This window comes from Lysinibacillus sp. BS3 (assembly GCF_039614735.1).
In the GTDB taxonomy this organism is placed as follows: Bacteria; Bacillota; Bacilli; order Bacillales_A; family Planococcaceae; genus Lysinibacillus; species Lysinibacillus capsici.
This window is the reverse complement of sequence record NZ_CP154860.1, coordinates 287564-518249: the sequence shown is the minus strand read 5'-3', so window position 1 is coordinate 518249 and position 230686 is coordinate 287564. Positions and strand designations below refer to the sequence as shown.

Below are 230686 nucleotides of genomic sequence, written 5' to 3'. Positions count from 1 at the left end.
CGAAAGGCTGTTGTGTTTTCATTGCTAAAAAATGCAGCACGATTGTCGATGGCTTTTTTGAATTTTTTTATAAAAAAAGCTTTATCAATTGTTTCATTCGTATCGGTCGTTAGCACCCAGCCAATCCCTTTGTTTTGGATGCCGTAGTAACCTGTTCCAATAAAACGGTTATGATGATCCATGAGCCTGAGGAGTGTTCCTTGCTCAGTAGGTAAACGTCGTGCATCAACCGCATCCTTTGAAATAAGTGGGAAGCCTTTTTTTAATTGATCAGAAAAGGGCTTTTGTATTTGTAGAGCTATTGTTTGTGTCATAGTGTCATCCTTTAAAAAACGTTTTGCTCTATTATCGCACTGTTTGCGCGGGATAGCCAAACTTATTTCAGGAATTGCGCAATTTTTGTCACGGTTTCAATCGTTGCTTCTTCAAAATAATTCATTTTACTGAAATAACTATGGATTAAACCTGGCATTGTAATATGTTCCACTACCACACCAGCAGCCTTTAACTTTTGTGCATAGCTTAGACCCTCATCAAAGAGAACATCTGCCTCTGCAGCTATAATGAATGTTTTCGGCATGTTACGGACTTCCTCTAGCTGAAGAGGGGACACAAGTGGATTTGTGAAGTTTGCTTTCTCTGTATAGTGATGAGAGAACCACTGCATGGCTTGTGTATCTAAGCCGTAATCTTCACCATATGCCAGATAAGATACTGTTGAAAAATCGACATTTGTGACAGGATAGATGAGTGTTTGAGCGTGTAACGATGGTCCCTCTAGTGCAGTAGCTAAGTATGCAACCACAGTAGCCAAATTTCCGCCAGCACTGTCCCCAGCAACTGATAATCGACTTGCATCGCCACCTAAGGCTTCCATATGATTGTGCACCCATACTAAGCTATCGTAGGCATCATGTAAGGGTGTTGGGAAAGGATATTCAGGTGCTAAGCGGTAATCCACTGATACCACAATCGCCTGTGCCTGGTCTGCTAATAACTGGCAGCCTGCATCGACAGATTCTAGATTGCCATAGACCCAGCCTCCACCATGATAATAAACAATAACAGGTAATGTTTTACCGAGAACAGGCGTATAAAGCCGAACTGTAATTTGTTCGCCATTTCGCACTGTAATTTTGTGATCCTCAATGGATGCTAGCTTCGGTTTGTGTGCAGATTGCCATTGTGTAACCGTACGCATGGCTCTCGCTTCCTGAGGTGAAACTTTGTAATAAGGTGTACCAGTACGCTGAGCTTCTAGATATTGAACAGCTTCTTTTCTTAAAGTTATCATCTTCATCATTCCTTTATTGAGAGGTTTGTTATTCCTATTATAAACTATTCATATAATTTTACTAGGATTTAGGTGTAACAAATGTTTATTTATTTAAAAATAGGTGAAATAAGCGCATTATGTTTATAATAAAAGGGACGAAAGTATTTGGAGGGACAGTATGATTTCTTTAATTGTGGCACATGATGACAATCACGTCATCGGATATAACAATGGGATGCCTTGGCATTTACCTGGGGATCTGCAGTATTTTAAACAAAAAACAATGGGCAAGCCTATGATTATGGGACGTAAAACATTTGAATCCATCGGTCGACCACTTCCAGGGCGACGCAACATCGTCATTACCCGTGACGAAAACTATCAGGCAGAAGGTATTGAAATTGTGACTAGCTTGGAAGGTGCTTTAGCGCTAGCTGGAGATGTACCTGAGGTGATGATTATTGGCGGCGAGCAAATTTTCCGTTTAGTGATGGAGATGGCTGATCGCTTGTATATCACCAAAATTAATCATGCCTTTCAGGGAGACACCTATTTCCCGAGCTATGAGCAAGATTTTGTTCAAGTCTCTTCAGAGGAGCCTGAAACAGCACCAGAAGGTTATACATTCCAATATCAAATTTTTGAACGTAAATAAACGAAAAAGCAATCGCTCCCTTTACAATGAGCGATTGCTTTTATTATAGATAAAAATAAACACACGCATACATGGAGGCACAGCCAGCTAGCACAAAGAGATGCCAGATTGCATGGTTATAGGGCAGAGAGCGCCATGCATAAAAGATGGCTCCAATCGTATAGAATAGCCCACCTGCTAGCAGTAAAGCAAAGCCATGTAAACCTAAATACAGATAAACGGGCTTAATGGCAAATATAATTAACCAGCCCATACCAATATAAAAAATTAATGAAAGTACTTCAAAGCGATTAATAAAGAAACATTTAAACAATACACCAAGCACAGCCAATGACCAAATAGTACATAGTAGCGTCAATCCAAGGGAACCACCAACGGCAATTAATAAAAACGGCGTATAGGTGCCGGCAATTAAAATATAAATGGACGAATGGTCCAAAATAGCGAAAAAGTGTTTATATTTTTCTGGCATACTGTGTAGTAATGTAGACATTAAAAACAGAATGATGACAGACGCACCGAAAATGCTGAAGGTTGTAATATGTAGGGCATTTCCTGTTTGTACGGCTGCTAACAGTAGAACAACCAGTGCTGGAATACTAGCAATGAAACCAATACCGTGTGTTATGGCATTCCACAGCTCTTCCCTCCATGATTTATAGTCAAATGAATCAACCATTTGAAACACTCCTTTCGTTCATACATTTACTATACCCCAATAATTTATAGATGAACATTTACATTTGTCATATAGTTCATATCAAAAATGTCATAAGCCTGTCATATTCTTTGAGGGGCATTGATAGACAAGAGGTAGGTGAAAACGCTATAGTATCCAAGGTAGCGTTTACATGCTAGCTAGGACAGAGCTTTGCCTAATGACAAATGTCATGTTTACATAATGATTCATTAGTCTATATAATAAATTTTAATGAAGTAAAAGGATGTGTCGAAGTGAGACGAATTCATATAGTAACGGACTCAACTTGTGATTTAACAAAAGAAGAAGTAGCACAACATGGCATACATATCGTGCCTTTAACGATTCAAATTGATGGTCAAACATATACAGATGGAGTGGACTTAGAGCCACAATCTTTTTTAGGCTTAATGAAAAATGCAAAAAATTTACCGAAAAGTTCACAACCAGCACCAGGTAAATTTAAGGAATTATATGATGAGCTCGGTAAAGATGGCGATCAAATTATCTCTATCCATATGACTGGTGGTATGAGTGGCACAGTAGAATCAGCTCGTCAAGCAGCTCAAATGACAGATGCCGATGTGACAGTCATTGACTCACGCTTTATCGCGATTGGTTTAGCTATCCAACTACGAGAGGCCATCCGCATGCGAGATGAAGGCGCCACTGTGGAGGACATCGTGACACGTTTAGAGAAGGTACGAGACAATACACATTTATACGTTATTGTAGACACGCTCGAAAACTTAATCAAAGGCGGTCGAATTGGTAAAGGCACAGGCTTTATCGGTTCCCTCCTAAACATCAAAGTCATTGCCAACCTTGAAGGTGGCGTATACAATCCTGTGTCAAAGGTACGTAGTCATAAACAAGTAGTTAATTTTTTATTTAAACAATTCCAAGCAGATACAGCTGGAAAAACAGTTAAGGCAGTCGGCATTTCCCATGCAGATGGCCTAGTAACGATGGGCAACCCATTAAAAGCGCTAATCGAAGAAACTGGCTTTAACGATGTTGAAATTGCCTTTACATCTCCAATCATCTCGACACACACAGGTCCAGGAGCAATTGGTTTTATTTATTTTGCAGAATAACAGGAAGGAGCTACTACATAAGTAAATGTAGTGGCTTTTTTATTATGCGTGGATCTCCTAGCAGGATGAGCGGATTATTCAAAGATGAGCAGTTTTTGTTTAGCTGTGATCAGTTTTCAACTAACTATGAGCTTGAGCGGCTTCAATTAAATAGTAATCGTTTTGAACAGTAGCTTCAATCAAACAGTGATCACGTTGCCATCAAAAATAATCAGACGTTCTACTAATTATCATCCCTTCTGCATAAAGGCACACTGTATAAACACACATTTTTCCATACATACACCTGAGGAAATTTGGCAAGCACACAAAATTATGGAGAACTAAGGGGAAGTCACTTTTCATTGCGGCATGAACTATTCTATAATAGAAGTAATAGAAAGGGATGGAAGGTGGTCAAATGGACATTTGGCGATTTATGTTGTCATGTTTGACCGTCTTTGTACTAAGTGGTTGTGCAATATCAATCGATGAACCGAATCCGCAAGCAGAACCTGAAGGTGAGCAAGCAGGAACGGAGCAAGATATACCGCAGGATGAGCAACAAACAGAAGATGAGGAAAAAACATCTAAGAATATGTTGACGCAAATTTTTGAACATTTTTTTGAGCCATCAGCAGAGGATTTATCGCAAATTGATGAAGAACAAGCAAAGCAACTACATTACTTGGCACTGGGAGATTCGTTGACAGATGGTGTCGGTGATGAGTATAGTCAAGACGGTTATGTTGGAAGATTAGCAGATTCATTGCTCGCATGGCCTTCGATTTCGGATGTAGAGGTTGATAATCGGGGCAAACGTGGCAGACGCAGCGATCAGCTACTAAAATTAGTGAAAAAAGGGCATTATGATGAGGAGCTGCAAGAAGCACAGCTAATTTCCTTAACAATGGGTGGCAATGATGTCATGAAGGTCGTCAGGCAGGATTTATTTAACCTGAAACGTGATGCTTTTGATAAGGAATTACTAGCATACAAGGAACGTTACAGCAAAATCGTAGAAGGCATTCGTGCTAAAAATCCGACAGTGCCCTTATTACTCATTGGTTTTTACAATCCATTTTCGATTGTAACCAATGAGGCGAATGAATTTGATACGATTATCACAGAATGGAATAATGTGATAGAGGAAGTAGCCAGCAAGGATTCCAATGCTTGTTACGTATCAGTGGAAGATTTGTTTGATTCAAATGAAGAGCTCGTCTATCATACAGACTTTTTCCACCCGAATGCAAAGGGGTATGAAAAAATGACAGAGCGTATACTAGCAGCAATGGAGCAGTGTGGTATGGAAAAAAAGATTAACAAGGCAATAGGCTTCGAGGAGTGACAAAATGAATAAATGGAAAGTCGCGTTTTTCGCCTTAGCGGGCACAGTGCTTTTTGCAATCCTCCTCGTCGTTTTTTTAGCAACTAGACCAGTGGATGGCGTCCATGTTGCGAAGAGTTCAGCAGGTGAAAGTGAAAGCAAAGGAAATGTACTCGTGGTGCAAACCACAACAAAGGAATTAGAATCGATCTCAAAAAAATACCTAAAGGATGCAGCGAAAGGCTCACCTTTACCACTTGATTTCACAATTGGGGATGATATTCAACTACGTAGCACACTGACGGTATTCTATACGGAAATCCCCATTTCCATGAATTTTGATCCTATTGTGGATGACAAGGGGAATATTATTTTAAAACAGACAGGCATGAATGTAGGGTTATTAAACATTCCACCAGAAACGACAATGAAAATCATGCGCGATTCGGTGGAATTTCCCTCATGGATTACCGTGAATCCGAATAAAGCAGAAATATATATTGATTTATCGCGCATTAATATTGCCTCTGGTTCACGTGTACGTGCTAAAGAATTGGACTTACCAAAGGATAAAATCTTATTGGAAATTATTGTTCCTGGTGAATAAGGAGTGAAATGAATGGCAAAGCAATATGCAACATTTGCGGGAGGCTGTTTTTGGTGTATGGTCAAGCCCTTTGACGAAACACCTGGGATTGATTCCGTAATCTCAGGCTATACAGGTGGACATGTTGTAAATCCTACCTATGAACAGGTTTGCTCGGAAACAACAGGGCATGTGGAAGCTGTACAAATCACATTTGATGATGAGTTATATAGCTACGAGCAGCTACTTGCGATTTATTGGACTTTAATTGACCCAACAGATGCAGGGGGTCAATTTTACGACCGTGGAGAATCCTACACAACGGCCATTTTTTATCATAACGAAGAACAGCGTGAGCTAGCTGAACGTTCAAAGTCGGATTTACAAGCGTCTGGCAAGTTTGATAAACCAATTATGGTAAAAATTTTACCAGCCACTACGTTTTATCCGGCTGAGGATTATCATCAACAGTATTATAAGAAAAATCCAATGCACTATGAGCGCTATTCGATTGGATCAGGTCGTCGAGCGTTTCAGGAGCAACACTGGGGGAACAAACATGAATAAGGAACAACGTTTAAAAGAACTAACAGAGATGCAATACTATGTCACACAGGAAAATGGCACAGAGCCACCATTCCGTAATGAGTTTGATGACCATTTTGCAGAAGGCATCTACGTAGACATTGTGTCTGGCAAGCCTTTATTCAGCTCACTCGATAAATACAACTCAGGCTGTGGCTGGCCAGCCTTCACAAAGCCGATTGAAAAAGAACAGGTAACCGAGCATTTCGATACATCTCACGGTATGCGTCGTGTGGAGGTACGCAGCAAAGAAGCGGATTCGCATCTAGGACATGTCTTCCCAGACGGCCCAAGTGAGCAAGGTGGCTTACGCTACTGCATTAACTCAGCAGCGCTTCGATTTATCGCAAAAGAAGATTTAGAAAAAGAAGGCTATGGCGAATACCTAGCACTATTTAAATAGTAAAAACCTAGCAAGGTAGCTCCTTGCTAGGTTTTTTTTATGGTCAGGAGAAACAGCAGATTAGAAGGATAGAAATCTAAAAGTGGAGGATAAACCTGAAAAAGTAGCGGATAGCATGCTGAAAGTGAGGGATAGCCCTGCAAATTAGAAGGATAGCCCCGCAAAGTTAAGGGAGAACCAATAAAAAATTGGTTCTCCCTCTCTCTTTCAGTTCGCTTAAACTTTAAACTCGCTCACGAGGTTGCGTAGGCTATCTGCTTGTTGGGCAAGCTCAGTGGCTGCAGCGTTGATTTCCTGCATGGAGGCGGAGCCTTGTGTGGCTGCTGCCGCAGATGTCACAGTGTTGGCCGCGGATTGTTCTGCGTAGGCATTGACATGAATAAAGTCACTTGCCACCGCATTGCTATTTTCAAGCGTTGTCGCAATTTTATCCACCATGGCCGCGATGATTGACGTTGTTTCTTCGGTATGCGATAAAATGTTGGCTAAGGATTGATTTGTTTCGTTTGTTACTTCAACGCCTCTGATGACCGTTGTCACACCCTCGTGATTTTGAGCAATGATGGATGTGACCTCATCTTGGATAGATGTGACAATCGATGTCACCTCTTTCGCTGCACTTTGAGATTGCTCTGCCAGTTTGCGAACTTCATCGGCTACGACAGCAAAGCCTCGTCCATGCTCACCAGCCCTTGCCGCTTCAATCGCCGCATTTAAAGCGAGGAGATTCGTTTGCTCAGAAATGGCCGTGATCGTACCAATAATAGAGGTAATATCCGCAGATTTACGACCTAACGCCTCCACAGTAGATGTTGTAGAAGCCATTGTTTCTTCAATGGATTGCATGACGAGTGATGATTGCTCTACAGAGCGGCTACCTTCATCGGCTGCTTGCTGCATGGCGATAGAGGCACGATGGACAGCACTCGCTTGCTCATTTAATTGATGCATTGAATGCTCTAAGTCGCTCATTTTTTGCTGCGCACTATTCATACTGGAAATCGTATTGTCACTATCACTCGCAATATCTGCTGTCGCATCCGCAATATCCTGAATTGTACGCGCATTTTCATCTGCTAAGGACATTAGCTCCTGACTGCTGCTTGATACATGATCCGCCAACTCACTTACGCGTCGAATTAAGTTAGAAATCGACTCAATTAACGTATTTGTCGAGGCTGCAATAATCGAAAATTCATCACGATTACGCACATTTACACGTCTTGTCAAATCGCCTCCTGCTTGGGCAATATCAAGGATAGAGTCATTAATCGCCTGTGTATTACGTTTTAATGATTTAAATAGCATAAAGCCAAAAATTACAATCGCTAAAAAGCCAACGATTGAAACGAGAAAGAATGTAGTGATAGAAATATTTACCTGCTGGTTAAGCTTGTCTAATTTTGTTTTATTGGAATCGTCCATGACAGTATTAATGGTCTCAATGTTTTGATCGATATGTGTTTTCATTGTTTCCCCAGTAGCACCCATCATCAGTTTACGAGCCTGCTCAAGACCGAGCTCATCACGCATTGTCATGACTTTATCTGAATAATCAAGGTAATTTTTATAATATTGCTCGATTGCCTGCATATGACCGAGTTCCACTTGGCGATCTTGAAATTGATCTTTCAAAGCGGCTAGCTTTTTATTAATGGTATCTATTTTTAAATGATAAGAAGTAGAATAAATGCCGTTACCCGTAATTAAATACGATTGCTCTAAATTGGTCAGTCTAGCAATCTCATAGGCAAGTTGATTCACCGTTAGTTGCTCCTGCACATTTTTCTTTGTGAAATCTTCCATTTGGTGCTGCAAGTTTTGTATATTGACATAGGACAATATACCCATAATACCGTTAATTACAATAAGAAGTGCAAACATAATAAGCACTTTACCCCGAATTAAATGGTAAAAACGTTGTCGTTTTTCTTTAATAGGAGGGGGATTTTTCCCAGTTTCCCCTTGTGTAGAAGCTTTCCTCTTCTTAAAAAAGCTAAAAGTAAAGAGAGACGGGCGTTTTTTCGCTGTACCATGGGTTTTTTTAGTCTTTTTCATCGCCATCACCTTCCTATTTTTTAAATAATCGATTTCAATTTTATCTTATTTTGCTAGATTTTTCTATCTTTATTTCTAAAAATTAAAATTTTTCAGATAAAATAACTATGACAAAAGTCAGTATCGACCATGAAAATAGTTCTAAAATCATAAGTGGGTAAAATATAGTAGTAGTGGAATTTATGACGAATGCTATTTTTTTTGATACACTAGCGAAAAGCCAATGCATAAAAAGGGGAATTTGTTCGATGAAGAAAAGTTTTTATTTATATGTCCTAACCTATCGAGGTGGCGATTGGTCTGACCCTAAAGTACGCTTTGCAGAGGAAGTGTTTCATGAGCATAATTTTCCAAAGCAGAGCACAGACTTTAATGAGTTGTCCGACTATATAGAAACCTATGCAACGGAAAACCTAACAATCCAGACCTTTGATACTTTGTGGACACTTTATGAGGAACAAGCATAATTGTACGAAAACTATAAATAATTTTGTAGTTGCTAGACGTCTAGCATTGCGTAAATGACAGAAACACAGTATTATTTATAGTGATAACTGACAGAAAAGAGGGATTGCAGTATGAGTATTCATATTAATGCAAAAAAAGGTGAAATCGCTGACACAATTTTACTTCCAGGAGATCCATTGCGTGCAAAATACATTGCGGAAACATTTTTAGAAGATGTAATTTGCTACAACGAAGTACGTAATATGTTCGGATACACTGGTACGTATAAAGGGAAACGTATTTCTGTACAAGGAACTGGTATGGGTGTGCCATCTATTTCAATCTACGCAACAGAATTAATGCAAGAATATGATGTTCAAAAATTAATCCGTGTAGGTACTTGTGGTGCAATTCAAAAAGATGTAAAAGTACGTGACGTGATTTTAGCGCAAGGAGCAACATCTGATACACGTATGAACCAAATTATTTGGGGTGGTGCTATCGATTTCGCTCCAATCGCTGACTTTGATCTTTTATTAAAAGCATACAATGCAGGTAAAGATGCAGGTCTTAACTTACAAGTAGGGAATATCTTCACAGCGGATTTATTCTACTCAGATGAACACCAAAACGAAAAATTAGCTCAATACGGCGTACTAGCGGTAGAAATGGAATCAGCAGCTCTTTACACATTAGCGGCAAAATTCGGCCGTAAAGCACTTGCTGTTCTAACAGTAAGTGACCATATCATCACTGGTGAAGTAACGACAGCTGAAGAACGTCAAACAACATTCAATGACATGATCGTGGTCGCTTTAGACGCAGCGATTCAAGACTAAGCTAACTTTAGCCATAATTAACTTTATAAAGAATGCAGGCAACCGACAAAAAACAGCCCATTTTCTAAGATGGGGTGGAAGTAGTCGGTTGCTTTTTTTGGTGTAATTATTGACAGATTGTTCCAGTTTTGATACCAGTCGGCCCGTTAAATCCTGGGATTGTGGCAATTACCATGTTTGTTGCTATGTCGATGACAGACACCGTATTGTCTACTTGATTTGTTACATAGGCAAAAGTACCATCTGGCAAGATGGTTACTTGGTCTGGAGATGCACCTACAGGAATAGTTGCAATCACCGTATTGGTGGCTGTATTGATGACAGATACGGTATTATTGCCTTTATTCACAATGTAAACAAGCGTTCCATCAGGGGTAATCGCTGTTCCTACAGGTCCTGTACCAACAGGAATGGTAGCCACTACTGTATTGGTAGTGGTATTAATAACCGATACGGAATTGCTATTTTCATTTGTCACATAAGCAAATTGCCCGCTTGGAGTCAAAACAATGGATCTAGGACGAATTCCCACAGGGATTGTAGCAATCACCGTATTGGTTGCAGTATTGATAACAGATACTGAATTGGAATTCTCGTTGGCAACATAAGCAAATGCACTGTTTGGCGTAAAGGCAATACCTTGAGGTTGTAGCCCTACTGGAATAGTGGCTGTTACGGTATTGGTGGCTGTATTAATGACCGATATAGTGTTCGATCCGTGATTGGATACATAAGCAAGTGCTCCATTTGGTGAAATGGCGACACCAAGGGGGTCAATGCCTACAGGAATGGTAGCGATTGGCAAGTTTGTGGCAGTGCTAAAAACCGTTACATTATCCGAGAAGAGCGCTGGAACATAGCCAAAAGCGCCATTAGGTGTAATCGCTACTTCTAGCGGAGCAGATCCTACTGGAATGGTAGCGACGATTGTGTTTGTTGCGGTATCGATTACAGAAACTCTATTATCAGGCGTTGCGAGCTGTCCAGCATCTGTCACATAGACTAGATAATGACAACTTGGTGGTATGGGTAAAATGGCGGCTTACATTTACAACGACAACAAGGACAACAACAGCGACAATGACAATTTGGATTTGACGTAAACTTGAATTTTTGAAAATATTTATGTTCTTTCCCCACACAGGACATCCTTTCAGTCATATATGGCTACTTTATGCGTAAAGAGCTAGGCTTGTTGTACGTTTACCTAGCCATTCTCTTTTACCATTTTTACTTGTTATTGGAATAGTTCTAAACTTCTGAGTACGGTTCTTCTAAAAAATGCAGTATGATGAAACTAAAAAGCATAGGAGACATGAAGATGTTTAGCTTGATTAAAAATGATATAAGATTCATTGAAATTGAAAAAGAGATTATGAATTCAAATAGGGACTATAATTTAATCGCATATGATAAAGAAGCACTAGGAAATGAGGATATTTTAGATATATTTAAAGACGCTGAGGAATTACAGATTGAGAGATACATAGTAAAAAAGGGGAAGAATATCTAGCCATATTGGATTACGGCATGTCAAGTCCTCGTCTATGCTAAAAAAATATATTTGACCTATGAAGAATTAATGAGAATGCAAAAAGTTAACTGTATTCAAATAGCGGTTCATTCCACAAATCAGCAAGCATTAACCTTCTGGACTTCACTTGGGTTTATTCAATTTGATGAAAGAATTTACGAAGGCAAAGGAATCTTCAGCTTTGAGAAGAAATTAGGAGAGGATTGAATAGCATGCTCACCTATGAACTTTTGGATACAAGGCTACTAGCTGATGAAGGAACAATAAGTCCTGTTATGCTGACAGGGCCGTTTCCAATGATCTCATTCCTACAGAGCCCATTGCCATTCAAGCAGATCAGCATAGTTGTCGAATAGGGAAATACCTGAATTGGTGCAATTGAGTAAGGCTTTGGCAAAAAAACATCATTTTGAACATTCCTGTACAGATGAGGTTGGCAGGCTCTTATCAGTTCTTGTTGGACAAATAAAAACAGGAAAAATATTGGAGATAGGTACTGGTTATGGTGTAGGCAGTTCCTGGATACTCTCTAGCATTCCTCGATCTATACATTTTATATCCGTCGATCATTCAAAGGATAAGATAAAGCTTATTAGTCAAAATATCCATCATGCCCAGGCAGAGTTTGTTTATGGGGATTGGAAAGAGATGATTCAAAGTGGTCCCTTTCAATTTATTTTTGCAGATGCGGCAGCAGCCAAAACGATTGAGGCTGAACGCTCATTTGACATCCTAGGCATGGGTGGCATGTTATTAATGGATGATTTTACACCTGAAGAGCATTTTCCTGAAGAGTAGAAAGGAAAGCCCGATAAGGTACGAGAATTTTGGTTAAATCACCCTCATTTAATGGCTACAGAGATATACGTAACAACTTAATCGTCTGCTATACTCGCTACAAGGATAAAATAAATTTAGAAAGATGCTTTAGGAGATTTTCCAATTCATATAGAATAAAAAAAATAAAGTATGACCGCTTCAAAATAGAAGCTCTCTTTTACAGATAAATTTTAGCAGCCGATTCTTAACCAGACAAGGAGGAGGGTGAACTTTGAAAAAAATAGGTTTACTAATAGCAGCTCTTTTCGTAGTAAGTGGGGTCTTTATTGATAGCAATAAATTATTATACCCTCCTTTGCCAATCGATTCCCTTACACCAAAGGAAGCTATACAAAAATTAAATGCATCCCCCTTTGATTTAGTGGCGCTCTCCAATGATAAGAAGGCAACTTGGTACCTCGCAGCCATTTCAGCTAGGGGCATACAGAAGGTGGACGAGGACATTCAGCAAATGATGGCTAATGAAGGATGGGCATTTCTTGAAAAAGAGGGGAGCGGGTTATTTTTCGAAAAAAATGGGGAACGTTCTATTGTGACAACGGAAATGTGGACGAAGCAGTATGTGCTTGTTCAAATTCAGAAATGAGGTGCTCTATGGAAGTCTGGGATCTCTATGATAAAAATCTCCAAAAAACACATAAGCGTCATGTACGTGGGACAGCATTAGCAGCTGAAGATTACCATATCGTTGTGCACGTATGGATTCGCAATAACAAGGGAGAATTCCTTTTAACAAAAAGCCATCCCAATAAACATTATCCTCATTTATGGGAATGTCCAGGAGGCTCTATAGTAACGGGTGAAAGCAGTTTGGACGGGGCTATTCGTGAGGTAGAAGAGGAAATAGGGATATCATTATTGAGGACCAATGGACAATTAGTAAAGAGTGAACGACGTGATTGTTTCAATGATTTTTATGACGTTTGGTTATTTGAGCAAAGCTTTGAAATTAGTGACACAAAACTTCAGGAGGAGGAAGTGACAGCAGTTCAATGGGTCACAAAGCTAGAGCTTGAAAAGATGCTTCACGCGAATAACGTAGTACCGACACTTCGCTACTTTACGTCCATTTTTAACGATAAGACTACGCCATGTTAGTGTTATGTCAGCATAATTCTGATTCTGTAGGTTAACCTATATCTAAATAGGTTAGAGGAGCGGTAAAATGTGACTAAGCGTATTCTTATTGGACTAGCTTTATTTACGTATGTTTCCACTTTTAATTTGGTTTTTGCAAAGGACAGTGATTCGCCACAACCTCTTGAAGAATTTCTTCCTGAAATCGGCTATAAAACAGTAGAAATAGCCGTAAAAGAGTTCGAACACCACTATAATAAAGAGCTGAAGCTACCCCTACGAGTACCGCCAATCAGCTTTACGCATCACTTTGGAAGGTTTAGTGATTTAGAAGGAGAAATGAATGATCAGCTGGAGGTGGTAATGATCAGTGATCAATTGCCACAAAATCATTTCAAAATCAAGGTTCGACCAGTTCAGCATAAAATGTCATTTGAAAAATATAAAATAGATGTATTTAAGTTGAAAAATGGCAGTGAGGCAGCCTATATTGAAAATCCACGAATTGGTTTTCATTTACTCGTGTTTGAAAGAGACAATTGGCAATATGTCTTTAGTATTGATCGAGATGTGGCAGATCAAGTAACGGCTGAAGTCTTGATTGATATTGCTAATTCAATTGATTATCCAAAGCAAAAGTATTAGCCCCTCTAATTTTTATTCTTACTGTTCAGTTCCTCTCGTAATTTCTTTAGTTCCTCCGTTTGCTCCAAAATAGAATTGTTAACTCGTCTAATCGAATCATATATAGCAAAAATCCCCGCAAAAATAAGAATGATAACTAATAATTCCATTGTGCACCTACTTTCTATTTATACAATGATTGTAACAGGAATTTCTAAATGTTCGAAGAATTAGTTAGGTGGAGGTGCTTGTCATGCAGAGATATGTTTATCATATGGTTCCAAGGGAAATGGTGGGTCATGAGCTCATGCCACTAAATAGGTTAGGGGCATTATTTCCACATTTATATGAACGATATTCGAAAAAATATTTTGATCATCCTGAGAGACCGAAATTATTCATGAAAGAAATTCCTCACTTAAATTGCTTGTGGAATGATGTTGTTCATTTCCTACCAATCCATCCTAGTCATCTATATAAGGCTTTAACAGAGCTTGGTATTGAAACGAGAGAAAGCCTAATGTTTTATCAAATTCCAATCCAAAAACTAGCGGTTAATCGTAATGCGATGTACCTGTATTCCAAGGAACACTATAAAGGGCCAGCAGGGGCAATTGCTGCAGAGGATATAAAACTACTGTCGTTACCTGATTATAGAGAACTAGAACAGCTACCATCAGCAACTGTAGACTATTTCCAAACGGAGAAAGAAAAAGGGAAGAACTTTGGGCTTTTTGCGTATATTCCGCATCTCTTCAGCTTAGGCAATGTCAACGTAGATGAAGCGGAAATCATTACATGGAATCACTTCAATCCTAGCTGAGGTGGAAAAAGAAATAGGGTATGCCGAGTAGTTGGCTACCCTTAAATGTCATAATTTCTTCCTCCTACTCATTAGCTATGATTTCTATTAGACTGTCGAAATACTAGTTGAAGCAAATAGACAATCAATCGAAAAATGAGTAGATAAATAAAAGCTTCAATCAAGCTTGTTGCTAGTATCATTACATAACGACCGAAATCTTCTAACTCATGAAAAGTATATGTTTGTATGTGCCAATCAAAAAATAATGCTTTGTAACTCGTCCCCAAAAAGATGGGTATGAAAAGTAGCCAATAAAAGGGCGGTAAACTAAATTTATAGCCTTTAACCAGCAAGGGACTCCCCTCCTCAACTTTTAAGTGATCATAACATAAAAGATAATGTTTTAGTATATTATGGAAGTATCAAAGTATTATTTACAAATATAGTAATTTAAAGGTATTATTAGTAAGTTAAAATGAACCGCAAGAAAGGTATAATTCCATGAAAATGATCCATTCAAGCAAGATTCAACCCGAAGTGAAAACATTATTATCCTATGCTACTTCCGAAAAGAAAGTGGATAGGGAATATCCATTGTATATCGAAAATCCTGAAAGAGTGTTGTATGGCTATACCATCGAGCAAGATTTAGTCGGTTGTATAGGAATCGTTAAAGGAGAGGAAAATCGCTGTGAAATTAAACATATTGCCGTATCGCCCGTTTTTCGTGGAAAAGGCATTGGACGTGAGATGATTCGGTATGTAGAAGAACATCATGCTTTTTCTTCCATTTATGCAGAAACAGATCAAGACGCAGTGATTTTTTATAAAAATCTCGGCTTTCACATTACAAGTTTAGGAGAAAAATACCCTGGAGTGGAGCGTTTTGGCTGTCTATTAACCTGCACTACCTAATGGTCAATTCGTTGTACTGTCGATAAACGTCCACTTATATGCTTTTTACGCCCTGTTATTTGTCTGTGTTAAAAGATCGGAGATTTGAATGGTACGCTAACATATAAAGGAGCTATAAAAATGAAACAAAAATTGTGGTGGATTGTTTGTGGCTTGGCATTGTTCATAGCAGGCTATTCGGTTGTTCAATATTTACTATTCGATGCACGGCAGGCGGGATTTGTTCAATTAAAGCTTATGCTTAGTGCAACATTGCATTCATTTTGGTATATCATGCTCTATATACATATGGTATTCGGTATATTAGCCCTCGTCATTGGTCCTTTTACGTTGTCATCTAAGTTACGAGAGAAAAATGTGAAACGCCATAGACTACTAGGCAATATCTATATAGTTAGTATTTTGTTTGGTGGGCTTGGCAGGACTTTATTTAGCGCTGAACGCAACAGGGGGATGGGTAGCACAGCTAGGCTTTGATTTATTAGCCATAGGGTGGCTCTTCATCATGTTTCAAGCGCTGGTCCATATTAAAAAAAGAAATATCCAAGGCCATCAGAAATGGATGCTAAGAAATTATGCTTTAACCTTCGCAGCTGTCACATTGCGAATTTGACTCCCTTTGTTTACGGTAGTATTTGGCTTTGATAATTTTGAGTATAGTTATGCCTCTATCGCTTGGCTATGCTGGGTGCCAAATTTAATAGTGATGGAATGGTATATCCAGCATAAACTACCTAAATTTGCAGCTTACCGAGAAATGGCAAAGACAAATGAATAAGGTTGAAACATATTATTGAGCATTGGGTTCTACATGGCCTAATGTTCTTTTTATTTTAAGATACATAGTTAATTCATTCTAATATTCTAGGTACATTAATTATCTCAATAAGTAGACTTTTGAATATGATAAAAAGGGACAGGAGGTGAAGTCGCATTGAGGTTTAGTTACAATCGTAATTTTGATAATTTTAAATGTGATGCAAAATGTAATTATCCAATGAAATATAAATGTAATGAATTTGGGTGTAATGGCTACCCATATGTTTATGGTATTGAGGATCCAATCGGTGTAACAGGAGCAACAGGAGCTACTGGTGCTACAGGAGCACAAGGTCCCCCAGGAGCACCAGGACCTCAAGGAGTAGCAGGAGTAACGGGAGCAACAGGTCCACAGGGAGAAATGGGTCTCCAAGGAGTAGCAGGAGTAACGGGAGCAACGGGTCCACAGGGAGAAATAGGACCTCAAGGGGTAGCAGGAGTAACGGGAGCAACGGGTTCACAGGGAGAAATAGGCCCTCAAGGAGTAGCAGGAGTAACGGGAGCAACGGGTCCACTGGGAGAAATGGGTCTCCAAGGAGTAGCAGGAGTAACGGGAGCATCAGGTCCGCAGGGAGAAATAGGCCCTCAGGGAGTAGCAGGAGTGACGGGGGCAACAGGTCCACAGGGAGAAATAGGCCCTCAGGGAGTAGCTGGAGTGACGGGGGCAACAGGTCCACAGGGAGAAATGGGTCTCCAAGGAGTAGCAGGAGTAACGGGAGCAACGGGTTCACAGGGAGAAATGGGTCTCCAAGGAGTAACGGGGGCAACAGGTCCGCAGGGAGAAATAGGCCCTCAGGGAGTAGCAGGAGTGACGGGGGCAACAGGTCCACAGGGAGAAATGGGTCTCCAAGGAGTAGCAGGAGTAACGGGAGCAACGGGTCCACAGGGAGAAATAGGACCTCAAGGAGTAGCAGGAGTAACGGGAGCAACGGGTCCACAGGGAGAAATGGGTCTCCAAGGAGTAGCAGGAGTAACGGGGGCAACCGGTCCGCAGGGAGAAATGGGTCTCCAAGGAGTAGCAGGAGTAACGGGTCCACAGGGAATAATAGGGGCCACTGGACTTCGAGGACTTGCGGGAATAACAGGAGCAACAGGAGCCCAAGGCGTAACAGGAAGCACAGGAGCGACTGGTTCACAGGGAATAACAGGGGCGACAGGAGTCCAAGGCGTAACCGGGAGTACAGGAGCAACTGGTTCACAGGGAATAACAGGGGCAACAGGAGTCCAAGGCGTAACAGGAAGCACAGGCGCAACTGGTTCACAGGGAATAACAGGGGTAACAGGAGCCCAAGGCGTAACAGGAAGCACAGGAGCAACAGGTTCACAGGGAATAACAGGGGCAACAGGAGTCCAGGGCGTAACAGGGAGTACAGGAGCAACAGGTTCACAGGGAATAACAGGGGCGACAGGAGTCCAGGGCGTAACAGGGAGTACAGGAGCAACAGGTTCACAGGGAATAACAGGGGCGACAGGAGTCCAGGGCGTAACAGGGAGTACAGGAGCAACAGGTTCACAGGGGATAACAGGGGTAACAGGAGCCCAAGGCGTAACAGGAAGCACAGGAGCGACTGGCGCAAGAGGGACTACAGGTGTTACTGGAACAACAGGTCCAAGTGGTTCAGGTTTGATGGAAGTTTTCCTCTCTACAGATCAATCAGTTGGTAATAATGATTTTCTGGGTACTGGTAATTCGTCAGCTTCATTCGTGAGAAGTTCAATTGTTATTCCTGAAAATGCTACAATTAGAAGCTTAACATTGAATATTCGCGACCATGCTCTCATCGCAGGTCAAACCGCTTCAGCACAAATATTTATCAGCACAAATTGCGGATTTACTAGCGTTGCTACAGGTATCATTGCGAGCGTGTCAGGACCAAATTCATCTACAACACCCAATTGTTGTGCAAAAGTGATTGCAAATTACCCTGTTAATAGTTGTACACTTCTCTCTGTACAAGTAAGTACAACGGGAGGAGCATTTTCAAACGGTGTTTCAGCAACGATACTTTTTAATACAGTTTAATTACGCGTTTTAACTTTTGAGTTTTGGAGGGGAAGTTAATAAGGGAAAATATGCAATTTATTATTCTGGTTGATTGTTGCTAATAGGACATCCTTTACATCAATGTTATAAGTTGATAGTTGGTCTTTTAACCAACTCTCGGTTAGCGTTGTTTTATTCAACTCATGGTAATCAATTTTTCCCTCTTTAATAAGAACCGTGGGAAGAAAAAAAGGATTAGACTGTACACTTATATCTGCTCGTGTTGGTGTTTGGTAGGGTGTATGCAAAAAACTAGAGATCGATCCGTCTGGTTCCCATAAAGCGAGTGCTACATTTTGAACTTCTTCAATTTTTTCTTTTCTTAACTCTGATAAAAGTAAATCAACAGATATTCTAGCCTTTTGTAAGTTGGCGCTAATAATTTGCCCATTTTTAATCAGGGGAATCGGCGGGGAGTCTATCAAATGACGAAAGGCAACCCATTTTAGGCTCAAAAAAACACCGATGAGGTAGAGCGCAACTAAAACGGCCATGGTAATCATGGAACCCTTCATTCCTAAACCTTCATCAGATAAGGGATGTGCGATAATATTCCCAAGTGTGATAGCCATTGCAAAATCCAGCATTCTTAACTGAGAAATAGAGCGCTGTCCCATAATTTTTGTTGCGAAAAGTAGGAAGAAAAAAGCGACAATGGCTCGGAGAATCCATTGAATAGCAGTAAGTGATTCTTGACTATGAAAAAATTCCACAGCGACACATCCTCTTTTTTCTTATTGTTTCCTTCCGTTACATGATTATGCGGATCTTCAGGATTGAAACGAAATAGACTTGTAAAAATATGTTCAAAACGATATTGTTAAAATAAAAAAGCTATTATTTAGTAATTTTAAGAAAATCAGGAGAATATCTATGCAAACAAAATTACAAAATATTCTTATCGACATACAAGAGAAGGTTAATTTTTCAGGAACGGTGCTAGTGGAAAATCAGGAGAAGGTTGCCTTAGTCAGCCAAAGTTTTGGCTATGCGAATCGCTCAGAACAAATCGACAATCATGCAAAAACTCGTTTTGGCATTGCCTCTGGCTGTAAAATTTTTACTGCAGTCGCTATTTGTCAGCTTATTGAAAAAGGGAAGCTAGCATTTGATACGAAATTATGCGATTGTCTGCCTCAACTATTTAAGCACTTCGATGAGCAAGTAACCATCGCTCATCTGCTAACACATACGTCAGGAATACCCGATTATTTTGATGAGGAAGAAATGGAGAATTTTGAAGCGTTATGGGTTGAAAATCCGATGTACCAGCTTCGAACATTGCGAGATTTTTTACCATTATTTCAGAATCGTCCAATGAAGTATAAAGTTGGTGAGCGATTTCACTATAATAATGCAGGATATATTGTATTAGGGTTAATTGTAGAGCATGCAACTGGTATGGATTTTTCCGCTTACATTCAACAACATCTTTTCGATCGGGTGAATATGACGGAATCAGGCTATTTTTCGTTAGATTCTTTGCCAGCTAATACAGCATTAGGGTACATAGACAACCCAGATGGAACTTGGAAAACAAATATCTATTCTTTACCTGTAAAAGGGGGTTCTGATGGGGGAGCATTCGTAACAGGGAAGGATATGGCAAAGTTCTGGAGTGCACTTATGAATTTCGAACTTTTAAATGAAGAGTTAACGAATCAACTGTTAATGCCTCATGTCGAACTGAATGAAAATGATTGTTATGGCTATGGTGTATGGATTAAGAAGAATAGTGAACAAGCAATACTGAAATACCATGTGATGGGGTATGATCCTGGCGTGTGCTTCCATTCAGCCTATTATCCTGCTTCTTCCATCAAAGTTGTCGTATGTTCCAATAAATCTAAGGGCGCTCTTGATATGATGAAAGGAATAGAGGCTATCCTATAAAAGAATAAGGCTTGTCTGTGAAAAAGATTACAGGCAAGCCTATTGCTAGTTATTAAGTAATGCCACCATGTATATTACAATAATACTCGATCTCAATAATATGAGGTGAGGATACACCATTATATGAATAGTAGCCACCGATTGCAATATTGTAAGCACTGCCATGATCTTTAATGGAAGGGTCATACCTCGTTTGCGTCCAGTAGCCTTTACCCTGTTCAATTTTAGAAGACAAGGAATGCATAACCGAAAATAACTGTCTTCCACCAGGAATGTCCATGCTTAGTTGGGTGTCAAATGAACCATCAACACGAATGATTGTTCGATGTGCCCCCATATGTAATTCAACGAATTTTGGTACTTTAACTGGAGAAAAAACTTCCTTATTATCGACCACGACATAAGAAGTGTCTATTCTGCCTTTTAACATGTCTTCAAAATCTTTTAATTCAAGCCAATAATTTGCTGAAAATGTTGTAATGGGATCTAGCTTAAAGCCTGTACCATATTCTTCATTTAGTTTATTGACAATAGCCGAATATTCTTTATAGTAGTATTCTTTCTGTGGTAGCGTTAAAACTAATGGAACAGGTGCCATGACAGATTCCATTGCTATTATTTGTTTATCTACTGATGTAGATAGTGGTAAGGCTGCTTTGTCATCATTTTCACAGCCTGTTAGGAAGATGGCTCCTACTACAATGCTTGTCAACAAATATCTTTTCAACACCTTCACCTCCCAAAAATGAATAAAAACTATTATACCATACATAAATATGTATAATTTCGTTTTTTTGGTAAAATGATAATTTCGTAGTATATTGTAGAGAGAACAACGATTCAGCAAGTGTAAGGGGCGGTATAGTGGCAATTTTAAAAGATGATTCGAGTCATCCGAGTTGTGAGGTAGAGCTAGATATTTTAATGGTGAACGAGGAAAGTGTAAAGTTTCGTATTGAATTTCGCTTTGGGCCAGCTTTCCCAGCGATAAATACTGAGATTTATTGTTTAAAAAGAGATTTCCTTCAATTATTAGAAGACATAGCAAAATTGGAGCCTGCTTATTTAAGTATGCTGGAGCCGCATGATCCTGGCCTATGCATCTATCATATCCCACATTATGGTGAATATTTTTTTCCTTGATACGGTATTTTTCAAATTCCTGAAGAGGAGAGGGAGGAAACAGAGCAACGTTATAAATTAGTATTTGTACTAGATGCTTATGAGAAGAATCATCATGGTGCAAGAGAATGTGGGCCTGCATTATGTATTATTGTGACGATGGAACAAATCCGAGTCTTCATTACCACCTTGCGAGAACAAGTAATGAAATTCTAAAGTAAAAGGTGATACAACGGTCATTTATCCTCTTCTAAAACGATGCTAGAGGATAGGTTGAGACGATCACATACCCAATTTTTAAATAGATGATCAATTTGTTTTTTTATTTCATCGCTAGGTAATTGCTCATTAATCCCTAATTGTTCAAACGAAATGTTTCCTGAATTTGAGTTGTTTCTTTTTCTAGTTCAAGAGTGATTGCTACCGTCATATTTAGTATATCTAATTGGCTTGCAGGGCGCTTGAATTTTTTCTGTCTAGCTCAAATAGCATTGTTTTCTTTAGGTGTAAGATCTCATTCAGAAATATTTTTTCCTCCTCTCCAATTCATTGTTTGTCAAAAGGTAATGTAACAAGTATGAAATTTATAAAGTATTTTTGTTGAAATTTAGTATAAACTTTTGTACATGTAGGAGTAATAGTCACCATTAAGGAGCAGTATACTTCTGTTTTCTTCTCTTCTTTTGCTTATAGGTAAGATAAGAGGTTTTTAAGGAGGCATAACTTCCAATTGCTGCATAGCCATAAAACCAGCCCATGAATAGTCCTGCAAGAAGATTATGTCGGTGGCTGATGAAAATAGAAATGAATAAGCCGACAACTAGTGCAATGGTTGGAACCCAAAAAGGCTTTATATGACACATTTTCTTAATGATTTGGGTAATCATCATAACTACAGGGACTGCAACGACGGCATCCCAAAAATTTGTATGTATGAGTGGAAAGTGTTCCATTCTGTTCACCTCTCATTGACTATTTTGAACTTATTGTGGACATATAGGGAAATTTTATACAGTAGTGTAGTGTGCAACATTGGGGATTTGTAGAGAGAGTGTATAGATAGCTCTGGTAGACTTACTCTGTCGGGATGCACAAGCAAACTAACACGCACAAAAAGGACAGGGCAACTAGCCTTGTCCTTTTAACAAAGTGGCATCAAATGGAAATAGGGATTGCAATAGCTAGTTGACAAATGTAAAATTTGATTAATAAATCTACAATAAAAGAGGTATATGATGTTTCCAATTTTACATACTGAACGATTAGTGTTAAGGGAATTGACGAGTTCTGATGGACAAGCTCTGCTTGCGTGCTTTTCGAATCCTGAAGTTTTGCGCCATTATGGCCAACAACCTTTAACCAGCTTAGTTCAAGTGCAGCAAATCATTCAAAATTTTGCCAACAATTTTGCTGAAAAACGTGGTATTAAATGGGGCATTGCATTAAAGGATCAAGAAGGAATTATTGGTACAATCGGCTTTCAAGAGTGGTCAATAGAGCATCGAAGAGCGGAAATCAGCTACGCCCTTTTTCCTGAATATTGGGGAAATGGCTATGCTCAGGAAGCTGTTAAACGAGCTATTTCCTATGGTTTTGAAGAAATGGATTTAGTACGTATTGGAGCCATTGTATTTAAAAAAAATGAAGCTTCCAATCTACTATTGCAAAAAATAGGCTTCGAACAAGAAGGATTATTAAAAAAATATATGCATCAACATAATGTGCCCCATGATACTTATATATACTCACTTATAAAATAATAAGGAGACCAGATTCCTATGAGGACATCTGGTCATTTTTTTATTGTTTCTGTAAAAGTTTTTCGACCTGGATTGATTTTGGCTACATCCACATCAATTTTACTAATTGAATCCTCTGATAATGGGATTTTTCCATCTTTCTCAAGCTTTTTCCAAGCCTTGACGTTATCGCGGTAGAGATATTCTGACAATCGATAGATATCCACATCTAATTTTAGACCTTCTTTATAGGTTTCCTGAATTTCCTTTTTCACTTCTTTTACAATAAGCTCTCTCAGCTCCTGTTCGGTTACTTTTCCTTTAAAACCATTGATGGTCGCATTGATTCTCAATTTGACTTCAAATGTAACAGCCTCTTGTCTGACAAGTGGTTCCACATCGACATGTATTTTCTCAATACTGACCGTTAGTTCTTCCTGGTCACTTGTGTTTAATTGAAAGGTAATCTCCCCACGGTTTGTATAGTTATGCATCCATTGACTGCCGCGAGCCGCAGTGTCTTGCACGAACCCCTTAAAGCCATCTTTCGATAGGACACCAACCCCTGAAAAATAGGTTTCCTCAACTTGCTCCTCATCTGTTTCCCAATCGTCTTTAATGGACACATAAGGAATTGTTACTTCATAACTTGGCTCATTTAAGCCAATGACAACATCTCTTAAGTCTTTTGGTTCGATAAATGTTTCCTGTTCTGTTGGGTTGATTGGGTTACTTAATTTTGATGAGGATAACGAATTTCTTAAGATTGGTGTAACAAGCAATATATCTTCAACTGGGTTTTTTGTACAATACACCCAGATTTGATACCTAGTATCACGAAAGCGTATGAATGTATCGATGACAGGAATAATGTGTTCATTTTCCATAGCCTGCTCTGAAAAAATCATATATCGCATATGCCCCCAAAAAATTTCTTGATCCGAGGAGCGATATAATTTGTAAATTGCCTCTTCTATTGTTTTACCAGTGGCACGTCCTACTTCTGCAGGCGCCACCGTTGCGCTAGGTTGTATAGATTTCGCGACATCAGCGAAATTAATCACTTGTAAATAGACAATATACTCGTCGTTTTCGTAGTCTACACCTACTGCATTTATATAGTACATTCTTTGCGGCTCCGTAATATCCCAGCATCCTGCGAGTAATGTCGTCAATCCGATGATCAATAAAAATTTGAAATAAGTTTTCATGGTTTCTCCACTCGAATTGCTCTTCAGTTGTATTTTATAGTGTTAGCTTAGACAAAAGATGGCTTTTTTATAAAGTGCTAGCTGAGGAAATAGTATTTGGAACATTATATCCAATGAAACAATTTTCAGGTATGATGAGGCAAGGAGGGGAGAACGGTGACTAGTATTTCATATTGGCTAATTAATACATTTACGAATGAGCTATATAAAGGGAATCCTGCAGCAATATGTCTATTAGATGAAGAAGTTTCTGAGGAGACCATGCAAAAAATTGCAAAGGAGATACCTGTCCCGACAACAGCCTTTATTGAAAAAAAACAGGTTGAATTTACGCTGAAATGGTTTACGCCAAATAGGCAAATATCCATTTGTGGTCACGGCACCCTTGCTAGTGCCTTTGTCCTTTGGCAGCAAGGAATTGTGCCAAAGGAGCACACAATTACATTTCATACAGCAAGTGGTCCTTTACATGCCAAGTGGCAACATGAACGAGTGGAAATCGCCATCAAAACGTATCCAATTGCTGAAATGGAATGTCCTTCAGCATTGGAGGACTGGTTAGGATGTAAGCCCATCTTTGTAGGGAGGACCGAATTGGATTATATCGTGGAAGTAGGCAATGAAGACCTAATTGTACAGTTTGAACCTGACTTTTCTGCGATGAAGCAGTTTCCTGTTCGAGGTATATGCCTAACTAGTCAATCGAAGGAAGAAGACATCGATATCGTATCTCGCTTTTTTTCTCCAGCACAAGGCATTGATGAGGATCAGGTAAATGGATCAAGTCATGGCGCACTAGGCCCTTATTGGTGTGAGAAATTATCTAAACAACAACTTGTCAGCAAGCAGCTTTCTAAACGTGGAGGTGTAATCTATGTGACCCCTCAACACAACAAGGTATTGATTGCAGGCGCAGCAGTTACAGCATTGCAAGGAGAATTAAACATCTAGATACGGTTTAGAAGGAGATTTGTATTCAAAGTATACAGTTCGTTTTCTATATTTCGCCTTATTTTGGTAACTGCTAAAAAGTGAGAAAAAAATTCGAAATTTGTTGTAACCTTTTTCAATGTTAAACGACTACTCTATTAGTAGAATACAAAAGAACTAAAGCAAGTAGTAACATTCACTTTTCACAAAATGACCAGGGCTCAATTTTGAGTGCCTGGTTATTTTGTTGCCATAATAAAAAGAGGGCACGCACATATGGCATGCCCTCTTCCATTTTATTCGCTCAGCATAGCTTTTAATGTTCGTTTTTGCCAGCCTAGCTTGAAGTATGCATATTGCATAATGAAGTGGACGCAGAAGGTGATTGGATAGGCTAACCAAACGCCATTTAGTTCTAGTGACGTATGGTGAGATAATAGGAACGCCAATGGTACCTGTACAACCCAAATCGTAATGACTAAGAAGATAGTTGGCCATAATACGACACCAGTGGCACGCATTGTAGCAGAAACAGTTTGTGTGTGTCCGAAAATTAAATAGCTCCAAAAGGCGATATATAAATAATTCTTGGCAATAAGCACAGTCTCATGTGAATCGATAAAGAAAGCCAAAATAGGCTCTGCAAACAGATACATAATGAGTATGATCGCGCCACCTAGAAGATAATTAATGCGCACACCCATTTGACGGATTTTTTTAATCATCTCTGTAGAATTAGCCCCTAACGCCTGTGCTACAAAGACAGATGTTGCAATGGCAATACTCATTGCTGGGACTTGTGCATAGCTAGCTACCTGATTGACAACGCCATAAGCGGCAGTAGCATCCGAACCATAGCCATTCACAAAGCCAATAACGGCAATTTCGGCTACTGAAATGGCAACCATGCTAATACTGGATGGAATGGCTAGCTTTAATAAGGACGTTAAAATATCTTTCTTTAATTTAAAATGCTGTAAGATTGTTTTATCAAAACGTAGTAAATGCTTTGTCTTATGCAAATAGGCTAACAACAGAATCATTGTCACCAGGTTTGATAACACAGAAGCATAGGCAGCCCCATTTAAGCCGAACGCAGGCAACCCCAACCATCCGAATACTAAAGGGGGGAGGAAGGCGATATTTAACACAACACTAATTACTAAGAATAGAAAAGGTGTTTTGGAATCACCGACTCCTCGCATAAAGGTTGTATACACCAAATACCAGAACATAATCGGTAACGTGAAGAAAAGTATTTTGGCATAACTAATACTCATGTCTAAAATATTCGCAGGTGTCTGCATAAAACGTAAAATCCATTCGATGAAAAAGCCACCAAAAATTGCGACAGCAATGGATAAAATAGTTGTAAAGGCGAGTGTTACACCAACAACCTCTTTCATTTTGGCATGATTACCAGCCCCAAATGTTTGCCCGACTAAAATAGAGCTTCCTGAACCAATGCCAATTGCAAAGGCCATTAAAAAGAAGAAAAATGGAAAAAATGCCGAAATGGCTGCTAGGGCATCGACCCCTAAATTGCGTCCGACGATAAACATAGCAAAAACTTGGCCAACAGATTGCAGCACATTCGCTAGCATCACGGGAATTAAGAAATTTAAAAAAGCTTTGCGTAGCTGTTGATCATCCTGTAACATTTGTTCGTTCATCATTAAGTTCCTCTTGAGTTTTAATAACCCATTTCTTTTAAGATTCTTGAAAGTGTGCGTAGGCGTTCACCAATTAGCTCACCATCATTATTAAGTGCTTGCTGAAAAAGCTGAATATCCTCTTTAATCTGTTCATTTTCTGTGCAAACTTCCACTGTCATGGCATCTCCCTGTAAGCCTACACGATTAATTACAGGGTTTTCTTCATCATATAAATGCTCATGACGATAAGCCTCCTTAAAATAAAGTTCCGTTTCACATACTAAAATAGCGAGATCAAGCACGCGGTGTAGGGGAAGTTCTTCTGATTGGCGAGACCACTTGCCACCTGTATGCCGCCAAACCTTCGCAGAAATATCAACCTTTCCTCGATCATTCCATTGTGCCAGACCAAGGGAAAGCCCTTGTGCATCTGTTTGATAAGCAGTGCGCCCATCAATATTGGCATAATTTTCTGCCACGATGACAGGTTTATGTTTTAAATGTGTTGGAATTTTCATGTATCTGTACTCCTTATCATTTCGAATTTAGTAATTTAGTAAATTACTGCTTTAGTAAATTTAGCATTAAACGCTTCTATAAGTCAATCGAAAAGAGCAAAGTTAGAACCCTTTCTTTTAAGACCAGCTAAGAGGGGCTTAAAAGAAAGGGATTCATTACAATAAACGTTCAAAATCTGCCGTGGTTTTTACAAAATAGTAAGTTATAATTTATAGAAGTATGATTGATTGGAGAGAAATAGGATGGAAACAGCTAAATATCACCGAATGGTTTATACACGTATATGTGAAAATTTACAAAAATGGGATAATAGTGACTTTGTTAGAGAAGACGAGCTCTATTCATTTTTACATACGTTAAAAGGCACCGCTGGATCAATCGGTTTACATGAATTAACGTCGATTGCTCGTGAAAAGCTAGAGCTTTTGAATGAAGACAGTAACAAGCAATGGACCCAATCAGAATGGAAAAAGTTTCTTGCTCCATTTATTGAAAGCGTCCATTTTTATAAAGAAAATGATTCAATGACACAATATATGGAACATCCTACAACCATCATTAAAAATCCAGCAAAACAAGATTTTATTCTGATAATAGATGATGATGTTGTATTTATTTCCTATTTAAAAAATGTTTTAGAGAAAAAGGGCTACTCTGTCATTGCAGCTCATAATGGTAAACGAGGATTAGCGTTAATTTATGAATTGCAACCATCCATCGTATTTCTAGATATCATGCTTCCAGATTCTAATGGCTTTTCTATTTTAGACAATATTAAAAAGACGAAAAAAGAGCTCATGTTTGTGACAGTGATTAGTAGTAATGATTGTAAAGAAAATCGTATTCGCACATTGGAGATGGGTGCCATGGATTTTATGGCAAAGCCCATTGATGAAGAGCTATTAATCGCTTATGTTTCCAATCGCTTAGCCTATAAAAGAGAATTAGAACAGGCTATCGTCATTGACGAATTAACCCAAATTTATAATCGTAAATTTATGGAATCGCAAATGAAGCTTTTCATTAAACACCATCAGCAACACAAAGAACATTTTTCAATTGCGATGATCGATTTAGATTATTTTAAAAAAGTAAATGATACATATGGTCACCTAGTGGGGGATGAGGTGCTTAAGGGTTTCGCTTCATTGGTGAAGGAGCTAAAAGGAGCTGAAGAAATTGCTTGTCGCTATGGTGGAGAAGAATTTGTAATTTTAATGCCTCGTACAACTAAAAAAGAGGCATTTATTTTTATTGAAAAACTTCGTACCTCCATGGAGAAAAAGACATTTACAGCAAATGGAACTAGCTTCCATGTTACATTTTCGAGTGGAATTGCGGAAGCCACTTCTACCAATTTACATCCTAAAAAGATGCTAGAAGAGGCAGATCAAGCACTTTATACGGCCAAGCAATTAGGGAGAAATCAAACGATCATCTTTGATAACGTAGCTGCTGTGGAGAAAAGAAAGGTGAAAATTAAGATCGTTGTCATTGATGATGTGTATATTATTCGTGATCTGATTACCAATCATTTTAAGCATTTGGAGGAAAATGACGATTATAGGATTGAAACATTATCATTTCCTGATGGCATTAGTTTTCTGGAATCCAATTGGTATGACCCTGCATGCAAATACATTATCTTATTAGATTGGATATTGCCGCAAATGGACGGCATCGAGGTGCTGAGTAAGATAAGAGAGCAGCATGCTTCAAGTAATGTAATCGTCTCCATGCTAACTTCACGTGTGGGGGAGGAATACGTCATGAAGGCTTTCATTAATGGGGCGGATGATTATATTGTGAAGCCGTTTAATGTGGCTGAAGTATCAGAACGTATTGTTCGTTTAATTCATCAAATGTTTCTTTAATGGGAAAGGGAGAAAAAGACAGGATGGCTAGAATTTTAGTAGTAGATGATGAAGAAATATTACGCATGTTAATACGTGAAACATTAGAAGATTTAGAATTTGATATTGATGAGGCAGAGGATGGCGAAGAAGCCCTAAAAAAAATGATGGAAAGCTCCTATGATTTAATGATACTCGACTATATGATGCCGAATTTAACAGGAATTGAGGTGATCGAGCTTCTCCCACAAGAGATTAAAATGTCGATGCCTATTCTCATGCTGACAGCAAAATCACAGGAAAGTGATCGTCAAAAGGTATTTGATTTAGGGGCAGATTACTTTATGTCCAAACCGTTTAGTCCCATTAAGCTAATGAACCTGGTGGAGGACATCTTAAATGATTAAGTCGACACCCTTGCTGAATAAAAGTATACGCAGCCAATTCTTTAAAATGCTGCTTTTTCTAGTTGTTAGCTTTTTAATCATCATTGCTGCTTTTCTTGTCGTAGTCAATGCAAGTCAAAATGCCTTACAGCAGAAGAGAGAGCAAATGTATGAAAAATCAATGCTTGTGGATGAATTGGAAGAAAATTTTAATGGCATATTTTTTCGAGCAAGGGGCTACTATGCCTTTCAAAATGAGCAGGAATTAAAGCTATTGTATGAAAATTTGGAGAATTTCGAAGTTCTATTACAGAAGTTTTCGCAACTGGATTTAACGGAAGAAGAACGAGGGCTCTATAATGAGCTAGTTGATTTTCATTATAATTATAAAACGGTTACTCTCCCAAAAGGGTTAAGCTTTGCGAAGATGGGGGATTATGAGGCTTTGCGAGAGCTTTCGAATAGTGGCGCAAATGACCTTGTCAATAAATTTATTGCCTATACAAAATCCTATAAGAAAAAAACAGACCACTCCTTAAACCAAATTTTTAGCAAGACAGTGGAGCAGGGGCAATTATTTACTTTTATTTCGCTCATGATTAGCGGTCTCATTTTACTATTTGTTGGGGTCATTTTACGAAGAGTGCTGAATAATATGATTCGACCAATTGAACAATTAACACTTGCGACAAACGCTTTGGCGTCAGGGAAATCCATTGATTTAGGTAATCTTGTACAAAAGGAGGATGAGTTAGGCATTCTAGCGAACTCATTTCTTAAAATGATACTCTCCATTCAGGATAAGGAAGAGGTACTGACCACTCAAAATGAGGAGCTTTTAGCGCAGCAGGACGAGCTTCAAGAAAATCAGCTACAATTACAAAATTCATTAAATTATTTAGAAAAGTATAATCAATTAAATCATGTACTAACCTTTACGTTAAATAAACAGAAACTAATCGATAATCTCCATAATTATTTAAACGACATTTATCAATATGATACGAGTGTGCTGTATTGGATGGAGGGCAATGTTTATGCGACAAAAGGTTTATCACACCAATCTGCTGCAGCCCTAGTTGAAAATTTTGACATGGATAAACAAGCACGATTAAAGCAGGAAAAATCCTTTGTTATTACACGTCAATTGACAGCAAATGAAAAAGGAATTGCACAAGAGTCTTATTATGCCTATGACTTGTATTCTTCCGTGTTTAATTCTAAACGAGAGCTAGTCGCTATTTTAATGGCGACACGAGAGGGGCATCCCCATAATGATCGGGATATAGATAGTTTAAACGGACTATTAAATCGTGTGTCCATCGCATTTGAACGTATTCTTATGTATGAAGAGGTAGAAAAATCGAGGACGTTAAATCAAACGATTATTGATAATGTCAACGAAGGAATCCAGTTAGTTTCTGCTACAGGCGATACCGTTCTTATCAATAGAGCGCTATGTGGTATTGTCAACCTCCTTAACTTGACAACAGAAACAAGTATCCCTAAAAAGGATTGGCTACAGCATTTTCAAAAATGTAGTGCCCAACCTGATGAATTAATTGAATTTTTAGAGGCATCTATTATGGAGAGCTTTGAGGAGACACGAAAATGCCGCTATTGTATGACGGCTGAACATGAAATCTTTGTCGAGGTGTATGCAACTTGTCTTTTTGATGGACAGGAAAAAGTAGGCACAATTTTTGTGCATCGTGATATTACAAGAGAATATGAAGTAGATCAAATGAAATCCGAATTAGTGAGTACGGTAAGTCATGAACTGCGAACGCCTTTATCGAGCGTACTTGGCTTTACAGAGCTTCTGTTAACGAAAAATATAAAACCCGAACGACAAAATAAATATATCGATACAATTCATAGAGAAGCGGTACGACTAACCAATCTTATAAATGACTTCTTGGATTTACAGCGAATGGAGTCAGGCAAGCAGCAATATAACATGGAGACACTACAATTAAATGAAATAGCCTTTGAAATTGTCAATCGCTTCCGACATGAGCAAAAGCATAATGTCCATCTAATTGATAAGGCAAGAGAGGTCTATGTTAATGCAGATCAAGATAGGCTCGTCCAATTATTTATTAATTTAATAGGAAATGCGATTAAATTTTCTCCACAAGGTGGGGATGTGGAGATTTTGTTAGAAAACAAAAATAATAGCATCCAAGTGAGTATAAAAGATGAGGGGATTGGCATATCTAAACAGGATATTGCTCAGTTGTTCCAAAAATTCAAACGAATCGATAATAGTTTAAGACGTAAAATAGGAGGAACTGGACTGGGTCTTTCCATTTGTAGAGAAATCATCTTAAAGCATGAGGGAGAAATATGGATAGAGTCAGAAGAGGGACAAGGTACTACTGTGTACTTTACTTTACCACTCGCAAATAACACTATCACCTTCGATGAAGAGGATGTAATGGAGGATAGCAACGGCTTAAACATTATGCTTGTTGAGGATGACTTAAGCTTAGCTCTACTGTTGTCTGAAGAGCTAAAAAGCAAGGGCTTTACCGTGATTCATCATCATGACCCAAAAAAAGCTTTTGAAGATACACTCAATACGCCTTTACTTGGTATTGTGATTGACATAATGCTGGGCGAAGAAATGAGCGGCTGGGATTTAGTCCGTGCACTAAGGGAAAGAGAGCATACAAAAGAGATACCGATTATTATATCCTCAGCATTAGATGAGGTAAAAGAAATGGTGGACCAATTTCAAATTAAAAAATACTTAACCAAACCATATCCACCTGAAGAAATATCAAAACTGTTTGTGAAATAATAGGATAGCTTGATTCATTGTCCGTAGCATTATATTGTAAGGAAAATGTGAGCAGTAGCTTAAATTCATAAAAACTATAATAGGTGAAGCCAAAGCGTATGTCGAAAGTTGCCCCATTCAACCAGGCATTAACCGAGTCTCTATCAATTCATTTTTGAAGGCGAACAACTTAAAACTAGAAAAATAAGTTTCGTGAATTTTTCTTCAAAAATGTGTAACCTTTGCCAAGCTGGCACGACTACTATACTAGTAGAATACAAAACACTAAAGCAAACTAGTAGGTTTCACTTTTCACAAAAAGACCAGGGCTCAAATTTTTTGAGAACACCTGGTCTTTTTGCGTGCTGGCAACAAAGTGGAAGTAATGCTAAAATAAGGTAAATACTTTAGAATTTTCATGAAATTTAATCAAAATCACGCATAGAAATTTGAAAAAAATGAAATCCCCCATCGTTTTTTCAACTAGGCGTAAAAAGGAGTTCAGACATGCAGGTTCGTCCAATTTAAAAATCTCCCAAGAAAAAATAAAATCTTAATTTTGGGGGATAAAACGTGTTTAAAAACCGATCTTTTTCACTTTTATTGACAGGTCAATCTTTAGCGGATATTGGTGATATTCTCTATATAGTAAGCGTGATTAGTATAATTTATCGTTTCACCAACTCAGCGATTGCTACTTCCTTCGTACCGTTTATTATTACTACTTGTATGTTGATTTCCAGTTTGCTAACACCTCTTATTACGACAAAAGTGTCGTTGAATCAACTGCTAACTATTTCTCAAGGCTTTAAAACCGCTGTCATTTTGGGCCTTGCCTTGTATGTACAATGGGTAGGCGACCAGCCGATGATTGGCTTTGTGTTTTTATTGATTGGGATGGTTGCGTTTTTGGATGGTTGTGCCAATCCTATTCGTCAATCCTTGCTGCCTCATTATGTGGAAGAAAAGGATTTATTGCGAGCAAATAGTATTGCAGAAACGGTTATCCAATCCATTCAGGTGGGTTCTTGGTTTGTTGGCAGTTCCTTGCTGCTTCTCTTTACACCATCACAGCTTATATGGGGCGTTGTCGTCCTTTTTTTCATGGCAACATTGCTTTTAAAGCTTTTACCAGATGTGGCACGTATGGAACGTCCACAAAAAAAGAAATGGGTGTTATTTATGCAGGGGTGGCAATCCATCCATCAAACACCTGTACTAAAGGTAGCTGCACGAATGGATTTACTGGAATCAATGGCAGGTGCAGTGTGGGTCGCAGCGATTTTACTTGTTTTTGTAGAAGAAGCATTGCAGGCTTCTTCTCAATGGTGGGGTTATCTCAACGGCATTTTTTTTATTGGCATGATTATAGGGAGTATGATTTGTTTAAAATGGACCAAATTTATTGAGCGTAAGAAAGCTATGTTCATAAGTGGAGGTGCGCTGTTGTCCGCTATTTTTACATTATTCTTTGCGGTTAGTATCACACCATTGATGGCTTTACTCTGTTCTTTGCTGATTGGCTTATGTGGGCAATTAAAAAACATTCCACAGCAAACCATCATTCAAACAAGTGTCTCAAAGGAGAAATTACCAACGGTGTATACATCGTTGAATGTCATTGTAACAGGGGTATTCGGCCTTTCATCTTTAATGATGGGCATGTTGTCAGAATGGTATGGGATACGAGTTGTTTTTTTCCTTTCAGCTAGTATGCTACTTCTCGTAAGTGTGATTGCCTATAAAAATAAAACATCATTCACGTAAGAAAGAGTAGCCCTTACTTTTAGAGTAGGGGCTATTTTTTATAAAAAGTTCATATTCTGTTAGTTGATAGTATGGTAAAATATACAAATATTTGTATATTTTAAAAGGAGAGTTAGTATGAATCGTAAAAAAATAAGTTTCATTATCTCTGCACTTATCATAGCAATCTTTATTGGTGTGGCATTAAAAAATGTTTTTTTCCAAGCATCTCTTACACCATCAATGACTGTTTTGGAGGATGGCACCAAACAAATTAATTATGAAACTGCTTTAACAAAGCTAGATCAATCCTCCACAACGTTTGAGGCATATAAGGGCAAAATAGTAGTAGTGAATTTTTGGGCGTCCTGGTGTGGACCTTGTCAAAAGGAAGCACCTGAACTAGAGGCATTCTATCAACAAAAATCAAAGGATGTCGAGCTGCTAGCCATCAATGCCACAGCCTATGATAGCTATAAGAAGGCAGCAGCATTTAAGGATACCTATGATTTATCATTTCCTATCTTCCTAGACGAAGAGGGAGTACTACAGAAAACGTTTGAAGTGGTGAATTATCCTAGTACCTTTATCTTTGATAAAGAAGGAAAATTACAGCACAGCGTGAAAGGCGAACTCACTCAACAACAATTAATACAATTGATTGATGATCTCTAAGAACAGAATAAGTCTTATAGACAATATATTTAGAAAAATGAAACTTTTTCTAAAAAGATGCGTAGAAGTAGCTAAAGAAAAAAGGAAGGGGCTCCTTTAATGCCACGGAAACACATGATTATTATCATCATTGCATGGATTGTAGAAATATCGTTGACGTACTGGGTTGCCACAATATTCTCTGTGCGATTTATCGAAGTGATGTTTTTCACGGGCATTGCCTTTACCTTAGGAACGTTTTACTTTTCGAGTAGCGGTGGAGCGATGTCAAGGCTTTATACATCCCAAGTGAGTGCACAAACAGGGATCATTCATGAGCGAGAACGGTTCAAGGTTAAACTTGGGCCCGTATTTATAGCGTCACTGATATTTTTCCTTATTGGATTGGTATTCTTTATTTTACTTGTAACAGGCATTATTCCACCACAAAAGGTGTGAAAGTTATTGGCTTCCACCTGCAAAAAATCAAGATGGCTAGGTGCTCATTTTGATTTTTTTGCGTTGTATAGAATTTGTAGAGTGCTATATTATAAAATAGGCTTCGATAATTGTATTTTTACAATTATAAAGGGATAAAAAGGTAACTATTATACTATAATTACCCTTCGTTATTAGTAATTTGTCATGCAAAATATGTATATCTATGGAGGTATACAAGATGTTAAAGGAGCTATCAAACCGCAGTGCCCCAAAATCCAAACCAACAAAATAGAGAAAAGAGTAGACACCAAGAACCTGACGTTCAGTATAATGCTATGCTAGAGATTCAAACAATGGAAAGTAGCATAAAAAGATACATAACAGTGCATGGTGATCACTTGAATGCAGCTGAATATCATTCTTTACTGCAAATGATTAAGAGTTTAGAGGAATTGAAAACAGCGATTAAAGAGGTCTCATTAGATTAGGCACATTCTTTTAAATTGGATGATCTGACAATACGGTTTGTCAGATCATCCTAGGAATTAATCCACCGGTAATAAGTAAAAGTGAAGTTTTGACCATTCATTTCAAATGATTCTCCGCTTCTATCCAATTGTTTAAAACCATTTTTTTCTAATACTTTTTGAGAGGCTATATTGTTCGTTGTTGTTTGTGCATCAATGATGAGCATGCCTTGCTGGCGCATAAGGTCTAATACTAATTCTAAGGCTGTATGGGCAACCCCTTTCCCACTAAATTCTTGTCCTACTCTATAACCGATATGGCCTAATCGTTGATCCTTATTAATATCGATTACATTGATTCTTCCTATAATTTCTTCAAGTTCATTTTTTATTAGATAGAAATAGGATTGCTGTTGTGCTTGCTCCTCTAAAAGCATGTCATTTTTTCTTATGAAATTTGGTAATTCGTAATAGTCATCCCCTCGACTTGGGACTGTTTTTTCAAAATAGGCCCTATTTTTAACCTCAAATGCATATAAGTTTTCAAAATCACCCTGTGTTAATGTTTCTAATCGAATTTTCATGGCATCTCCAATCAATTTTGGTTTTTCTTTCATTATACCTGTAGTCTAGGGTTAATCTCACTCAATTTTTTGATTGTTCAGATTTTGTAGATGTGTGGATAGACATGAATACTGGTTTGCTTTTTCAGCCAAAAAAGGACCGTCATTAAAAAGACCCACTTCCTGTCGGGTTTAGTGAATTAAATAGTGAGCGGACAAGTAAATTAGTAGAGGCATTGAGATTTTTTAAGAGAGTCCTGTAATTTTCAAAATGTGGAAGCACTTGTTCCACTAGAAAATGAACTTAGGTTGGTTCAAGTCTACCTCTATATACAGTAGGAGCGTTTTGGCAAGCGTATTCAGGTTGTATGGCAACTAGAGTCGGAGACAACTGTCCTCATCCCATCAATGACTAACCAGCCATTAATTGAAAATGCATTAAAGCATGGAATGTTAAAGCGTTCTGACGGGGGAACGATACATATTCGTATTATCAATTTTGATACCCATCTCGAAATCACCGAAGCGGATAATCGTTGGAATGGATGAAGACAATTGGCAAAACTACTGCAGCCTCAAGAACGCTCATCCAGCAGTAATCAATATCCATATAAGATTGCAACACCATTATGGGCAAGGTTTACGTATGACAAGCAAGCTTCACGAAGGAACGGTGTTTCATTTGTGGTAGTAGCAAAAAAACATCTACATCATTAGATGCATTGCCTCTCGATGAGTTTTAAGAGGGGGAATGCATCTTTTATTATTTGCAAGTTTGAAAAATAGAAATTTAGAGCACAGCCTGAGGCGTCTTCGTTTTAAAATGTGTGAATAAGTAGCATCCCAAAATCACGATGATTCCCCCAATGCCTTGCAGCCAGCTTAGCTGTTCACCGATAAATAAAAAGGCGAGCAATGCTGTAAAAATAGGATTAAAGTTTAGAAAAATACCAGAGGTGGTGGCACCTAATTGTTGAACGCCAATATTCCAAAATACCATACAAACTACTGTAGAGATGACCCCTGTATAAAGAAGCGAAAGGATGAAAGAGGAGTCGATTTCGGAGAAGGTAAAATCCGTAATCGTGAATGGGACTAGGATGAGTACCCCAAACAAACCTGCATACAATGTCGCCATTAACGGAGAGGTTGTTTGCATAGCCCACTTACTACATACAGAATAAAGTCCCCATACGCAAACGGCTGCCACCATCCATAAATCTCCTGTATTCAATTGGAAGTGCCATAACAGCTGCCAATCTCCTTTCGAAAGGACAAGAAAAACACCAATTAAAGAGAGTACCATCGCCAGAAGTTGCCAGCCATTTATTTTTTCTTTCAGAAAGGCGAAGGAAAAAAGGGCGATGGACATGGTATTCATTGTAGAAATAAGACCAGCATTCGTGGATGTTGTTCGTTCCAACGCTAAAAATTGAAATATATTAAATAAGGCAACACCTGTAATGCCCATCAGGAATAATGGCACAAGAGCGGCTTTAGCAGGAACCAATCTCTTCTCTTTCCACCAAACTAACGGTAGCAGGACGATCACTGCGATCAGCCATCTGACCAACGTTAAGGTCATTGGAGAGGCATGAGCCACTAGCGTCTTAGCCACAACAAAATTGCCTCCCCATAGTAAGCTCGTGACAAGCATTAAGCCCATATAAAATTTAACCACAGTATAGGTACACTCCTTTTGCTTTTATGTATAATAAGAATCATAGCACTATTAGTGATTTATCAGTATAATATTTTGTATAATTGAATAAAATCAAAATAATCGAAAGTTATTTAATGAATATCAAAATAATATTTTGAAATCGCATTAAAAACTTCCTTGTCTAAAAATAATCAAAAGAGGAGAAAACAATGGAGGATATAAAAAATAAAGGATTAGATAATGTCGATCTGCAATTATTAGCGATTTTGCAGCGAGAGGTTCAGATTAGCAATGCGGAATTAGCTAGACGGGTGAATTTGTCCCCACCAGCAACCCATACAAGGGTGAAACGTCTAGAAAATGAAGGCTATATTGATCAACAAGTCGCAATTTTAAATCAGGAGAAACTAGGGTTTGATTTATTGTGCTATATATTTATGAGCACAAATATTCATCAGGAGAAGGAAATAGAGGAGTTAGAAAACAGCTTGAAAACAATGACCGAAATTTTGGAATGTCATTGCTTAACAGGTGCCTATGATTATTTGTTAAAGGTCGTAATTCGAGACCGCCAAGACTTAAATCAATTTATTCGAAAATTAAATAAGCTTGGCGTTTCTAGAATTCAAACGAATTTATCCTTACGAGAAATTAAATATTCTACAGTGTTACCGATCGAAGAAAAACAGCAAGTCTGAGTAAGCTAACTCAGGCTTGCTGTTTTTTACTCATGATAGGTAAGCAGCCGCTTTAAACGAGTATAAAGTCGTCCTAAAAAGTTAGTTACCACTCTAAATGAGTAGAGCCCCGCTCCTAAAGATTCACCCTGTTCAAATAAGGAGACCACACGTACAAAAATCATACAACCCACAAGTTGCTTATAGTTGACATGCAACCATAGAGTTGCCTATAATCAAGCTATGAATTGGGATAAAGACGCTGTTTTTAAAGCACTAGGGGACTCGACTCGGAGACTTATATTAGATGAACTGGCTGAGTGTGATGAGATGACGTTGTATGAATTGACGGTGCGTCTTCTAATGAAACATGAACTTTCCATTTCGAGGCAGGGGATTGCTAAGCATCTGTCTGTCTTAGAGAGTGCTGGACTCGTCCTATCACAGCGAAAGGGAAAATATAGAGTCATTCTTTTCAATAAGGAACCACTTAAAGATTTACTGAAAGGATGGGTAGAATAAAGTTTACGTGTGAAGGATGCTTCTTAAACGACTTAAAAGGAGGAAAAGCAATTGAATATTATTGTCAACAGTATCTTTGTACAAGATCAGGAAAAGGCACTGGCATTTTATATGGAAAAGCTAGGGTTTGTAAAAAAGGAGGATGTCCCAGTAGGAAAACATAGATGGCTAACGCTTGTGTCGCCTGATGATTTAGAGGGCACTGAGCTATTACTTGAGCCAGATGAGCATCCTGCAGCAAAGGACTATCAAAGGAGGATTTTCGCTGAAGGCATTCCAGCAACAATGTTTGGAGTTGCTGATTTAGAAAAGGAGTATAGCCGTTTATTGGAGAAAGGCGTTGAATTTACACTTAAGCCGACAAAAGCGGGAGAAGTCACAATAGCAGTTTTTAATGATACATGTGGCAACCTTATTCAGATTATACAAAAATAGTGTAGAAAAGCGTGTTTGATATTTTTTATCAAACACGCTTTTCTCATTACTCAGCCATTACCCAACCTTGATCATCGTTCAAAACGTTTAGATTTTCTTTTGGCTGCGCATTTACGGTCTGTTCTTTGGCTTCTGCTTCCTCGCTGGGCGGAGCTTCTTCCGACGAACAAGCAGATAAAAGGAATAGTAGCGCTATACTTAATGATAGGAATTTCTGCATGAGGCAAACCTCCATCAATCAATCGTTGATATGAATATTTTGCACATCTTTTTACAGAATATGTTGTGTATAGCTGCCATTAAAAATTTTTTTAAGCGACTGTATTACTAATTATTTTGCTAAAGCCATTATTATATGCACTATTAATCAGTTGCTGTATTGACTTCACTGCTTGCTCAGAGAAAATATACCAGTTATCGCCATCGAAATCATGGAGTAAATACTCAGGATAGCCTTGTAATAATTCCTCTGGGAAAGGTTGATTTAATGTATAGATATCATATTGTCGAACACTGTTTTGATCATGGCTCATAAAATCAAATTGACCAAGCTTGTAATAAGATCCAGGAGTTTCTAGATTGAGGTGCCAATAATAATCTTTCGGAGCCTCTACTTTGTCGCCTTTCTTTTCTTGGAAAATTTTGAAAAGTGCTTGGTGATAGGCATTGCCCTTGATGTCCTGAATGACACCACCCATTGTCATATGGTATTCATAGCGTAGTACCTTGATTTTTTCATCTTCAATTAGCAATGGTTCAGTCGTAATATTCACTGTGCCATCATTATAATGCACTTGGCTGCCGAATGTTTCAGCAATAAAGCGAATTGGTACATAGGTGCGATTGTTTTTCATGTATGGTTGTACATCCAATTGCTCTTTTTGACCATTTTTAATGACTGTTCGGTTATTAAGATTCAATTTAATGGTTGTTTGATCCATTGAAAGGGTGATTTGTGAATCCTGCCAATGAACTTGCGCACCAAGATTTTCACTGATCACTCGTAATGGCACCATTGTTCGATTGTTTTTTTGCTCGGGTGCTGTATCAGATTTTACCACAACATCGTCGATTTTGATTTGTGTCGTTGCGGCATCAGCAGGTGTTGCTACAAATAATGTAGATGTTAAAAATAGCCCTGTAAAAAATTTTTTCATGGTATATAACCTCCTTATACTTTAACACTTACCACCATCGGAAATTTTACCATAATATTCTTATGTATATAATAAAAACTTTACTATTTTTTCTTTTGGCTGGAAAAGGTTGTGTATCATCATCAATATTTTGGACTTGATTTCGCAGTGTGTCATTTAGATTAAAACCATCGTGTTGCTAGATATCAAAGTAAAGAAGTTGAAATAAAACACAAAATCACCACCGCTATTAGCAACTTTTTGACAGTGTATAATCTGTATTTGTTCTCGAATACTAATGCTGAAAGGAGGTTTTTTAAATGAAGTTTTTGACATGGGGCATTGTTGGTGCAGCATTATTTGCTGTGATGAAAGGCTACGGAAAATCGAATCAAGGACAAAAGGATAGCTTTCAACAAACAACTACGCCTGTACAATTAGTAGCCAATGCAAATCCGCTGACAGCCAATACACCGAAACAGTAGAACAAAAGCTTATAGATTATAGGGATCTATAAGCTTGCTATATTTTTATATAAATAACTATTATTGGCATATAGATGGTGAGAAGAACTCAATTTTACAAACGCTCACGACGATGGCTTGGAAGAAATTTTGTAATTATTTTACGGAACTGTACATAGGTATTCACAGGCCAAATTGTAGGCTTGTGCACCGTTAGCAATGCAACCATTTAAAGTAGCGGCTTTGGCAACAGTCTTTAAGAAATAATAAGACCTATGTCGCAAGGGAGCATCATCGAATTGACAAATTTGGATCAGCCTTCATGTCACATAAGGATTTTCAGGGACAAGGGAATAGAAGCAGACGCAAAAAAGCTTGGTCTAACACATATTTACACGGATGCTGGTCTTACAGCGGGACCATTTTTTGAACGGAAAGGATACCAAAAAACAAATGCATATCGCGTGATGAAAAGGACGGGTGAAAAGCATGAGTTATGTAAAGATTTTTGTTCTATTAAAACAAGAACAACAGACCCAGTATCAAACTCGGTCTGTTGCTTCGTTTAGGCATCGATAAATGGTTAAAATCGCTTGTAAATGCATACCTTCATGAAAGATGGTGCGTAACAGTACTTGTTCAATGGTTTGCATACCCATATCAATAGGAGGGAATTCCTCTGACAATCGATGGCCATACTGTTCCTTTAATTGTTCAGGCTGCTGAGCTAAATACTTCTTTAATTCCTCGAAGGATGGCGTTTCGTCGTCAAAATGCTTTGGCGATGTACCAAAGCCAAACCATTTCTTGAGAGCTTCTAAATCTATATCCTTTTCCTTTGTTAATGCCTCTATCCATAAATATTGATCGAGATAAACATGACCCATATTCCAGCGAATATTATTATGAAATCCAGCTGGGATGATGTTCGCTTTTTCTTCTGATACATGCTCGAGTAAGTGAAGCAGCTCGCCACGATAATTGGCTAGCTGCTGAAATAGATTTTCTTGACGTTGATTCAAATGTAACCCTCCTTTTTAATATTATTGGCTATTAAAACTCCATTTTCCTGCAAAAAAAGAAGAACACTTTTTGTGTTCTTCTCCAATTTATCTAATTTGTGTCTGTAATGCTAAACGGACACCGAGACCGATATAAACGAAGCCAACTGTCTTTTCGAGCCAGCGTGAGCTACCGCTTGTTTTTGTAAAGATTTTTTCGCCAATGAAGCTTGTAATTACTGCGAGTAGGATTGTATATAAAGCACTCATCACGACAAATGTTATACCGAGTGTTAGCAATTGGCTTGTGACAGATTGCTCGTTATGCTGAACAAATTGCGGTAGGAAGGCTAGGAAAAACAGTGCCGTCTTTGGATTGAGGATTTCTGCTAAAAAGCCTTGACGGAATGAAGTACTAGCAGGACTTTGTTCAACAGTCGGTTGCTCAATTTTCTTTGGCTTTGTGAGGAGCATCTGAATGCCTAAGTAAACAAGGTATGCCACGCCAATATATTTCACCACTTCAAAGGCAGTGGCTGATTTCATTAAAATAGCAGAGAGACCTAAAACAGCCGCTAATGTATGAACCAAGTCACCAAGACCGATACCTAAAGCTGTATAAATACCATTCTTTTTTCCGCTTTTTAATGTTTGTGTAATGGTAATAATAACTGCAGGACCTGGAATTAAAAATAATAAAAGAACTATTGCGATAAAAGATAACATGCGAAACCATCCTATTCTAATAAACTAATCATTCTAGGGTGAATGCATGGAATATTATATTCTAGCTATTGTGTGGCTGTCGATAAAGAAATATTGAAAAAATAATGAAAAATAATTCAGAAAACTAATGAATAATACTTATTAAATTTTATTACCTAGTACTAATATTTAGTGTTAGAATAAGATTATAAAAAATACGTTGGAGGAATTCATATGTTAACAAGTCAACAATTACAAGCTATTTTGCCACACCGATATCCATTTCTTTTGGTAGACCGTATTGTGGAGTTAGAAGAGGGCAAGCGCGCAGTGGGGTTGAAAAATGTAACGATTAATGAAGAGTTTTTTAAAGGTCATTTTCCACAGTATCCTGTGATGCCAGGTGTGCTAATTGTTGAAGCATTAGCACAGGTTAGTGCAGTGATTATGCTGACAAAGGCTGGGAATGAGGGAAGATTAGGTTTATTGGCAGGAATCGATCATTGTCGCTTTAAAAAGCAAGTAAAGCCTGGTGATCAGCTACATCTAGAAGTGGAGATTACGCGTGAGAAGGGCGCTGTTGGGAAAGGCAGAGGGATTGCAATGGTAGATGGAGAAATAGTTTGCGAGACGGATCTTGTTTTCGCTTTTGGATCTTAGAAAATGGAGGTTCTCGGTTGAATTACACATTTATGCTTTATATCGCCGTTTGTATCATGCAAATAGCGCTATTAGCGAATATTACGATTGCTAAAAGCGCTTGGAATGGGGTGATAATGTGGCTTTGTACGGTAGTTTATGTTTTCGCAACAGCTATTTTTGGATTAAGTAGAGCGCGGCAAAAAGACTCTCAAAAATAAACGACTTTGCTTCAATTCGTACTACACGGCTCTCTTTCCTTCATATAGTAAATGGAGTGAAAGTTTTAATATGAGAGGGTGAGGGGGTTTGAGGGTCGCTTTTATAGAACATAAAGAAGAACAGCTACAGCCAGAGCAAGCGTTGGCGAACGATTTCTGTGATCAATTTGTGCAAAAGATGCATAAAAATATATTGCATAAAAAGCTTGATGAGGATGTGTATCAGTCCTATTTTGTTATCCTTCAGCAACAATATACAAGGCAAGAGCTGCGATTTATTGTCCATCTGTTAAAGGTACAGGCAAATGAGATAATACGCATGAAGCCCATGTTTATTACCATGAGTGGTGTTATTTTATCCGTGTTTACATTGCTTGCTACAACCATGAATAGCAAGCTCATGATCGGCATGTCGCTTGTCCAAATCGTTGCATTAGCCGTCTTGAGTTTTAATGTCGCCATTATATGGATTTCCTTTAAAATTGAAATCGAACATAAGCGGGTGCAGGCAGTGATTGCATTATTAGATTATTACGTAACAATTGTTTCAGAAGGGAGTTACCTTCGTGCAAAAGACAGTTGAACAATTACATTATTGGCTTATAAAAGTACCAGAAGTATTTCGTGTGATGACAGAAGCGGAAATAACACAACGACCTGCTCCAAAAAAATGGTCCAAAAAAGAAGTAATCGGTCATTTATGTGATTCGGCTATTGTCAATCTTGAACGATTTCTTCAAGTTCAGAATGAAGCTTCACCCTATGTAGTGACTACATACGACCAAGTACAATGGGTCGCGTTACAGGGCTATCAGGAATTACCGATAGAAGATATTTTAATGTTGTGGACAAGCATCAACAAAAAAATCATGTATGTACTGGACCACCTTGATGAAGAGACATTGGCCCAGCCATGTGTGATGAATCAACAACAAAGGACATTGGGATGGTTGATAGAGGAGTATATGGAACATCTGGCACATCATATCCACCACCAAATTTTAATGAATGAATGTGAAACATAAGCATTTTTTTAGGAAATCCTCAAATAATAAAGTACGAAAATAATTATTTGGGGACGTGAAAATGTGAAAAAGTTTTTATTGCTTTTACTACCACTTAGTCTAATCACAGTGTCGCTTTTTTATGTAAAAGTGAGTTCTTCTGAAAATAAAGGAAGAAAGTATTATGAGGAAGCAGGTCAAATTCTTTGGGAAATTCAGACAGATGAAAAAATCATTGCCTTAACATTTGATGATGGGCCACATCGCAAATATACAGCGGATATCCTTGATGTATTGGAAAAATATAATGCAAAAGCAACCTTTTTTATTGTCGGTCAAAATGCAGAAAAAAATCCTGAGCTGATTACAAGAATGTACGAAGAAGGACATGAATTGGCCAATCATACCTATACACACCCTTTAAGAACAAATGTTACCAATTTAATGAAAGAAATACAGCAAACAGATGAAGTGATTGCAGGGATTACAGGCTATCAGCCAACATTATTTAGACCAGTTGAAGGACAATATACCGATGCGATGATTGATGCAATTTCAAAAAAAGGCTATAAGGTTGTTATGTGGTCTTGGCATTTAGATACGCTTGACTGGAAAAGCCCAGGTGTTCATCGCATCGTGAATACCGTTTTAAAAGGTGTGAAAGCAGGCAATATTGTCCTATTTCATGACGGTGGGGGAAATCGAGCACAAACGGTTCAGGCAATGGAACAAATCATACCGGAGCTTGAAAAACAGGGCTATCAGTTTGTGAAGGTTTCTGAATTATTGGAAATCCAAAGGACACATAAGAAAATGGAAAAAAAACAGTAGTGTTGAAGCAGAAACGTCTTCAACACTTTTCTTTATGTAAAGGTTATTTAAACATTTTTTTGATGTGTTTAAGCTCAGCAATTAAATAATCAATTTGTTTCTGCATATTATCTATTTTAACTGTTTGATGCCCATTTCCATTGCCATTATTCGTTTGAGAAGAATCATTGTTCGCGTTTTGGAGCGCTTCTAATGCGAGTCCCGCTGCAATGGTTTGTAAACCATCCCCTAATGTTGAAATGGCTGTGCCAATATAGGATAGCTTAGCCGCATAAATTTCTATGGATTCATTGCCTTGGCTCGGTTTATTATTTCTCCCCATTGTTTTTCCTCCTTACATTTGTCATTACTTGCATCATATGCGACAACAAGTGAAAAGGCGATTCCGATGATCGTTGAATGATTCACTAAAAATGGTAAAATTAGTACAATCAACGGATGGGGGGACTAGCATTGACACACCATGTAGAGCTGATTGAAATGAATAGTGAGCTGTTAGAGGGAAAGGGTAGCTTTTGTTTACGAAGCAAGAAAAAAACAGAGGGCTATCAGAACAAAAACAAATGGCTTAATCAACAATTTGAAAAGGGCTTACATTACATACAAGTACTTGAAAATCAAAAACAAGTAGGTTTTATAGAATATACAGACGCGGAATACTCTTCAAGAGTTGTACATGCAGATGGCTATGTGGTGATTCACTGTTTATGGGTAAGTGCAGTGGGTAAGGGCTATGGTACACAATTACTGAAGAGGTGCTTAAAGGATGCCAAGGAACGTGGGAAAAAGGGAGTGGTGGTCATTACAAATGACCAAACTTCCTGGACGCCAAGCAAGGATTTATTTTTACAGCATCAGTTTCAGCATATGGCAACAGCACTCAATGATTTTGAATTATGGGCCTTTCCATTTCATGAAAGCGTTGAACGGCCATACTTTCCTGATAATTGGCAGGAACGATTAACGAGATTTCCTCATTTAACGATTTTACGTTCCTTTCAATGTCCATATGTAGACGTCGCCACGGAAAATATTCAATTAGCTGCCGAAAAATTAGGATTGCAGCCAGTGCTGGTGGATCTTCAAACGAGAGAAGAGCTGATGGAGAAATCACCGACACCATATGGTATTTTTTCAGTAGTTTATAAAGGACAATTGATTGCCTTTCATCGATTAACCGTGCATTCCGTATATAAAAAACTGCAAAAACTCATGAATAATTTCTGATAGGATGCAACTTTTTTGGACACTGGCACGTTATATTCTTATAGCATTTCTATGATTCTTTGAGTTTTTTGTTGACTGCTACTAGGAAATGAGTAAAATTAAAAGGCAGTACCATAATATGCCTAAACTTAGTAGTATGATGGCTGAATAGGTGCTGGAATGCTAGTTATAATGAAGCATGATCGGACAAGGTCTGTCATGAAATTTTGACAGTCTTTTTCTTTTCGTCTTCTGGATAACCTGTTAAGATGGTAGTAGTGTGACAACAAGTTAGTGTAAATGAGAGTGGTGACAATCAAGATGGATGAACAGAAAAAAGAAAGTACAGAACAGCAGCAGGAGCCGACTCCAGCTGAAATAAAGCCGGCAGGACAATTTATACAACTGAAACCGTTTAAATTTATCATGCTAATGTTCTTTACAATTCTTATTACGGCAGGTTTAACAATATTTGCGTTAACCTTTGGTGATAAGAAAGTAGTAGAAGTGAAAGTTCCGATTGAACGAGAGGAATTTACAAAATTATATGAAGCATTTGATTTACTGAAAAATAACTATTACCAAGATATTGACGATGAAAAAGTGGTCGATGGTGCGATCAATGGTATGTTTGATGCATTAGGCGATCCTTATTCCGATTTCATGGTAAAGGAAGAAGCGGATCAATTTAATTCTGGCTTATCTTCAAGCTTCCAAGGAATTGGTGCAGAAATCCAAGAACGTAATGGTTATATTACAGTTGTGTCACCTATCAAAAATTCTCCTGCTGAAAAGGCAGGCTTATTACCAAAAGATATTATCTTAACAGTTGATGGGAAAAGTATTCAGGGCTTAAGTGCAACAGAGGCAGTTGCACTGATTCGTGGCGAAAAAGGAACACCCGTAAAATTAACGGTAAAACGTGGCGAAAATACGGAACCTATTCAAATGACGATTGTTCGTGATGACATCCCAGTCGAAACCGTTTATGGTGAAATGCTGGATGGCAATATTGCCCATATTCAAGTTACATCATTTAGTGAACAAACTGCCCAAGAGCTTGAAAAAATCCTTACTGAGTATGAAGGCAAAGGAATGAAGGGCATTGTATTAGATTTACGTCAAAATCCTGGTGGCTACCTAAAGGCTGCAGTCGATATCTCTAATTTCTTTGTACCAGAAGGAAAGGCGATTGTGCAGGTACAAGAAAAAGATGCGGAGCCTCAAATTACAAATGCCATTGCAGGTAAAAAATATAACCTACCGATTACGGTACTAGTTGATAGTGGCAGTGCTTCAGCCTCTGAGATTTTGGCAGGAGCATTAAAAGAGTCAGTTGGTGCTAAAGTGGTTGGTGAAACATCATTCGGTAAAGGAACTGTCCAAAATGTTACACCATTAAAAGACGGCTCTAATTTGAAATTTACGACAGGTAAATGGTTAACACCGAAGGGCAACTGGATTAATGAAAAAGGAATTGAGCCTGATGTCAAAGTTGCGTATCCATCCTATGCCTCTTTACCATACTTGAATGCCTCTTTAGAAATGAAGACAGGCCTACAATCTGACTCTGTGAAAGCAGCAGAGGAGATGCTTCAGGTGCTAGGGTATGAGCCTGGTGAAGTAGATGGGATCTTTGATGACAATACCGCACAGGCAGTAGAAAAACTACAAGCAGCGAACAACCTTGAAGAAACAGGCATTCTAACAGGTAATACAACGTATGCTTTAATGGATGCGTTACGTGCAAAAATGAAAGCCGATGATCCTCAGTTACTAAAAGCGAAAGAGCTTCTTGTAGGAACAGCCGAAAAAACAGAGGAAACAACAAACTAACAATGTAGCTGTCGCAACAGTTGTCTTTCACGGCATCTGCGACAGCTTTTTTTATGGGAGGAACTAATATGAAAGATGTGTACCTATTTAGTGGCTTTTTAGGGAGTGGCAAAACATCCATGCTGACAGATGTCATTCGCCAGCTAAAAGAAAAGAAATTAAAGCCTGCTGTTATTATGAATGAGCTCGGGAAGCTGCCATTTGACTCGCAGGCAGTGGAAAAGGATATCCCGCTAAAGGAGATGCTAGAGGGCTGTATTTGCTGTTCGGGTGCTGAAAAAACAGAGGCACAAATTCAATCTCTTCTATTAGATAGTGATTTTGATGTGCTCATTATCGAGACAACAGGTGCAGCACATCCTGTAGAAGCTTTGGATGCCGTTTTTTCACCGCTTTTTGCAGATCAGCTCAATGTGAAAGGCATTATCACGGTGGCGGATTCTAAGCTCTGGCTACACCGTGATACATTAACACCACAAGTGCGCTCTTTATTTCTGGAGCAAATTCGCCATGCACATCTATTGTTAGCAAATAAAACAGACTTATTAACAGAGGCAGAGCAAGGTCAGGTCGTCTATGAACTGCAGGGCTTGAACCCTCATGCCTTTATATTGCAAACGACAAATGGACGCGTACCACTCAGCTTATTAGAGGGGCTGAAGGCAACAACACAGGTCGATAAAGCAGATATAGTTAAAGCGCCAATAGCCTCAATGCAGCTGGGCTCTCGCTTAGTAGATTTTACAGATCAGGAATTTACACAGGAGCAGTTTGAAGATTGGGTGCGTGCATTACCTGAAACGATTTATCGTATGAAAGGCTATGTACCAATTAAGGGCATCAAAAACCCAATGTTGTTCCAATATGCTTATGGAATGGTGCAATGGCTCCCAGAATATATAAAAATGCCAGCAAAACTTGTTATTATTGGAGAGAATGTTAGTGCTTTACCTGTTATTGGGGCTAATTGAAGAATAAAGCAACCAGTGAATTTCTGCACGTGAACAACCTGTGTAGCTTTACACAGGTTGTTTTATTTTTATGTAAATGAAATGTAACGCTCTTGTAACACAATTGTAATATTAGGCTAACATGAGGCTACGACACTAGCCATCTCTAGGGTGATGCAAAGAAAGTAATGAAGAAAGGCGATTAAAAAATGAGTGTATAAAACATACATTTTTTATTCATATCAGCTGTTTATTTTCTAAAATATTTACGAGTTTAGGAGGGGTGTCAACCCTCTTTCAAACGTAAGTATTTCATAGATTGGTGAAACCTGCTAAAAAATAACGCGAAAAAAACGTGATTTTTCGCGCATTTTCTTCTTCGTTGGCGTAGTTAGCAGATGTTGGTAAGATTTTAATGAAAATCATCCCTTACGATTAGTGGCAGAGAAGGAGGAATTGCAAACATGAAAAAAACACTAACTGCAATTTGTGCAACATTTCTTTTAGCAGCTCCAATTCAAATAGCTTCTGCTGCTGCAAATACAACAGAGGGGAATTCCGTACAGCAATCAACAAACTGTAATGTTTATTATTATAAATGGTCAAACAATAATCATAAGTGGACGATTAAACTTCCACAGGCATCTACACCATCTAATGAGACGCCAACAACAAATAATACAACACCAACAAAGCCAAATAATAATCAATCATCACAAAATGAAAAGCCAGCAACACCACCAACTACTTCAACACCATCAACAACAACTTCAGATGTAGACGCATTTGAACAAGAAGTAGTAAAATTAACAAACGCTGAGCGTACAAAAGCTGGTTTATCACCACTTCAAACAGATGCGAAATTAATGGCTGCAGCTCGTGAAAAATCACAAGATATGCAAACAAATAAATATTTCTCACATACGAGCCCAACATTTGGTTCACCATTTGATCGTATGAAAGCTTTAGGTATCGCTTATAAAGCTGCAGGTGAAAATATTGCTCAAGGTCAACGTTCACCACAAGAAGTAGTACAAGCTTGGATGGACTCACCAGGACACCGTGCGAACATTTTAAACGGTAAATTTACACACATCGGTGTAGGTTATGTGAAATCAGGTAACTACTGGACACAACAATTTATCCAAAAATAATCATTTATTAATAGAAAGATGCTCTATAAGTCTATATAGGCTTATAGAGCATCTTTTTTTATTGAATTAATGGTAAAATTTGATGAGAAAGGGAGGATAGAATTGAAACAATATAGCATAGCAATGGCGATTTTCTCATTAGCCGTGTCGTTTTTAATAGGAAGCTGGCTCATCGCCACTAGTTTAAAAGAGCAGCCAAAGGAATCCGTGCAACACCAGCTATTGTCACAACAAGAGGCAGCTGATTATTTAGGAATCAGTTTAGTGGAAGTGCTAAAATTAACAGAAGTGCCAGATGGATCAAATAGTTACATAAGCGAAATCCCTCATGTGAAGGTAGGGGACAAAGTCTATTATCCAAAGCAAGCCATTGATCGCTGGCTATTGGATATGGAATTAATCGTAGTACCTTAAGAAAAACATATGAACTATTTCTTTGGATAGGGGCATCACCTAATAAAAAAGAGCGCTTCTCCAGCGAAAAACGGTCGATGAAACTTTTCTTTCTCTTTTATAAATAGTAGTTTTTAAACTGTATTTTGGGGGAATTGATAAATAAGTAGTGGGTAAAAAGTAGGGAGAGGTGAGATGGATGAAAAAGCCGAATCTATTAAAGCAGTTTTTTACAAAAGAAGAAAGACCGCATACGTTTGCGCTGGCAACAGCTCAAGATCATCGTTTATTTTCATATGCCATGTCCTTTGCTAAGTATCACCCCGATATGATGATTGTGTTTTCGGCAGATGGCGAAATTATTTACGTCAATCAAGAAGCACTCTATGAACTATTACAATATCGACCTAGTCATGCAGAAGATTTCAAGAAAATTCTGACTGATGTAGATTATAAACGATTAAAAAGAGCGTTCAATCGAACATTACGAGGAAAGTCGGTCAAGATTGATATTGAAAGACTACAGCATCAAGGACAAAACCTAAACCTCGTACTGATGTTTATACCAATCAAAAATGATGACAATCAGGCGGAGGGGCTCTATTTAATCATTGAAGATATGTCCACGTATTCAGCCATGAAGCATCAGTTAATGCTACATGAGAAGCATTTAAATTACGCCCAGCATATTGCGGCAGTTGGGAGCTGGGAGTACTTTATTCAGCATGACAAACTGTTTTGCTCAGATAACTTTTATCATATTTTTGGCTTTGCACGTTCAGATAACGATGGTATTGATCACGTTTTCCAGTTCATTCATCCAGATGATTATGAAAGGACATATGATGCATTTAATCATGCTCGAAAAGGGACTAATTTTGACAGTGACTTCCGAATTTATCACGGTAAAACCAATGAACTGCGTTTTCTACAAGCAGCCGCCGAAGTCATATGGAAGGATGACAAGCCCTTTAAGATGATTGGGGTTGTCAAAGACGAAACGGCTTTCAAACTACTTGAGAAAACACTAAATGATACATTAGCCAACTATCATTCTATCTTTGACAATTTAGATGCAGGGATTTGGATGCGAGATTCCATTCGTGGCAATATGCTGTTCGCCTCTAAAGGGTTGGAAGGAATTCTTGGTATTCCATTAGCTAAGCTTTATGATGACTCAGAAGTATGGATTAATATGATTCATCCTGCACATCGTGAGGAGGTATTAGCGTATACTGATCATCTCGCTTCAGGCAAAAGCTATCAAGTGATTTATCGTATCCGAACGGGGGAGAATCAGACAAAGTGGTTGCTGGAGCAAATTGTGCCGAGACTAGATCAGCAAGGGGAGGTCAACCATATTTTCGGCTTAGTAACTGATATTACAAAGGAGATTGAACGAGAAAAGAAGCTTAATTATTTAGTGTATTATGATGAATTGACAGGTTTACCAAATCGCTTGAGCTTACATGATAAAGTTGATACCTTATGCTTAGCTGGCGAACCCTTCGCACTATTATATATTTCGATTAACCGCTTTCATATCTTAAATAATGCGCTAGGTACGAAAATCGGTGATGAGCTTCTGCGCACGGTGACCAACTACTTTTCAACACTAACAGATGATCACAGTTACATGGCACGTTTAGACAATCAGCATTTTATCATTGTCATGAAAAAATATGTGAGCAAGCAACATATTTACGCGCTGGCTAGCCGTGTACTGAAAACCTTTGATACACCTTTTTCGATAAAAGACTATCACTTGCACCTATCTGCTAGCATTGGTATTGCTTTTTATCCAGAGGAGGGCTTAACGAGAAACATTTTATTAGAAAATGCATATTCCGCTTTATGCTATGCGCAACAGCAGGGAAGGAATCGTTTTCATATTTATGCCTTTACAGAGGATATTACTTCCTATAAACAGTATGTGTTAGACCGAGATATGCGACAAGCCATGTTAAATGAGGAATTCGAATTATATTTCCAACCATTGGTGGAGCCGCAAAAGGGGGTTATCAACGGTGCAGAAGCGTTAATTCGTTGGCATCATAAAGAATGGGGCCTTGTGTCACCTGGTGAATTTATTCCATTAGCGGAAGAAAACCATATGATTCACATCATTACAGATTGGGTGATTAAAAAAGCATGTGCGTTGTTACAGCACTGGAAGCAGCAAGGGCATGTGCTGCGAACAATTAGTATTAAGATATCGCCAATCCGTCTGATGAAAAAAGGCTTTATTCAGTTTGTCCAAGAGCAATTACAGGTAAATTCGATTGAAGCTCATTATATACAGTTCGAGATTAGCGAAAGTACAATCTTAAAAAATAGTACAAGTGTGATGACCGTTCTTAAAGAATTACAAGACATCGGTGTTAAAATTGCTATTGGTGATTTTGGAACAGGCTACTCTTCCTTAGAATCATTGCGAACATTCCAACCAACGACACTCCATATCTATGAAGCGTTTATCCGTGAAATCCGTCATGATCGTCCGATTGAAAATGGACTCATTTCAGCAACGATTTATTTAGCCAAAATGCTTGGTATTCAGGTTGTGGCAAAAGGAGTTGAAAGTTACGAGCAATTTATCTTTTTAAAGCAGCAAGAATGTGATTATTTGCAAGGTAGTATTTATACGAAGGCTGTTCCCGCGAAAGCCTTTGAAAAAATGCTGGCACAAGGCATTTTAACACCACAAAAAGCGATTGTTCATAAAAAACCTGTGGTGGAGCGACGCAAATATTATCGTTTTCAATTCCCGGCCTATGTGAAGGGCTTTATGACGATTATCGAAATGAATGAGCAAAAAATTAATATCGGTCATACCCCGATCATCATTGAAAATATTAGCTTAGGCGGCATGAAGATTCGCTCTTCTTTGAAGCTACCCGTTAATCAAACGATGAAATTTAAATTTAGCTTTATTTTAATGAATCAATCATTTAACCTAGAGGGTACTTTTAGATGGACCTTAGAAGAAAAATACCAAATCTATTCTTATGGCGTCGCCTTCAATTTGACGCAGGAGGATGAAGGAAAATTAGCCCCGATCATCAATCGAATGACAGCCTTGCATAATCACCATGAAAAAATAGAGGGAACGCCCTTTATGTATGAGGATATTGAAGCTTATTTTAAAAAATAGCTGATCATGAAGATGCCCAAATGTTCTAGAGGGCATCTTTTTTTCATGGCGTGGAATCACACGAACTAAGCGTTTGAAATACACGAAAAATGCTTATACTCTCCAGTAGAGGAGGCGTTTTATGGATAAAGTGGAGTATATGATCAAAAGCCTACAAAAAGCATTCTACCATTCCTCGGATTTGACTGTCAGACAAATAGATTGGCATGAAGGGGACACGGCTATTTTATGCTTTTACGCTTCTCTTGTTGATGCGAAGGAAGTCCAAAAAATACTGGATACCATTTATGCACGTTTAGATACAGAAAAACCTTTTTGGAGTGAAACCCTACTTACAACACTCGATAATTTTGCGCTACCGCAAGCTATTGAACGGGTTTGCCAAGGTGAAACGCTCGTGATTTTGCCTGATACGGGAAAAATGCTGACGTTAGCGATTACCAATGAAGTTCGTCGTAATCTTGAGGAGCCAAACAATGAACATATTCTGCGAGGCTCCCATGAAGGTCTTGTGGAGCGGGCGGATACCAATTTAACATTGATACGAAAGCGAGTGAATAATCCCGCTCTTGTGGTCAAATCTTTTACAATTGGACAACAAACTAACACTAAAGCTTATTATCTCTATATGGATGGGGTTATACAGCCTGAAACCTTACAAGAGATGGAAAAGCGGATTGCAGACATTAAAATCGACTATTTTTATAGCATTGGCCAGTTAAGTGATGCACTAGAGGATTCCGTGTTATCGCCATTTCCACAATTGTTAAATACAGAGCATCCAGATCGTGTGGTAGCCCACTTAGTGGAGGGTAAAGTTGTGGTCATGACCAATATTTCGCCGTCTGCCTTGATTGGCCCTGTGACATTTTTCTCTTTCTATCAAACACCTGATGACTATAATAGTCGGGTAGTGGTTGGCTCTTTTTATAAAATAGTGCGTTTACTGTCGTTTGTAACGGCGGTTTTTTTACCAGCATTTTATATTGCTGTGATTAGCTTTCACTTTGAGGTATTACCCTTAGAATTAAGTAATCAAGTAAAAAATGATGTTAATGATATACCTTATCGACCGTTAATTGAAGCACTGATACTTGAGATTATTATGGAACTCATTCGAGAATCAAGTATTCGTTTACCACAATCAGTAGGGCAAACGATTGGGATCGTAGGGGGATTAGTGATAGGAGATGCCATTGTAAGTGCGGGACTCGTGTCGAACTTAATGGTCATTGTTGTCGCCTTAACGGCCATTTCAAGCTATGTTGTCCCGTCCGTTGAATTGAATAGCACGATTCGCATGATCCGTTTTCCGTTTATGCTACTTGCCTCATTATTTGGGTTTTTAGGCATTGTGGTAGGAGTTGTCATCCTATTAATTCATTTAATTAGTTTAACGTCATTGAAACAGCCGTATTTTTCACCTATCGTACCATTTCAACCGAAAGCTGTTTATAAAATTTTTTTACGCTGGCCATTTATTAGACCGACAGTCCAAGTTACTTCCTTTCAACCACCGAAGGATGAAAAGGGAAAAAATGAGGATACACCATGAATTTTTCTCTATCAAAGGCACAATTTTTTTTACTACTCTTTATCATTCAGACAGGTGTTGTCTACATTGCCTTTCAAACAACGTTAATCATATACAGTCAACATAGTGCATGGTATGTCTTCTTCCTTGCTAGCATCTTCCATTACGGCTTGCTGTTATTTTTTGAACGCTATTATCAATTTTTCTTTTTAAATGGGTTCTTTCGCTGGGTCTATCTGATCTATTGGTTATTAATAACAGCTGTATTAATTGCCTATATGGGGTATGTTCTGGCCTCATGGGTCTTGCCCCGAACACCTGAATGGATTGTTGTCATGATGATTGTAGGGCTATCTTTGTATGCCAATTTAGTTAGACCAGAAACCATCATCAATATTGGTGTCATGCTAATTCCTATTATTTTCCTTTTTGTCATTTTTTTAATGCTGGCTATTCCAGATTTAACGTGGAGTAATCTTTTTCCCGTTGAGTGGAATAATACTAGGCAAATCATGGCGGGCATGATTCATAGCATGTATGCCTTTTTGGGGATTGAAATGTACCTCCTTTATCGTCCATTTCTCAAACAGGATTTACAGGTGAAGGGAAAGCCCTTATTGATTTATCAACTCGTCATTTTTTTCTTTTATTTTATTTCGGTTGTCTTTACACAAATGTTCTTTGCTTTGGAGGAGATTCAACTAATACCAGAGCCTATTATGTATATTTTAAAATCACAGGAAGTGAATTTTGTAAAACGGCTGGATATTTTTTTCATCTATATTTGGCTTTCTTGGTCCATTGTTACGGTCATGATCTACGGTTTGTCCTTTCGTGTGCTTTATTTGTCAAAAAAACGGAAGCATCCGAAACGAAGTATTGTTTTTTTTCATCTTCTCTTAGCCATCCTGCCGCTATTTGTCATGCAATTTCAGCGCATTGAGTTTATCAAAAATTCTATACACTACGTACTCATTGTGTTTACGATTCTACTACCAATGATGATAATTTGTTGGAATAAATGGAGGGGAAAACGTGTATCGTAAAGGGATTATGCTCCTCTTGTCTATGTTACTTTTAGCTGGCTGTTGGGATGAACGACTTTATAAAAACGCTTCCGTTGTGACGCTCGTTGGGGTGGACGGATATATAGGGGCATACAAGGGATATTATGCCTATCCGAATACAGCAGCTCAGCAAAATGAAGTGATTGAAGCGGACGGCATTTCACCAAGAGATGTACGGAATCAAGCCAATTTAAAAGTAGAACAAACACTTGATTTATCTGAGTTATCGACCATCCTTGTATCGGACCAAACGGTAAGAGAGCCTCTTTATGATATTTTGGATATTTATTTTCGTGATCCCCAAAACCCGATTTCGATAAAAATTGCTGTAACAGAAGGGGATGTCAAGCCGTTTATAGAGCTAACAAAGGATTTAGCAGGGGGGGCAGGAGGCTATTATGAACGTTTTATGGAAAGCACAGAGGAAAATACAATTTTTCCGAAATTAGATTTACAGACGGTTGGCTCCATGCTATTTGAACAGACAATTGATATAGCACTTCCGTATATTCAGTTAAGTGAGGATAAAAAGCATGCTGTTGCGGCAGGTGTCGCTTTGTTCTCAGGTCAAACGTTTACGGGTACAATATTAACACCAAAACAATCTCTCACGATGCTTCTCTTAATGAATCAACCTAGCAAACAAGCGCGGATGAGCTATATGTGGAAGCATGATGGAAAATCGATGCCAATCACGGCTGATGTTATTCATATCAAGCGTCAATGGACGGTGAATGAGGAATTAAAAAGAATAGACATGGATTATCTCATAGAGGTAGAAATTGAGGAATTTGCACATGACCATTTATATAAAGACCCCGTTTTCAAGGAGGTTCAGCAGTTGATTCAAGATCATGTGCAGGGAGAGTTTGAGGAGGTTTTGCGGATTCTTCAAGGTCAGCAATCAGATACGTTGGGGATTGGTCGATATATTCGTGCTTATCACTCCAAAATGTTTCAGAAGGATTGGCATGCTGTCTATGCATCCTTACAGCTAGTGCCGTCTGTTCAAGTGAAAATCATTCGCACAGGTGTTTTACGCTAAAAAAATCGCCTTTCTCAAGTTAGAGAAAAGCGATTTTTTGTTGTTAAACAGTGACTCTTTTTTGAACAACCAATAGACGGATTAAAAGAGTAATTGCGCCCATTGTTAAACCTGCCACAAGGCCAATCCAATAGCCAAATGGACCGAAATCCGTATGTGTGGCAAGGGTATACCCAACTGGCAAGCCAATTACCCAATAAGATATAATGGCCATGATAAACGTGATCATAACATCTTTATAGCCTCTCAATGCGCCTTGTACTGGTGCTTGTATTGCATCAGATAGCTGGAAAATGGCTGCGTAGACTAAAAATTGTACGGCATACTCAAGTACCATCTGATCTGTCGTATACATATGTGCTACAGGTTCACGTAAAATAAACAAGATGCAAGCTGATATAAAGCTAAATAAAATGGCTGTGCCTACACATAGATAACTATACATACGAGCATCTCGCATGCGACCAGCGCCGATCTCAAAACCTACTAATATTGTGACACCCATAGAAATACTGAGCGGAACCATGTATAACAGAGAAGTGAAATTGATGGCAATCTGATGGGCTGCGATGATTTCTGTGCTAAAATTACTCATCATCATGGTCACAGCAGAAAAAATACTTGTTTCTGCAAATAGGGAAATACCGATCGGAACCCCAATCAATAAAATTTCCTTCCATCGAAGCCATTCAAGCTTAGGCCAATCATGAAACAGACGGAATCGTTCGAACGGTACTCGTTTAGCGATGATCCATACTGTAATCATGAATATTAGCCAGTACGTTATTGCTGTCGCTACACCAGCTCCGATGCCGCCAAGCTCAGGCGCACCAAATTTGCCGAAAATAAAGATATAGTTCAGCACGATATTAATGGGTGTTGTCATTAAGGTAATGATCATCGTGACCCGTGTCTGACCAAGGGCGTCAATAAAGCAACGCATAACAAAAAATAAGAAAAGTGGCAAAAGACCCGCACACATCGCATAGATGTAGCCTTTTGCAATGCTATGTACAGCAGACTCTAAGTTCATCTTACTAAGTATCCAATCAATGCCAAAGAAGAGTCCTGTAAAAATAAGGATCGCCAGCAATATGGCGACATAAATGCCTTGCTGGACTGCCTTTTTTGCATCCATCTCTTTTTTCGCTCCCACAAGCTGTGAGACAATTGGCGTAATAGCTAGGAGTATACCTGAAAGTCCAGTATAAATTGGCATCCAGATAGAGGAACCAATCGAAACACCTGCTAAATCAACCGTCCCGTAACGACTGGACATTAAAATATCAAAAAATGAAATAAGATAAATAGCTACCTGTGTCACTAAAATAGGGACAATCATTTTTAAGAGTAGCACGTATTTTTCCTTAATTGTGGATGTTTGATACATATTTTCTACTTCCTTCATGAACATAATGAACAAGTATAGCATATGTAAAGAGAGAAAAGCTGAAATTTTCATGCTTCATCTATATCTTTTCGTCAGCATATAGTAAAATAGAACACTGTAAACAAAAAGTAGTGCTAACTACAATGGTTTTTAAGGAATAGGAGAATTTGTGTGAAACAACAAACAATCATTTTAACCGGTGGTGGGACAGCTGGCCATGTATCGTTAAATCAGGCGATACTCCCGTCTTTACTAGAACTTGGTTATGATGTCCACTATATTGGCTCAGAGCAAGGTATTGAAAAAGAATTAATTGGCGAGGCGTTCCCCGATGTTCCGTTTTATGGCATTGCGAGTGGTAAATTGCGTCGTTATTTCTCCATGAAAAATTTTACAGATCCATTTAAAGTGCTTGCTGGAATGATGCAGGCTTTTCGTATTATTAAAAAAGTGAAGCCACAGGTTGTCTTTTCAAAAGGAGGGTTTGTCTCTGTACCCGTTGTGATGGCAGCGAAATTAGCAGGTGTGCCAGTCGTCATCCATGAATCTGATGTAACACCTGGTCTTGCTAATAAAATAGCCTTACCTTTTGCTTCACATGTATTCACAATTTTTGAAGAAACTCTGAAGCATTTACCTCAAGAGAAGGCTACTTGCACAGGCTCCATTATTCGTCCTGAGTTATTTGAGGGAGAAAGAGCAAGGGGGCTAGCTTTCTGCGGCTTTTCTACTTTAAAGCCTGTTTTACTTGTTATGGGAGGGAGTTTAGGCTCTGTTGTCTTAAATGAGGCACTACGTAAAAACTTACCAGAGCTCCTCAAGCAATTTCACATCATTCATTTATGTGGGAAGGGGAATTATGATGAAGCACTGGAGGCAATGCCAGGCTACAAGCAATTTGAGTATGTGACAACTGAGTTACCTGATTTATTGCATGCTGCAGACTTTATTGTGTCACGAGCAGGCTCTAACTCCATTTTTGAATTTTTAGCGCTTCACAAGCCGATGCTATTAGTACCTCTCTCAGCGCAAAAAAGCCGTGGAGATCAAATTTTAAATGCCAACTTGTTTAAAAAACAAGGTTACGCAGAAGTGTTACAGGAAGACGAGTTGACAAAGGAATCTTTTATGAAGTCTGTTCATACACTAACAGAGCGTAAAGTGGAAATGGTGGAGACAATGGCAAAAACGCAAAAACCAAAAACACCAGATGAAATGGCGTCATTAATTTTACGGTACAAGAAATAAGTGCTATTTGAAAAAAGAAAAGAAGCTATGAGGTAGGTCGAAATGACAAAACCTTATAGCTTCTCTTTTATATATACACACTACATTGCTTGCTCTTCGCCTTCTTGCATTTGGTGTGCCGTTGTTAGGTAGAATAAATCTTTTGGAATTTTAAATAAATTAAATTGTGCCTCACCGCTATTAACCTGCGCTAATAATGTTGGATGACTTTCATTGGCACTCACCACATAGGGAAGCTTTAAAGCAGCACGCTGTGATTTTAAATTTTCAACACGTATACGGAGAAAGACCGTATGAAAATTATAGTCAAAAAATAACTCGTTCAAAAATAACATTTTTGCTTTTTGATTATAACCTTTACCTTGGTAAGGGAGTCCAATCCACGTTCCTAGAAAGCCTGCACCGTCCTCCACATCGTGAATACTAATGGTGCCGATTGGTTGACCCCAATCATCAGTTATGGTCCTCGAGATAGCGAGTCCTCTCGCTTCCTCTTCAATCAGTTGTTTTGTCATAAACCAATATTCATCAGCGGATGTGGCTTTTTGACGGACAAAAGGGAATACAGAAGGGTGTGATAATAGCTCATAAAGCTCTGTACATTCATGCAGGTCTCGATGTTTAAGCATACGAAACGCCTCCTTTACTAGGGTAGTTAAAACAATTCCGTTGAAGCATAAAGAAGAAAACTAAAATTCGTACTGGAATTAAAACCCAAAGAACTAGACGTTATAACTATGATATTCCATAATCTCCCGCTGTCTTACTGATTTCGACCATACCGAAAAAAGGCTAGTTTTTTAAATATAATATAACATATAAACTGCTTGATGCAATCATTTTGCTCGTAAAAAAACAAAATTTGAGTTTAATAGTCAGTAAATTCTGATAAATGAAATGTGATTATCCATAATATTGTTGTTTTTTAGCATTAAGACTAACCTATCAATTTTAACTAATATTAATCATTTATCTACATCTTTAGTAGGATTGTTGGCTTGTTATAATAGGTAATATATCAAATATTATCCTTAAAAGGATATAATTTTTACGATTCTAGAAAGGTAATTTTTTATTTTTATGTTATAATAGTAGTATTATTTTTAATCTAACAACACATACATACGAACATTTCTATCATGATGGCAATGGCTTTTCTGGAGGTGACAGCATGGAGTATATTTTAAGCGAAGATTTCTTTAACTCATTATTTATTGGCAAGGATTTTGTTTTTCTCGTGAAAAAAGTAGGGGACGATTATCAATATATTCGCTTAAATCAAGCAGCTCAGGATCTGTTATCGAATGAGGCGATTGGTAAAATGATTTCTACCGTTACCTCAAAGCGTAATTTTTTGATCATTCAGAAAAATTACCATGAGGCCATTAGAGAACATAAACAGGTTGACTATGTAGATTATGCATATGTTCAGTCGGAGGTTCGTAAATATGAAACATCCGTCAGACCGTTGAAATATAAGAACGAAGACTATATTTTAGCCATCACGAAGGAAATACTTTATGACCGCAGTATTGAAGATAAATTTTTATTTATGCGGTCCATGTTTGACCATGCCTTTTTCTCAACAGTCATTTTATCGGCTGAAGGAATGATATACGAAGTGAATTCAAGCTTTATGGAAGATTTTCAATTAGATAATGAAACCGTCAAACAGAAAATGTTTGTGGATTTACCGATTATTCCAAAGGAAGAAGTTGAACAAATAAAAATTTGTTTGCAGAAAGCTGCAAGAGGGGAAAACGTTGGCGAGAAGTTTATTAAATTGCATACATTGGACCAGCAGGAACGCATGTATTTACTGTCACTATCACCAGTGATGCAGGATGATAATTCCTTTGCCATATTTCTTATCATGCAAGATTTTACACAATTTACTTTACAAAAAGCAGAATTACGCTCGAAGTCTCACGGGTTAGAAGTATTTAAATCTGCATTAAATTCAGCTACAGCCATTGCTGTATTAGATCATAAGGGTAACATTACCGAAGTGAGTGAGATGTTTTTACAGGCTTCTGGCTACACGGCGGAGGAGTTAATCGGTCAGCCCTACGCATTGATCGAACCACGATTCCGCGGACAAGACCTTTTTCAAATAATTGAAGATAAGCTGGACACGATGGGAATGTGGCGTGGAGAACTTTGCTATCGAACGAAATATCATGCAGATTACTGGGTAGAAACTACCATCGTTCCATTAAAAGATGAGTTTGGTCAAATCGAACAAATTTTAACCATTAACTATGATATTACGGATAAGAAAAGAATGTTTACAGAATTAAAAAATATTGAACGTACTTTCAGACTCATCACAGAAAATACAAATGATTTAATTGTGATTACAAATGAGGATGGCATCATTATTTATGCTTCCCCGTCCTATGGTATTTATTTAGGTTATGAAAATGTAGAGCTACAAGGACAGTTTTACAGTGACATTATTGATCGAGAAAGTAAAGGCGAATGGCAAACATTCTTGAATAATTATACAGGGCAAACAGATTCACAGTTTGAGCTTTTACTGAAGGCGAAAGATGGAACACCGATATGGACAGAAGGAAATGTCACGGTTGTGCACGACCCTGAACGTGAAAAAGTTTCTCAAATTATGATGGTGTCTCGTGAAATTACCCATCGCAAAGAAAGGGAAAATGATTTGCTGTATTTAGCCTATCACGACGCTTTAACACAGCTACCTAATCGGCGTTTTTTAGAAAAGGAGTTTCCTAAAATCCTAGCAGAAGCAAATGAAAATCAAACCTGTGTGGCGATGCTCTATATAGATGGTGATGATTTTAAAGAAGTAAATGATCGCTTTGGCCATGAGACGGGCGATGCGTTTATTCAGCGATTCGGCAGTTCCTTGAACAAAACAGTTCGAAGCCATGATATGGTTATTCGAATAGGTGGCGATGAATTTATTGTCATCTTAACTGGCTTAACAAGAGATCAGGAAAAAAGACATCATCAAATTATGCATATTATTCGACGTATTCGCGATGAATTAGCAGAAGGCTGGATGATAGAGGACCATCTTTTTACACCAACTGCTTCAATTGGCATTGCCTATTACCCAGACCATGCTCGAACATTGGATGAGCTAATGGATTTAGCTGACCAAGCATTATATAAATCAAAAGAGTCGGGGAAAAACAACCTCTCCATTTCAGATATACACTAAAAAGTCTGTCCACAAGGTTTTCCTTGTGAGACAGACTTTTTATTTGATGTTATGCTATAACAGTATAGGGATAAAAATCCTACATCGTTATTTTGGAATAGAAGGTGATATGATGCCTAAGAAGATATTGTTGGTAGAAGATGAAAAGCATATCGCTCGCTTTGTCGAACTTGAATTACAACACGAAGGCTATGAAGTAAAAACTGCCTTTGATGGTCGAGAAGGATTGGCTTTGGCAACATCGGAAAATTTTGATGTACTTTTACTGGATGTGATGTTACCAAGTATTAATGGGATTGAGATTTGCCGTCGCATCCGAACACAATCACAAGTACCGATCCTTTTATTAACGGCACGAGATGCTGTGATGGATCGTGTAGCAGGACTCGATGCAGGGGCTGATGACTATATCGTCAAACCTTTTGCGATTGAAGAGCTGCTGGCTAGGATACGGACGATTTTACGTCGTGTCACGCCAGAGCAGACAAGCAGTGAATCTTTATGCCTACGGGATATTGAAATAGATGTAGCTGCCTATGAAGTTTTCGTTCAGGGGAATAAACTTGATCTAACAAAGACAGAATATGACTTATTGAAACTATTAATTGAGCACAAAAATAGAGTATGTACACGAGAGCATATTTTAACATCCGTTTGGGGCTATGATACGGATATCGAGACCAACGTGGTAGATGTTTATATCAGACATTTACGTACAAAACTCCCTGGGGCGATGAATGATTATATTGAAACCGTTCGCGGTGTTGGGTATGTGATGCGAGAATGAATAAGTTAAGAAATTATTTACGTCAGCAGTCCCTGCAAAAAAAATGGATGCTGACCTCAAGCAGTGTCATCTTTATTAGCTTTACGATAATTTGTGTAGTCGTCTATCTTTCTCTGCATACATGGTTATTAAATGATGAGGAGAGTAAGGTCAATCGGACAAGTAAGGATATCATCTCTTTTTTAGAGTCCCAAGGTCCTACAATTACCATTCAGCAAATTCAGCAAAATACAGGCTTGCTCAAATCGATTGCTGATCGTGATGAGACGGTCCGAATATTTAATGCTGATGGGGTGGATATTTTACGAATCAATGATACCTCTGCTGCAGCACCACTTAATTCGTTGCAAGAAATTTTTGAGATGACCATTGATAAGCAGGATGTGCTGGTCATCAATGAACCGATTCGGATGGGCTTTTTCCAAGGCTATATTCAGGTGATTCATCCCTTAACTAGTTTTCAATCTCTCATGCATTATCTTTTGACAGCCATGCTGATTGCAGGGTTAGGAGCCTTAGTGTTATCTGGCTCTATTGGCTATTATCTAGCGAACTATTTAATGAAGCCACTACACGAATTGCGTGCATCCATGAAAACTGTGATGGATCAAGGATTTAAGGAGCCTATACAGCTAACCTATACATCACATGACGAAATTGGTGATTTACTGAAGATGTATAATGCCATGATGAACGAGCTGCAAATCTCATTTACCCAGCAGCAGCAATTTGTCGCCGATGCTTCTCATGAGCTGCGTACACCGATTCAAGCAATTGAAGGGCATCTTTCTCTTTTAAAAAGATGGGGCAAACATGATCCTGCCATATTAGAGGAATCCATTGATACCTCCTTAACAGAAATTGCTCGTATGCGCAAAATGATTGAGGAATTATTAGAACTTGCACGGCGTGAGGAAAAAGATGAAACAAGTGAGGCCAATGCATTAGTGGTCATCGAAGCAGTGATGGATGAGGTAAAGCTTGTTCATCCACAAGCGCGAATATCGCTGTCGAAACATGGTGAAATTGGTCCGTTATTTATCACCGAAAATGCACTAAGTCAAATCGTTCGTAATATAATAGAGAATGCCATTCGTTATTGTGAAAAAATTCCTGAGATACAAATTTCTATTTCTGTTGCTGGAAATTATGCATGTTTAGAAATTACTGATAATGGTATAGGAATAGCACAAGACAATATTCCGTTTATCTTTGATCGTTTTTATCGAGTGGATGAAGCAAGAAATCGCCAAATTGGTGGAACAGGCTTAGGGCTTAGTATTTCGAAGATGTTACTTGAAAAATACAATGCCACAGTAGAAGTCAAGAGTGAGGTTAATATTGGAACCGTTTTCTCGCTGAAAATCCCGCTAAAATATTAAGAAAAATACACGCTTTATTTCATTATTCTATCCTTTGCGAAAAAAATTGCTTAATTTGCTAAAAAGAGTTGTATTTTTTGTGAAGAGTAGTAAGATTGAGATGGAAAAAACGTTCTTTAAAATATGGAAAAGTAGTGAGAAACATTCTTTTAAAGAACGGCTAAATATTATATAATTAATTGCAATTTAATTAATGGAACTGCCGAAAGGCAAAATTTGGAGGTCATTTTTCATGTCGAACAACGTTACAACTGTAAGTTCTCCATGGTCAGCTTTCTCTGGTCCTAACCTAGGATATGTGATGGAGCAATACGACTTATTCTTACAGTCTCCTGAAGAAGTAGAACCGGAGTTAGTTTCTTTATTCCAACAATTTGGTGCACCAGTAGTAGTAGAAGGTGAAGTAGCTGTAGCTAGTCATACAGCAGCGGCTCCTGCTGGCGATTACAAAAAAGTGTTAGCCGCTGTAAAACTAGCAGATGCAATTCGTTCACGCGGTCATTTAGCAGCAGATATCTATCCTCTGAAAAACCGTGAACTACAAACAGCTCAAATTGAAGAAAGCGCGTTCAACTTAAGCGCTGCAGATTTAGCTGAAATTCCTGCAGCAATCTTCTTCAAAGATGTGCCAGCAAACGTGAAAAATGGTAAGGATGCAATCGACTATTTAAAAGCTATTTATACAGATAAAGTAGCATTTGAATATGGTCACGTAGTAGCTACTGAAGAACGTGATTGGATTCAAGCGCAAATCGAATCAGGCTCATTCAAACAAGCATTATCTGCGGATGAGAAGAAAGCCTTATTAGATCGTTTAACTCGCGTTGAAAATTTCGAGAAATTTATTCATAAAACTTTTGTAGGACAAAAGCGTTTCTCTGGTGAGGGCTTAGATACGCAAATCGTTCTATTTGATGAAATTATTAAAACGGCAGAAGCAAAAAATGTGGAAAACGTACGTATTGGTATGGCACACCGTGGTCGCTTAAACGTTTTAACACACATTTTAAATAAACCTTATGACATGATGTTCTCTGATTTTGCACATGTTTCCAATGATTTATTTATGCCAGAGCATGGCCGCCTTGAAATTACAAAAGGTTGGACAGGTGATGTGAAATATCACATGGGTGCTTCTTACAACCGTGAATCCGGTATGAATGTGAAATTGGCTTACAACCCATCTCACTTAGAAGTGGGCAATCCAGTAGTACTTGGTGCTACTCGTGCAACACAAGATGATACATCTAAACCAGGGCAACCTATTTTTGACCGTACAAAGGGCTTAGGCATTCTTGTACACGGTGATGCTGCATTCCCAGGTCAAGGGATTGTAACAGAAGTGTTAAACTTCGCTAAAACAGAAGGCTTTACAACAGGGGGAACAATCCATATTATCGCAAACAATATGATTGGATTCACAACAGAACATTATGATTCTCGTTCTTCTGTGTATTCTTCTGATCCTGCAAAAGGCTATGAAGTACCAGTAATCCATGTCAACGCAGATAGCCCAGAGGCAGTAGTGCAAGTTGGACGTTTTGCGGCAAACTACCGTCAAACATTTGGCAAAGACATTATTGTGGACTTAGTAGGTTACCGTCGCCATGGTCATAATGAAACAGATGACCCAACAGTGACAAACCCAGAAACATACAAATTAGTGTCTAAACATGAAACAGTGCGTGCATTATATGGTGCACAATTAGTGGCAGAAGGTCTTGTAACTGCTGATGATGTAGCTGCACTAGATACAGCTATCTATGCAGAAATGCAAGCAGCCTATGACCACGTCAAAGAAATGGCAGAAAAAGATGATCATCATCATTTAGAAATGCCAGAAGAATTAAAAGTAGAGTTCCCACAAATTGATACAGCAGTAGGTGCGGAACGTTTAGAAAAAATCAATGAAGAGCTTTTAGTGTTTGAAGAAAACTTCGAACCACAGAAAAAGCTTGGTAAAATCTTAGAAAAACGCCGTGATGCTTATGCGTCTGCAAAAGTTGACTGGGGTCATGCTGAAACTTTAGCGTATGCAACGATTATTCAAGATGGAACACCAGTACGCTTTACAGGTCAAGATGCACAACGTGGTACATTCTCTCAACGTCACTTAGTACTGCATGATAAAAACAATGGCAATGTCTTCACACCACTACACCATATTTCTGGTGCGAACGCATCCTTTACAGTATACAACTCTCCACTGACTGAAGCTGGGGTGGTAGGCTTTGAGTATGGTTACAACCTAGAAAATAGCCATGTACTAACAGTATGGGAAGCACAATTCGGTGACTTTGCGAATATGGCACAAGTGATGTTTGATAACTTTATTTCAGGGGCACGCTCAAAATGGGGTCAAAAATCTGGTCTAGTTATCCTTTTACCTCATGGTTATGAAGGTCAAGGTCCAGAGCACTCTTCAAGCCGTATGGAACGCTATTTACAAATGTCAGCTGAAAATAACTGGTTTGTAGCGAACTGTTCAAATGCAGGAAACTACTACCACTTATTACGCCGTCAAGCAGCATTATTAGGTACAGAAGGAGTACGTCCACTTGTAGTCGTATCACCAAAATCATTATTACGTCACCCATTAGCTGCGGCGAATGCTGAGCAATTAGCAAATGGTTCATTCCAAGAAGTGATTGAACAACCAGGCTTAGGGGCTAAACCAGAAGCTGTAGAGCGTATCGTTTTAGGTACAGGTAAAGTGATGATCGACTTAGCAGAGCGCGTGAAAGACGGCGAAGGCTTCGATCACCTACACATTATTCGTGTAGAACAACTTTACCCATTCCCAAAAGAGCAAGTTGCTGGTATCATTGCTAAGTATCCTAATGCAAAAGAGATTGTTTGGGTACAAGAAGAACCTAAAAACCAAGGCTCATGGAATTATGCATTAGAAACATTATATGAACTTTCAGAAGGTAAAAAACTTCGCTATGTAGGCCGTCCTGCAATGAGCTCAACTTCTGAAGGGGATGCAGATTCTCATAAAGCAGCACAAGCAGCTCTTATTGAAGAAGCGGTTGCTGAGCCAGTAAAGGTTAAATAACATATATCAATTTTTGAAACCGGGCTACTTGCCCTTAAGCAGTAGCCCTTCTATGTGCGTCATGCACGTTAATCAAAGGAGGAAATGAAAGTGGCTGAAATTAAAGTCCCTGAATTAGCAGAATCGATTACAGAAGGTAGTATCGCACAGTGGGTAAAAAAAGTGGGCGATCGCGTTGAAAAAGGTGAATTCATCGTTGAACTTGAAACAGATAAAGTAAACGCTGAGATCATTTCTGAAGAAGCAGGTGTATTAACACAAATTTTAGCTGAAGAAGGCGATACTGTACTAGTTGGTCAAGTTATCGCAGTAGTAGAAGCAGGCGAAGGCGCAGCAGCAGCTCCAGCAGCAGCAGCTCCAGCAGCGGCAGCACCAACTGAGGCAGCACCTGCACCAGCAGCGCCACAAGCAGCACCTGCACCAGTTGCAGCAGCTCCAGTAGTAGAAGAAACTTCTGGTGAGCGTGTAGTTGCATCTCCAGCAGCACGTCGTCTTGCACGTGAAAAAGGTATTGACCTTGCAGCGGTATCTCCAGTAGATCCACAAGGACGTGTACGTGTACAAGATGTAGCAGCTCATGGTACAGCACCAGCTGTAGCAGCAGCACCTACATCCGTAGCAACTTCAGGTGGCCCAGTAGTATTCACACCAGCAGCTAATTCTGACCGTGTAACAATTGAAAAAATGAGCCGTCGTCGCCAAACAATTGCAAAACGTTTATTAGAAGTTAAACAATCAACAGCAATGTTAACAACATTCAACGAAATTGACATGACAAACATCATGGCACTTCGTAAACGTAAACAAGAAGAGTTTGTAAAAGCAAACGACATCAAACTTGGTTTCATGTCATTCTTCACTAAAGCTGTTGTTGCAGCACTGAAAAAATACCCATACGTAAACGCTCAAATCTCTGGCGATGAGATTCATTTAAATAACTTCTTTGATATCGGTATTGCTGTATCGACTGAAGAAGGTTTAGTCGTACCAGTTGTACGCGATGCTAATAGCAAAAACTTTGCAGAAATCGAAAAAGATATTGCTAACTTAGCGACAAAAGCTCGTGATAAAAAATTAGGCTTAAATGACATGGCTGGTGGATCATTCACAATCACAAATGGTGGTGTATTCGGTTCATTAATGTCAACACCAATTATGAACGGTACACAAGCTGGTATTTTAGGTATGCACTCAATTGTAAACCGTCCAGTTGCAGTAAATGGTGAAGTTCAAATCCGTCCAATGATGTATGTAGCACTTTCATACGATCACCGTATCATCGATGGTAAAGATTCTGTAGGATTCTTAAAAACAGTTAAAGAATTAATCGAAAATCCTGAAGATTTATTATTAAATTCATAATCCCATTAAACCCTGCGAACACTGTTCAGCAGGGTTTTTTTGTATGACGAAAGGTATTGACCGATTCTATGCTTGAAAGAGTACGAATGTTACATCGTTTAGAGGAGCAAAGAAAGAAAAAAACGCAACTTTTCTCATATGTAGAACATACTCTATAATAAATATTTGTTGTAATTTTCAGAAATATCAACAAAAGTTCAACGATTTAAAGTGGAAGCAGAACGCACAATATCCTAATATTGTCATTAGTCAGAAAAATGTTAAAATCGTCTTGACGAACATATTAGTTTTATAGTAGTATCTAAATATCAATTAAATAAACAAACCTCACGAATTGTTACCAGTGAGGTAGAGGCGCGGTATTTATTAGTTCATTGTTGAGTAAAAGCAAGCGAAGACGCAATGAAGAAGGAAATATCGCCGAAGTATAAAAGGAGCTCGTACTTTTATACTGGGTCTGCAGTGAATAAGTGCAGGACTGTCCTAGTAAATGGATTTCCAGATTTACTAGGTTGTGCTATCTCGGAAACATGGAAATTATAGTGAGGATTTGGGCAACTGTCATAAAAGGTAAGACCTAAGTTCAATAAACTTAGGTCTTTTTTAGTACAGTTGTCTTATTTTTTTACAGAAAAGGGGAGTTTTTCATGAAAAGAAAATGGTTGTTAGTAATGATCTCTATCATGACGGCAATTGTGCTAGCTGCATGTGGCACAAGTGACAAAAAAGAGGGCGGTTCAAGTGATGCTGGAACTGACAAAGAAGAAGGTGGCGGTGAATTCCGAATTGGAATGGAGGCTGGCTACCCACCGTTCAACTGGACACAGCAAGACGATGCAAATGGTGCAGTGAAAATTGCGGATAATGCAGAGTATGCAGGTGGCTATGATGTACAAATGGCAAAGAAAATCGCTGAAGGTCTAGGCAAAGAGTTAGTCATTGTTAAAATGGAGTGGGACGGTTTAGTTCCAGCGCTACAATCAAACAAAATTGATGCAATTATTGCAGGTATGTCACCAACAGAAGAACGTAAGAAAACAATTGATTTTACAGAAAACTATTATACTTCTGATTTTGTTATGGTTATTAAAAAAGGTAGCAAATATGAAGGCGCAAAATCGATTCAAGACTTCTCAGGTGCTAAAATTACATCACAATTAAATACATCAAACTACACAGTTATCGATCAAATTAAAGGCGTAGAAAAGCAAACAGCAATGGAGAGCTTCCCAGCAATGCGTGTGGCGTTAGAAGCAGGTAAAATTGATGGCTATGTAGCTGAACGTCCAGAGGGCATTTCCGCTTCTGCTGCCAACGATAAATTCACATATGTAGCATTTGAAGAAGGCTTTGATACAGACCTATCAAATACTTCAATTGCTGTAGGCTTACGTAAAGATGATGCAAATCGTGAAAAAATCAATGAAATCCTAAAAGGCATTTCAGAAGATGATCGTCAAGCGATTATGGAAGAAGCTATTTCTCAACAACCCGCAGCACAATAATGACATGGCACGGACTAGCAATTAGTCCGTGCATGATCATTTCATCATTATCAAAATGAGAACCTCTCTACATAATGATAATGTCCTAGCGTGACAAATCATAGAATGGTAGAAAGAGCTAGGACACAAAAGAAATAAGCGAGCAAGATGACATTGTTAGGAGGAACATCATGAGTCTTGAATGGATACTTTCAATTATTGAAAACAACTGGCAAATGTTTTTACGAGGTGCGTATTATACGTTACTGATTTCGAGTATTAGTACAATTATTGGTGCATTTATCGGATTTTTCATCGGAATTATGCATACGATTCCAGTTCGTAAAAAAGGTGTGAAATTTTATAGCTTAAAGCTCATTAATTTTATACTAACATGCTATGTTGAATTTTTCCGTGGTACACCAATGATTGTACAAGCTATGGTTGTCTACTACGGATTAGATATCGCATTCGGTATCGATATGCACTTTATTACAGCAGGTATTTTAGTCGTTTCCCTCAATACAGGGGCCTATATGGCAGAAATTGTTCGTGGCGGTATTGTATCCATTGATAATGGTCAATACGAGGCAGCATCAGCAATTGGCATGAATCACTTCCAAATTATGCTTCATGTTGTCTTACCACAAGTAGCGCGTAATGTTTTACCAGCGACAGGTAACCAATTAATCATGAATATTAAAGATACAGCCGTATTAAATGTCATTGGAGTAACGGAATTATTCTTCCAAACAAAATCAATTTCGGGTAACAACTTCCGTTATTTCGAATCATTCTTCGTTGCATGTGTTCTTTATTTCATCATGACATTTACCGCATCTCGCATCCTTCTGTATGTTGAAAAACGTCTAGATGGTCCTGATGCCTATCAAAAAGAACAAAAAGAAGCCGTATAGGGGGACGCACAAATGGCAGTCATTAAAATCGAGCATTTAAGTAAATCATTTGGACGTAACCAAGTGTTAAAAGATGTGAATTTCCAAGTGGAAAAAGGAGAGGTAGTTTGTTTAATTGGCTCCTCTGGCTCTGGTAAATCCACATTGCTTCGTTGCATAAATTTATTAGAAACGCCAAGTGGCGGTCAAATTATTTATAAAGGGGAAGACATCCTAGATGAAAAGCACAATATTCAAGAATATCGCACACATTTAGGCATGGTGTTCCAGCAGTTCAATTTATTTAACAACCACAATGTCATAAGTAATTGCACGGTGGGCCAAATCAAAGTGTTAAAACGTTCGAAAAAAGAAGCAGAAGAAACGGCGCTTAAATACTTGAAAATCGTTGGCATGGATCAATATGTGAATGCCAAGCCCCGTCAACTCTCAGGTGGACAAAAGCAGCGTGTGGCCATCGCTCGTGCCTTATCAATGAATCCTGATGTAATGCTATTCGATGAGCCAACATCCGCATTAGACCCAGAAATGGTGGGTGAGGTATTAAAGGTAATGCGTCAGCTAGCAAACGAGGGCAATACGATGCTCATCGTGACACATGAGATGGAATTTGCCAAAGAAGTAGCAGATCGTGTTGTCTTTATGGATAAAGGTGTAATTGTGGAAGAAGGCCCTCCAGCACAAGTATTAGTCAATCCACAACATGAACGTACGAAGGAATTTTTAAAGCGTACATTAAAATAAGCACAAAAAAGTGAGTCCAACCTGTTGGACTCACTTATTTTCTAGAATTCCATTCTGCATAAAGTACAAAGCAGATTGCGAATGCTACAGCAATGATAAAAAACCATTGCGGTACACCACCAAAACTCATCATAACACCTCAAATATTCATTTTTTTTGGATAGAATAGGTATAGTATTTCTTTTTTCTCCACAAAAGACCAAAAATATTATAAAATAAGCAATAGACATTAGCTTTTGCTAGTAAAGAGAGGTAGAGAGAATATGTTACATTTAAAATGGAAAGATGCGCCAACATTACGAACGGTTACTTGCAAACATACAAATGCATCGAAATACTTAGTATCAAACGTATTAACAGTAGGAAAAGAGTATGAAGTGAAAAATGAAACAGAAGAGTTCGTTTTTATCATCGACAACACAGGTAATGTCGGTGGCTACTATAAAGATTATTTTGAATAAAAACAAACAGGGTGGTTCAGAACATTTGCTGAGCCACCCATTTTTTTGTTAATCTCGCTGATAGCTGCTAGCACCCGCCACATCCTGTAGCTGTTGTTTCTCTTGTTCAGTTGCGGTATGCAGGGCAAAGACATCTTTAATTGCTGTTTGCAGCTCTTGCTGTGTTTCTTTAAACTTCGAAACTTGCTGTTCAAACGTGGGACTTGAGAAGCGATCATGAGCCCTTGATAATCGCTCCTCTAAACGTGCATAATGATGATCCATATGCATCGATAGCATCATCGCCAGTTGGTTTTTCCAGAGCGGAATCAAGGTAACGATAGAAAACTCAATTTTTTCAGCTAATGTTTGATTGGCCTGCTGAATCATACGGATTTGAGGAGCTGTTTGCAGAGCGACTTGCTGTGATACTTGTAAATCATAAATACGTTGATCGAGTCTTTCGATTTGAGCAGCAAAGTCATTTAATTGCTGGATCGCAAGTGGCTGTTTGGTAGCTTGGACACTCGTTATTTGTGCAGGTAGCTCTACCTCAATGGCTTGCTGCTTTTTCATTTGACCTGCGGCAATCGCCGTTGCCAATTCCTCAAAAAATCCTCGATTATGGGCATAAAGCGCCTCTAAGTTTTCAACATCTTTTATCAGCTGAAGCTGTGCACGTTCTAGCTGAACGCCAATGCGTTCCACCTGTATACTAATACGTTCAAATTCTGTGAGTGTTTGCTTCACATTAGGCTCGGTTTTGCCAAAGATTTTTTTGAAAAAGGTTTGCTTTTTTGGTTCCAAAGCAGTCGGATCTACTCGATCTAACGTCTGCATTAAAGAATCCAGCATTTGACCAATTTTAGTGACATCCTTTTGCTTTACTTGAGCAAGCATGCGGTCGGCAAATTGAGACAGAGCTCGCTGTGAATCTTGCCCAAGGGACAGCAATGATTCAAAATCAGTCAAATTGATTTGACTGGCATACAGTAATGCACGACTTTGTGCAAGAGGCGATAGCGTTTCATAAGTCGCCATCGCCTCGTTTTGCGGAGTTGTTTCTAAATAGGATTGGACTAGTGGAGAAAGCCCTGGTATGGTATTTAGTTGAAATGCGTGTTCGTTTGCTGTCATTTATCATCGCCTCGCCAGTCCAATTGTTCTCTACGTCTAAGATTGGAACGATTTGCGAATTCAATCTCCATTTGCAGATGATCGATATCATTTGCAAGCGCATCCTTCAAATCAATTTGAATTGTGTCATTCAAATCAGTTAGGGTTTCACGTGTTTTGGATAAAGTTAATTGAATTTCCTTATCCTTCACTGGCTGCTTGGAAAGCATTGTATATTTATCCGTTAATTCTACAGCAGAAGGTAAGTGTGCATAGAAAAATGGTTCCACATTATAAAATTTACGTGGGTCTGTCTTGACGATTTTGACGATATTTTTGGAGATACGCGTCATTTCAAGTAGTTGTTTAAACGCTGAAACAGAACGTACACGTAAATAGTTTTGACTCAATGTTTGAATATGCTTATTAGCTGTTAATACTTGTGTTTCAATGTGTTTGAATTCTTCTTTTGTGATGCCTGCTATTTGCATGACTTTCTTTTTTTGTCTATGTTTCAGCAACGCTGTACTCGTCGCATAGGAACCCGCAAACAGTAAACCACCAAGGAAGAATCCAGGATTTGCCGCAATTGCTGCGATAGAAACAGTTGTGAGCGAAATAAGAAAGCTGGTACTATGTCTAGAGAAAAACTGTCCGACACTAAGCATTGTTTCATCCTCCTTGCTTTTCAATATGTCTATCTTCTTATACGAAATAATCGACATAAAGTTTCATTGAAAATTAATCCCTTACATAAATTTTACTGCTATTTGTGAACTTTCTCAATGATAATACATAGAATAAGTGAGTTGTTTCGATGAATAAGTCGGTTTTGCTATCCTAAGGAGCCATTCTGACATGGGAATGAGGATTTTTTGCATCTTGGTCCCTGAATAGAGGAGCGTAATTTGATTCAAGAGCGGCTTCTGCCTCAAAGCGAGCGGTTAAGTGAGATCCATGAGCGGCTCCAACTCGAAAAGGAGAGGTTTATTCTCTAAGAAGAGCATCTTCATCCAAAATGAATGAGTCTTGTATGAAACTTTTTCCAAATGAATTCGTAACTGATACAAAGGGGGATATAGGATGACGAAAATTTTTCTGGTGTCTATTACAAAAAATATGGATGAACCAGTAAGTGAACAGAAAGTGAAAGAAAAAGTCTTTGAGAAAAAATCAAAATTAAAAGCCTATTTAAACAAAGAAGGCTATATGAAGGAATCTAAAAATCAATATGTGAAAATCACTGATGAATCAATATTAGTTGCTGCCATTCAAAAAATAAAAATCAAAAAATGATGATAGGTCATGTTCTTAAGAGCATGACTTTTTTGATTTCAATAAATAGGAGAGGAGGCATCATTCAAAGAACCCATAGCCCAGTGTCAGCTCTCTAGAAAAACGGCTTCCAATTTGAATCTTTTTCGTCTTTTTCGTTTGGTTTTCTTACAAACGCAATACATCGTTCTTCGCATGCACCAAATATATTAAAATTTTTCTGTGCTTGCCTTAAGGATAGCGTATTAGCTCCACCTCCAAAGTCATAATCATAAAATTGAACGCCGTCATCTTCCCAAAAACAAATTTCACATATCTCGTATGTACCTGGTGGTTTTCCTTTCATTGTCTTATATCCGCAACAAGGACAAGTAAATTTCATTATAATCACTCCCAAATATTTTTCGATAATTTTATCATACTTCCTATATGACAAAATGCAGTGTTAAGATTAAAAATTGTTGAACCCCTCTCTAAAACAACACTACAAAAAAGCCAGACATTAAACAATGTCTGACTCCATACGTATATAGCCTTTTAAATCATCGTATAATTCTAAAGAAAATGAATTGGAATTGGCTTGGGGACTAACGCCTTTTTGGACAAAAAGGAGAAATTCATTGAGTGCCTTTTCTGAGCCCTCCACTTCCACTTCAATTTGCTCTGCGTCATTCAATCGACAGTATCCTTTTAACCCTAATTCAATAGCTTTTTGCTTGATGAAGAATCGGTAGCCTGTGCCATAGACATCACCAAAAAATTTTATACTTGCTCGTTTGTTCAAGGGAATACCTCCTACTTAATAGAGGAGAGGGGCGAACCTCTCCTTTTATTGCATGACACGTTCTTTTTCTAAATAGGCAATTAAGTTATTAATGTGATAAAGTACATGCTTAGATGCCTCATCGACTTCTTTTAGATGAACATCAGCTTGTTCGATATGACCCGCTTTATGGGCTTCAGCCGCAAGCTTCGCTGATTCATGGACGCGTAAATGATAGCCATCTAATTCATGATAGTCCTGTAAATGACCGAAACGTTCGACTGTACGAGGCGCAGTGTACCATTTGCCAAGTCGACAGTCTCTATGAGAAGAAACATCGCTTGGATCAACGTTTTCTAGGCCAAGGAACATGTTATAAATGCGCCATTTCCATAAAATATGATCCGCCTTCGATAATTGTAGTAGGGCAATAGATGAAAGCTGTACATTATTGTTAGCAATAAGATCATTACGGAAACGGTTAATTTCTTTCCCTAATAAATGAATATCGCTGGATGTATTATGACTATAATCACGAATATCTTCCTGCAAGCTTGAAATTTCGATCATTCTTGCTGAAACTTCATCAATCGCGGCTGCTTGTTCCTGGGAAATGGCAGCCGTATTTGTCACATCTAAATTAATACCCTCAATCGCTTGAACAATGGCATTTAATAATGGTAACGAATCTTTTGCTTCAACGGTTGCTTCTTTAATAATAGCTGTCGTATCTGTAATTGAGTTAGAAACATCATTCGAATAACTCTTTAAATGATGAACATTTGCGGATACTTCACTTAGCGCAGCTACCGTGTTTTCAGCAAGCTTTCGTACTTCCTGTGCAACGACCGCAAAGCCTTTCCCATGTTCACCTGCACGCGCTGCTTCAATGGAGGCATTAAGTGCGAGTAGATTCGTTTGATCGGCGATTTGATTGATTAATGTGACAACCTGTTCAATATCATTTACCCTTTTTTGTAATTCTGAAAATGAGTCAACAATGGATGTAAAGGTCTCCTCTGTTTTAAAAATCTCCGATAGGGCATGCTCAATAGCGTTTTTACCTTTTGTAGCATGGTCAACAGATTCAGTTGTTTTCTCTGATATATGAGAAGACATGCGTGCAACCTCATTGATAGAAGCTGCAATCTGTTCTGTTGCAGCAGTAGAGGATTGAATCTCTTCATTTTGCTTATCTAGGCTAAAAACTAAATCTTTCATGTACATAATTTTGGCATTGACATCCATTAAAGAAGATACTTCTCCTACCACATTTTCAATAATGCGTTCAGTTAACACTTCCACTAATAATTCTTGATCGACATTGACAGCGGATTGGAATGATTTCATATATTGAAATGCTTTATTTGGCTTGATACCAAAATTGTATAAAATATATGTAGTAATATAGAAGGCAAATTGGTTGAAGACAACAATTAATTTACCAGGCTCGTATTGATGCTTGCGGAATAAATTGAAAAATTTTACAGTTTCATCTACATAATGATCATCACGAGTTGCTAAGAAAAACTGTGTTAAGTATTGATTAATATTTTCTTCACTAATGATTAATTGAGAGGTAGGGGATATCTCGCTTAAATAATGATGAAAAATGGCATTCATGGAAGGAGTAATGTCTTTGAGCTTTTGATAGAGTGCCTTTAAGTGCTCCTCATCTTGTGAAGTGAAATGATTGAATGCCAGTGTTTGGTAAAATCGGCCTGTTGCATGTAAATCTGTACCACGTTTGAGTAGTTCTTCTAGCTCTGCTTTAGGTCGAATACTTGAAAACATAAAAATACCTCCAAAAAGTATGTATAATAAGGTAATAATAGCATAATTCAGGTGGTTTTAATAGACATTTCAGTTGTGTTTGCTAAAATGAAACTATCTTATGACAGCAAGGAATGGGCAAATATGTATACAATTATTTACATGAAAGCGGACTATGAGCCTTGGTGGAAATTTGAAGGCTGGGAAGCTTATATTCAAACTGAAGATACATTTGACACGAAGGAGCTCTTTGAACGTGCATTACAGCAAAAATTAGCGCATTTTCGTTCCTCTTACGATAATGAGGCAGCGAAAGAGGAGCAGTATTGGGCTTTTTGGTCTGAGGATGAAAGCTTTTACTGTGAGGCTTGCGATGATGATGCACAAGTATATCATGGGATAATTGCGTGTAAAATAGAAGAGAAGTAAAAAAATTTTGAAAAAAAGTAAAAAAGATTTTTTCTTTATTTGACAAAATTATGGATGGCAGTTATACTTAACTTAACAATTTAATTGCTTCACCGGAAACATGAATTCACATATTACAAAAAGTGATCGCGTTAGTTCGGTACTCTTTGTAATATGTGAATTTTTTTCAATCGCTGAAGAAATTACATATTGTTCACTTTTATTTTTTGGAGGTTTTCTTAAATGAAACAAGGTACAGTAAAATGGTTTAACTCAGAAAAAGGTTTTGGATTCATCGAAGTTGAAGGTGAAAACGACGTATTCGTACACTTCTCAGCTATCCAAGGCGAAGGTTTCAAAACTCTTGACGAAGGTCAAAAAGTGGAATTCGAAGTTGTAGATGGCAACCGCGGACCACAAGCTGCTAACGTAACTAAACTTTAATTCTCAGTAATTAAAATTACTTTCGTTAAACCCAAGACATCCTATGTAAATAGGATGTCTTTTTTGTATCATTTGCAAGTTTAAGGATTACAAATCCTATTTTAGGTTAAATATATAGTAGTGGCGGATAGCCATGCAAAAGTAAAGGATAGCGCTATAAAAGTAGCGGATAGCCATGTGAAACTGGAGGATAGCTGCACAAAAGTAGCGGATAACCCCATAAAATGGAGGGTAGCCCCGCCAAAATAGCGCATCGCTGTAAAGAAGGAGGCAGATGAATGTGGATAATGAAGAAAAATTGCCTGAAGAACAGGAGCAACAGGATTTTTATCAGAAACTACGTACAAAATTAGTAGCTTTCCTTGGGTCGAAAAAGGGAAAAAGTAACAAGTTTACTCCGTATTTAATGTTTGTGCCTGATTTATTTCATTTGTTAATTAAAACAGTAACCGATGCGGGTGTAGATAAAAAGAGTCGTGCATTAATTGGGGCATCCATTGCGTATTTTGTATTACCGATGGATTTAATGCCAGAAGGACTGCTAGGTTTTGGTGGCTATTTAGATGATGTTGTACTAGCAACTTTTGTGGTAAATACCATTATTAATAAGTTGGGTCCAGATGTAGTGGAAAAGCATTGGACAGGGGATGACAAGCTTTTACATGTGCTACAAAAGGTTGCAGAAGTGAGTGATGAGGTTGTCAGTAAAATTCCTGTAAAATCGCCAATTGCTCAGTTCGTCAAGCAAGAAAGTAAAGATAAATAATAATATTATGTAAATCTAAGACACCTTATAAAAAATGAACCTGCTTATTACAGGTTCATTTTTTATTGCTCTTCTAATAAATTTCGGAGTTGTTGTACAGGAACAAATAGGCCAACATTTCCAATGGGCTCATATTTCATCGTGGCAAAGATAACCCCAATGACCTCACCATGTTGATCGATTACAGGGCTACCACTATTGCCACGATAAACAGGAGCTTTTAGCATCCTAACTGGCTCCTGCCAATCTTCTAATTGAATGGCGTCTAGCAATGTTCCTTCATTAGCGATGCCGGTGAAAGCAAGTGGATTTCCAATAAAATAGACATGTTCATTAACAGTGTAAGGTGGATCTTCTGCAAGAGGTAGATAGGGAAGTTGCTCAGCTTGCACCTGTACAAAGGCTAAATCTACGGCTGGATAGCTCTCGATTAATGTTGCTTCCATCAGTCCCTCATCAGGAAAGACAACTGATAATGTTGTGGCATGTTCGACAACATGGGCGTTGGTGACAATCAGACCATCTGGTGAGATGGCAAAACCAGTGCCTTTACTGGAGCCTGTAGAAATTTCAACGACTGCCTTTTTATAGGTTTGTATATCTTCTTGTGCAGAGAGCCGCGTTGAAACCTTGATAAATTCAAGCGCAGGTATGGAGTAGATTTGAAAAATGAGGGCAAATGTATTGAAAAACAGCACTAGTGCCATACCCCACACGATCCAGCGTACAAGAGGCTTTTGTTTTTTGGGCTTTTTTCCATAAATGCGTTCTTCTCGCGCCTGTGCTAAGGCTTTTTGCTGTTCCTCGAGTACAAGTTCAATTAATTCTTCTTCCGTTAATTCATCTTGCTTTGGTGTTGCATTATGTATATCACTCATTGATTGGCCTCCTTTGCTAAAAAACAGACGCCCAAGCAGGACGCCTGTTTTCTTTCAATTATTCTATTTTTTGCAAGGTTGATGTCACAACAAATGGCTCATCTTGCTCTGTTTCCATCGTATCCTCTTTGCGAATTAGACCAATGTCCTTTGCAAAATATTTGGTTGTGGTCATTTGATCTTCAGAGCGACTTAGCTGGATGACATCTTGATAGACCGTTGTACCAGTATCAACAGTAGCGGTCGTTGATTCAATGGTCCAACCTTGAAAGCTTGTCCCGACTTGTAAAGGCTTTTGAAGTACGGTTTCCAGTACAGGATAAGATGCTGCCTCAGCTGCACTTGGCATGCTTGGATTACTGTCAACAGGTTCTCGATAGACAAGATCAATACTTGTATCCGTTATGCGGTAGATTTTTAATAGTGTCACACCACCATTATTCTCTATTTGTACGATATGCTGTGTATCGAGGTAGGTAGTTTTTAGTGTGAAGCTAGCAAATTCATTTCCTTCCCCTTGAAAAGAAGCAACAGATCCATCAGGTGGAAAATAGGAGAGAAGTGACGTTTGATCTTGTTCCACTGCTTGCTTGTCTTCCACAGATGGTGTTGGAGCTGGCACAGGCTCTTCCTGAACTTCTTCACGACAGCCAGCCAGCAAAAATACTACAGAAAGTACTAGAACAGGGTATCTCATGGGCACACTCCTTCGCTATTTTCTTTCATTATACGTGAACGAGGAGTGTTATACGAATAATATGAGATTGTATAAATAATATTATTATGTAAACTATTTAATGAAAACTTGTAACAGCATGGAAAATTATCTATGATAGAAATGAAGTGAAAAAATGGGGGGCAAAGACATGTATAGACATGTAGATGATTTCTTACAAGAATGGTCAAATGCATCAAACGGGACACTACAGGTATTACAGGCTTTAACAGATGACAAGCTTCAGCAAAGTATTGTAGAGGGTCATAGTACACTTGGTTGGTTAGGCTGGCATTTAGTTGGAGCAGCAGGTTATTTTAGCTATCTAGCAGGCTTAAAAGTACCAATGATTCGCCAAGAAGATCCTGTGCCAACGACTGCGGCTGAGATCGTGACAGCCTATGAAAGCGTAGCAAATGGTATTAAAGAGGAAGTGGCTAAGCTTTCGAATGAAGAGTTACTAGAGGTAGTAACAGGCTTTAAAGCGCCGATGCCAAAAGGGGCTTTATTACGTGTATTAATTGACCATCAAACACATCATCGTGGACAAATGACGGTCCTACTACGTCAAGCAGGTTTACCAGTACCTGGCGTGATGGGACCAACAAAGGAAATGCAATAATCACGCGAGCAGCAGATAAATTGTTTATCTGCTGCATTTTTTAGATTGACACTTACCTACTAGTAAGTTAGTATAAAGCCATGACAAATAGAAAAATGCAAATTATAGAATTAACATTGAAAAATATTCAGGAAAAAGGATTCACATCATTTAGTTATGAGCATTTAGCAAAGGAGCTTGGCGTCACGAAAGCCAGTATTCACTATCATTTCGAGAAGAAGGGAGACTTAGGGATTGCTGTTTGCGAAAGAATTCAACAAGGATTAGAGAATACTTTTACATTGATGAAGGAGTCCACTTTGCCAGCTGAGGAAAAGCCATTTGCTTTTATTACGCAGCGAATAAAATTTCTAGAGCAAGACAGCATTTGCCCTATATCAGCTTTACAGGCGGATTATCAAGAATTACCGCAACCAATGCAAGAAAAGCTTCAGCAGCTTAGTCAAATGGAAATCGATGTCTTTGTTGAGCTATTGAAAGATGCTAAACAACAGGGCGCACTCCAAGCTACTAATGATTTGGAGGCTCTAGCTGTATTACTTATTTCAAGTACGAAAGGGGCATTACAATATAAACGTGTTGTAGGAGAAGCGTTCTTTCAAAAGATGCTGGAGCAATTAAAGGAACTGTTAAAGTAAGACATGATACGAGAAGGAGCGATGTGCATGGTACGAAGAGTCGTTGTTACTGGATATGGTGTTGTTTCCCCGTTAGGTAATTCGGTATCAGCCTTATGGGAGAATATTAAGGCAGGAAAATCAGGGATTCAAAAAATTCAAGGGGAGGCATTCAGCGGCATTAATACGCAAATTGCTGGGACGAGTACGGGTTTCGATGCAACGCTATATATGGATAAAAAAGAAACCAGTAAATATGATCTATTTGTGCAATATGCTGTTGCCGCTGCCCAGCAAGCTCTGACACAAGCCAATTTAAATATGGAACAGGTAGATAAGGAGCGTTTAGGCGTTTACATCGGCTCTGGCATTGGGGGCATTGAAACGATTTTAGAAAATCATCAAGCGATGCTCAATCAAGGGCCTAGGAAGGTGTCACCATTTATGGTGCCGATGATGATTAGCAATATGGCTGCAGGAATACTAGCAATCAAAACGGGCTTTAAAGGACCAAGCTTTTCACCTGTTTCTGCCTGTGCGACAGGAAACCAGGCGATTGGAGAAGCTTTCTTAGCGATTCGACATGGCTATGCGGATGGCATTTTAGCAGGCGGAGCGGAGGCACCGATCAATCCACTTAGCTTTGCAGGATTCTCCCGCATGAAAGCCATGTCCACTAGGAATGAAGAGCCAACAAAGGCCAGTCGACCATTCGATAGCAAGCGGGATGGCTTTGTCATGTCTGAAGGAGCTGGCATCGTATTCCTAGAGGAGTATGAACACGCCAAACAAAGGGGTGCTACGATTCTGGGTGAGATTGTTGGCTATGGTGTGACAACAGATGCTTATCATATTACAGCTCCTGATTTTACTGGTGCTGCCAATGCCATGAAGCTGGCATTAAAAATGGGTGCTATCGATGGGGCAGCTATCGATTATATCAACGCACACGGCACAAGTACTCCAGAGGGAGATAAATCTGAAACAAAGGCTATTAAACACGTTTTTGGTGACCATGCCTATCAACTAAAGGTTAGCTCCACAAAATCGATGACAGGACATCTATTTGGCGCGGCCGGTGGAATTGAAGCCATTATTACATTGAAAAGTATAATGGAGGGCATTATTCCACCAACCATCAATTATGAAACACCAGATCCCGAATGTGATTTAAACTATGTTCCTAATGAGGCACTTCATCAAGACGTTAACTTTGCGCTATCGAATGGGTTTGGCTTTGGTGGTCATAATGCTGTGCTAGCATTTAAAAAATTTGAGGAATAAGGCATTAGCTTAGCTAAAAAGAGTGGTATGAATTTAATTGTTCATACCATTTTTTATGTTTGTTTTATCAACTTGAAAAGAGAAGAGGGAACTTAAGCTATTGCAAGTCAATAAGTTTTCCTTATGAGAAATAGCTAGAAATTCGTATTATAACTTATAGTTAGAGTATGGTAAATTCAAAGGAAAAGGGGGATAAATGATGCGAATCTTTGATGCACACTTTCATATCATTGACTTTAATTTTCCGATTATCGAAAATCAAGGTTATACGCCACCAAGCTATGTAGTAGAGGATTATCAAAAGGACACAGTGAGTCTCCAGATAGCGGGAGGCGCCATTGTATCAGGATCTTTTCAAGGATTTGACCAAGCCTATCTTTTAAAAGCATTGAAACAACTTGGTCCCACGTTTTGTGGGGTAACGCAATTACCTAATACGGTCACGGATGATGAAATTGTACATTTACATAACAATGGGGTACGGGCATTACGCTTTAATAGTAGACGAGGTGGCTCAGAGGATTTATCACAGCTAGAAACCTTTGCACGACGGGTTTATGATTTGGTGGGCTGGCATAGTGAATTATATATCGATGCGAAGGAAATACCGGAGATAGCCTCGACAATTGAAGCATTACCAGCCATCTCCATCGATCATTTAGGGTTGTCGGAAGAAGGGCTGCCACATTTATTAAAGCTTGTTGATAAGGGAGTACGTGTCAAGGCGACTGGCTTTGGTCGTGTGGAGCTGGATGTGAAGCATGCTTTACAAGCGATTTATAATGCTAATCCAGATGCCCTCATGTTTGGAACAGATTGCCCGTCTACAAGAGCTAAACGACCTTTTAATTATGGGGATGTGGAATTGATTCAACAGCTATTTGATCAACAGGCTGCTGATAAAATCCTCTACAAGAATGCGCTACAATGGTATTTTCAGCGTTGAATATAAAAAAGAATCCATGTTGGCATGAAAATGGATTCTTTTTTAATTATGACGGTACTAAGCATTTCGATAGTTGGCAAACATAATTTCATTATAATACTGATCTAATTGAGGCATACCTAGTTCTTTTGCGATCATTAGCTCAGCCTCTCGGTCATATGCTACTCTAATAAATTGGATGGCATTGTTTGACTGTGTTCCATCTAGAATGGCATAGGAAGCAGAAGTTAGGTCAAGTGAATTACCAACACTCCCTACATTACAAAGAATTCCTTGTTTATATGTATGTAAAAAAGTTGTATGGATATCGCCATAGAACACAATATCAGGATGCTTCTTGTAATGGCTTGAATTGGTTACTGCAGTATTATCAAACATAGATAAACGCTTTTCAAGTGGATGATTTGGTAGGATACGTTCAAATTCACTTCTTGGAGACGCATGGAAAAATCTTATGAGCTGTTCATTTAATTCAAGATCAATATGGAAGGGTAATGACCCGAGATATTGATAGTCTTTTGCTGTTAATCGATCTTTAAACCATTGGAGAAAATCATTGTCAGTAGGGGATTGAATAAATACGTCCCAATTGCCTCGTACGACTTGTTCACAATTCTGTTGGATAAGTTCTATACAGGCAGAACCTTGAGGGCCCTTGCCGATTAAATCACCTAAACAAAAAATTCTGTCAATCTTTCTTAAGCGAATGTCTTTTAATACGGCCTCTAATGCCGTTTTATTCCCATGAATATCTGATATAATTGCAATTTTCTTCACGAAGATTACCCCCTCATTAATGCTATACTATATCATTCAATAAAAATCCTTTTAATCCTTTAAAAACCATATAAACACGAAAGACAAAAAAATCCTCTACCCACTATGGGTAGAGGATTTTTGTAAAGCTTAGCTTAAGCCTTGGCTATCTTTCCACTCTAGGAATTCATCATATGTTAACTGCTTATCTAAAATAGAGCCGTCTTCACGGATTTCGATGACACGGTTAGCAATTGTTTGGATGAACTGATGGTCATGTGATGTGAAAATCATTGCGCCTTTGAAACGAATTAAGCCCTCGTTCAATGCTTGAATAGATTCAAGGTCAAGGTGGTTCGTAGGTTCATCTAATAAAATAACATTTGCTGTCGCAAGCATCATTTTCGATAGCATACAACGTACCTTTTCGCCCCCAGAAAGAACAGCAGGGGATTTCTTCACTTCTTCACCAGAGAACAGCATACGTCCTAGGAAACCACGTAGGAAGCTTTCTGTTTCATCGTCTGGAGAATATTGACGTAACCATTCTACTAATGTTTTTTCAGAACCTTCGAAGTACTTGTCATGATCGTTTTCGAAGTAGCTTTGAGATGTCGTTACACCCCATTTAAATGTGCCAGCATCCGCTTCTTTTTCTTCCATTAAAATATCAAGAAGTGCTGTTTTCGCCATTGGGCTACCAAGTAAAACAATTTTATCTTCTTTGTTCATCGAGAAGCGCATGTCCTTGAAAAGCGTTTCACCTTCATGACTTGCTGTTAGACCGTCTACTGTTAGGACATCGTTCCCAATTTCACGGCCGATTTGGAAGTTGATGAATGGATATTTACGGCTTGATGGCTTAATATCATCAAGCTCAATTTTATCCAGCATTTTTTTACGAGATGTTGCTTGCTTCGATTTAGAAGCATTGGCAGAGAAACGTGCGATAAACGCTTGTAATTCTTTAATTTTCTCTTCTTTTTTCGCATTTTGGTCTTGTGCCATTTTTTGAGCTAATTGAGAAGATTCATACCAGAAATCATAGTTCCCTACATATAATTGGATTTTAGAGAAGTCCAAATCCGCAATATGTGTACATACTTTATTTAAGAAGTGACGGTCATGGGATACAACAATAACTGTATTCTCAAAGTTAATCAGGAACTCTTCCAGCCACTGAATTGCCTTTAAGTCAAGGTGGTTGGTAGGCTCATCGAGTAATAGTACATCAGGCTGACCAAACAGTGCCTGTGCCAGTAATACTTTAACTTTGTCAGAACCTTCAAGATCGCCCATTAGCATGTAATGAAGATCATCGGAGATACCTAAACCGTTTAATAGTGTAGCCGCTTCTGAATCAGCTTCCCAACCGTTTAGCTCTGCAAATTCACCTTCTAACTCTGCAGCACGCATGCCATCCTCATCTGAGAAATCTTCCTTTGCATAGATAGCGTCTTTTTCTGTTTTCACGTCATATAGGCGTTTATTCCCCATAATAACTGTGTCGAGCACTGTATGCTCATCATATTCGAAGTGGTTTTGTTTCAGGACAGATAAACGTTCGTCCTTACCCATCGATACATTTCCTTCCTGCGCTTCGATTTCACCAGAAAGGATTTTTAAAAATGTTGATTTACCAGCACCATTTGCCCCAATTAAACCGTAGCAATTGCCTGGTGTGAATTTTATATTTACGTCTTCAAATAGTTTACGATCGCCATAGCGAAGACCTACATTACTAACTTGAATCATGCAAGTTCCTCCTTTTTTCACAATGGCTCTAGTATAGCATGAAATATGTTCCATAGTCTATAAACATTATTAAATCAAGGTTTGGCGTTCTTTCCACATTTTTTGTTAAACATAAACTGAATAAAGATACAATAAAAAATTTAAATTTGGTGTAACTTTCTTTGAGAGTGAGGCGTCTATATTGTAGTGTGATTAACTATTTTTGAAAAAGAATAGAAAAATGACATCATTTACCACGGGGATTTTAGTTGCTTATTCACAAAGGTTTCGTCTAAAATGATTCTGACTGTTTATATATCAAGTAAATCATCACTGGTGCCCACAAGCCCATCCCCGTTTTGAATGCCAGCTATTCGTGGCTCTTTCATTTATACTAGATAGATGTTGCTAAAGTTAGACGAAAAACATCACAATCCTCATAAATGATTTCATTCATTTATCTTGATGATAATTTCATATAAGAATGCTGTAAGCTAAAGAATTATTCGTTTGTGGTAATGATATGCTATGCCTGCGTTCAACTAGGACATTCAGCCCTTGTGGCGGGAATGATGATTAAATAAACACATCGATGGAAATTTTAACAATTGGAGGTATATTATGGGTAAGGGCTTATTATGGACAGCCACTTGTGTAATAGTAGTTTTAGTTGGGTTTGGTAGCTACTATTTTATTAAAGAAATAACAAACTCTATGGCATACAATAAATTAGTAGATGAGTATAAAAAGCCAGAACCAATTGAACATATAGAGGAAGAATATGATGTTATTGTCATCGGTGGTGAGCCAGAGGGAGTGGCTGCGGCTGTGGCTGCTGCTCGAAATGGTGCGAAAACATTGCTGGTCGAAAAACGACAAGAGTTAGGTGGTTTATTTACATATGGTATGCTGAATTTCCTCGACATTCCTCGTGATGGCCATAACAACTCGATTAGTGAGGGAATATTTAAGGAATGGCATGAGCTTGTTAGAGGGAATGACGCTTTTGGCATTGTAGGTGCTAAGGCAGCCTTTAAAAAGCTAATCGATGAAGAGCCCAACTTAACGTTATCCGTGCAAACCGAGGTTGTGAAAGCAAATGTCAAACAACAACAATTAACGTCTGTGGAATTAAAAAATGAGTACGGTACATATGTTGTGACGGGGAAATCATTCATAGATGCTACACAGGATGCTGATTTTGCTGCCTTGTCGGGCGTTCCTTTCTTTGTGGGCGGAGAAGATATTGGCATAAAGGATAAGCGTATGGCTGTGACTTTAATGCTACATTTAAAAAATGTCAATTGGGATGAAGTCAAAAAAGCGGCTAATTCCGGTGTATTTGGCGGTGCTAATTTAAATCATACGGTGATGTGGGGCTTTACAAAGCTACATGATGAATACAAGCCATTACAAGAGGGTACAAGATTACGAGGGTTAAACTTAGCTCGTGTAGATGATGAATATTTCATCAATGCCTTACAGATTTTTGGTATTGATGGCTTGAATGAATCCTCAAAACAAGCGGCGATTGTCGCTGGGAAGAAAGAAACGTTACACATTCTAAAATATTTACAAACAAACTTCCCAGGGTTTGAAAAGGCTGAAATTGTCAGCTATCCAGAAGAACTCTACGTCCGAGAAACGAGACATATTTGGGCAGAGTATCAATTACCAATGGCAGACCTGTGGAAAAATAGTGATCAGTGGGATAGCATTGGCATTGCTTCTTATCCAGTCGATGTGCAAGCGCAAACGCCTCATGATTATGGCTATGTGATCGCTGCACCAAAGCAATATGCTATTCCTTTCCGGTCTTTAGTACCGAAGGATATTGATGGCTTACTGGTTGTCGGACGCTCTGCTGGTTATTCATCACTTGCAGCTGGTAGTGCACGTATTGTTCCAACAGGGATGGTGACAGGTGAAGCGGCTGGGACTGCGGCTGCTCTTGCACAGAAGCACGATGTAACCTTTAGAGACATGAGTAAGGATAAACCATTAATCGCTACATTACGCAAGCAATTGGCTAAGCAAGGTGCCTATGTTGATTCATTTTCAATTGAGTATCCATATCAAGGAGAATGGTATGATGAAGCCATTCAAACCCTCATTAATTACGGCCTTGTTGTGGGCGGCTATGATAATGACCTAAAAGTAGACAGTAAGGCGACGAAAATAAAGTTTGCTAAAATGTTAAAAGAGAGCATGCTACGTGCTGGTGGAGAAAGTGCAGCAGGAATGAAGGACCAGCTCGAAATTGTCATCAATAAAGTTTATAATCAAGGCGATGAAGCTATTGAGCGAGATGAGTTAGCTCAATATTTGGCTGACGTCCTCATCGGTGAATCCAATGCGACTAGTTGGGATACATTGGTAGAAAAAGGAATTGTCACGGAGAAAGTAGCGAAGAAAGTCTCTGATAATAAGAAATTAAAATTAAAAGAGATGTATGCGATTATGGCTGATGTGATTCATTATGTAGAAAAAAAACGTTCCTCCTTGTGAGGAGCGTTTTTTGCTGAAACGGCAACGTAAAAAAGGGTTGACGCCAATTAGAAAGTCCTGTAATATATGTCAAAATCATAAAAAAATTCGATGAAAAAGAGAGTAATTGATGGAATGACTGGCTAGCGAGTTAGGGACGGTGGGAGCCTAATGCAGGAACCATGAATGAAGCGCACTTTGGAGAAGATTCTCGAACAAATAGTAGAGAATAGCGGGGCGTCACCTCGTTAACAATGGAAAGTGGTCATGTTACATGGCAACTAGAGTGGTACCACGGGATTATCATGCTCTCGTCTCTAATTATAGAGGCGAGGGCTTTTTTATTTGAACAGGAGGAGGAGCAAAATGAATCAACAAATCGCCGACAGTATAGCAGTCACATTAAAGCAGCAAATAATAGGAGAGGACATATTGTCATTATTAGAAAAACCCAAAAGCTTGGAGCTAGGGGACGTAGCCTTTCCATGCTTTACTCTAGCAAAAGTGTTGAAAAAATCACCGCAAAGTATCGCAGCACAGATAGCAAGTCAATTAAATCATGACAGTATCGAGCGTGTGCAAGCTGTTGGTGGCTATGTCAATATTTTTCTTGATCAACAAAAGGTGACGCAACAGGTGTTACGCAAGATTCTGCGCGACAAGCAACAATATGGTACTACGCCAACAAAGATGGGAACGGTCGTCTTGGATTTTTCCTCTCCTAATATCGCCAAGCCTTTCTCGATGGGACATTTACGTTCAACAGTCATCGGCAATGCCTTAGCAAATATTGCAGAAAAAAATGGCTATCAAGCCATTCGTATCAATCATTTAGGGGACTGGGGTACACAATTTGGCAAGCTTATTGTTGCTTATCAGCTTTGGGGTGATAAACAAGCTATTTCGGCTTCCCCGATAGAGGAGTTATTAAAGATTTATGTGAAGTTTCATGAAGAGGCCGAGCAAGACCCAACGCTCAATGAACAGGCTCGTGCCGCCTTTAAAGCATTGGAGGACGGTAATGAAGAGGCGCAGGCATTATGGCAATGGTTCCGAGATGTGTCATTCATAGAATTTCAAACAATATATGAGCTATTAGGAATTCATTTTGATGCCTTTATAGGTGAAGCCTTTTACAATGACAAAATGCCGTCCGTTGTAACAGAATTAAAAGAAAAAGGGCTCCTTGTGGAATCAGAAGGTGCGTATGTTGTGGAGATGGAGGAGATGCCTCCATGTTTAATAACGAAAACGGATGGAGCCACGCTTTATGCGACGCGTGATTTAGCAGCAGCCCTGTATCGCCAACAGCACTACCAGCCCCATAAGATGTTCTACGTTGTTGGCAATGAGCAGTCCCTCCACTTTAAACAACTTTTTCAGGTCATCGAAAAAATGGGCTATCCTTGGGCAAAGAATCTGCAACATGTGTCATTTGGCATGATACTGAAGGATGGCAAAAAAATGTCGACGCGTAAAGGCAAAGTGGTGTTATTAGCAGATGTACTAGCAGAAGCTATAACGACTGCAAAGCGTAATATGGAGCAGAAAAACCCTTCTCTACCTAACAAAGAGCAAGTCGCAAAGCAAGTGGGGGTTGGAGCGGTAATTTTTAATGATTTAAAATCCCATCGTCTCAACGATATTGAATTTTCAATCGAGCAAATGATGAATTTTGAAGGCGAAACAGGGCCATATGTACAGTATACATATGCACGTATTTGCTCTATTTTAGATAAAAAGAAAGCTCCGACTCAAGATATGCTCTTCAAATCTTTAGGAGAGCAGGCTTGGCCGATTATTTCATTACTAGAACAGTTTCCTAAAACGGTAGCTATAGCTTTTGAGCAGGCTGATCCGTCCCAAATAGCGAAATATGCCTTACAACTGGCACGTTTATTTAATAAATATTATGCACAGTACAAAATATTAGTAGAAGATGAACAGCAAGCATCCCGTCTTGCATTATGTCAGAGTGTTGCTATTGTTTTAAAAGAGTCATTAGCCTTATTAGGTATTGAATCACCTGAAAATATGTAAGAAGCCTTAGCCATGTAAAGGTAAACTGTCCAATCATTGACCAACCATCGAAAACATGATAAAAGGATAGAGGAATCCATGCAAGCTTTTCATAAATGAAGGCTGCGTAATAACAGAGGGGATCAAACAATTGGTTAAAAAACATTGGACATTATCACTCACCTTCGTGGTCATTAGTATATTTTTTGTCGCTCTTAATATGAGGCCAGCTGTCACGGGAATAGGACCGCTTTTTAATGTCCTCATGACATCCTTACAAGTCTCGAATACAAGCATGAGCTTTCTCACAGCTATCCCCGTTTTTTGTATGGGATTATTCGCACCTTTGGCTGTCCCGCTTCAGCGAAAAATGGGCACGAAATCAGCTATCACCCTTTTAGTGGCCATCCTTGTAATCGCGAATGGGCTACGCTTTTTCCAAGCAAGCTATCTCTTGCTCATCGTGACAAGCTTTGCGGCAGGCTTAGCGATTGCAATGATTGGTCCTATCCTAAATGCTTATATTAAGAAAAAGTTTCCAGAACGTTTTACGACAGTAGTCGGTATCTATTCATTCGGTATAGGCGTAGGGGCTACTTTAAGTGCAGCCTTAACCGTGACTTTTTATCAGAGTTTCAGTAATAGCTGGACAATCGCCCTTGGTATGTGGTCAATCCTTGCTATAATTGCTCTCGTTATCTGGCTAGCGGCAATTCCATCCAAACACAACGAGCAGCTCCAACAAGTAACTACGTCAGAAGAAGTCCGTAATCCGTGGACATCTAGACGTGCCTGGGTAATTTTACTGTACTTTGGTTTACAAACATCACTCTTTTTCTCAATCATGTCATGGCTTACGCCGCTATTGCAGGATAAAGGCCTGTCATTAGAGGCATCCAGTGCTATGCTAACAATTATGTCTATTGTACAAATGATAGGGAATATGGCGGTACCAATTCTCATGGAAAAATGGCCAAGTCGAATGGCCTGGCTACTAGTGTTTAGCTTTGTCGGCATGATTGGATTTATGCTACTCTGGCTGACAGCGGGTATTTACCTATGGCTGGCTGTTTTATTAATTGGCATTGTGCTAAGCGGGCTATTTCCAATCGGACTATTGCTGCCTCTTGATGAAGCCAAAAATGATCAGGAGGCCACCAGTTGGTCATCTATGGTGCTGGCAGGTGGCTTTATGGTAAGTGCCATTATCCCCACTCTAATAGGCATTTGCTATGACCTAACGGGCAACCATACATGGACGTATCTGATCTTTGTATTATTAATGCTCGGCATTCTAGTAACGACTGGACTATTAAGAAAAAAATGATTGTAAGAGACATGTGTCAGGTTGCACATGTCTTTTTATGTGAAAATTATTTTGAGGGTATAATATCCTTCCATCCTCACAGCAAATTTTGTCTTCCATCAATATTAATGGGTAGAAAGAAATGACTTTAGGGAAGTTGCTGCATTTTTCTAATATCAATTATTCAATAATAATATTATGTAAACTTGAAACATTACTAGTCCTTGATTATGATAGAGAAGAGAGAATGTAGAATAGAAAGTTTTGGTGAAGGTATGTATAAAAAAGTGCTCATTTTAGGAGCGACAGCTTTTCTTGTAGCAGGCTGCGACAGACAAATAGGGACAGGATGGTTTCAAAATAAAAAGGCAGAGGTAGAATCAGAAGGAGCTGTGACGAAGCAACAGGAAAAAATTGTCCCAGAGGTCAAAGTGATTGGAGAGCATGGTGTTGGAGCAGGCATTATTATCAGGCAGCAGGATGATCAACTGTATATTTTAACGAATGGTGCACTAGTGGCATCCAAACCAACTGCCCTCGTTCAATTTGGTCAGGACAAGCTGGTAGTAGCGACTATTCATGTCATGTCAACAGCCTATAATATGGCCCTGCTACGAGTAACCTATCAAGCGGATGTGCAAGTGCCTAATTTATATGAAGGTGAGCTAAATCAACTGGCTGTTTATGTGAATGGCTTACCCTATACAATTCAAAAATACCAAGATAAAGTAGCGGCTTATTATATAAAAGCGGAACAATCGATACCTCTAGGAAGCCCTGTCATGGAGGCTGAAAACGGAGCCATTGTCGGATTATATGTTAATCGACAACAGCAAGGAGCGTCGCAGCCATACATATTGCCTATAAAGGAATTCCAAGCATCCATCGATGAATGGATTGAGGAGGGCATGACAGCCAGTGTACGACTTTCCCAATCGAAAAACTTATACCCCTATATTGAACAAGGGGATAAAGAAGCTGTACAGCAAGCAATCGAACAATATGGAGAAAATATATTTGCGTATAATACCGATGAAATTATGCTATTTTTAGATATGTTTCACAAGTATTTAAAGGGGGCAGTGACAACCCAGGATGCAAGTGTTTTGAAACCGATTGTCGGGACAGAGGCTATACAGGAAACCTTGGCTAGTATGGTTGCCTATTATGCTTCCAAGCAAGCCAAAATTCATTTCTCAGACACGGATATTCAGGCAATTCGCGTAGAAGGGCAGCGTCTTATCGTACAGGCTAAAACGGAATATATCCTGACGAATGCTGCTGGACAGGAGGCACTTGCCTACTCCAACATGTTGTATGAGTTAGAAAAAAATGAACAGGGCGAGTACAAGCTACTTGGTCTCACAAACAAGGAGTGAATTTTGCATGGAGCAAGCTAGACAAATGCTACAGCATCATTTTGGCTATGATACCTTTCGGCAAGGACAAGCCCAGATTATTGAACAAACATTACGAGGGCAGTCAAGTCTTTGTGTCATGCCAACAGGTGGAGGGAAATCCATTTGCTATCAAATTCCAGCGCTAATGCTTGAGGGGTTAACCATCGTGATTTCGCCACTGATTTCACTGATGCAAGATCAGGTGGAGGCTTTACGTACAGCAAATATTCCAGCAGCCTATATTAATAGTACGCTGACGGCACAGGAAGTGGATGAAACCATGCAGCTTGCTAGTGCGGGTTATTTAAAGCTCCTCTATATTGCACCTGAACGACTGGAAAGTACTACGTTTCTTCAAGCATTGTCGTATTTATCTGTCCCATTACTTGCGATTGACGAGGCTCATTGTATATCGCAATGGGGGCATGATTTTAGACCAAGCTATCGTTCGATCCACAAGCTTTTTACGCTATGGCCCCAAAAACCCACTGTTTTAGCGCTGACAGCTACTGCAACGCCAACGGTTTGTGATGATATTCGTCAATTGTTAGCGATTGATGAGCAGGCAACGGTCATGACAGGCTTTTCACGTGAGAATTTGGCACTTTCGGTGTTAATTGGTGAAAATAAAGAACGCTATGTAAAAAATTATGTTCAACAAAATAAACAGGAAGTGGGCATCATTTATGCAGCTACTCGAAAAGCTGTGGATGCCATTTATGATGTGCTGAGTCGCTCTGGTGAAGACGTTGCGAAATATCATGCAGGTCTATCAGAGAATTTAAGAATGGCTGAGCAGGAGCGGTTTTTAAAAGATGAGGCACGTATCATGGTGGCAACGAATGCTTTTGGTATGGGTATTGATAAAAGTAATGTGCGCTTTGTGTTGCATTATCAAATGCCTCGTAATATGGAGAGCTATTACCAGGAAGCGGGCCGTGCTGGTCGAGATGGTCTGCCAAGTGCTTGTATTTTATTGTATGCTTCAGGGGACGTTCAAACACAGCGTTTTCTTATCGAACAGTCACAGGATGAGGCTCGTATTACACAGGAGCTAGCTAAACTACAAACAATGGTCGATTATTGCCATACTGAGGGCTGCCTACAGAATGCGATTTTAGCGTATTTTGGAGAAGTTGAGGAGGAGCCATGTGGGCGTTGTAGTAACTGTATTGACGGGCGAGCAGTGACAGATGTGACAGAGGATGCGCAAAAGGTGCTGGCCTGTGTTGTGCGTATGGGACAAAAATTCGGGAAGACCATGGTGGCACAGGTGCTAATTGGCTCTAAAAATCAAAAGATCGCTGAATTTGGCTTTGCCCGTTTATCGACCTATGGCATTTTAAAAGGACAATATACCTCAAAGGATGTCTCCAACTTTATCGAATTTTTAATTGCAGAGGGCTTGCTGGCCGTGAAGCACGGTACATTCCCTACAATTTATGTATCTGCTGAAGGCAAGGAAGTGCTGCTTGGCAATCGACAGGTCATGCGTAAGGAAGCTGTCACAGTGAAGAAGCTGGTGGATAATGATCCATTATTTGAACACTTACGGGTATTACGCAAAGAGATTGCCAACGAGGAAAAGGTCCCACCATTTGTTGTATTTTCTGATAAAACGTTACGTGAATTATGTGATAAGAGACCAACTGTACTGGAGGATTTACGACAGGTGAGTGGTATAGGCGAAGTAAAATTTGAGAAGTATGGTCAACGCTTCTTTGACGCACTACAATCGTTTTTAGAAGCCTCTGTTTAATAAATTTGTTGCTATTGTATAAAAGAGAGGTGTCCCACAAGCTGGAGACACCTCTTTTATATTATTTTTCCCAATGCTTCGCAATGAACGTATCACGCCCAGAAACGGCACGGTCTTGCTGATAGTGTGCTGTCTCTTTTTTATAATAATCCTGGTGATAATCCTCTGCTGGATAAAAGCGTTCAGCATCGCGAATTTTGGTTACAATAGGTTTATCAAAGCGTCCACTATTGGCAAGCTTTTCTTTCGAGGCCTCTGCGATTTGCTTTTGCTCATCTGTATAGGTAAAGATTGCTGTAGTATAGGATTCGCCACGGTCATGGAACTGTCCATACGCATCCGTCGGGTCAATTTGCATCCAATAAATATCAAGGAGCTGCTCATAACTAAAAATAGCAGGGTCGAATTCGATTTCGACTACTTCTAAATGACCTGACGTTCCTTTTTTGACATCTTCATAGGTTGGGTTTTCTAAGTGGCCACCCATATAGCCTGAAGTGACTTTATGTATACCGTCCCACTCGACAAATGGCTTGACCATACACCAAAAACAGCCGCCAGCAAATGTCGCTTTTTCTATCATTTGAATCATCCTTTCTTTTGTGAAAATATTATAGCATTGTTTTACGCCAAACTGTGCAAATGGGTGTAAAATAACGTTTAGATAGAAAAACATGGAATAGATCCTTTTTATAATGAAACTTTCTAGCTAATCAATCGTTACATTAACTATATCAAAATAGAGGAGTTAGTTGTTATGGAAGAGCAAGATTATACGAGACGCTCCCAACGTCCTAAAAAGCGTCGATTACGTAAAGGGAGAGCATTTTTTACACTATTACTATTGTGTATCATTGTGATTGTCGGCTATTCGGTCATGCAATATCGCAGCGGGCTTGAGCTAGCCAACGACACCAAAGTTGCACAGGAGGATTTTACTGGTGATAGCATCAAAGGGGATATCGAAAACTATTTGATTTTAGGGGTCGATACACGTGGAGAGGAAAAATCACGGACTGATACAATGATGGTATTATCCTGGAATAAAGCAAACAACGACATTAAACTCGTATCCTTTATGCGCGATATTTACGCGGATATTCCAGGCTATCAATCCTATAAGCTTAATACAGCTTACTACCTAGACGGTGTTCAGCTATTAAAGGATACATTAACAAATATGTTTGGCCTACCGATTCATCATTATGCACTAATTGATTTTAAAAACTTTGAATCCTTAGTGGATATTTTAGCGCCAAATGGTGTGGAAATGGATGTTGAAAAGGACATGTCTGAAAATATTGGGGTAGAGTTAAAGCAAGGTGTTCATCGTTTAAATGGACAGGAGTTACTAGGTTATGCGCGTTTCCGTCATGATGCAGAAGGAGATTTTGGGCGTGTTGCACGTCAGCAAAAAGTGATTGAGGCATTAAAAACAGAGTTATTAACGCCTACGAATATGTTGCATTTACCAAAATTTGTTGGTGCGGCACAGGGCTATATCACAACAGATTATTCATCTACTGAGGAAATGCAGCAAGTACTTAAATTGCTATCAAAGGGCAAGGTAAACATTGAGAAAGCAACCATCCCTATCGAGGGTAGCTATCAATTCCAAAACTTTAGCCATGCGGGCGATTCTATTGTCATCGATGTGGAGCAAAACAAAGCCTTTTTAAGTGATTTTTTAGGTATTTCACTAGAGTGATGTTTCGCAAAAACCAGCATTATCCTGTAATATAAAGGTAGAGCATTTGGATTGGGGTGGATATATGGAAAAAGAGAGACCAAAAGAGCGTTCAAGCCTGTTAGCAACCAAGTTTATTCGTTTTTTAGGTGGTAGAAACCTATTATTTACACTGGTAATTTTATTACTGGTGGCATGTGTTATTTTTATGTTTAATCAAGTTTCCTTTATCTTTACCCCGCTACAAGTTTTATTTGAAGTAGTCATTTTACCAGGGGTACTAGCCGTCATTGGTTACTATTTATTACGCCCATTGCTGGCGATTCTAGTACGATGGCGCATTCCAAGAATATGGGGTATTTTAATCCTCTATATTGCGGTCATTGGTGTCATTACGTTACTTGTGGTGCTAGTCTATCCGTTTTTACGCGATCAGTTCACGAATTTAGCACAGGAATTCCCAGAGTACTTCATGGCATTTACACAAAACATTGTAGAATTCCTAAATCATTCACGTTTTAATGAGTACTTAGATAAAATTAGTTTTAATTTTGATGAAGTTTTGAATAACTTCACAACGGATATGGTAAAAACAGTGAAGGATATGGCGACCAATGTAGCACAGGGTGTGGCATCTGGTATTACCGGCTTCCTTTCAACGTTAACAGGTATTGTGCTATCACTTGTAACGGTGCCATTCATCCTGTTTTATTTACTAAAAGAGGGCGAAAAATTACCGAAATTTATGCTGAAAGTGTGCCCACCACGTATGCGTAAAGAGGTAACTGACATTTTCCATGACATGGACAAGCAAATTAGTTCGTACATACAGGGACAGATTTTAGTATCCATGTGTATTGGGGCAATGGTAACGATTGGCTTCTTAATTATTGGCATGAAGTATGCTTTATTGCTCGGCTTCCTTGCCATGATTACAAGTGTGGTGCCCTATTTAGGACCCGTTATTGCGATCACACCAGCAGTCATTATCGCTCTTGTTACATCCCCATTGATGCTGATTAAGCTGGCAATTGTATGGACAATCGTTCAGTTAATCGAAGGAAAGTTCATTTCACCGCAAATTATGGGGAAATCACTCAGTATTCACCCGATTACGATTATCTTTGTACTATTAACGGCAGGCTCGTTATTTGGTGTCCCAGGCGTTATTTTAGGGATTCCGGGCTATGCAATCTTTAAGGTACTTGTCACGCATTTATTCAAGCTCTTTAAGCAGCGCTATAATCGCTACGAAGATGACGTTCATCAAAAATATGATATCTAATAAACGACCAGCTACTGCTAGCAACGCAGTAGCTGGTTTTTGCTGTAGAAAACGGCATTATGCTATTCTAGTAGTAGAGTCAAAGCAAGGGGGAAAAGGAAATGGCATACATACCGATTAATTTTCAAGAGAAACTGGCTAAATTTCAAGAGCATTGGTCTCCAAAGGTTATTGCTGAAATGAATGATTATCAATTCAAACTCGTCAAAGTTCAGGGGGATTTTGTTTGGCATAAGCATGAGGATACGGATGAGGTATTTATCGTCCTTGAGGGGCAATTAATCATCGAATTCCGAGATGGCCAGGTAAGCTTGCGTGCAGGAGAGATGTTTGTTGTCCCACGCAATGTGGAACATAAACCCTTTGCAGCTTCGGAGTGTAAAATTCTGCTTGTAGAGCCAATGGGTGTCGTGAATACAGGTGAGGAGCAATCAGAGCTTACCGCTGAAAATGATGTATGGATTTAACCATCATAGAAAAACCCTTCCAACAAAATGTTAGAAGGGTTTTTACATTGACTAATTATTGCTTTGCTAATAATTGTACTTTTGCTAAGCGATCCACGGCTTCTTGCAGAAGTTCCTTTGGTTGAACTAATGCTAAACGTAAATAGCCTTGTCCAGCTGTACCAAATACGGTTCCTGGAACTGTGACAACGCCTACTTGTTCAATCAATTGAAAGGCTAATTCTGTGCAATCGATAGCATAGGGATATTTAGCCCATACGAACATTCCACCATCAGAGGGTGCGGCTTCCCAGCCTAAAGCTTGTAAGCCATTCATCAGCGTTTTATGGCGCTCTGAGAAAGTAGCACGTAAGCTTTCCGTAATTTCCTCTGCGTTATCCAGTGCTACGACAGCCGCATCCTGGATAGGCTCGAAAATACCAAAATCTAAATTTGATTTTAATTGCTTAATAACAGCGATCATTTCTGCATTTCCTGCGATATAGGCAATACGTGTTCCAGCAAGGCTAAAGCTTTTAGAGAGGGAGTTAATCTCCATACCGACCTCTTTTGCTCCTGGTGCAGCTAGGAAGCTAATAGGGCCATCTCCCGTAAAATAGAACTCTGAATAGGCAGCATCATGGAGGACGATGATATTATACTTTTTAGCAAAGGCGATGACTTTTTCAAAGTACGCTAATGACGGCATCGCTGGTACAGGATTTCCTGGCAAGTTTAAAATCAATAACTTTGCTTTCTGTGCAATTTCTTCTGGTACAGCGTCTAAATCAGGTAAATAATCGTTGTCGGCTGTTTGAGGCATGTAATAAGGTGTTGCGCCAGCTAAGTGAATCCCTGCGTCATACGCTACATAAGCTGGGTTTGTGGATAAGACGATGTCTCCTGGATCACAAAAGGCAATTGGTAAATGCACTAAGCCTTCTTGCGAACCAATTGTTTGAATAATTTCTGTCGCGGGATCTAGATCAACATTACTACGACGCTTATAGTAGCGACTCACCGCGTCATAAAAACGCTGTGTGCCAGTCAGTGTATAGCCATAAGACTCGGCTAAACCTGCACGATAGGAAAGATGCTCACGTATTTTGGCATGCGGAGGAAGATCAGGGCTGCCTAAGCTTAAGTCAATTAAGGTCATGCCCTTTGCTTGCTGCTCTCGAGCAAAAATTTTCAAATCTCCGAAAATTGCTGGTGTAAATAATGACATTTTTTTAGATGGTACGATTTTCAAAACTAGTACACTCCTTGTAGTTGTATAACAGAATAGTAGTTCACATTTTATCATACTGAAGCGCAGAAAGGGACAGATATTCTGAAAAAAGAAAATATTTATATAATGGAGAGGATGTGTGCATAGACTAGCGAAAAAAGATTTTCTGCCATTGGGAGAAGCTACTATAAATTCCTTCAAAGAGGAAAGTGTATTATACTGAGTATAAAGCTTTTCAGGTGGGGTGAGTCTTATGAGAACAGAGCAAGAAATGTATGATTTAATCCTAGCCACTGCACAACAGGACACTAGAATTCGTGCTGTTTACCTAAATGGCTCAAGAGCAAATCCGAAAGTACCAAGGGATATGTTTCAGGATTTTGATGTTGTGTATGTCGTAACAGATATAGCCTCTTTCTTACAAGATGATAAATGGATTCAAGTATTTGGTGAGCAGCTGATGGTGCAGGAGCCTGATCGATTGGATAAGGGGCTTGGCTTGGACAAAGACTTTTCTTATAGCTATACATATTTAATGTTATTAAAGGATGGGCATCGCATTGACCTTCGCTTATTATCGACACAAGCTATGCTGGATGAATATGGACAAGACAAGCTGACAGTCCCTTTACTCGATAAGGATCAGCTTTTGCCATCTATCTCTCCATCTTCAGATTGTGGCTATCATATTAGTCCACCGACTGTGGGGCAATTTGCCAGCTGTACCAATGATTTTTGGTGGTGCTTACAAAATATAGCCAAGGGCATTTGGCGAGACGAACTCCCATATGCCAAGCAAATGTTTGAGGAAACGACAAGGCAGTCCTTACATCAAATGCTTAATTGGTGGATTGGTCAGCATCATCATTTTCAGATATCTACAGGCAAAATGGGAAAGTATTTAAAAAACTATGTGCCAGCTAATTATTGGGCATTGTACGTAAAAACCTATGCAGACGCTGATTATGCTAACATGTGGAATGCCCTGTTTGCGGCATGTACACTCTTTCGAAGCATCGCAAAGGAGGTTGCCCATCACTTCCAGTTCTCGTACCCTCACGAGGATGATGCTCGTATGTCAGCCTATTTGAAGCATGTACGTACATTACCACCAGATGCGAAAACGATTTTGTAAGGGGGAAGAGGGCATTGAAGGTTTATTCATTAAGTGGACCAAGCGGCACAGGCAAAAGTACAAGTGCGCTGGCCTTTGCCCATAAATTAGGGGTGGAGGCCATTGTTGATGATGGATTACTCATTGTGAATGGCGTCAGAGTGGCAGGTCTTTCTGCTAAATTCGAAAAGAATACAATTACTGCTGTACGACGTGCCATTTTTACAGATCCAGTTCATCGTGAGGCTGTCCAAAAGGCGCTAGCTCATCATCAGGTACAATCTATTTTACTGATAGGTACATCAACTAAAATGACGAATAGTATTGCCAAGCAGCTAGAGCTGGGTCCGATTGAACACTATTATAATGTAGAAGATGTCCGTTCATTGAAAGAAATTCAAAAAGCACGCTTTATCCGTCAAACACAGGGCAAGCATGTTATGCCGATTCCATATAGACAAGTGGAGCAAAATTTCTTTAAACGATTGGTGCAAAAGGGCATGGAGATTTTTTCATCGAAACGAGAAAAAATCGGGGAAACGACGATTGTGCGTCCTGATTTTCAGCGGGAATATATAGAAATCAGCAAGCCTGTTTATGTACAGCTACTGACATACTGCTGTAGCCAACAGGCGATTGTACAAAAGGTGGAGCAGGCACAATTTGTGTTAGGGGATCAGGTTCAAGCTATCCTCACTATTCAGGTGAAGCTACCAATCGATTATCCATTAGCAGCCCGTTTATTGGCATTACAACAAGCCGTGCAGGAAGATTTTTATCTACATTTTGGCTATGAATTAGATGCTATTCATGTGCATGTTAAAACAGCTATACAAAAGAAAAAGGCGTAAAAAACAGGTACTCCGCTCGCACATTGGCGTTAAGAGTACCTGTTTTTTATTTTGGTTGACGGGTAAATTGAGGCTGGCGTTTTTCCACAAAGGCACGACAACCCTCTGCGAAATCACTGCCCACAAATGGCGAAGAGCCTTGCCATAAGGTTGGCACACTATCGAGACATTCCTGAACGGATTGCTTCACGGCAAGTAAGGATTCAGGGGACATCCCTGCAACAAGCTTGCCCATTCGAATCATGTATTTATTTAAATCCTTTTCAGCTACTAGGTAGTTAAGCAGCCCAAGCTTGAAAGCTTCCTCTGCTTTAAACATTCGTCCTGTAAAGACTAAATCCTTGGTTGTGGCAGGGCCGACGAGCTGAACTAAACGCTGCGCAAATTTGTTATTTAAAGTAATCCCTAATTTACCGACAGGAATGCCGAGCTTGGCCTTGTCGGAGCCAATGCGGATATCGCAGGCTAAGGCTAATTCCAAGCCAGCGCCCATTGCCGGACCGTTGATGACGCCAATCGTTGGAATCGGTAGGCGCTCAATGGTTGAAATGGTCTTTTCCATATGTACAAACGCTTCTTCAGCTTGCTCAAGAGAGATGGCATTGAACTCTTTAATATCAGAGCCTGCTGTAAAGCTTTGGCCAGAGCCTCGTAAAATCAGTACTTTATTTTTCGGATTATCTAATACTTGTAGGGCAATCTTGGCTAATTGATCCCACATGTTTGCCGTTAATGCATTTTTTGCCTGTGGTCGATGAATCGTAATAATCGCTAGCCCAGCTGTTTCTTGATAAATAATTTTCGCATCTTCTGCTTCCAGTCGAGTCGTTTTTACTTGCATATCGGAAAGCCTCCTACATGTTAGTGTCTATCTTTATTATATAACACAATCAACGATAAACACGAAATGATACGAATTTTCACATAAAATTGCGTTGTTATACAAGAATGTAGGGAATAGTAAGCATTTATTGTACTACAACAGGGGAGCGGAATTTACTATTGTAAGAAAGTAAAAATTATGAGAAACTACTTTAGGAACATATGTTTCTTCATTACGTAAGGGGCATTTGAATGGTAGAAGCGGGTTCATGTTGTGAAAATACAGATTATCCGACATTACAATAGTATAAAATGAATTTGAACCTACGCACCCAAAATATAGTAAAATAGAAACAACACACGCAAAGCAATCAAGGAGGGGCAATATGGTCACACTCAAGGAAGCATGGAATAGCTACGCATTGCTGCTACAATCATTGAAAAAAAGTGCTGCCACAAAAAAACAATACAATATGGATGGGCAGCAATTTTTAACATTCGCCCATGAGCAAAACTACCTGTATGTGGACCATCAATTGAAAAATTTATTACAGCTCTATTGCGACTATTTAAAGGAAACCTACAATAATATCAACACGTTTAATCATAAAATAGCGACATTGCGAGGATTTGTAGAGTTTATTTTTTTACGAGAATGGGTGGAGCCTTTTGATTATCAGCATATTTTGCAGCCGAAAAAAAGACAAAAAGAGGCACTGCAAGTACTGACAAATAAACAGGTTATGCAAATTGCCAACGTATGGCCAACCTATTTTCAATATGCTAAAACGCAGGAGCATGCATGGCTGGCAAGACGCAATGGCTGTATCGTTCAAGTGTTGATGGAAACGGGTTGTAAGCCCGCTGAGCTCGTCCGCATGAAATGGGCTCACTTGAATGAAGAGAAAGCGACCCTTTTTATAGCCAATCGAAATGGCCGTCGAGAAATTAAGTGTTCGCCCATCCTTATGGACATGCTAACACAGTATAAAAAAGAGACGACCCATTTACATGAGCAAGAGGTAGGGGAATGGGTTTGGGTAAGCGAGGCGAGTTTAGCGAAGCCGATTACTACGAAAACAGTTGAACGCATTTTTCAAACGATGTCACAAGATATAGGGAAGAATGTAAGAGCCACTGACTTGCGTTATACTGTGATGCAACGGGCGTTTCAACAGGAAAAAACGCTGGAGCACATTCAACAAGAAATGGGCTATGTACGGAAATGGGTGCTAACAGAAAGACAGCAGCGCCTAGAATAAAAGCGTGCAGTAATCGCGATTTATCACCATTACTGCACGCCTTTTATAAATGATTCAATGCTTTGACATTTACTTTGACTGTTAAATCATGCTTGCCTCCTGTATATACCCCTTCCACAGGGCTAATGTCACTATAATCGCGTCCAATACATAAAATAATATGGTTTTCTAATACTTCCACATTATTTGTGGGATCAAGACCGATCCAGCCAATACCTGGAATCATGACTTCTACCCAGGCATGTGTAGCGATATCTCCGATGAGGGCTGAGTTTTCATCGACATATAGATAGCCACTGACATAGCGAGCTGGTATTCCTTTCGCCCGTAAAACAGCAAGCATGACATGGGTGAAATCCTGACAAACACCCCGTTTTAATGCAAATGCCTCACTTGCTATTGTAGTTACATTGGTCGCTGTCGGGTCATACTCAAAGCTAGAATATAAATACTGCATTAAATTAAGCGAAAAGAGCACAGGATTTTCAGCATGACCGATCGCATGATAAACTTCCTCTAGCTGCTGCTCTGTCATAAATGTAAAATGTGTTGCTTTTAAATACGGTAAATAATGCTCATAGAATAGCTGTGAGTGAAAGATGGTCTGCATTTCGGGCGAATATTGAATACGATGAATAAATGGTGCACGCTGAATACTTACAATTGAAGATGTATGAATTTCTAGTATTTGATGTTGCTCTGGTATATAAAAGGAACCAACAGTATTGCCCCAAATATCCGTATGCTCACGGGTTAGGGAGGATGGCGTTATGGCAATTCGATAAGATAATAATCGCTGACGCTCATCGCTACGCGGCTTTAAACGAATAGTATTCAAGCTTTGATCGACTTCAGACTCATATTGAAAAATATTTGTATGCTGAATTTCAAATTTCATCGTGTCCGCTTCCTTCTGCTTACTGACTTGCCTGTTGAAAGGGAGCTGTGGTGAATTCCTTTCAAGGTTGTACGCTGGGTTCATATAAATGATAGATTGTCGAAAAGGCATCACTAAAAGCCATACATTGAGACAATCTTTCCTCCATCATTTTTAGGGTTTCCTCAATAGTCATTTGCCAAAAATCGATATGATCGATTGCAAGAACAAGGCTACTAATATCCGACTGAAGCGTTAAAAATCGTGGGGATAAAGAATCATGTTCAATAGCCGTTATGGCTTCTTCTATTTTCTTTACACAGAACATCACAGAACATGGGAAATGCGCATCTTGGACTAAATACCGAATGACCGTTAGTAAATTGGTCTGGCGATGCTTCCGCATGAAAGATTCTCTTGCTGCGGAAAGATCCAATAAAAAGGTACCATCATCCTCTAACAGTGACGTACCTGTTCGCTTCTGTTGTTCTACGATTATCACGATCATCCGAATGGTTTTTTCTGCTCGTTCAAGCCATTTGCCGACCTGCATAAAATAGAAAGGAAGATCGCGATCCATCGAGCCCTCAATTAACCCTGTCTCCATCCATAAAGTCTTTCGTACATCCTGTAAAAAATCTTGAAGGGCAATGAGTGGAATCGGTCGTTCTCTTTTTAGTATGGACTGTTGCTTTGTTAAATAAAAGGAATTTTGAATTTCCCAAAGTTCCGTTGGCATACTATCACGTGTAACTCGTGCATTTTCCCGAATAGCACGCAATGTGGCATGAAGGGCATTGCCATTTTTCTCAGAAAACAGAAGATAATCAATCAAAGGGTTAACACGAATCGTTGTGTAATTTGCTAAATACTCCTCCTTAGAGGCACAAATATTTAAAACAGCCTCCCAATGATCAATATAATCATGTTCTTGCCCAGATTGCTCCAACATATTCAACAGCTGTACCTGTAATATATGTGCATTTGTTTGTGTACGTTCACTATAACGTGCCATCCAGTACAACGCGTCGGCTACTCGACTTAGCATGCTGCAATTCCTCCTTTAAAATCCACGTATCCTTTGCACCGCCCCCTTGAGAGGAATTTACCACAAGAGACCCTTCTTGTAGTGCCACTCTGGATAAACCACCAGGCAACACATAGCAATCCTCACCCTTCATGACATAGACACGTAAATCAACATGGCAAGGATAAAATCGCCCATTCTGGAAGGCAGGTGCTCTGGACAATTTAATCGTTGGTTGTGCAATGTATTGATAGGGCTGTTCAACAATTTTTTGCTTAAATAAAGCAATCTCTTCCTTACTCGCATGTGGACCAATTAACATGTCATAGCCACCAGAGGCTCCTACGTTTTTAATAACGAGCTCGTGTATATGCTCTAGCACCCATTCACGCTGACTGTCATCTCCTAGATGATAGGTTTTCACATTCGGTAGAATAGGTTCTTCCTGTAAATAATAGCGAATCATCTCAGGCACATAGGCATACATTGCTTTATCATCTGCCACTCCATTCCCAACGGCATTCAAGATGGATACATGACCTGCTTGATAAGCAGCCATCAAATGTGGAACACCTAATAAAGAATCCTCACGAAAGACAGTAGGATCTAGAAAGTCATCATCAATCCGCCGATAAATAATATCGATTTGCTGTAGGCCATAAATGGTTTTCATATAGACCTTCAAATCCTGTACAACTAAATCACGGCCCTCGACGAGCTGGATGTTTAAATGCTGGGCTAAAAAAACATGATCGTAATACGCAGAATTGTACATGCCTGCTGTCAGAAGTACAGCTTTAGGCTCTCTTTCTGCTTGCATGGAAGGTGGACGATGGGCAAGAAGTGCTTTTTTCATATAAGCCATTTGTTTATCAAGAGGTCGAATCGTATGCTTGGAGAAAAATTCAGGGTATACTTCCTTCATCACATCCCGATTTTCAAAGACATAGGAAATGCCGGAAGGGTTGCGTAAATTATCTTCGAGTACATGATAATCACCTTTTTCATCCCGAATTAAATCAATCCCTGCTAAAAATATATGATTCGCAATTGGTACTTGAAGTCCTCTCATGGTTGGTTTGAAATAAGGATTATTTTCAACAAGCTGCCTCGGAATAAGACCGTCCTGAAAGATCTTTTGCTGTCCATAAACATCCTGTAAAAATTTGTTGAGTGCCTCCACGCGCTGCTTGACACCTGCTTCAATCATGGCCCATTTGCTTTGAGGAATAATAATTGGGACACAATCAAAAGGCATGGTACGTTCTGTTCCATCTTGTGCACCATATACCGTAAAAGTAATCCCTTGTCTGAGAAAGCTCGCTTGCGCTTGTCGGTATTTTTCTTCAAGTTGCTCCCGCGAAAAAAAGGTTAGCTTATGATGAAAAGATCGATAATGAGGCTTTGGCTTATTGCCATCAAACATTTCATCGAAAAACAGACTAGAATCATATAAATTCATCATATGGATCGCCTCCGAATTCAAGTAGTAGTGAAAACATGTTACACTGTGAATAAATACATAAAAGGAGCTAACAACCATGACCATCATTAATTTAATGCAAGCGTATGAATTAGATAAACTATCCAAATTAAATTTATCAGACGAGGAAATTTTACGAGCTTTGCGTTCGGGGGATGTATCAGCTTGGCAAGAACAAGTGCCAAACTATGAATTTAGCGAGACAATGGCTCTATATCAGGAAGGGGAACAACAGTTCTTAAAGGCATACCATGGCCATTATCGAATCAAGTATGTAACATTACCAGGCATCCAACGTTTATTGCAGCTACGCTTTCAATTAGAAGAAGGGAAGGATTACCAACTATTAGAAACAGGTATCCAGCATTTAACGTGTGATGAGGAAACAGTCACAAGACTTCAGCAAATGTTATCGACAAACTGGTCACTAACAAAACAAGAGGATGGGAATTATTCAGTTTTTGTAAAATAATCCCATGCGCGTTGTGAGACGAATCGACATGGACAGTTACCCATCTCTTGTTTTTTCGAAGCGTCTCACACAGCAAATAAAGTCTACTAGATTTTAATATTCATTTACCGAGAACTTTATGCCTAAAATCCTATAACTGTCACAAAATAGTTGTAACAAAAATCCTCTTTTTAAAAAGGGGTTTTTTATTACCTTCGAACAGAACGTTTGTTCTTACGTGCGAAAAAGGGCATTTTTTTCAATAAAGTTCCCAAATTTATATTTGGGAACGTTTTTTCATGGTAAAATAGAGCAAATAGAGGTGATGAGCATGCAAAAAACAAAACAACCAAAATTCATGAAGGATTTTCTTGTCTATTTAACAACCATCAAAGGAAAGTCTCAGCGCACAAGAAAAGAATATGAATATGACCTGACCTTATTTTTCCGCTTCCACAAAGCTGTCCAGGAGGATTTGGATATAGAGAATTTATCCGCCATTGATATTGGCACTATTACAATAGAAGAAATACGCGAAATGACATTAGAGGATCTTTATTTATTCATGGAATATTGCGAAGTACAGCGAGGCAATTCAGCTGCTGCACGAGCACGAAAAGTGGCCACATTAAAATCCTTTTTTAAATACTTAAAAGGCAAACGTCGACTTATCGAGGAAAATCCTGCAGATGAATTAGAGACACCAAAGATAGGCAGAAAACGACCCATTTATATGAACCTACAAGAAGCTACACAATTTATAGATGGGATTAAAAGCAATCAGGCATCCCCGAGAAATTATTGCATGATGATGTTTTTCTTAAATTTAGGAATACGTGTCACCGAGCTATGTCAGCTTAATAAGACATCCATTCAAGGACGTTATTTAACCGTAATTGGGAAGGGCAACAAAGAGCGCACCGTCTATTTAAATGATAGCTGTATGCAGGCACTTGCTGACTATGAAAACAGTGGGAAGACACCCTATAAAGGCGAAGGTGAGGAGCCCCTATTTGTGTCTCAGAAGGGAACACGCTTTACACGTCAAACCGTTGCCAAAATCGTTAAACGCATTAATCAGCAGTCAGGTCTTCAAAAAGAACGACTTACACCACACAAACTACGCCATACATCCGCAACGATGATGTATAAAGCAGGGGCAGATATCCGTAGTTTGCAGCACATTTTAGGGCATTCTAGCGTCGCAACCACGCAAATTTATACACATATTGAAGATGAGCAGCTACAGCAAGTTTTAGAGAATAATCCATTTAATATTGTTCGTGAAAGATGATTTTCCCCTCTCCATATCGAATATATAGTAGAAGACCTAATGAAAGGGGAGCCAAGGATGTCAAACGTCAAAGAACATCTCGATACCACAAGAACACAATTGCTTCAGGAAATTCACTTATTGGACGATACAACCTTTAATAAGAAACCAGATGCACAAAGCTGGAGTGTGGCACAAATCTGTCATCATCTCGTATTAGTAGAGGAAGCAACAAAGAAAGCCATTACATGGGGATTAAAGGCAGAGGAACAGTCAACACCCGCTCGAAAAAATGTTCATCTCATCTTAGATCGATCAAGAAAGTTCCAAGCACCGCCTATTGTAGAGCCAGCAGAAGAGCCTTTCACTGTTCAAGCGATGCTGGATTTACTAGCTACAACAAGAAAGAACCTCCTCGCCTTTTTGCAAACAATCGAGGAACCTGAAGCATTAACTAAGCGCGCTGTGAAGCACCCAGCCTTAGGAGAATTACCACTCGACCAATGGATTGAAATGGTCTATATGCACGAGCAGCGTCATATCAAGCAATTACAAGAAATCGTTAGAGAATAACATGTATGAAAGGAATTTGGCACAGGAGACGAGCTAAATTCCTTTTATTGTTATTCAATTTTTCTGTTATAATCTCTTGACGTGCTACATAATCTGTTATATATTAAATAAAAATAATAACAACTGTTATAAAACAGATTTAGTTAGAGGAGGAAATTTAAATGTCAAAGTATCGTGATGGTTATGAATTTTATTGTGAAATGTGTGAGCGCTATGGATTGGAGCCAATTTCTTTCCGTTACTATGTATTACAATTATCACAGCAACAACTTTCGGCTTACAATATGCAAGCAAAACAATTAGGAATTTAAAAGGAGTGATTATGACGGAAGCCGCCGTGAATATTTTATGAAAAGCCCAGCCATACTAAATAAAATGGTCTGGGCTTTCGTGATTTCAGCAAGAAATTTCAGATAATTCATTGACAAGTACAGTAGTCTGTTATATATTTTTAAACAAATAATATTTCTGTTATATAACAAAAAAATCAGACGTAAAATAGGGAATGTGAAAGGAAGTTATGAGGATGACAGATTATCGAGAAGGTTATGAATTTTATCGTCAAGTATGTGAGGAGCATGGGCTAGAGCCTATTAATTTTCACTATTACATTTCAAGTTTATCCCAAGAGCAATTAGATGCCTACAACATGCAGGCGAAATCAATAGGGGGTTCAATAGAATATGAGGTCTCTTAACATATAAAATGCCTTACTTCCTATGTGGGACAGTAAGGCATTTTACTTTAACAAAAATTTTACAAGACATTCAAACATATTATATAAAACTTTTATATTTTGTATTAAAAAGATAAATAGCCTAAATAAACTATTTAATATAGTTCAAAAGTATTGAATAACAATATATTTAGACAATTACAAGGAGGTTATATCCACTAATTTTTGTCTATTTTATTAAAAACTATCAAATGCAGCTTTGAATGTTTTTGAGATTTGGGTTGAATTAACTGCTTTTCTAAGACTATAATATAATTACATAAAAAAGGGCGATATACCACAACTTTATACCTCGCTGTAAGATAAAGCAAAAGTACCAAACCCTTCATATTTTAATGAATGGAGAATGAAAATGATGAATATCACGCCTAGTAGTGTTAATCAAATGAACTACAGTCTAAAAGAATTACAAGATATCTTTTCCGCCATGAATAGTTCCATCATTGTAGCGATTACAGATCGTACCGGAAAAATTACTTTTGTTAATGATCATTTTTGTAAAATTTCGAAGTATACGCGTGAAGAATTAGTTGGTCAAGATCACCGTTTACTAAATTCAGGCTTTCATCCCAAATCTTTCTTTAGAGAGATGTGGAAAACAATCGGTAATGGCGATATGTGGAATGGCGAGGTGTGCAATCGTGCAAAGGATGGCAGTTTATATTGGGTGAAAACAACGATTTTTCCGTTCCTAGATGAACGAGGAAAGCCTTATCAATATATTGCCATTCGCGTAGATATTACAGCGCAAAAGGACATTAAAAAAATTACTCATATTGCCTATCACGATGAACTAACAGGGCTACCAAATCGTCGCAAATTAGAACAGCGTTTAGAAAATGAATTTCATCAATCTCGACGTACAGGAGAGAAGTTTGCGTTATTTTTCATTGATGTGAATCGTTTCAAACACATTAACGACGGACTTGGTCATATTATTGGTGATATGTTTTTAGTGGAAATGTCCAATCGTCTGCGCAATATTGATCATACTTCGAATTCTTTTTATCGCCACAATAGCGATGAATTTGTCATGATTCTAAATGATGTCAATCGCATTGATGAAATGGCTAAGGAAATTATTGGCGTCTTCAATGAAAGCTTTATTGTCGATACCTATGAATTTTATGCGAGTATTAGTATCGGCATCAGTGTATTCCCAGATCATGCAAACTCTGTGGAAGAATTATTGAAAAATGCGGATATTGCTATGTATGCTGCAAAATCTACACGAGGTAATCAATATCGACTATATCGTGATAATATGGACGAGGCCAATGATAAATGGCTTTTGCTGGAAACGAAATTACATCAAGCATTAAAGCAAGATCGTCTAGAATTACATTATCAGCCTAAGATCGACTTAAAAACGGATTCTGTTATTGGTATGGAGGCATTGCTACGCTGGTATGATCCTGAATTAGGTCATATTCCGCCAGATCGTTTTATTCCATTTGCAGAGGATTGTGGATTGATTAATGATATTGGTGTATGGGTTTTACGTAAAGCCTGTGCTCAAGCTCGTCAGTGGAATGAATCACATGATTTATCATTGCGGGTAGCTGTAAATATTTCACCAATTCATATTAGTACAGGTGGCTTTGTAGATATGGTGCGTAGTGTCATTGCAGAAACAGGCATTGACCCTAATTTATTAGAAATTGAAATTACCGAGATGAGTATGCTTGATTATACGGAAGATTTAATTGATACTATCAAGCAATTACGAGAACTAGGTATAACTATTTCATTAGATGATTTTGGGACAGGCTATTCATCGTTAAATTATTTAAAAAAATTCCCAGTGGATGTACTTAAAATTGATCGTGCCTTTGTCCGTGATATCGTACCTGAGAAGTCTGGAATCGCTATGATTTCAGCCATGATTTCATTAGCACATGCCTTAAATCTCCAAGTAGTAGCTGAAGGTGTAGAGGAGGAAGCTGAATTAAATGTTCTGCGTGAGCATGGATGTGAGTATGTGCAGGGCTATTATTTTAGTAAGCCTTTATCTGTAGAAGATTTTACGAATCTCATTGTTAATACTGTCACAAATAAATCCAGTTATTAATTGCTATTCCTGAATGATTTTGCTAAAGTGGGATAAAGTAAAACTGTTAACATGATAAACCATTTGATGATGTGGCCAAGTAAGTAAGAATTGTGAAACAGAAAATATAGCACCTGCTGAGAGCTATATCACCGCTTCTTGACTGAACACCTACCACGGAGATGTTATGCAAACATAACCGAGTCGTTTTCGTTACCAAACGTGAGAGGGCTTTATAATCTACGTAAAGCTAAATCAAGGTGGTACCACGTCATTCCAGCACAAAGACGTCCTTATTCAGAGGACAGCTTTGTGCTTTTTTCTTGCTTCAGCTAAATCTTTATACGGGTTGAACAAGTATTCATTTAACAAAATTGGAGGAGAACACATGTCAAAACAACTAGAAGATTTTTCGAAATGGTATATCGAGACCATCCAAAAAGCCGATTTAATGGATTATACACCTGTTCGAGGCTGTATCGCCTTTAAGCCAGACGGCTATGAAATTTGGGAGCATATTCAGGAGGAAATGGATCGTCGCTTTAAAGAGACAGGACATCGTAATGCCTATTTCCCAATGCTTATCCCTGAATCCTTCTTTCAAAAGGAAAAGGATCATATCGAAGGTTTCTCACCTGAGCTTCCTTGGGTAACCGAGGCAGCAGGGGAACAATTAGAAGAACGGCTAGCCCTTCGTCCAACATCTGAGACGATGATTGGTCATCTTTACTCTAATTGGATTAAAAGCTACCGTGACCTACCAGTGCTAATCAACCAATGGGCAAATGTCTTCCGTTGGGAAAAGAAAACACTGCCTTTTATCCGGACATCAGAATTTTTATGGCAAGAAGGGCATACAGCGCACGTGGATGAAGCAGATGCTCGGCAGGAAACAATGCAAATGCTAGACATTTATAAAGAAGTAGTAGAACAGGTGCTAGCAATTCCTGTCTATGATGGACAAAAAACACCTTCTGAGCGTTTCGCAGGGGCTGTCGATACGTACTCTATTGAGGCAATGATGAAAAATGGCAAGGCTGTGCAAGCAGGAACATCCCATTATTTAGGAACAAAATTTGCTGAAGCCTTTAATATCAAGTATTTAAATAAAGCGAACCAGCACGAATACGTACACACAACATCTTGGGGTACATCTACACGCTTAATTGGTTCAGTTATTATGGTGCATGGTGATGAGCAGGGACTTGTTTTACCTCCACGCATCGCACCCACGCAAGTTGTTTTAATTCCAGTAGGACCATGGAAAAAGAACCCTCAAATCATGGAGCATTTAGATGAGATTTTTGCAGCCTTAAAAGCGAAGGGTATTCGAGTACGTTTGGATGATTCAGACCAATCGCCAGGCTATAAGTTCAATGAATGGGAGCTAAAGGGCGTGCCTGTGCGTGTTGAATTAGGGCCACGTGACCTAGAAAACAAGCAAGCTTTACTGAAAGCGCGTGATGAAGAAGAAAAACGAACTGTTGATTTAGCTACAATCATCACAGCTATTGAAGAAGAATTAACAACCATGCAAACGCGCTTATTAGAAAAAGCTCGTCAATTCCGTGAAGCAAATGCTCACACAACAATTGACACACTTCCACAATTACAACAGCACATTGACACAGCAAAAGACAATGGCACAATCCCAGGCTGGGTGCTTGCTGGCTGGTGTGGCGAGGATGCATGTGAGGAAAAAGTGAAGGAAGAAACAAAATACACATCTCGCAATATTCCATTCAATCCACCAACAACGAAAACCACATGTATTGGCTGTGGAAACGAAGCAAAACATACAGTTTGGTTTGCACAAGCTTATTAATTAACAAAGCATGAACAGAACGCCCGAACAATTATGAAGCACACTAGGTTGTTTTGTAATTTATTTCGGGCTTTTGATGTTCTGCTAAAAAGACTTTATTTCCATTTAGATAGTCAAAATTCTCACTCTTGTTTCTCCATGGCTCCTCCAGATAACCTCCAAATAGGCATTGATCCAACGACCTGGCTTAATCACTCATAATGGTGTTCCACCTTAGCATCTATCGCCAAGTGCTCATCATGAGTGATAAAATAAAGGGACGTTTGCTTCTGAAAAATCCTAAAGAAATGGGGATATGAATGACTGTATTACAAGAAGTATTTGATCACTACCTAAATATCAAGTTTAATCGGGGTTTACCAGCCGTTCAAATGAAGGACTTCGAATATGTTTTATTAGAAGATACTAGCGCAGAGCTCTTTTTTATTGATCACGAACAGGGGACATTTTTGGAATGGGCAGAGGCATTTCAACCACAAAATCCTCATTATGTTCAAAAGCCAGACTGGCAGCCTATGCTTACATCTTGTTTCAAGCAGCTAGATGTTTATGATGAGCAAGTTTGCTATTATTTGCTCTACACAATAAATGCAACGACTAGAATAATTCCACGGAACCCGTATAACAAAATGAATGATTTTATGAAAAACTATTGCTTCTTTCAACTTGCTCAATTAGAACATGTCACGATACTCAGCAAAGAGCAGAAACAACAGTTAAAGGACTTTTTATTCTTTTTCTATCTGTATAGCCATCCAGTGAACGAGGAAACGCTTTATGCTTTTTCGTTCAAAGAAGGAACATTAATTCATGCTAAAACGAATATCAATATGGAGCAATATTTTTCTCATTATCATGATTATATTTGTCAGCATAAGCATGACAGAGCATTGTTAACACCACATGAGATAAATGCTTGCAAGAAGCTGACAATCGAACTTTTGAGAAGCATCGAAGGAAAATCAAAAAGACTCGTTATGCCTTTTGAAGATGGCATAGAGTACCTACATCTAATTAATAATGTAGATGATTTTTTACATATGTTTAATCAAAATAATAAGGCATTCTATCAATTGCTTCATAGCTTTTTATTCGATCATCAATCGAATCCTTATCGTGAGCATTGCTTTAGTATGCTATTACAGAATTATGTCACTTATATTTTGACTTTTCACTTTGATGACCTTATTCAGTTAATAGCGTATTTCCATGACTTACCATCAATAGGTAGGATGATTATCAATAAAATTTTTGTCGATACCATCTTTATGCAAAAAATATTGAAAGAGGCCAATATTAACATTAATAATTATCCAACGATCATAGAGTTTTTTGACGAGGATGCTAGAAGCATATATCTTGATGAACAGTAAAAGGAGACAAGGAAATGACCAACACAACTGGCTGGAAACAGAATGCACAAAATCGCACATTTATTGCTTCATTTAGTGGTGGCAAGGATAGTGTTTTAGCTTTATATAAAGCATCACAGGTGGGCCAAGCAATGGGTCTCATAGTGATGCTAGAGGAAGAAGGGAAACGTTCAAGGTCCCACGGGATGCCACCTGCGCTTATCCAGGCACAAGCTGACTCTATTGGGCTACCAGTCTATACTGCTGCAGCAAGCTGGGCGGATTATGAAGAAGTATTTGTAGGTTTATTAGTAAAGGCAAAGCAGCAGGGAGCTGAAGTATTAGTAACAGGAGACTTAGATATGCCTGCACATGGCTGCTGGCACGATAAAGTCACTAAAAAGGTAGGTTTAAAGCTAGGCATGCCATTGTGGGAGATGAACCATCGTGAGGCTGTCGATGAATTTATTCACTTAGGATTTATTACAATGATTGTCACGGTCAACCTATCCTTGGGCATGACGGAGGACGATTTAGGGCGTGTGCTTACCCCTGAATATGTAAAGGAGCTTGAAGCCCGTAGCATTGACCCATGCGGAGAAGGCGGCGAATTCCATACGACCGTCATTGATGGCCCTCTATTCAAGCAGTCAATTGCGGTGCGTAAAGGTTCCGTTATAAGAGATGGAGACTACGCCTTTTTACCCTTAGAGCTAGCATAAATTCACATCAGAAAACCTTTATTGGGATGCGCAATTCATGTCAATAAGGGTTTTTCTTTTAAGGCGTATTGTTATTCTGTTACATGAATCCATAACAACTGAAGTTAACAAATGAATAATTACCCGAAAGTACATAGGCTCCTCCTCTGTACTTTTTTGTATTTTAGCTAGTTTTCCTTGTAGGTATAGAACTCCTACCACTTTGACCAAAATAGTATTTGACTGGACACTATTTGGTGTCATATAATTAAGACACCAATCAGTGTCCTATTAGAAAGGGTGGTGGTTTTGAATAACAATCATCAAGAGCGTGACGTTTATGTAGCCATTGCTGACCCAACAAGACGAAAGTTGATCCGTTTATTGGCAGAGGTAGATGAGTTACCGCTTCACGAATTAACCGCTCAATTTGATATGGGGCGTACTGCTGTCTCGAAACATTTAGCCATTCTAAAAGATGCAGGCCTTGTTCTTGCACGCAAGGAAGGTAGGGAGACGAGATATCGATTGAATGCAGCTCCATTGAAAGAAATACAAGATTGGGTATCGTTTTATGAAGGATTTTGGAAAGAAAGAATCGCGAAATTACATCTATTATTGGAGGAAAAAAAATGAAACCAGATGTATCATTAGATTTTAAATTTACAAGTTCCATCGAACAAGTATGGCATGCTTTAACAGACTCAGATACACTAGCAAAATGGATCTGGAACAATGACTTCCAACCAATCGTAGGACATAAATTCCAATTCCGTGCTGAACCAAATGAATGGTGGGACGGTATTGTAGACTGTGAGGTACTTGAAGTGGAAGAGCCTCACAAATTATCTTATACTTGGACAAGTGCTGGCGAAACAACAACAGTTACATGGACATTAACACAGGTAGCAGATGGTACGACTCAGCTTCATCTTGATCAAGGTGGCTTCAGCGAAGAAACAAAGGCACGTCAAGGTGCAATCGAGGGAGCAAAATATGCTTGGACAAATATGAGTGCACAGCTTGAAAAAGTATTAGCGTAGAATAAATTAAATAACAGCAAGAAGAGCGCAATTCCGTAGCAAGAATTGTGTTCTTTCATGTTCAGTCTCATCTTTTAATTTTCTTAAATGGAAGGATAACTAAATGAAAATTAATGAACTAATTGCCAATAATATTAACCGTCTAGATGTCGTTTTATCCGACGATCAATCTTTAGCCATAGCAGGTTTGTCTGGTTCAGGGAAGACGACATTTTGTCAAACGATTGGAGAAGAATCCAAAAAACGTCTTGTTTCTTTATTGCCAAAGGCTGAATATCAATATTTGTTTCCAAACATTATGGAAACGAACTTCAGTGCCATCAAAATGGAGGACATGCCCCTTGTACTTTTTCTAGGAAAATCCTCAATCTCTAGCAATCCACGTTCCACAATTGGTACGCATACAGGTGTTTTTAAAGAAATTCGTAATCGATTGGCAGATGAGTTTCAGCTATCGCCAGAGATGTTTTCCTTTAACAATGCGTTAGGCTGGTGTCCTGCATGTAAGGGGCGAGGCACGACAAAAAATGTAGAATGTAAAAAATGTTTGGGTAAGCGCTATAGTCCAGAAGTGGAGCAGTATAAAATCACTTTATGGAATGAACTCTATAGTATTTCTGATATTCATCATTTAAGTATAGAGGCCATCTATTCCTTATCAAAAGAATTAAATATCAGTGAAGAAAAACAGCATATTCTGCATAATATTATGCAAATGAATATTGGCTACTTAACCTTAAATCGTATTATGGGGACTTTATCAGGTGGAGAATTAACAAGGCTGTACTTAGCAGAATTCATGGCAACAAGCGAAAACACCGTGATTATTGTTGATGAAATTTCTGTGGGTCTGGACCATAACACCTTACTAAAAATTTTAGAGCAAATACAACAGCTAGGCGCTAAAAACCAAATTTGGTTGATTGATCATTCTGATACTGTGTTAGACACGGCAGACGAGCATCTATTCTTTGGACCAGGTAGTGGAAAATACGGAGGAAAAATCGTTGAAGAATCTCCACGACCAAAGCCTATTTATTGGGAACGAAATCCAGCAGCACCAACATCCTATTATCAATTCGGAGATTTATATTGCCGTAATATCCACATGGATGCAATAGACATTCCACAAAATCGACTTGTTACCTTTACAGGAGAGTCTGGTTGTGGGAAATCAACGCTTGTTAATGAGTGTATTGCTAAAGATTTTATCAAACGCTATCCAAAGGACAAACTCGTGATGGTTGGGCAAGATCGTAACCAATCCATTACGAGTCGTTCCACTGTCGCGACATTCCTTGATATTAAAAAGAAACTAACAAAATATAGTGAGGACATTGATGATATTTTCCAGCGCTCGATTGAAGATATAATCGATGAACTACCTAATGAGGATATCGCACATAAACGCTTAAGCTTATTGATTAAGCTTGGACTGGGCTACTTAACGCTTGAGAGAAAAACGCAATCTCTATCGACTGGTGAATTCCAATGTGTGCATCTAGTCTCAGAGTTATTTGCCAACGCTCGTAATCCCCATACATTATTTATTTTTGATGAGCCTTCTAAAGGGCTATCTCAGAACATTTTAAACCAATTCATCGATAGTGTCAGGGACATCCTAGAGGATGAATCTATCTCCATCATCATGATTGAGCATAATGCCTATATGCTGGAAAGCTCTGATTTTGTTGTTGACTTCGGTAAAAGACAGCAGGAGCCTGTAACACATCTAAATGTAGTTAGCCATGAAGATTATTTTAATCAGGATAATCATTCAATGGGTTCAACTCCATTACAAATCACATCTACACTCGCATTAAGGCAGGGCATTCAATACTTAGAAGACAACCATATTAGCTATTTCAAAAATGCGGAAAATATATATAAGGGTGGCATCTTAAAAAGCTTATCTTCCATGGCTCGTCTGATTTACGGTGAATATGAATCGAACAAAATTGCCCCAGTTGTTGCCATTGATTTGGAAAGACATTTATATAGCCAATATAGCTTCCTGTATGAAATAGGTGGCCTAATCAATCATATTGTGGCTGCTCATCCAACAAATAAGGATACGAGAAGCTTCGATTTTTATAGCCAAGAAAATCATTGCCCTAGCTGCTCTGGTCGATTGGAAATTGAAAAATTCGATTTTGATCTTGTGGTACAAGACAAAAACGTGCCATTTTGGGACGGCCTACTACATCCCGATATAATGGAGGTTTTAAAATACTATCAACATTCTAAATTAGAATTTCTCTTTGAGCAGATTAAAATAGAGCTGGGTCAGGACATTAGTAAAAGCTATCATGATATGACTGAGGAAGAAAAGCATACATTTTTATATGGTTATTGGGACAAGTCCTTTTATGATAAGGCAACAAAATCCTCGAAAAAGTGGGAGGGCTTTAATTTTATCATTGGTCGTTATATCGTGATTTCAAAATCCATTATTAAAGAGCAAATGAAGGAAACAAGAGAAATGGTACCATGCCCAATTTGTCATGGGACTGTGCTCAACCACCAAAAGAAATTACGATTTGGGGACACAGATATTCGTGACTTAATTCGCCAGCCGCTTGATGAAGTCATCAACATTGTAGGCAACTTACCACAATTAGAAAAAATCAAAGCCATCGTGGGCGGAGACATGTCACTGCTACAGGATGTTTCCTTATTGCCAAGGGAAACACAGGTATCCCTAAAAATGCTGGAATTAGAGCTAGCAAGCTTTGTCGGCTATGAAATCGTACTACAAAACGCTTTTCCTTTTTGGGCCAAAATCAAAGATAATCTAGAGCGCATCAGCCATAAAAATCAAGTGACCATCTGTGATTTTGCCAATATACAGGAGACAAGAGAAACCATCATCGATCAATATTTTACGAATGGTAAATATAAAAAACTAACATATGTATATGAAGCATTTGGCTACAAGAAAATCGTAACCCAAATCAATAAAGTCAAAGCCAGTCATTCCTGTCCATTCTGTAAAGGGAAAAAGGTGCTCTCTGAAGATGGGCTGCATGATGGAGTCCATAAATTAACCGTGCCCTGTGTAAGCTGTGGCGCAAGTGGCATTAATGAGGAGGGACGCCAGCAAATCGTTGATGGCATTGATGTGGAAACATGGCTAACTGGTACTGTAAGCGATGTTGTTACAGAGGGCTCCCATCTTGAAGCCGTTGCCAATATTCCTATTTTTAATCGTATACGCGAATTGAATAAGCAGGAAATGATGGCAGTCTATCAGTTCCTCCAATCAAATCACTAAATCATCAAACCCATGTGCTTCGGCATATGGGTTTCTTTCGTTGGACTAGAATTACTCACTCATTTTTCCACAAAAATTCATAATTCGTGTCATCTTTGATTACTATAAAGATAACAGTAATGGTAGTAAAAGGGAGGACATGGTTTGGTAAAAAAAGTGCTGTTATTCGGGGATATTGGCATTGATGATACGGTGGCATTGATCTATGCACGGCTTAATCAAGAAATAGAAATTGTGGGACTCGTTGCAGATTATGGCAATGTATCGCGAGAGGATGCGGTATCCAATATTTATTATGTCATGAAATTGTTCGACTTCCCTCAAGGAATTCCTGTGATTTTAGGAGCAGAAGTACCCTTAACAGGAGAGCAGCCGACCTATTACCCAGAAATTCATGGTAAACGAGGACTTGGACCCATCATTCCAAATGATAATCACGAATTAAAAATTGAGAACTTTTTTGAAATCGTCAACATTATTGAAAGGTATAAGCATGATGAGCTAATTATTGTCAATATTGGGCGATTAACCTCACTAGCCACGATGTTTATCCTTTATAAAGAGCTTATGAAAAATATCAAGGAATTTTATATTATGGGTGGAGCATTTTGGGTGCCAGGTAATGTAACGACAGTGGCTGAAGCGAATTTCCATGGTGATCCCTTTGCCGTTAATATTGTGCTTACCTATGCAACGAATGTGACAATCATCCCTTTAAATGCGACACAAAAGGCCATTGTCACACCTGGGATGGTGGACTATATTGACTCCTTTGGCAAAACAAAAATTCTAAAGCCCTTAATGGAATACTATACACGTTTTTATAAAGAACGGGACCCCTCACTTCTAGGAAGTCCCGTGCATGATGCGTTAACACTAATGGCAGTTATTTATCCTGACATGTTTATTTATGAGTCCTATCCTGTAACCGTTGTCGACAAGTTAGAAGGACCTGCAAGGGGGCAAAGTATTGCCGAGACAAGACCTTATGAAAATAATAATGGCGAAAAAAAGCATCGTATTGCCTTTGATATTCATTATGAACATTTTTTCCAAAACTTTTTATCGGTTATGACAGGGCAACCATTTCACTAGTTATTCAAAAACACCATCTCTTAAAATTGTAAAATCAACATGGACATTTACCTTCATGTCTTTATATATTTTTTGCCATTTATCCTTTGTTAGCTTAGAATGTCTTACTTCGCTTCGATATTTCTCACCAAAGCCAAAGATATCAGACTCAACTTCCTGACTATGAGCAATCACTCTACGTATTTCCTTTGACAATTTTTTCTCGATTGCTTTTTCCAGTGCCGCCACACTTTTTGGGTCCCCTTGATTGATATCAGGGTACACCTCTAATACTCTCGATTTGATTTTGATGTTCAGGTCAAATGTTGGCGTATCCGCATCAACTAACATCATTTCTCGTTTCGACTGGATTGCATCAAAAGCTACCGTTATTTTATTGGCAGGCTTTTGAAGAATTTCGGAAGGTACATCTTCGTTTTCCAGAACGGTTTCATATAAACCTACTTTAAAGGTATCTCTGACAATCTTTACGTAAAAGCTATCTTTTGCTGGAAGGGTACTGACCATTTTGCTGCCTTTAAAAAGTGCTATCCCACTTAATTCCACCAGCTCGTCATCTCTTTTAATAATAGGCATGGCAAATTCTTTTCCAGATGAATAATAATCATGGGCAATTTGATGAAGTGTAGAGGAAATCATATATTCCTGCTTGACATTTTGTTCAATCAACCTAAAAATATGCTGCCCAATATCCTCAATATTTTGATATTCGTATTTCAGTAATGTTTCTGTTTCACCTTCCACAATAGCCATAAAGATTCCATTGCTGACACTAGCATTTTCTAGGTTTGTATCAATATAATAGCGAAGGTCTTTTTTTGCCAATTCCTCTCCAAATAGGATGACTCTCATTTGACCAACCGTGATTTTTTTCGAAAGCTTACGATTGGCTTCCATCCGATTTCCTTTACTCGTATCGTTTTCTGTAGACAGAACTTCCACATTGCTTTGAAATTCGGGATTTACTTCACGAATAACAGCTGTTGTCTTTATTTTATCCTCTGTTCCTACATCATAGCCGACTAAAGTAGTTAATCCAACTTTATCCAAAATATTGGTTTGTGCACATCCATATAAAAAAACAAAGGATAGAAGAATCATCCATCTTCCTCTAAGTTTGTTCATTCTTTTTCACCTTCTTTGATGTGAAGTTCTTCTTTAGTCGTGCTATTGGCCAAAGTAAAATAGGGTAGACAAAGATTACGTAAAAAGCAATCTGTCCAAACACCGTGTTAATTGTATTAATCTGTGTCCGTGTTTGAACCAATAATGTTCCAATTAAAACGATGAATGAAAAGAGCCAAACAAATGTCTTTTCACTTATCGGGAATAAACGAATTGCTCCGCGGTACGCAGCCCATAAGTATAGACATAGATTCGGTAAAATGATTAGCATCCAAAAACAAACCGCTACAAATTCAAAGCGTTCCATAAAGGGGAAGCTAATAAAACTAAATAATGTCAAGGTTGCCCATATCGTTTTCAATAGCTTGCCCTCACTATAATAAGCAATGGACACCAGCATCACGGCTAAATAGATGATGGTTGTAACTAATAGTCCTAAATGAACAGGTTTTCTGATTTTTTTCTTGTCTTTTACAAAGGGGTAAATCACGTTTAGAATTTCAAAGCCGATAATCGTAAAGGTCATTGATTGTGCCCCTTTTAAAATGGAGCGAATATCATTTTCTAAAATAGGGAGAAGACTATCTACTGTAGCGTATTCCATCGGAAATACTAACATTGGAAGAATCCATAAGGAGAGAATGATACTAAAAAAAGACACACCTACAATGACACGAAGCCCTCCTGTAAAGGCATAGATAATAATAATTAATAAAGTTGCTGACAGGAACCAGGTCTCAATGCTAGGAAAAATCCATGCTTGTATAACTTCAATATAATTTCGTAAAACTGAAAAGAACGCTACGGAGCAATAGATGACATAAATTGCATTTAAAAAATTGCCAATCCATTTACCAAAAATATCAATTTGAATTCCGTAAAGATCATCAGAGCCGTAAATTTCTAACGTTTTAATCATACAAAACGTAACAAGATGTGTGGCAATCCCAGCCAGTAGAACAGAAATCCATGCATCCTGTCTAGCATCCTGATAGATAATGCGTTGAAATCCCTGTATACCAACCCCAATTTGAGCACCGTGTACCACAAAAAAAAGCAAATAAGCATTAATCATATCTTTAGGGCTAAGTTGTATAGGTTTTGCCATTTATTTCACCTTCAGTTCAACTTTTATCAGGTTTCACTGGCTCTGGCACAAATTTATGTTCATCTTTTGGTCTTGTCAAAGCAGGTCTTTTTGATGTTAATGGGACAGGCATTCTAATAATACTATCCCGCATTTCCTTCAACCTCGGTGGATAGAAGGGAGACATATACGGAGCACCCAAGCTTGACTGACGTAACAAATGAATCAGAATAAAACAAAAAGCCAACATGATACCATAAAAACCCCAAAATCCTGCAAGTATAATGATAGGGAAGCGAATAAGACGAATCACATTGCCCATCATATAACTTGGCGACGTAAAAGAGGCTAGAGCACTTAACGCAATGATAATCAGCAATATATTACTGGTAATCCCTGCCTGTACAGCTGCTGTTCCAATAACGATACCACCAACGATACCGATTGTTTGTCCAATTTTAGTTGGTAATCTGGCTCCTGCTTCTCTCAGTAGTTCAATAATAAATTCCAGCAGCAAAGCCTCAAATATGGGCGGGAAAGGAACTAAAGCCCTTGATTCACTTAATGGTACGAGAAAGGCTTGTGGAATCACTTCATAATGAAAGGTAAGAGCTGCCACATAAAATGGTGTTAAATAAACAGATAAAAAGAAGGCAGCCAGTCGTAATAAACGAAGAAAAGTAGCAATTTGCCATCTTAAATTTTGATCTTCTTGACTTTGAAAAAACTCAGTAAATCCTTGAGGGGAAACGATAGCCATTGAACTACCATCTACGAGAACCCCAATTTTTCCATCTAAAATGCCATCACAAAATCTGTCAGGTCTTTCTGTCAATAGCATTTGTGGAAAGACAGATAGTGAATTATCATCAATCATTTCAGCTAATACGGCACTATCGATAAGCTCATCGATATTAAGATCTTTGATTCGTTGACGCATTGTTTGAACCATTTGATCATTGGCAATGCCACGCATATATAAAAGAGAAACAGAGGTACTTGTCCGTGTACCAATTTTTACTTTTTCATTACAAAGATTAGGACTCACTATGTAGCGACGAATCAAGGAAATATTGGTAGATAGACTCTCATTAAATCCAACCTGTGTACCAATTACCTGCGATTCATTCTCAGGCGCTGACAATGCTCTAGACTCTCTGCTAGCGATATTGGCTAAAATAGTCTGCGGGAAGCCACCTATGTGAATCACAACATGACCATTGACCATCAATTCTACGGTTTCCCTTAGTAGACTGGATTGACTGACTTCTGCAATAGAAAGGGCCATCTCAATTGCCTCGGGTGTATCGTGAGGCTTGCTCTGTAAATTAGCAATAATATCATTATTTAAAGTCTGATCATCGATCAAATTATCGATGTAAATAAGGGTGACGTTTGGTGGAAGAGATTTAACGATTAAATCTGCCGGATTATTAGTAGCATTTTTAATCGATTGAATAAAATGATCTGTGGCATGTGCAACTCTCACAAGATTTTCTTTAGGCGCCTCTTGAACTGGTTGTTGTTGTTGTTTGTTGAAAGGTAGTTTAAATTTCATAGTAAATGGTAGGCTCCCTTCATTGCTAACTTCGTTTATAGAATAGGCTTTAAAGGGGCATTCTATACTTATTTCAGTTATTTTCATCATGTAGACATATCTAACAAATAACGGTAATATAATAGTAATCTTAAAAACAGAAGGGAGATTAGCTTTTTTATGCTAAAACTAATTATCGCAAATTAAATTCAATGAATTTAATAAAGGGGTTATTCTATAATTTTTTTTAAAATTATAGGGTCTATTTAGTAATGCCCTTTTGCGATAAAAGAGAAGCATAATGATGTCTAATCCACAGTTATATTTTGTATAACAAAGGACTTTATGAGCTTGTTCTCATAGGGTCTTTTTCTGTTTTTAGGAGGTGATGATTCCCACAAAAATTAGCGATTGAAACATAAAATAGGAGGGAATAGACGTGGCAAAATATGAATTAGTTAGTGATTATCGTCACAATGAAAATTTAAAGGCAAGTTTTAATGATTTAGCAATGAAAACATTTGGTTTGGACTTTCGAGGCTGGTATAACAAAGGCTATTGGAATGACCAATATATTCCTTACTCATTTGTACAAGCAGGAAAAGTAATCGCGAATGCTTCTATTTATAAGATGTCGATTCGCGTAAATGGTGAGCGATTAAAGGGAATTCAGATTGGTACAGTGATGACGGATGAACATTATCGTCATCAAGGCTTGGCAAAGCAGTTGATGCTGCATCTCATGAAAGAGTACGAAGATGCCTGTGATTTCATGTATCTCTTTGCCAATGAAACAGTACTAGATTTTTATCCGAAGTTTGGCTTTACGCGAATCCATGAAAGTGAATACAGCTTAGATCTTACCACAAGACCTATTCAGCCAAAGCAGACCAGCGTCCAACAGCTGACAATTGAGCAGAATCTAGCACTTCTTGAAGAGTATGCAAAAAATCGTTATATCCATTCTAGTATGATTGCTGTTGAGGAAAATGAAAGTTTATTAATGTTTTATTTTACGTTAGTTTTCCCTCATGCTATTTACTATTTAGAAGAATTTGACACAATAGTATTAATGGAGGAGGAGGAAGGGGTATTAAATATTTATGATATCATCTCTTTACAGGCAACCAATGCAGAGACTGTATTAGCAAGCATTATTAAGGATACAACAAAAAAAGTAGTATTCTATTTTACACCTGACTTTACAATCGAAGGTATGACAGCCACCATCACCACAAATGATGACGATGCCTTATTCATTCTCTCGAAAAAGCCCTTCTTACAAGGGCACTTTATGTTTCCTTTAACATCCCATTGCTAGGTTGGGTTTCAGAAGGCTGTATCGGAGCGTTGTGAATTAAAGAATGAGCGCGCTTTTGAATAAAATATGAGCAACTCCTGTCCCCTTGTCCTTTACCAAAACAGACTTTTTTAATTGACACTATAAATATTGGGCAATTCTCTATAGAATGGTATATATAAAGTAATTTTACTAGGAGGAAAAAATGTATACAGTTGGAGTCATTGGCCCTAATTCATCTGTAGAGCGCATCATTCAATTAGGCAAAGAATACGAAATGACTATGAATTTCGTAGCATTTCCCTATCATGATTTTCATGAAACCGTAAATATCGTAAAGGATAATCATCACGCTGTTGATGCATGGTTTTTTTCTGGCCAAATTTCGTATATGGTTGCGAAAAATACGTTACAATCAGGTGAAAACTTAGTTTATATTCAACATACTGAATCCGGCATTTATAAATGTCTATTGCATATGGGCTTTTATCAGGGAGAATTTTTGAACAAGGTAAGCATTGATGAAATCACGACTTCACACTTGGAGCAAGCCGTCAAACAGCTAGATTTTGCGCCTAAAGAAATCTATGTGAAAACATTTGATGTAAATACCAGTACAAAAGAATTAATGGATTTTCATATCGACTTATGGAATCAACAAAAAACAGCAGGTGCTTTGACTTGCTTTGAAGCTGTTTATCGCGGGCTGAAAGAGGCAGGTGTCCCTGCTTATCACATTTCCACTACAGATATGGAAATCCGCCAAACATTACGAATACTGGAAGAAAAACTCAGAGCCTTCTATTTTAAGGATACACAGATCGGTGTGCAAATTATCGAAATCGAACATTTTGATAAAATCTCTGAAAAAGCGAAGAGCTCCTATCATTTACAGTATTTAGAATTAAAATTGAAGGAAACGTTATTGCGATTTTGTGAGCAACTAGATGGCTCCTTGTTAGAAAAAGGAAATGGTCGCTATATCATTTTTAGTTCGAGAGGAGCCATTGAACGTAAAATCAAGGATTTACAGGATACCATCTATCAGCTATCACATGAATCCCATACAACAGTCACTGTCGGAATTGGCTATGGGGTAACTGTTCACTCTGCGGAAATCAATGCGCAGCGAGCCATCCAGCTCTCCAAAGAGAAATCGGAGCAACCAATCGTGATTGTCCAAGAAAATGGAACGATTACTGAATCGGCTGGTGAAGAAGATGAAGTGAGCTTTTCATACCGTATTAATGATGACATTTTACTAGAGAAATTAAAAAAAGCAAAAATTAGTTTAAAAAATTACAGTAAATTATACACACTTATTAAAAAAATGAATTGGCAGGAATTCACCATTAAAGATTTAGCAGCACATCTCTATTGGGATGAAAGTAATGCTAGACGCATTTTAGCTAGTTTATGTGAGGTTGATCTCGTCGAATACACAGGGAAAGACGCACAAATATCCAGAGGACGACCAAGTAAAATTTATCGTTTGAAATAACCATCTAAGTGAGATGGTTATTTTTTTTGCAAAAAAGTGTTGAAAAATTCAAACGATTAAAATAAAATCATTTTAAGGTAAACACCTTTTAATAACCTTTAATTAATGGTGCATGAAAAATGTGTGCAATGTTTCATCATCTAGAAAGGAGCACAATCTATATTAGTCACCTACACTACATTGCACTGCAGAGTAAAATATGTAAATTTTTTCTGTCAAAACGTCATTTTATTGAAGCGTCCAAATTAAAAGGGTCATACCAATATTCTCTTTTCAGAGAGGGGAACATTCATGAGTCAAGAACAATATTTGAAAAAGAAAATGGGGTTTTGGTCACTTACAACATTATCTCTAGGGGGAATAATAGGATCTAGTTGGCTCTTTGGACCATGGGTAGCTGCTAAATTAGCAGGCCCGGCAGCCATACTTTCTTGGATTATTGGTGCGTTTGTTATCACACTCATAGCGCTTGTTTATGCTGAATTAGGTAGAGTAAAACCTGAAACAGGAGGCCTAGCAAGATATCCGCTTTATTCTCACGGAAAAATGCTTGCTACCGTTACTAGTTATTCAATCTGGTTTGGCTATTGTGCTACAGCTCCCGTAGAATCATCAGGTGTTATTCAATATGCCAATCAGTTTTGGCCAGGGTTATATGATGTAGGAAAAGAACAACTGACAACATCAGGTATTCTTGCAGCGATGGTTTTAATGATATTCTTTGTTGTTTTCAATTATTTTGGGGTGAAATTATTCGCAGTCACGAACAATATCATTACAACAATTAAGTTTATAGTCCCTGTACTAACAATCATTGCATTTTTTATGACAGGCTTTCATCCAGAGAATTTTTCAAGCCAAGGATTTGCACCAAATGGCTATAGCGCTGGTTTAAGTGCCATTTTAACAACCGGAATATTTTTTGCTTATACTGGGTTTGGCAACGTCATCATGATGAGTGGGGAAGTCGTCAACCCTAGAAGAAATATTCCACTTGCCCTCATTACATCATTAGGTGTTGCGGCAGTATTATATGTGTTACTTCAAATTACATTTATCGGCGCAGTTCCAACAGAAATGTTAGCGAATGGTTGGAGTGGCATTAAATTTGATTCACCATTTGCTAATTTAGCAATGATGGCTAATATGGTTTGGCTATCTTGGATTATTACAGCTGATGCGATGGTTTCGCCAACAGGTTCAGCTCTTACTTATACAGCTGGTACGTCAAGACATGTATTTGGTATGGCGAAAAGTGGATTCCTACCATCTTATTTTGGAACAATTAATAAAAAATTCGGTGTTCCAACACGTGCACTTGCACTCAATTTCCTAGTAGGATTATTATTTTTATTCCCACTGAAAAGCTGGACAGCTATCGTTGCGATTGTAGGAGCTATCGGTATTTTTAAATATGCTTCAGCATGTGTAACGGTTATGGTTTTCCGTAGAGTAGGTCTGACAAAAAATAATGGGCTACCTGGTATGCAATTCATTGCACCAATGGCATTCGTTTTTGCCACACTGCTTATTTATTGGACAAATTGGAGTAAGGTACAGCTAGCCATTACTGGATTAATAATAGGTATTGTTTGTTATTTAGTAATTTTCTTTATTCAAAAACACCAATCAGTTGAATTTTTTGGTGGTATCTACATTATTATTTATATTTTAATGCTTGTATTGATGTCTTTCTTAGGGAATTTCGGTGGGAAAGGTATCATTCCTGACCCTTATATGTCCGTAATTGTCGCTATATTTGGCTTAGCCTTTTACTATTTTGCTGTTTACAATGGTGTCTGGTATATGCGTAAAAGAGGAAATATTGAGGAATTACAGGAAAGCATTTCTGAAATATCATAACGTTTAATAGATTGATTGAAGGAGAATGAATGATGAAGCTTTGGGGCGGTCGCTTTAGAAAAGAAGAAAACAAATTAATGGAAGATTTCAATAGTTCATTAAAGGTGGATCAAAGACTTTACAAAGAAGATATTAAAGGCAGTATTGCCCATGTCCATATGCTAGTACAATGCAATTTATTGACTGAGAGGGAAGGACAAGATATTGAGAATGCACTTCTTTCCATTTTAGAGGATATTGATAATGGCACATTACAAATTGAAGGAAATTATGAAGATATTCATAGTTTCGTAGAGTCGAATTTGACTCAACGGATCGGTGACACAGGGAAAAAACTTCATACAGCGAGAAGTCGTAATGACCAAGTAGCAACAGATATTAGACTTTATGCAAAAAATAAGGCGTTTGAGGTGATTGCCTCAATTGAAGCGTTACAACAGAGCTTAGAACAAAAAGCAAAAGACAATAACGTTATGATGCCAGGATACACACATCTTCAACGTGCGCAGGTTGTAACGTTTCAACATCATTTGATGGCTTATTATCATATGTTAAACCGCGATAAAAAAAGAATTGTGAAAGCGATAGAAATTATGAACGAAAGCCCGCTTGGATGTGGAGCATTAGCAGGTACTACTCATGCGATTAACCGTGAGATGACAGCTAATGAGCTAGGCTTCTCTAAGCCTGTAGATAATTTCTTAGATGGAGTAAGTGATCGCGACTATTTATTAGAGTTAATGTCAGATTTTTCAATCATTATGATGCATTTAAGTAGATTAAGTGAAGAGCTCATTTTGTGGAGTAGTCAAGAGTTTAGATTTATTACGATTGATGATGCCTATTCTACTGGCAGCAGTATTATGCCACAGAAGAAAAACCCTGATGCCGCGGAGCTGATACGAGGCAAAACAGGACGTGTATATGGTTCACTGACTTCACTCTTAACAACAATGAAGGGCTTACCACTTGCTTACAATAAAGATATGCAAGAAGATAAGGAGCCATTTTTCGATGCATTGGACACCGTATTATCTTGTCTACAAATTATGTCAAAAATGATTGCTACGATGAAGGTGAACAGTGAAAACATGAAAAAAGCAGTCAAAGGAGGTTTTCTGAATGCAACAGAGGTCGCTGATTATTTAGTGAGCAAAGGCGTTGCGTTCAGAGATGCACACAGCATCGTGGGTTCCATCGTTATTTATTGTGAAGATCATGACAAAGCCATTGAAGATTTAACAATGGATGAATTGAAAGAATTGAGTTCGTTCATCGATGACGATCTCTATGACTATATTGACTATCAAAATATTTTAAATAAGGGGATTAAAGTAGGTTTATTATTATAATGAAGCAGGGAAAACGACTTTGTTGAAATGCATGACGGGCTTCTAGGGTGGGAAAAAGGCAAGGCATTCATTGAGGATGTGCCACTTGAGCAATGGAAACGAATCGGTTATGTCTCACAAGCTCATAAAAGGTAGCAGATATTGAAGACAAACACATTGTTCAATTATAAAAATGTGTTTGTCTTTTTATCTATTTTTCTATTTCTAAATTAAAATTCAAAAAATCTACAGTCTGAGGTTGAGAAATTAATTGTTCACACCATATCTTCTACATTTAAATATTTTGTTTCACAGTAATAGCCTTTGCCGCCAACATAAACTTTTTCTATTTCATTCTTGCTATTGGTTGCTAATTTCACTAATATTTCGGAAGGAGAGTGTAAAGAATAACCTTGTTCAAATACATAGACTTCCTTTTGCAAGTGGTGCTGTTCATAAAGGTAGCAAGCTAATGCACCGTTAGAAGTTCCAGTTGCTGCTTCTTCATTAATATCGTATAGTGGAGCAAAATTTCTACATATTATTCGATTGTCATTAAACGTATACAGATGCGTCCCGACAACATGATAATACTCGCTGATTTCTTTTATTTTTTCAAAATTAGGTTGCAGTGCATGTAATTGTGTTTCGCTTGTTATCGGAATTAAAATATCTTTTAAGCCCGTGGAAACAATTTGTATTGGGTATTTATTGTCTTTATCTTTAATGTCAAAACAATCGATAAAGTCGTTTGGAGAAATAATATCATAGAATATCGGTTTGTTTTGTTCCATGAAAATGATGTCATCTTTTATGTTAATAGTAAGAACACCGCTGTTTGTTTCAATTGTATAGCGATCCTTGAAAAGTTTATTTAAATGCATCAGTATCGTAAAAGAGCCAATTGTGGCATGACCACATAAATCTACTTCTTCCTTAGGTGTAAAATACTCAAATTTATAATCAGCCATTTCAGATGCTGATATAAATGCGGTTTCCGCATAGCCCAATTCTTTGGCTATTGCCATTTTTTGAGTAGTGGTCAATGTATCCTCATTAAATACCACTCCTGCTTTATTTCCGCCTTGATGATCCTTGCTAAATGCACTTGCAACATAAACGGATATTTTCATAAAACATCTTCCTTCCTCATTTATAGTGAATTGTAGCATAAAAAGAACTACTTAAAAATGTTGTTGGATAAATCTGCTATAAAGCAAGAGACAAACTATTTTAGCAACTTAAATCTCCAAAAGTAGATTGTCTACTGTCTGAAAAACGGTTTAAAGACGCCTTACTTCATCTACTAGGAAGAACGCGAATAGTAGCTGATTCCGTCTTTGTTTTAACCTTTAACGTCAGCCCCATAATAACGATGATTATAAATAATAAGGTGAAAAGGGCAACGTCAAATGTATTCGTCATATCCTTGATGACACCAACAAGCATTGGAATGATGCCGCTAATGATATAGCCACCGAATTGAATCATCGCTGTCCATTCACTTGCCTCTTTTGGTGTAGTCGTAGCATCTAAAGGTAAAATCATTGCTAATGGGAACAAACCACCAGCACCGATCCCAGTTAACGTCGCACAGAAAATAGGCGAGATGCCGCCCATAATTAACATCAAAATTCCAATAAAGGAGCTTGAAGCACAAAGTAGCATCCAAGGCTTTCTCTTGAAACTATTATTTATTAAGATTGGGATGATAAAGCTACAAATCATTTGCATGACAGAAAAAATAGTGACCGTTGTTGCGGCGTAAGCGTCACTATATCCCATATCCTGTACTTTTGGAGCGAGCCATGTCGCGAGGGAATAATAAACGCCAGATTGTAAACCGAACATGACCATAAGGAGCCAAACATATCGGTTTCCCCAAGTTAGTCGACTTTTTTGACCTGTAGATTTCTCTAATGACTCTTGAGAATGCTTGGATTTTTTGATAATTGGAATCCAAACAATAATACCCATAAAAGCAAATACCGACCATATTGCTAAAGCTGCGTTCCATGATTGATGAAAAGCATGCATAGCAGGCACAACTAAACCAGCACTTAATGACGCTCCAATTCCCATACCCGCAGAATATACACCGATCATCGTAGAAGAATATTTAGGAAATTCCTTTTTGATATAGCCTGAAATCAGTGGACCTGTAATAGCAATACCTATCCCACTAAGAATAGCTGTTACTAATAAAAATAAAGGAAAAGTTGCCACTAACCGTAAAGCTGTTGATACACCAATTAATAAAACGGATAGCCCAATCGTCCATTCGATACCCCATCGTTCACTTAGCTTGCCAGCCAAAGGTGCAAAAATCCCCATACAAAATACGGGAAGTGCTGTTAATAAACTTACAACAACACTTGTCATCTGCAAATCCATTTGAATATTTTTCAATACCGGCGAGATAGATGTGATCGAAGCTCGTAAATTCATAGATAGTATAAACAAAGAAAAAACGCTCCAAATAATCGGAAAGTTTTTTGATTTCGCCATCACTGAAAACACCTCTTTTAGTTATTATTTGATATACTATAGTTAACTTTTAAATTAAAAAAATAAACTATAATTAATCGACTTGTATACTATAATATACTATTTATACAAAGTCAATGGGAGGGGTGCGCAGAATGCAGGAGGAAAATATCGACTTATCTGGACAAGTTGGAGGAAATTTACGGGAAATTAGAAAAAGCAAAAGGATGAGTTTAGAGGAGCTGGCGAATGTCAGCAATGTTAGTAAATTGACGTTAGGGAAAATTGAACGAGGGGAAACGAATCCGACTGTCAATATTCTTTGGAAAATTTGTAGAGGGCTTAATATTCCGCTTGTCGCTTTACTATCTTTTGAAGAAAATATAGAGGTTCATCGTTTTGGCTCAGACTACCAATTCGCAGGTCATAATAACGACTGGTTTGTCGATCCATTATTCAAAGCAAATGGAACTGAGTGGTTTAGAGGTCGTCTTGAACCGAATAGTGAATACAGCGAGTGTCACCTAGCAGGCTCCGAGGAAATTGTGCTTGTATTAAATGGGCAATTGGAGCTAAAGGTCGGAGAGAAAACCCATCAGCTAAACCAATGGGATGTCATTAAATTCAAGGGTGAAGAACTTCACACGTATATCAATCACTCGGATGAAAAAGTACATTTAATGCTGTCATTAACATATACAACCCCATGATTGTTCAACAATAATCAAGCAGAAGTTGATCCTATTTTGGGGAGGAAAAAATAATTCTGATTATCGATTTCATCATTGTTTATTATTTTCATGAATATCAATAAAAGCTTGTAAAGGATGTGCTACACGCCAATCATTTAAACGAGGAAATCGTTAAAATTGGCGTTATAAAAATAAACATTGATAAAGGCAATCCTATATTTATCCCATTCAACCAATCTCACAATGATTACTTGATATCACAATGAATGAAAGCGTGGACTCTTACTTTGATGGTGAAAATTTCAAAGAATTGTTGTTTATCCTCATTGTCTTTTGACTATATATCATGCGTTTCCATACAAAAATCGTCCTTACTAAGTTAAGTAAGGACGATTTTTTTCTATTTAGATATAACCCCAAATCATACATAATAATGTTCCGAAAATGGTCACGAGCGCAATAATTAAGCCATAATAAATATTGGTATAGATGGCTGGTTTATCATTTGTTTCACCAGCATGCATAAAGACAACTAACTGCAAGCCTGCCTGAATAAATGCTGTGACTAATAAAATAGTCATGGTAATCGGAAAAGATAGATTGAAAAAATATACACATGCCGCAATGATCGTAAGGATTATGGACACACCAAACCCCATGACTTGTTTCATCGGGAATAAATCACTCATGTTACACCATTCCTTTCAAGTAAATGAAGCTGAAAATAAAAATCCAGACCACATCTAAAAAGTGCCAGTATAAAGAGAAGATAAACGATTTATTGGCTGTTTCTGGTGTTAAACCACGTTGGATGAGCTGATAGACGATGAACATTCCCCAAAATACCCCAAAGGTAACGTGTGCACCATGTGTTCCTAATGTTGTTAAAAGGGCAGCCGTAAAGGCACTCGTCTGTAAGCTCGCACCAACATGAATATAGTGCATAAACTCGTAAACTTCAAAACTAATAAATACGACACCGAGTACTAATGTCAAAACATAAAACCAAATCATTGCTTTCGTATAGCCCTTACGCATAGCATGTATACCTAAGCCAATGGTAAAGCTACTTGTTAAAAGAATAAACGTTTCAAATAAAACAGGTGTAATTTCAAAAATGTCCGCTCCTGTTGGACCATTCCCAGTACGGTCTACTAAAACAAAATAACCTGCGAATAATGTGCCGAAGAGCATGATTTCAGCTCCAATAAACACCCAGAAGCCTAATATATTCAATTGATTTTGCTGAGTACTATATTCTAAAGGAAGTGATTGATCGATTTTCATAATTGACTACCTCGCAATTTCGATTCCGTTGCTTTCACTTTTTCGACAGGTACATAGTGTCCTGGATCTTTTTCCAATGAACGGTGAGCCATGCAGATAAAAATACCAATGGTTGTGAGAATTGTTGGTATCCACATACCAAAAACAAAGGAGAAGCCCCATGCAAAGAAAATACAGCCTAATATAAAAGGTACACCGCTATTATTCGGCATATGAATCTTTTCATATGGCTCTGGGAACAGTTCATGCTGATGATATTTTGCATCCCATAACGCTTCTGTTGAAATCACGTGTGGAACCTTGGCAAAATTATAATAAGGCACAGGGCTTGGTGTAGCCCACTCTAATGTGCGAGCGTCCCATGGATCCGACCCAACATTCCTTGGTGAATAACGAATACTGTAAATAACATTGTAAACAATTAAGATAAAACCAATTGTTAAGCCAATTGCACCGATAAACGAAATCATATTCCACAGCCCAAAACCAGTAGAGGCAGAATAAGTGTACATACGGCGTGCTTGTCCATCTAAGCCAGAGACAAACATTGGCATAAAGGCTAGCAGCGTACTGACGGCAATAATCCAAGCCGTCCACTTGCCGATTTTTTCATTCAACATAAAGCCAAACATTTTTGGCCAATAGTAATGTAAGCCAGCTAGCATAGCAAAGACAACACCAGGAATAATCACCATATGGAAGTGGGCAACCAAGAACATTGTGTTATGGTATTGATAGTCAGCGGCTGACATGCCAAGCATTACACCCGTTACGCCACCTATTGTAAAGGTAGGAATAAATAACATGGAGTAAAGCATTGGCGTTGTAAAAACAATTTTTCCTTTCCAAAGGGTGAATAACCAGTTAAAAATTTTAACCCCAGTTGGGACGGCAATAGCCATCGTTGTAATCGAGAAAATACTATTTGTTAAAGCACCTTGTCCCATCGTAAAGAAATGATGTGTCCATACTAAAAACGAAAGGAAGGAAATGATTACCATGGAGCCGACCATTGATTTATAGCCATAGAGATTGCGTCCTGAAAAAGTAGAAATAATCTCACTGTAGATCCCAAACGCAGGTAAAATCAGGATATAAACCTCAGGATGCCCCCAGACCCAGAAAAAGTTTGCCCACAGCATATCCATACCACCATCGGATGTTGTGAAAAAATTAGTAGCAAATAGTCGGTCAAAAGTTCCCATCGTTAAAGCTACCGTTAAAACTGGAAAAGCAAAAACGATAATCACGTTTGCTACTAATGAAGACCACGTAAACATCGGCATTTTCATAAGTGTCATGCCTGGTGCTCTCATTTTAAGTATCGTCACAATCATATTAATACCAGTAATTAATGTGCCAAGACCTGAAATCTGTAAGGCAAATAAATAATAGTTTGTTCCTACAGATTGACTAAATTCATTATTTGCTAGAGGGAAATAATTCGTCCAGCCAGCATCAGGGGAGCCACCTATAACAAAGGATATATTTAGTAGCATGGCCCCCATGAAAAATAACCAAAAGCTTAGTGCATTCAATCGCGGGAAAGCAACGTCTCTTGCACCGATTTGTAAGGGCACAATATAATTCATAAAGGCCATAATAAAAGGCATGGCCATAAAAATAATCATGACTGTTCCATGTGTTGTGAAGATTTCATTATAATGCTGCGCATCAAGTAATGTATTGTCAGGTACAGCCATTTGGGCGCGCATCATAATAGCATCTGCTCCACCACGGAAAAGCATCAGAAGGGCAGAAATTAGATACATAATACCAATACGTTTATGATCAACGGTTGTTAACCATTCACGCCAAAGGTAGCCCCATTTTTTAAAGTAGGTTAAGCCAACTATAATTGCTATCACCGTCAGTCCAATCGCAACCATCGATGCATAGATAGCTGGGCTTGGATGGGGTATAGCAAATCGTTCGAAGTACTCCATATGACTATGTCTCCTTTTAATTAATGATCGTTTTGTTGAGAAGCATGATCTTTAATGTGTGATGTGCCATGCTGATGTCCACCATTCTCACCCTCAGGGGCTGGCAGGAATGTTAAATGTGTACCAGTGTAGGTTGATTGGCCAACGTGTCCTGGTTCTAGCAACGTATTAAATTTTTCTTCTGTTAATGGTTCAGCTGTTGCTTTTACTTCCTTCACCCAATCATCAAACTCATCCTGAGTCACTGCTGTTACGTTAAACGTATTTTCAGCGAACCCTTTACCATTAAAGTTTGCATTTCTCCCCATATACTCCCCAGGTAGATCCGCAGCCAGATGCAATGTATTCACCATATCGGCCATTGCATATTTTTGACCACCCAGTTGAGGAATCCAGAAACTTGTAATTGGTCCGTAAGAATAAAGTTTAAATTCGATAGGACGCTCTGCAGGAATATACAAATAATTCACCGTTTCAATATCTTCCTCTGGATAGCTAAAATGCCATTTCCAGTTCGATGTTGAAGCATAAATGATTAACGGCTCTTCCTGTTTGTATTTCTCTGGTGTAGATTCCACCTTATAGTTACTTTCAACAGAAATAAAGGATAGGTACGCTACAATTAAAACGGGTATACCTACACAAATGATTTCCACCTTTGTACTCCCTTTAATGTGGGGAGGCTTATAGTCAGGGCTTTGCTTAGATGCACGAAATTTCACTAACATATAAGCTAACAACACAAAAACAATGAGTACGATAAAGGACATAATCCCTATCGAAAGCATAATATCTTTGGCTTGCACTTGAGCTTGAGGTCCTTTTGGATCTAATACTAACAATGGGTCACAGCCTGTTAGCATAGTGACAATAGTGGAAAGACCAATTAATCTGAGCCAACTTTTTTTCATAAACAAACCCCTTTAACTGTTTCATTGAAGTGCTTTAGGCTACTACGGGTTTGTATGGAATTCGATTCACAATTGATTTTTATAATAGGGGGACTTCTTTTGAAAGACAAGGCGTTTTCCAAGATAACACAGAATGTTCTCAAACGAGAAAAATAATTTCAGTATAATTTTATAGAGGGAAATGCGCATCAAATAAGGGCTTTTATCAATTAAAATGGATTGAAATTGAAAGTGGATGGTAAAATTAATAAGGAAATGGATGGTTAGTTTCAAATATTGTTATAGTATGATTGTCTTTTTAGCTTATTTACTAGAGCTAAGAAAGGATAAGGCATAACTGAGGTGAGTAAACATGGATTGGAAACCTGATCGAACAGTAAAAAAAGCGATTTATAAGCAGCTCGCAGAATACATTGAAAAGGGGATTGCAGATGGGACATTCCCGCCCGATAAACCCTTACCATCTGAGCGCTATTTAGCAAACGCTTTGAGTGTAAACAGAAGTACGGTAGTTAATGCATACGATGAATTGGAAGCAATGGGGCTGATTGAACGAAATCGTGGAAGTGGCACAACCATTAGCAAAGACATCTGGGGCATTACGAGGAAACGAATTCCTAGCTGGAATCGCTATATTGAGGCAGGTTCCTTTTTACCGAACCTTCCTGTTACCCAAAAAATTAGAAAAGAGGCTATTGAACATAAATTAATTAATCTAGCTACTGGCGAATTATCCGAGGATCTTTTTCCCAAAAGCGCCTTGAGAGAAATTACCGCAACGCGTTCATTTATCGGTAGCCTTGGGTATGACCATCCTTTAGGGAGTGACATATTACGGACAACTCTTTCACGGCATATTAAAAAAAGCAGAGGAATTGAGACAAAGCCTTCCTCCATACTGATTACTTCAGGAGCACAGCAAGCCCTACATTTGATTGTCCAATGCCTGTTAAAACCTGGAGATGCAGTCGCCATAGAAGATCCTTCTTACAACTTTAATCTGCCTATATTTAAAACAGCAGGCTTACAAATCCATTATCTTCCTGTCAATAAGGATGGCATTAACCCGGATGATTTGCAAGTATTATATAAAAAACATCGAATAAAAATGATTTTTCTAAATCCTGATTTTCATAATCCTACGGGATCTTCCTTAGATTTAAAGAAAAGAGAAGCTATTCTAGACATATCCTCTAAACTAGGTATACCAGTAGTAGAAGATGACCCCTATAGCCTAACAGCTTTTTCGGGGGATAAAATGCCTACGCTTAAATCGCTCGATAAGAACGGGAATGTTTTATATATTAGCTCTTTGTCCAAAATTGTAGCCTCAGGCTTACGAATCGGATGGATTGTTGGTCCTACATCTGTAATCGAACGACTATCCGATGCCAAGCAACAAATTGACTTTGGGCATTCTAGTTTCACGCAATGGATTGCCAATGATTTTTTAGAATCCCCTAATTTTAATTTGCATATTAAGCATTTAGTGAAGGAATTAGAAACACGACGAGATACCATTGTACAGAGCCTCAATATGTATTTAAAGGACGAAGTGACGTTTTCCATTCCTCAAGGTGGGATACATTTATGGTGTCATGTTCTCAAGGAATATAACGAAACGCAATTACTTGAGGAATCCATTAAGCGAGGCGTCATTTATGTTCCTGGATCTACGATGGGCTCCAAAAAGGGTTTTGTACGCTTCACTTATGCGAGGGAGGATGTTCATTCAATCAATGAGGGGATTAAAAGGTTTGCACAAGCTCTAAATAGCTTCTAGTAATTTTGTAAATTATAGCCAAGTGGATGGCTAAGAAAGTGCTTAAGTGGATGGTTTAAATTCGCTAGAAAGTATTTAAGATAGAGTCATGGATAACAACTATCCATCAAGGCTAACTACTATCATGGCAGTGTGGATTGATTCACAATTATTCACACAAGTAATGAAATTTTTTATGATCTGGAAGGTGATAGGACAAACCTATTAGTAGCAAGAGAAAGATATCAGTGAAGAGGTAGTTCACTTGATTCGCTATAAAAATAGGCAAACACTTTAATCAAGAGATTTAAAAAATTCACAACAAGTATCGTTGGTTTTCTCAGTTTTACCTGTTCAAACAGTCTCAATCGTTAGCTTTAGGCTGCTGATGAGAAAACATCAAGGCAGTCACACCTTATTATATTTTAATTCCCACAAAGGTATAGTGGGGAAATAGGCACCCCTTCTATACGGACACTTAAATCTTAGTTAAAAAAACACCATCCAGCCACTTAGTCTCGATATTCAATCGATACTAGGTGGCTGCTTTTTTTCATTAAAAGTAGTTGAGTAGTGCAAGAAGACAATTTGGTGGAGCTATCATTAGTGTTTTGCATAATCGCCGCTACACTTACAAGAAGCCGCCACTACATTATGAATTAACACTAGGGAAGGAATATTTAAAAAATAACGACAACAAAAAAAGTCGCATTCCTGTAGTTCAGGGATCGACTTTTTGGGAAAAAATTTATGAGAAATACATTGAAATATGTATAGTCTTGTGATAAATTTATAGAGATAGACACTGTATAATTATTATACCGCGCATTATCCCTATTTTAATTATACAATACAATCTATTGTGTCGTCAACAATTTTAATTTTAATTTTTTTGAGGGGTGGTTGCGATGAAATCAGCAGATTGGGGGAACAAACACACGAAGAAGCTCCATTGTTTGAGACAATCAAATGGCTTCCTAAACATGTGAATGAAATTGAAAAAGATAAAGAAAGTAGGACTGATACTATATGTCAGAGAAAACCATTTCAGTTGAGACAAAAGCGCCTTATGGCATGATTGCCATTTTATTTATCGGGGCCTTTGTTGCTATTTTAAATGAGACCTTACTCAACATTGCACTACCAGCCATTATGGACGAATTCGATGTGAAAGCCACTGCAGTACAATGGCTTTCAACAGGCTATATGCTAATTAACGGTATTTTAATTCCTGCCAGTGCATTCTTCATTCAACGATTTACAGATAAAAAATTATTTATTACAGCGATGGCTCTGTTTACATTAGGTACATTTCTAGCTAGTATTGCACCTGCATTTGGTGTGTTATTAGCAGCACGTATGATCCAAGCTGCAGGCTCAGCAATCATGATGCCTTTATTAATGAATGTGATGCTAACTGCATTTCCAGTTGAAAAGCGAGGAGCTGCAATGGGGATGTTCGGTCTTGTCATGATTACAGCTCCAGCGATCGGGCCGACGCTTTCTGGTTGGATAATCGAGCATTATAGCTGGAGAATGTTATTTGATCTTGTGCTACCAATTGCCATTTTAACTTTAATTTTTGCAGCCTTTAAATTAAAGGATGTGACACCACAACGTGCCATTAAGCTCGATGTGATTTCTCTTATTCTATCAAGCATTGGATTTGGCGGCTTGCTTTATGGCTTTAGTTCCGCAGGTGAAAAAGGATGGGATCATATCCTTGTATATGGAACAATTATTATTGGGACAATTGCTTTAATTACGTTTACCCTTCGTCAGCTACGAATGGATGAGCCCATGCTTGAGTTTCGGATTTTCAAATATCCAATGTTTGCCTTATCCTCAGCCATCTCCATCGTTATTTCGGTGGCGATGTTCTCGGCTATGATTTTAATGCCTATTTACGTACAAACCATTCGTGGTATTTCCCCAATGGATTCAGGTCTACTCATGCTGCCTGGTGCCATAGTGATGGGAATTATGTCTCCGATTACAGGGAAGCTCTTTGATAAATACGGGGCAAGAAGCTTGGCTGTATTTGGCTTGATCATTACCATTGTTACGACATATTACTTCAGTAAAATTAGCATGGATACAGCTTATTCGACATTGGTGCTGCTGTATACATTACGTATGTTTGGGATGTCTATGGTAATGATGCCCGTGATGACAAATGGTTTAAATCAGCTACCAGCACACAATAATCCACACGGTACAGCTATGAACAACACATTACAACAGGTTTCTGGTGCGATTGGTTCTGCGGTGCTGATTACGATTATGAACAATAAAACAACTGCCAAGGCAGAGGAACTGGCTGCAGGTGCGATGAACAATATGAGTGCCAATGCAGCACAGGCTACGACACAGTCTGCCAGCGAAGTAAAACAGCAAATCTTAAACGAAGCCATGCTGCATGGCATCAATTATACGTTCTTCCTTTCCACATTGATTGCGGCCATCGCACTCATACTTGCCTTCTTTATAAAGCGAGTTAAGCCTAACTATGATAATCACACAGGTGGGGAAGTTGCTGGAAAACAGGTAGAGGAATAATAGTAGACGGGTGTTGCTTCAGTTTAGCAACGCCCGTTTTTTCTTAAGAAATTTTATATAGAGGTGGGGAAACCTAGTAAGACTAAAAAAAGGCATTTCATCTATAGATGAAATACCTATTCTAGTAGTTATTGAGCTAATCGTTGGATAAAGGCTTCTAATTGGACCAATGTGACATTGTCGTTCACACCGAATGTGCCGTCACCTTTACCTACGGTTACTTTATTCGAAGCAAGGATCCCTACATAATTATTTGCCCAATGTGAGCCTGGAACATCAATAAATTGTTCAGCTGTTCCTTGCTGTGTTAAATGAAATGCTTCCACTAAGACTTTAGATAGTTGGCCACGTGTCATTGGAGAACCAGGATTGAACTTTCCATTATCATCACCCGTAAAAACGCCAATTTTTTTAAGTGCCTCTGCAGCACCTGCATATTTAGACGAAGGCTTAATATCTGGGAAACTTGAATTCGTATTACTCGTATCTAAATGTAATTTATTAGCTAATCGAAGAGCTACCTCACCACGCGATGCATATATGCTAAAGTCAATTTCCGCATCTTTTACTTCTCCATAATCAGAGAAGTTGGCAATACGTTTTGCTCCTACATAACGTGAACCCCAATAGTATGGGTCATTCACTGTATCTACCTTAACCCCAGAACTTGTAGTAGCTGAGATAAAATTATTGTCACCTATGTATATACCAACGTGTGAAACACCGCTTCCAGATGTATTAAAAAATACGAGATCACCCGTTTTTAAATTGTCTTTTGCGATCGAAGTACCTTGTTGGTATTGAGCTTTAGATGTACGCTCTAATGAAATGCCTAGCTTAGAAAAAACTAACTGTGTATATGCAGAGCAATCCACACCTGTCTTAATATCCGTTCCTCCATATTTATAAGGAGCTCCAATATATGCTTTGGCTGTATTTGTTATATCTGCTATTGTTGCCGCTTTCGCATCATGAATACCCATACCTGTAAAGAACATAAACGATGCGAAAATGGGTAGTAACCATTTTTTCTTCAAATCAATCTTACTCCTTTCAAAAAGCTTTCGCCTTTGAACTAAAGTAAGAATAGCATGAAATAGGGCAGAGTTATTTTTCAATAATATTACCAATTACCCCTAATCACCAAAATTGAAACCTTAATTTTAATTGTGTAAAACTTTTGCAATAATAATGGGCAATTTTACTAAAAATATATGAAATTAATGGATTTATAGGGACATAAGTGTTAATTTAAACGTTTTATCCAATTGAAAAATCGTTATTGTAATAGTGGCTTTCCATCATAACGGTTATTTAAACATTATTATTTTTAGGTGATACTACGTTATGACACTAAGGATAGTGGTAGAAAATTCTGCTTTTATGTAGCTCCCGTAACTGCAAAGTCGTTTACTGTTAGATAGGAAAAGTTAGCCTTAATTTATGTTTTTGAACAATGGATACGTTAAACTATAATAAAATAAGTAGGTTCAACATGAAGAAATACAGCTGCGAGCTAATGAAATAATAAGGAAACATAAATCGAATGAATACTAAACGAGAAGGAGGTATTCCATTGCAGCAAATTTTTAATGAATTAATAAAACAGGACATCAAGCCATTTCTAATCAAGCTAGGCTTTAAAAAGAAAGGATTGAATTTCTATCGAAAAACCGAAAACCTTATCTATCTGATCAATTTCCAAAAATCTTCTGGTAATACAGTCGATACTATGATGTTTTATGTGAACTGTGGGATATACGCGGCAGAGCTAGCACGACTACAATCAAGAGAAATGGTGACAGCACCCAAAGAAGCAGAATGTCACTTCCGAGCAAGGATTAACTCCATTGTCGAAGATGCACCTGATCGATTTTCCATCACAGCCACTACAAATTTGGACGAATTAACAAAAATATTGCTGCTGGGGTTAGAGGAGGTTCATAATTTCTATGAAACCATGACTTCTGCAAGATCCATTGTTGATTATTATATAGCAGGGCCATTTTTGCACTTGGGCGAAGAAAGTTTTCATTTGTTATTACAAGCCAATGATGTAACAACAGCAAAGCTCTATTATAATGCATTGCAGAAGAAGCATGGAACCGAACAGAGGTGGTCCATTTTTCAAAATAAATACCAAGCCATTTTCAATCAATACGGTGTGGAATTTGGGGAAAATTAGTCATCAAAACCAGAGCTCATTCTTGAACGAGAATCTGGTTTTATATTTTAGGAGTTGTTCAGTATATTATCTAGTATTCTTCCAGTTATCGGCATAAAAAAATGGAGGATATAACCACCTAAGCAAACTGTTAATAATGTCCCGACACCGATGGGGCCATTAAAAATGATAGCTAACATTAAAAATAAAATATAAATAAGGGTTCTTGAGAAGAAAACCGTTTTTCTTGTTAATTCTTTGATGATCAAAGTAAGTCGATCTACAGGAATTGGTGCAAAATTTGTATGTAAATAAGTTGCCGTTCCTAACCCAACCACAACTAATCCAGTGGTAAAACAGACAGCTTGGCTAAACCAAAGATCTGGGGATACTATATCATGTAATAAAAATAACCACATATCAATCCCTATGCCAGTGATCAATGCAGTAACCAACCCTAAAATTTCAGGTCTTTGTCTAGCTAATAGGGAATTACTACCTATTAATAGGAGAGCTAAGATGATTTCCCAACTACCTACAGTTAGCCCCACATTTTTAGATAATCCTACTAGAAGCGCATCGAAAGGTGATGTGCCGAGTTTAGATTGAATCGTGAGCGAAATACCTAGCGTTAAAATTAAAATGCCCACTACATAAAAGACATATTTCAACAAAAAGACCTCCTCCTACTATTTTTATTGCAAATACAACAAAATTGCGTTAAATTGACTATATACTCTTTTTATTGCATTTGCAATATAAAATCCAGAAAGAGTTTACAACAAAGGAGTGGAATCAATGTCTGTTAAATTAGAGAAGTGTGAGCACGCAGATTTAAAACAGCTTCAAGCAATAAGTATTGAAACATTTAATGATACATTTAAAGACCAGAACTCCCCTGAAAATATGAAGGCTTATTTAGAGCGTGCCTTTCATAAGCAACAGCTAGAGAAGGAATTGGCCAATTTGGATTCAGCATTCTATTTTATCTATTATGAGGAAGAAATAGCTGGTTATTTAAAAGTAAATGTCAACGAAGCACAATCCGAACTAATGGGGGATGAGTCATTAGAGGTGGAGAGAATTTATGTTCGACATCAATATCAAGGAAAAGGGCTTGGCAAATACCTTATGAATAAAGCAATAGAGGAGGCTGTGGCTCAAAACAAAAAAAGCATTTGGCTAGGGGTTTGGGAGAAAAATGACAGTGCCATCGGTTTTTATCAGAAAATAGGCTTTGTCCAAACAGGCGCCCATTCATTTTATATGGGTGATGAAGAACAAATTGATCTTATCATGACGAAAACACTTGCCTAAATTTTATGGCAGAAACGTTGATTCACAACATTTCTGCCTGCTATTTTAATGGCTTCTATTTTTCTTCATCGCCTCAGCTAACGCATCAGCATGTGGATTTTCCTCTTTATAAAGTTCCTTTATTATGTTGGCGTAATCACTAGCATTTCGATTTTGACTTAATTTATAGGCTGCCTGCACTTCTTCCACCTTTATTTTAAACCCTTTTATTCCTTTCATTTCTTGCTGCAAAAGCTCAGGAGATAGTTTATCCCACAACACAGGATTTTCACGGAATGACTCATATTTTTCAAGTAAGCTAGTCAAATCTTGTTCTAAAGCTATTCCTTCAATCAGACTTGCCTTTCCATATACATGGACAGCTTGATAATTCCAGGTTGGCACATTTTCATGCTCATACCACGAAGAAGAGATATAGGCATGTGGACCATTAAATATCACGAGAATGTCTTGTACTTCCTCAAAGGTCTTCCATAAAGGGTTACCATAGGCTAAGTGACCTGTCAGATAAAAGTCATCCTCGATTTTTTTCAGCAACACGGGTATATGGGCTGCAATAGGCTTACCTTTTCGAATTGAAACGATTGTTGCAAAGGAATTATGTTGAATAAATTCTTTGATTTCTTCTAAATCCGATACTTTGTAATACTTAGGAACATACATGGAAACCTCTCCTTATACATAAAATCATCGTGAGTTTTTCGAATAAACAAATAATTATGTAGGCACGTATTTACATTTTCTGCTCAACGATGTAGATTTTATTATAATCAATCACTGGCACCTCATAAAAGTGCCAACAACGCTATTTCTAAAGGAGCCAAGAATCATGCTCGAAATGACACCAAACCTGAATAATGAGGAACCACTTTACCTTCAATTATATAACTATATAAAAGCAGAAATTCAAAATGGAAAGATAAGGGCTCAAAGCAAATTGCCGTCTCAGCGTAGTCTAGCTAAACATTTACAGATTAGTCGCAACACTGTAGATGCAGCTTATCAGCAGCTCCTTGCAGAGGGCTATGTGATAAGTAAAGAGCGAGATGGACTATATGTGGTTGATCTTGAAAAAGGTTATTTTCAAGGAGGCCCTCATCATTTTGAACCACAATTAGCGACTCAGCAGAAACAAGAACGACCAGCAATTAAGTACGATTTTAATTATGGAGATATTAATTTAAAAGATTTTCCCTTTAAAATATGGCGTAAATTATCAATGCAGAGCCTTGATGAAGAACAGGCTCAACTCCTTTTATATGGAGATCCACAGGGAGAGCTGGAATTAAGAAATTATATGGCAAGCTACCTTTATGAATCAAGAGGGGTGCAATGCAGTGCAGAGCAAATCGTTATAGGAGCAGGCTTGCAGTTTCTTCTTGGTATCGTATGTAACCTAATTGGACGGAATGAGCTTTTTGCTATGGAAGATCCAGGTTATTATCGCGTTCGTTACTTGTTTAAAGATAATGGTATAAAGGTGAAACCAATCCCACTTGACGAGCATGGTATTCATATCGATCCGTTAAGAAACAATAACATCAAGGCTGTTTATGTCACACCCTCCCATCAATTTCCCCTTGGAACGGTTATGCCTATCTCAAGAAGATTAGCATTACTAGAGTGGGCTAAGGAAGAAGATGCTTATATCATTGAGGATGATTATGATGGGGAATTTCGATATGCTGGAAAACCAATTCCTGCACTACAGGGATTAGATTCAAGTGATCGCGTCATCTATATGGGCACCTTTTCAAAATCTTTGATTCCAGCCATTAAGCTAAGCTATATGATATTACCTAGAAAATTAATGGGTTTATTTCATCAAAACAATTACTATGTTCAAACTGGGTCTAGACTCCATCAGCATACGTTACAGCTATTTATAGAGAGTGGGCATTGGGAGAGACACTTGAATAAAACACGAAATAGTTATAAGCGAAGATATGAGACATTACTAAAGTCCATTCAACAAACGTTCGGGGAAAATGGGAAAATTTATGGAGCCAGCAGTGGCTTACATATTTTACTTGAACCAAATAATAAGATGACTGAAGAGGAATTGATTGATACAGCAAAAATGGCTGGTGTTAAGGTCTACCCAACATCTATTTTTTATGCAAATCCCTTGGTTGTTCAGCCTGCAAAGGTATTACTTGGATTTGCTAATCTAGCGGAAGATGAGATTGACACAGGCATTAAGCTATTAAACAATGCTTGGTTTAAAAGTTCTACTATGACGTGAATCTCTTTCAAAGTTCTATTTCCACATTTCTTGTATATACATAATAGAGATAAGTGGGAGGGGATTTTTATGCAATTTTACTATGGCCATCAAATGCCATTACGTGTATTAGATGAAGCTGAATTTTGGAAACATCAAGAAGAGGAGCATACAGTAGTAATAAGAGAGCTTGTGAAAGATTTGGAGCAGCAATATGTCGATGCGTTAAAGGAATGGGAAAAAGCTTTTGCTCAAACACATCAGCAAGTTGTAAGATATATAGAAACCGTCAATCGTTCCCAGGGACAAGTTTCTCCAGCTCTGTTTCAGGATATTTTACAGCTTACTTCCTTCTGTTTGCAACAGAGTGATCAATTTATCCAGTTTTGCCGAACGCTTATGCAAGAAAGTCAACCGATAAGCGCAAATCCTACAGCTAAAGTTGTATTAAATCATATCATTGTAGAATCCGAATATTTTATCGGAATTGCCCAAACCATTTTATATCAACAGAAATACTAGGTCTAGCGTCTGGAAAATGGAGTTTGGAGAAAAAACACTTGCCACACTCCATTTTTTGGACGTTTTCACCATCACAATATTAACTATTCGGAATTTTCTCCTTATATTTAAAGGAAAGGAGACTTAAAGAATAATTTTTAAGTGTATCTGTGTGAACAAAGTCATTTAGAATACTTTCAATTGAATGACAATGTTGATTGATTAAATTAATTTCTTCTATATAATTTGAATCAATCAATACTTCTTTTAATGTTTTAAACACTACTTTCTGCTCGTTAAATAAATAAACCAGTTCAAACCTAGTGTTCAATATTAGAGTGGTAATCTCAGGGAAAATAATTCGATCCTTTAGTACTTCAAGAATGGAATTCACGGATTTTACTCCATCAATAGTTTGTAAAGATGAAAAAACACCATTTAATAACTCTTCAAAATCAACCTTCATCAAAATCCTCCATCAATCAAAATACTTTCTGATAATAACATTTTTTTAGAAAAATTTTAATGATTAATATTTTCCTTCAATAATGTGGAAAGTCTATTTAGACAATAGTAATTTATTGAAAACAATTCACTTCACATGTTTCCAGAGGCTAATAAAATTTTTTAATCCGCTCACAATCATTTTTTTAAAATAACAACAAACAAAACATCAAGAAAGGTATTATTATTGCTTGTTTAGATTTTGTTCAAACACAGTATGCTACTATCTCAAAAGGGGTTGATTGTAAAAACAGTGAGCAATATGATGTAAAGATACATCATAAATGATCGATCTTTGGGGGCACGAAAATGAAAAAAAATATCATAATTATTGTAAGTATAATCATGCTTTTTGTGATTGTTTTTTTTATTGGTAATTGGCATTATTTCTCCACTAATCAGCCAAAAATTATACATAAAGGTGTAGGAAAATTAGAGGAAGAGCAATTATTAAAGCTTGTAAAGCTAGAAGGAGAATGGGCCTTTTATCCAAATGTATTAATTTCTTTGGGGGAAAATTTTGATAGCTATCAACATAAAAAACTGAATTTAAATGTACCCTTTAATTGGCAAGCATATGTAGAGCCAAATGAAGAGGGGCTTTCGGTGGGAACCTATCACGTCAACATAGAAGTACCATCAGATGGAGTTTACGGCCTATATATTCGAACCATTCGTCAAGCTAGTCGTGTATTCATTAATGGCGTTGAGGTGGGGGCTAAAGGAAATCCAAGTACTGTTTTAAGCGCATATGCATCTGAAAATGATGATAAATATACCGTTTTTTCTCCTAGTGTCAATAAAAGACTAGACATTGTCATCCATGTTGCAAATTACAATTATCCTCAGGCTGGAATTGTTTATCCTATTGAATTTGGTACAATGAAGGCTATTCAAAAGCATTATCACTGGAAAGTTTTTTTAGATATAGTAGTGAGTATAGGTCATATTATAGTTGGTGCGATCTATGTCTTTACATTTTTACAGAATCGCAAGCGTAAGGAAGAGTTATTCTTTGGTCTTTTTACTATTTCATTAGGATTTTATATGTCGTTTATCAATCAAAAAGTGTTTTTTCTGTTATTTACTGATCTATCGACGGTCAATCAAATACGTCTGCAATTAGGAATCATTCCACTCGCATTGCTTGCTTTAACATTTTTTATAAATGCGATGTATCCACAATTACTAGAAAGAAAAATTTTATACACGCTTGCCATATTACTTGGTATCGTGTTTGTTATGTACGGTATCTATAATCCCTTTACAAAAAATGAAAGGGCCTCCTCAGAATTTGAAATGATTATGAGAAAAATAATCTATATCAGTGTCACGGCTCCAGTTATTTTCTATAATATATGGTTGCTTATAAAGGTCATGCTAAAACGTTTAGAGGCTGTGTGTTATGTGCTAATAGTTATTACAGCGATTAGTTGTTATTCTATTTTACTCATTTGTAACTTTTTATTTGGGATGCCTTTTGACTATACAGAATTCATGTTATTTTTACTAATATTATTTGGCTTTGCCTCATTATTAAATTATCGTGCCAATCAAGCTGTTTTAAAAATAGCAGCATTGTCAGAGGAATTGCTTGAACATAATCAAATGAAGAATGAATTTCTTCTGAAAACTTCGCATGAACTCCGTGCCCCCCTAAACGGAATATTAAATATATCCAGATCCTTAATGGAAGGTGCTCAAGGACCATTAAAACGATCTCAACAGGAGCAAGTTATTCTAATTCACAGCGTTACACAGCGCATAGGTCATTTAGTAGAAGATTTATTGTTTTCTTCTAATCAAATGACAGGGGAAGTAAGGATTAGTCTACGCAGTGTATCTCTATCTGTTATACATGAGGTAGTAGCCGAAATTCGTAGTCTTATGCCCAAAAATAGTCAGGTAAGGGTAACAGCAGAGATAAACTTAGATTTGCCAAAGATCTACACGGATGAATTACGCTTTAAACAAATTTTATATAACTTGCTGCATAACGCAATTAAATTCACACAAAATGGAACAATCATAGTCACTGCGCATGTTGAACAGGAGCAGATGGTCATCCAAGTAAGTGATACAGGCTGTGGAATTCCGACACAAGAATTAGATCGTATTTTTAACGCCTTTTATCAAGGAAACAATCATCATAATAAAGAAGGGCTAGGTTTGGGACTAAGTATTACTAAAAATATTGTTGAAAAATTAAATGGTAACATTTATGTGACAAGCACTGTAGGGGAAGGGACAACATTTACATTTACAATGCCCCTCTCAACACTAGAAAACGTAAGTAATGAACAAGCTATCATTACATCACATACAGATACAGAAATACAGCTTCGACTGCCCCTTATTTATAAAGGAAGCGATAAAAAAATACTGGTGGTAGATGACAACCATGTCAATATAAAAACTTTAACGGAAGCACTAAGTTTAAAGGGATATACAGTGATCGCCTTAGATAACGGCTTTGATGCGATCGATTATATTAAAACCAATCATGTAGATTGTATGTTAATCGACCTAATGATGAATGGCATGTCAGGTTATGAGTTATGTAAACGTGTACGTAAACAATATGATATGCTGGAACTACCAATAATTATCTTAACTACAGTTATGAAGCAATCTGACTTACTGCAAACGTTAAAAGTAGGGGCGAATGATTATCTACAAAAGCCGATTTCTACCGATGAACTTTTTATTCGTATTGAATCTTTATTGGCTGTTCGACAATCATCAATCGATGCAATCGAAGTAGAAATGAACTATTTATATTCACAGGTCACACCACATTTTGTATATAACACACTTAATACGATTATTGGTTTAAGTTATACAGATATGGAAAACACACGTGAAGCTCTTTATTGTTTAGCCACTTATTTCCGTGCAAAACTGAATGTTCATTATCGAAATAGCATTGTCCCCATTGATGAGGAGATGGAGCTTGTAAAAGCCTATTTATCAATTGAAAAAATGCGCTTTGGAGATCGTTTACGTATTAAATATGATATTGACGAATCGATACAATTAGGAATCCCTGCATTGTCCATTCAACCTTTAATTGAAAACGCAGTGTTCCATGGTATCTCTAAGAAAGTAGAGGGAGGGACCATAGAATTAAGCCTACAGAGAGAGGGACAATTTGTAAGAATTAAAATCTATGATAATGGTGTAGGAATTTCAGAAGAAAAATTGCACCAATTGCTAAATGAAGAAAGTACAAGAATTGGCTTTATGAATCCATTAAAGAAATTTAAATTAATAAAAAATGCTAGTTTACGAATTTACAGCGAAGAAGGAAAGGGAACAACAATTGTCATTTTATTACCAGAGGGTGGTGTCACATGAATATAATGATCGTTGATGATGAAAAATTGGCCATTGATGTTTTATCTATTATGGTTAAACAACTTGCCCAATTTCAGATTAACATTAAGGGAACATTTACAAATTCAACTGAGGCCCTCCAGTTTCTTGAAAAAGAAATAATTGATGTAGTGTTTTTAGATATTGAAATGATTGACACACACGGTATGCAACTTGCAAAGCAGCTCCTACACAAGCAACCATCCTTACAAATCATTTTTGTTACAGCTCATACACAATTTGCCGTGGAGGCTTTTGAAGTTGAGGCAACAGATTATTTATTAAAGCCAGTACAGGAAAAACGACTGATTAATGCGTTAACAAAAGCACAGAAAAAAATGGTCGTGACGGTGGCGCCGAGGGATGAGAAGAAAAACTCATTATATGCGCATACATTAGGCAGCTTTTATCTACTGGATGTTCAACATAATGTGATTAAGTGGCGAACAAGAAAAGTACGTGAACTATTTTTATATTTACTATTTCACCAAAAACGGCCTATGTTAAATGCAGTTCTTTTAGAGGAATTGTGGCCAGATTTGAACTTTGAAAAGGCAGCTAGTAATTTACATACAACTATTTATCATTTAAGAAAGATATTAAAGGACAATGGTATTCAAGATCCCATACTCTTGGTCAATAATCACTATAAATTAAATGCGGAAATTCAAACTGATTATGATGAGCTGAATCAACTATTGGAGCAGGATCAACATGATGAGAAATCCATTCAGCAGTTATTGAATTGCTATGAGGGTGATTTTTTAATAGATGAGGAGTATTTATGGGTTAATCAAATCAGGCTCCGCTTAAAGCAATCTGTATTACATGTGCTTGAACAGTATATTGCACGTACAGACGTTGCCCACACTTTATTAAAGTATAATTGCCTACAAAAGCTTTTAGAGCTAGACGAATACAATGAACAGTATATGTTTCAATTGTTAGAATTCTTAATTCAACAAAATAGGAAACAAGAATGTATAAAATTCTTTGAATCTATAGAGGCAAAATTAGCTGAAATTGATCTCCCTGTGCCAGAAAAATTTTATAGAAAATACAACGAGTTCTTACTCAACGTTTAGAAACGATTTCGGAAAAGTAATTTCTGTTTTAATAGTAGGTAATAATTTTATAAAAAGGAGATGCTTTCGGCATGCAAAAGATTGAAATAATTGAGCTTCACCATATTGAGCAAGATTTGGAGAAGCTTACTGAATTATTGATTATGGTCGTAGATGAAGGAGCATCCGTAGGTTTTTTACCTCCACTCACACAAGAACAAGCGATAAAATATTGGCAATCTGTCTTAGCGTCAGATGTCTTACTGTTCATTGCGAAAATAAATAATGAAATTGCAGGTAGTATTCAATTGCATTTAACTAGCAAACCAAATGGCATTCATCGTGCTGAAATTTGCAAGTTAATGACACATCCCAACTTTAGACGCAACGGTATTGGACGAGCGCTGATGCAACAAGCAGAGGAACGAGCAAAACAAGAAAACCGTTCCTTGCTAGTTTTAGATACGAGAGAAGGGGATCCTTCCAATAAATTATATAAATCATTAGACTACCAAGAAGTAGGGAAAATTCCGCAATATACTATTTCACCAGATAGAGAATTAGAAGCAACCGTAATTTACTATAAATTGATATCGAATATAACTGAAAACGTGTAGAAAGGGAGCTAGTATATGAACGAAGCGCAATTATTTATGCAAATGAAAATGTGGCGTAATTGGACTGTTGAATTTCTACGTACGATCCCTGAGAATATTGCTGATCAGATACCCGCTGGACATCATAACAATATTCGTTGGAATGCTGGTCATCTATTAGTTGGTTGGGATCATACCGTTTTTCCAGCTGTTACACAAGAAAGGCATTTGCCCCTATCCTATCATGTAATGTTTCCTAGTGGCAGTAAACCAGATGACTGGACTGAGCAACCGCCAACAATGGATCAAATCATTATGCTCCTAGAGGAACAACCAATTCTTATTGAACAAGCTTGTGCAGGACATCTACATGAACCGCTTAAAGAACCTTTTTTAGGTATGAAAACATTAGGTGATATGGTTGTCTTTCATATGAACCATGAAAATTTTCACATGGGAATTATAAAAAGTATGATGCAAACGCTCTTAAAGAATGAAGCCTAACTGATGGAATCAGTTGGCTTCATTTTTCTATATATACCATGGTAACAGATCCTCCATTTTCTTACCTGGCTTACTTTTTTTATCTTTTACGATCCATGTGCCGTCTTTCTTTTGCAACTGATAGCTTACATTTGTACCATCCGCCCTTTTAAAGAGCATATAACCTATATTACCCTTAATAAAAGTGACAGGGTCTATGACATTTTTGTAGGGAATCTTTCGCTCAGGAAATAAAATATGGGTCACTATTTCCTCTGCAATCATAGCAAGGGATTTCATATCATTATTAATTTCAGCTTGATATTGCAATTGATCGTATCGGTAGGAAGTATACGATGCTAAGTCCAGTTTAAAACTCTGCTGTATATCTAACAGTGTTGCCCTATAGAATGCGTTTATTGCCTTTTCTACATCATCTGCCTCATGTATATAGCGAAGTGTGCTGACACCAGTTGGACTGACTTCAAACGTAATGATTTCCTTACTGTAGGGTGGGGAATGCGCATGCTCAAAGGTCGTAACTTCCACGCTAACTTTAAAGCTAAACTGACTTTCTTTGACAATTTTTAAAATTTTCACATCATACAAGCCATACTGCTTAGGATAGCCATAGTAATGATCAATTTCCTTTTCGATAAATGGATTAAGGATTGTAATGAATGTGTCCCTGATTAGTTGCTCATCAGCTTGTTCACTTTGCGCATAAATCTTACATGGCAGAATGAACATAGTGAAGATAAACATTAAAACATAAGCAAATTTTTTCATGGAATAGTGACCTTTCTGCAGGATGATACTTTATAGAGTGCACCAATCACAGCAAATTATCGAGCATTTTTAAAGAAAGGGAATTGAACAATGGGAAAAATAATACTGCCCTTTTTATGTATGCTTTTGTTATTTCCAACAGCTACTTCGGGGTCAGAACCTGAAGGCTTAAAATGTCCAAATCCAGATGTATTGATGAGAACAACGGAGAAAGACAAAGACGAGCTTAGTCAAGCATTAGCTGACATCATTCCAAAAGTATATGGCTCAAGCCCTGATTATCAGGAGTGGCAAATTGAGGTGATAAAGCCCATGCCCATATTAACTGGCATGGAGGAGAATTACTATAAAATGGCGGTGAACTTCTGTGGAGAAAATGTGGCTAATCACTCCTGGTTTGTTCGATTAAGGTTTCCAAGATTACTGCCAGCGCAAAGTGCATCACTAGGTGAGCTATATATCGTAAAAGAGACAAATTCTAAATGGATCCATTGGTTTCAATATCATTAAAAAGGAAGAATCCATAAATGGATTCTTCTCTTTATGACATCGCTATCGTTTTCGTTGCTACAGTTTGTTGAAATGCCTGATCATGCTCAACAATCACCATTGTGAGATGAGAGCTTTTTATGAGCTCTTCAATCTGCATGCGTGAATAGATATCAATAAAATTGAGTGGTTCATCCCAAATATATAAATGAGCCTTCTCACACAAGCTTTTAGCAATCAGCAGCTTTTTCTTTTGCCCACCAGAATAATGAGAGATATCCTTCTCAAATTGAATACGCTCAAAATCCATCTTGCGCAGGATTGATTTAAATAACGTCTCATCAATACCATGCTCTTCAATAAATTCCGATAGCAATCCCTTTAAATGGGATGTATCCTGCTGAACATAGGAAATGACTAGACCTGAAGCTAACTTTATCGAGCCTGTATGTTGGATGGGATTACCTAGAATAAGTTTTAACATACTACTTTTTCCGCTTCCATTTTTGCCATCTAAAACAACTCGATCCCCTTGTGCCACTTTGAAGCTAATAGGCTTATTCACGATATGGTCATCGTACCGAATCGATACATCCGTGACAACAACCATTTCTTTTGATGGATATGCCAATGGCTCTACTTTCAATGACTCGGTTTTTTCAACATTTTTTAGCAGTTTTGATTTTTCCTCAATAGCTCTTTGTTGTCTGGATTCCAGGTTCTTCGCTCGTTTCATCATCTTGGCTGCTTTATGTCCAACAAAGCCTTTGTCCAGTTTGGAACCTGAATTGGTTGTGCCGTTTTTGGAGGCTTCCACTTGATTAGACCAACCTGACGAACGCTTTGAGGATTGTTTTAATCGGTCGATATCTTTTTGCAGTCGTTGATTGGTTACTTCTTCGTGTTCCTGCTGACGATCAAAATTTAACTTCCAAGAAGAATAATTTCCACTTTGAACGTCAATATTGGCTCTATTAATCGATAGGATATGGTCAACACAGCCATCTAAAAAGCTTCTGTCATGTGAAATTAAAATAAATCCTTTTTTCCTGCGAAGATAATCGGAAACCGTCTTTCTTGCATCCGTGTCTAGGTGATTGGTTGGTTCATCAATTAATAAAAATTGACCCTCTGTCAAAAACAACGCAGCAAGCAGCACCTTTGTTTGTTCGCCATTGGATAATGTTTTAAAAGGACGATACATGACCTCCGCATCTACATGTAGGTAAGCTATTTCACGTAGACATTCCCAATCTTCTGCCTGAGGACAAATTTCCTCAAATATTTCATGGGTATATTTATTTGGATCAGAAACTGGATAGGGGAAATAAGTGAAGTCTACAGAAGAGATGATTTTTCCGCTATACTCATAATTTCCTAATAACAACTGAAAGAATGTTGTTTTACCTCGTCCGTTTCTACCGATAAATCCAAGTTTCCAATCCGTATCGATTTGAAAGTTGACATTCTCAAAAATATTGTCAAAGCTGCTTGGATAAGAAAAAGTTAGGTTTTGTACTTGTATCATGGACATGATAATTCCTCCTTTGTATTGCAACAGTTTACTTTTCATACAAAGTCGGTCTATCCATCTATGGTTCATTTCTCCGTATAAGCAGATGGATATTAACGACTTATACGGAGTGTTACATGCGTTACAATAGTTTCTGAATCGCTCATATTTTTTCCTCTCCTTTATGGGTAAATGAAAGGTACAAAATCAACTATGAAAGCAAGAAAAAAACCCTCCAATTGTACATTGGAAGGATTAGTCTTTCTCTGAATAAATGCGATTTGCCATTTGTGTCATGACAAATAAAATGCAAACTGATAGTTAAAAATGGATAGACTAACCCTATATTTTGTGTTTGAAATCATTCAATTCAAATAAAAATATAGTTTAGTTCTTCATTGTCCATTCATCAGTCCTCTCATAATTGTCTTTTTATAGTAACAAATTTTTTTACAGAATACAATGTAACCTTATTTTCATTTAGTACTATACAACAATTCCTATAATATTTATAGAAATAATTTATATAATAGTTGAAAAATAATTTCTACTATTCTGAAATATGTGCTATAGTAGGAGCATAATTGAATATTGTGTAAGACTTGGTGCCAAATGAAAGTTTGGCTTAAAAGGGAAGTCGGTGCAAATCCGACGCTGTCCCGCAACTGTAATTCGGAGCAAATCACAAATGCCACTGGGGAAACTGGGAAGGCTGTGAGGCGTGTTGATGGAAAGCCAGGAGACCTGCCAATTTCTAGTACACACCAAATACCTACGTGGAAATAGGTGGTGAAAAGTGACCAAATAGGCACTGTGCGATAACGTTTATGCGAAAGTAGATACTTTTTCGTATTGTTTTAGCATTATTAATTTTAACATGCAGCCATTTTCCTAATAGGAGAATGGCTTTTTATTTTTTCTAAAAAAGGAGCTTAAAAACATGAACTATACAAGTACATTGATCGGTTATCCCTATATAGGGGAGGAACGCGAATGGAAAAAAGCACTAGAAGCATTTTGGCGCAATGAACTTTCTGAGGAGGACTTTGAGGAAAAATTAAAGAAAATCCGTTTATCAAGAATAAACAAGCAGCTGCAACTTGGAATCGATATGGTGACAGTTGGCGACTTTACGTTTTACGATAGAATGTTAGATACAGCTTTGATGTTTGGTTTAGTTCCAAAGCGCTTTAACTGGCAAGGTGGTAAAGTCGATTTTCATACCTACTTCAGTGTAGCAAGAGGAGACAAAACAGCCGTAGCTAGTGAAATGACAAAATGGTTTAATACAAATTATCACTACATTGTTCCAGAGTATGAGGGACAAGCCTTACAACTAACAGAAAATAAAGTGTTAGCCGACTTTTTAGAGGCGAAGGAAACTTTCGGTATCATTGCGAAGCCGACACTAATTGGTCCCTATACATTTTATAAGTTAACGAAAGGCTACAACAAATTAACACAGGTTGAGTACTTATTAGCTTTATTACCACTCTATACGCAGGTATTAAAAGAATTAGTGGATGCAGGTGCCACTTGGATTCAGCTAGAAGAGCCATCCCTCGTCTTAACACTTGATCCAGCAGAGATAAAGCTGGTGAAAGAAATGTATGACCAGTTAGCCACTGCCGTTCCTGAGGCTAAAATAATGCTACAGACTTATTTCGAAGCTTTAAGTGCCTATGAAGCATTAAGTACATTGCCTGTTCAAGGATTCGGTTTGGACTTTGTTCATGGCTATAAAGGAAATATGGCGTCACTTCGTCAATTTGGTTTCCCGCAGGATAAAGTATTAGGAATAGGGGTAGTGAATGGCCGTGATATTTGGCGTTCAAACCTGGCGGAAGTCAATGCGACGATTCAAGCCATTGAACAGCTAAGTCATGCTGCTGAACTATGGATTCAACCATCAAGTAACCTACAGCACGTTCCAATCACAACCTCTCTTGAAAATGAACTTGACCCTGTTTTAAAGCAGTCTCTGGCCTTCGCAGATGAGAAAATCATAGAAATCACGGGGCTGACTAAATATAGACGAGATAAAGATGGTTCCTTACAACATAATTTTTCAGAAAGTATGAAGGCGATTGAGGCTCTAAAAAAACATCCAATCCGCCAAAATAAGTTAATTCATCAAGCCGTTCAAACTGTGACAAAGCAAGATTTTGAACGACACAGTAATTTTACGAAGCGACAAACGATCCAACAACAAGCCTTAGGATTACCGCTGTTTCCAACAACTACAATCGGTAGCTTCCCGCAATCAGATGAAGTGAAAAGAAATCGTAATGCGTGGCGAAAGAAACAATTATCGAATGAAGCCTATGAAACATTTTTAGAAGACGAAACAAAGCGCTGGATCTCCATACAAGAGGAATTAGATATCGATGTACTTGTTCATGGTGAATTTGAGCGTACAGATATGGTTGAATATTTCGGTGAAAAGCTGACTGGCTTTGCCTTTACAAAGAAAGCGTGGGTTGTTTCATATGGATCACGCTGTGTGAAGCCTCCGATCATTTATGGAGATGTTGCATGGGCTTCACCAATTACCGTAAAAGAATCCGCCTATGCCCAAAGCCTAACGAAGCGATTTGTAAAAGGCATGCTGACAGGGCCAGTAACAATATTAAATTGGTCCTTTGTGCGAGATGATTTGTCCCGTAAAGATGTCGCTTATCAAATTGCATTAGCACTCCGTAAAGAGGTGGAAGCACTAGAAAACGCAGGTATATCAATTATTCAAGTGGACGAGCCAGCGTTAAGAGAAGGTTTACCGCTTAGAAAGGAGGAATGGGGGGCTTACTTAGAGTGGGCTGTCAATTCCTTTAAGCTTGCGACATCTAGTGTCAAAGATGAAACACAAATCCATACACATATGTGTTACTGTGAGTTTAATGATTTCATCGAACCAATTAGCGCACTAGATGCAGATGTGATTTCCATAGAAACATCACGAAGTCATGGGGAACTTATTACCTCACTACAAGTACAGCCCTATAAAAAAGGAATTGGCTTAGGCGTCTATGATATTCATAGCCCTCGTGTACCAAGCGAGGATGAAATGCTCGCTATTATGAAAGATAGTCTACAGGTGCTGGACCGTTATCAATTCTGGGTGAATCCAGATTGTGGCTTAAAAACGAGAAAAGAAGATGAAACCGTTGCAGCTTTAGCGAATATGGTTGCTGCTACTAAAACGTTGCGTCAAGCTGTACAACAATCTACATCAAGCTAACGAAATGATTTTTAATCTACTACATCTACTCTCCAATAACGAAGACTAGGGTAAATCCCTAGTCTTTTTATCTTACGTCGATATATATATTATCTTCAGAAAGTAAAATTGACGTGAACATGCGAGCATGTTATGTTTATTACTAATTTCATAGCAATCATTACAAGTTTGAGTGAAATCGTCTTTCATTCAATTAAAAGGAAAATGGGTGAAAATCCCATGCTGTCCCGCAGCTGTAAATGAGGAGTTTTGTTTCAAATACCACTGAGTGAGTACTTGGGAAGGTGAAACAAAATGATGATTCATGAGCCAGAATGCCTGCTTGTAAGAAGATTCATTGATGATCTACGAAAGATAGGGAGATGGATGGAGACTTGCTCATCGTGGGTTTTTCTGTCCTTATTCTTTTTTAGAATAAGGTTTTTTTATGCCTTCTCTTCTTCAACAAGTAGATGTATTTGTACTACGAATAGAGATAGGAGACAGAAAATGAGATTGACAAAGTATTTACTTCCTTTCCTGCTTGTCCTGACGTTCAGTTTACTTGCTGGCTGTACAGGCACGGATGAAGAAAAGGAAAAGACCTCAGCAAACCAAACAGATGAAAAAATAATAACGATTGGCTGGCCATTAGATGTCGGTCCATTGAATCCTCATACATATTTACCGAATCAAATGACTGCCCAAGCAATGGTTTATGAATCCTTGGTGGAATACAATGATGATGGTACTGTTACGCCTAAGCTCGCCGAAAGCTGGGACATCTCTGAGGATAAAACTTCGTATACTTTCCATCTAAGAAAAGACGTGAAATATTCAGACGGCACTGCATTTAATGCAGATAATGTCATTCGTAACTTTGACGCCGTTTTAGCGAATCGAGACATGCATTCTTGGATGGGCATGGTTAACCACATGAAAGAGGTTGTAAAAGTAGATGATTTTACAATTCGTCTGCAATTGGATGAGCCTTATTATCCAGTCTTAAACGAACTTGCCTTCGTCAGACCTTTCCGTTTTTTAGGGGATAACGGATTCCCAAAGGATGATATGACGCAAGATTCTATCAAAGCACCGATTGGAACAGGCCCTTGGGTATTAACTGAATACAAAAAGGACGAATATGCATTATTTAGTCGCAATGAAAACTATTGGGGAGAAAAACCACTAGTTGAACAAATAAAAGTAAAAATTATTCCTGACTCAGAATCTATTTCATTAGCATTTGAAAACGAAGAATTAGATTTAATTTATGGGCGTGGCATTATTAGTTTAGATAACTATACGTATTTAAAAGACAGTGGCAAATACAAAACTGCTACCTCTGAGCCTTTATCTACGAAAGCACTGCTATTCAATACACAATCTGGTCCATTATCTGAGCTAAAGGTACGTCAAGCCATTCAATATGCTATTAATAAGGAACAAATGGTCGACAGTATTACACATGGTACGGAAAAAGTAGCGAACACATTGTTCTGGGATGCGATTCCTTATGCCAATATAGATTTAGCACCTATTGTATACAATCCAGAAAAAGCCCAACAATTGCTAGATGAGGCAGGGTGGTTATTACCTAAGGGTGAAAAAATTCGTTCAAAAAACGGACAGCTGTTGTCTTTAGATTTGATTTACATTGCATCTGATGCAATTCAAAAACCAATGGCAGAATTAATGCAAGGTGAACTCGCAAAAATTGGCGTTCAGTTGAATTTAGAAGGGGCAGATGTAATGGTCGGTCTTCAAAAATTGATGGATGACCAGGTGGATATTAATTTCTGGCGTACCAATGGACCACCTACAGATCCACATAGCTTTGCAAATGAATCAGCTACACCAAATGCTAGTGGTGTGTACGAGGCGAAATTAGGCCTAGCAAACGCCAAAGAAATCGATACGAAAATTCACCAATTATTAGTAGGAACAGATGAACAGGAACGCGTGCAGCTTTACACGAATATTTTAACGATGTTTCATGACCAGGCACTCTTTTACCCTATTTCTTACGAAACAAATAATGTGATTTATCAACCATCTCTAAAGGATTTTGCACCACGTGCATCTGAATATGATATACCTTATGCACAAATGGCTAAAGAAAAATAAAAGTGGAGGAGAGAGTGTGTCTAGCAGAGACAGCTCTCTCTTTATCATAGGATTGAGTAGGAAGTGACAGCATGTATGAATCAACATGGATCTTTTGTTTAAAAAGAATTTTAACATTGCCCTTTGTCTTATTAGGCGTTTCCATCCTAACCTTTGTATTTATTCGTTTTGTTCCTGTAGAGCCTGCTGAAGTCATACTACGTTTGGCAAGGGTTGCGCCAACAGAGGAAGCCATTCAGGCATTACGTGAGGAACTGGGAACGGACAAGTCGTTTTTTCTTCAATATTTGCTATGGGGAAAGGGCATAATCCAGCTAGATTTTGGAACATCTTTTGTTAGTAAATTACCTGTGGCACATGAACTATTCGTGAAATTACCCGCAACCATTGAATTAGCTATTGCTGCGTTTATCCTCATTTTAGGGCTAAGTATTCCATTCGGAGTAATAAGCGCATTGTATAAGCACACCATCATCGATAAAATCATACGATTCTTTAGCATATTGAGTGTGTCGATTCCAGCCTTTTGGTTAGGTTTCCTATTACTCTATTTATTTAGCTTAAAATTAGGACTCTTTCCGACAAACGGGAAGGGCACACCTGCTCATTTAGTTTTACCCGCCTTCGCACTGGCGTTACCAACAATTGGATTATTCGTTCAGCTTATCCGTTCAACCATCCTAGAAGAATTACAGCAGCAATATGTTCAATATGCACGGCTAAGAGGATTAAAAAGCTCCGTGATTCTTATCCGTCATGTTTTGCGAAATGCTGCTATTCCCTTGACTTCCTTGCTAGGCATGACCCTTGGCAATCTTTTAGGTGGAGCCGTGATTGTGGAGCAGGTTTTTAGCTGGCCCGGACTCGGCAGGTACTTAATAGAATCCATTATGAACAGGGATTATCCAGTTGTACAATGCTATGTGTTAATTATTGCGGTTATCTATGTGCTTGCCAATTTATGTACAGATATATTGCATCGTTTATTGGACCCTCATCTAATGATGAAGGGTAGGAGAGATTAAAAATGAAATTTGTACGAACAAAAAGTGGCAACTTAACAGGATTAATCAGTCTATTCCTCCTTGTCATTACTGGCTTATTAGGACTGTTGGCGCCAATTTTAATGCCACACGACCCTTTTGCTGTCGATATTGCTAAGAAATTTTCAGTCCCGTCTTGGGACTATCCATTAGGTACAGATCATTTAGGAAGGTGTATCTTGTCACGCCTTCTTTTAGGTATTCGTTATTCTTTAGGTTCAGCGCTCATCATTCAGCTAGTCGCTATTGTTTTAGCTATCCTACTGGGTGCTTTTGTAGCGTTGAAAAGAGGATTAATTGATTTTCTTTTTATTCGATTATGTGATATTTTATTAGCCTTTCCGACACTCGTACTTGCATTTGGACTGTTAGGTATATTAGGTCCTAGCTTAAAAAATGTTTTAATAGCGCTCATTTTCACACAGCTTATTTATTATGCAAGAATGATCCGAGGTTTGTTTATTGGCATCAATGAGAAAGACTTTGTTCAAGCTGCTAGGATAACGGGCACTACAGGTATCCAATTAATTAGACGCCATTATATACCCAATCTATTGCCATCTATTGTCACGATTGTCGCATTAGATATCGGGAAGGTGATTTTAGAAATTGCAGGCTTTTCGTTTATCGGACTTGGGGTGCAGGCACCGATCCCAGAATGGGGCATGATGATCAATGAAGGAAAGCAATACATGAGACAGCATCCTGAATTAATGCTTTATCCAGGACTTGCCATCATCCTTGTTGTGTTATTGTTTAATCAATTAGCAAATCGTTTAAAAAGGCTTGACTAGGAAAGGGGAAGTTATGGAGAAAGTTTTAGAAGTGATAGACCTCACAGTCAAAATAGGGGAGAAAAATATATTAACCTCTATCAACCTGACAGCTTATAAAGGGCGAGTCCTAGGAATTATCGGGGAAAGTGGCAGTGGCAAGTCCATGCTTTGCCATGCCATCATGCAAACATTACCGTCCTTTGCCCATGTCAGCCAAGGGGACGTACTCTATCTGCAAGAAAATTTATTAAACGTTTCAGCTACTAAATGGAGAGCTTATCGTGGCAGACATCTTTCGATGATTTTGCAAAACCCATCCGCTGCATTTGATCATATTCAAACGATTGAAAGTCATTTTCGAGAAACATTAAAAGCACACTTTAAGCTTACAAAAAAAGAAATGAGACAGATCGCCCTTGATGCTTTGAAAAAAGTTCATTTACCTCAGCCAGAGCAGCTCTTGTCCTACTATCCTTTCCAGTTAAGTGGAGGCATGCTACAGCGAGTGATGATTGCTCTGTCAATGGCGATACAGGCCTCCCTCTACATCGCAGACGAGCCTACGACTGCTCTGGATACCATCAATCAGAAACAAGTATTAACACTATTTAATCAAATTCGCTCAGAAACAGATGCTACCATACTCCTTGTCACGCATGATTTAGGTGTCATTGCTGAGCTTGCGGACGATGTGGCTGTGATGTATCAAGGAGAAATCGTTGAGCAAGCAAATGTTTTTGATTTTTTTGATGCGCCTCAGCATCCCTATACCAAGAAACTTTTACAAGCGAGAATGCTATGAGGTGATAAAATGACGCTACTAGAAGTAAAAAATATTGAGAAATACTATGCGCAAAGACCATTTCTATTCAAACGAGGACAGGAAGCCCCTGTATTAGAGAATGTGACATTTTCACTTCAGGAAGGAGAATGTCTTGGCATCGTCGGTCAAAGTGGTTCTGGAAAAAGCACATTAGGGCGCATTATTTTAGGGATTGAACGACCAACAAACGGAGAGCTGATCTTTCAAGGTGTCAATTTATACGAAGCACCCAGCAAAGAGAAAAAAATGATACGAAGAAATTTACAGGCTGTTTTTCAAAATAGTTATCATTCATTTAATCCAAAACAGACGATTTTCGAAATACTCGAAGAACCGTTTTTGAATTTCGAGCATTTTAGCAAAGCAGAGCGACAACAGAAAGTAAGGGAATTACTAGACTGTGTAGAGTTAGAGTGGGCAATGGCTCAAAACTATTCCTCACAGCTAAGTGGGGGACAGCAGCAACGAGTCAACATTGCTAGAGCTCTTGCATTAAAGCCGAAACTGATTGTTTTAGATGAGGCCATTAGTAGTCTTGATATGATTTTGCAAAAGACGATTATAGAGCTACTGCAAAGACTTCAAAAAGAGCTACAGCTTGCTTATCTATTCATTTCACATGATTTACAGGCCACACGTTTTATGTCAGATCGCATCCTTGTGATGCAGCATGGTCAGCTAGTGGAGGAGATAGGCAAGGATGGGACATATCAGCACCCCGCTTCACAAGCGTTATACAATGCAATTTTGCCATCACACCCGCGGGAAAGAAAAAAGAAGGATAGACCCAATTAAACAGAAACGCCATTTTGAGAAATTAAAAATGGCGTTTTCTTAATTTTTAAAGCAATATAGAAACAAAAATAAATAAAATTAATCAAGATATTAATTTTATTTATTTTTTAATTAAAATTATTAATTTTATTATTTACATCTTTAATTTCTTTATTATATAATCAGCTTAACTTAAAGGAAGGAGTTCACTATGGCTTATCAAGTAATCACAAATTGTCCTGTCTGCAGTAAAACATTAAAAATTACGAAGTTACAGTGTTCTCATTGTCACACGACCATTGAAAATGAGTTTGAATTGTCGAAGCTAGCATCCTTATCACAGGATCAGCTTCATTTTGTGGAAGTATTTTTAACCTGCCGAGGAAATATTAAAGAGGTTGAAAAGGAACTGGGGGTTTCGTATCCAACAGTTCGAGGCAAGCTAAATGATATTATTTCATCCCTTGGCTATGCTCAAAAGAAGAAAAATGAAGTAGATGAGAAAAAAATTGTAAGCATGCTTGAAAATGGCGAAATCACAACAGATGAAGCCATAAAGCTCTTAAAAGACGAATAGGGAGGAACGACCATGAAAGAGGAAATTACAAAAGTGTTAACGATGATTCAAGAGGGCAAAATTGATGCGGATAAAGGATCAGAGCTGATTCAAGTGCTACAACAGAAAGAAGAATCAGAGAATAAATTTGTGGAAAAAACAAAGTATTTAGATAAAACGTTAAAGGTCCGTGTTGTATCCACCGAAAATGATAATGTCACGGTAAATTTACCAATTAAACTTGTCAAAGCCGTATTGATGGCAGGACACAGCATCGCTGCAAGTATTCCGCAATCTGAAAAATACGTAAAAGATATCGACATCAATCTTCTTCTTGAAGCAATTGAAAATGAACTAGATGGACAAATTGTAGATATAAAATCAGCAAACGGAGATTCCGTTGCAGTCTTCATTGAGTAGAGGCGACGAATGATGCATGTAAAAGTGAAAGCAAAAGACGTTCGCTTTACCGTCCCTGTTCCCTATACTGTGCTAACCATTGTCCTCTCCATTTTAACTTCTAAATGGATTCAGCAACAAGCCAATAAGTGGACAAAGGCATACTTCGATAAAAAGAAAATAGACTTTACCTTTCCCCTCATCGACAAAGAAATGTTAAAGCCGATTATCAAGGAACTACAAAATTATAAAGGACTTGTGCTAGTCGATGTCAAAGCTCAGGACGGGACTGAGGTTAAGGTTAGACTATAATCCCAATGATAGAATGGTAAGAGCATGTTATGATAAAAGCATGCTCTTTATTAATGTAATGAGCATCATTTGAAATGGGTAAGAGATGATCATTATTTCAGGACTTACGATAGAGACAACTATTTTTCAATGGTACATAAAATAGAAGATTTCTTTAAACTCAAATTAGAATTCTAGATCCATTTTAATAGAAAATCACGTACATCGTTAAAAATAGATTTTTGATTTGGGTATAAGTGATTAGTGGTAATCTATTTGGAACTACATAATTAAAAATACTGAATAATCCAAAAATAAAGAAGTTTAGAATCTAGATTTACTTTTCATTTGAAGGATGGTAAACTTAAAACTATTGAACAACAACAATATATTGTGTTCGTTTTACTAAGGTACTACTATATGTAGTTTAAAAGGGAAGTTCGGTACAATTCCGACGCTGTCCCCGCAACTGTTAAGCTGACGATGATAGCATCCACTGTGCATGCGCATGGGAAGGAAATCAGAGAATGAAGCAAAGCCAGGAGACCTGCCTTTATAAAACAAATTAATCATTTCTTCGGGGATTAAGAGATGGGAACGTCGGTATTTTTAGTATGTTAACGTTTCCATTTTAGCTATCTCTCTTAAAGAGATAGCCTTTTTATTTTATGAAAAGAGGGATTTCTATGAAACTTTATACGAAAACAATTTGTCCAAAATGCCTGTGGGTAAAATCTGAATTACAACGTGCAGGACTTGAAGCAGAAATTGTTAACATTGATCACGATGAACAAGCTAAGCAAACCATTATAGATGCAGGTTTTTTAAGTGTGCCTGTTTTAGAAATGAATGAAACCTTTATAGGAGATGTTCAGGAAATTGTTTCTCAAATTGAGTTGATTACCCTATGATCGTTTATGCAAGTCGTACAGGCAATGTCCGAAATGTTGTATCCAAATTAAAGGCAGAAGCTATCGAGCTCTCTGAAGAATTGCGACTGAATAAGCCGTATCTTTTAATTACCTACACAGATGGTTTAGGTGACATTCCAGCGAAGGTGCAACGCTTTTTAGAAAAAAACAGAGATTTTTGTAAAGGAGTAGTTGCCAGTGGCAATAGTAACTTTGGCCATCATGTATTTGGCGCTGCTGGTGAGAAAATTGCTACTACCTATCATGTACCCTTAGTAAGGAAATTAGATTTACGAGGCAATCAAACAGATTATGAAGCAATACAAACGTTTTATGAAACGAGGGTAATGAGATGAAAACCTATTTAAAGCTTAATAATGACGTACTGAATCGTTATAGTACAACTGGATTACTTGAGTTAGAAAAAGATCGTGAAGCTACGCGCCGCTACTTTTTAGAGTATGTCAACGTACGTTTGCGTTATTTTATAGATATTGAGGAAAAAATCCGCTATTTAGTTGATGAGGGCTACTATGAGAAAGCATTTATCGACATGTACGAAATGGAATTTATTAAGAAGTTGTATAAAAAAGCCTATGATTATAATTTCCGTTTCCCATCCTTTATGAGCGCCAGCAAGTTTTATGATAGCTATGCTATGAAAAGTCGTGACGGCGAAGAGATTTTAGAAAAATATGAGGATCGTATTGTTATTATTGCTTTGTATTTAGCTCAAGGCAACACAGCTTTAGCAGAACGTTCTGTCGAAGCGATGATGGAAGCCTATCAACCTGCCACACCAACTGCATTGAATAGTGGCAAGAAAGCACGTGGTGAATTAGTAAGCTGCTTTAAATTATCAATGGATGACTCCATGAATAGTATTGCTGAAAATATTGGCTATTGTTTAGAGCTATCACGCCTTGGTGGTGGAGTTGGGGTCAACTTAACAGATTTACGTCCATTAGGTGATCCAATTAAAGAGATATTAAATCGTGCAAGTGGTGTCATCCCAGTAGCGAAACTGTTAGAAAATTCTTTCAGTTATTCTAATCAGTTAGGGCAACGAAATGGCTCAGGTGTTGTCTATCTAAATATTTTCCATGCAGACATAGAAAATTTCATTTCATCAAAAAAACCAAATGCTGATGATAAAATTCGCCTCGCTACCCTTTCAACAGGGATTATTATACCTAGTATTTTCTTCGAACTGATGAAACGTGATAAGGATATCGTTTTGTTTAGCCCATATGATATTTTTAAAGAATATGGCAAACGTATGTCTGAAATTTCCATTTCAGACATGTACTACGAGCTACTTGATAACCCTAAAATTCGTAAAATTAAACGTTTAAATGCACGTAAGCTTTACACAGAGGTGAAAAAAGCACAATTTGAATCAGGCTATCCGTTTGAAATCTTTGATGATAATGTCAATAAGGTACATCCTTTAAAAAATATTGGACGTGTCAAAATGTCCAATTTATGTACAGAAATCTTACAAGTACAAGAGACAAGTATCATTACGGACCAGGATCAACCAAATGACTATGGATTAGATGTATCGTGTAACTTAGGTTCCATCGATATCCATGCAGCAAGTAAAGTCAATGATTTCGGCGCATTAGTCGATACAGCCATGCACCTATTAACGAATGTATCGCAAATGACGCACATTAAGAATGTACCGTCTGTTGCAAAAGCCAATCAATTAATGCATTCAGTAGGGCTTGGCTGTATGAACCTCCATGGGCATCTCGTGACAGAAGGCATCCTGTACGGCTCAAAAGATTCCATTGATTTCATGGATCACTTTATGGAAGCGATGAACTATTATTCTCTGAAATCTTCGATGGAAATGGCGAAAGAAAAAGCTGCAACCTTCTACCGATTTGAGGACAGTGATTATGCATCAGGTAGCTATTTTGACCAATATATCAATAAAACTGAAGAAGAACTATCGCCTGCTGTGTTGAAGGCGCTTGGCAATATTCCAATCATCACAAACAAGATGTGGGAAACGTTAAAGCAGGATGTAATGCAGTACGGTCTATTCCATTCCTATCGTTTGGCTATTGCCCCAACTGGTAGTATTTCATATATTCGTAGCTGTACGGCTTCAATCGCACCATGTACAGAGCGCGTAGAGGTTCGTGATTACGCCGATAGTAGAACCATTTATCCAATGCCTCATTTAACAAATGACAATAGTCATTTATATGTGGAGGCGTATGATGTGAATCCTTATGATTTAATTGATTTATATGCAGCTTCTCAAAAGCACGTTGACCAAGGTATTTCCATGACGCTTTATGTAAAGGACAATTGGACAACCGAACAATTGGCTAAAGTATACATTTATGCGTGGATAAAGGGCATTAAGTCTGTTTACTATGTTCGTCAACGATTACAAAGCTTAGAGGAGTGTGTAGCATGTCAAATATAATTTATGAGGCAGTCAATTGGAATAAGGCAACAAGTGAGCTTGCCCAAATATTTTGGGACCAGCAATGGAAGCAAATTTGGTTTCCAGAAGAAATTGCGGTCAGTAAAGATATTAAACAATGGAAAAGCTTTGAGCATCAGGACACATATAAAAAAGTATTTGCAGGATTAACCTTACTGGATACTGTACAAACAAATATCGGGATGAATCGTGTTGCTGCTTATACAGACGATTTACAGGAAAAGGCTGTCCTAACCGTTTTTGATGCATTCGAGGCGATACATGCCAAGTCCTATTCTTATATTTTCACAACGCTTTGTACAAACGAAGAAATCGACGAGCTATTTGAATGGGTTAAGAAAAATGAATTTCTACAGTATAAGGCCAATAAAATAGCAGACATTTATAATAGTATTGAAGAAGGCAATCCAGAGAGCTTATGGAAAGCGATGTTTTCATCCGTTATGCTTGAATCTTTCCTGTTTTATTCTGGCTTTTTCTATCCACTATACTTAGGAGGACAAGGCTTCCTACGAAACAGTGCCGAGATTATTTCACTCATCTTGCGCGATGAATCTATCCATGGGGTAGCAGTTGGATTTTTTGCTCAAAATTTATTCAAGCAATTTTCAAAGGAAAAGCAAGAAGAGCTACATTTATGGGGCTATGAGCTATTATTAGATTTATATCAAAATGAAATGAAGTATACAGATGATATTTATGCGGAAACAGGATTATCACCTGAAGTGCGAGCATATGTACGTTATAATGCAAATAAAGCTTTAATGAATGTCGGCTTTGAAGCCATGTTCCCAGAAGAGGAAGTTAATCCAATTGTGATGAATGGTATTCGTAATGAAGGCTCCACATATGATTTCTTTTCACAAAAAGGTGCTACCTATGCCAAGGCAAAAGTTGCGCCAATCACAGATGACACATTCAATTTTAATCGTTAAGGATGAAGAACAATGAATCTAGAAGTAAAAATTAAAAAAGTTCACGCTGATGCCATGCTACCGATACAAGCCAACCCTGGTGATGCAGGCATGGACCTCTATTCCATAGAAGCAGTAGAAATCCCAGCAGGCGTAGCCAAACTCATTAAGACAGGTATACAGATTGAATTACCTAAGGGAACGGAAGCCCAAATTCGACCAAGAAGTGGATTAGCATTAAAGCATAGTGTAACTGTACTGAATAGCCCAGGCACTATAGATGAAGGCTATAGAGGCGAAATCGGTGTTATTTTAATCAACCATGGTCAAGAACCATTTATCGTAGAAAAATCAATGCGCATTGCTCAAATGGTTATTCAATTTGTTCCTTCTATTCAATTAGTGGAAGTAGATGAATTATCTCAAACGGTCCGTGGAGAATCTGGATTTGGTGCAAGTGGTACGAAATAGCGTACCTATATATAAACCTCATAAAGTTTACTTAAAAATCCTGCTTAAAATGCAGGATTTTTTTGTTACCGTTGCTAATAGCCGAAGGAAATAATAGGGTTCATATGGAATGAAGTAATGATAGCGAAGTAAAGGAGCTAATAATCATGAAAAAAATATGTTCAGGTATTTTCCTTATGTTGATTGTCATTGTTACATCTATCACAACTGCTACAGCAGCTAGTAGTCAACTAAAAGTGGACGGTATGACAGTACAAACGGATGTGAAACCCGAAATAAAAAACAATCGAACAATGGTACCTTTACGCGTGATTAGTGAAAATTTAGGGGCTAAGGTGCATTGGTCGGATGGGCAAGTGATACTGACCCAAAGTGAGATGAAAGTCAGTTTAAAGTTAAACAGTAGTAAAGCCACAGTAAATGGAAAAACGGTATTATTGGATGCAAAGCCATACTTAAAGAATGGACGCACCATTGTACCATTACGTTTTCTAGCAGAAACCTTTGGCTGTAAAGTTCAATACGATCATTTAACGATCTCTATCGATACAGAGCCATTGATGATTAAGGGTGTGGAAGTGAAAGCATTACTTCATGAATACCACATGACAATGGGGGGAGTAGTCGAGCAAATCAATGGCAATGCCTATATGGAAGAAATGCACCGTATATTTACTAAAAATATGGGCAAGAAGATAAAACAGCCTAACGACTACACCTGGTCTGTCCATAGCACCGTAATTGGGGGCTATTATAAAATGGGCCAATATGATTTCCTGAACAAGGAAGGTAGTAGCATAGCACGTTATGATCTCTATTCGTTGGTGCAATCTTCAGATAAACCTTTGACTGGACAGCCAGACGTGTTGATTTATGACGCAGCTGTTGACCAATGGTATAAGTTTAACAAAACTGCCAGTGACTCTATTTATTCGTTAATGGAAACTGCCACGAGAAATGGCTTTGTGACAGTTATTAGTAATACAGTTCCTTGATTATGAATCCATTAAAAACGCAGTAGAAGAGCACATCTATGAATAAGATGTGCTCTTCTTTATTTTAGTGAGGATAAAAAATGCTAATCATTTTTATTTAGAAAAGTACTAGGCATTACTACAAGGACAACTGTTCCACGAGCACAAAGCGTATCCTGCGCGTAAACTTCAGTTTCTACTTTCCATTTCTTCGGATGAATTTCTTCAACAGTGCCAATTGCCTTTAAGGGAACATGTTGGGGTGTTGGCTTTAGGAAATCTACATTAAGGTTAGCCGTTACAAATCGAGGTGGCTCCGCTCCATCACCAATTTCATGTCCATTTTTACGATGCAAGGCAAGCGCTGCCGACCCTGTTCCATGGCAATCAATTAATGAAGCAATTAAACCACCATAGATAAATCCTGGAATACCCATATATTTTGATTCAGGTGTATAGATTGTAATCGTCTTATCACCATGCCACCCCGTGCGAAGATGATGACCATCATCATTCAAACGGCCACACCCATAACACCAAGCGATATCATCTGGATAAATATCTTGAATTGCTTTTTCCACTTTTAATTCTTCCATTCTTCTCTCCCCAATACTCTAGTATTATTAGTTTCTAATCGAACGTTAATCATTTAAGTATAATTAATCATTTCCATTCCATCAATAAAAATCTAAATATTCCATCTATTTAAACTATGTAAAAAAGCACTACCATAAAGTTGGACAAATTTTATTAGTGACAGATGGGGAGGGCTGGTATCAGGAAGAAGGAAAAGCTGCATAGCTTGTAAAACGCTGGCATGGTGCAACAATAGAAAGATGGTATACTATGATCGTTGCATTGCTGTGCTGAAGAAGGAATTAAAGGAGTCAAAAGGTATGTCATTAAAAAATATAATCGATTGTATTTGCAAGGAAGCAACTAATAAAGACAGTAAAAAATTAGAAGAATTACTAGAGCAATTGTATGATTATGAAAGTGCTAAAATACTTGATATTTACCCTTATCAGATAAAAAGTAATGAAAAATATAGTCAAGTTGAAGTATTCTTCGATAAATTAGAGATGGTCGATTTCCAACAAAAAACGCAGGATTATCATTCGTACCAGAAAAGCCTTGAAAAATTCGAGAGATTTTTTGAATTGATGTGGTTAAAATCATCTGAATTTTATGCATTTTATTATTTACCAGATCCTTTATATAAGGATCAATTGTATTATAAAGTCTACGAGAATGAGTGGGGTAAAATTATACCTAAAGATCTTACAGAAGGAACTTTTGTAAACATTGATGAATACACAATGTTAAATTCACTAATAAAATTAGCTGTTTCGGACCATCTCCATTTACATTTTATTTTACCTGAGGAGAATATTGTATTTAGTGGGAATGGCTTAGCCTTTTTAATTTACAGCCAACATAATCTTGAGTTATTAGAAAAGGTTGCTAATACGGAGGGGCTCTATATTCGTTGAAAAAGTGAGTGAACATTTCCCGCTACATGAAGCCAGATAAATATGAAACATACCCTAAAAAATAGCAACAATCTATGTTTCTTACAGATCGTTGCTACAATTATCTAAAAATCATTTATTTTGCTCTTGATAATTAATGGCCTCTTTAAATTCATCGGTAGCTAGGATATTGTAGAACATATTTCTACTGTTTACGTTTGCTATTGTCCCAGTGATTGTATTATCAATCCATAGATAGTATTCATCATCGTTTAGTTTGATCTTATACTGCGGAGCAATTTCGTTATCGACCTCACCGAATTCTCTAGCTTTTTTAAATGTTTTTTCTATAATTTTAATATCTTTCGCATCGGAGATTTGTTGTAAAGTATCGGGTTGCACTTCATCGAAATTAATTAATTCTTGAATTTCTATCACCTCCGATGCTTCTTTCTGATCGTTACAAGCAACTAACGCTAAAGAACAAATCATTAACAACAAAATTGTTTTTATTTTCACCTTGTCTTCACCCCTTTTTGTTCAATCTAGTATATTCCCTTATGAACATTTCTTCAAACTGCAAAACCCTCAAAGTATTTACATATTCTAACAGTCTAAAAAAAGCTTTAACCACAGCATAAAAACTTATCTGAGAGCTTTCCCCTTGAATGGAATTTATAGTATGCTGATTAAAAGGGAGGAGAGGGATTTTATGGTTAAACAATTGATTGTTGGGGATACAACACAGGAATTGGCTTCTACTCGTCGTATGCTGGAACGCTTGCCTGACGAGCATATGACATGGAGGCCACATGAGAAATCAATGACACTAGGAGGTCTGGCCACGCACCTAATCAATCTGCTAAACTGGCGAATGGCTATTTTACAGTACTTAGACTTTGATCTTTCCGCCGTTCCGTTGCGACGAGAGGCATTAGAAAAGCGAGCTGACATTCTGGATGAGTTCGATACAAACGTAAGAAAAGTGGAAATGATGCTTATTGGATGTGATGAGAAAACGCTCGGAGAGGAATGGACACTACGTCACGGTGACCATATTATTCGCCAAGAGCCTCGAGCAATTGCGTTCCGCACCTTCGGATTAAGCCACATGGTCCATCATCGGGCGCAGCTTGGGGTATACTTGCGACTTCTCGATATTCCAGTACCAGGCATCTACGGCCCCTCTGCAGACGAAGAAGCCTAGTAAACTACTTCCATGAATCGCTATTTAGAAAGGTATGAGGTGTTCGATTGACTAAGATAATGACGAAAACAGAACGATTAATTATTCGATTAATGGAAGAGGGAGATTACTCTTCTTGGCTTACGCAATATGAAAATCGTTTACCTTCCCAGCATAAATACGATGAAGGTAAATTAGATATGAGCATCTGTACGAAAGAATGGTTTCGTGATTTAGTTACTAAGCATCATCAGATGGCTGAGGATGATAAGGTGTATGTATTTGGAGTATTTAGAAAAACAGATAATACGCATATTGGTTTTGTAGACTTTTCCACAATTATGAGGGAAGAATTTCAATGGGCTAGGTTCGGGTATACCATTCATAACCATTTTTGGAGAAAAGGTTATGGTAAAGAGGCTGTAAAGGCAGCGATTGATCTAGCTTTTGAAAAATTAAATTATCATCGAATAGAAGCTCATATAAACCTCGACAATACGGCATCTATAAAATTAGCAGAAAATGTTGGAATGCTTTATGAATGCACGAGGAAAGGATTCATATACGAGGACAACAAGTGGACTGATCAGCTGGTTTATTTTATAAATGCAGAAGACATTTAAAAGGGAGGAGCTGTATGTACGACATGGAGAACTCTTTAGAAGTGCAAAAGAAAGAGGATATAAAAATTTCAATAGTCATACCAGCCCATAATGAAGAAAAATACATTGGAAAATGCTTAGAATCTATTTTAAAGGCTTCCAAATCCTTTGAAAATCAAGTAGAGATTATTGTTGTTTTAAATCGCTGTACAGATAGAACAGAGGAAATTGCAAAATCGTATAATTGTATCCTACTAAAAAATAGCGATAAGAACCTTTCGAAGATTAGGAACGCTGGCGTTGATATAGCAAGAGGGGAAATCATCGTCACAATTGATGCCGATACACAGATGAACGAACATGTGTTATCGAAGGCAGTGGAGAACTTAATCACAGGTAAGTACATTGGCGGGGGCGTTACAGGAAAGTTTGAAAGAATGTCCTTAGGAATTTTTGTTTCAGCTTTGTTGTTAATCGGACCAATATTTTTAAAATATGGTGCAATTTCTGTAGGCATCTTTTGGTGCTACAAAAAAGATTTTCAAGCAATTAATGGATTTAATGAAAATATGCTCATGGCAGAAGATGCCGATTTTGCTAAACGATTAAAAGATTGGGGAAAAAAGAACGAAAAAAAATACGGAACAATTCAAAATGGAATGATCACTTCAAGCAGAAAATTTGATAAGCATGGAGACTGGGTTTTACTTAAACGTCCTAAAATGATCCTAGCATACCTTAAAGGTACAGATCAGAAACATGCGAATGAAGCATATTATGAAAATGAAGATAGATAAAAAGAAACCGTAACGTTAATCGAACAAGGATTAACGTTTTTTTGTTATCACACTAGCTGGAAAAAAGAAAAGAATTGAATAATTTTTTATAATAAATTATTCTTTATTACATCAATATTGATGATTCATTTTAGCGAAAGGATGGGGATTGATATAGCTGACGTCAATGTGTCAAACCCTAACAATCAGAATGATGAATAACTTTGAAGATTTAATAGAAAAAGAGTATTCCAATATAGCAGGCATCGCTATTAGAAAAGATAATTATTTAATTTACGAAAAATATTTTGATGAGTACACCCAAGATGATGCTTTGCATATAGCATCTGTCACTAAAAGTATCATCTCCATTCTTATTGGAATGGCAATTGATAAAGGATATATGAAAAATATAGAACAGCATGTGTTAGATTTTTTTCCAGATTATACAGTGAAACGTGGCGAAAAAACCATTCAAAACATCACCATAGCAAATTTGTTGTCAATGACTGCACCCTATAAATACAAGTCAGAGCCTTATACGAAAGTATATTCAAGTGATGACTGGGTAAAAGCTGCATTGGATTTGCTAGGAGGCAAAGGTAGTATTGGGGTGTTTAACTATTCTACCGTTGGCACACATATTTTATCAGGTGTTCTTACAACTGCCACTGGTCAATCTGTTCTTGATTTCGCTACAGAAAACTTGTTTAAACCTCTTTCAATCAAAGCTCCCACAAATACAACTATACAAAATAAAGAAGACTATTTCGCTTTTCTGAAGGATAAATATGTCACTGGCTGGATAGTAGATCCTAAGGAAGTAAATACCGCTGGTTGGGGACTTACGTTAACAACCCGAGATATGGCCAAAATAGGTCAGCTCTATTTAAATGGGGGTGTATGGAACGGTCGCCAAATTCTTTCTTCTCAATGGATAGAGGACAGCACTAAAGTACAAAGTCGATCAGGAAAGCTGACCTATGGTTATTTGTGGTGGATACTTGATGATTGCTATGCAGCTTTGGGGGATGGTGGAAATGTAATATTCATAAATCCTCAAAAGAAGATGGTCATTTCGATTGCTTCGCGCTTTATGCCACGTGCCAAGGATCGTGTTGAATTGATTAGAAAGCATATAATACCATTGTTTGAATAACAGCTAGGGATAATAAAAAATTATGGTAAATACACTCCATTTTGATCATCATCAATCAAAATGGAGTTTTTATATTGAATAAAGGATATTAATGAATCAATTTTGTCAATCATCCTTAATGAGCATAAAAGCATCTACTTTATTGACTACAAAATAACATTACAAGCCATCCAAAACAGTTTTGAGGATCCGTTCAACTTTGTTCAAAATGACATTTTTAAAATCAATTAAAGTTTCGCATTTTTAATCAAAATTTTTTTAAACTAACAAAAATACTTGCAACACCCATTGTAGTACTGTATAGTACTAATTATGACAAAGGTAAAATTAATGAATCAAAAACGTGTAATTGAAGTAGCTGCAACATTATTTTTAGAAAAAGGGTTTGCTTATACAAGCATGGATGAATTAGTTCGTGTAAGCAAAGTTTCAAAGTCTAATGTGTATTATCACTTCTCTAATAAGGAAGAATTGTTGGAAGGGGTCGTTGATTATTGGATTGAAATGTATCAATCTGTAATAGATGACTTACTATCTCAAAACCATTTATTAGTTGAAGATCGTATCAAACTGTTTTTAAAGCAAATAACACAAGGAGTTCAGACGAGAGAATATAAGGGGAGCTGTCCATTTATTACGCTTTATATTCAAAGTCCTACAAATGCCACAAAAGTAAAAGAAAAAATAGGTCTTTTTTTTAAAGGCTTACAAACGAAAGTTTCTCTATTCCTTAAACAAGGGGTAGAGAATGGTGAATTTAGAAAGACAATAAATATTGACGAGGTTGCATCTCTTTTTATTACAAATCTTGAAGGAGCGCTATTTATTTCAGAAACACTGGAGGATGCAACTGTAATCATGAAAACAGCAGATCATTTGTTTAACTTGCTTCGGTAAAAGAAGCATTTTTTTTACATCAAATTAGTACTGCTCGGTACTACTAGGAGGATTTTTATGAGAACAGTATTTTTAACGGGTGGAACAGGTTTTATTGGAAAGCAATTAGTGAAGGAATTAGCCAAAGAGGATGTGAACATTCTTCTTTTAGTGAGGTCGAAAAGTAAAGCAACACACATTTTTCAGGAAAGAGGCATCTTAAAAGAGGAAAATATGCACTTTATTGAAGGTGATTTAACGAAAATAGACTTAGGTCTAAGTGCTGAAGATAAGGAGTTGGTATTGAAAACGGATGTGATTATTCACGCAGGAGGCTCCATGGATATTCAAGCGACAAACAAAGAGGCAACTTCTGTATTTTTGAATGGCGCCAAACATATTAGTGAATTCGCTAAAAGTATTCATCACTTGAAGGGCTTGCAGCAATTTATTCATGTTGTAGGTTACATGAGTCCCTTTGATGATAATAATAGCAAGGTTACGATAGATGTATTTAAAGAAGGAAACAAATTTTTAAAAATAAAAAATCCATATGAGAAAACAAAATTTTTAGCTGATCTTTATATCCGTCAACAGGCATCAGCAGTAGGTTATCCGCTGTCTGTCATTAATCCGCCAACTGTGGTTGGTAGTAGTAAAACAGGGAGTACAGAGCAGATAGCAGGATTAGGTTTGCTTGTGACAAGTATGCGAAGAGGGCTCATGCCAGTGATTCCGGGAGGTAAGGGATATAGGTTGCCACTGATTTCAAACGATGAGTTTGCGAAGTTTATTGTGCAGGTTTTCAAATTGGAGCAGCCGGCTATTCAAACATATACACTTGTTGATGACAAAGAGAACGATCCGAACATTGCTGAATTATTAAGTGTTATGTCGGAAAGTATGAATATGAGGGCACCAAAAATCTCTGTTCCAATGCCGCTTATGAAAACAATAATGAAAAGTGGAGTAAGTAAAATAACAAACATTCCTTCTGATGGACTGAATTTTATCACAAAACGAACATTTTCAAATGGTTCGGTGAAAACCATGAGGGGGGGAGATTGGTTTAAGAAGATGAGTGTCATGAACTTTTTCCCTGCCGTAGTAGCTGATCTGGATTATCGATTGATGTATCAAAATGGGGAGCATCATCATTTATTTGAGCGAACATTATGCGATAACAATACCCTTTACCAATTACACGGAGAGGGAAAACCGTTTATTTTATTACATGGTTTATTGAGTGATGGGGAGGATTTATTTCCTTTAGCGCTAGAGCTTCATGAAAAAACGGGTCAACCTGTATGGATCTTGGATCTTCCAGGTTTGGGACGTTCACCTTTTAAACGCGAGAAAAATCTTTTAAATATCTATTTGAATGTAGTAAAAAAGTTATTGGAGAAAGCTACTAACGGCGCCCATCTAATTGGCCATTCATTTGGTGCGTATATTCTTTTGGAAGCATTAGTACAAAAGTACATAGATAAGAAGTATACAATTACTTTACTTCAGCCACCTATTACTAAAAAAAATGCTAAATCGATAAATGTTCCTCAATTTATGAACAAATGGACATTGAAATTGGCAACTACTAATTTGATAGAGCGATATTTATTAAGTAATGGTTTATTTGAAAGTACAGAGAGCATCCCTGAACATTATATTGAAAAACTAAGTAAAAGTTTTACTTCTCCTAGAATTTTAAATACTACGGTTCAGCTTAATAGTTTACTATCGAAAAACGTTCAAGGTGATTTCAATGAAGTAACAAAGTATAATCTTCACATTATTTGGGGGGATTCTGACAGAGGCTATTCTGCTCCTTCACATCTGGGTAAGGTTGATTTTGTTCCATATGGTCATCATTTTCCTCTTAGCCATCCGAGTGAAACGGCTAATTTGGTCATAAAAAACAGTAATGAATTTGCAAAATAAGCTGAGATCTTGCTTCGGTAAAACTACTATTTAGTGTCCTTTCTACAGGTAGCAGTGAAAATTACTGATATTACAGCCGAAAAAGTATACACCTAACCAGTTGTCGAAATTTATTTGACGACTGGTTATTTAATATTGTTCTTCAGAAGAAATTATACTGAACTTCCATGTTGTTTATTTTATAAGTAGTTAATCATACAATAAATCAAGTTGAAGCTGAAGCTATAGGTAAACAATCTCAAATGTAATCAAAATTATTTTGTTAATAGATGTTTATATAGGATGATAAGTTTTTAGAATTGTCCCTAAAATTTTCAAAAATATAAGAAGTCCAAAACCCAAGAAGGAAAATTATTTTATTTTTTTAAGGACAGCAGAAAGAATTTTGAAGCTAGAAAGGTAAATTTTGGTGTCCAAAACCTATGTGACCTTTTACATTCATTTTGTCTCACTATTATTAGTATACTTTTCAATGAAATATAACTTCCTATAATTTATATTATGTAAACTAAAATTATTTTGCGTGGAGGAGGGCTTAGATACGTCAACTACCCATAATAATTTTCAAGTTCCTTATAATTTTCATGTGAACGATAACTCTCCTTTTTTACGATAATGGGATGATTTTGTACAGATAATAATTATTGTTTAATACGATATCTGGAGGTTTTATACTTGCAACTACACGCTGCCATTGACGAATTTGTATTGTATATTGAGATTGAAAAAAATTACTCGGTTAATACAGTCACTAGTTATGAATACGATTTACAACTCTTCTTGACCTTTTTATCGGATCATGGCTGTTCAACCTGTTTAAATGAGATTACCAAGACTCAAGTACGACGCTTTATCCAATATCTATTAGGATCATTAAAACAAAAACCTCGTTCGGTGAACCGAAAAATTTCTTCCTTAAAATCGTTCGCCAAATATTGTTTAATAGAACGATACCTTACTAATGATTTTACACACGGGATTGAATCGCCAAAGACCGATGATAAACTTCCTGTCTATATGACACTAACGGATCTAAAACAGCAATTTGACTATTTAGAGCGCTCCCAATCACGTTTTTCGATGCGGAATGAGCTAATGTTTAAATTATTAGCAACAACAGGTATAAGACGTTCTGAACTTGTTTCATTAACATGGGAACAAGTGGATTTGGTAAATGAAACGATTCGAATTGATGGAAAAGGAAAAAAAGAACGGATATTGCCCCTTCATCCACACTTAATGCCGCTTCTGGCATCCTATAAAGCTTCTTTAAGATCATATCAAAATTACCTTCTGCTGAACTAGTAAAATAATTAGTTGGTAAGTACTTAGATTCGATAACATCGTATCTTCCATTTTCGAAAAAGTAAAACGAATTAGCTGATCTTTAAATACTATATAAAGCTTTTCAACGTATCTAACTTTTCAAAGAACTCTTCATTTAATGGGTACTTTCTTGCCTTGTAAGTGAAACCTGCAAAAAAGACCATCAAAATGATGGTCCTATCTCAACAAACTGGTTAGTACAATTTGAACAATATTTACTTATCTGCCATTCTTTTTCTGATGTAACATTCGGCGTGTCAATTAAGGCAAATATGGATTGTCTTATATGTTCACAGTACAGAAAAAACACAGAGACTAACCTCTGCCTTTCCTTACTTATTAGTGAATTCTAATCCTACTATGGTATCTCGGATATTTTCAAGATCTTTTACTAATACTTCTCGTGGCTTACTACCATCAGGTGGAGAAACAACACCTCACTCTTCTAAAGTATTAACTAATCTAGCAGCCCTTGCATAACCAATTCTAAATTTTCTTTGTAACATTGAAACGGAAGCTGTTTGCTCTTTAATAACTAGCTCAATTGCATCCTGAAGGAAGGAATCCTCATCATCAGTTTTTTTATATTGATTCGATATTGAGTTATCCATTTCCTCTTTACAATCATCATTGCATTGTGACTGATATTAGTAATAACAACTGATATTAAAATTTGAAATAACAAAAAGTTTACACCCTATTAATTTCGATATTTTTATAATTTGGGTTTAGTCCACTCTATTTTATAATGAAAAAACTAGCTATCTGATCAATTTCAGGTAGCTAGTTTAAACTTTAGATATGCGCTGAACGTGCTGCAACGCGAGCATTATGCATTTTACACTCTTTTATGAAGCTATCCAAGAATGCGTCTACAAATAGAATGTGCATATTCATTTGAACACTATCGAAATAGCCCTCGAAATTATATACCTGTGTTAGCCATTCATTTACTTGTAAGTTCGTATCGCGCATAAACTCGCCATCAACAAACATTGGATTTTTCGAGACAACCTCTTTCATGAAGTCAGTCATATTCTCACCAGTATTTAACTTGTAATCTGTAGTGAATTTAATAAAGCTGTATGCGAATTTGTTGAGAATCTCTAAAAGTGCAATGGCCTCGTTACTGCCAGGTGTTACATTGAATAATTTTTGAACTTGGTTTTCACTCATTTTTGAAAATGACTGTGCGTACCCCGTTAAGAATCGGTTATACCAACGGTCATAGTACGTACCGTTGTAGCCTAAAAGACCGTATTCTAAATATTCCTTGTTTTTCCATAACGTTCTCGTGCTTTTTTTCAATGGGTCCCAATCTTTAGATGCTTTTACAAACATTTCTTTCATTAATTCGGTAATTTGCGCCTCAGCTGTTGGAATATGGTGACGTAATTTCTCGGTATCGATATTTGCCGTGCCTAAATGCTCTTTATTCACAATCGAAGTGAACAGCTTTTTGATTTGATAAGCGTTATTTTCTTGGTACTCAGCAACATTTTTTGAACAATACGAAATGATATTTTTCACCAGCACATCATAACGGCTATCAATTAATGTTTCTGGAATTTTCGCTTTATATAAAATGCGCTTTAAGTCTTTTTCGTTTTTTGAACCGGTAATATGGCTAACCGGCTTAAAATGATATTGGCTATTTAGCGCCAGTAAATCAATTTCAGTCTTGTTCGCTAAAATTTGGATTGCTTGATTTTCATCGATTTTTGTACAAACTAAATACGGTACTGCTGATGGATTAGCATCATAAATCGCTGGAATGGCTGTACTTAAATCTGACGGTGAATCCGTGTTAAGCGCGCGAATAAAGAAAACAGAATCAAGTTCTGGGTATTCATTAAATAATGTTTGGTAACGATCTGTCAGTCCATTAGTATCAGGTTGCTCACTATGATCTAAACCATACGTATCAATGAATTTCACTGTTTGAACCTGTAATAAATTTAACATCGGTTCAAATTGTGATAAAACTCTGTCTTTAATCACTACTTTTTTAAGTAGTCCTGTCACAGATTTTTGGTCATGAATTTTTAAAAAGTACTTTAACTGCTCCGTTAATTCAGGTGTAATCGTATTTAAATCAAATTCCTTTGGAAATGATCCCGCAGCCGTTTTGCACACTTTATAGACTGCTTTTAAATACAACTCCACAAGATCATTGAGTTTGTATACCTTTTTATCTGCAATTTTTAACGTCAATCCTTCAGCGAATTGACTCTTTAAGTAGTCTGCAACTGCTGACAACTGCTCTTTTGAATAGTCATTTGTTAGCGCTGTTTCTTCTTTATTAAGCGTATGTAAAATACCTGTCCACAACGTTTCGATCTTTTTAGAATTAGCATCGTCAACAAAATCGAATTCCTTATAATTAAAAAAGCCTTCTGTAACCAAAATTTGCTCACAAATGGATTCGTCGTATTTCTCCTTAGGGACTTCCGGCTCTTTTGCTAATTGCTTTTCCACAAACTCATCTTCACTTAAATATTCAACTGTCACTTTCGGTGATGGTTCATTTATTGAAAAATGATACTCTACAATCGTACGTGTTGTCTGGCCTTCCCCACTCGCTTGAATCTGATCGCGATGCGCAGCAAATGAGTTAATAAATTCAGATTTTCCGGCCCCTGATTTCCCAACTAATAAAATAGATACGCTTTTCTTCATTGTACATACCACTCTCCTTTGGAATATTATTTCAATCATAAATGATAATCACACGATTATATACATTTGTTGGAAAATAACTAAAAAATGGCGGAATTACGTCCAACCAATAATAAGGTGCACGTATGAATACAGGAGATTTCCGGTCTGCCGTTTGCCAAGGTTTTGTAGTTGAACTATAGATTTTTTCGCTTGCTTCAGCATATGTTATCTCACGTTTTCGTAATGCTTTTCAATTTTCTCCATTTTTGAATATACTTAGTTATCCCCCTGAATCTGTTGGCTTAAGTAAATTACCCTATATATTCCCATTAACTAAACTAAATTCGCTAAACTTCAAAAAAATTTATAGTTATTTATTAGGATTTAAATTTGAATAATATCTTTTCAACCAGGGGCTAATCCCCTCTAAACCACGATAAATCATTCTTTCATTTATATTCGCTTGATCTAACTTATCACGTATTCTAGTTTTAAATGTGCTGGGATAACTATTTTTTATATACATCAGGTCTTGTTTCCAAAATATCAGTTAAGTTTATATTAGGTTTTGACATTATTGTAAACATTGAGTGAGTCACATATGAATTTAGCCTCTATTTACGGAGGCTGATTTTGTTTTATTGAATAAATTATTTTATCTTCTAACCGTTTCTGAGTCGTTTCACTATGATTATCTATTATTTATTCTTTAAATAGAAATAATTTTCAAATGATTCGAAATTACTCTTCTCGCTAAACCATAAATATCCACTGTAACCAAGTAAGTTTTTTGGCAGTATGTCGATAGCCTGACAATAATTTCTGTCTGCTTTATATATTTCATATGAAAATAAAAAATCTTTATAGGGATTTTTTATTTTTTCATATTCACGGTTAAGAATGTGTTCCTGATTTTCATCAACATAGGTTGATAGATCCACTTTTTCGAATTGTTCAAAAACGGAGTTAATTTTATCTATATCATTATTTTTTATAATGACTTCTGCTTTCTCTAAATGTTTGGTATATAAATGGAGTGAGTCCGTAAAATGCCTTTGAGAACCTATGTTACATCCTATTTTTTTTGCAATATAGCACTGTAATAAGTAAAAAACAACTACATTGTATGGAACACCGAAATAAAGATCATTTGAACGGTTTATCACGGTCATATCCAAAAGGTTATTTCTAATTTTAAGCATTATTGAGATATTACAGGGTATATCTTTCGAAGAACTCCCTAAATCATTTATATGCCACATTGTTAAAACCACTCTTCTAGTAGAATTGTCTTCTTGTAATAATTTTATGGCTTTTTCAATTTGATCTATTCTGTTCAGTTCTCTTAGCCTATGGCCGTATGCTCCATTAAGAGTAAATCCATCATCTGAATATTTATCATAATCATTAATGAAATAGTTTAGTGGTCTCAAATCATTTGATCCACTTATAATCCAAGAGAATTCATTCAATGCGAAAAACGGATTAAAAGCCCTTTTTTTCAAAAATGGAAGTCTAATTAAATCATGATTCGTTATTTCAAAATAAGCAGGCCCTAAATCTTTTACAGGTCCATTTCTCGAATTAGTTACTTTTACTTCTTGCGTAACAGCTTCATTTAACAATTTTAAATAAATCTCTGAGAAGTTATCACCAGTTATTGTTATCAAGAATATATTCCACCTTTTATAAAACTCGAATATAATATTACAAAAGAACAGATATACTAATAATAAAATTTTTATATTTACTCCAGTAACCTAGTCCCTTTTTATTTTTATAAATAAAATAGAAATTAAAAAAATTACTAACTATAGGATAAATCCTTATATCTTTAATTGTTTTAGAATTTCCCATTAGACCAGTAAGACATTTGAAACTGGCTTCTTTACAACTCCAAGTTATTGTTAGAATAGTGTCTTTATCTTCATCTGCAATCTTCTCTGTCCATATTTTTTCTTCAGAACTACTTAAATAGTAGCTTGAGAATTTTGGATGCCTATTCCTAACACTTTCAATATCACATCCAATATTTTTAAAAAATTTGCTACTACAAGCAAATCCTATTTCATTGCAATGAGAAATAGATAATGCTAAATAATCTTTTCTTTTAGTCACCAAAATAGGTGCTCCATTGCTTTTATTTTTTATATGAAAATTTTTCATTTCCTCTAAGTTTATATTTAAACAATCAGCTATTACGTATTTTGCTGCTACTCTACCAGAAAACCAATTTTTACCATTCCTCAAAAATTTCTTTTCATTATTCCAAATTTTGAGTTCAATATCACTAAGATATCTATCATCGTCAATAGAAAACTCCCTTATACAAGTGAATATTTGATAATCATTTAATAAAATTAATTTTCTATTCATTAATATCCAAATTAAATTCAACTTGTTCTTCATTTCTACAAATTTGTAACATTTTCTCATAATTTGCTTTTGGTTTAATATTTCCGAGTGCCGCATGAGTAGCAATACATGTAAGTTTTCCAGTTTTATAACCAGATTCATTAGCGATAAAGTCCAAAAGCCTACCTAACCCTAAATAATTTCCATAAGCTTTTTGAACAAAATATTGGTTTCTATAAATTGCAGTTAAATCTATAAAATCTTCACGAATTTTGACACTTATAAAGCTCATACAAGGAAAACCCATCTGATTATTTTTATCCAAACAAGGATCATAAATAGACATTTCATACATGACCCTAATTCCTCTACCATTGTTTCTCTCTCTATCCAATTTAAAGATAGTATGTTCAACCTGATTAAAAGTTGTACCCTTGCCATAGTTCCACTCTACTAATCTCCCAAAGTATGTACCTTTATTATTTTCTGTTACTTTTCTTAAAATTGGATAAACTTTTTGAAATCTATTATAAAAATCAAATCGATTTTTACTTTTATTTTTCATTTCAAAAGGGAAAATTGTATTAGCAACAGTTTCGATTCTTTGATCATCCATACTAAATAGTATTTGGTTGAATTTATCTCTAACCATTTTATCGTCTGATGTTGGATTTTCTATTTCTACTATCAGATTATAATCATCTTTTCCGTTTCGAATGAGATGCTCTATTGCTTTCTTCCAGGCATCAGAGATGTTTTTACCTTTAATTACAGTATTCACATTTATGCCCCCTTTGGTATAATCCATGCACCACGATTATATTTATTAAAATAATCATAAGAAACATATGCATATCCATTATCTGCCCATTCAGGACCCCAACTATTTCTAATGATAAAAAAGTTTTTTCCATCATCTCTCTGACCATAGCCCATTATTAAAATAGCATGTAATCCTTCAAAGGTTTCTACTTGTGGAACATCTATAAAAACATTTTCATTTGAAAGCCAAAATGTTGGTTGAACTTCAACTCCTGTAATAACAGGTCTTTCCATAGATAAATGATTCTCTATTTCTTGAACATCAGCATTAATAAATTGATATGAAGAAATTTTTCTCCCTAAAGCATCTTTCTTAACATTTGTATCGATATCTGCAAATTTAAAAGGTGTTTTTAAATGTTGATTATAAGGGAAAATAGAATCTTTAGAATGACCATAGCTTTGAATCGCTTTAAAAGCACTAGGAATACTTATTCCATTTGAGTCGTCCTTCCCGTCTAAGTGTTTTGCTGAACTAAATACATATTCTTCAGATAGTCTAACATCTAAATTTCTATGATGTTCATGACAAGCTGTAACTGCAAATGCTGTACATGTTCCTCTACTTCCCTGATCTCTTACTATTGAAAAATTATTTCTTAAATCCACCATCAAATTATATTTGTCACTCATAATCATAATAGACTCCTTTAAGCAATCAATTGTTCTAGTTTTATACCATGTCGCTTATACTGTGTAATAATATTGATCTTAAATACCTTAATAGAATTTGATTTTGGCAACCATGGCCTGTTATAAAATAATTCTAACTTCATTTCCTTTATATCTTTAATTTGGAGTTTAATACATCTATCACCAACAGCTCCAAGTATATTTTCATCGGATGGACTCCAATTAGAATTAATATATCTAATTTCAGGAATCCCCATCCACTTATAACCTGTACTAGGGTTTTCTTCTAGTTTAATACGTACCTCATCTCCTAAAGCTGGGTATATAATAATATTGTTGTCTTGCTCATTTATATTCCAAATATTATTCCAATTGGTTTCTAAACCATCTTTGCCATAATGATTTTTTACATCTTTAGGACTGTAACTTTTTAGATCTTGGTATTGGCGTCCAGATTTAATTATTCTTAAACTTGCTAATCTATTTACAGTAGCTTGATAGCTTGTATCCATTCTTAATGAAAGTTCATATACAGAGAATGGAGTAAGCTCAACCACTCCCATTTGTTTCAAAATGTTGTTTACTAACTTCCTTGGCATAAGAATACAAGAAGCAAACACTTCAGCAATCTGTTCCTTTTCATCTCGCTTATATTCCTCCATAAACAATTCAGAAGATGTATCTAGACTAGGAGGATCTTTCCTAATATAGTGACAAAGCTCATGTGCAGCAGTGTACCTTTGTCTCGTAATTGGTAAGTTTTCATTAATAAGAATTCCCGGACGATTTTTTTGTGTTTCTGGAATATATGCCCCAGCCAATTTATCTATTTTTTGGAAATTTATGATAATGTTGTTTCCTTCAATTATTCTAAAAATATCGATTGGCTCTGTATATGAAAAATCAAATTTACTTAACACTCTATTTGCCTCTGCGGTTGCAGTTTTTATTATTTCAGCTTTGGATAAACCCATTGTTTTCACACTCCCCCTAGAATTACATTATTTCATTTCCGAAAGTATTTTTGAAAATCTAAGAATACTCTCACGGTCTTTTTCAGATAAGTCATCACTTGCTCTAGCGAGTAGTTCTACATCTTCATTTTCGCTATACACACCTTCAAGAAAATAACTTTCTGGATGTTTATATAATTTTGATAACATATGTATTTCATCAATGTCTGGTCTTTCTTGACCATTTTCGATACTCATGAGTTTTTCAATGGATATATCTAAAAAATTAGAGACTATCTCTATTGTTAACCCTAAATATTCTCTAGCATCTTTTAATCTATCATTGACATTCGAATTCATCGTTTAGCCTCCAATAGTTCACTTATTAGTTCACAAAATTCTTTAAAGGAAGATTTAACTCTCTTATGAACTTCTTTTATTGGTACTTTAATACCCATTTCTTCTTCTATTACACCGATAATTTCCATAAAAAATATTGAATCAACATCTGTGTCACCGAACTCGGTTATCTCATTAATAATTCTTTCTGAACTATCTCCACACCAATCTTCTAAATATTCCGCTATCTCACTCATTAATTTTTCCTGCACATAAATCACCCTTTATAAATAACTTCACCCTTTGCGAAGCATTTTACTATATCTACTATCGTTTGATGTAATTCTTCAACAGAAAGAGATCCGTCAACTATTATTATCCTTTTTGGATTTTGTTTGGCCATATATAAGAAACCATTGCGTACATTGGTTTGAAATTGAATTTTTTCTAGATCAAATTTATCTATATTAACATTATTTCGATTTATAATTCTCTGATGTGCTATTTCTGGATTTATATCTATTAAAATTGTTAGGTCTGGAGCCTTGTCTTCTGTTGCTAAAGAAGTTAGATAATGGATAACTTCTATTTCTAATTTTCTACCAAATCCCTGATATGCTACTGATCCGTCTATTCCTCTGTCACTTAAAACTAATTTACCTAATTCAATATTGGGATTGACGACCTTTTTTACAGTTTCATGTCTATCTGCTTCAAATAAAAATAATTCCGATAAACTTTCAAGTTTTAACTCAAAATTATTTACTAATATTTCTCTTAGTATTTCTCCAATAGCTGTACCTCCAGGTTCTTTAGTAAGTATCACATCACAAGTTTGATTTTTTAAATATTTATATAATAAATTTATTTGAGTTGTCTTCCCTGAGCCACCAATACCTTCAAATGTAATCCATTTTCCTGTCATACCAAATCTCCTCTAATTCTTAATTTGGTTATATTATACAGGTCTTTAATAGGTAAAAATACATGTTTTTAACAAAAAAATAAATTTGTGTTACAAATGATGGGAATAATAACGTAATATTCATTATATAGACACTCAATCTAAATAAATAGGGGAATAAAATAATGAAAATAATTACTTTATGCGGCTCTACGAAATTTAAAAAAGAATTTGGAGAAGTAAATGAGGCCTTAACACTCCTTGGTCATGTAATATTAAGTGTTGGTGTGTTTGTTCATTCTAAGGAGTTAAAAATAAAGCCAAGCCAAAAAGTATTATTGGACGAAATACATAAAAAGAAAATTGATTTATCAGATGAAATATTTGTAATTGATGTAAACGGCTATATAGGTAGTAGTACTCGTAGTGAAATTGAGTATGCTAAACTCAAAGACAAAAAAATAAATTATTTATCAGATAACAATTGTCCTTATAACTTTAATTTAAAAAATATAAGTAACTAAAAATAAAGGGTAACTCGTCGATTCATTATAAATGACAAGTTACCCTTTATTTTATTTATAAAGCTCTGGTATCTTATTTGCTTTAACATAAAGAGGATGACGTGGATGACCGTCCTTTGTTAATTCTAATACAAAAAGTGGAATACTGTTTTGTCTGATTAGATTCAATACTTCTTTATCACGATCAAACAAAATTCCTTTAGTGCCCCATGCCAGTATGACCTTTTCAGACCTTGTTAGCGCATTAACAATATATTGATTATTTTCTTTTCCTATCGGATCATTAGCTGAAAGTAACATTTCCGGATTAGTTGACCTATACGCGAATAGATTAACAACCTCTAGTGACCCATAACCCCAGTTCATAGCAAACTTAATGCATCTACGTAAAGTTGGATCATCTTCTCTACTATCGGCTGTACTAGGGTTAAGCATGATGAACGTAACCCTCGGTAAAGTATCATCCCAAACTCTCCATAGAGAATAACGATACCTTTCAGTATCATCAATTATTGCCCCACTATTATTATCCAAAATATCACCAAAAAAAGTTAATTGCATAAATATCACCTAAGTCTATTATAAACATAAAAAACACAAATTGAGTACCCTTTACAATTTTTTGCCTCACCTATTCCTTATTTATCCATATTAAAAGTTCATCAGAATATACATCACATTATAAAAGAGGAAACGATTAAAATGAACATAAAGTAAACGGCACATATACTATATCAAATAAAATAATTTAATTTTCACTTATATTATCTACTTTAGGAGATTCTTTCTAAGCTATTTCCAAATCTTTAAAAGGTTCTTTACTTTATTGTTCTTTAACGCTATGAAACGTATCGAGATTCAGTAACCTGTACTGTTGCTCATCTCAATCGCCCTCACAGCGCACAATAAAAGTATTTCGCGTTTCCTTATTTTACGTAATCCAGGATGAACACCTCATTGATTTTCTATAACTATAGACTACAGCTTCTCCTTATTCCTTCAATATTTGTATGTATTAAATAACTCATAAGCAATATATAATACAATCTGTATTTCGGTTTCACTTTGTCTTCTATTAGATATTGCATAATCATACACAACTCTTTTTTTCAAAATACTTATTATCGAAATTTAAAGTGTCAAATTTAAAGATTACTGAAGGCTTGGAAGAAGACACCAAGCCTTCAGTAATCTTTTTCTTTAAAGTTGATAAGGAGATATACTCCATATCAACTTTTTATCTTTTGTTAAGATATAGTATCAACCAGCTTATTTGTTCACTCTTATGAATAATTCTTATTAATATTGGACAGATCTACATTAAACGATAATTTGCATTATTTAAACGAATAATTCCCTTTTGAACGATAAATTATAGGAACCAACCGATAATTAGAAAGTTTTAACCAAGGTATTTATATTATGTAAACTAAAATTATTTAGCATGGAGGAGCACTTAAACTACTGCTACTTGTTTGTACTTTGTTTCCTCCTGAATTAATTACCGTAGGATATCTTTTGATAGATCTTGTGAAGAAATCTGCAATAATATGACCGTTTAATGAAAACGAGCTCTAATCCTTGTTACAGAATCGCGCCTGATTGTTGAAGAAGGTAAAAATCACTATATGCAACAATTAGTAAAGCTCGTATAAATGGATGAGGTTTATAATTTCCATCCTTTTTTACCTGTAAAATTTTACATTAGAATATATTAACCTCATTGATTTATAATCAAACCCATCTAATCCAAAGTATTATAAAAATCGAAACTTTACCAGCTACATTCTTCTTTCCATTAAAAATGTATCATGCCATATCCCATCTAATTGAGCAATTTTTTCTCTTGTACCAACAATTCGAAAGCCCATCTTTTTATGTAATTGGATACTTGATGAATTGATCGCAAAGATGGATGATTGGAGTGTCCAAAACCCCTCCTTTTCACTCTCTTCAATTAGTACTTTAAATAGCTTAGAGGCAATACCTTTCCCTTTACTTTCACTCGATATATAAACACTAACTTCTCCAACTCCAGAATAGACGGAGCGTGTAGAGACGGGTGAAATGCCAATCCAACCAACCACTCTATTGTGTTCTTCTGCAACAAAACGCAAGGTCGCATGGTGTCTTTCATCCCATACCTGTTCACTTGGCACTATTGTTTCAAAAGTTGCCATTCCTGTTTCGATTCCCTCTTTATAAATCTTTAATACCTCTTGTAAATCCTTATTTTCCATTTTACGAATAATAAGTGTGTCCATTCCATTTCCCCCTTGAATTTTTAAAAGGACTGCTAGCTTTCGCTAACAGTCAAATTATTAACAACCTGTATTTGATTGATTGACAAGATTAATACTACATACGCCTGTTTCTGGTAATTCTAATTCCACACGTTTCGATGCTTCTTCATCACCTGATAAATAAGCTGTTATAGAACGAACCTGTTCGTAGCCGGTTGCCATTAAAAATGTTGGTGCGCGTCCATAACTTTTAGCTCCTACTATATAGAAGTCCGTTTCAGGTTGGCGTAGTATTTCTTCACCATGCGCTCTTACTGTGCCACAACTATGCTCATTAGGATCAATTAGTGGCGCTAATGCTTGCACACTTTCTGTTGCTGTATCGATAGATAAACGCAGTTCATTGTTCATGGTAAAATCAGGTCGATTTCCTGCATTAACAATAAGTTCATCGAATTCTGTAAGTACTTTTTGTTCTCCATTAATAGTACCTACAATATGGATATTTTCTTCTTTTTTCACCTGTGAAATATAGAAAGGTGTTACTACCTCAATTTTTCCTGTATCTACTAATTCATGGATGCGAATACCCAATGCGCCACGTGCTGCCAACGCATCTTTTTCCTCCCCGCCATAGGCCTCCTCTACAGATCTTTTACGCATAATCCACACAAGCTTTGTTGAAGGATTATCTTTTTGTAATTCAGCCAAAGCTAATAAGGTATTGATCGCTGAATGACCACCACCAATGACAGCAACCTTCTTATTTGCATATCTCTTAGGATTCGTATTTATATCTGGAATACCATACTCAATGTGATCTGCTAATGCTTTCTCATTTTTCAGCCAAACACCTGTAGAATTTGCTGGGTTTGGGTTCCCCCATGTTCCTGTTGCATCAATAACTGCTTTTGCCTCAATAATATCGATATCATCCTCTTTTTCAACATATATATTAAAGGACTGATTGAATCGATTTTTTGATTTCATTTTATCATTTAATTGTCGTGAAATACCTACTACTTTTGAGTTCAATCGGATACTTGGTTTTATTTGTCTTAACTCTGCCAAAGGTTTTAAATAAAGATCAATTAACTCATGCCCCGTAGGTATTGTTTCTAAGTTAGGTTCTATCCAATCAGACCCCTCTAATAATGATTTAGCAGCTTTATTGATGTTATAACGCCATGGAGAAAATAATGTGACATGCCCCCAAGTACGAATATTGTGTGCTATTTCTTTGCCAGCTTCAAGTAAAATAAATGACTGGTTCTGCTCTACTAGATGAGCTGCAGTAGCTAACCCTATAGGACCTGCACCAATTATGACAATCGGTAAATTCTTATTTGGGATATTAACACTCTCCTGTACTTCAATATCCTTAGTTGTAGTACAACAAGATTGATTTTGGTTGATTACTTTTAGTGTTTTCATATAAATTTCTCCTCTTTTCTCTATATAAGCATTTTCTTATATAAAATATATTTTTTTACGTCTAGCAGTTAGCTAGACGTAATTTATTTAAGCTTTTGTAATAGTTATGAACACACTTCAATTTCACACATGATTTTATCAATTTCTTTTATAGCTTTTTCAAATTGCAACCATGTAGAAGGGCCGTAACGCTCCATATCTCCTTTAAAGAAGAAATCAAAAGCAAATTCTTTAGCCTGTATCAATGTGTATTCTCTACTATTCATAATTAACTTTAAATAAGCGATAAAATAATTTTTAGTTAATACGCTAGCATGGTTAACTGTCATTATCGTATCCTCCATTCAACAGATTGAATATTTGCTAAGACAGTATTTAAGGTATCTGGTTAGCAAGATGTCGGAGAGTATCCAACTAATACTAAACCTAGTTCACCATTCTCTTCTTCTGCATGGATCGTAACATCTGTTAATTGCGGTGCAATATCAGGATGAATTGCGATTTCGATACCTTCAATTGTTTGAATCGCATCTTCTGCTGCTGGTGCTTCTAAGCCTACACCTAAATTAACCCCACAGCAGCCTGTAATACCAAAGAAACGAAGTGTTTTAACCTCGGAATCAGCTAATACCTGTTCTAAATAATTTTTACCTTCTGGACTCATTTTCATTTGATTTTCTCTCCTTTTAATTCATGTAAGCCTTGTGCTCCAACCAGTGGCGTTTTTACCCATGGAATGGCCACAAATTGATTATTACTGATGGATTTAACTTCTTTTAGCCATTTCGTTTCTGCTTGTTGTTTTTGAATTAATGTTGGACTTGTTGTATAGATAGATGAAAATGTCTGATTAACAACCCACCAATCAACAGTTAATCCAGCACGGTGTAAATCTTCTTGTAAGCGCGAAGCTTCATAGACAGGTGTTGCTTCAGGAAGAGTTACAATGGCAACACTCGTATAAGAGGCATCACGCAACCTTGGTAACAGGTTAGAAACAGCCGGAGGAATATCCCCTTGTGAACGGCTTATTTCCCGATGATAAGCTTCTGTTGCGTCTAATAACAGCAGCGTATGCCCTGTTGGTGCGGTATCAATAATAATGACTTCATCTTGATGGTTTTCTACAACGTTAGCAAATGCTCGGAATACAGCTATTTCCTCTGTACAAGGAGAAGCCAAATCCTCTTTCACAAATGCTAAACCTTCCTCATTCATCGTTTCACTTGCCTTTGCAAGCACTTCTGCTTCATAGTTTTCCACTTCTACTTTTGGATCAATACGACTGATTGTTAAATTTTTAACGTTGTCATCACCAAATGTCCAATCGAGGTGTGCGGCAGGATCGGTTGTAGTTAAATGTACATGAGTACCCTCTTCTGCTAATCGTAATGCAATATAAGAAGCCACAGTTGTTTTGCCAACCCCACCTTTACCCATCGTAAAAATGAGTTTCGGCTTACGTTCTAAATAATCTGCAATCATTTCTTCTATCTCTGGAATCTTAGTTTCTTCATTTGATTCATCTTCTTGTATAACTTCTTGGTCAGTCATCCATGCTTGCATACGCTCAATACTTGATAATGAGTACGGTACAAATGGTAAGTAGAAATGTTCAAATCGATTTAGTTCTTCAGGAATTCTTGCTAATGCATTAGCTTGACACGCAATGAAAGCCTCTTCGATATCATCAGTAGAATCGGTATTGCTCATATATCCATTAATTAGTAGAGTCTGATTTTGAATGCCTATTTCAAACAATTCGTGAGAAGCACGTGCAGTTTCTTTTAAAGGGTTTTCTTCAGGACGCGTCACTAACATTAACGTCGTTTGTTTGGCATTCTTTAAACGTTCAACTGCTTCTTTATAGATTTCACGTTGTGGCTCTAGCCCTTTTAAAGGACCTAAACATGAGGTACCAGTCGTGTTATCATCTAGAAACGTAGACCATGCAGAAGGCAGTTGTAATAATCGTAACGTATGCCCTGTTGGCGCTGTATCAAACACGACAGTGTCAAAATTCCCTATGACTGAAGTATCAGTCAATAATGTTGCAAATTCATTAAAAGCAGCAATTTCTACTGTGCAAGCACCAGAAAGTTGCTCTTCCATATTTTGTAATACCACTTCAGGTAGCTTTCCACGATACGGACCAACCATTTGTTCTTTGTAATGCTGTGCCGCCTGTTCAGGATTCAAATTTATCGCAAATAAATTATCTATGCCTTCAATTTTTGTTGGACTATTAGAAAACGTTTGGCCAAAAATATCTTGTAAGTTGGATGCGGGGTCTGTACTAATTAAAAGTACCTTTTTCCCTTCATTTGCAATGGCTATTGATAGGCTACAAGCAACCGATGTTTTCCCAACGCCCCCTTTCCCCGTGAAAAACAGGAATGGGGTGTCAGGGAAATGACTTCTTGTAAAACGTTCCATCTTAGGCTTCTCCTTTTAGTGACAAGCGTACTTTTGGCTTTTGTAGTAATTCGTCTTCTGAAAGTCCTGACCACTGTGAAAATTGTTCATTTGTAGGATAGATCCCTTTGCAAAGTAATTCTCCATCCACAAACGTTGCAGGCAAGGCATCCATTCCTTCTGACATTAATAGTTGATTAATTGCTTCATTTTCTACAAAAGCATTTGGCTCGTTTGTAAGATTAAATCTCTCAGCTTCTATGTTTGTTTTCTTTAAATTATTCATAATAAATGACATACGCAATAATTCTGGGTCTATAGAGGGTCCACATAAGCCTGTAGAACAGCACATTGCTGGCTCATAGATATGAATTTTTTTCAATTTATTTCAGCTCCTCAGCTACAAATTGTTCAATGCGTTTACCAATTGCATCACGAACATTTTGGAATACAGCCCACTTCTCTTCATCAGTACCTGTCGCTTTCGCTGGATCTTCAAATCCCCAATGCTCACGACGAACATGAGGAGGCGTCATTGGACATTTATCAGCTGCATCCCCACATAAAGTAACAACTAACGTGGCGTTGTTTAGTGTCTCTAAATCAATTAAATCGGATGTATGATTTGAAATATCAACCCCTACCTCAGCCATCGCTTTAATGGCCTTCGGATTTACACCATGTGCTTCAATACCCGCACTTTTAACTGTCCAATTGGTAGGTAGTAATTTCTTTGCCCATCCTTCAGCCATCTGACTACGGCATGAGTTCCCTGTACATAGGAAATAAAGTGTATTTGTCATAGTAATTGCTCCTTATAATTTAATGGTTTTAAAGTATTTTTTCTGCCAACGTAGGGCAACCCATACAAGTCCTATGAGAACAGGTACTTCTACAAGTGGACCAATAACAGCAGCAAATGCCACGCCACTATGCAGGCCAAACACACCCACTGCAACCGCAATCGCTAGCTCAAAATTGTTACTTGCAGCTGTAAAAGAAAGAGCTGCTGTGACAGGATAAGATGCCCCAACTTTACGGGAAGAGAAGAATGACACAGCAAACATAATCACAAAGTAAATAAATAATGGAATAGCAATTCGCACTACATCAAGTGGCAGTTCTACTAATTGCTCACCCTTTAAAGCAAACATCATCACAATCGTGAACAACAGTGCAATTAGTGTCAGTGGTGAAATCTTCGGTAAGAACTTTTCCTCATACCAATGTTTCCCTTTTGTTTTAATCCCTATCCAACGTGTGAGGAACCCTGCAGCAAACGGGATACCTAAGTATATAAGTACGCTCTTAGTAATCTCCCACATAGAAATGGATACATGGAAATTCTCTAAACCAAACCAACCAGGTAATACATTTAAGAAAAAGTAAGCAAAAATTGAATACGTCACGATTTGAAAGATGGAGTTAAACGCAACTAAACCAGCTACATATTCACGGTCTCCACGTGCTAAATCGTTCCATACAATGACCATTGCAATACAACGAGCTAAACCAATCATAATCAGTCCAGCCATATACTCTGGATAATCGTGCAGGAAAATGATGGCTAAAAAGAACATTAAGAACGGTCCGAGTAACCAGTTTTGAAAAAGAGAAAGTAAAAGCACTTTCCAATCCTTAAACACACGCCACATTTCTTCATACTTTACTTTCGCTAATGGTGGGTACATCATGACAATTAACCCGGTAGCAATCGGTATGGATGTTGTGCCAATAGACATGGCCTCTAATGCTTCTCCAATATTAGGCATTGTCAAACTTAATAAAACACCTATTCCCATAGCAACAAATATCCATAAGGTAAGGTAACGATCTAGAAAAGATAGCTGCTTGGTTAAAGAATCATTACTCATTTATATTTCCTCCTACATGGCAACAATCTGTGCCACAGTTACACCCGTTTAAAGGTTGAATTTGTTCTAAAATGCCCTTCATCAGTGGAGTTTGATCCTCTACTAAACGGTAATGTTTCCAAGTCCCTACTTTTCGTTCTGTAATAATGCCTGCCTCCTTTAATTTTCGAAGATGTTGACTAACAGCTGGTTGCGATATTCCGAGAACATCTACAAAATCACATACACATACCTCCCCATTCTTCATGCATGCAAGTAATTTAATGCGGTTTAAATCTGCAGCTGCTTTTAGTTGTTTTTCAATTAGTGTATTTTCCATTTATCTGCACTCCTTATATAATTATTTGCTTATATATTATTTTAAATAAAATCACCTCGTTAAAGAAAGGTGAATTAATCCATATATAACTATATTCTTATATTATGATTTAATGTTTTGAATTGCAACAGATTTTTGTAGATTTGGAATAAAGATTGAGCAAAAACACCTCACAAACCTTTATTTTACGTTAAATAAGAAGAATCCCTTTTTGAAAAAGATTGATCAAAAGGGATTTTTCTTTAGCAGTTTTAAGTTAGGTTTTTATAAAAAAGTCTGATCATTTTCCAACTTTGTTGCTCCACAATGGCGCCCTATAATGGAAAATGTATAACTAATATTTCATCTGCATATTATCTTGTAGTATTTTCTCTGCAAGTTTAATGTTTTCTTTTAGAAATAAAGGTAGTTCCGTATGTGCAAGAACCTCTCTACTAATGAGAGACCTCCACCAGCATGCTCCTCCTTTTCACTTCTACGGATTAAAAGCCATTTCTCATTGCGACGAATAGCCCCTTCTACATTTACTACAAACATAAAATACCCCCTATAATTTATACTTTATCCATAAACACATGGCCCTTTTTATTTCGTAGACGCATTTTTTTCTGCAGAAATGCGCCCGGTTATAGAACCTTCAAACAATATTCTGTTACTCATATCACACACCAATTATTACCACCACGACTCAAGCACTTTAATTTGAACTAATAATAAACTAATTTTTTAGATTATTCTCAATATTAATCCTCCTAATTTCTCCAAAACCCTTATTCAACAATATGGCACGATTGTGGAACAAGAAAAAATCTTGCTTTTATATTTTGTGTAAACATTGAGCTTTAGAGATTAAAAGTCGATAAAAACGCGACAACTTTAAAAACTAATCCCTTGATTTTTGTTAAAATGTAAATAAGTTTTTTTTGCTTTTATGTTAAAATTTTGTAAAATAAAACGGAAGACACATATTTTTACAACTTGGGAGGGGCTATATTATGCGAAGTAAACGAATTAAATTAGCAATTGTCGCAATTATTCTTGTCCTTTGTATAACTGGTATTCTATTTTATTCAGAATATGGAACAAAGAATTTTGGAGATGAACTCATTACAAACACTGATAAATTTGAAGAAGTTGTTGATAGCATTTCCGTTTGGGAAATGAACGGTGGTGTAGATAACAAAAATATATTTATCGTAAACAAAGACGATGAATTATATAACGAAGTACGCAGCATTTTGAATAATTGGGAAGCAAAACGAACTTTATTCAAAAGTATGGATGTCTCTAACTCTTATTACAAAATAGTTTTCACTAATAACGACGATACTACTAATCCAATTAATATATTAATTTCAAAAGATGGTATGGTTAACATTAACTCAAGAGAATACGAACTTGTCAAAGGCGATTTAGTTGAATTACTTAATATCGCTAACTATGAATAATCAATCGAGAATGATGAATCTCAAGTACCTTGTATTCCGCTGCAAGTTCGCATGGATTGGTGGAATGCTTGTTGTATGGTGAAGTCATAAATTTTCTGATTTCTGATTCGTGCAATCATTGCGCAAAGCTCCGTAAGCTAAATAGATCTTTTATTTTACATCTATATGGTTAAGTGAACCAAGATGAACAATTATAAATGGTGACTGTTTTTATAATAAAGGCGGCCTTCCACAAACTAATCTGTGGAGGACCGCTTTTAATTTGTTCTTATTTACTTAACAATCCTCGTCTCGTGAATTCAGAAGAACAGAACGCTATTCAACAATAGCGTCCAATTGTTGAATATTGTTATCTAACTAAAGCACTCTAAAGTTTAAGTGAAACTGTTCACAACTTACAATCAGTGTTTAAGGATCTCGGATAATGCCTGTTCCTCACCATCTAACATCGAAGTAACGATTGTCATAAAATCTTCAGCTCCAATTTCAAAATGACCTCGACGGAATGGTAACCCCCAATTGCGATTTCCACGCGTAAAAGTGAGCTGGTTTAACAACAATGCAATCTTAACTTCTCGACAAGGAATATAACGCATATCTCTGCGAAATGGCACAAACGACTCCGACACTTGATGTTTGTAAGCACCGTTATCCGTAACCTGACCAATAGCAGTAAATGCTTGAACTGGCTTCCCTTTGGACATGTCTGTACGAGGGGAATAGTATATCAGCCAATCACCTGGAGACATTTTACGCAAAGGTGCTGCCTTACCGTGACATAACTGTGCAAAACCACCTTCTATGGCTAAATTCACATGAGAAGCGGATACAACGCCAATCCAATATCTGCTTCTCTGACTTGTTATATTCGACATGATGCATCCCCCCTACTCTTCAAAGGCTAAACTTTTCAACCGATCCAGTTGTAAAAAATGATGTCTGTAATGCATTTCAATCAACATAAACCATTCCTGGGCGTTTAAAGCACCGAACGCCGGATGAAGTATCTTGTTACTTACAGGCACTTGAAGTAGAACTGATTCCGTATTCCTCATCCGTTCCACTACACTGTGAAGTCCTTCTACCAATTGCTCCATGCTCTCTGGTGGTTGCGGAGTATAGTTTGGCGAAGCAGGGACCTTAATACGAACAGCAGGAAATTGTTCTAGTTTAAAAACAATCTTACCCTGCTCAGTTTTTTCCTTCGTTGGGTTCAATGTCGATTCGTTACCAGCTAAACATTGCTCGACATTAAGTAGATGCATGAAAGCTGATTGAATTAAATGTACATACATCTGTCCAATGGACCAATCTTCTTCGTTCAGCTTTCTATGTAATTTATCCATATTGAGTTTTGTCAGTTCTGCCAAATATCTTTCTACTGTAAGTTCAAATGACTTCAATACTTCCTTTGTACTTTTCATCCTTCATAGCAGCTCCTTTTCATCTTGGTATAGTCACAGTATAAAAGAACACTACTGACAGGTGTATGTCAGTAGTGTTCTAAAATTTTTTTCGCTACTTCCCGAATCTTGAAGCGTAAAGACTTCGGCTCAATCACCTCGATATCTCCGCCCCAGCCAAGTAAATGCTGTAATAGTTCCTCTGGATACCGAACACGAAATTGAAAGATTACATCCTCCTTCCGCTCCTCAATAGATTCAATATAAAAATTTACTGCCTCAATGATTTTGTCGGCAATTTCGGGGTTTGCCCTCATTATTATTCTTTCATCTCGATTGTCAGGTGGCCGATAGCTACTTAGGTCAAAATCATTTGGTAGAAGAAATTGATCTTCCAACACAGAAAGCTCGGACATCCGGGACAAGCGAAAATGGCGCATCTCTTGCCTCATATCACAGTATGCTAGTAAAACCCAATTTTCATGGACAAGTGTTAATCCATATGGAGAGACCACACGTTTATTTTTCCGATTCCCATCTGTTCCTGGCATTTTTTTAATATACATAAAACTGATTTTGCACTGTTTCAAAATTGCATCGCGAACTTGATTAAGATATGTTTTTACCCGCTCTTCAGTTGACTGCTCACCTATATGAAGCAGTCGCATTGTTTCCCGAACAAGCCTTGACTCATTACGAACTGACTCCGACAAAGTAGCCTCGATTTTGCGTTTAGCGGACCTTGCATTAATACCATAATCTGTATCCAACCTTTGCTCGACAAAATCAGCTCCCATGAGCAGGGAGACGGCCTCTTCTGCTGTGAACCTAACCGGGGGTAGAAAATATCCTTCCATTAAGGAATAACCCTGACCAGGGGCGCCTAAAATGGGAACCCCAGCCTCACTTAGTGTTTGAATATCCCTATATATCGTACGTACACTTGTCTCAAATTGAGAAGCTAAATCTTCTGCTCTCAATGTTTTGCTTCGCTGTAATTCAAGCGTGATCGCAAGCTGCCTCTCCGTTTTATTCATTTTTTTCCTCCACAATTTCTGCATTCTATTACAGTACTTGCCCAATAATTGAATAACAGCAAGCAATATTGAAGCTGTATTCCTAAAAATGAGCTGCCTATGCAACTCCGTGTTCTTCAAGCAAAGCACCCGTTTTAGCTTAAATATTTTCTTTCATATGTTTGGTGTTAATCAGATTTAATAACCTCCCATAACGCCGTTTTATTGCTATACTATTTCAAAAGTGTTACTGCCTCTTCAAAACATGCTCTTTGGATAATGATATATCTTTTGTAGGAACTTTAACACCAAATGAAAATTCTTTTAATACTTAAACGACTTGTCCCCAAAGGAAATTCCCAACTACATCTTCTACTACTAGTGAAGAACTAGAATCTAATGCAATATGATAATCTCTTGTAAAGCCAGCTTCTTCAAATGCTTCTCGTTTAGTAGGAGTCTCACCCTCTTCTTCAGCACCAGCTAATCCCTGCCAATATCCATAATCACTTCTCTTAAAAATTGCATATCCAACCCGTGAAAGAAAACACCGAGTGCGCCATGTGCTGGCCAAAGCATCTTTTTCTTCGACCTATAGGCTTTTTCTACAGACTTTTTACGCATTCCACACTAGCTTTGTTGCAGAATTCTCTACCTGTAATTCCGCAAGTGCTAGCAATAACAGAATGGCCACCACCCAAAACTGTAATTTTCTTTCGTATTCGTATTTATAGTTGGGATACCATACTTTATGATCTGCTAATACTTATTCATTTTGTAATTATATCCCTGTAGAAATTACTGGATTTGGATTCCCCCCATGTATCGTAGCATCCATAACTGCTCTCTCTTCAATAATTAGGAAAGCTTTGTAAAAGATGTTTACAAACAACTTAAATTTAGATATACTTACAAAGTAAACAAAAAATTCTTAAGGAGGTCGAATAAAATGATCGTTATCGTTAAATTGATGTCATTGGTAGCTACAACTTCATTAAAAATGAAAATCACACATTCGACCGCATCGGAATGGATCGCTTAAGGTTTTTTTGTAAATAAGCATACCCATACCGCAGGGAGAAGTGTGCCCCTGCGGTATTTTTGTGCCTTTTTTCGCCGTAGAGGAGTCTCTCTACGGTTTTTTTCATTTTTCATGGCACTTTAAGGAGGTGATAATAAATGATATTAAACTTTTTTGCGCTCACGATAACTATTACCAAACGTAAGGTCTCTCTTGAGAAAGCACTTCATGATGAATATGTGAAAAAAATCTTTGAAGAGAACCGAAAAAAAATTGACGATTATATTCGTATTCGTCAATATTAATCTTGTTAATTAAAAAACATGAAAGGTGGGAATTGAAATGTTTTATATGATCAAAAGACGTCATGCAGTTTTATGGCTGGAGAAAGACACAACCACCAGATGAAGTAATATAAAGTGATAATATAGCTAATTTTATAATCTCAGTTGAGCTAACCCGTTCTAATCTAGGACGGGTTGCTTACTCCAATCGCAATGTTAATTAAGTTAAAAAGAAACTTATAAACTAACTATTCCAGACTACACAGTGATAACCCTTCTTGCTTAGAAATTCATTAAATCCTTATTACTTTAACCTTCCCAGTTAGTTAAGTACATTACTTTTCCAACTAACCTAATTTTCAACATAATTCCTTTAAAAACGTTATTCAATTAAATAGCCCTTAAACTGAAAAATGAGCTTTCCTTTTTCCAGGAAAGAGTCCGATTGTTGAAGATCGTTGTTATTAAATTAAAGCACACGTTAGTTTAAGAAGAACAAAAGGTTAACGCATCGTCTAAGATTAATTTTGAAAGTTTATGGTCATTAATTACAAATGGTATTTCAGAGGGTTCTACCCAAATTCGAGCAGATGATTCATGTTCTCGGAGAAAAGGTAAGCATTCGGTAACATCCATTCTAAAAAATGCCTGATAAGCAATCAATGGGTATTTTCCACTTGAATCAAAGGACAGATTTTCTTTATGGCTTACTTCAATTGAACCTATGTATTTAATTGTTCCCTTTACATACCCCTCTTCATATGTTTCGCGTAGTATAGCTTCTTCTACGTTCTCCCCAATCTCTACGTGTCCACCTGGATAATTAAACCCTCGATTTTTTATTTGTGATAATAACACTTTCCCATCTCTTAAGCACACTGCATGAACACTCGTCACTATTAAAGATTCTGTTAATTTCATTCGAGGCATCCAAGTTAGCTTCACATTATTTCCACCCCAGTCTACAAAAATCGTCTGCATATATCTATCCCATCTCCTGTTAAATGCAATTTATCACCTAATATTAACTTTCTACACTGTTTCAAAAATCCCTCTTATACAACAAACCGGAAATAGATTTTAAAACGTGGTAAATGTACGTTTTTTATGTTGCATCAATTGTAGAATATATTACGAGTAACCATTCTTATGCCAATAGAATATATTTGGAATTTGCATATTGGTCCGTTTAAAAGAATGAGGCTTCTGACTCTTATTCGAGTTCTCGTCATCTAGTAGATTTAAAAGTCTTATCAGCAAAGCCTCCCTCATGGTAATAGATTTCTTGTTTGTTTTACAACTTTTATTCCACAATCTGGCCCTTTAATGCAAACAAGCGCTGATCCTTATTACAGAATGCACCCTTTTGTTGAAGATCGTTTTACTTATTGAACTAACGTATCTGTTCGTTAAAGGTAACTCTTCACATTTTACTTAATATTATAAAGGTGAATAGAAAGATAAGTTATAATTTAGTTTAATAGTTGTAAAAGTATGTTATTTATATTATTCTCTTATAATTTTTCAAAAAGGAGTGTTTATGAAAAAGATTATTGTTGTTGTATTAATGATATTTATATTATTCTTAGGATCCACAACACAAAGTTATGCACTGTCAGATTCGAAATCTGCGGCAATACAAGCGTTGCTAGATGATGCCTCTCGAATATCAGGTGTTCCAGGAATTTCAATCTCAATAATTGTCGATGATGAAGTGTTCTACTTTTCATCAGGGTATGCTGACCGTGAAAAGGGGTTGACTGCAAGTGAAAATACACTCTATGAGTTAGCTTCTGTCAGTAAAGCTTTTACTGGTATGGGTATTATGCTGTTGGAAGAGCAAGGGCTGCTCTCAATGACGGACCCTGTGCAAAAATATTTACCTTGGTTTACGTTAAAGTATCAAGGAAAACCTGTTGATACGCAAAGCCTTACACTAAATAACTTTCTTCACCATACCAGTGGTCTAACAAATATTAGGCATACTCAAAATATTCCACAAGGCAATACACCGGATATGTTGCAAAAGACTGTGGAAATGCTCGTAGATGCTGAATTGGCGTTCAATCCTGGTGAACAGTATAACTATGGAACCGTTAATTATGACGTATTGGGTTTGGTTATTGAGATTGTGTCGCAACAAAGCTATGAAGACTTTATGAAGGAACAAGTATTTCAGCCGTTAGGTCTTCACCAGACGTATGTTTATAAAGAAGATGCTCAAGCCACTGGACAGTTGGCACAAGGCTACCGTTCTTCCTTTTTTATGACAACTCCATTTAAAGCTCCGGATTATGCTGGGAACAAACCCGCAGGCTACATCATTTCTAATACAAAAGATATGGCACGTTGGATGGGCATACAGATGGGTATTGTGCAGGACATACCCGAAATATTTCACACGGTTATCGAAAAATCACATAGGGGTGATATGTCTGTCTCGGCTGTCAACGATATGTATTATGCGGCAGGCTGGTCGGTAAACGCCGACCAAACAATTATCGAACATACTGGGGGCAATCCAAATTTCCGAACCGAAGTAGCCATACTGCTAAATGACAGAACAGCCGTCTGCTTGCTGAGCAACGGCGCAAATACCAATATAAACTTGGTACTAAAAGTTAAAGATATATTAGACGGTAATCTAACTCAGTCATATGAAATAAGTGGCACACAGCTTTTGGATATCATTTTGTCGTCTATCACTATTATTCTTTGCCTATTGGCTGTTCTGCTATTTCTCTTAGGATTACGAAAAAAGAAAATGAATAAGAGACAGCCAATGACAAAAAAGAGGATAATCATAACAGTTATTTTCCTGATGGCTACGATTGTCCTTGGTATACTGTGCTATGCTATCGATTGGTCAACGATACTTATTTGGCAAACATATAGTATTCTTACAGCGTTGATTTCGTCAGCATTATTAACAGCCAGCATTACATGGTTTGTATACACTCACCGATAAAATACCTCGCTCCCAAGATAATCATAATGTTAAGTAATAAAATATAAAATTATCGGTATGCTTAATAAACCTGCTACTGCAGCAGAAATTGAAACTGCAACTGCAAATTTAAGTCTGCTACTGTAAGCATTGGGAATGGAAATACGGTCCTTTTACAAAGAAGTAGTATGGTACATGTTTTACAAAATCACCACCCACTTTATTGGACAGGATCAACTGGAAAAACTCTTTTTAATCCTAATATCAGAAACTAATTTATCTAAGAATAACATTGAATGGACCTTAGAAAAAATTATAAATAAACGAAATAATTTAGTGGTTTTTTCTTCAAAAAATAGTATGAAAAGTCGGTTAAAAGGAGTTTGTGAAGAAAATGAATTCATTAATGAAGTAGTTGTAAGTGCACATGATTATCTTACTCTAAGAGAAAAGGATACTCGAACTCAGAATCTAAATGAAATGGTTGAAAAATACAATCAGCTTAAGCAATTGATTAAAGAATAAAAATATGACAGATGCTTGAAGTTGTACAATTAGCTACTATTAGTTTTCAGACTAATGGTAGCTTATTTAATTGTTAAGTTACAAAAAGGTCGTATCCTAGAAGTCTTTAAAGCAACAGAAAGCATTTAAATGGCTCGAAATGGCTTTATCTGGTGTTTTAAGTCGTTTAAAATCCACTCTTGAATGACATCTAAAAAACCTCCAAATATATGGAGGTTTTTAAACTATTTTATTTTACTTCAACTTGACCCATCATCCCATTTTCTTCATGTTCAAGGACATGGCAATGGAACATGTAAATGCCCTTATTATTGAACTTCACTGCTAATTTAACTGTTTGACCAGCTTCAACTGAAACCGTATCCTTCCACCCTTTTAAATTTAAAGGAGGTTCTTTCCCATCAATCGACACGATTTTAAATTGAGTGCCATGTATGTGGAAAGGATGTGTCATGCCACCCATCATATCAGGTTTATTATAAATTTCCCAAATTTCAGTATCTCCCTGTTTTTGAGTGAAATCAATGCGATTCATATCAAACTGTGAACCATTGATTGAAACCATTGTGCCCATACCAAAAAGTTCAAGTTTCTTTGTAACTGGTAAGGTTTTTTCCTCTTCCGTAACACCAAAATCATTTAATTTTTGTGCAATGTTACTTGTACTTGCAGCTTTTTGTTCAATTTTAAATGGTAAAAGGGTAATTCCTTCTTCATTTATTAATGCTATATCAGTTTTGTCATCCATCTTTGAAAAATCCACTATTACCTCTGCTCGCTCACCTGGTGTTAAGGTAATTTCTTTCATATCAGTTGGTTGATTTAAGAAACCTCCATCAGTAGCAATTTGTTGGAATGTAGCTCCATTATTCAATTTAAACGTATAATTACGAGCATTAGAACCGTTTAATAATCGAAGTCTTATTTTTTCTTTACCGACAGTAAGTTTAGGATTCACAGTACCATTAATTAACAAAGTATCTCCTATTGTACCATCCTCATTAAGGACTGCTTGATAATTTAATTGCTTTTCTTCAGTAAATTGTCTATCTTGGAATACTAACGGAAAATCATTCACACCATACTCATTCGGTAAATTGATTTTTTGCGAATTTTCATCATCAATATAAATTAAGCCAGCTAAACCTTTATATACTTGCTCTGCTGTAGCACCTTCTGGATGTGGATGGAACCACAGCGTAGATGCTCCTTGATTAACTGTAAAATTCACATCTTCTGTTACACCTGGCTCTAAGACTTGATGTGGACCGCCATCACCATTTCCGGGAATTTCTAATCCATGCCAGTGAAATGTTGTTGGTTCAGATAAAGCATTTTTAGTTCTAAACGTTACCGTTTGATCTTTATGAATACGAATGACTGGCCCTAAAAAAGAACCATTATATCCATATGTCTCTGTTTTAGTTCCCTTAAGGATTTCTGTCGTTCCTTGTTGAGCAGTAATATCAACAATTCCATTTTTAGGTTCAATAATAGGTGGAAGCGCAAGCTCATTTTCCCCAGTTGAATTATTTAATGCTAATGGATTGTTATGACTCGCATGACCATTTTCCATGCTATTATCTTTATTATCCATACCCTCCATGTTTTTCATTTCTTCATCACTCATATTGGAATGGTCCATACTAGACATAGTAGAATGGTCCATATTTGAATTATTATTAGATTCCGAATTACCCGCACTACATCCCCCCATTATAATAGCGCCTACCAATAATGAAGCAATCAAAAGTTTAGATTTCATTATGTTTCCTCCTTTTATTCTTTACATAGGCACTATAACAAAGAAGTATGGAGAAATTATGGATTTGTAATTAAATAAGACAAGTATTAACCACTCTATCTAAGAAAACTTTGATATGACTTTTTTACTTCTTAACTTTCCAAATCAAAATGATAATTGACATTAATAAGATACTTATTACAATTTTCCCTATTAAATTTACTTGCATAAAACCATATACGGCTCCTGCTTCAAAGATTAAGGCTGGTATTTTTCCAATCGTACTAGCAAGCGCAAATGTGCCTAAAGACACCTTAGAAAATGCACTAGTAAAAGTCACAAGACCTGATGACATAAAAGGTAAAATCCTTAAACTGACAATTATCCAAAATGCATCAGACCCTTCCAACTCCTTTAATTTTAAAAGTTTAGGGTGTAATACGAACGGTCTTTTCCATTTATTGATTCCTTTTCTATATAAAATAAAGCTAATAACTGCACCAAGTGATTCACCGATAATAGAAATCAACAAACCGTTGAATACGCCAAAAAACACAAGGTTAGTAGCTGTAACAAAAACACTTGGTAGTATACCTATAATACTAACCAAAGTATTTATCATTAAACTAACCAAAATTGCAAATAATCCAGATTGTTCAAGTAATTGAAGTAATTTTTCTTCCATGATTAAACGCTATCTTTTTTAACCTATTACTTGCATATAATGAACTATTGTTAATAAACAACAACTGCCTGTTCGCCTAATGCTTCATAGCTATTAAAAAATGCTCCCTTATCCAATGTTATCAATCCCTTACGTGGATCCATTACTTCCACAGTCGTATTTCCCACAGATAATAGTACCATTGTATGTAAATTTTGATACATTTGATGGTACTCACCTGCTTCTTCCATAATCCATCCCCCTTTAACCTTTGGTGGTGAGAGGTCCAATGTTACCCATATAATAACTGGTATTCCCTGTCTAATATAATTTGTTATTTCTTTTATTGTACTTCCACTACTATTTTTTGCATGTAAATCTAACTTTCTCTCGGTGATAAAATTATTAGCTGCTTTGACAATTGGTTCTGCAAAAACATATGTACCCGTTTCTAGATTGCTTGGCTCGCCGCCATATGCTTGATTAGGATTTGGCCCATACTTTTTTTTCATTTTGTATTCAAACGATTGTTTAGGTAAATAATTTTGATCCATTTCTAATTTAGATGTTTCTGCACCATAGTAATTAAGTACTGCTGTAAGAGTAGTTATTTCACACCCATTTGGTAATTCAGGATTTTGTAGAATTACAGGAACTCCAAATCCTTTATTATGATTTACTGCATATGTTTGCACTAATATGGATTGTGTAGATGACGTATACGTAAATTTTTTCTCTGTTAAATACATTCCTGTTGTAAAATTGTTTGGATTCCCTACTTTTACTGTATAGGTTTCATTCGGTTGCAAATTATTAAATTGAGCCTCACCTTTATTCAAACTAATTGTTGAATCTATTTCTTTCCCTTCTTCATTAAGTAACACCACATATAGATCATTAAGTGGATCTCCACTAAAAAATTCAACGGTTAACACTGTTATGGTATTCAAGTTTGTATTTTCATTTGTACAACCCTCTAAAATAACTGCTAATAATCCTAAAGTGAAAATAATTCCCCACTTTCTAATGCCCCATACCTCCTCCCGTTATTATTACATGATTCAAAATGGATATAACGAATAATTATGGATTAAAATTAAAATGGATTTTTAGAATTTCTTCATAAAAAAAAGATGTTCCATTTGTCAAAATTGACTTGACTCGTCGAACATCTCTGAGTATTTAATTTTTACGGAGTAGATCATCACTTTCCGTTAGCCATTTATGAATTGTTACTTTTACACCAGGAGTAGAAGTGTAGTCAACCATATACACAGTTGTTTCCTCTGCAGAATTAATTCCTCTTTCATCTCCTTCATTTTGTCTTCGCTGCACATGCAATGTAACAATTTTTGAATTACCCAAAATTGACTTTAGTGAGATTAAGAATCATTATTTAGTCTGGTAGAATTAGTTCCATATAATTCTTTATATCTTGTTCTTTCATTTCTCCAGTGATTATTTTTTCTATTTTCCCCTCAGAATTAATAAGCATAGTCGTTGGTAATGGATTGATATTATATGCTTCCATTACACTTTTATTTTTATCTATTAAAACCGGAAAAGTTAGACCTTTTCGGTCAATATAATTTTGAACCACGAAGTCGGATTCTGCTATATTTATAGCTAATACCTGTATACCCTTTTCTTTATAATCATTATAATATCTATCTATAATTGGAAATTCTCTTTCGCAAGGTTTGCACCAAGTACCCCAAAAGTTTAAAAAGACGCCTTGTCCTTTGTATTCTTCCAAATTATGTTTCTCACCATGCATATCAACTAGAGTAAAATTTGGAGCATCGTCCCCTATTTTTAATACTTCATTTTTATCTTGCGTTAAAGTTGAATAGACTGTGAAGAATATTGCCCCAAATAATATAATTAATATAATTGAACGCATAAGAAATCTTCTCTTTTTTTTATCCATAATGAAGTTAGGCTCCTTCCTTTCTTATATATGTAAAACTAGAAACCAGTAAATCCTCCAAAAATCGGTGTTAAAAACGCAATAATTTTAGTCATCATATCAAAGTATAATAAAACCCCCATCACAATCATTATTGCACCACCTATTTTCATAAACAGTCCATTTTTTCTTTGAAGAAACTTCATTTTTCCGATAAATAAAGACATTATTAGGAAAGGTATAGAGAAACCTAGCACATAAAATAGCATGTACAACATGCCCTTCCCAGGATCAGACACGCCTAAAGCTATTACTCCTGCAAGAATTGGTCCAGTACAAGGTGTCCATCCAGCTGCAAAACCCATACCAATAAGTACCGAACCAAAATATCCTTTGGGCCTTTTTTTAAAATGAATCTTTTTTTCAGATTGTAAAATATCGATTTTAAAAAAACCTAGAATAACTAATCCAAAAAAGACCATGATAATTGCTCCAATTTGTCTTAGGAACTCTTTATACTGAATAAAAATCTGTCCGATAAAAGAAGTTGAAAAACCTAGTGCCATAAAAATAATAGAAAAACCAAGTAAAAAAAGCAGGGTATGTATCAGAGATTTTCGCCTCAAAATCCCTTTTTCTTCTTTTAGTTCATTAAAGGATATTCCTGTTACATAAGATAGAAAAGCTGGATACAATGGTAATGAACAAGGTGATACAAATGATAATAATCCAGCACCAAATGCAAGAAGTAAATTTAAATGCTCTAACAAATACGCTCACTCAACCTTTCTATAGTCCATTTGAAAATAAAGTATAGACTATAAATATGGAGAATATATGCATATGCAGCGTGATATAAGAATTAGAATTTTTTTGATAGCTTTCTAATTTTTCATTAATCTAAATAGGGATTAAAAATAAAAAATGAGCCGTGTTTCAACTTTAGAAACACAGCTCATTTATTATGCTAATTCTAAACATTGGAAAAATCTTTAATTATATTCCTAGTCTAAGGATTAAAGCATAATCTAACAAGAATATTAGATACGAATCATACATATATTGATTTTAATATTTCATTAAAACAAAAATCTATTATTCTATTCATGATGGAATTATATTAAATTTTCTATAAAGATAGGATGATGACAATTATTGAAAAGTCGGTTCTTGCTATGGTTATTTTACGTGTATTGTCTGGGAGTATTGAAGTAAGTGCTGGATTGTTGATGCTAAAGTTAAATAATCTAGAAAAAGCATTTTATATTAATACAATGCTTGCTTTGGTTGGTCCAACAGTATTAATCGTAACGACAGCAATTGCATTATTTGGACTAGCAGATAAAATACCTGTGACAAGAATCGTTTGCTTATTTACGGGTATAACACTTATTATTATTAGCTCACATATTAAGTAAAAATAAAAGATTACTAAAATTCAGCAAAAGCATACAAGTGTCAGAATATGAGTTTGACGAAAAAATAATCTTCACAACCTTTTGGATCCAAGTTATCTTCTGTATCTTTATAGCATGGTTCCATTCATAATCTTTGTTAAACTCTTTTATGAATCACCTAACATGTTCATTAAATTACTGTAGCGTGTGACGACGCTGCTTTTTTTTATGTATAATTAGCCTTTATTTGCACAAATTTATATTGAGTGTATCGCACGCACTTATACGGTGGTGGCGTTGGTTGACCGTCACGACCTCCCTCAATAAGGGTTACATTATCTCAGTAACCCTTTTATAATTTCTATTCAGATCAGGTAGTTTTCTACTTTGGACTAACCTTAATTAAACCTTTACGACCACTAACCCTATTGGTAAAGATGTTCCTCTATCTTTGATTTTTTCTGTACTAGCTCATTCATATAGTTAAGGAACACCTATTTCCTCATAATTTTAAATCTCCTGCATCCTTCCCTATATATTATGGAATCTGCTTTTATTTATATATATCTTTAATCTACGTGGTTTGCACAGCACGCAACATCAGAATGAACATCTTCTAAAACCGTATCAAACATTTCAAGAAGTTCGCGAATACGCTCATTTCTCAAACTATAGTAGCAATATTTTCCTTCATTACGACCAACAATAATGCCACACCCTTTTAAACAGGCTAAGTGTTGAGAGATATTAGACTGATTCCCCTTTAATTCCTCGACGATTTGAGATACTGTCTTCTCTTTCTCTTTGATACACTCTAAAATTTGAAGTCTTACCTTGTTTGAAAATCCATGAATTAGTTTAATTTTTAAGTCAATATTTTTTTCTGTCACAAAATCTCCTCCAATTCATATTAGACTTAGCTAATATGTTTTGATATGATCATATTCGATATCACTAATATGTGTGTCAAACATACTAGCACTACCTAATATGTCTGTCAAAATTTTAAAAAATATGGGTCTCTCTTCAGCTAATAAACGTAGGCATCCTCAAGTTAGATTTTTTACTGTCTGAAAAGGAATATTAGATTAAATTTGGGACAGGTTTCGCAACTGGCTGGACACTTGTAATAATGGCTTTAGGGCTAACAAACCCTGATAAAGGCTTATTATACATACTTATTAATGTACTGGTTTTTTCAATTTCCTTTCTTAAGCTGTCTCAAATTACGTTTCTTCCAAAAAATCCATTTATGATTATTGATTTTAATGGGATTTTATTATATTTTGACATGATGACAAAGATTATTGCGTGGGTCACTCCTATTTTCGGAGGGGACACAGGATTTTAGAAGTTCATACGCTCTGTAGAAAGGCTGGATGTAGCATTGAATAATACGTGGAACAAAATTATCTATAAAATTGGCTCTTCCTTTTACGATAAATTTTTTAATACAGGTACTTTTTTAAAGACTAGAAAGAGGATTTTTCAAGAAGTGCCTTTTCAGCGTAAACAAAAAATCCTCTATGTAGGAATTGGTACTGGGGCTGATTTAGAATTAATCAACTATGTTGATTATGATATAACTGCCATTGATTATTCTCCTGATATGCTAGCGAAAGCTCAACATAAATTCGAGCACTCTTCTATCAATTTTTTAGAAATGGATGCTCAAAAAATGTCTTTTGCAGATGAATCATTTGACTATATTGTAGCTAGTTTAATACTTTCTGTGGTTCCTAATGAAAATAAATGCTTTGAAGAGATGATAAGAGTTTTAAAGAAGGATGGTAGAATTCTTATCTTTGATAAATTTGCTCCTAAAAATCAAAAACTAACGCTAACAAAAAAATTGGTAAGGCCATTTATAAGTATGTTAGGAACAGATATTGGTAGAAGTTTTGAGGAGTTGTTTAAACAAAATGATCAAAGGCTCAGAATTATAAGAGATGAATCTGTTATGTTAAAGGGTATGTATAGATATATTGAAGTTCTTAAACTCTCTTAGCTAATCATTAAGGGCATAGTTGAACTAGCAGTTAACGTTTTGGAGAAACTCATCAAGAAGCTTAAGCATCTTATCAAGAGTTTAAAAAACAACAATTAGCCAACTTGAATTGGCTGATTGTTGTCTTAGTAATTGAACAACCCTATAAATGTTAAATACCATGTATCGATTTAAGTCTCCCGTGATAAATTGTTACTCTATTTGTTTTTTCATGAGTTGTTTTGAAAAGTTAAAGGATCGAATTTCGCTAACAAATGTAGAACCTAATAAAAATACCCCTCCGATAATTTGCACTAGGGTCATTTGCTCTTGCAATATCATTGCAGAAATCAATATTGCTACAAAAGGATCGACATAGCTTAGCATCGCAATACTCTGCCCTTTCAATTTTTCCATTCCCGAGAAAAACAACCAAAATCCAATCCCTGTATTAACGATACCTAAAATTAAAATAAAAGGAATAGATGCGCGTGATAATTCAAAAATCCCCAAGCCTTCTGTCAAAAAAACATACGGCAGCAGTAATAATGCAGTCGTTCCAAGTTGAATAATGGTCAGCTCTAGCTTGTCCATCTCTTTAATAAATTTGTTTAAAAGTAACAATGCCGCATAAAACGCAGCTGCCATCAATCCAAAGGTAAGTCCAAGGAAATCATCTGATTCCGTTGCACTCACCCCTTCTCCTACAATCATTATCATACCGATAATTGCTATGACAATGCATATTATTTTTTTTATGGATAATTGTTCCCTAAGTACAACAGGTGAAAGAATCATTACAAATACTGGTGCAAAGTAATATCCTAGTGTGGCATTGGCAAGTGATGTGTGGTCGTAGGATTGATAGAGAAAAATCCAGTTTCCTCCCAATGCAACGCCTGAGAGAAACAAAAATAAAGCATTCGATTTCACTAAATTCCAGGATATTTTTTTCTTCATTATGGAGAAGATGGAGAATAAAAATAAGCATCCTAGTAAACTACTTAGTAAAGCTCTTTCACTAGCCGCTAAATCAATGTAACGCACAACTAAACCGATTGTGCCAAAAATAATCATTGATACGATAAATTGAAATTTAGATTTCATGGCCTACTCCCCTAACCTACCGCAATTTAATAGGAACTATTAGGTGTTTTTTCCGTCCTTTCCTTCCACTCCCTTTCAACTTGCTTTTGTAATGGGAATAGCATAGCATACTTATATGTATTACAAAATTGAATGTTTGTCATGCTATACATAACAAAATAGCATGCAAGGGGGATAGCGTTATGAATATCCAAAAATATATGGCCTTTGTCAAAGCAGTAGAATATGGGAGCTTTACAAGAGCTGCCGATGCATTAAACTATACACAGTCTGGTATCAGCCGTATGATCAACGATTTAGAAATAGAATGGGGAATTTCCCTTTTTGAACGAGGTCGTGCCGGAATCAGTTTAACATCCGATGGCTTAAAGTTACTGCCCCAATTACTGCGTATATGTAATGAGCATGAAATGTTAATGATGCAGATCGAAGACTTACATGATATCCAATCAGGAATCATCCGAATTGGTACATTTTCTAGTGTAGCAACACATTGGCTACCTTATATGATCAAATTCTTTAAGCAGGATTATCCAGGGATTGATTTCGAGTTACTCTTAGGAGATTACACCGAAATCGAAAGCTGGATTATCGAAGGTAGGGTCGATTTTGGATTTTTGCGACTACCAACAAAAGCTAAAATGGAAACAATCTTTGTAGAACAAGATCGTTTGTTGGTAGTCATTCATCAGGATCATCCTCTTGCTGATTGCGATAAATTTCCTATAAGTGAACTATTGACCAGTCCCTTCATGCTTTTAGAAAAAGGCGCAAAAGCTGAAATCTCCGAAATTTTTGAAAAACACAATATCTCGCCGCATATTTCTTTTACAACATGGGACGACTATGCCATTATGTCAATGGTGGAAAACGGGTTGGGAATCAGTATATTACCTGAACTGATTTTAGAACGCATTCCTTACCAAATTATCGCGAAAGAGCTTGAGATCCCTGCTTTTCGAACTATTGGAATTGCGATGAGAGAGCAAAAATCGCTGTCACTTGCAGCAAAGAGATTTATAGAATATTTATCCTATAGAAAGAGAAAATAAGAAGTTTAGCTATTATTTTGCACACTATAAAAAGCGTATTCGAAAAAATCTCGAATACGCTGCATTAATCTTCCACCGCTTCTAAATAGCCTTGCTGTAAACATGTATCCGTCATAAACTGCTTTATCCCTGCATCAAATGACAATTTGATCGTGCTACTTGTGACCTCCAAAATTTTTCCCTTTCCAAACATCACATGCTTCACCTTTGAGCCAACGATTAACGCTGACTCCGTTGTAATTGTCCTGTCATTACGGTATTGCTTTAATGCTTTCCTCGGACTTTTCGACGCTTTCTTTGGTAATTCCTGAGGAGAAACGATTTGCTTTAACGCCTTCATAAATATTGATGGCACCACACTTGCTTTAAAGCGCTTGCTGTACGAAATTAATTCCAAATGGCGAATTGCACGTGTGATACCGACATAAAAGAGTCTTGTTTCTTCCTCTATTGCTTCTTCCGTCTCAGTAGGTAAAATCCCATCAATTAAGTCAATCAAATACACACGGTCAAATTCCAAGCCCTTTGAACTGTGTAAGGTTGTTAATGTAATGGCATTCATTTCATTTTTCAGATGAGATGTACGTGCTAAATTTTCAAGGTACTTTAAACGACCCGCAAATTCAGTCATCGTCGACGTATGGCGAGCAATTAGTCCAAGTACATCCACAATATCTAGTAAATTTTCATAATTAAAACCGAGGTCCTCGCTCATTTTCTTTAAGACACGCTCATAACCAAAGTCATAACGGATATGCTCTAGCATGGCTGTTGGTGTTGTTTGATCAAATTGAATGCTATCATACGTTTTGCGAATTCGCTTAATATATACAGGCTGATAATCCTTTAATTCCACATGCTCTAGTAATAGTGAGAATACACAGCCATCCTCCGGTACTTTCTGCAGTGCCTTTAATTGCGTTGGTGTAATATAAGCATTCATTTTTCTGTAAACTTTTTCAAATATCGAGATATTTTTTGTATTGTACGCTAGACGCATGAAGTTCATTATATCCTCCACAACCCAATGCGTAAAAAAGCGAATGGTGGAATCTTTCATATAGAAAGGCAAGCCCGCTCTGTCTAATGCGTCCATAAGAGGAATGGCTGACGTATTATTTCGATATAAAACAGCCGTTGAGCCACGCTTAGACAAGCTTTTTAACTGATTCACTACATATTTGGCCTGTAAGCTGTAATTCTCTAGGATTTTAAACGAGATTGGCTCTGCTGCAGGATTTTGCGTAAACATTTGTTTGTTATATCGTTTTTTATTTCGCTGAATGAAAAGATTGGCTGGCTCTACAATCGAGGCAGATGAACGATAATTTTGTGTCATTAGTAAAACACGTGCCTCTGGATAAATCTTTTGGAAATTCAACAAATAATCTGGCTCTGCACCGCGCCAGCTATAAATGGCCTGATCCTCATCGGCAACGACGCATAAATTTTGATGGACAGCGACAAGCTTCTCGATGATCGCATGTTGAACAGGCGATGTATCCTGACTTTCATCCGTTAAATAAAAATCGTATCGACGCTGATATTGCGCCAACACCTCTCGATTTTTCGTAAAAATATCATTCGCCATTAACAGCATATCGTCAAAATCAATGAGCAATCGGTCACTAGCTGTGCGCTTATATTCCTCATAATGCTGTAAAATCTCGACTTTTCTTGGCACCTTTACTTCTGCAATTGCCCATTCCTGTTCTGGCAGCATTTTATTTTTGATGAACGTTATGTACGTCAGTAGCTCGTCTAACTGATCTTCCGTAATTTTGGAGCCATTTAATTGTTCAAAAATCTCACGAAGCACTCGTTTTTTTGACATTACACCAGGCCCGTCCGCTTCTTCGATAACCCCGTACGAAATGCCCTGACGTTCAAGTGTCTGCCGCACAACTTGAAATGCTAAACTATGAATCGTCGAAAAATCAACTGGTGGCAAATGCGGAAAAAACTTTGCAAAACGTGCCTTCATATCATTTGCTGATGCCTTACTAAACGTAACAGCCTTTATGCGAGCAGGCTTGACACCAAGCGCCTCGATCATATAGCCAATACGCATAATAATCGTCGTCGTTTTTCCTGAACCAGGAGATGCCAATAGTAGCAGCGGTCCATTCGTTTGCAATACGGCCTGCTTTTGCACATCATTTAGATAAACGCCAAGTGAACGCTCCTTTTCTTCAAAAAATGCTTTTTGCGCTCCATTCATATCATTTACTCCGTTCTAAAAAAATCTATTTTCTATTATACCAGATGATACTGATTAACTTCTTAAGAGCATTAAAGCAACTAAGCTCGACTACTACTCATTCGAGTGATCTTAGCTCTGTTAAGGAAATTGTTTGCCTCTGCATCATTTTTAGATCTTATCAAAAACAAAAAAGCGTATATACAAAATGTACAACGCTTTTTAGTAGCTCGTTAGTGAAATTTTTTATTTGGCTATCCATTCATATTGAATATCAGCTAAATTTTCTTCATTTTCATGTCCTCTCCCTATGATTTTAAATCCATGTTTTTCATAAAATCGTTGGGCATTTTCATTAACCTCAAATGTGTATAAAGTTAATCGCCCTTTTGATTGTGCTTTTACTTTATCTAGTAATGTATGACCTATGCCCATCCCTTGATAGTCAATATGAATATATAGTTGGCTTATTTCTTCTTCGTTATAGGCAATCATGCCAACTACTTTTTCATCCATTAACGCTAAATCGATGTGAAACTGCTCAGCTAATAGATGATTTAAGAAATATACATGACTTTCAAAGGTATGAATTTCTTTTTGACCAATCGCCTGTTCCTTACTATCTCGCCACATAGTAACTGTTTGTTCAGCGTATTGGGGGGTATATTGCGTAATAATTATTTTGTGTTGGTTCACTACGATGCCTCCTTAAGCATAATGTAAAAAATAGATATTATGAAAAATACTTGGTTGGATTCCTAAATCCTGATTGCATACGACTTTAGCAATGCAATATACTTTAAATCAAATATTTTACATTCAAGACTAAACCTATGTAGTTTGTATTTCCTCACATCTTCTGGAAAAATATAAGACATTCCTGTATGCTTCAATTTTTAATCGACTACAATAATTATTTTCTCGTCTTGTCAATGTCGTAATTCAAACAGCGTGATAGCCCTTTTATAAACCACCTGCTATCATTATCAATTACTTCCTACCCTAGTTTTAACCGTAGATTTAAATTTGGATAATTTTCATTCATACTATACTCCTTAATAAAGTAAAGCACATTGCTTGATGAATTAAATGTAAGTTCTACGGATAAAAAAACATCTTCCACTCACACTAATGGTGGAGGTGAGATGAAAATGGGAAATAATAAACATAAAAATAATAAAACGCAAGACAACAAAAAACAGCAGAATCAAAATCAAAATGCTAACAATGAGCGTAAAAACAGAGAAGAGTTTGCTGAAGAAGTAGATTTCAGTCAAATTCAAAATGAAAACAAACGTTAATCATACTATCATGTGAAGAAACCCTAATACTCACTTCAGTAAAGATGGGTATTGGGGCTATTTTTATAATCCATCTATTACAGCATTTTACGGCTCAAACCCAGCCTGACTTATATAAACATGATTTTCTGGAAAGATTTCAATAAATCGGTTGTATACTTTTTTTATTACATCTGGTCCATACCATTCTTCTAAACCAAGTTGATCATATTTTTTCTCAATCTCAAGTTTTCTTGTGCGTTTTCCACCACTGCCATCTCCCATGAAGTAGTCATCTATACATATCCGATCGACGAGTTGCTTCAATTTCAAAGGAAAATATTCTCCACTTGGTAAAATGGGCGCGATAGCAACTTGGGTCGGTATGTCCGCAGCTGCTAATTTTTCCAATGTCTTAAAACGCGCTTGGATTGGAGGTGCCATTGGCGTAAAATGTTTACGTATCGTTTCCGAATCTGTCTCAATTGTCATACTTACCCGCACTTTTTCTTTAAATTGTCGCAGCAAATCAATATCCCGACTGACAAGTGGACTTCTCGTCTGTACAAATAAGAAATCAGGGGGGATCCTCTAGCATAACCTCTAGTAAAGATCGCGTCACTTTTTCCTTATGCTCTATTGGCTGATACGGGTCTGTACTTGAGGACATAAAAATGGTTACAGGCCCTTTGGCTTTAGCACGATGAAGCTCCTTTTTTAATACTTTCGCCGCACCGTTTTTAACATCGACCCAACTACCCCATTCCCCTTCTCGAAAAAGAGATACAGGCATTTGACGTACATAGCAATAAGAACATCCAAATGAACAGCCTGTATAAGGATTGAGCGAATGCGTATAGCCAGAAAGAAAGCCAGTTCCTTTATTCAAAATGGTTTTTGGATGCTTATAGAATAATTCGCTTTTCATACGAAACCTCCATTCCATGTAAAGCAGGTATTACGCATTGCTAGATGAACCTCGCTTTTCAAGTTCCAAGAGCAATTTCTTCATTGCTAATCCGCCCCGATAGCCTGTTAAAGAGCCATTCTTTCCTGTTACACGATGGCACGGTACAGTAAGTAACACTGGATTAGCCCCAATAGCCGCTCCAACAGCACGAACAGCTGCTGGTTTATTGATAGCATGGGCAATGTCTGAATAGGATTTCGTCTGCCCATACGGAATTTCACAAAGTGCTTGCCAGACTGCTAGCTGAAATGGCGTACCTACGTACTCAAATGGGATAGTAAAGGTTTGCCTCTTTCCTGCTAAATACTGAATGATTTCATTGACATAGGGTTCAAGCTTTTCCTCATCTTCAACAAAAGGACTTCCTGGAAAGCGTTTCTTCGCCCATTCAAACATTTCCTCGATTGGTTTGTTCTGTGAACCAACAAACACAAGGCCCTTGGAGGTAGCAGCAATATAAAAATGCCAATCCTCAAACTTGAGTAAAGACCAAAAAAGGGTTGGTTTATTTTTTATTTCCATCATTCATTTCCTCCATTTTTCTCATTTGACGAAATTGCGCTGGGGTCTCACCTGTTTTCTTTTTAAATAAAGTAATAAAATAGGGTGCATTCGCCATACCCACACATAGGGCAATATCGCCTATTGCTTTATTCGTCTCAATCAAATACTTTTTAGCCGCGTGTACGCGAACTTGTTGTATATACTCAATGGGCGTCAAGCCTTTAATCTTTTTAAATGTTCGATGCATATGATAGGGGCTCCCATGACAAATCATTGCTAATGATTCGAGCGTTAATTTTTCAGCGAAATTTTGATCAATGTATGCTGTGATAATATCAACCCACTCGCTATCAGGCAAGTTTTCATTAGTAGGCTTGCAACGTTTACAAGGGCGAAATTTTGCGTGGAGTGCTTGTTCTGCGGTTGCAAAAATACATACATTCTCTTTTTTCGGAACGCGAGACTTACAGGATGGTTTACAGAATATCCCTGTTGACTTGACAGCATAGAAAAATTGATTGTTGTACGCTGTATCATTCGTGATAATGGCTTGCCATTTTTCATCTGTCATCATTTCTACATTATTCAAAATATCATTTTCATCATTCATAGGATCCAGCATTTATCTCACCTCTCCTTACAATATACTCCCTAAAAATTCACAATGTACAATTCTAGATATGGAATAGCAAGATATTGAAGTTTTTTTATTTAGAATCGTGAAAAATGATGCCAAGACCGTATCGTTCTCCAGCAGTAATCGTACTTACTCCATGACGAACCGTATGTTTATAATATCCCCTTTTCCCTAGAACAGGTCTATGGTTTGTAGGAAAGATGAGCGCACTGCCTTGATCTAACGTAATGACATGTCCCCTACTCTGAGCACGTGGAATTTGTTCCACTAGGAGTGATTCTCCACCAAAAAAGTCTTGTTCGCGTTGATTTAATACAAATACTACTTGAAACGGGAAAAACACATCGCCATATAAATCTTGATGCAAACAATTAAAGCCACCTGTTTCATACTTTAAGAGTAACGGTGTCGGTCTAGTTTGTTCATATTCTTTACAAGTGTTCAAAAAATCTTGAAGCTGAGCTGGAAACTGCGCTGTTTTCTTTAAATAACCTAACCATCGATTAGCTGTTTTGGCCAATTCTTGATAAAAGGACTCTCTTAAACTTTGGATGATTTCAGGCAATGGATAGGAAAAATATTTGTATTCCCCCTCCCCAAAGCGATACCTCGTCATATTAATGGTCGTTCTGTATGGCTCTTCCTTACCATACAACCCTATTAAAAATTCACATTCCTCTTTTGTTAAAATTACTGGAAGCTTTGCAAATCCTTGCTTATCTAGTTCATGTTGAATGGAATCCCACTCCAAGCCGCCAACACGTGTTTGAATATCTTGGACCATTTTTATTCCCTCCTTAGCCTTCTTAATAACTAACACTATAACCTCATCAATAGAAAAAAATAAGGCGTTTAGAATGGAATAGCAAGATAACAAAATGAGTAAAGCTACTTTTATGATAAAGTAAACTAACAAACTGTGTATGTTGAAAAGGAGAATGAAAAAGTGATATGGCATGACGTTGACGATGTGATGATCATTACCTTACCAGCAAATTTTGATATGAATGCAAATCTAGGCTATTTAACAAGAGAAAAAAATGAATGCCTGTATGAAATAGAGAACAATATCATCACAAAAGTGATAGCCATTGGAGAAATGCAGTCTTTAGTACAGATAAGCGTAATCGATAATCAACAAATGGTTGTTCAATTCCTAAATGGTTCTAGGCCTATTGAAAAGAGGGAGCGGGAAAAAATTGCAACATATATAATTGAATGGTTTGATCTTGATAACGATTTAACGCCATTTTATGAAATGGCAAATACAGATCCATTACTTAAAACACCTGCCCAAAAATTCTATGGATTACGAGTTATCGGCATTCCCGATTTATTTGAAGCGTTATGCTGGGGCGTTTTAGGGCAACAAATCAACCTTGCCTTTGCCTACTCTTTAAAGAGACAATTTGTAGAAAGCTTTGGCGATTCTATCGAATGGAATGGTAAAAAGTATTGGGTATTCCCTCCATACGAACGAATTGCACAGTTAGAACCTACTGACCTAGCAGCTATTAAAATGACGGTTAAAAAAAGTGAATATATCATTGGCATTGCAAGATTAATGGCATGCGGAGAATTATCGAAGGAACAATTAATGAAAATGAATTTTAAAGAGGCAGAAAAAAGCTTAATCAAAATACGAGGAATCGGACCTTGGACAGCCAATTACGTGCTAATGCGCTGCCTAGGGTTTCAGACGGCTTTTCCAATCGATGATGTAGGTCTGATTAATTCAATAAAAACATTACGTAATATGAACCAAAAGCCTACGAAAGAGGAAATTTTAGCGCTCTCGATACCATGGAAAAACTGGGAATCCTACGCTACCTTCTATTTATGGCGTGTTCTTTACTAAATATCATCACCTTGATTTGAGCATGTTTTGAAAAAATGAACCAAAACATGCTCTTACGTAGGTATGTTTTATGCTTCTACAAAAGCACAATGATGATGAACAATCGCAATGGACACAGAATTCTTATAGCTGTAATTCTTTAATACAATCCATGGTTGTTTTTATAAACTCTTTGACAGCGGGAAGGGGTTGCTTCTTTGAGCGAGTAATGATGCTTATTTCTCGGAAAGGTTCGGGTAAGAGAGGTTTTACAATGGTACCAGCTAAATTATAGGGTAAAGCTAGTTCTGGTATGATTGTAATGCCTAATCCTTCACGTACCATTGCAATGATTGTTTGATTTTCTTCCACATTAAACTCTATGTTTGGGGATACCTCTTGTTCCTGTAAAAACTTCTTAACACTCACTTCACATCCTAGCTGAGGCATAATAAAAGCCTCCCCTTGAAGTTCTTCCGCTTTTACTTGTTCATTTATGGCAAGATGATGATGAATCGGTACGATTGCTACTAATCTATCTCTTACTATGGTGGTAGCCTCAAAATGATCCATAGGGTTACTTAAAGATGTAAAACCTATATCCACTTTCCCCTCTTCTACCCAACGTGTAATTTGGTCATAGCTCCCCTCATAAAAATTTATTTCAATTCCCTTAAACTCTCCTTTAAACCGTGATATGATCGTTGGCAACACTTTTGAAGCGAAACTTGAAAAGCTGCCAATATTTATTTTTCCGTTTTGTATTCCTAAAATAGATGCCGCTTCTTGTTTAATGCTTTCTGCTTCTGATAAGATATTTCTCATATTGTTGATGATACGTTCTCCACTATCTGTTAATGAGATACCGTTTCTTCCTCTATTCAAAAGTTTAATACCGAGTTCTGACTCTAATGAAGCGATATTATGGCTTATGCCCGATTGTGTCATCGCCAATATTTCTCCTGCTTTTGTGAAATTCCCAATATCGACTACTTTGACGAATATTTCTATTTGCAAAAGGTTCACAAGTTAACCTCCGTATAAGATTTAACTTTCCATTCGACTTCCTCATGTTTAAGATTAAAAACATGAATTTTACTTATCAATTCTATCATACTACAATAATCTTAGAATGAAGGAGGAGATAGCAATGAAAAAAGTGGTAGAGTTTTTTTATGTGGATGCATTCACCATAGAAACGTTTGGAGGAAATCCAGCTGGCGTCATACCTCATGCTGAAAATTTAACAGATGAGGAAATGCTAAACATAGCCAATGAATTAAACCTGTCGGAAACGGCCTTTCTTTTACCATCAACAAATGACAATGCAGATTATCAAATAAAATATTTTACTCCTACAAAAGAAGTTGACTTTTGCGGTCACGCTACGTTAGGTACAGCATGGTTAATGGCTAGTAAGTACAATTGGATTGATAAGGACGAGAAAATAATCTTTGAATCAAACATTGGACTAATTCCTGTAAAATGGATTACGGAAAACAATCACTTAAAGAGCGTGTCCATGACTCAAGTACGTCCCCATGTAAAAAGTATAGACATTAGCCCTGAAGTCGTTGCGGACCTTGTGGGTTTAGAGGAAACGGACATTGATGATCGATACCCGATAAAAATAGCGAACACAGGGGTCCCACATCTTATGGTTCCAGTTAAAACACGTCAAGCAATTGATCAAGCAGAACCTAAATTAAATGAGCTTAAAAAGATGAACAATCATTTTAACATATCAACCACTCACCTCTTTACCTTTGACACAAATGGGGAATTTGATATTTATACAAGAGATTTTTGCCCAAATATAGGGATCGATGAAGATCCAGTTACAGGGGCAGCAAACGGTGCATTAGGCGGTTATTTATATCTAGAAAATATACTAGCTCAACAAGAAAAACATCAATTAGTAATTGGGCAAGGACATACGATTAATAGACCTGGGACTCTTTATGTCACGATCACACCTGATGGGGAGAATGCTGTTATTGAAGTAGCAGGAGCAGCAGTTGTTTCAATAGAGGGAAAAATAC

At 37.3% G+C, this 230686-nt stretch carries 226 protein-coding genes, 7 pseudogenes, 4 riboswitches and 1 other annotated feature (2 of these 238 cut by a window edge); of the genes and pseudogenes, 140 read left to right on the top strand and 93 right to left on the bottom strand.

Annotated features, from left to right (window positions below; all coding sequences use genetic code 11):
* A protein-coding gene (locus AAJG31_RS02650) for a class I SAM-dependent rRNA methyltransferase (RefSeq protein WP_066036833.1) crosses the window boundary here: on the bottom strand, positions 1-314 show its 5' portion. It extends 883 nt beyond the left edge of the window; only the first 314 of its 1197 coding nucleotides appear in the window; it begins with the start codon at positions 312-314; the stop codon falls past the left edge of the window.
* A gap of 62 nt (positions 315-376) precedes the next feature.
* A complete protein-coding gene (locus tag AAJG31_RS02645; RefSeq protein WP_279494892.1) occupies positions 377-1294 on the bottom strand; it encodes an alpha/beta hydrolase in 918 nt (305 codons plus the stop codon).
* A gap of 160 nt (positions 1295-1454) precedes the next feature.
* Here AAJG31_RS02645 and AAJG31_RS02640 point away from each other — a divergent pair, with 160 nt between their 5' ends.
* Positions 1455-1931: a dihydrofolate reductase gene (locus AAJG31_RS02640; protein WP_054549236.1), complete on the top strand. Its 477-nt coding sequence runs from the start codon at positions 1455-1457 to the stop codon at positions 1929-1931.
* Positions 1932-1974: 43 nt separating this feature from the next.
* Here the strand turns inward: AAJG31_RS02640 and AAJG31_RS02635 are convergent, their stop codons facing one another.
* Complete coding sequence (locus AAJG31_RS02635; protein ID WP_115674432.1) at positions 1975-2610, bottom strand: hemolysin III family protein; 636 nt, start codon at positions 2608-2610, stop codon at positions 1975-1977.
* 275 nt (positions 2611-2885) lie between these two features.
* On the opposite strand from AAJG31_RS02635, the gene AAJG31_RS02630 reads away from it, so the two are divergent.
* The 5 genes from AAJG31_RS02630 (at position 2886) to msrB (ending at position 6611) form a co-directional block, all read left to right on the top strand.
* On the top strand, positions 2886-3728 hold the full coding sequence (locus AAJG31_RS02630) for a DegV family protein (RefSeq protein ID WP_066036831.1): 843 nt from the start codon (positions 2886-2888) through the stop codon (positions 3726-3728).
* A 400-nt stretch (positions 3729-4128) separates the two neighbouring features.
* Positions 4129-5058 (top strand): GDSL-type esterase/lipase family protein, encoded by a 930-nt coding sequence (locus tag AAJG31_RS02625; protein WP_227744879.1) that lies wholly within the window; start codon positions 4129-4131, stop codon positions 5056-5058.
* Positions 5059-5062: 4 nt separating this feature from the next.
* Positions 5063-5644, top strand: coding sequence for a YpmS family protein (locus AAJG31_RS02620; protein ID WP_048395694.1), 582 nt, complete (start codon positions 5063-5065; stop codon positions 5642-5644).
* A 12-nt stretch (positions 5645-5656) separates the two neighbouring features.
* The gene (gene msrA / locus AAJG31_RS02615) at positions 5657-6190 is read left to right on the top strand and encodes a peptide-methionine (S)-S-oxide reductase MsrA (RefSeq protein WP_004230216.1); all 534 of its coding nucleotides are present in this window, start codon (positions 5657-5659) and stop codon (positions 6188-6190) included.
* Complete coding sequence (msrB, locus tag AAJG31_RS02610; RefSeq protein ID WP_048395692.1) at positions 6183-6611, top strand: peptide-methionine (R)-S-oxide reductase MsrB; 429 nt, start codon at positions 6183-6185, stop codon at positions 6609-6611. The genes msrA (AAJG31_RS02615) and msrB overlap by 8 nt, the downstream gene beginning before the upstream one ends.
* A gap of 216 nt (positions 6612-6827) precedes the next feature.
* On the opposite strand, the gene AAJG31_RS02605 is transcribed toward msrB, so the two are convergent.
* Positions 6828-8669, bottom strand: coding sequence for a methyl-accepting chemotaxis protein (locus AAJG31_RS02605; protein ID WP_103118074.1), 1842 nt, complete (start codon positions 8667-8669; stop codon positions 6828-6830).
* Positions 8670-8917: 248 nt separating this feature from the next.
* Between AAJG31_RS02605 and AAJG31_RS02600 the strand changes: the two genes are divergently transcribed.
* The gene (locus AAJG31_RS02600) at positions 8918-9136 is read left to right on the top strand and encodes a YozE family protein (protein ID WP_048395688.1); all 219 of its coding nucleotides are present in this window, start codon (positions 8918-8920) and stop codon (positions 9134-9136) included.
* Between the two features lie 111 nt (positions 9137-9247).
* Positions 9248-9955, top strand: coding sequence for a purine-nucleoside phosphorylase (gene deoD / locus AAJG31_RS02595; protein WP_048395686.1), 708 nt, complete (start codon positions 9248-9250; stop codon positions 9953-9955).
* 106 nt (positions 9956-10061) lie between these two features.
* Here deoD and AAJG31_RS02590 read toward each other — a convergent pair.
* Positions 10062-10976, bottom strand: a pseudogene (locus AAJG31_RS02590) (beta-propeller fold lactonase family protein); the annotation flags it as partial.
* A gap of 300 nt (positions 10977-11276) precedes the next feature.
* On the opposite strand from AAJG31_RS02590, the gene AAJG31_RS02585 reads away from it, so the two are divergent.
* From AAJG31_RS02585 to AAJG31_RS02540, 10 genes and pseudogenes are all read left to right on the top strand, one after another.
* Positions 11277-11468, top strand: coding sequence for a hypothetical protein (locus AAJG31_RS02585; RefSeq protein ID WP_305210581.1), 192 nt, complete (start codon positions 11277-11279; stop codon positions 11466-11468).
* Between the two features lie 69 nt (positions 11469-11537).
* Positions 11538-11696, top strand: coding sequence for a hypothetical protein (locus AAJG31_RS02580; protein WP_279494897.1), 159 nt, complete (start codon positions 11538-11540; stop codon positions 11694-11696).
* Between the two features lie 183 nt (positions 11697-11879).
* Entirely contained in the window at positions 11880-12287 is a 408-nt protein-coding gene (locus tag AAJG31_RS02575; RefSeq protein ID WP_279494900.1) for a class I SAM-dependent methyltransferase, read from the top strand.
* Positions 12288-12540: 253 nt separating this feature from the next.
* A complete protein-coding gene (locus tag AAJG31_RS02570; RefSeq protein ID WP_279494901.1) occupies positions 12541-12915 on the top strand; it encodes a hypothetical protein in 375 nt (124 codons plus the stop codon).
* Positions 12916-12923: 8 nt separating this feature from the next.
* Complete coding sequence (locus AAJG31_RS02565; RefSeq protein ID WP_279494902.1) at positions 12924-13427, top strand: NUDIX domain-containing protein; 504 nt, start codon at positions 12924-12926, stop codon at positions 13425-13427.
* Between the two features lie 69 nt (positions 13428-13496).
* Positions 13497-14051: a hypothetical protein gene (locus AAJG31_RS02560; protein ID WP_279494903.1), complete on the top strand. Its 555-nt coding sequence runs from the start codon at positions 13497-13499 to the stop codon at positions 14049-14051.
* 232 nt (positions 14052-14283) lie between these two features.
* The gene (locus AAJG31_RS02555) at positions 14284-14853 is read left to right on the top strand and encodes a group-specific protein (protein ID WP_279494904.1); all 570 of its coding nucleotides are present in this window, start codon (positions 14284-14286) and stop codon (positions 14851-14853) included.
* A 483-nt stretch (positions 14854-15336) separates the two neighbouring features.
* Positions 15337-15750 carry a GNAT family N-acetyltransferase gene (locus AAJG31_RS02550; RefSeq protein ID WP_279494906.1) on the top strand — a complete coding sequence of 138 codons (414 nt, stop codon included), beginning with the start codon at positions 15337-15339 and terminating at the stop codon, positions 15748-15750.
* Between the two features lie 120 nt (positions 15751-15870).
* Positions 15871-16528 (top strand): annotated as a pseudogene (locus AAJG31_RS02545) (DUF2306 domain-containing protein).
* 156 nt (positions 16529-16684) lie between these two features.
* Positions 16685-18592: an exosporium protein gene (locus AAJG31_RS02540; protein WP_305210582.1), complete on the top strand. Its 1908-nt coding sequence runs from the start codon at positions 16685-16687 to the stop codon at positions 18590-18592.
* Between the two features lie 35 nt (positions 18593-18627).
* Here the strand turns inward: AAJG31_RS02540 and AAJG31_RS02535 are convergent, their stop codons facing one another.
* On the bottom strand, positions 18628-19326 hold the full coding sequence (locus AAJG31_RS02535; RefSeq protein ID WP_048392970.1) for a DUF421 domain-containing protein: 699 nt from the start codon (positions 19324-19326) through the stop codon (positions 18628-18630).
* Between the two features lie 160 nt (positions 19327-19486).
* On the opposite strand from AAJG31_RS02535, the gene AAJG31_RS02530 reads away from it, so the two are divergent.
* A complete protein-coding gene (locus AAJG31_RS02530; protein ID WP_054548637.1) occupies positions 19487-20506 on the top strand; it encodes a serine hydrolase in 1020 nt (339 codons plus the stop codon).
* Positions 20507-20558: 52 nt separating this feature from the next.
* Here the strand turns inward: AAJG31_RS02530 and AAJG31_RS02525 are convergent, their stop codons facing one another.
* Complete coding sequence (locus tag AAJG31_RS02525; RefSeq protein WP_279494912.1) at positions 20559-21236, bottom strand: hypothetical protein; 678 nt, start codon at positions 21234-21236, stop codon at positions 20559-20561.
* 134 nt (positions 21237-21370) lie between these two features.
* Between AAJG31_RS02525 and AAJG31_RS02520 the strand changes: the two genes are divergently transcribed.
* Positions 21371-21649 (top strand): hypothetical protein, encoded by a 279-nt coding sequence (locus tag AAJG31_RS02520; RefSeq protein ID WP_279494914.1) that lies wholly within the window; start codon positions 21371-21373, stop codon positions 21647-21649.
* 626 nt (positions 21650-22275) lie between these two features.
* Here the strand turns inward: AAJG31_RS02520 and AAJG31_RS02515 are convergent.
* On the bottom strand, positions 22276-22581 hold the full coding sequence (locus AAJG31_RS02515; RefSeq protein ID WP_279494916.1) for a hypothetical protein: 306 nt from the start codon (positions 22579-22581) through the stop codon (positions 22276-22278).
* 282 nt (positions 22582-22863) lie between these two features.
* On the opposite strand from AAJG31_RS02515, the gene AAJG31_RS02510 reads away from it, so the two are divergent.
* The gene (locus AAJG31_RS02510) at positions 22864-23388 is read left to right on the top strand and encodes a GNAT family N-acetyltransferase (RefSeq protein ID WP_279494918.1); all 525 of its coding nucleotides are present in this window, start codon (positions 22864-22866) and stop codon (positions 23386-23388) included.
* A 32-nt stretch (positions 23389-23420) separates the two neighbouring features.
* Here the strand turns inward: AAJG31_RS02510 and AAJG31_RS02505 are convergent, their stop codons facing one another.
* Positions 23421-24578, bottom strand: a complete 1158-nt coding sequence (locus tag AAJG31_RS02505; RefSeq protein ID WP_279494919.1) for a Ger(x)C family spore germination protein — start codon at positions 24576-24578, stop codon at positions 23421-23423.
* Positions 24579-24734: 156 nt separating this feature from the next.
* On the opposite strand from AAJG31_RS02505, the gene AAJG31_RS02500 reads away from it, so the two are divergent.
* A complete protein-coding gene (locus tag AAJG31_RS02500; RefSeq protein ID WP_279494922.1) occupies positions 24735-25529 on the top strand; it encodes a PhzF family phenazine biosynthesis protein in 795 nt (264 codons plus the stop codon).
* A 275-nt stretch (positions 25530-25804) separates the two neighbouring features.
* On the opposite strand, the gene AAJG31_RS02495 is transcribed toward AAJG31_RS02500, so the two are convergent.
* A complete protein-coding gene (locus AAJG31_RS02495; protein WP_279494924.1) occupies positions 25805-27184 on the bottom strand; it encodes an MATE family efflux transporter in 1380 nt (459 codons plus the stop codon).
* A gap of 17 nt (positions 27185-27201) precedes the next feature.
* Positions 27202-27681, bottom strand: coding sequence for a DUF6530 family protein (locus AAJG31_RS02490; RefSeq protein ID WP_016994140.1), 480 nt, complete (start codon positions 27679-27681; stop codon positions 27202-27204).
* A 243-nt stretch (positions 27682-27924) separates the two neighbouring features.
* On the opposite strand from AAJG31_RS02490, the gene AAJG31_RS02485 reads away from it, so the two are divergent.
* The 7 genes from AAJG31_RS02485 (at position 27925) to AAJG31_RS02455 (ending at position 36035) form a co-directional block, all read left to right on the top strand.
* The gene (locus tag AAJG31_RS02485) at positions 27925-29556 is read left to right on the top strand and encodes a diguanylate cyclase (RefSeq protein ID WP_279494929.1); all 1632 of its coding nucleotides are present in this window, start codon (positions 27925-27927) and stop codon (positions 29554-29556) included.
* Positions 29557-29579: 23 nt separating this feature from the next.
* Complete coding sequence (locus AAJG31_RS02480; protein WP_048392951.1) at positions 29580-29942, top strand: response regulator; 363 nt, start codon at positions 29580-29582, stop codon at positions 29940-29942.
* Positions 29935-32727, top strand: coding sequence for an ATP-binding protein (locus tag AAJG31_RS02475; protein ID WP_279494934.1), 2793 nt, complete (start codon positions 29935-29937; stop codon positions 32725-32727). Before AAJG31_RS02480 ends, AAJG31_RS02475 begins: the two co-directional genes overlap by 8 nt.
* A 552-nt stretch (positions 32728-33279) precedes the next feature.
* Positions 33280-34473, top strand: coding sequence for an MFS transporter (locus AAJG31_RS02470; RefSeq protein WP_279494936.1), 1194 nt, complete (start codon positions 33280-33282; stop codon positions 34471-34473).
* A gap of 117 nt (positions 34474-34590) precedes the next feature.
* On the top strand, positions 34591-35127 hold the full coding sequence (locus tag AAJG31_RS02465; RefSeq protein ID WP_279494939.1) for a TlpA disulfide reductase family protein: 537 nt from the start codon (positions 34591-34593) through the stop codon (positions 35125-35127).
* Positions 35128-35226: 99 nt separating this feature from the next.
* Positions 35227-35565: a hypothetical protein gene (locus tag AAJG31_RS02460; protein WP_048392945.1), complete on the top strand. Its 339-nt coding sequence runs from the start codon at positions 35227-35229 to the stop codon at positions 35563-35565.
* Between the two features lie 245 nt (positions 35566-35810).
* Positions 35811-36035: a hypothetical protein gene (locus AAJG31_RS02455; RefSeq protein ID WP_281216475.1), complete on the top strand. Its 225-nt coding sequence runs from the start codon at positions 35811-35813 to the stop codon at positions 36033-36035.
* Between the two features lie 50 nt (positions 36036-36085).
* Here the strand turns inward: AAJG31_RS02455 and AAJG31_RS02450 are convergent, their stop codons facing one another.
* Positions 36086-36598, bottom strand: coding sequence for a GNAT family N-acetyltransferase (locus AAJG31_RS02450; protein WP_279496330.1), 513 nt, complete (start codon positions 36596-36598; stop codon positions 36086-36088).
* A gap of 534 nt (positions 36599-37132) precedes the next feature.
* On the opposite strand from AAJG31_RS02450, the gene AAJG31_RS02445 reads away from it, so the two are divergent.
* Entirely contained in the window at positions 37133-37294 is a 162-nt protein-coding gene (locus AAJG31_RS02445) for a hypothetical protein (protein ID WP_279494946.1), read from the top strand.
* A 73-nt stretch (positions 37295-37367) separates the two neighbouring features.
* Here the strand turns inward: AAJG31_RS02445 and AAJG31_RS02440 are convergent, their stop codons facing one another.
* Positions 37368-38243 (bottom strand): DMT family transporter, encoded by an 876-nt coding sequence (locus AAJG31_RS02440; protein WP_259950771.1) that lies wholly within the window; start codon positions 38241-38243, stop codon positions 37368-37370.
* 206 nt (positions 38244-38449) lie between these two features.
* On the opposite strand from AAJG31_RS02440, the gene AAJG31_RS02435 reads away from it, so the two are divergent.
* The 3 genes from AAJG31_RS02435 to AAJG31_RS02425 all read left to right on the top strand — a co-directional run bounded on the left by AAJG31_RS02435 (position 38450) and on the right by AAJG31_RS02425 (position 39874).
* On the top strand, positions 38450-38938 hold the full coding sequence (locus AAJG31_RS02435; protein ID WP_259950722.1) for an Lrp/AsnC family transcriptional regulator: 489 nt from the start codon (positions 38450-38452) through the stop codon (positions 38936-38938).
* Positions 38939-39160: 222 nt separating this feature from the next.
* On the top strand, positions 39161-39439 hold the full coding sequence (locus tag AAJG31_RS02430) for a metalloregulator ArsR/SmtB family transcription factor (protein WP_054548639.1): 279 nt from the start codon (positions 39161-39163) through the stop codon (positions 39437-39439).
* A gap of 51 nt (positions 39440-39490) precedes the next feature.
* The gene (locus AAJG31_RS02425; protein WP_048392938.1) at positions 39491-39874 is read left to right on the top strand and encodes a VOC family protein; all 384 of its coding nucleotides are present in this window, start codon (positions 39491-39493) and stop codon (positions 39872-39874) included.
* Positions 39875-39920: 46 nt separating this feature from the next.
* Here the strand turns inward: AAJG31_RS02425 and AAJG31_RS02420 are convergent, their stop codons facing one another.
* Together AAJG31_RS02420 and AAJG31_RS02415 are read right to left on the bottom strand one after the other, a co-directional pair.
* Positions 39921-40094 carry a hypothetical protein gene (locus tag AAJG31_RS02420; RefSeq protein WP_197078723.1) on the bottom strand — a complete coding sequence of 58 codons (174 nt, stop codon included), beginning with the start codon at positions 40092-40094 and terminating at the stop codon, positions 39921-39923.
* Between the two features lie 91 nt (positions 40095-40185).
* Positions 40186-41031 carry a copper amine oxidase N-terminal domain-containing protein gene (locus AAJG31_RS02415; RefSeq protein ID WP_048392936.1) on the bottom strand — a complete coding sequence of 282 codons (846 nt, stop codon included), beginning with the start codon at positions 41029-41031 and terminating at the stop codon, positions 40186-40188.
* A gap of 299 nt (positions 41032-41330) precedes the next feature.
* Between AAJG31_RS02415 and AAJG31_RS02410 the strand changes: the two genes are divergently transcribed.
* Positions 41331-41495, top strand: a complete 165-nt coding sequence (locus AAJG31_RS02410; protein WP_004230164.1) for a hypothetical protein — start codon at positions 41331-41333, stop codon at positions 41493-41495.
* 521 nt (positions 41496-42016) lie between these two features.
* Here the strand turns inward: AAJG31_RS02410 and AAJG31_RS02405 are convergent.
* Both AAJG31_RS02405 and AAJG31_RS02400 read right to left on the bottom strand, forming a co-directional pair.
* Positions 42017-42496: a DinB family protein gene (locus AAJG31_RS02405; protein WP_279494951.1), complete on the bottom strand. Its 480-nt coding sequence runs from the start codon at positions 42494-42496 to the stop codon at positions 42017-42019.
* An 87-nt stretch (positions 42497-42583) separates the two neighbouring features.
* A complete protein-coding gene (locus AAJG31_RS02400) occupies positions 42584-43201 on the bottom strand; it encodes a LysE family translocator (protein WP_279494952.1) in 618 nt (205 codons plus the stop codon).
* Between the two features lie 213 nt (positions 43202-43414).
* Here AAJG31_RS02400 and fabZ point away from each other — a divergent pair, with 213 nt between their 5' ends.
* The 5 genes from fabZ (at position 43415) to AAJG31_RS02375 (ending at position 45875) form a co-directional block, all read left to right on the top strand.
* On the top strand, positions 43415-43840 hold the full coding sequence (fabZ, locus tag AAJG31_RS02395) for a 3-hydroxyacyl-ACP dehydratase FabZ (RefSeq protein ID WP_279494953.1): 426 nt from the start codon (positions 43415-43417) through the stop codon (positions 43838-43840).
* A 17-nt stretch (positions 43841-43857) separates the two neighbouring features.
* Complete coding sequence (locus AAJG31_RS02390; protein WP_054548621.1) at positions 43858-44040, top strand: hypothetical protein; 183 nt, start codon at positions 43858-43860, stop codon at positions 44038-44040.
* Positions 44041-44128: 88 nt separating this feature from the next.
* Entirely contained in the window at positions 44129-44623 is a 495-nt protein-coding gene (locus AAJG31_RS02385) for a hydroxymyristoyl-ACP dehydratase (RefSeq protein WP_279494954.1), read from the top strand.
* Positions 44607-45065, top strand: coding sequence for a DinB family protein (locus AAJG31_RS02380; RefSeq protein WP_279494956.1), 459 nt, complete (start codon positions 44607-44609; stop codon positions 45063-45065). Before AAJG31_RS02385 ends, AAJG31_RS02380 begins: the two co-directional genes overlap by 17 nt.
* Positions 45066-45128: 63 nt before the next feature.
* A complete protein-coding gene (locus AAJG31_RS02375) occupies positions 45129-45875 on the top strand; it encodes a polysaccharide deacetylase family protein (RefSeq protein WP_279494957.1) in 747 nt (248 codons plus the stop codon).
* A 43-nt stretch (positions 45876-45918) separates the two neighbouring features.
* Here AAJG31_RS02375 and AAJG31_RS02370 read toward each other — a convergent pair whose 3' ends face one another.
* Positions 45919-46197: a hypothetical protein gene (locus AAJG31_RS02370; protein ID WP_048392921.1), complete on the bottom strand. Its 279-nt coding sequence runs from the start codon at positions 46195-46197 to the stop codon at positions 45919-45921.
* 131 nt (positions 46198-46328) lie between these two features.
* On the opposite strand from AAJG31_RS02370, the gene AAJG31_RS02365 reads away from it, so the two are divergent.
* The 9 genes from AAJG31_RS02365 (at position 46329) to AAJG31_RS02325 (ending at position 58214) form a co-directional block, all read left to right on the top strand.
* Positions 46329-47102: a GNAT family N-acetyltransferase gene (locus tag AAJG31_RS02365; protein WP_115673563.1), complete on the top strand. Its 774-nt coding sequence runs from the start codon at positions 46329-46331 to the stop codon at positions 47100-47102.
* 300 nt (positions 47103-47402) lie between these two features.
* Complete coding sequence (locus tag AAJG31_RS02360; protein ID WP_048392917.1) at positions 47403-48917, top strand: S41 family peptidase; 1515 nt, start codon at positions 47403-47405, stop codon at positions 48915-48917.
* Positions 48918-48985: 68 nt separating this feature from the next.
* Complete coding sequence (locus AAJG31_RS02355) at positions 48986-49888, top strand: GTP-binding protein (protein ID WP_279494959.1); 903 nt, start codon at positions 48986-48988, stop codon at positions 49886-49888.
* Positions 49889-50331: 443 nt separating this feature from the next.
* Positions 50332-51021 carry a CAP domain-containing protein gene (locus AAJG31_RS02350; protein ID WP_048392912.1) on the top strand — a complete coding sequence of 230 codons (690 nt, stop codon included), beginning with the start codon at positions 50332-50334 and terminating at the stop codon, positions 51019-51021.
* Between the two features lie 102 nt (positions 51022-51123).
* Positions 51124-51435, top strand: coding sequence for a helix-turn-helix domain-containing protein (locus AAJG31_RS02345; protein ID WP_279494962.1), 312 nt, complete (start codon positions 51124-51126; stop codon positions 51433-51435).
* 178 nt (positions 51436-51613) lie between these two features.
* Entirely contained in the window at positions 51614-54568 is a 2955-nt protein-coding gene (locus tag AAJG31_RS02340) for an EAL domain-containing protein (RefSeq protein ID WP_279494964.1), read from the top strand.
* A gap of 121 nt (positions 54569-54689) precedes the next feature.
* Positions 54690-56123, top strand: coding sequence for a spore germination protein (locus AAJG31_RS02335; RefSeq protein ID WP_048392906.1), 1434 nt, complete (start codon positions 54690-54692; stop codon positions 56121-56123).
* Positions 56120-57148, top strand: a complete 1029-nt coding sequence (locus AAJG31_RS02330) for a GerAB/ArcD/ProY family transporter (RefSeq protein ID WP_279494967.1) — start codon at positions 56120-56122, stop codon at positions 57146-57148. Before AAJG31_RS02335 ends, AAJG31_RS02330 begins: the two co-directional genes overlap by 4 nt.
* Positions 57138-58214, top strand: a complete 1077-nt coding sequence (locus tag AAJG31_RS02325) for a Ger(x)C family spore germination protein (RefSeq protein ID WP_279494968.1) — start codon at positions 57138-57140, stop codon at positions 58212-58214. The genes AAJG31_RS02330 and AAJG31_RS02325 overlap by 11 nt, the downstream gene beginning before the upstream one ends.
* Positions 58215-58257: 43 nt before the next feature.
* Here the strand turns inward: AAJG31_RS02325 and AAJG31_RS02320 are convergent, their stop codons facing one another.
* Positions 58258-59604, bottom strand: coding sequence for an MATE family efflux transporter (locus tag AAJG31_RS02320; RefSeq protein ID WP_066036795.1), 1347 nt, complete (start codon positions 59602-59604; stop codon positions 58258-58260).
* Between the two features lie 171 nt (positions 59605-59775).
* Here AAJG31_RS02320 and AAJG31_RS02315 point away from each other — a divergent pair, with 171 nt between their 5' ends.
* Positions 59776-60852: an undecaprenyldiphospho-muramoylpentapeptide beta-N-acetylglucosaminyltransferase gene (locus AAJG31_RS02315; RefSeq protein WP_048392899.1), complete on the top strand. Its 1077-nt coding sequence runs from the start codon at positions 59776-59778 to the stop codon at positions 60850-60852.
* 80 nt (positions 60853-60932) lie between these two features.
* Here the strand turns inward: AAJG31_RS02315 and AAJG31_RS02310 are convergent, their stop codons facing one another.
* The gene (locus tag AAJG31_RS02310; RefSeq protein WP_004230128.1) at positions 60933-61481 is read right to left on the bottom strand and encodes a GNAT family protein; all 549 of its coding nucleotides are present in this window, start codon (positions 61479-61481) and stop codon (positions 60933-60935) included.
* A gap of 542 nt (positions 61482-62023) precedes the next feature.
* On the opposite strand from AAJG31_RS02310, the gene AAJG31_RS02305 reads away from it, so the two are divergent.
* The 9 genes from AAJG31_RS02305 to AAJG31_RS02265 all read left to right on the top strand — a co-directional run bounded on the left by AAJG31_RS02305 (position 62024) and on the right by AAJG31_RS02265 (position 74246).
* A complete protein-coding gene (locus AAJG31_RS02305; protein WP_048392897.1) occupies positions 62024-64051 on the top strand; it encodes a diguanylate cyclase in 2028 nt (675 codons plus the stop codon).
* 112 nt (positions 64052-64163) lie between these two features.
* Positions 64164-64838, top strand: coding sequence for a response regulator transcription factor (locus tag AAJG31_RS02300; protein WP_279494970.1), 675 nt, complete (start codon positions 64164-64166; stop codon positions 64836-64838).
* Complete coding sequence (locus AAJG31_RS02295) at positions 64835-66220, top strand: HAMP domain-containing histidine kinase (RefSeq protein ID WP_054548609.1); 1386 nt, start codon at positions 64835-64837, stop codon at positions 66218-66220. Before AAJG31_RS02300 ends, AAJG31_RS02295 begins: the two co-directional genes overlap by 4 nt.
* A gap of 232 nt (positions 66221-66452) precedes the next feature.
* Positions 66453-69278, top strand: coding sequence for a 2-oxoglutarate dehydrogenase E1 component (locus AAJG31_RS02290; RefSeq protein WP_279494971.1), 2826 nt, complete (start codon positions 66453-66455; stop codon positions 69276-69278).
* A 90-nt stretch (positions 69279-69368) separates the two neighbouring features.
* Positions 69369-70640: a 2-oxoglutarate dehydrogenase complex dihydrolipoyllysine-residue succinyltransferase gene (gene odhB, locus AAJG31_RS02285; RefSeq protein WP_279494972.1), complete on the top strand. Its 1272-nt coding sequence runs from the start codon at positions 69369-69371 to the stop codon at positions 70638-70640.
* Positions 70641-70981: 341 nt separating this feature from the next.
* Positions 70982-71168, top strand: a riboswitch (Lysine riboswitch).
* 119 nt (positions 71169-71287) lie between these two features.
* A complete protein-coding gene (locus AAJG31_RS02280; protein WP_004230114.1) occupies positions 71288-72145 on the top strand; it encodes a transporter substrate-binding domain-containing protein in 858 nt (285 codons plus the stop codon).
* Between the two features lie 170 nt (positions 72146-72315).
* Positions 72316-73041: an amino acid ABC transporter permease gene (locus AAJG31_RS02275; RefSeq protein ID WP_004230111.1), complete on the top strand. Its 726-nt coding sequence runs from the start codon at positions 72316-72318 to the stop codon at positions 73039-73041.
* 12 nt (positions 73042-73053) lie between these two features.
* Positions 73054-73785 (top strand): amino acid ABC transporter ATP-binding protein, encoded by a 732-nt coding sequence (locus AAJG31_RS02270; RefSeq protein ID WP_004230107.1) that lies wholly within the window; start codon positions 73054-73056, stop codon positions 73783-73785.
* Between the two features lie 263 nt (positions 73786-74048).
* Positions 74049-74246, top strand: coding sequence for a DUF6501 family protein (locus tag AAJG31_RS02265; RefSeq protein ID WP_048392887.1), 198 nt, complete (start codon positions 74049-74051; stop codon positions 74244-74246).
* Positions 74247-74294: 48 nt separating this feature from the next.
* Here the strand turns inward: AAJG31_RS02265 and AAJG31_RS02260 are convergent, their stop codons facing one another.
* A complete protein-coding gene (locus tag AAJG31_RS02260; protein WP_279494977.1) occupies positions 74295-75362 on the bottom strand; it encodes a toxic anion resistance protein in 1068 nt (355 codons plus the stop codon).
* Positions 75359-76009 (bottom strand): 5-bromo-4-chloroindolyl phosphate hydrolysis family protein, encoded by a 651-nt coding sequence (locus AAJG31_RS02255; protein WP_279494978.1) that lies wholly within the window; start codon positions 76007-76009, stop codon positions 75359-75361. The genes AAJG31_RS02260 and AAJG31_RS02255 overlap by 4 nt, the downstream gene beginning before the upstream one ends.
* 415 nt (positions 76010-76424) lie before the next feature.
* Between AAJG31_RS02255 and AAJG31_RS02250 the strand changes: the two genes are divergently transcribed.
* Entirely contained in the window at positions 76425-76637 is a 213-nt protein-coding gene (locus AAJG31_RS02250) for a hypothetical protein (RefSeq protein ID WP_048392884.1), read from the top strand.
* Between the two features lie 94 nt (positions 76638-76731).
* Here the strand turns inward: AAJG31_RS02250 and AAJG31_RS02245 are convergent, their stop codons facing one another.
* From AAJG31_RS02245 to AAJG31_RS02235, 3 genes are all read right to left on the bottom strand, one after another.
* Positions 76732-76998 carry a CPCC family cysteine-rich protein gene (locus AAJG31_RS02245; RefSeq protein ID WP_016994024.1) on the bottom strand — a complete coding sequence of 89 codons (267 nt, stop codon included), beginning with the start codon at positions 76996-76998 and terminating at the stop codon, positions 76732-76734.
* A 120-nt stretch (positions 76999-77118) separates the two neighbouring features.
* Positions 77119-77400, bottom strand: coding sequence for an acylphosphatase (locus tag AAJG31_RS02240; RefSeq protein ID WP_048392882.1), 282 nt, complete (start codon positions 77398-77400; stop codon positions 77119-77121).
* Between the two features lie 45 nt (positions 77401-77445).
* Positions 77446-79173 carry a globin-coupled sensor protein gene (locus tag AAJG31_RS02235; RefSeq protein ID WP_257961003.1) on the bottom strand — a complete coding sequence of 576 codons (1728 nt, stop codon included), beginning with the start codon at positions 79171-79173 and terminating at the stop codon, positions 77446-77448.
* A 123-nt stretch (positions 79174-79296) separates the two neighbouring features.
* Here AAJG31_RS02235 and AAJG31_RS02230 point away from each other — a divergent pair, with 123 nt between their 5' ends.
* The 3 genes from AAJG31_RS02230 (at position 79297) to AAJG31_RS02220 (ending at position 80770) form a co-directional block, all read left to right on the top strand.
* Entirely contained in the window at positions 79297-79581 is a 285-nt protein-coding gene (locus AAJG31_RS02230) for a DUF1033 family protein (RefSeq protein ID WP_206542475.1), read from the top strand.
* Between the two features lie 222 nt (positions 79582-79803).
* Positions 79804-80004, top strand: a complete 201-nt coding sequence (locus tag AAJG31_RS02225; RefSeq protein ID WP_004230088.1) for a cold-shock protein — start codon at positions 79804-79806, stop codon at positions 80002-80004.
* A 274-nt stretch (positions 80005-80278) separates the two neighbouring features.
* Entirely contained in the window at positions 80279-80770 is a 492-nt protein-coding gene (locus AAJG31_RS02220; protein WP_279494987.1) for a DUF1232 domain-containing protein, read from the top strand.
* 62 nt (positions 80771-80832) lie between these two features.
* Here AAJG31_RS02220 and AAJG31_RS02215 read toward each other — a convergent pair whose 3' ends face one another.
* Together AAJG31_RS02215 and AAJG31_RS02210 are read right to left on the bottom strand one after the other, a co-directional pair.
* Complete coding sequence (locus tag AAJG31_RS02215) at positions 80833-81648, bottom strand: serine protease (RefSeq protein ID WP_279494988.1); 816 nt, start codon at positions 81646-81648, stop codon at positions 80833-80835.
* A 58-nt stretch (positions 81649-81706) separates the two neighbouring features.
* Positions 81707-82345 (bottom strand): hypothetical protein, encoded by a 639-nt coding sequence (locus AAJG31_RS02210; RefSeq protein ID WP_279494991.1) that lies wholly within the window; start codon positions 82343-82345, stop codon positions 81707-81709.
* 169 nt (positions 82346-82514) lie between these two features.
* Between AAJG31_RS02210 and AAJG31_RS02205 the strand changes: the two genes are divergently transcribed.
* From AAJG31_RS02205 to AAJG31_RS02190, 4 genes are all read left to right on the top strand, one after another.
* Complete coding sequence (locus AAJG31_RS02205) at positions 82515-82985, top strand: DinB family protein (protein WP_016993631.1); 471 nt, start codon at positions 82515-82517, stop codon at positions 82983-82985.
* Between the two features lie 80 nt (positions 82986-83065).
* Positions 83066-83623: a TetR/AcrR family transcriptional regulator gene (locus tag AAJG31_RS02200; protein ID WP_279494993.1), complete on the top strand. Its 558-nt coding sequence runs from the start codon at positions 83066-83068 to the stop codon at positions 83621-83623.
* 27 nt (positions 83624-83650) lie between these two features.
* The gene (fabF, locus tag AAJG31_RS02195) at positions 83651-84886 is read left to right on the top strand and encodes a beta-ketoacyl-ACP synthase II (protein ID WP_279494995.1); all 1236 of its coding nucleotides are present in this window, start codon (positions 83651-83653) and stop codon (positions 84884-84886) included.
* 199 nt (positions 84887-85085) lie between these two features.
* On the top strand, positions 85086-85832 hold the full coding sequence (locus AAJG31_RS02190; protein ID WP_103118112.1) for an amidohydrolase family protein: 747 nt from the start codon (positions 85086-85088) through the stop codon (positions 85830-85832).
* A gap of 57 nt (positions 85833-85889) precedes the next feature.
* Here the strand turns inward: AAJG31_RS02190 and AAJG31_RS02185 are convergent, their stop codons facing one another.
* Positions 85890-86609, bottom strand: a complete 720-nt coding sequence (locus AAJG31_RS02185) for a metallophosphoesterase family protein (protein ID WP_279494997.1) — start codon at positions 86607-86609, stop codon at positions 85890-85892.
* A 129-nt stretch (positions 86610-86738) separates the two neighbouring features.
* The gene (locus AAJG31_RS02180) at positions 86739-88343 is read right to left on the bottom strand and encodes an ATP-binding cassette domain-containing protein (protein WP_004230062.1); all 1605 of its coding nucleotides are present in this window, start codon (positions 88341-88343) and stop codon (positions 86739-86741) included.
* Positions 88344-88943: 600 nt separating this feature from the next.
* Here AAJG31_RS02180 and AAJG31_RS02175 point away from each other — a divergent pair.
* The 5 genes from AAJG31_RS02175 to recQ all read left to right on the top strand — a co-directional run bounded on the left by AAJG31_RS02175 (position 88944) and on the right by recQ (position 97293).
* Positions 88944-90830: an FAD-dependent oxidoreductase gene (locus AAJG31_RS02175; protein ID WP_066036786.1), complete on the top strand. Its 1887-nt coding sequence runs from the start codon at positions 88944-88946 to the stop codon at positions 90828-90830.
* 81 nt (positions 90831-90911) lie between these two features.
* Positions 90912-91131 (top strand) — a binding site (T-box leader).
* Positions 91132-91175: 44 nt separating this feature from the next.
* A complete protein-coding gene (gene argS / locus AAJG31_RS02170; RefSeq protein ID WP_066036785.1) occupies positions 91176-92849 on the top strand; it encodes an arginine--tRNA ligase in 1674 nt (557 codons plus the stop codon).
* A gap of 130 nt (positions 92850-92979) precedes the next feature.
* On the top strand, positions 92980-94155 hold the full coding sequence (locus tag AAJG31_RS02165) for an MFS transporter (RefSeq protein ID WP_279495000.1): 1176 nt from the start codon (positions 92980-92982) through the stop codon (positions 94153-94155).
* Between the two features lie 254 nt (positions 94156-94409).
* Positions 94410-95513 carry a hypothetical protein gene (locus AAJG31_RS02160; RefSeq protein WP_279495001.1) on the top strand — a complete coding sequence of 368 codons (1104 nt, stop codon included), beginning with the start codon at positions 94410-94412 and terminating at the stop codon, positions 95511-95513.
* 7 nt (positions 95514-95520) lie between these two features.
* The gene (gene recQ / locus AAJG31_RS02155) at positions 95521-97293 is read left to right on the top strand and encodes a DNA helicase RecQ (protein ID WP_279495002.1); all 1773 of its coding nucleotides are present in this window, start codon (positions 95521-95523) and stop codon (positions 97291-97293) included.
* 61 nt (positions 97294-97354) lie between these two features.
* Here the strand turns inward: recQ and msrA (AAJG31_RS02150) are convergent, their stop codons facing one another.
* Positions 97355-97876, bottom strand: a complete 522-nt coding sequence (gene msrA, locus AAJG31_RS02150; protein ID WP_081011039.1) for a peptide-methionine (S)-S-oxide reductase MsrA — start codon at positions 97874-97876, stop codon at positions 97355-97357.
* A 174-nt stretch (positions 97877-98050) separates the two neighbouring features.
* Between msrA (AAJG31_RS02150) and AAJG31_RS02145 the strand changes: the two genes are divergently transcribed.
* The 3 genes from AAJG31_RS02145 to AAJG31_RS02135 all read left to right on the top strand — a co-directional run bounded on the left by AAJG31_RS02145 (position 98051) and on the right by AAJG31_RS02135 (position 100732).
* On the top strand, positions 98051-99001 hold the full coding sequence (locus AAJG31_RS02145; RefSeq protein ID WP_048392859.1) for an LCP family protein: 951 nt from the start codon (positions 98051-98053) through the stop codon (positions 98999-99001).
* 64 nt (positions 99002-99065) lie between these two features.
* The gene (locus AAJG31_RS02140) at positions 99066-100265 is read left to right on the top strand and encodes an AI-2E family transporter (protein ID WP_048392857.1); all 1200 of its coding nucleotides are present in this window, start codon (positions 99066-99068) and stop codon (positions 100263-100265) included.
* Between the two features lie 101 nt (positions 100266-100366).
* Positions 100367-100732, top strand: coding sequence for a cupin domain-containing protein (locus AAJG31_RS02135; protein ID WP_048392856.1), 366 nt, complete (start codon positions 100367-100369; stop codon positions 100730-100732).
* Positions 100733-100787: 55 nt separating this feature from the next.
* Here the strand turns inward: AAJG31_RS02135 and AAJG31_RS02130 are convergent, their stop codons facing one another.
* On the bottom strand, positions 100788-101963 hold the full coding sequence (locus AAJG31_RS02130; protein ID WP_279495006.1) for an aminotransferase class I/II-fold pyridoxal phosphate-dependent enzyme: 1176 nt from the start codon (positions 101961-101963) through the stop codon (positions 100788-100790).
* A 232-nt stretch (positions 101964-102195) separates the two neighbouring features.
* On the opposite strand from AAJG31_RS02130, the gene AAJG31_RS02125 reads away from it, so the two are divergent.
* Positions 102196-103077, top strand: coding sequence for an aminoglycoside 6-adenylyltransferase (locus AAJG31_RS02125; RefSeq protein WP_279495008.1), 882 nt, complete (start codon positions 102196-102198; stop codon positions 103075-103077).
* Positions 103078-103091: 14 nt separating this feature from the next.
* Complete coding sequence (locus AAJG31_RS02120) at positions 103092-103907, top strand: ATP-binding protein (protein WP_279495009.1); 816 nt, start codon at positions 103092-103094, stop codon at positions 103905-103907.
* Between the two features lie 46 nt (positions 103908-103953).
* Here AAJG31_RS02120 and AAJG31_RS02115 read toward each other — a convergent pair whose 3' ends face one another.
* The gene (locus AAJG31_RS02115) at positions 103954-104748 is read right to left on the bottom strand and encodes an enoyl-CoA hydratase/isomerase family protein (RefSeq protein ID WP_066036778.1); all 795 of its coding nucleotides are present in this window, start codon (positions 104746-104748) and stop codon (positions 103954-103956) included.
* Between the two features lie 367 nt (positions 104749-105115).
* On the opposite strand from AAJG31_RS02115, the gene AAJG31_RS02110 reads away from it, so the two are divergent.
* Complete coding sequence (locus AAJG31_RS02110; RefSeq protein ID WP_279495012.1) at positions 105116-105991, top strand: site-specific integrase; 876 nt, start codon at positions 105116-105118, stop codon at positions 105989-105991.
* A 43-nt stretch (positions 105992-106034) separates the two neighbouring features.
* Here AAJG31_RS02110 and AAJG31_RS02105 read toward each other — a convergent pair whose 3' ends face one another.
* The 3 genes from AAJG31_RS02105 to AAJG31_RS02095 all read right to left on the bottom strand — a co-directional run bounded on the left by AAJG31_RS02105 (position 106035) and on the right by AAJG31_RS02095 (position 109360).
* Positions 106035-106889, bottom strand: a complete 855-nt coding sequence (locus AAJG31_RS02105; RefSeq protein WP_048392841.1) for a transglutaminase family protein — start codon at positions 106887-106889, stop codon at positions 106035-106037.
* Positions 106890-106950: 61 nt separating this feature from the next.
* Positions 106951-107916 carry an alpha-E domain-containing protein gene (locus tag AAJG31_RS02100; protein WP_279495015.1) on the bottom strand — a complete coding sequence of 322 codons (966 nt, stop codon included), beginning with the start codon at positions 107914-107916 and terminating at the stop codon, positions 106951-106953.
* Complete coding sequence (locus tag AAJG31_RS02095; protein WP_257960990.1) at positions 107870-109360, bottom strand: circularly permuted type 2 ATP-grasp protein; 1491 nt, start codon at positions 109358-109360, stop codon at positions 107870-107872. The genes AAJG31_RS02100 and AAJG31_RS02095 overlap by 47 nt, the downstream gene beginning before the upstream one ends.
* A 76-nt stretch (positions 109361-109436) precedes the next feature.
* Between AAJG31_RS02095 and AAJG31_RS02090 the strand changes: the two genes are divergently transcribed.
* From AAJG31_RS02090 to AAJG31_RS02030, 13 genes are all read left to right on the top strand, one after another.
* Positions 109437-109850, top strand: a complete 414-nt coding sequence (locus tag AAJG31_RS02090) for a hypothetical protein (RefSeq protein ID WP_048392836.1) — start codon at positions 109437-109439, stop codon at positions 109848-109850.
* 310 nt (positions 109851-110160) lie between these two features.
* Entirely contained in the window at positions 110161-111123 is a 963-nt protein-coding gene (locus AAJG31_RS02085) for a tyrosine recombinase XerC (RefSeq protein ID WP_257960989.1), read from the top strand.
* Positions 111124-111180: 57 nt separating this feature from the next.
* Positions 111181-111675 carry a DinB family protein gene (locus AAJG31_RS02080; protein WP_279495018.1) on the top strand — a complete coding sequence of 165 codons (495 nt, stop codon included), beginning with the start codon at positions 111181-111183 and terminating at the stop codon, positions 111673-111675.
* A gap of 161 nt (positions 111676-111836) precedes the next feature.
* Positions 111837-111986 (top strand): hypothetical protein, encoded by a 150-nt coding sequence (locus AAJG31_RS02075; protein WP_004230023.1) that lies wholly within the window; start codon positions 111837-111839, stop codon positions 111984-111986.
* 215 nt (positions 111987-112201) lie between these two features.
* Entirely contained in the window at positions 112202-112372 is a 171-nt protein-coding gene (locus AAJG31_RS02070; RefSeq protein ID WP_048392829.1) for a hypothetical protein, read from the top strand.
* A 391-nt stretch (positions 112373-112763) separates the two neighbouring features.
* A complete protein-coding gene (locus AAJG31_RS02065) occupies positions 112764-114482 on the top strand; it encodes a GGDEF domain-containing phosphodiesterase (protein WP_054550129.1) in 1719 nt (572 codons plus the stop codon).
* A gap of 367 nt (positions 114483-114849) precedes the next feature.
* Complete coding sequence (proS, locus tag AAJG31_RS02060; protein WP_048392823.1) at positions 114850-116286, top strand: proline--tRNA ligase; 1437 nt, start codon at positions 114850-114852, stop codon at positions 116284-116286.
* Between the two features lie 299 nt (positions 116287-116585).
* Positions 116586-117659, top strand: coding sequence for a hypothetical protein (locus AAJG31_RS02055; RefSeq protein WP_279495024.1), 1074 nt, complete (start codon positions 116586-116588; stop codon positions 117657-117659).
* 14 nt (positions 117660-117673) lie between these two features.
* Positions 117674-118360 (top strand): diphthine--ammonia ligase, encoded by a 687-nt coding sequence (locus tag AAJG31_RS02050; protein ID WP_112118669.1) that lies wholly within the window; start codon positions 117674-117676, stop codon positions 118358-118360.
* 288 nt (positions 118361-118648) lie between these two features.
* Entirely contained in the window at positions 118649-118975 is a 327-nt protein-coding gene (locus tag AAJG31_RS02045) for a metalloregulator ArsR/SmtB family transcription factor (protein ID WP_048392816.1), read from the top strand.
* Positions 118972-119382 carry an SRPBCC domain-containing protein gene (locus tag AAJG31_RS02040; protein ID WP_048392814.1) on the top strand — a complete coding sequence of 137 codons (411 nt, stop codon included), beginning with the start codon at positions 118972-118974 and terminating at the stop codon, positions 119380-119382. The genes AAJG31_RS02045 and AAJG31_RS02040 overlap by 4 nt, the downstream gene beginning before the upstream one ends.
* A 103-nt stretch (positions 119383-119485) precedes the next feature.
* Positions 119486-122656 (top strand): ATP-binding cassette domain-containing protein, encoded by a 3171-nt coding sequence (locus AAJG31_RS02035; protein WP_259950751.1) that lies wholly within the window; start codon positions 119486-119488, stop codon positions 122654-122656.
* Positions 122657-122800: 144 nt separating this feature from the next.
* On the top strand, positions 122801-123751 hold the full coding sequence (locus AAJG31_RS02030; RefSeq protein WP_259950752.1) for a nucleoside hydrolase: 951 nt from the start codon (positions 122801-122803) through the stop codon (positions 123749-123751).
* Here AAJG31_RS02030 and AAJG31_RS02025 read toward each other — a convergent pair whose 3' ends face one another.
* The 3 genes from AAJG31_RS02025 to AAJG31_RS02015 are packed head-to-tail and all read right to left on the bottom strand — an operon-like array spanning position 123752 to position 127521.
* Complete coding sequence (locus tag AAJG31_RS02025) at positions 123752-124876, bottom strand: Ger(x)C family spore germination protein (protein ID WP_279495029.1); 1125 nt, start codon at positions 124874-124876, stop codon at positions 123752-123754.
* Complete coding sequence (locus AAJG31_RS02020; protein WP_279495030.1) at positions 124863-125984, bottom strand: GerAB/ArcD/ProY family transporter; 1122 nt, start codon at positions 125982-125984, stop codon at positions 124863-124865. Before AAJG31_RS02020 ends, AAJG31_RS02025 begins: the two co-directional genes overlap by 14 nt.
* 16 nt (positions 125985-126000) lie before the next feature.
* Positions 126001-127521, bottom strand: coding sequence for a spore germination protein (locus tag AAJG31_RS02015; protein ID WP_259950755.1), 1521 nt, complete (start codon positions 127519-127521; stop codon positions 126001-126003).
* A gap of 418 nt (positions 127522-127939) precedes the next feature.
* Between AAJG31_RS02015 and AAJG31_RS02010 the strand changes: the two genes are divergently transcribed.
* The 4 genes from AAJG31_RS02010 to argH all read left to right on the top strand — a co-directional run bounded on the left by AAJG31_RS02010 (position 127940) and on the right by argH (position 133516).
* Entirely contained in the window at positions 127940-128821 is an 882-nt protein-coding gene (locus tag AAJG31_RS02010) for a GNAT family N-acetyltransferase (protein WP_054550139.1), read from the top strand.
* Between the two features lie 184 nt (positions 128822-129005).
* Positions 129006-130301 (top strand): hypothetical protein, encoded by a 1296-nt coding sequence (locus AAJG31_RS02005; RefSeq protein ID WP_048392800.1) that lies wholly within the window; start codon positions 129006-129008, stop codon positions 130299-130301.
* Positions 130302-130592: 291 nt separating this feature from the next.
* The gene (locus tag AAJG31_RS02000; RefSeq protein WP_048392799.1) at positions 130593-132164 is read left to right on the top strand and encodes an APC family permease; all 1572 of its coding nucleotides are present in this window, start codon (positions 130593-130595) and stop codon (positions 132162-132164) included.
* Positions 132165-132196: 32 nt separating this feature from the next.
* The gene (argH, locus tag AAJG31_RS01995) at positions 132197-133516 is read left to right on the top strand and encodes an argininosuccinate lyase (protein ID WP_054550141.1); all 1320 of its coding nucleotides are present in this window, start codon (positions 132197-132199) and stop codon (positions 133514-133516) included.
* A 254-nt stretch (positions 133517-133770) separates the two neighbouring features.
* Here argH and AAJG31_RS01990 read toward each other — a convergent pair whose 3' ends face one another.
* Both AAJG31_RS01990 and AAJG31_RS01985 read right to left on the bottom strand, forming a co-directional pair.
* Positions 133771-134628 carry a PhzF family phenazine biosynthesis protein gene (locus AAJG31_RS01990; RefSeq protein WP_279495034.1) on the bottom strand — a complete coding sequence of 286 codons (858 nt, stop codon included), beginning with the start codon at positions 134626-134628 and terminating at the stop codon, positions 133771-133773.
* A gap of 166 nt (positions 134629-134794) precedes the next feature.
* Positions 134795-136003, bottom strand: a complete 1209-nt coding sequence (locus AAJG31_RS01985; RefSeq protein WP_279495036.1) for an MFS transporter — start codon at positions 136001-136003, stop codon at positions 134795-134797.
* Between the two features lie 134 nt (positions 136004-136137).
* On the opposite strand from AAJG31_RS01985, the gene AAJG31_RS01980 reads away from it, so the two are divergent.
* Entirely contained in the window at positions 136138-136692 is a 555-nt protein-coding gene (locus AAJG31_RS01980) for an XRE family transcriptional regulator (RefSeq protein WP_103118130.1), read from the top strand.
* Positions 136693-137078: 386 nt separating this feature from the next.
* On the opposite strand, the gene qoxD is transcribed toward AAJG31_RS01980, so the two are convergent.
* The 4 genes from qoxD to qoxA are packed head-to-tail and all read right to left on the bottom strand — an operon-like array spanning position 137079 to position 140818.
* Positions 137079-137363, bottom strand: coding sequence for a cytochrome aa3 quinol oxidase subunit IV (gene qoxD / locus AAJG31_RS01975; RefSeq protein ID WP_036079092.1), 285 nt, complete (start codon positions 137361-137363; stop codon positions 137079-137081).
* Position 137364: 1 nt separating this feature from the next.
* The gene (gene qoxC / locus AAJG31_RS01970; protein ID WP_279495038.1) at positions 137365-137961 is read right to left on the bottom strand and encodes a cytochrome aa3 quinol oxidase subunit III; all 597 of its coding nucleotides are present in this window, start codon (positions 137959-137961) and stop codon (positions 137365-137367) included.
* Positions 137958-139907, bottom strand: coding sequence for a cytochrome aa3 quinol oxidase subunit I (gene qoxB, locus AAJG31_RS01965; RefSeq protein ID WP_048392790.1), 1950 nt, complete (start codon positions 139905-139907; stop codon positions 137958-137960). Before qoxB ends, qoxC begins: the two co-directional genes overlap by 4 nt.
* Positions 139908-139927: 20 nt before the next feature.
* Positions 139928-140818 carry a cytochrome aa3 quinol oxidase subunit II gene (qoxA, locus tag AAJG31_RS01960; protein ID WP_054550145.1) on the bottom strand — a complete coding sequence of 297 codons (891 nt, stop codon included), beginning with the start codon at positions 140816-140818 and terminating at the stop codon, positions 139928-139930.
* 352 nt (positions 140819-141170) lie between these two features.
* Here qoxA and AAJG31_RS01955 point away from each other — a divergent pair, with 352 nt between their 5' ends.
* Complete coding sequence (locus AAJG31_RS01955) at positions 141171-142601, top strand: PLP-dependent aminotransferase family protein (protein WP_279495039.1); 1431 nt, start codon at positions 141171-141173, stop codon at positions 142599-142601.
* 1008 nt (positions 142602-143609) lie between these two features.
* Positions 143610-145139, top strand: coding sequence for a DHA2 family efflux MFS transporter permease subunit (locus AAJG31_RS01950; protein WP_237900835.1), 1530 nt, complete (start codon positions 143610-143612; stop codon positions 145137-145139).
* Positions 145140-145267: 128 nt separating this feature from the next.
* Here the strand turns inward: AAJG31_RS01950 and AAJG31_RS01945 are convergent, their stop codons facing one another.
* Complete coding sequence (locus AAJG31_RS01945) at positions 145268-146176, bottom strand: C40 family peptidase (protein WP_048392783.1); 909 nt, start codon at positions 146174-146176, stop codon at positions 145268-145270.
* Positions 146177-146715: 539 nt separating this feature from the next.
* On the opposite strand from AAJG31_RS01945, the gene AAJG31_RS01940 reads away from it, so the two are divergent.
* Positions 146716-147324: a DUF4304 domain-containing protein gene (locus AAJG31_RS01940; RefSeq protein WP_279495042.1), complete on the top strand. Its 609-nt coding sequence runs from the start codon at positions 146716-146718 to the stop codon at positions 147322-147324.
* Between the two features lie 47 nt (positions 147325-147371).
* Here the strand turns inward: AAJG31_RS01940 and AAJG31_RS01935 are convergent, their stop codons facing one another.
* Positions 147372-147974, bottom strand: coding sequence for a YitT family protein (locus tag AAJG31_RS01935; protein WP_131520219.1), 603 nt, complete (start codon positions 147972-147974; stop codon positions 147372-147374).
* 127 nt (positions 147975-148101) lie between these two features.
* On the opposite strand from AAJG31_RS01935, the gene AAJG31_RS01930 reads away from it, so the two are divergent.
* A complete protein-coding gene (locus AAJG31_RS01930) occupies positions 148102-148620 on the top strand; it encodes a GNAT family N-acetyltransferase (RefSeq protein ID WP_054550151.1) in 519 nt (172 codons plus the stop codon).
* 45 nt (positions 148621-148665) lie between these two features.
* Here AAJG31_RS01930 and AAJG31_RS01925 read toward each other — a convergent pair whose 3' ends face one another.
* Positions 148666-149283 (bottom strand): FMN-binding negative transcriptional regulator, encoded by a 618-nt coding sequence (locus tag AAJG31_RS01925; protein WP_279495044.1) that lies wholly within the window; start codon positions 149281-149283, stop codon positions 148666-148668.
* A 166-nt stretch (positions 149284-149449) separates the two neighbouring features.
* Here AAJG31_RS01925 and AAJG31_RS01920 point away from each other — a divergent pair, with 166 nt between their 5' ends.
* Positions 149450-150865, top strand: coding sequence for a PLP-dependent aminotransferase family protein (locus tag AAJG31_RS01920; RefSeq protein ID WP_279495045.1), 1416 nt, complete (start codon positions 149450-149452; stop codon positions 150863-150865).
* Between the two features lie 69 nt (positions 150866-150934).
* Complete coding sequence (locus AAJG31_RS01915; RefSeq protein ID WP_066036753.1) at positions 150935-151366, top strand: DUF2935 domain-containing protein; 432 nt, start codon at positions 150935-150937, stop codon at positions 151364-151366.
* A 79-nt stretch (positions 151367-151445) separates the two neighbouring features.
* Here AAJG31_RS01915 and AAJG31_RS01910 read toward each other — a convergent pair whose 3' ends face one another.
* Complete coding sequence (locus AAJG31_RS01910) at positions 151446-151811, bottom strand: hypothetical protein (RefSeq protein ID WP_048392769.1); 366 nt, start codon at positions 151809-151811, stop codon at positions 151446-151448.
* Positions 151812-152158: 347 nt separating this feature from the next.
* On the opposite strand from AAJG31_RS01910, the gene AAJG31_RS01905 reads away from it, so the two are divergent.
* From AAJG31_RS01905 to AAJG31_RS01890, 4 genes are all read left to right on the top strand, one after another.
* Positions 152159-155206 (top strand): ATP-binding protein, encoded by a 3048-nt coding sequence (locus AAJG31_RS01905; protein WP_279495047.1) that lies wholly within the window; start codon positions 152159-152161, stop codon positions 155204-155206.
* Positions 155203-156309 carry a response regulator gene (locus AAJG31_RS01900; RefSeq protein WP_054550156.1) on the top strand — a complete coding sequence of 369 codons (1107 nt, stop codon included), beginning with the start codon at positions 155203-155205 and terminating at the stop codon, positions 156307-156309. The genes AAJG31_RS01905 and AAJG31_RS01900 overlap by 4 nt, the downstream gene beginning before the upstream one ends.
* A 71-nt stretch (positions 156310-156380) precedes the next feature.
* Entirely contained in the window at positions 156381-156905 is a 525-nt protein-coding gene (locus tag AAJG31_RS01895; RefSeq protein WP_279495049.1) for a GNAT family N-acetyltransferase, read from the top strand.
* A 15-nt stretch (positions 156906-156920) separates the two neighbouring features.
* Positions 156921-157388 (top strand): DinB family protein, encoded by a 468-nt coding sequence (locus tag AAJG31_RS01890; protein WP_054550158.1) that lies wholly within the window; start codon positions 156921-156923, stop codon positions 157386-157388.
* Positions 157389-157415: 27 nt separating this feature from the next.
* On the opposite strand, the gene AAJG31_RS01885 is transcribed toward AAJG31_RS01890, so the two are convergent.
* A complete protein-coding gene (locus AAJG31_RS01885) occupies positions 157416-158156 on the bottom strand; it encodes a DUF3888 domain-containing protein (RefSeq protein ID WP_279495052.1) in 741 nt (246 codons plus the stop codon).
* A 90-nt stretch (positions 158157-158246) separates the two neighbouring features.
* On the opposite strand from AAJG31_RS01885, the gene AAJG31_RS01880 reads away from it, so the two are divergent.
* On the top strand, positions 158247-158666 hold the full coding sequence (locus AAJG31_RS01880) for a hypothetical protein (RefSeq protein ID WP_345803567.1): 420 nt from the start codon (positions 158247-158249) through the stop codon (positions 158664-158666).
* Between the two features lie 31 nt (positions 158667-158697).
* On the opposite strand, the gene AAJG31_RS01875 is transcribed toward AAJG31_RS01880, so the two are convergent.
* On the bottom strand, positions 158698-160179 hold the full coding sequence (locus tag AAJG31_RS01875) for an Lsa family ABC-F type ribosomal protection protein (protein WP_048392759.1): 1482 nt from the start codon (positions 160177-160179) through the stop codon (positions 158698-158700).
* Between the two features lie 565 nt (positions 160180-160744).
* A riboswitch (cobalamin riboswitch) is annotated at positions 160745-160925 on the top strand.
* Positions 160926-161098: 173 nt separating this feature from the next.
* Between AAJG31_RS01875 and metE the strand changes: the two genes are divergently transcribed.
* The 15 genes from metE (at position 161099) to AAJG31_RS01800 (ending at position 175922) form a co-directional block, all read left to right on the top strand.
* On the top strand, positions 161099-163396 hold the full coding sequence (metE, locus tag AAJG31_RS01870) for a 5-methyltetrahydropteroyltriglutamate--homocysteine S-methyltransferase (protein ID WP_279495054.1): 2298 nt from the start codon (positions 161099-161101) through the stop codon (positions 163394-163396).
* A 147-nt stretch (positions 163397-163543) separates the two neighbouring features.
* Positions 163544-163737, top strand: a riboswitch (cobalamin riboswitch).
* A gap of 148 nt (positions 163738-163885) precedes the next feature.
* The gene (gene nikA, locus AAJG31_RS01865) at positions 163886-165502 is read left to right on the top strand and encodes a nickel ABC transporter substrate-binding protein (protein WP_066036744.1); all 1617 of its coding nucleotides are present in this window, start codon (positions 163886-163888) and stop codon (positions 165500-165502) included.
* A gap of 71 nt (positions 165503-165573) precedes the next feature.
* Positions 165574-166527, top strand: a complete 954-nt coding sequence (gene nikB / locus AAJG31_RS01860; RefSeq protein WP_115673607.1) for a nickel ABC transporter permease — start codon at positions 165574-165576, stop codon at positions 166525-166527.
* A 2-nt stretch (positions 166528-166529) separates the two neighbouring features.
* Complete coding sequence (locus AAJG31_RS01855; protein WP_227744871.1) at positions 166530-167339, top strand: ABC transporter permease subunit; 810 nt, start codon at positions 166530-166532, stop codon at positions 167337-167339.
* Between the two features lie 13 nt (positions 167340-167352).
* Complete coding sequence (locus AAJG31_RS01850) at positions 167353-168123, top strand: ABC transporter ATP-binding protein (protein WP_259950770.1); 771 nt, start codon at positions 167353-167355, stop codon at positions 168121-168123.
* 9 nt (positions 168124-168132) lie between these two features.
* Positions 168133-168939 (top strand): ATP-binding cassette domain-containing protein, encoded by an 807-nt coding sequence (locus tag AAJG31_RS01845; protein WP_131520206.1) that lies wholly within the window; start codon positions 168133-168135, stop codon positions 168937-168939.
* A 190-nt stretch (positions 168940-169129) separates the two neighbouring features.
* Positions 169130-169495 (top strand): DUF2089 domain-containing protein, encoded by a 366-nt coding sequence (locus tag AAJG31_RS01840; RefSeq protein WP_004229931.1) that lies wholly within the window; start codon positions 169130-169132, stop codon positions 169493-169495.
* Between the two features lie 12 nt (positions 169496-169507).
* Entirely contained in the window at positions 169508-169894 is a 387-nt protein-coding gene (locus AAJG31_RS01835) for a hypothetical protein (protein ID WP_016991732.1), read from the top strand.
* A gap of 9 nt (positions 169895-169903) precedes the next feature.
* Complete coding sequence (locus AAJG31_RS01830; protein WP_048392756.1) at positions 169904-170185, top strand: hypothetical protein; 282 nt, start codon at positions 169904-169906, stop codon at positions 170183-170185.
* A gap of 370 nt (positions 170186-170555) precedes the next feature.
* Positions 170556-170734: riboswitch (cobalamin riboswitch) on the top strand.
* A 116-nt stretch (positions 170735-170850) separates the two neighbouring features.
* Entirely contained in the window at positions 170851-171075 is a 225-nt protein-coding gene (locus AAJG31_RS01825; protein WP_205443572.1) for a glutaredoxin, read from the top strand.
* The gene (gene nrdI, locus AAJG31_RS01820) at positions 171072-171431 is read left to right on the top strand and encodes a class Ib ribonucleoside-diphosphate reductase assembly flavoprotein NrdI (protein ID WP_205443573.1); all 360 of its coding nucleotides are present in this window, start codon (positions 171072-171074) and stop codon (positions 171429-171431) included. The genes AAJG31_RS01825 and nrdI overlap by 4 nt, the downstream gene beginning before the upstream one ends.
* Positions 171428-173521 carry a class 1b ribonucleoside-diphosphate reductase subunit alpha gene (gene nrdE, locus AAJG31_RS01815; RefSeq protein ID WP_279495061.1) on the top strand — a complete coding sequence of 698 codons (2094 nt, stop codon included), beginning with the start codon at positions 171428-171430 and terminating at the stop codon, positions 173519-173521. Before nrdI ends, nrdE begins: the two co-directional genes overlap by 4 nt.
* Positions 173509-174477, top strand: a complete 969-nt coding sequence (nrdF, locus tag AAJG31_RS01810; protein WP_004229921.1) for a class 1b ribonucleoside-diphosphate reductase subunit beta — start codon at positions 173509-173511, stop codon at positions 174475-174477. Before nrdE ends, nrdF begins: the two co-directional genes overlap by 13 nt.
* A 12-nt stretch (positions 174478-174489) precedes the next feature.
* The gene (dut, locus tag AAJG31_RS01805; RefSeq protein ID WP_048392753.1) at positions 174490-174927 is read left to right on the top strand and encodes a dUTP diphosphatase; all 438 of its coding nucleotides are present in this window, start codon (positions 174490-174492) and stop codon (positions 174925-174927) included.
* A 146-nt stretch (positions 174928-175073) separates the two neighbouring features.
* Entirely contained in the window at positions 175074-175922 is an 849-nt protein-coding gene (locus AAJG31_RS01800; RefSeq protein ID WP_279495066.1) for a copper amine oxidase N-terminal domain-containing protein, read from the top strand.
* An 83-nt stretch (positions 175923-176005) separates the two neighbouring features.
* On the opposite strand, the gene AAJG31_RS01795 is transcribed toward AAJG31_RS01800, so the two are convergent.
* On the bottom strand, positions 176006-176497 hold the full coding sequence (locus tag AAJG31_RS01795; protein ID WP_048392750.1) for a PaaI family thioesterase: 492 nt from the start codon (positions 176495-176497) through the stop codon (positions 176006-176008).
* 300 nt (positions 176498-176797) lie between these two features.
* On the opposite strand from AAJG31_RS01795, the gene AAJG31_RS01790 reads away from it, so the two are divergent.
* Entirely contained in the window at positions 176798-177394 is a 597-nt protein-coding gene (locus AAJG31_RS01790; protein WP_279495068.1) for a hypothetical protein, read from the top strand.
* 111 nt (positions 177395-177505) lie between these two features.
* On the opposite strand, the gene AAJG31_RS01785 is transcribed toward AAJG31_RS01790, so the two are convergent.
* The gene (locus AAJG31_RS01785) at positions 177506-177892 is read right to left on the bottom strand and encodes a hypothetical protein (RefSeq protein ID WP_279495069.1); all 387 of its coding nucleotides are present in this window, start codon (positions 177890-177892) and stop codon (positions 177506-177508) included.
* 193 nt (positions 177893-178085) lie between these two features.
* On the opposite strand from AAJG31_RS01785, the gene AAJG31_RS01780 reads away from it, so the two are divergent.
* The 7 genes from AAJG31_RS01780 to AAJG31_RS01750 all read left to right on the top strand — a co-directional run bounded on the left by AAJG31_RS01780 (position 178086) and on the right by AAJG31_RS01750 (position 185215).
* Positions 178086-178580 carry a DinB family protein gene (locus AAJG31_RS01780; protein ID WP_279495070.1) on the top strand — a complete coding sequence of 165 codons (495 nt, stop codon included), beginning with the start codon at positions 178086-178088 and terminating at the stop codon, positions 178578-178580.
* Between the two features lie 47 nt (positions 178581-178627).
* Positions 178628-179182 (top strand): GNAT family N-acetyltransferase, encoded by a 555-nt coding sequence (locus AAJG31_RS01775; protein ID WP_016991743.1) that lies wholly within the window; start codon positions 178628-178630, stop codon positions 179180-179182.
* A gap of 14 nt (positions 179183-179196) precedes the next feature.
* Positions 179197-179958: a glycosyltransferase gene (locus tag AAJG31_RS01770; protein WP_054550172.1), complete on the top strand. Its 762-nt coding sequence runs from the start codon at positions 179197-179199 to the stop codon at positions 179956-179958.
* Between the two features lie 193 nt (positions 179959-180151).
* The gene (locus AAJG31_RS01765) at positions 180152-181096 is read left to right on the top strand and encodes a serine hydrolase (RefSeq protein ID WP_279495073.1); all 945 of its coding nucleotides are present in this window, start codon (positions 180152-180154) and stop codon (positions 181094-181096) included.
* Between the two features lie 330 nt (positions 181097-181426).
* Complete coding sequence (locus AAJG31_RS01760; protein WP_257961482.1) at positions 181427-181993, top strand: TetR/AcrR family transcriptional regulator; 567 nt, start codon at positions 181427-181429, stop codon at positions 181991-181993.
* 57 nt (positions 181994-182050) lie between these two features.
* Positions 182051-183910, top strand: a complete 1860-nt coding sequence (locus AAJG31_RS01755) for an alpha/beta fold hydrolase (RefSeq protein WP_279495074.1) — start codon at positions 182051-182053, stop codon at positions 183908-183910.
* Between the two features lie 675 nt (positions 183911-184585).
* The gene (locus AAJG31_RS01750; RefSeq protein ID WP_259950154.1) at positions 184586-185215 is read left to right on the top strand and encodes a site-specific integrase; all 630 of its coding nucleotides are present in this window, start codon (positions 184586-184588) and stop codon (positions 185213-185215) included.
* Positions 185216-185676: 461 nt separating this feature from the next.
* Here the strand turns inward: AAJG31_RS01750 and AAJG31_RS01745 are convergent.
* The 10 genes and pseudogenes from AAJG31_RS01745 to tmk all read right to left on the bottom strand — a co-directional run.
* Positions 185677-185787 (bottom strand): annotated as a pseudogene (locus tag AAJG31_RS01745) (DNA translocase FtsK); the annotation flags it as partial.
* Between the two features lie 244 nt (positions 185788-186031).
* Positions 186032-187915, bottom strand: a complete 1884-nt coding sequence (locus AAJG31_RS01740) for a hypothetical protein (RefSeq protein ID WP_259950155.1) — start codon at positions 187913-187915, stop codon at positions 186032-186034.
* A gap of 680 nt (positions 187916-188595) precedes the next feature.
* A complete protein-coding gene (locus tag AAJG31_RS01735; protein WP_279495077.1) occupies positions 188596-189567 on the bottom strand; it encodes a thymidylate synthase in 972 nt (323 codons plus the stop codon).
* Positions 189568-189604: 37 nt separating this feature from the next.
* On the bottom strand, positions 189605-190273 hold the full coding sequence (locus AAJG31_RS01730) for a 4'-phosphopantetheinyl transferase superfamily protein (RefSeq protein WP_259950157.1): 669 nt from the start codon (positions 190271-190273) through the stop codon (positions 189605-189607).
* Positions 190266-191033, bottom strand: a complete 768-nt coding sequence (locus AAJG31_RS01725) for a hypothetical protein (RefSeq protein ID WP_259950159.1) — start codon at positions 191031-191033, stop codon at positions 190266-190268. Before AAJG31_RS01725 ends, AAJG31_RS01730 begins: the two co-directional genes overlap by 8 nt.
* Before the next feature lie 2 nt (positions 191034-191035).
* Positions 191036-191713 (bottom strand): C1 family peptidase, encoded by a 678-nt coding sequence (locus tag AAJG31_RS01720; RefSeq protein WP_259950160.1) that lies wholly within the window; start codon positions 191711-191713, stop codon positions 191036-191038.
* A gap of 11 nt (positions 191714-191724) precedes the next feature.
* Positions 191725-192681 (bottom strand): ImmA/IrrE family metallo-endopeptidase, encoded by a 957-nt coding sequence (locus AAJG31_RS01715; protein WP_259950161.1) that lies wholly within the window; start codon positions 192679-192681, stop codon positions 191725-191727.
* A gap of 27 nt (positions 192682-192708) precedes the next feature.
* On the bottom strand, positions 192709-193020 hold the full coding sequence (locus AAJG31_RS01710) for a helix-turn-helix transcriptional regulator (RefSeq protein ID WP_259950162.1): 312 nt from the start codon (positions 193018-193020) through the stop codon (positions 192709-192711).
* The gene (locus AAJG31_RS01705; protein WP_259950163.1) at positions 193017-193271 is read right to left on the bottom strand and encodes an acyl carrier protein; all 255 of its coding nucleotides are present in this window, start codon (positions 193269-193271) and stop codon (positions 193017-193019) included. The genes AAJG31_RS01710 and AAJG31_RS01705 overlap by 4 nt, the downstream gene beginning before the upstream one ends.
* Positions 193272-193276: 5 nt before the next feature.
* Positions 193277-193924 (bottom strand): dTMP kinase, encoded by a 648-nt coding sequence (tmk, locus tag AAJG31_RS01700; protein WP_259950165.1) that lies wholly within the window; start codon positions 193922-193924, stop codon positions 193277-193279.
* Positions 193925-194088: 164 nt separating this feature from the next.
* Here tmk and AAJG31_RS01695 point away from each other — a divergent pair, with 164 nt between their 5' ends.
* On the top strand, positions 194089-194427 hold the full coding sequence (locus AAJG31_RS01695) for a hypothetical protein (RefSeq protein WP_259950166.1): 339 nt from the start codon (positions 194089-194091) through the stop codon (positions 194425-194427).
* A gap of 51 nt (positions 194428-194478) precedes the next feature.
* Here the strand turns inward: AAJG31_RS01695 and AAJG31_RS01690 are convergent, their stop codons facing one another.
* The 11 genes and pseudogenes from AAJG31_RS01690 to AAJG31_RS01640 form a co-directional block, all read right to left on the bottom strand.
* Positions 194479-194988, bottom strand: a complete 510-nt coding sequence (locus AAJG31_RS01690; RefSeq protein WP_259950167.1) for a DUF1643 domain-containing protein — start codon at positions 194986-194988, stop codon at positions 194479-194481.
* A 1220-nt stretch (positions 194989-196208) separates the two neighbouring features.
* A complete protein-coding gene (locus tag AAJG31_RS01685) occupies positions 196209-196691 on the bottom strand; it encodes a GNAT family N-acetyltransferase (protein ID WP_259950168.1) in 483 nt (160 codons plus the stop codon).
* A gap of 57 nt (positions 196692-196748) precedes the next feature.
* A complete protein-coding gene (locus AAJG31_RS01680; protein ID WP_259950169.1) occupies positions 196749-198104 on the bottom strand; it encodes an FAD-dependent oxidoreductase in 1356 nt (451 codons plus the stop codon).
* 104 nt (positions 198105-198208) lie between these two features.
* Complete coding sequence (locus AAJG31_RS01675; RefSeq protein WP_054550188.1) at positions 198209-198433, bottom strand: hypothetical protein; 225 nt, start codon at positions 198431-198433, stop codon at positions 198209-198211.
* A 59-nt stretch (positions 198434-198492) separates the two neighbouring features.
* Entirely contained in the window at positions 198493-198774 is a 282-nt protein-coding gene (locus tag AAJG31_RS01670) for a Fe-S cluster assembly protein HesB (RefSeq protein ID WP_103118156.1), read from the bottom strand.
* Complete coding sequence (arsA, locus tag AAJG31_RS01665; RefSeq protein WP_259950170.1) at positions 198771-200540, bottom strand: arsenical pump-driving ATPase; 1770 nt, start codon at positions 200538-200540, stop codon at positions 198771-198773. The genes AAJG31_RS01670 and arsA overlap by 4 nt, the downstream gene beginning before the upstream one ends.
* A 1-nt stretch (position 200541) precedes the next feature.
* Entirely contained in the window at positions 200542-200901 is a 360-nt protein-coding gene (gene arsD, locus AAJG31_RS01660; protein WP_115673623.1) for an arsenite efflux transporter metallochaperone ArsD, read from the bottom strand.
* Between the two features lies 1 nt (position 200902).
* Positions 200903-201322, bottom strand: coding sequence for an arsenate reductase (thioredoxin) (gene arsC, locus AAJG31_RS01655; protein WP_279495081.1), 420 nt, complete (start codon positions 201320-201322; stop codon positions 200903-200905).
* Positions 201323-201334: 12 nt separating this feature from the next.
* Complete coding sequence (arsB, locus tag AAJG31_RS01650; protein WP_054550190.1) at positions 201335-202393, bottom strand: ACR3 family arsenite efflux transporter; 1059 nt, start codon at positions 202391-202393, stop codon at positions 201335-201337.
* Entirely contained in the window at positions 202386-202712 is a 327-nt protein-coding gene (locus AAJG31_RS01645) for a metalloregulator ArsR/SmtB family transcription factor (RefSeq protein ID WP_066036718.1), read from the bottom strand. Before AAJG31_RS01645 ends, arsB begins: the two co-directional genes overlap by 8 nt.
* Before the next feature lie 432 nt (positions 202713-203144).
* Positions 203145-203249: pseudogene (locus AAJG31_RS01640) on the bottom strand (DNA mismatch repair protein MutT); the annotation flags it as partial.
* A gap of 458 nt (positions 203250-203707) precedes the next feature.
* Here AAJG31_RS01640 and AAJG31_RS01635 point away from each other — a divergent pair.
* The gene (locus AAJG31_RS01635) at positions 203708-204160 is read left to right on the top strand and encodes a hypothetical protein (RefSeq protein ID WP_066036717.1); all 453 of its coding nucleotides are present in this window, start codon (positions 203708-203710) and stop codon (positions 204158-204160) included.
* 401 nt (positions 204161-204561) lie between these two features.
* On the opposite strand, the gene AAJG31_RS01630 is transcribed toward AAJG31_RS01635, so the two are convergent.
* The 4 genes and pseudogenes from AAJG31_RS01630 to AAJG31_RS01615 all read right to left on the bottom strand — a co-directional run bounded on the left by AAJG31_RS01630 (position 204562) and on the right by AAJG31_RS01615 (position 207153).
* Positions 204562-205035, bottom strand: a complete 474-nt coding sequence (locus tag AAJG31_RS01630) for an EVE domain-containing protein (protein WP_279495083.1) — start codon at positions 205033-205035, stop codon at positions 204562-204564.
* Between the two features lie 12 nt (positions 205036-205047).
* Positions 205048-205584, bottom strand: coding sequence for a DinB family protein (locus AAJG31_RS01625; protein WP_279495084.1), 537 nt, complete (start codon positions 205582-205584; stop codon positions 205048-205050).
* 68 nt (positions 205585-205652) lie between these two features.
* Complete coding sequence (locus AAJG31_RS01620; protein WP_279495086.1) at positions 205653-206600, bottom strand: YafY family protein; 948 nt, start codon at positions 206598-206600, stop codon at positions 205653-205655.
* Positions 206601-206812: 212 nt separating this feature from the next.
* Positions 206813-207153 (bottom strand): annotated as a pseudogene (locus tag AAJG31_RS01615) (NUDIX pyrophosphatase).
* Positions 207154-207758: 605 nt separating this feature from the next.
* Here AAJG31_RS01615 and AAJG31_RS01610 point away from each other — a divergent pair.
* Complete coding sequence (locus AAJG31_RS01610; RefSeq protein WP_081011020.1) at positions 207759-207905, top strand: YrzI family small protein; 147 nt, start codon at positions 207759-207761, stop codon at positions 207903-207905.
* A 465-nt stretch (positions 207906-208370) separates the two neighbouring features.
* On the opposite strand, the gene AAJG31_RS01605 is transcribed toward AAJG31_RS01610, so the two are convergent.
* On the bottom strand, positions 208371-208865 hold the full coding sequence (locus tag AAJG31_RS01605; protein ID WP_279495088.1) for an NUDIX domain-containing protein: 495 nt from the start codon (positions 208863-208865) through the stop codon (positions 208371-208373).
* Between the two features lie 559 nt (positions 208866-209424).
* On the opposite strand from AAJG31_RS01605, the gene AAJG31_RS01600 reads away from it, so the two are divergent.
* Positions 209425-210852 (top strand): serine hydrolase, encoded by a 1428-nt coding sequence (locus AAJG31_RS01600; protein ID WP_279495089.1) that lies wholly within the window; start codon positions 209425-209427, stop codon positions 210850-210852.
* A gap of 174 nt (positions 210853-211026) precedes the next feature.
* A complete protein-coding gene (locus AAJG31_RS01595) occupies positions 211027-211356 on the top strand; it encodes a hypothetical protein (RefSeq protein WP_103118173.1) in 330 nt (109 codons plus the stop codon).
* A gap of 229 nt (positions 211357-211585) precedes the next feature.
* Here the strand turns inward: AAJG31_RS01595 and AAJG31_RS01590 are convergent, their stop codons facing one another.
* The 6 genes and pseudogenes from AAJG31_RS01590 to AAJG31_RS01565 all read right to left on the bottom strand — a co-directional run bounded on the left by AAJG31_RS01590 (position 211586) and on the right by AAJG31_RS01565 (position 216443).
* Positions 211586-213121 (bottom strand): multicopper oxidase domain-containing protein, encoded by a 1536-nt coding sequence (locus AAJG31_RS01590; RefSeq protein WP_279495091.1) that lies wholly within the window; start codon positions 213119-213121, stop codon positions 211586-211588.
* A 124-nt stretch (positions 213122-213245) separates the two neighbouring features.
* Positions 213246-213785 (bottom strand): VTT domain-containing protein, encoded by a 540-nt coding sequence (locus AAJG31_RS01585; RefSeq protein WP_115673635.1) that lies wholly within the window; start codon positions 213783-213785, stop codon positions 213246-213248.
* Between the two features lie 50 nt (positions 213786-213835).
* Complete coding sequence (locus AAJG31_RS01580; protein WP_054550203.1) at positions 213836-214714, bottom strand: C39 family peptidase; 879 nt, start codon at positions 214712-214714, stop codon at positions 213836-213838.
* A gap of 232 nt (positions 214715-214946) precedes the next feature.
* A pseudogene (locus AAJG31_RS01575) lies at positions 214947-215081 on the bottom strand (DUF1541 domain-containing protein); the annotation flags it as partial.
* A 79-nt stretch (positions 215082-215160) separates the two neighbouring features.
* Positions 215161-215694, bottom strand: coding sequence for a thiol-disulfide oxidoreductase ResA (gene resA, locus AAJG31_RS01570; protein ID WP_279495093.1), 534 nt, complete (start codon positions 215692-215694; stop codon positions 215161-215163).
* Positions 215695-215732: 38 nt separating this feature from the next.
* On the bottom strand, positions 215733-216443 hold the full coding sequence (locus tag AAJG31_RS01565) for a cytochrome c biogenesis protein CcdA (RefSeq protein ID WP_279495095.1): 711 nt from the start codon (positions 216441-216443) through the stop codon (positions 215733-215735).
* A 372-nt stretch (positions 216444-216815) separates the two neighbouring features.
* On the opposite strand from AAJG31_RS01565, the gene AAJG31_RS01560 reads away from it, so the two are divergent.
* Complete coding sequence (locus AAJG31_RS01560; RefSeq protein WP_048395961.1) at positions 216816-217091, top strand: YqhV family protein; 276 nt, start codon at positions 216816-216818, stop codon at positions 217089-217091.
* 548 nt (positions 217092-217639) lie between these two features.
* Here AAJG31_RS01560 and AAJG31_RS01555 read toward each other — a convergent pair.
* The gene (locus tag AAJG31_RS01555; RefSeq protein ID WP_048392987.1) at positions 217640-217960 is read right to left on the bottom strand and encodes a metalloregulator ArsR/SmtB family transcription factor; all 321 of its coding nucleotides are present in this window, start codon (positions 217958-217960) and stop codon (positions 217640-217642) included.
* Between the two features lie 497 nt (positions 217961-218457).
* Here AAJG31_RS01555 and AAJG31_RS01550 point away from each other — a divergent pair, with 497 nt between their 5' ends.
* Positions 218458-219078: a class I SAM-dependent methyltransferase gene (locus AAJG31_RS01550; RefSeq protein ID WP_048392989.1), complete on the top strand. Its 621-nt coding sequence runs from the start codon at positions 218458-218460 to the stop codon at positions 219076-219078.
* A 192-nt stretch (positions 219079-219270) separates the two neighbouring features.
* Here the strand turns inward: AAJG31_RS01550 and AAJG31_RS01545 are convergent, their stop codons facing one another.
* Entirely contained in the window at positions 219271-220164 is an 894-nt protein-coding gene (locus AAJG31_RS01545; RefSeq protein WP_279495099.1) for a DMT family transporter, read from the bottom strand.
* Between the two features lie 182 nt (positions 220165-220346).
* Between AAJG31_RS01545 and AAJG31_RS01540 the strand changes: the two genes are divergently transcribed.
* Complete coding sequence (locus AAJG31_RS01540; RefSeq protein ID WP_279495100.1) at positions 220347-221216, top strand: LysR family transcriptional regulator; 870 nt, start codon at positions 220347-220349, stop codon at positions 221214-221216.
* Positions 221217-221280: 64 nt separating this feature from the next.
* On the opposite strand, the gene AAJG31_RS01535 is transcribed toward AAJG31_RS01540, so the two are convergent.
* Together AAJG31_RS01535 and AAJG31_RS01530 are read right to left on the bottom strand one after the other, a co-directional pair.
* Positions 221281-223437: an ATP-dependent helicase gene (locus tag AAJG31_RS01535; RefSeq protein ID WP_279495101.1), complete on the bottom strand. Its 2157-nt coding sequence runs from the start codon at positions 223435-223437 to the stop codon at positions 221281-221283.
* A 225-nt stretch (positions 223438-223662) separates the two neighbouring features.
* Positions 223663-224112, bottom strand: a complete 450-nt coding sequence (locus AAJG31_RS01530; RefSeq protein ID WP_066036702.1) for a GNAT family N-acetyltransferase — start codon at positions 224110-224112, stop codon at positions 223663-223665.
* Positions 224113-224489: 377 nt separating this feature from the next.
* Here AAJG31_RS01530 and AAJG31_RS01525 point away from each other — a divergent pair, with 377 nt between their 5' ends.
* Complete coding sequence (locus AAJG31_RS01525; protein ID WP_146750731.1) at positions 224490-224717, top strand: hypothetical protein; 228 nt, start codon at positions 224490-224492, stop codon at positions 224715-224717.
* An 87-nt stretch (positions 224718-224804) separates the two neighbouring features.
* Here AAJG31_RS01525 and AAJG31_RS01520 read toward each other — a convergent pair.
* From AAJG31_RS01520 to AAJG31_RS01505, 4 genes and pseudogenes are all read right to left on the bottom strand, one after another.
* Positions 224805-225624: pseudogene (locus tag AAJG31_RS01520) on the bottom strand (radical SAM protein).
* Between the two features lie 30 nt (positions 225625-225654).
* Positions 225655-226188 (bottom strand): methylated-DNA--[protein]-cysteine S-methyltransferase, encoded by a 534-nt coding sequence (adaB, locus tag AAJG31_RS01515; RefSeq protein ID WP_054550483.1) that lies wholly within the window; start codon positions 226186-226188, stop codon positions 225655-225657.
* Entirely contained in the window at positions 226172-226792 is a 621-nt protein-coding gene (locus tag AAJG31_RS01510; protein WP_279495104.1) for a bifunctional transcriptional activator/DNA repair enzyme AdaA, read from the bottom strand. The genes adaB and AAJG31_RS01510 overlap by 17 nt, the downstream gene beginning before the upstream one ends.
* 85 nt (positions 226793-226877) lie before the next feature.
* The gene (locus AAJG31_RS01505; protein ID WP_066036699.1) at positions 226878-227591 is read right to left on the bottom strand and encodes a 2OG-Fe(II) oxygenase; all 714 of its coding nucleotides are present in this window, start codon (positions 227589-227591) and stop codon (positions 226878-226880) included.
* 162 nt (positions 227592-227753) lie between these two features.
* On the opposite strand from AAJG31_RS01505, the gene AAJG31_RS01500 reads away from it, so the two are divergent.
* Positions 227754-228665, top strand: coding sequence for a DNA-3-methyladenine glycosylase (locus AAJG31_RS01500; protein WP_279495105.1), 912 nt, complete (start codon positions 227754-227756; stop codon positions 228663-228665).
* A gap of 123 nt (positions 228666-228788) precedes the next feature.
* On the opposite strand, the gene AAJG31_RS01495 is transcribed toward AAJG31_RS01500, so the two are convergent.
* Positions 228789-229670 (bottom strand): LysR family transcriptional regulator, encoded by an 882-nt coding sequence (locus tag AAJG31_RS01495; RefSeq protein WP_066036697.1) that lies wholly within the window; start codon positions 229668-229670, stop codon positions 228789-228791.
* A 124-nt stretch (positions 229671-229794) separates the two neighbouring features.
* Between AAJG31_RS01495 and AAJG31_RS01490 the strand changes: the two genes are divergently transcribed.
* Positions 229795-230686, top strand: partial view of a PhzF family phenazine biosynthesis protein gene (locus tag AAJG31_RS01490; protein ID WP_279495108.1) — the 5' portion only. Its footprint extends 8 nt past the window's final position; only the first 892 of its 900 coding nucleotides appear in the window; its start codon is at positions 229795-229797; its stop codon lies beyond the right edge, outside the window.

Bases quoted from the DNA above. Each gene is read 5' to 3' on its own strand.
- AAJG31_RS02645 (WP_279494892.1), bottom strand. From the start codon at position 1,294: ATGATAACTTTAAGAAAAGAAGCTGTTCAATATCTAGAAGCTCAGCGT.
- AAJG31_RS02640 (WP_054549236.1), top strand. From the start codon at position 1,455: ATGATTTCTTTAATTGTGGCACATGATGACAATCACGTCATCGGATAT.
- AAJG31_RS02635 (WP_115674432.1), bottom strand. From the start codon at position 2,610: ATGGTTGATTCATTTGACTATAAATCATGGAGGGAAGAGCTGTGGAAT.
- AAJG31_RS02625 (WP_227744879.1), top strand. From the start codon at position 4,129: ATGGACATTTGGCGATTTATGTTGTCATGTTTGACCGTCTTTGTACTA.
- AAJG31_RS02620 (WP_048395694.1), top strand. From the start codon at position 5,063: ATGAATAAATGGAAAGTCGCGTTTTTCGCCTTAGCGGGCACAGTGCTT.
- msrA (WP_004230216.1), top strand. From the start codon at position 5,657: ATGGCAAAGCAATATGCAACATTTGCGGGAGGCTGTTTTTGGTGTATG.
- msrB (WP_048395692.1), top strand. From the start codon at position 6,183: ATGAATAAGGAACAACGTTTAAAAGAACTAACAGAGATGCAATACTAT.
- AAJG31_RS02605 (WP_103118074.1), bottom strand. From the start codon at position 8,669: ATGAAAAAGACTAAAAAAACCCATGGTACAGCGAAAAAACGCCCGTCT.
- AAJG31_RS02600 (WP_048395688.1), top strand. From the start codon at position 8,918: ATGAAGAAAAGTTTTTATTTATATGTCCTAACCTATCGAGGTGGCGAT.
- deoD (WP_048395686.1), top strand. From the start codon at position 9,248: ATGAGTATTCATATTAATGCAAAAAAAGGTGAAATCGCTGACACAATT.
- AAJG31_RS02585 (WP_305210581.1), top strand. From the start codon at position 11,277: ATGTTTAGCTTGATTAAAAATGATATAAGATTCATTGAAATTGAAAAA.
- AAJG31_RS02580 (WP_279494897.1), top strand. From the start codon at position 11,538: ATGAGAATGCAAAAAGTTAACTGTATTCAAATAGCGGTTCATTCCACA.
- AAJG31_RS02565 (WP_279494902.1), top strand. From the start codon at position 12,924: ATGGAAGTCTGGGATCTCTATGATAAAAATCTCCAAAAAACACATAAG.
- AAJG31_RS02555 (WP_279494904.1), top strand. From the start codon at position 14,284: ATGCAGAGATATGTTTATCATATGGTTCCAAGGGAAATGGTGGGTCAT.
- AAJG31_RS02550 (WP_279494906.1), top strand. From the start codon at position 15,337: ATGAAAATGATCCATTCAAGCAAGATTCAACCCGAAGTGAAAACATTA.
- AAJG31_RS02530 (WP_054548637.1), top strand. From the start codon at position 19,487: ATGCAAACAAAATTACAAAATATTCTTATCGACATACAAGAGAAGGTT.
- AAJG31_RS02515 (WP_279494916.1), bottom strand. From the start codon at position 22,581: ATGGAACACTTTCCACTCATACATACAAATTTTTGGGATGCCGTCGTT.
- AAJG31_RS02510 (WP_279494918.1), top strand. From the start codon at position 22,864: ATGTTTCCAATTTTACATACTGAACGATTAGTGTTAAGGGAATTGACG.
- AAJG31_RS02505 (WP_279494919.1), bottom strand. From the start codon at position 24,578: ATGAAAACTTATTTCAAATTTTTATTGATCATCGGATTGACGACATTA.
- AAJG31_RS02495 (WP_279494924.1), bottom strand. From the start codon at position 27,184: ATGATGAACGAACAAATGTTACAGGATGATCAACAGCTACGCAAAGCT.
- AAJG31_RS02490 (WP_016994140.1), bottom strand. From the start codon at position 27,681: ATGAAAATTCCAACACATTTAAAACATAAACCTGTCATCGTGGCAGAA.
- AAJG31_RS02485 (WP_279494929.1), top strand. From the start codon at position 27,925: ATGGAAACAGCTAAATATCACCGAATGGTTTATACACGTATATGTGAA.
- AAJG31_RS02480 (WP_048392951.1), top strand. From the start codon at position 29,580: ATGGCTAGAATTTTAGTAGTAGATGATGAAGAAATATTACGCATGTTA.
- AAJG31_RS02475 (WP_279494934.1), top strand. From the start codon at position 29,935: ATGATTAAGTCGACACCCTTGCTGAATAAAAGTATACGCAGCCAATTC.
- AAJG31_RS02465 (WP_279494939.1), top strand. From the start codon at position 34,591: ATGAATCGTAAAAAAATAAGTTTCATTATCTCTGCACTTATCATAGCA.
- AAJG31_RS02460 (WP_048392945.1), top strand. From the start codon at position 35,227: ATGCCACGGAAACACATGATTATTATCATCATTGCATGGATTGTAGAA.
- AAJG31_RS02450 (WP_279496330.1), bottom strand. From the start codon at position 36,598: ATGAAAATTCGATTAGAAACATTAACACAGGGTGATTTTGAAAACTTA.
- AAJG31_RS02440 (WP_259950771.1), bottom strand. From the start codon at position 38,243: ATGGGCTTAATGCTTGTCACGAGCTTACTATGGGGAGGCAATTTTGTT.
- AAJG31_RS02435 (WP_259950722.1), top strand. From the start codon at position 38,450: ATGGAGGATATAAAAAATAAAGGATTAGATAATGTCGATCTGCAATTA.
- AAJG31_RS02430 (WP_054548639.1), top strand. From the start codon at position 39,161: ATGAATTGGGATAAAGACGCTGTTTTTAAAGCACTAGGGGACTCGACT.
- AAJG31_RS02420 (WP_197078723.1), bottom strand. From the start codon at position 40,094: ATGCAGAAATTCCTATCATTAAGTATAGCGCTACTATTCCTTTTATCT.
- AAJG31_RS02415 (WP_048392936.1), bottom strand. From the start codon at position 41,031: ATGAAAAAATTTTTTACAGGGCTATTTTTAACATCTACATTATTTGTA.
- AAJG31_RS02410 (WP_004230164.1), top strand. From the start codon at position 41,331: ATGAAGTTTTTGACATGGGGCATTGTTGGTGCAGCATTATTTGCTGTG.
- AAJG31_RS02400 (WP_279494952.1), bottom strand. From the start codon at position 43,201: ATGTTATCTTTTATCGCAATAGTTCTTTTATTATTTTTAATTCCAGGT.
- fabZ (WP_279494953.1), top strand. From the start codon at position 43,415: ATGTTAACAAGTCAACAATTACAAGCTATTTTGCCACACCGATATCCA.
- AAJG31_RS02370 (WP_048392921.1), bottom strand. From the start codon at position 46,197: ATGGGGAGAAATAATAAACCGAGCCAAGGCAATGAATCCATAGAAATT.
- AAJG31_RS02360 (WP_048392917.1), top strand. From the start codon at position 47,403: ATGGATGAACAGAAAAAAGAAAGTACAGAACAGCAGCAGGAGCCGACT.
- AAJG31_RS02355 (WP_279494959.1), top strand. From the start codon at position 48,986: ATGAAAGATGTGTACCTATTTAGTGGCTTTTTAGGGAGTGGCAAAACA.
- AAJG31_RS02350 (WP_048392912.1), top strand. From the start codon at position 50,332: ATGAAAAAAACACTAACTGCAATTTGTGCAACATTTCTTTTAGCAGCT.
- AAJG31_RS02340 (WP_279494964.1), top strand. From the start codon at position 51,614: ATGAAAAAGCCGAATCTATTAAAGCAGTTTTTTACAAAAGAAGAAAGA.
- AAJG31_RS02335 (WP_048392906.1), top strand. From the start codon at position 54,690: ATGGATAAAGTGGAGTATATGATCAAAAGCCTACAAAAAGCATTCTAC.
- AAJG31_RS02330 (WP_279494967.1), top strand. From the start codon at position 56,120: ATGAATTTTTCTCTATCAAAGGCACAATTTTTTTTACTACTCTTTATC.
- AAJG31_RS02320 (WP_066036795.1), bottom strand. From the start codon at position 59,604: ATGTATCAAACATCCACAATTAAGGAAAAATACGTGCTACTCTTAAAA.
- AAJG31_RS02310 (WP_004230128.1), bottom strand. From the start codon at position 61,481: ATGCTTAAACATCGAGACCTGCATGAATGTACAGAGCTTTATGAGCTA.
- AAJG31_RS02305 (WP_048392897.1), top strand. From the start codon at position 62,024: ATGGAGTATATTTTAAGCGAAGATTTCTTTAACTCATTATTTATTGGC.
- AAJG31_RS02300 (WP_279494970.1), top strand. From the start codon at position 64,164: ATGCCTAAGAAGATATTGTTGGTAGAAGATGAAAAGCATATCGCTCGC.
- AAJG31_RS02295 (WP_054548609.1), top strand. From the start codon at position 64,835: ATGAATAAGTTAAGAAATTATTTACGTCAGCAGTCCCTGCAAAAAAAA.
- AAJG31_RS02290 (WP_279494971.1), top strand. From the start codon at position 66,453: ATGTCGAACAACGTTACAACTGTAAGTTCTCCATGGTCAGCTTTCTCT.
- AAJG31_RS02280 (WP_004230114.1), top strand. From the start codon at position 71,288: ATGAAAAGAAAATGGTTGTTAGTAATGATCTCTATCATGACGGCAATT.
- AAJG31_RS02275 (WP_004230111.1), top strand. From the start codon at position 72,316: ATGAGTCTTGAATGGATACTTTCAATTATTGAAAACAACTGGCAAATG.
- AAJG31_RS02270 (WP_004230107.1), top strand. From the start codon at position 73,054: ATGGCAGTCATTAAAATCGAGCATTTAAGTAAATCATTTGGACGTAAC.
- AAJG31_RS02265 (WP_048392887.1), top strand. From the start codon at position 74,049: ATGTTACATTTAAAATGGAAAGATGCGCCAACATTACGAACGGTTACT.
- AAJG31_RS02260 (WP_279494977.1), bottom strand. From the start codon at position 75,362: ATGACAGCAAACGAACACGCATTTCAACTAAATACCATACCAGGGCTT.
- AAJG31_RS02255 (WP_279494978.1), bottom strand. From the start codon at position 76,009: ATGCTTAGTGTCGGACAGTTTTTCTCTAGACATAGTACCAGCTTTCTT.
- AAJG31_RS02250 (WP_048392884.1), top strand. From the start codon at position 76,425: ATGACGAAAATTTTTCTGGTGTCTATTACAAAAAATATGGATGAACCA.
- AAJG31_RS02245 (WP_016994024.1), bottom strand. From the start codon at position 76,998: ATGAAATTTACTTGTCCTTGTTGCGGATATAAGACAATGAAAGGAAAA.
- AAJG31_RS02235 (WP_257961003.1), bottom strand. From the start codon at position 79,173: ATGTTTTCAAGTATTCGACCTAAAGCAGAGCTAGAAGAACTACTCAAA.
- AAJG31_RS02230 (WP_206542475.1), top strand. From the start codon at position 79,297: ATGTATACAATTATTTACATGAAAGCGGACTATGAGCCTTGGTGGAAA.
- AAJG31_RS02225 (WP_004230088.1), top strand. From the start codon at position 79,804: ATGAAACAAGGTACAGTAAAATGGTTTAACTCAGAAAAAGGTTTTGGA.
- AAJG31_RS02220 (WP_279494987.1), top strand. From the start codon at position 80,279: ATGAATGTGGATAATGAAGAAAAATTGCCTGAAGAACAGGAGCAACAG.
- AAJG31_RS02215 (WP_279494988.1), bottom strand. From the start codon at position 81,648: ATGAGTGATATACATAATGCAACACCAAAGCAAGATGAATTAACGGAA.
- AAJG31_RS02210 (WP_279494991.1), bottom strand. From the start codon at position 82,345: ATGAGATACCCTGTTCTAGTACTTTCTGTAGTATTTTTGCTGGCTGGC.
- AAJG31_RS02205 (WP_016993631.1), top strand. From the start codon at position 82,515: ATGTATAGACATGTAGATGATTTCTTACAAGAATGGTCAAATGCATCA.
- AAJG31_RS02200 (WP_279494993.1), top strand. From the start codon at position 83,066: ATGACAAATAGAAAAATGCAAATTATAGAATTAACATTGAAAAATATT.
- fabF (WP_279494995.1), top strand. From the start codon at position 83,651: ATGGTACGAAGAGTCGTTGTTACTGGATATGGTGTTGTTTCCCCGTTA.
- AAJG31_RS02190 (WP_103118112.1), top strand. From the start codon at position 85,086: ATGCGAATCTTTGATGCACACTTTCATATCATTGACTTTAATTTTCCG.
- AAJG31_RS02180 (WP_004230062.1), bottom strand. From the start codon at position 88,343: ATGATTCAAGTTAGTAATGTAGGTCTTCGCTATGGCGATCGTAAACTA.
- AAJG31_RS02175 (WP_066036786.1), top strand. From the start codon at position 88,944: ATGGGTAAGGGCTTATTATGGACAGCCACTTGTGTAATAGTAGTTTTA.
- argS (WP_066036785.1), top strand. From the start codon at position 91,176: ATGAATCAACAAATCGCCGACAGTATAGCAGTCACATTAAAGCAGCAA.
- AAJG31_RS02160 (WP_279495001.1), top strand. From the start codon at position 94,410: ATGTATAAAAAAGTGCTCATTTTAGGAGCGACAGCTTTTCTTGTAGCA.
- recQ (WP_279495002.1), top strand. From the start codon at position 95,521: ATGGAGCAAGCTAGACAAATGCTACAGCATCATTTTGGCTATGATACC.
- msrA (WP_081011039.1), bottom strand. From the start codon at position 97,876: ATGATAGAAAAAGCGACATTTGCTGGCGGCTGTTTTTGGTGTATGGTC.
- AAJG31_RS02145 (WP_048392859.1), top strand. From the start codon at position 98,051: ATGGAAGAGCAAGATTATACGAGACGCTCCCAACGTCCTAAAAAGCGT.
- AAJG31_RS02140 (WP_048392857.1), top strand. From the start codon at position 99,066: ATGGAAAAAGAGAGACCAAAAGAGCGTTCAAGCCTGTTAGCAACCAAG.
- AAJG31_RS02135 (WP_048392856.1), top strand. From the start codon at position 100,367: ATGGCATACATACCGATTAATTTTCAAGAGAAACTGGCTAAATTTCAA.
- AAJG31_RS02125 (WP_279495008.1), top strand. From the start codon at position 102,196: ATGAGAACAGAGCAAGAAATGTATGATTTAATCCTAGCCACTGCACAA.
- AAJG31_RS02115 (WP_066036778.1), bottom strand. From the start codon at position 104,748: ATGCAAGTAAAAACGACTCGACTGGAAGCAGAAGATGCGAAAATTATT.
- AAJG31_RS02110 (WP_279495012.1), top strand. From the start codon at position 105,116: ATGGTCACACTCAAGGAAGCATGGAATAGCTACGCATTGCTGCTACAA.
- AAJG31_RS02105 (WP_048392841.1), bottom strand. From the start codon at position 106,889: ATGAAATTTGAAATTCAGCATACAAATATTTTTCAATATGAGTCTGAA.
- AAJG31_RS02100 (WP_279495015.1), bottom strand. From the start codon at position 107,916: ATGCTAAGTCGAGTAGCCGACGCGTTGTACTGGATGGCACGTTATAGT.
- AAJG31_RS02095 (WP_257960990.1), bottom strand. From the start codon at position 109,360: ATGATGAATTTATATGATTCTAGTCTGTTTTTCGATGAAATGTTTGAT.
- AAJG31_RS02090 (WP_048392836.1), top strand. From the start codon at position 109,437: ATGACCATCATTAATTTAATGCAAGCGTATGAATTAGATAAACTATCC.
- AAJG31_RS02085 (WP_257960989.1), top strand. From the start codon at position 110,161: ATGCAAAAAACAAAACAACCAAAATTCATGAAGGATTTTCTTGTCTAT.
- AAJG31_RS02080 (WP_279495018.1), top strand. From the start codon at position 111,181: ATGTCAAACGTCAAAGAACATCTCGATACCACAAGAACACAATTGCTT.
- AAJG31_RS02075 (WP_004230023.1), top strand. From the start codon at position 111,837: ATGTCAAAGTATCGTGATGGTTATGAATTTTATTGTGAAATGTGTGAG.
- AAJG31_RS02070 (WP_048392829.1), top strand. From the start codon at position 112,202: ATGACAGATTATCGAGAAGGTTATGAATTTTATCGTCAAGTATGTGAG.
- AAJG31_RS02065 (WP_054550129.1), top strand. From the start codon at position 112,764: ATGATGAATATCACGCCTAGTAGTGTTAATCAAATGAACTACAGTCTA.
- proS (WP_048392823.1), top strand. From the start codon at position 114,850: ATGTCAAAACAACTAGAAGATTTTTCGAAATGGTATATCGAGACCATC.
- AAJG31_RS02055 (WP_279495024.1), top strand. From the start codon at position 116,586: ATGACTGTATTACAAGAAGTATTTGATCACTACCTAAATATCAAGTTT.
- AAJG31_RS02050 (WP_112118669.1), top strand. From the start codon at position 117,674: ATGACCAACACAACTGGCTGGAAACAGAATGCACAAAATCGCACATTT.
- AAJG31_RS02040 (WP_048392814.1), top strand. From the start codon at position 118,972: ATGAAACCAGATGTATCATTAGATTTTAAATTTACAAGTTCCATCGAA.
- AAJG31_RS02035 (WP_259950751.1), top strand. From the start codon at position 119,486: ATGAAAATTAATGAACTAATTGCCAATAATATTAACCGTCTAGATGTC.
- AAJG31_RS02025 (WP_279495029.1), bottom strand. From the start codon at position 124,876: ATGAACAAACTTAGAGGAAGATGGATGATTCTTCTATCCTTTGTTTTT.
- AAJG31_RS02020 (WP_279495030.1), bottom strand. From the start codon at position 125,984: ATGGCAAAACCTATACAACTTAGCCCTAAAGATATGATTAATGCTTAT.
- AAJG31_RS02015 (WP_259950755.1), bottom strand. From the start codon at position 127,521: ATGAAATTTAAACTACCTTTCAACAAACAACAACAACAACCAGTTCAA.
- AAJG31_RS02005 (WP_048392800.1), top strand. From the start codon at position 129,006: ATGTATACAGTTGGAGTCATTGGCCCTAATTCATCTGTAGAGCGCATC.
- AAJG31_RS02000 (WP_048392799.1), top strand. From the start codon at position 130,593: ATGAGTCAAGAACAATATTTGAAAAAGAAAATGGGGTTTTGGTCACTT.
- argH (WP_054550141.1), top strand. From the start codon at position 132,197: ATGAAGCTTTGGGGCGGTCGCTTTAGAAAAGAAGAAAACAAATTAATG.
- AAJG31_RS01990 (WP_279495034.1), bottom strand. From the start codon at position 134,628: ATGAAAATATCCGTTTATGTTGCAAGTGCATTTAGCAAGGATCATCAA.
- AAJG31_RS01985 (WP_279495036.1), bottom strand. From the start codon at position 136,003: ATGGCGAAATCAAAAAACTTTCCGATTATTTGGAGCGTTTTTTCTTTG.
- AAJG31_RS01980 (WP_103118130.1), top strand. From the start codon at position 136,138: ATGCAGGAGGAAAATATCGACTTATCTGGACAAGTTGGAGGAAATTTA.
- qoxD (WP_036079092.1), bottom strand. From the start codon at position 137,363: ATGAGTGATTTATTCCCGATGAAACAAGTCATGGGGTTTGGTGTGTCC.
- qoxC (WP_279495038.1), bottom strand. From the start codon at position 137,961: ATGAAAATCGATCAATCACTTCCTTTAGAATATAGTACTCAGCAAAAT.
- qoxB (WP_048392790.1), bottom strand. From the start codon at position 139,907: ATGGAGTACTTCGAACGATTTGCTATACCCCATCCAAGCCCAGCTATC.
- qoxA (WP_054550145.1), bottom strand. From the start codon at position 140,818: ATGAAAAAAAGTTGGCTCAGATTAATTGGTCTTTCCACTATTGTCACT.
- AAJG31_RS01955 (WP_279495039.1), top strand. From the start codon at position 141,171: ATGGATTGGAAACCTGATCGAACAGTAAAAAAAGCGATTTATAAGCAG.
- AAJG31_RS01950 (WP_237900835.1), top strand. From the start codon at position 143,610: ATGTCAGAGAAAACCATTTCAGTTGAGACAAAAGCGCCTTATGGCATG.
- AAJG31_RS01930 (WP_054550151.1), top strand. From the start codon at position 148,102: ATGTCTGTTAAATTAGAGAAGTGTGAGCACGCAGATTTAAAACAGCTT.
- AAJG31_RS01925 (WP_279495044.1), bottom strand. From the start codon at position 149,283: ATGTATGTTCCTAAGTATTACAAAGTATCGGATTTAGAAGAAATCAAA.
- AAJG31_RS01920 (WP_279495045.1), top strand. From the start codon at position 149,450: ATGCTCGAAATGACACCAAACCTGAATAATGAGGAACCACTTTACCTT.
- AAJG31_RS01915 (WP_066036753.1), top strand. From the start codon at position 150,935: ATGCAATTTTACTATGGCCATCAAATGCCATTACGTGTATTAGATGAA.
- AAJG31_RS01910 (WP_048392769.1), bottom strand. From the start codon at position 151,811: ATGAAGGTTGATTTTGAAGAGTTATTAAATGGTGTTTTTTCATCTTTA.
- AAJG31_RS01905 (WP_279495047.1), top strand. From the start codon at position 152,159: ATGAAAAAAAATATCATAATTATTGTAAGTATAATCATGCTTTTTGTG.
- AAJG31_RS01900 (WP_054550156.1), top strand. From the start codon at position 155,203: ATGAATATAATGATCGTTGATGATGAAAAATTGGCCATTGATGTTTTA.
- AAJG31_RS01895 (WP_279495049.1), top strand. From the start codon at position 156,381: ATGCAAAAGATTGAAATAATTGAGCTTCACCATATTGAGCAAGATTTG.
- AAJG31_RS01890 (WP_054550158.1), top strand. From the start codon at position 156,921: ATGAACGAAGCGCAATTATTTATGCAAATGAAAATGTGGCGTAATTGG.
- AAJG31_RS01885 (WP_279495052.1), bottom strand. From the start codon at position 158,156: ATGAAAAAATTTGCTTATGTTTTAATGTTTATCTTCACTATGTTCATT.
- AAJG31_RS01880 (WP_345803567.1), top strand. From the start codon at position 158,247: ATGGGAAAAATAATACTGCCCTTTTTATGTATGCTTTTGTTATTTCCA.
- AAJG31_RS01875 (WP_048392759.1), bottom strand. From the start codon at position 160,179: ATGTCCATGATACAAGTACAAAACCTAACTTTTTCTTATCCAAGCAGC.
- metE (WP_279495054.1), top strand. From the start codon at position 161,099: ATGAACTATACAAGTACATTGATCGGTTATCCCTATATAGGGGAGGAA.
- nikA (WP_066036744.1), top strand. From the start codon at position 163,886: ATGAGATTGACAAAGTATTTACTTCCTTTCCTGCTTGTCCTGACGTTC.
- nikB (WP_115673607.1), top strand. From the start codon at position 165,574: ATGTATGAATCAACATGGATCTTTTGTTTAAAAAGAATTTTAACATTG.
- AAJG31_RS01855 (WP_227744871.1), top strand. From the start codon at position 166,530: ATGAAATTTGTACGAACAAAAAGTGGCAACTTAACAGGATTAATCAGT.
- AAJG31_RS01850 (WP_259950770.1), top strand. From the start codon at position 167,353: ATGGAGAAAGTTTTAGAAGTGATAGACCTCACAGTCAAAATAGGGGAG.
- AAJG31_RS01845 (WP_131520206.1), top strand. From the start codon at position 168,133: ATGACGCTACTAGAAGTAAAAAATATTGAGAAATACTATGCGCAAAGA.
- AAJG31_RS01840 (WP_004229931.1), top strand. From the start codon at position 169,130: ATGGCTTATCAAGTAATCACAAATTGTCCTGTCTGCAGTAAAACATTA.
- AAJG31_RS01835 (WP_016991732.1), top strand. From the start codon at position 169,508: ATGAAAGAGGAAATTACAAAAGTGTTAACGATGATTCAAGAGGGCAAA.
- AAJG31_RS01830 (WP_048392756.1), top strand. From the start codon at position 169,904: ATGATGCATGTAAAAGTGAAAGCAAAAGACGTTCGCTTTACCGTCCCT.
- AAJG31_RS01825 (WP_205443572.1), top strand. From the start codon at position 170,851: ATGAAACTTTATACGAAAACAATTTGTCCAAAATGCCTGTGGGTAAAA.
- nrdI (WP_205443573.1), top strand. From the start codon at position 171,072: ATGATCGTTTATGCAAGTCGTACAGGCAATGTCCGAAATGTTGTATCC.
- nrdE (WP_279495061.1), top strand. From the start codon at position 171,428: ATGAAAACCTATTTAAAGCTTAATAATGACGTACTGAATCGTTATAGT.
- nrdF (WP_004229921.1), top strand. From the start codon at position 173,509: ATGTCAAATATAATTTATGAGGCAGTCAATTGGAATAAGGCAACAAGT.
- dut (WP_048392753.1), top strand. From the start codon at position 174,490: ATGAATCTAGAAGTAAAAATTAAAAAAGTTCACGCTGATGCCATGCTA.
- AAJG31_RS01800 (WP_279495066.1), top strand. From the start codon at position 175,074: ATGAAAAAAATATGTTCAGGTATTTTCCTTATGTTGATTGTCATTGTT.
- AAJG31_RS01795 (WP_048392750.1), bottom strand. From the start codon at position 176,497: ATGGAAGAATTAAAAGTGGAAAAAGCAATTCAAGATATTTATCCAGAT.
- AAJG31_RS01790 (WP_279495068.1), top strand. From the start codon at position 176,798: ATGTCATTAAAAAATATAATCGATTGTATTTGCAAGGAAGCAACTAAT.
- AAJG31_RS01780 (WP_279495070.1), top strand. From the start codon at position 178,086: ATGGTTAAACAATTGATTGTTGGGGATACAACACAGGAATTGGCTTCT.
- AAJG31_RS01770 (WP_054550172.1), top strand. From the start codon at position 179,197: ATGTACGACATGGAGAACTCTTTAGAAGTGCAAAAGAAAGAGGATATA.
- AAJG31_RS01765 (WP_279495073.1), top strand. From the start codon at position 180,152: ATGAATAACTTTGAAGATTTAATAGAAAAAGAGTATTCCAATATAGCA.
- AAJG31_RS01760 (WP_257961482.1), top strand. From the start codon at position 181,427: ATGAATCAAAAACGTGTAATTGAAGTAGCTGCAACATTATTTTTAGAA.
- AAJG31_RS01755 (WP_279495074.1), top strand. From the start codon at position 182,051: ATGAGAACAGTATTTTTAACGGGTGGAACAGGTTTTATTGGAAAGCAA.
- AAJG31_RS01740 (WP_259950155.1), bottom strand. From the start codon at position 187,915: ATGAAGAAAAGCGTATCTATTTTATTAGTTGGGAAATCAGGGGCCGGA.
- AAJG31_RS01730 (WP_259950157.1), bottom strand. From the start codon at position 190,273: ATGAATAGAAAATTAATTTTATTAAATGATTATCAAATATTCACTTGT.
- AAJG31_RS01720 (WP_259950160.1), bottom strand. From the start codon at position 191,713: ATGATTATGAGTGACAAATATAATTTGATGGTGGATTTAAGAAATAAT.
- AAJG31_RS01715 (WP_259950161.1), bottom strand. From the start codon at position 192,681: ATGGGTTTATCCAAAGCTGAAATAATAAAAACTGCAACCGCAGAGGCA.
- AAJG31_RS01710 (WP_259950162.1), bottom strand. From the start codon at position 193,020: ATGAATTCGAATGTCAATGATAGATTAAAAGATGCTAGAGAATATTTA.
- tmk (WP_259950165.1), bottom strand. From the start codon at position 193,924: ATGACAGGAAAATGGATTACATTTGAAGGTATTGGTGGCTCAGGGAAG.
- AAJG31_RS01695 (WP_259950166.1), top strand. From the start codon at position 194,089: ATGAAAATAATTACTTTATGCGGCTCTACGAAATTTAAAAAAGAATTT.
- AAJG31_RS01690 (WP_259950167.1), bottom strand. From the start codon at position 194,988: ATGCAATTAACTTTTTTTGGTGATATTTTGGATAATAATAGTGGGGCA.
- AAJG31_RS01685 (WP_259950168.1), bottom strand. From the start codon at position 196,691: ATGGACACACTTATTATTCGTAAAATGGAAAATAAGGATTTACAAGAG.
- AAJG31_RS01680 (WP_259950169.1), bottom strand. From the start codon at position 198,104: ATGAAAACACTAAAAGTAATCAACCAAAATCAATCTTGTTGTACTACA.
- AAJG31_RS01675 (WP_054550188.1), bottom strand. From the start codon at position 198,433: ATGACAGTTAACCATGCTAGCGTATTAACTAAAAATTATTTTATCGCT.
- AAJG31_RS01670 (WP_103118156.1), bottom strand. From the start codon at position 198,774: ATGAAAATGAGTCCAGAAGGTAAAAATTATTTAGAACAGGTATTAGCT.
- arsA (WP_259950170.1), bottom strand. From the start codon at position 200,540: ATGGAACGTTTTACAAGAAGTCATTTCCCTGACACCCCATTCCTGTTT.
- arsC (WP_279495081.1), bottom strand. From the start codon at position 201,322: ATGACAAATACACTTTATTTCCTATGTACAGGGAACTCATGCCGTAGT.
- arsB (WP_054550190.1), bottom strand. From the start codon at position 202,393: ATGAGTAATGATTCTTTAACCAAGCAGCTATCTTTTCTAGATCGTTAC.
- AAJG31_RS01645 (WP_066036718.1), bottom strand. From the start codon at position 202,712: ATGGAAAATACACTAATTGAAAAACAACTAAAAGCAGCTGCAGATTTA.
- AAJG31_RS01635 (WP_066036717.1), top strand. From the start codon at position 203,708: ATGCGAAGTAAACGAATTAAATTAGCAATTGTCGCAATTATTCTTGTC.
- AAJG31_RS01630 (WP_279495083.1), bottom strand. From the start codon at position 205,035: ATGTCGAATATAACAAGTCAGAGAAGCAGATATTGGATTGGCGTTGTA.
- AAJG31_RS01625 (WP_279495084.1), bottom strand. From the start codon at position 205,584: ATGAAAAGTACAAAGGAAGTATTGAAGTCATTTGAACTTACAGTAGAA.
- AAJG31_RS01620 (WP_279495086.1), bottom strand. From the start codon at position 206,600: ATGAATAAAACGGAGAGGCAGCTTGCGATCACGCTTGAATTACAGCGA.
- AAJG31_RS01610 (WP_081011020.1), top strand. From the start codon at position 207,759: ATGATATTAAACTTTTTTGCGCTCACGATAACTATTACCAAACGTAAG.
- AAJG31_RS01605 (WP_279495088.1), bottom strand. From the start codon at position 208,865: ATGCAGACGATTTTTGTAGACTGGGGTGGAAATAATGTGAAGCTAACT.
- AAJG31_RS01600 (WP_279495089.1), top strand. From the start codon at position 209,425: ATGAAAAAGATTATTGTTGTTGTATTAATGATATTTATATTATTCTTA.
- AAJG31_RS01595 (WP_103118173.1), top strand. From the start codon at position 211,027: ATGTTTTACAAAATCACCACCCACTTTATTGGACAGGATCAACTGGAA.
- AAJG31_RS01590 (WP_279495091.1), bottom strand. From the start codon at position 213,121: ATGAAATCTAAACTTTTGATTGCTTCATTATTGGTAGGCGCTATTATA.
- AAJG31_RS01585 (WP_115673635.1), bottom strand. From the start codon at position 213,785: ATGGAAGAAAAATTACTTCAATTACTTGAACAATCTGGATTATTTGCA.
- resA (WP_279495093.1), bottom strand. From the start codon at position 215,694: ATGGATAAAAAAAAGAGAAGATTTCTTATGCGTTCAATTATATTAATT.
- AAJG31_RS01560 (WP_048395961.1), top strand. From the start codon at position 216,816: ATGATGACAATTATTGAAAAGTCGGTTCTTGCTATGGTTATTTTACGT.
- AAJG31_RS01545 (WP_279495099.1), bottom strand. From the start codon at position 220,164: ATGAAATCTAAATTTCAATTTATCGTATCAATGATTATTTTTGGCACA.
- AAJG31_RS01540 (WP_279495100.1), top strand. From the start codon at position 220,347: ATGAATATCCAAAAATATATGGCCTTTGTCAAAGCAGTAGAATATGGG.
- AAJG31_RS01535 (WP_279495101.1), bottom strand. From the start codon at position 223,437: ATGAATGGAGCGCAAAAAGCATTTTTTGAAGAAAAGGAGCGTTCACTT.
- adaB (WP_054550483.1), bottom strand. From the start codon at position 226,188: ATGGAAATAAAAAATAAACCAACCCTTTTTTGGTCTTTACTCAAGTTT.
- AAJG31_RS01510 (WP_279495104.1), bottom strand. From the start codon at position 226,792: ATGCTGGATCCTATGAATGATGAAAATGATATTTTGAATAATGTAGAA.
- AAJG31_RS01505 (WP_066036699.1), bottom strand. From the start codon at position 227,591: ATGGTCCAAGATATTCAAACACGTGTTGGCGGCTTGGAGTGGGATTCC.